General features: G+C 57.5%; 185 protein-coding genes and 5 tRNA genes (1 of these 190 running past the window's edge). 93 read left to right on the top strand and 97 right to left on the bottom strand.

All coding sequences use genetic code 11. From position 1 onward, the window contains the following. Both V8J88_RS09290 and V8J88_RS09295 read right to left on the bottom strand, forming a co-directional pair. On the bottom strand, nucleotides 1–61 hold the 5' portion of the coding sequence (locus V8J88_RS09290; RefSeq protein ID WP_338849135.1) for a cupin domain-containing protein. 266 nt of this gene lie to the left of the window's left edge; only the first 61 of its 327 coding nucleotides appear in the window; its start codon is at nucleotides 59–61; its stop codon lies off the left edge, out of view. A gap of 58 nt (nucleotides 62–119) precedes the next feature. Further along, nucleotides 120–815: a C40 family peptidase gene (locus V8J88_RS09295; RefSeq protein ID WP_338849136.1), complete on the bottom strand. Its 696-nt coding sequence runs from the start codon at nucleotides 813–815 to the stop codon at nucleotides 120–122. 358 nt (nucleotides 816–1173) lie between these two features. Here V8J88_RS09295 and V8J88_RS09300 point away from each other — a divergent pair, with 358 nt between their 5' ends. The 6 genes from V8J88_RS09300 (at nucleotide 1174) to V8J88_RS09325 (ending at nucleotide 8211) form a co-directional block, all read left to right on the top strand. Further along, nucleotides 1174–1581, top strand: a complete 408-nt coding sequence (locus tag V8J88_RS09300) for a heme-binding protein (RefSeq protein ID WP_338849137.1) — start codon at nucleotides 1174–1176, stop codon at nucleotides 1579–1581. A gap of 182 nt (nucleotides 1582–1763) precedes the next feature. Further along, entirely contained in the window at nucleotides 1764–2417 is a 654-nt protein-coding gene (locus V8J88_RS09305) for a hypothetical protein (protein ID WP_338849138.1), read from the top strand. 218 nt (nucleotides 2418–2635) lie between these two features. Then, nucleotides 2636–3802, top strand: a complete 1167-nt coding sequence (gene carA / locus V8J88_RS09310) for a glutamine-hydrolyzing carbamoyl-phosphate synthase small subunit (RefSeq protein WP_338849139.1) — start codon at nucleotides 2636–2638, stop codon at nucleotides 3800–3802. Beyond that, nucleotides 3795–7025, top strand: coding sequence for a carbamoyl-phosphate synthase large subunit (gene carB, locus V8J88_RS09315; RefSeq protein ID WP_338849140.1), 3231 nt, complete (start codon nucleotides 3795–3797; stop codon nucleotides 7023–7025). Before carA ends, carB begins: the two co-directional genes overlap by 8 nt. A gap of 228 nt (nucleotides 7026–7253) precedes the next feature. Then, complete coding sequence (gene greA / locus V8J88_RS09320; RefSeq protein WP_338849141.1) at nucleotides 7254–7730, top strand: transcription elongation factor GreA; 477 nt, start codon at nucleotides 7254–7256, stop codon at nucleotides 7728–7730. Further along, nucleotides 7714–8211, top strand: a complete 498-nt coding sequence (locus V8J88_RS09325) for a DUF4149 domain-containing protein (RefSeq protein ID WP_338849142.1) — start codon at nucleotides 7714–7716, stop codon at nucleotides 8209–8211. Before greA ends, V8J88_RS09325 begins: the two co-directional genes overlap by 17 nt. Nucleotides 8212–8247: 36 nt before the next feature. Here V8J88_RS09325 and yhbY read toward each other — a convergent pair whose 3' ends face one another. Then, on the bottom strand, nucleotides 8248–8718 hold the full coding sequence (gene yhbY / locus V8J88_RS09330; RefSeq protein WP_338849143.1) for a ribosome assembly RNA-binding protein YhbY: 471 nt from the start codon (nucleotides 8716–8718) through the stop codon (nucleotides 8248–8250). A 38-nt stretch (nucleotides 8719–8756) separates the two neighbouring features. Here yhbY and V8J88_RS09335 point away from each other — a divergent pair, with 38 nt between their 5' ends. The 5 genes from V8J88_RS09335 (at nucleotide 8757) to V8J88_RS09355 (ending at nucleotide 14087) form a co-directional block, all read left to right on the top strand. After that, nucleotides 8757–9401, top strand: coding sequence for an RlmE family RNA methyltransferase (locus V8J88_RS09335; RefSeq protein WP_338849144.1), 645 nt, complete (start codon nucleotides 8757–8759; stop codon nucleotides 9399–9401). A gap of 204 nt (nucleotides 9402–9605) precedes the next feature. Then, nucleotides 9606–11489 carry an ATP-dependent zinc metalloprotease FtsH gene (gene ftsH / locus V8J88_RS09340; protein WP_338849145.1) on the top strand — a complete coding sequence of 628 codons (1884 nt, stop codon included), beginning with the start codon at nucleotides 9606–9608 and terminating at the stop codon, nucleotides 11487–11489. Nucleotides 11490–11547: 58 nt separating this feature from the next. Beyond that, nucleotides 11548–12420, top strand: coding sequence for a dihydropteroate synthase (folP, locus tag V8J88_RS09345; protein ID WP_338849146.1), 873 nt, complete (start codon nucleotides 11548–11550; stop codon nucleotides 12418–12420). A gap of 69 nt (nucleotides 12421–12489) precedes the next feature. Beyond that, on the top strand, nucleotides 12490–13833 hold the full coding sequence (gene glmM / locus V8J88_RS09350; protein ID WP_338849147.1) for a phosphoglucosamine mutase: 1344 nt from the start codon (nucleotides 12490–12492) through the stop codon (nucleotides 13831–13833). Nucleotides 13834–13865: 32 nt separating this feature from the next. After that, the gene (locus V8J88_RS09355; RefSeq protein ID WP_338849148.1) at nucleotides 13866–14087 is read left to right on the top strand and encodes a hypothetical protein; all 222 of its coding nucleotides are present in this window, start codon (nucleotides 13866–13868) and stop codon (nucleotides 14085–14087) included. A gap of 45 nt (nucleotides 14088–14132) precedes the next feature. On the opposite strand, the gene V8J88_RS09360 is transcribed toward V8J88_RS09355, so the two are convergent. After that, a complete protein-coding gene (locus V8J88_RS09360) occupies nucleotides 14133–15341 on the bottom strand; it encodes a hypothetical protein (RefSeq protein ID WP_338849149.1) in 1209 nt (402 codons plus the stop codon). 411 nt (nucleotides 15342–15752) lie between these two features. Between V8J88_RS09360 and V8J88_RS09365 the strand changes: the two genes are divergently transcribed. After that, the gene (locus V8J88_RS09365; RefSeq protein ID WP_338849150.1) at nucleotides 15753–17000 is read left to right on the top strand and encodes a GNAT family N-acetyltransferase; all 1248 of its coding nucleotides are present in this window, start codon (nucleotides 15753–15755) and stop codon (nucleotides 16998–17000) included. A gap of 48 nt (nucleotides 17001–17048) precedes the next feature. Here the strand turns inward: V8J88_RS09365 and V8J88_RS09370 are convergent, their stop codons facing one another. After that, on the bottom strand, nucleotides 17049–18917 hold the full coding sequence (locus tag V8J88_RS09370) for an ATP-binding protein (protein WP_338849151.1): 1869 nt from the start codon (nucleotides 18915–18917) through the stop codon (nucleotides 17049–17051). A 183-nt stretch (nucleotides 18918–19100) separates the two neighbouring features. Then, entirely contained in the window at nucleotides 19101–19892 is a 792-nt protein-coding gene (gene gloB, locus V8J88_RS09375) for a hydroxyacylglutathione hydrolase (protein WP_338849152.1), read from the bottom strand. Nucleotides 19893–19912: 20 nt separating this feature from the next. On the opposite strand from gloB, the gene V8J88_RS09380 reads away from it, so the two are divergent. From V8J88_RS09380 to V8J88_RS09400, 5 genes are all read left to right on the top strand, one after another. Then, on the top strand, nucleotides 19913–20725 hold the full coding sequence (locus V8J88_RS09380; protein WP_338849153.1) for a class I SAM-dependent methyltransferase: 813 nt from the start codon (nucleotides 19913–19915) through the stop codon (nucleotides 20723–20725). Nucleotides 20726–20770: 45 nt separating this feature from the next. Beyond that, the gene (gene rnhA / locus V8J88_RS09385; protein ID WP_338849861.1) at nucleotides 20771–21205 is read left to right on the top strand and encodes a ribonuclease HI; all 435 of its coding nucleotides are present in this window, start codon (nucleotides 20771–20773) and stop codon (nucleotides 21203–21205) included. 16 nt (nucleotides 21206–21221) lie between these two features. After that, nucleotides 21222–21944 (top strand): DNA polymerase III subunit epsilon, encoded by a 723-nt coding sequence (gene dnaQ, locus V8J88_RS09390; RefSeq protein ID WP_338849154.1) that lies wholly within the window; start codon nucleotides 21222–21224, stop codon nucleotides 21942–21944. A 123-nt stretch (nucleotides 21945–22067) separates the two neighbouring features. Further along, nucleotides 22068–22142, top strand: a tRNA-Val gene (locus tag V8J88_RS09395). Between the two features lie 27 nt (nucleotides 22143–22169). Beyond that, a tRNA-Val gene (locus V8J88_RS09400) sits at nucleotides 22170–22244 on the top strand. Nucleotides 22245–22295: 51 nt separating this feature from the next. On the opposite strand, the gene V8J88_RS09405 is transcribed toward V8J88_RS09400, so the two are convergent. Next, on the bottom strand, nucleotides 22296–23189 hold the full coding sequence (locus tag V8J88_RS09405) for a hypothetical protein (protein WP_338849155.1): 894 nt from the start codon (nucleotides 23187–23189) through the stop codon (nucleotides 22296–22298). A gap of 324 nt (nucleotides 23190–23513) precedes the next feature. On the opposite strand from V8J88_RS09405, the gene V8J88_RS09410 reads away from it, so the two are divergent. Beyond that, complete coding sequence (locus tag V8J88_RS09410; RefSeq protein WP_338849156.1) at nucleotides 23514–25259, top strand: hypothetical protein; 1746 nt, start codon at nucleotides 23514–23516, stop codon at nucleotides 25257–25259. A 130-nt stretch (nucleotides 25260–25389) separates the two neighbouring features. Then, the gene (locus tag V8J88_RS09415; RefSeq protein ID WP_338849157.1) at nucleotides 25390–25770 is read left to right on the top strand and encodes a nuclear transport factor 2 family protein; all 381 of its coding nucleotides are present in this window, start codon (nucleotides 25390–25392) and stop codon (nucleotides 25768–25770) included. 3 nt (nucleotides 25771–25773) lie between these two features. Here the strand turns inward: V8J88_RS09415 and V8J88_RS09420 are convergent, their stop codons facing one another. The 3 genes from V8J88_RS09420 to V8J88_RS09430 are packed head-to-tail and all read right to left on the bottom strand — an operon-like array spanning nucleotide 25774 to nucleotide 28585. Further along, a complete protein-coding gene (locus V8J88_RS09420; protein ID WP_338849158.1) occupies nucleotides 25774–26880 on the bottom strand; it encodes an HD domain-containing phosphohydrolase in 1107 nt (368 codons plus the stop codon). Between the two features lie 17 nt (nucleotides 26881–26897). Continuing rightward, complete coding sequence (locus V8J88_RS09425) at nucleotides 26898–28061, bottom strand: pyridoxal phosphate-dependent aminotransferase (RefSeq protein ID WP_338849159.1); 1164 nt, start codon at nucleotides 28059–28061, stop codon at nucleotides 26898–26900. A gap of 53 nt (nucleotides 28062–28114) precedes the next feature. Continuing rightward, nucleotides 28115–28585, bottom strand: a complete 471-nt coding sequence (locus V8J88_RS09430) for a putative toxin-antitoxin system toxin component, PIN family (protein ID WP_338849160.1) — start codon at nucleotides 28583–28585, stop codon at nucleotides 28115–28117. Between the two features lie 37 nt (nucleotides 28586–28622). Here V8J88_RS09430 and yaaA point away from each other — a divergent pair, with 37 nt between their 5' ends. Further along, complete coding sequence (gene yaaA / locus V8J88_RS09435) at nucleotides 28623–29396, top strand: peroxide stress protein YaaA (RefSeq protein WP_338849161.1); 774 nt, start codon at nucleotides 28623–28625, stop codon at nucleotides 29394–29396. Between the two features lie 81 nt (nucleotides 29397–29477). Here yaaA and V8J88_RS09440 read toward each other — a convergent pair whose 3' ends face one another. Both V8J88_RS09440 and V8J88_RS09445 read right to left on the bottom strand, forming a co-directional pair. Continuing rightward, a complete protein-coding gene (locus V8J88_RS09440) occupies nucleotides 29478–31214 on the bottom strand; it encodes a tannase/feruloyl esterase family alpha/beta hydrolase (protein WP_338849862.1) in 1737 nt (578 codons plus the stop codon). Between the two features lie 316 nt (nucleotides 31215–31530). Further along, nucleotides 31531–33177: a tannase/feruloyl esterase family alpha/beta hydrolase gene (locus tag V8J88_RS09445; protein WP_338849162.1), complete on the bottom strand. Its 1647-nt coding sequence runs from the start codon at nucleotides 33175–33177 to the stop codon at nucleotides 31531–31533. Here V8J88_RS09445 and V8J88_RS09450 point away from each other — a divergent pair. From V8J88_RS09450 to V8J88_RS09460, 3 genes are all read left to right on the top strand, one after another. After that, nucleotides 33140–33505: a hypothetical protein gene (locus V8J88_RS09450; RefSeq protein ID WP_338849163.1), complete on the top strand. Its 366-nt coding sequence runs from the start codon at nucleotides 33140–33142 to the stop codon at nucleotides 33503–33505. The genes V8J88_RS09445 and V8J88_RS09450 overlap by 38 nt on opposite strands. A 245-nt stretch (nucleotides 33506–33750) precedes the next feature. Next, nucleotides 33751–36399, top strand: a complete 2649-nt coding sequence (locus V8J88_RS09455) for an MASE1 domain-containing protein (protein WP_338849164.1) — start codon at nucleotides 33751–33753, stop codon at nucleotides 36397–36399. A 114-nt stretch (nucleotides 36400–36513) separates the two neighbouring features. Beyond that, the gene (locus V8J88_RS09460) at nucleotides 36514–37164 is read left to right on the top strand and encodes a transporter substrate-binding domain-containing protein (RefSeq protein ID WP_338849165.1); all 651 of its coding nucleotides are present in this window, start codon (nucleotides 36514–36516) and stop codon (nucleotides 37162–37164) included. A gap of 3 nt (nucleotides 37165–37167) precedes the next feature. Here V8J88_RS09460 and V8J88_RS09465 read toward each other — a convergent pair whose 3' ends face one another. From V8J88_RS09465 to V8J88_RS09480, 4 genes are read right to left on the bottom strand one after another with little or no spacing between them, the layout of a single operon-like run. After that, nucleotides 37168–37830, bottom strand: coding sequence for an MIP/aquaporin family protein (locus V8J88_RS09465; protein ID WP_338849166.1), 663 nt, complete (start codon nucleotides 37828–37830; stop codon nucleotides 37168–37170). Continuing rightward, nucleotides 37827–38333: an arsenate reductase ArsC gene (locus V8J88_RS09470; protein WP_338849167.1), complete on the bottom strand. Its 507-nt coding sequence runs from the start codon at nucleotides 38331–38333 to the stop codon at nucleotides 37827–37829. The genes V8J88_RS09465 and V8J88_RS09470 overlap by 4 nt, the downstream gene beginning before the upstream one ends. 21 nt (nucleotides 38334–38354) lie before the next feature. Beyond that, nucleotides 38355–38873 (bottom strand): ArsI/CadI family heavy metal resistance metalloenzyme, encoded by a 519-nt coding sequence (locus V8J88_RS09475; protein WP_338849168.1) that lies wholly within the window; start codon nucleotides 38871–38873, stop codon nucleotides 38355–38357. Next, nucleotides 38870–39277: a metalloregulator ArsR/SmtB family transcription factor gene (locus tag V8J88_RS09480; protein ID WP_338849169.1), complete on the bottom strand. Its 408-nt coding sequence runs from the start codon at nucleotides 39275–39277 to the stop codon at nucleotides 38870–38872. The genes V8J88_RS09475 and V8J88_RS09480 overlap by 4 nt, the downstream gene beginning before the upstream one ends. Nucleotides 39278–39731: 454 nt before the next feature. On the opposite strand from V8J88_RS09480, the gene V8J88_RS09485 reads away from it, so the two are divergent. After that, entirely contained in the window at nucleotides 39732–40211 is a 480-nt protein-coding gene (locus V8J88_RS09485) for a hypothetical protein (RefSeq protein WP_338849170.1), read from the top strand. Between the two features lie 8 nt (nucleotides 40212–40219). Then, nucleotides 40220–40441, top strand: coding sequence for a hypothetical protein (locus V8J88_RS09490; RefSeq protein WP_338849171.1), 222 nt, complete (start codon nucleotides 40220–40222; stop codon nucleotides 40439–40441). A 130-nt stretch (nucleotides 40442–40571) separates the two neighbouring features. On the opposite strand, the gene V8J88_RS09495 is transcribed toward V8J88_RS09490, so the two are convergent. The 21 genes from V8J88_RS09495 to V8J88_RS09595 all read right to left on the bottom strand — a co-directional run bounded on the left by V8J88_RS09495 (nucleotide 40572) and on the right by V8J88_RS09595 (nucleotide 63973). Further along, complete coding sequence (locus V8J88_RS09495; protein ID WP_338849172.1) at nucleotides 40572–41840, bottom strand: hypothetical protein; 1269 nt, start codon at nucleotides 41838–41840, stop codon at nucleotides 40572–40574. 41 nt (nucleotides 41841–41881) lie between these two features. After that, nucleotides 41882–42361, bottom strand: a complete 480-nt coding sequence (locus V8J88_RS09500; RefSeq protein ID WP_338849173.1) for a hypothetical protein — start codon at nucleotides 42359–42361, stop codon at nucleotides 41882–41884. Continuing rightward, nucleotides 42336–43592: an acyl-CoA dehydrogenase family protein gene (locus tag V8J88_RS09505; RefSeq protein ID WP_338849175.1), complete on the bottom strand. Its 1257-nt coding sequence runs from the start codon at nucleotides 43590–43592 to the stop codon at nucleotides 42336–42338. The genes V8J88_RS09500 and V8J88_RS09505 overlap by 26 nt, the downstream gene beginning before the upstream one ends. Before the next feature lie 9 nt (nucleotides 43593–43601). After that, nucleotides 43602–44672, bottom strand: a complete 1071-nt coding sequence (locus V8J88_RS09510; RefSeq protein ID WP_338849177.1) for a phosphotransferase — start codon at nucleotides 44670–44672, stop codon at nucleotides 43602–43604. Between the two features lie 91 nt (nucleotides 44673–44763). Further along, nucleotides 44764–45459: a histidine phosphatase family protein gene (locus V8J88_RS09515; RefSeq protein WP_338849863.1), complete on the bottom strand. Its 696-nt coding sequence runs from the start codon at nucleotides 45457–45459 to the stop codon at nucleotides 44764–44766. A 139-nt stretch (nucleotides 45460–45598) separates the two neighbouring features. Further along, a complete protein-coding gene (locus tag V8J88_RS09520; protein WP_338849178.1) occupies nucleotides 45599–46366 on the bottom strand; it encodes an enoyl-CoA hydratase-related protein in 768 nt (255 codons plus the stop codon). 304 nt (nucleotides 46367–46670) lie between these two features. Beyond that, nucleotides 46671–47369 (bottom strand): prepilin-type N-terminal cleavage/methylation domain-containing protein, encoded by a 699-nt coding sequence (locus tag V8J88_RS09525; RefSeq protein ID WP_338849179.1) that lies wholly within the window; start codon nucleotides 47367–47369, stop codon nucleotides 46671–46673. A 139-nt stretch (nucleotides 47370–47508) separates the two neighbouring features. After that, nucleotides 47509–48612, bottom strand: a complete 1104-nt coding sequence (locus V8J88_RS09530) for a hypothetical protein (protein ID WP_338849180.1) — start codon at nucleotides 48610–48612, stop codon at nucleotides 47509–47511. A gap of 9 nt (nucleotides 48613–48621) precedes the next feature. Beyond that, complete coding sequence (locus V8J88_RS09535; RefSeq protein ID WP_338849181.1) at nucleotides 48622–49263, bottom strand: response regulator; 642 nt, start codon at nucleotides 49261–49263, stop codon at nucleotides 48622–48624. Nucleotides 49264–49272: 9 nt separating this feature from the next. Continuing rightward, entirely contained in the window at nucleotides 49273–50040 is a 768-nt protein-coding gene (locus V8J88_RS09540; protein ID WP_338849182.1) for a hypothetical protein, read from the bottom strand. Next, nucleotides 50037–50804: an ABC transporter permease gene (locus tag V8J88_RS09545; protein WP_338849183.1), complete on the bottom strand. Its 768-nt coding sequence runs from the start codon at nucleotides 50802–50804 to the stop codon at nucleotides 50037–50039. The genes V8J88_RS09540 and V8J88_RS09545 overlap by 4 nt, the downstream gene beginning before the upstream one ends. A gap of 8 nt (nucleotides 50805–50812) precedes the next feature. Further along, nucleotides 50813–51607: a prepilin-type N-terminal cleavage/methylation domain-containing protein gene (locus V8J88_RS09550; protein WP_338849184.1), complete on the bottom strand. Its 795-nt coding sequence runs from the start codon at nucleotides 51605–51607 to the stop codon at nucleotides 50813–50815. Nucleotides 51608–51624: 17 nt separating this feature from the next. Continuing rightward, nucleotides 51625–53073, bottom strand: coding sequence for a hypothetical protein (locus V8J88_RS09555; RefSeq protein ID WP_338849185.1), 1449 nt, complete (start codon nucleotides 53071–53073; stop codon nucleotides 51625–51627). A gap of 7 nt (nucleotides 53074–53080) precedes the next feature. Then, entirely contained in the window at nucleotides 53081–53548 is a 468-nt protein-coding gene (locus V8J88_RS09560; RefSeq protein ID WP_338849186.1) for a hypothetical protein, read from the bottom strand. Then, a complete protein-coding gene (locus V8J88_RS09565) occupies nucleotides 53545–54192 on the bottom strand; it encodes a hypothetical protein (RefSeq protein WP_338849187.1) in 648 nt (215 codons plus the stop codon). Before V8J88_RS09565 ends, V8J88_RS09560 begins: the two co-directional genes overlap by 4 nt. Nucleotides 54193–54209: 17 nt before the next feature. After that, complete coding sequence (locus V8J88_RS09570; RefSeq protein ID WP_338849188.1) at nucleotides 54210–55817, bottom strand: hypothetical protein; 1608 nt, start codon at nucleotides 55815–55817, stop codon at nucleotides 54210–54212. A 1-nt stretch (nucleotide 55818) separates the two neighbouring features. After that, entirely contained in the window at nucleotides 55819–57024 is a 1206-nt protein-coding gene (locus V8J88_RS09575) for a type II secretion system F family protein (protein WP_338849189.1), read from the bottom strand. Continuing rightward, nucleotides 57024–58727, bottom strand: coding sequence for an ATPase, T2SS/T4P/T4SS family (locus V8J88_RS09580; protein ID WP_338849190.1), 1704 nt, complete (start codon nucleotides 58725–58727; stop codon nucleotides 57024–57026). The genes V8J88_RS09575 and V8J88_RS09580 overlap by 1 nt, the downstream gene beginning before the upstream one ends. Further along, the gene (locus V8J88_RS09585) at nucleotides 58727–60463 is read right to left on the bottom strand and encodes a tetratricopeptide repeat protein (RefSeq protein WP_338849191.1); all 1737 of its coding nucleotides are present in this window, start codon (nucleotides 60461–60463) and stop codon (nucleotides 58727–58729) included. Before V8J88_RS09585 ends, V8J88_RS09580 begins: the two co-directional genes overlap by 1 nt. Next, nucleotides 60460–62154: a pilus (MSHA type) biogenesis protein MshL gene (gene mshL / locus V8J88_RS09590; protein WP_338849193.1), complete on the bottom strand. Its 1695-nt coding sequence runs from the start codon at nucleotides 62152–62154 to the stop codon at nucleotides 60460–60462. The genes V8J88_RS09585 and mshL overlap by 4 nt, the downstream gene beginning before the upstream one ends. Nucleotides 62155–62389: 235 nt before the next feature. Then, nucleotides 62390–63973 carry an AAA family ATPase gene (locus V8J88_RS09595; protein WP_338849194.1) on the bottom strand — a complete coding sequence of 528 codons (1584 nt, stop codon included), beginning with the start codon at nucleotides 63971–63973 and terminating at the stop codon, nucleotides 62390–62392. A gap of 138 nt (nucleotides 63974–64111) precedes the next feature. Between V8J88_RS09595 and V8J88_RS09600 the strand changes: the two genes are divergently transcribed. Then, the gene (locus V8J88_RS09600) at nucleotides 64112–64375 is read left to right on the top strand and encodes a hypothetical protein (RefSeq protein ID WP_338849196.1); all 264 of its coding nucleotides are present in this window, start codon (nucleotides 64112–64114) and stop codon (nucleotides 64373–64375) included. 404 nt (nucleotides 64376–64779) lie between these two features. Next, the gene (locus V8J88_RS09605; protein ID WP_338849198.1) at nucleotides 64780–65340 is read left to right on the top strand and encodes a DUF1016 N-terminal domain-containing protein; all 561 of its coding nucleotides are present in this window, start codon (nucleotides 64780–64782) and stop codon (nucleotides 65338–65340) included. A gap of 102 nt (nucleotides 65341–65442) precedes the next feature. Here V8J88_RS09605 and V8J88_RS09610 read toward each other — a convergent pair whose 3' ends face one another. After that, the gene (locus tag V8J88_RS09610; RefSeq protein ID WP_338849200.1) at nucleotides 65443–67668 is read right to left on the bottom strand and encodes a hypothetical protein; all 2226 of its coding nucleotides are present in this window, start codon (nucleotides 67666–67668) and stop codon (nucleotides 65443–65445) included. A 593-nt stretch (nucleotides 67669–68261) separates the two neighbouring features. Here V8J88_RS09610 and V8J88_RS09615 point away from each other — a divergent pair. Next, the gene (locus V8J88_RS09615; protein ID WP_338849201.1) at nucleotides 68262–70772 is read left to right on the top strand and encodes a COR domain-containing protein; all 2511 of its coding nucleotides are present in this window, start codon (nucleotides 68262–68264) and stop codon (nucleotides 70770–70772) included. A gap of 88 nt (nucleotides 70773–70860) precedes the next feature. Here V8J88_RS09615 and V8J88_RS09620 read toward each other — a convergent pair whose 3' ends face one another. Next, nucleotides 70861–71190: a hypothetical protein gene (locus V8J88_RS09620; protein ID WP_338849202.1), complete on the bottom strand. Its 330-nt coding sequence runs from the start codon at nucleotides 71188–71190 to the stop codon at nucleotides 70861–70863. Nucleotides 71191–71499: 309 nt separating this feature from the next. Here V8J88_RS09620 and V8J88_RS09625 point away from each other — a divergent pair, with 309 nt between their 5' ends. Together V8J88_RS09625 and V8J88_RS09630 are read left to right on the top strand one after the other, a co-directional pair. Further along, nucleotides 71500–73878, top strand: a complete 2379-nt coding sequence (locus V8J88_RS09625; protein ID WP_338849203.1) for a DNA polymerase II — start codon at nucleotides 71500–71502, stop codon at nucleotides 73876–73878. Nucleotides 73879–73990: 112 nt separating this feature from the next. Further along, entirely contained in the window at nucleotides 73991–77098 is a 3108-nt protein-coding gene (locus tag V8J88_RS09630; protein ID WP_338849204.1) for a tetratricopeptide repeat protein, read from the top strand. 140 nt (nucleotides 77099–77238) lie between these two features. Here the strand turns inward: V8J88_RS09630 and V8J88_RS09635 are convergent, their stop codons facing one another. From V8J88_RS09635 to V8J88_RS09645, 3 genes are all read right to left on the bottom strand, one after another. Further along, nucleotides 77239–77433: a hypothetical protein gene (locus tag V8J88_RS09635; RefSeq protein ID WP_338849205.1), complete on the bottom strand. Its 195-nt coding sequence runs from the start codon at nucleotides 77431–77433 to the stop codon at nucleotides 77239–77241. Continuing rightward, nucleotides 77399–77710 (bottom strand): hypothetical protein, encoded by a 312-nt coding sequence (locus V8J88_RS09640; protein ID WP_338849206.1) that lies wholly within the window; start codon nucleotides 77708–77710, stop codon nucleotides 77399–77401. The genes V8J88_RS09635 and V8J88_RS09640 overlap by 35 nt, the downstream gene beginning before the upstream one ends. 207 nt (nucleotides 77711–77917) lie before the next feature. Next, nucleotides 77918–80110: a TonB-dependent siderophore receptor gene (locus V8J88_RS09645; protein ID WP_338849207.1), complete on the bottom strand. Its 2193-nt coding sequence runs from the start codon at nucleotides 80108–80110 to the stop codon at nucleotides 77918–77920. A gap of 88 nt (nucleotides 80111–80198) precedes the next feature. Between V8J88_RS09645 and V8J88_RS09650 the strand changes: the two genes are divergently transcribed. Genes V8J88_RS09650 through V8J88_RS09660 form a run of 3 tightly spaced genes read left to right on the top strand, consistent with a single transcriptional unit; the run spans nucleotide 80199 to nucleotide 83784 of the window. Further along, on the top strand, nucleotides 80199–80909 hold the full coding sequence (locus tag V8J88_RS09650; RefSeq protein ID WP_338849208.1) for an ABC transporter ATP-binding protein: 711 nt from the start codon (nucleotides 80199–80201) through the stop codon (nucleotides 80907–80909). Then, nucleotides 80906–82327 (top strand): DUF3526 domain-containing protein, encoded by a 1422-nt coding sequence (locus V8J88_RS09655; protein ID WP_338849209.1) that lies wholly within the window; start codon nucleotides 80906–80908, stop codon nucleotides 82325–82327. The genes V8J88_RS09650 and V8J88_RS09655 overlap by 4 nt, the downstream gene beginning before the upstream one ends. Then, nucleotides 82324–83784 (top strand): DUF3526 domain-containing protein, encoded by a 1461-nt coding sequence (locus tag V8J88_RS09660; RefSeq protein ID WP_338849210.1) that lies wholly within the window; start codon nucleotides 82324–82326, stop codon nucleotides 83782–83784. Before V8J88_RS09655 ends, V8J88_RS09660 begins: the two co-directional genes overlap by 4 nt. Nucleotides 83785–83990: 206 nt before the next feature. Here V8J88_RS09660 and V8J88_RS09665 read toward each other — a convergent pair whose 3' ends face one another. The 3 genes from V8J88_RS09665 to V8J88_RS09675 all read right to left on the bottom strand — a co-directional run bounded on the left by V8J88_RS09665 (nucleotide 83991) and on the right by V8J88_RS09675 (nucleotide 86021). Next, nucleotides 83991–84272 (bottom strand): hypothetical protein, encoded by a 282-nt coding sequence (locus tag V8J88_RS09665; RefSeq protein ID WP_338849211.1) that lies wholly within the window; start codon nucleotides 84270–84272, stop codon nucleotides 83991–83993. A 9-nt stretch (nucleotides 84273–84281) separates the two neighbouring features. Continuing rightward, a complete protein-coding gene (locus V8J88_RS09670) occupies nucleotides 84282–84683 on the bottom strand; it encodes a type II toxin-antitoxin system YafO family toxin (protein WP_338849212.1) in 402 nt (133 codons plus the stop codon). Between the two features lie 157 nt (nucleotides 84684–84840). Beyond that, a protein-coding gene (locus V8J88_RS09675; RefSeq protein WP_338846235.1) for an IS3 family transposase occupies nucleotides 84841–86021 on the bottom strand; the annotation gives its coding sequence in 2 pieces (ribosomal slippage) (nucleotides 84841–85769 and nucleotides 85769–86021; 1182 coding nt in all). Nucleotides 86022–86499: 478 nt separating this feature from the next. Here V8J88_RS09675 and V8J88_RS09680 point away from each other — a divergent pair. Both V8J88_RS09680 and V8J88_RS09685 read left to right on the top strand, forming a co-directional pair. Then, nucleotides 86500–86712, top strand: coding sequence for a type II toxin-antitoxin system ParD family antitoxin (locus tag V8J88_RS09680; protein WP_338849213.1), 213 nt, complete (start codon nucleotides 86500–86502; stop codon nucleotides 86710–86712). A 104-nt stretch (nucleotides 86713–86816) separates the two neighbouring features. Then, nucleotides 86817–87023: a hypothetical protein gene (locus V8J88_RS09685; protein ID WP_338849215.1), complete on the top strand. Its 207-nt coding sequence runs from the start codon at nucleotides 86817–86819 to the stop codon at nucleotides 87021–87023. Between the two features lie 209 nt (nucleotides 87024–87232). Here V8J88_RS09685 and V8J88_RS09690 read toward each other — a convergent pair whose 3' ends face one another. Continuing rightward, nucleotides 87233–87622: a transcriptional repressor gene (locus V8J88_RS09690; protein ID WP_338849864.1), complete on the bottom strand. Its 390-nt coding sequence runs from the start codon at nucleotides 87620–87622 to the stop codon at nucleotides 87233–87235. 203 nt (nucleotides 87623–87825) lie between these two features. On the opposite strand from V8J88_RS09690, the gene V8J88_RS09695 reads away from it, so the two are divergent. The 5 genes from V8J88_RS09695 (at nucleotide 87826) to V8J88_RS09715 (ending at nucleotide 98170) form a co-directional block, all read left to right on the top strand. Beyond that, nucleotides 87826–88704 (top strand): hypothetical protein, encoded by an 879-nt coding sequence (locus V8J88_RS09695; RefSeq protein WP_338849216.1) that lies wholly within the window; start codon nucleotides 87826–87828, stop codon nucleotides 88702–88704. 2 nt (nucleotides 88705–88706) lie between these two features. Next, the gene (locus V8J88_RS09700) at nucleotides 88707–89726 is read left to right on the top strand and encodes a pyridoxal-phosphate dependent enzyme (RefSeq protein ID WP_338849217.1); all 1020 of its coding nucleotides are present in this window, start codon (nucleotides 88707–88709) and stop codon (nucleotides 89724–89726) included. A 5-nt stretch (nucleotides 89727–89731) separates the two neighbouring features. Next, a complete protein-coding gene (locus tag V8J88_RS09705; protein WP_338849219.1) occupies nucleotides 89732–91816 on the top strand; it encodes an ATP-grasp domain-containing protein in 2085 nt (694 codons plus the stop codon). After that, entirely contained in the window at nucleotides 91813–93012 is a 1200-nt protein-coding gene (locus V8J88_RS09710; RefSeq protein ID WP_338849221.1) for an MFS transporter, read from the top strand. The genes V8J88_RS09705 and V8J88_RS09710 overlap by 4 nt, the downstream gene beginning before the upstream one ends. 115 nt (nucleotides 93013–93127) lie before the next feature. After that, nucleotides 93128–98170: an AAA family ATPase gene (locus tag V8J88_RS09715; RefSeq protein ID WP_338849223.1), complete on the top strand. Its 5043-nt coding sequence runs from the start codon at nucleotides 93128–93130 to the stop codon at nucleotides 98168–98170. A gap of 66 nt (nucleotides 98171–98236) precedes the next feature. Here V8J88_RS09715 and V8J88_RS09720 read toward each other — a convergent pair whose 3' ends face one another. Together V8J88_RS09720 and V8J88_RS09725 are read right to left on the bottom strand one after the other, a co-directional pair. Next, nucleotides 98237–98716 (bottom strand): hypothetical protein, encoded by a 480-nt coding sequence (locus V8J88_RS09720; protein WP_338849224.1) that lies wholly within the window; start codon nucleotides 98714–98716, stop codon nucleotides 98237–98239. A gap of 154 nt (nucleotides 98717–98870) precedes the next feature. Next, the gene (locus tag V8J88_RS09725) at nucleotides 98871–99731 is read right to left on the bottom strand and encodes a M15 family metallopeptidase (RefSeq protein ID WP_338849225.1); all 861 of its coding nucleotides are present in this window, start codon (nucleotides 99729–99731) and stop codon (nucleotides 98871–98873) included. A 480-nt stretch (nucleotides 99732–100211) separates the two neighbouring features. On the opposite strand from V8J88_RS09725, the gene V8J88_RS09730 reads away from it, so the two are divergent. The 5 genes from V8J88_RS09730 to V8J88_RS09750 all read left to right on the top strand — a co-directional run bounded on the left by V8J88_RS09730 (nucleotide 100212) and on the right by V8J88_RS09750 (nucleotide 106246). Then, complete coding sequence (locus V8J88_RS09730; RefSeq protein WP_338849227.1) at nucleotides 100212–100658, top strand: DUF456 family protein; 447 nt, start codon at nucleotides 100212–100214, stop codon at nucleotides 100656–100658. Nucleotides 100659–100677: 19 nt separating this feature from the next. Next, nucleotides 100678–101766 (top strand): DUF3616 domain-containing protein, encoded by a 1089-nt coding sequence (locus tag V8J88_RS09735; RefSeq protein WP_338849229.1) that lies wholly within the window; start codon nucleotides 100678–100680, stop codon nucleotides 101764–101766. Between the two features lie 257 nt (nucleotides 101767–102023). Continuing rightward, complete coding sequence (gene pssA, locus V8J88_RS09740) at nucleotides 102024–102920, top strand: CDP-diacylglycerol--serine O-phosphatidyltransferase (RefSeq protein WP_338849231.1); 897 nt, start codon at nucleotides 102024–102026, stop codon at nucleotides 102918–102920. A 61-nt stretch (nucleotides 102921–102981) separates the two neighbouring features. Beyond that, nucleotides 102982–104514, top strand: coding sequence for a 2-isopropylmalate synthase (locus V8J88_RS09745; protein ID WP_338849232.1), 1533 nt, complete (start codon nucleotides 102982–102984; stop codon nucleotides 104512–104514). Between the two features lie 133 nt (nucleotides 104515–104647). Then, nucleotides 104648–106246, top strand: a complete 1599-nt coding sequence (locus tag V8J88_RS09750; RefSeq protein WP_338849234.1) for an ABC-F family ATPase — start codon at nucleotides 104648–104650, stop codon at nucleotides 106244–106246. 55 nt (nucleotides 106247–106301) lie between these two features. Here the strand turns inward: V8J88_RS09750 and V8J88_RS09755 are convergent, their stop codons facing one another. Further along, entirely contained in the window at nucleotides 106302–107402 is a 1101-nt protein-coding gene (locus V8J88_RS09755) for a S41 family peptidase (protein ID WP_338849235.1), read from the bottom strand. A 124-nt stretch (nucleotides 107403–107526) separates the two neighbouring features. On the opposite strand from V8J88_RS09755, the gene V8J88_RS09760 reads away from it, so the two are divergent. Beyond that, nucleotides 107527–107967 carry an Lrp/AsnC family transcriptional regulator gene (locus V8J88_RS09760; protein WP_338849237.1) on the top strand — a complete coding sequence of 147 codons (441 nt, stop codon included), beginning with the start codon at nucleotides 107527–107529 and terminating at the stop codon, nucleotides 107965–107967. Nucleotides 107968–107971: 4 nt separating this feature from the next. Here V8J88_RS09760 and V8J88_RS09765 read toward each other — a convergent pair whose 3' ends face one another. After that, nucleotides 107972–110380, bottom strand: a complete 2409-nt coding sequence (locus V8J88_RS09765) for a phospholipase C, phosphocholine-specific (protein WP_338849239.1) — start codon at nucleotides 110378–110380, stop codon at nucleotides 107972–107974. 665 nt (nucleotides 110381–111045) lie between these two features. Here V8J88_RS09765 and V8J88_RS09770 point away from each other — a divergent pair. Next, nucleotides 111046–113931 (top strand): ATP-binding protein, encoded by a 2886-nt coding sequence (locus V8J88_RS09770; RefSeq protein ID WP_338849241.1) that lies wholly within the window; start codon nucleotides 111046–111048, stop codon nucleotides 113929–113931. Nucleotides 113932–113967: 36 nt separating this feature from the next. On the opposite strand, the gene V8J88_RS09775 is transcribed toward V8J88_RS09770, so the two are convergent. From V8J88_RS09775 to V8J88_RS09805, 7 genes are all read right to left on the bottom strand, one after another. Further along, complete coding sequence (locus V8J88_RS09775; RefSeq protein ID WP_338849243.1) at nucleotides 113968–114462, bottom strand: cupredoxin family protein; 495 nt, start codon at nucleotides 114460–114462, stop codon at nucleotides 113968–113970. Nucleotides 114463–114537: 75 nt separating this feature from the next. Continuing rightward, nucleotides 114538–115947 carry a copper oxidase gene (locus V8J88_RS09780; protein ID WP_338849244.1) on the bottom strand — a complete coding sequence of 470 codons (1410 nt, stop codon included), beginning with the start codon at nucleotides 115945–115947 and terminating at the stop codon, nucleotides 114538–114540. An 8-nt stretch (nucleotides 115948–115955) separates the two neighbouring features. Beyond that, entirely contained in the window at nucleotides 115956–117299 is a 1344-nt protein-coding gene (locus V8J88_RS09785) for a TolC family protein (RefSeq protein ID WP_338849246.1), read from the bottom strand. Beyond that, nucleotides 117296–117670 carry a hypothetical protein gene (locus tag V8J88_RS09790; protein WP_338849248.1) on the bottom strand — a complete coding sequence of 125 codons (375 nt, stop codon included), beginning with the start codon at nucleotides 117668–117670 and terminating at the stop codon, nucleotides 117296–117298. Before V8J88_RS09790 ends, V8J88_RS09785 begins: the two co-directional genes overlap by 4 nt. A gap of 222 nt (nucleotides 117671–117892) precedes the next feature. Beyond that, nucleotides 117893–118294: a hypothetical protein gene (locus V8J88_RS09795; protein ID WP_338849250.1), complete on the bottom strand. Its 402-nt coding sequence runs from the start codon at nucleotides 118292–118294 to the stop codon at nucleotides 117893–117895. 85 nt (nucleotides 118295–118379) lie between these two features. After that, on the bottom strand, nucleotides 118380–119765 hold the full coding sequence (locus V8J88_RS09800) for an AarF/ABC1/UbiB kinase family protein (protein ID WP_338849251.1): 1386 nt from the start codon (nucleotides 119763–119765) through the stop codon (nucleotides 118380–118382). Between the two features lies 1 nt (nucleotide 119766). Beyond that, complete coding sequence (locus tag V8J88_RS09805; RefSeq protein ID WP_338849252.1) at nucleotides 119767–120492, bottom strand: TetR/AcrR family transcriptional regulator; 726 nt, start codon at nucleotides 120490–120492, stop codon at nucleotides 119767–119769. A gap of 253 nt (nucleotides 120493–120745) precedes the next feature. On the opposite strand from V8J88_RS09805, the gene V8J88_RS09810 reads away from it, so the two are divergent. Continuing rightward, nucleotides 120746–121084, top strand: coding sequence for a hypothetical protein (locus tag V8J88_RS09810; RefSeq protein WP_338849253.1), 339 nt, complete (start codon nucleotides 120746–120748; stop codon nucleotides 121082–121084). Between the two features lie 57 nt (nucleotides 121085–121141). On the opposite strand, the gene V8J88_RS09815 is transcribed toward V8J88_RS09810, so the two are convergent. From V8J88_RS09815 to V8J88_RS09825, 3 genes are all read right to left on the bottom strand, one after another. Next, on the bottom strand, nucleotides 121142–121825 hold the full coding sequence (locus V8J88_RS09815) for a hypothetical protein (protein ID WP_338849254.1): 684 nt from the start codon (nucleotides 121823–121825) through the stop codon (nucleotides 121142–121144). Nucleotide 121826: 1 nt separating this feature from the next. Then, on the bottom strand, nucleotides 121827–122333 hold the full coding sequence (locus V8J88_RS09820) for a T6SS effector amidase Tae4 family protein (RefSeq protein ID WP_338849256.1): 507 nt from the start codon (nucleotides 122331–122333) through the stop codon (nucleotides 121827–121829). Nucleotides 122334–122898: 565 nt separating this feature from the next. Then, entirely contained in the window at nucleotides 122899–123450 is a 552-nt protein-coding gene (locus V8J88_RS09825) for a nuclear transport factor 2 family protein (protein ID WP_338849257.1), read from the bottom strand. Nucleotides 123451–123759: 309 nt separating this feature from the next. Here V8J88_RS09825 and V8J88_RS09830 point away from each other — a divergent pair, with 309 nt between their 5' ends. Beyond that, nucleotides 123760–124020, top strand: coding sequence for a hypothetical protein (locus tag V8J88_RS09830; RefSeq protein WP_338849259.1), 261 nt, complete (start codon nucleotides 123760–123762; stop codon nucleotides 124018–124020). 9 nt (nucleotides 124021–124029) lie between these two features. Here V8J88_RS09830 and V8J88_RS09835 read toward each other — a convergent pair whose 3' ends face one another. Together V8J88_RS09835 and V8J88_RS09840 are read right to left on the bottom strand one after the other, a co-directional pair. Continuing rightward, entirely contained in the window at nucleotides 124030–125661 is a 1632-nt protein-coding gene (locus V8J88_RS09835) for an aromatic amino acid ammonia-lyase (RefSeq protein ID WP_338849261.1), read from the bottom strand. A 7-nt stretch (nucleotides 125662–125668) separates the two neighbouring features. After that, nucleotides 125669–126880: a urate hydroxylase PuuD gene (locus tag V8J88_RS09840; RefSeq protein ID WP_338849263.1), complete on the bottom strand. Its 1212-nt coding sequence runs from the start codon at nucleotides 126878–126880 to the stop codon at nucleotides 125669–125671. Between the two features lie 266 nt (nucleotides 126881–127146). Between V8J88_RS09840 and V8J88_RS09845 the strand changes: the two genes are divergently transcribed. From V8J88_RS09845 to V8J88_RS09865, 5 genes are all read left to right on the top strand, one after another. Next, complete coding sequence (locus V8J88_RS09845; protein WP_338849265.1) at nucleotides 127147–128085, top strand: LysR family transcriptional regulator; 939 nt, start codon at nucleotides 127147–127149, stop codon at nucleotides 128083–128085. 95 nt (nucleotides 128086–128180) lie between these two features. Then, complete coding sequence (locus tag V8J88_RS09850; protein WP_338849267.1) at nucleotides 128181–129974, top strand: allantoate amidohydrolase; 1794 nt, start codon at nucleotides 128181–128183, stop codon at nucleotides 129972–129974. A 127-nt stretch (nucleotides 129975–130101) separates the two neighbouring features. Beyond that, the gene (locus V8J88_RS09855; RefSeq protein ID WP_338849269.1) at nucleotides 130102–131034 is read left to right on the top strand and encodes a methyltransferase domain-containing protein; all 933 of its coding nucleotides are present in this window, start codon (nucleotides 130102–130104) and stop codon (nucleotides 131032–131034) included. Between the two features lie 243 nt (nucleotides 131035–131277). Next, a complete protein-coding gene (locus tag V8J88_RS09860) occupies nucleotides 131278–132726 on the top strand; it encodes a wax ester/triacylglycerol synthase family O-acyltransferase (RefSeq protein WP_338849270.1) in 1449 nt (482 codons plus the stop codon). Nucleotides 132727–132858: 132 nt separating this feature from the next. Beyond that, on the top strand, nucleotides 132859–133290 hold the full coding sequence (locus tag V8J88_RS09865; protein WP_338849271.1) for a type VI secretion system amidase immunity protein Tai4: 432 nt from the start codon (nucleotides 132859–132861) through the stop codon (nucleotides 133288–133290). A 68-nt stretch (nucleotides 133291–133358) separates the two neighbouring features. On the opposite strand, the gene V8J88_RS09870 is transcribed toward V8J88_RS09865, so the two are convergent. Next, the gene (locus V8J88_RS09870; RefSeq protein WP_338849272.1) at nucleotides 133359–134777 is read right to left on the bottom strand and encodes a lytic polysaccharide monooxygenase; all 1419 of its coding nucleotides are present in this window, start codon (nucleotides 134775–134777) and stop codon (nucleotides 133359–133361) included. Between the two features lie 785 nt (nucleotides 134778–135562). Here V8J88_RS09870 and V8J88_RS09875 point away from each other — a divergent pair. After that, on the top strand, nucleotides 135563–136312 hold the full coding sequence (locus V8J88_RS09875; protein WP_338849273.1) for a hypothetical protein: 750 nt from the start codon (nucleotides 135563–135565) through the stop codon (nucleotides 136310–136312). 290 nt (nucleotides 136313–136602) lie between these two features. Here the strand turns inward: V8J88_RS09875 and modC are convergent, their stop codons facing one another. The 5 genes from modC to V8J88_RS09900 all read right to left on the bottom strand — a co-directional run bounded on the left by modC (nucleotide 136603) and on the right by V8J88_RS09900 (nucleotide 140736). Beyond that, nucleotides 136603–137667 carry a molybdenum ABC transporter ATP-binding protein gene (gene modC, locus V8J88_RS09880; protein WP_338849275.1) on the bottom strand — a complete coding sequence of 355 codons (1065 nt, stop codon included), beginning with the start codon at nucleotides 137665–137667 and terminating at the stop codon, nucleotides 136603–136605. A gap of 2 nt (nucleotides 137668–137669) precedes the next feature. Further along, nucleotides 137670–138368, bottom strand: coding sequence for a molybdate ABC transporter permease subunit (gene modB, locus V8J88_RS09885; RefSeq protein WP_338849276.1), 699 nt, complete (start codon nucleotides 138366–138368; stop codon nucleotides 137670–137672). Beyond that, the gene (modA, locus tag V8J88_RS09890) at nucleotides 138368–139150 is read right to left on the bottom strand and encodes a molybdate ABC transporter substrate-binding protein (protein WP_338849278.1); all 783 of its coding nucleotides are present in this window, start codon (nucleotides 139148–139150) and stop codon (nucleotides 138368–138370) included. Before modA ends, modB begins: the two co-directional genes overlap by 1 nt. Nucleotides 139151–139228: 78 nt before the next feature. Further along, nucleotides 139229–139495 carry a type II toxin-antitoxin system RelE/ParE family toxin gene (locus V8J88_RS09895; RefSeq protein ID WP_338849279.1) on the bottom strand — a complete coding sequence of 89 codons (267 nt, stop codon included), beginning with the start codon at nucleotides 139493–139495 and terminating at the stop codon, nucleotides 139229–139231. Continuing rightward, nucleotides 139495–140736 (bottom strand): patatin-like phospholipase family protein, encoded by a 1242-nt coding sequence (locus V8J88_RS09900; protein ID WP_338849280.1) that lies wholly within the window; start codon nucleotides 140734–140736, stop codon nucleotides 139495–139497. The genes V8J88_RS09895 and V8J88_RS09900 overlap by 1 nt, the downstream gene beginning before the upstream one ends. A 323-nt stretch (nucleotides 140737–141059) precedes the next feature. Here V8J88_RS09900 and V8J88_RS09905 point away from each other — a divergent pair, with 323 nt between their 5' ends. The 4 genes from V8J88_RS09905 (at nucleotide 141060) to V8J88_RS09920 (ending at nucleotide 143140) form a co-directional block, all read left to right on the top strand. Next, nucleotides 141060–141425, top strand: coding sequence for a Rap1a/Tai family immunity protein (locus tag V8J88_RS09905; protein ID WP_338849282.1), 366 nt, complete (start codon nucleotides 141060–141062; stop codon nucleotides 141423–141425). After that, complete coding sequence (locus V8J88_RS09910) at nucleotides 141422–141907, top strand: T6SS effector amidase Tae4 family protein (RefSeq protein ID WP_338849283.1); 486 nt, start codon at nucleotides 141422–141424, stop codon at nucleotides 141905–141907. Before V8J88_RS09905 ends, V8J88_RS09910 begins: the two co-directional genes overlap by 4 nt. Before the next feature lie 167 nt (nucleotides 141908–142074). Then, nucleotides 142075–142320, top strand: a complete 246-nt coding sequence (locus V8J88_RS09915) for a hypothetical protein (protein ID WP_338849285.1) — start codon at nucleotides 142075–142077, stop codon at nucleotides 142318–142320. 13 nt (nucleotides 142321–142333) lie between these two features. Beyond that, the gene (locus V8J88_RS09920; protein WP_338849287.1) at nucleotides 142334–143140 is read left to right on the top strand and encodes a hypothetical protein; all 807 of its coding nucleotides are present in this window, start codon (nucleotides 142334–142336) and stop codon (nucleotides 143138–143140) included. Between the two features lie 119 nt (nucleotides 143141–143259). Here the strand turns inward: V8J88_RS09920 and V8J88_RS09925 are convergent, their stop codons facing one another. From V8J88_RS09925 to V8J88_RS09935, 3 genes are read right to left on the bottom strand one after another with little or no spacing between them, the layout of a single operon-like run. Continuing rightward, nucleotides 143260–144408 carry an MFS transporter gene (locus V8J88_RS09925; RefSeq protein ID WP_338849289.1) on the bottom strand — a complete coding sequence of 383 codons (1149 nt, stop codon included), beginning with the start codon at nucleotides 144406–144408 and terminating at the stop codon, nucleotides 143260–143262. Then, nucleotides 144405–145505, bottom strand: coding sequence for a 3-deoxy-7-phosphoheptulonate synthase (locus tag V8J88_RS09930; RefSeq protein ID WP_338849290.1), 1101 nt, complete (start codon nucleotides 145503–145505; stop codon nucleotides 144405–144407). Before V8J88_RS09930 ends, V8J88_RS09925 begins: the two co-directional genes overlap by 4 nt. A 6-nt stretch (nucleotides 145506–145511) precedes the next feature. Further along, entirely contained in the window at nucleotides 145512–147452 is a 1941-nt protein-coding gene (locus V8J88_RS09935) for a TonB-dependent receptor (protein WP_338849865.1), read from the bottom strand. A gap of 400 nt (nucleotides 147453–147852) precedes the next feature. On the opposite strand from V8J88_RS09935, the gene V8J88_RS09940 reads away from it, so the two are divergent. From V8J88_RS09940 to V8J88_RS09985, 10 genes are all read left to right on the top strand, one after another. Next, a complete protein-coding gene (locus V8J88_RS09940) occupies nucleotides 147853–149109 on the top strand; it encodes an isochorismate synthase (protein WP_338849292.1) in 1257 nt (418 codons plus the stop codon). After that, nucleotides 149106–150731 carry an AMP-binding protein gene (locus V8J88_RS09945; protein ID WP_338849294.1) on the top strand — a complete coding sequence of 542 codons (1626 nt, stop codon included), beginning with the start codon at nucleotides 149106–149108 and terminating at the stop codon, nucleotides 150729–150731. Before V8J88_RS09940 ends, V8J88_RS09945 begins: the two co-directional genes overlap by 4 nt. A gap of 9 nt (nucleotides 150732–150740) precedes the next feature. Then, a complete protein-coding gene (locus V8J88_RS09950; protein WP_338849298.1) occupies nucleotides 150741–151655 on the top strand; it encodes an isochorismatase family protein in 915 nt (304 codons plus the stop codon). Continuing rightward, the gene (locus V8J88_RS09955) at nucleotides 151648–155598 is read left to right on the top strand and encodes an AMP-binding protein (protein WP_338849299.1); all 3951 of its coding nucleotides are present in this window, start codon (nucleotides 151648–151650) and stop codon (nucleotides 155596–155598) included. The genes V8J88_RS09950 and V8J88_RS09955 overlap by 8 nt, the downstream gene beginning before the upstream one ends. Further along, nucleotides 155595–156455: a siderophore-interacting protein gene (locus tag V8J88_RS09960; protein ID WP_338849300.1), complete on the top strand. Its 861-nt coding sequence runs from the start codon at nucleotides 155595–155597 to the stop codon at nucleotides 156453–156455. The genes V8J88_RS09955 and V8J88_RS09960 overlap by 4 nt, the downstream gene beginning before the upstream one ends. Before the next feature lie 493 nt (nucleotides 156456–156948). Beyond that, nucleotides 156949–157836 carry an ABC transporter substrate-binding protein gene (locus V8J88_RS09965; protein WP_338849302.1) on the top strand — a complete coding sequence of 296 codons (888 nt, stop codon included), beginning with the start codon at nucleotides 156949–156951 and terminating at the stop codon, nucleotides 157834–157836. Beyond that, a complete protein-coding gene (locus V8J88_RS09970; protein WP_338849303.1) occupies nucleotides 157827–158807 on the top strand; it encodes an iron chelate uptake ABC transporter family permease subunit in 981 nt (326 codons plus the stop codon). Before V8J88_RS09965 ends, V8J88_RS09970 begins: the two co-directional genes overlap by 10 nt. Beyond that, nucleotides 158804–159901, top strand: a complete 1098-nt coding sequence (locus tag V8J88_RS09975) for an iron chelate uptake ABC transporter family permease subunit (RefSeq protein ID WP_338849305.1) — start codon at nucleotides 158804–158806, stop codon at nucleotides 159899–159901. The genes V8J88_RS09970 and V8J88_RS09975 overlap by 4 nt, the downstream gene beginning before the upstream one ends. Then, on the top strand, nucleotides 159898–160749 hold the full coding sequence (locus V8J88_RS09980; RefSeq protein ID WP_338849306.1) for an ABC transporter ATP-binding protein: 852 nt from the start codon (nucleotides 159898–159900) through the stop codon (nucleotides 160747–160749). Before V8J88_RS09975 ends, V8J88_RS09980 begins: the two co-directional genes overlap by 4 nt. A gap of 28 nt (nucleotides 160750–160777) precedes the next feature. After that, a complete protein-coding gene (locus V8J88_RS09985) occupies nucleotides 160778–161545 on the top strand; it encodes an SDR family oxidoreductase (RefSeq protein WP_338849308.1) in 768 nt (255 codons plus the stop codon). A 638-nt stretch (nucleotides 161546–162183) separates the two neighbouring features. Here V8J88_RS09985 and V8J88_RS09990 read toward each other — a convergent pair. The 5 genes from V8J88_RS09990 to V8J88_RS10010 all read right to left on the bottom strand — a co-directional run bounded on the left by V8J88_RS09990 (nucleotide 162184) and on the right by V8J88_RS10010 (nucleotide 170854). After that, nucleotides 162184–162639: a hypothetical protein gene (locus V8J88_RS09990; RefSeq protein WP_338849309.1), complete on the bottom strand. Its 456-nt coding sequence runs from the start codon at nucleotides 162637–162639 to the stop codon at nucleotides 162184–162186. A 390-nt stretch (nucleotides 162640–163029) separates the two neighbouring features. Then, entirely contained in the window at nucleotides 163030–163968 is a 939-nt protein-coding gene (locus V8J88_RS09995) for a DUF1152 domain-containing protein (RefSeq protein WP_338849310.1), read from the bottom strand. Between the two features lie 304 nt (nucleotides 163969–164272). Further along, complete coding sequence (locus tag V8J88_RS10000) at nucleotides 164273–165088, bottom strand: alpha/beta fold hydrolase (protein WP_338849311.1); 816 nt, start codon at nucleotides 165086–165088, stop codon at nucleotides 164273–164275. A gap of 86 nt (nucleotides 165089–165174) precedes the next feature. Further along, on the bottom strand, nucleotides 165175–169212 hold the full coding sequence (purL, locus tag V8J88_RS10005; RefSeq protein ID WP_338849313.1) for a phosphoribosylformylglycinamidine synthase: 4038 nt from the start codon (nucleotides 169210–169212) through the stop codon (nucleotides 165175–165177). Between the two features lie 76 nt (nucleotides 169213–169288). Beyond that, nucleotides 169289–170854, bottom strand: a complete 1566-nt coding sequence (locus V8J88_RS10010; protein WP_338849315.1) for a glycosyltransferase family 39 protein — start codon at nucleotides 170852–170854, stop codon at nucleotides 169289–169291. A gap of 165 nt (nucleotides 170855–171019) precedes the next feature. On the opposite strand from V8J88_RS10010, the gene V8J88_RS10015 reads away from it, so the two are divergent. Together V8J88_RS10015 and V8J88_RS10020 are read left to right on the top strand one after the other, a co-directional pair. Further along, nucleotides 171020–172024, top strand: coding sequence for a glycosyltransferase family 2 protein (locus V8J88_RS10015; protein WP_338849317.1), 1005 nt, complete (start codon nucleotides 171020–171022; stop codon nucleotides 172022–172024). Next, nucleotides 172017–172910 carry a ChbG/HpnK family deacetylase gene (locus V8J88_RS10020; RefSeq protein WP_338849319.1) on the top strand — a complete coding sequence of 298 codons (894 nt, stop codon included), beginning with the start codon at nucleotides 172017–172019 and terminating at the stop codon, nucleotides 172908–172910. The genes V8J88_RS10015 and V8J88_RS10020 overlap by 8 nt, the downstream gene beginning before the upstream one ends. A 4-nt stretch (nucleotides 172911–172914) precedes the next feature. Here the strand turns inward: V8J88_RS10020 and V8J88_RS10025 are convergent, their stop codons facing one another. Further along, nucleotides 172915–173601: a DUF6445 family protein gene (locus V8J88_RS10025; RefSeq protein ID WP_338849320.1), complete on the bottom strand. Its 687-nt coding sequence runs from the start codon at nucleotides 173599–173601 to the stop codon at nucleotides 172915–172917. 635 nt (nucleotides 173602–174236) lie between these two features. Between V8J88_RS10025 and rdrA the strand changes: the two genes are divergently transcribed. The 3 genes from rdrA to V8J88_RS10040 are packed head-to-tail and all read left to right on the top strand — an operon-like array spanning nucleotide 174237 to nucleotide 179916. Then, a complete protein-coding gene (gene rdrA, locus V8J88_RS10030) occupies nucleotides 174237–176912 on the top strand; it encodes an antiviral RADAR system adenosine triphosphatase RdrA (RefSeq protein WP_338849322.1) in 2676 nt (891 codons plus the stop codon). A gap of 3 nt (nucleotides 176913–176915) precedes the next feature. Beyond that, nucleotides 176916–179609 carry an antiviral RADAR system adenosine deaminase RdrB gene (gene rdrB / locus V8J88_RS10035; RefSeq protein ID WP_338849324.1) on the top strand — a complete coding sequence of 898 codons (2694 nt, stop codon included), beginning with the start codon at nucleotides 176916–176918 and terminating at the stop codon, nucleotides 179607–179609. After that, complete coding sequence (locus tag V8J88_RS10040) at nucleotides 179560–179916, top strand: hypothetical protein (protein ID WP_338849325.1); 357 nt, start codon at nucleotides 179560–179562, stop codon at nucleotides 179914–179916. The genes rdrB and V8J88_RS10040 overlap by 50 nt, the downstream gene beginning before the upstream one ends. 97 nt (nucleotides 179917–180013) lie before the next feature. On the opposite strand, the gene V8J88_RS10045 is transcribed toward V8J88_RS10040, so the two are convergent. From V8J88_RS10045 to coaD, 4 genes are all read right to left on the bottom strand, one after another. Further along, the gene (locus tag V8J88_RS10045; protein WP_338849326.1) at nucleotides 180014–180487 is read right to left on the bottom strand and encodes a CreA family protein; all 474 of its coding nucleotides are present in this window, start codon (nucleotides 180485–180487) and stop codon (nucleotides 180014–180016) included. A 69-nt stretch (nucleotides 180488–180556) separates the two neighbouring features. After that, nucleotides 180557–184180 (bottom strand): hydantoinase B/oxoprolinase family protein, encoded by a 3624-nt coding sequence (locus tag V8J88_RS10050; protein WP_338849327.1) that lies wholly within the window; start codon nucleotides 184178–184180, stop codon nucleotides 180557–180559. 44 nt (nucleotides 184181–184224) lie between these two features. Further along, a complete protein-coding gene (locus V8J88_RS10055) occupies nucleotides 184225–185346 on the bottom strand; it encodes a GGDEF domain-containing protein (protein ID WP_338849328.1) in 1122 nt (373 codons plus the stop codon). 2 nt (nucleotides 185347–185348) lie between these two features. Further along, nucleotides 185349–186536 carry a pantetheine-phosphate adenylyltransferase gene (gene coaD / locus V8J88_RS10060; protein ID WP_338849330.1) on the bottom strand — a complete coding sequence of 396 codons (1188 nt, stop codon included), beginning with the start codon at nucleotides 186534–186536 and terminating at the stop codon, nucleotides 185349–185351. A 264-nt stretch (nucleotides 186537–186800) separates the two neighbouring features. Here coaD and V8J88_RS10065 point away from each other — a divergent pair, with 264 nt between their 5' ends. Beyond that, on the top strand, nucleotides 186801–188366 hold the full coding sequence (locus tag V8J88_RS10065; protein ID WP_338849332.1) for an NAD(P)H-hydrate dehydratase: 1566 nt from the start codon (nucleotides 186801–186803) through the stop codon (nucleotides 188364–188366). A gap of 13 nt (nucleotides 188367–188379) precedes the next feature. Here the strand turns inward: V8J88_RS10065 and V8J88_RS10070 are convergent, their stop codons facing one another. Continuing rightward, complete coding sequence (locus V8J88_RS10070) at nucleotides 188380–189108, bottom strand: ABC transporter ATP-binding protein (RefSeq protein ID WP_338849333.1); 729 nt, start codon at nucleotides 189106–189108, stop codon at nucleotides 188380–188382. Between V8J88_RS10070 and V8J88_RS10075 the strand changes: the two genes are divergently transcribed. Together V8J88_RS10075 and mnmH are read left to right on the top strand one after the other, a co-directional pair. Next, nucleotides 189107–189757 carry an arylesterase gene (locus tag V8J88_RS10075; RefSeq protein WP_338849334.1) on the top strand — a complete coding sequence of 217 codons (651 nt, stop codon included), beginning with the start codon at nucleotides 189107–189109 and terminating at the stop codon, nucleotides 189755–189757. The genes V8J88_RS10070 and V8J88_RS10075 overlap by 2 nt on opposite strands. Beyond that, nucleotides 189754–190809, top strand: coding sequence for a tRNA 2-selenouridine(34) synthase MnmH (gene mnmH / locus V8J88_RS10080; protein ID WP_338849336.1), 1056 nt, complete (start codon nucleotides 189754–189756; stop codon nucleotides 190807–190809). Before V8J88_RS10075 ends, mnmH begins: the two co-directional genes overlap by 4 nt. A 62-nt stretch (nucleotides 190810–190871) precedes the next feature. On the opposite strand, the gene V8J88_RS10085 is transcribed toward mnmH, so the two are convergent. From V8J88_RS10085 to V8J88_RS10130, 10 genes are all read right to left on the bottom strand, one after another. Further along, a complete protein-coding gene (locus V8J88_RS10085; protein WP_338849337.1) occupies nucleotides 190872–192863 on the bottom strand; it encodes a SurA N-terminal domain-containing protein in 1992 nt (663 codons plus the stop codon). An 89-nt stretch (nucleotides 192864–192952) separates the two neighbouring features. After that, a tRNA-Asp gene (locus V8J88_RS10090) sits at nucleotides 192953–193029 on the bottom strand. 60 nt (nucleotides 193030–193089) lie between these two features. Next, a tRNA-Asp gene (locus tag V8J88_RS10095) sits at nucleotides 193090–193166 on the bottom strand. 173 nt (nucleotides 193167–193339) lie between these two features. Further along, nucleotides 193340–195757, bottom strand: a complete 2418-nt coding sequence (gene lon, locus V8J88_RS10100) for an endopeptidase La (RefSeq protein ID WP_338849338.1) — start codon at nucleotides 195755–195757, stop codon at nucleotides 193340–193342. Nucleotides 195758–196128: 371 nt separating this feature from the next. Beyond that, nucleotides 196129–197397 carry an ATP-dependent Clp protease ATP-binding subunit ClpX gene (gene clpX, locus V8J88_RS10105; protein ID WP_338849339.1) on the bottom strand — a complete coding sequence of 423 codons (1269 nt, stop codon included), beginning with the start codon at nucleotides 197395–197397 and terminating at the stop codon, nucleotides 196129–196131. Nucleotides 197398–197571: 174 nt separating this feature from the next. Next, nucleotides 197572–198177, bottom strand: a complete 606-nt coding sequence (gene clpP / locus V8J88_RS10110; protein WP_338849340.1) for an ATP-dependent Clp endopeptidase proteolytic subunit ClpP — start codon at nucleotides 198175–198177, stop codon at nucleotides 197572–197574. Nucleotides 198178–198279: 102 nt separating this feature from the next. Beyond that, complete coding sequence (gene tig, locus V8J88_RS10115) at nucleotides 198280–199620, bottom strand: trigger factor (protein WP_338849341.1); 1341 nt, start codon at nucleotides 199618–199620, stop codon at nucleotides 198280–198282. Nucleotides 199621–199649: 29 nt separating this feature from the next. Then, nucleotides 199650–199736: transfer RNA gene (locus V8J88_RS10120), tRNA-Leu, on the bottom strand. Between the two features lie 341 nt (nucleotides 199737–200077). Further along, a complete protein-coding gene (locus V8J88_RS10125; RefSeq protein WP_338849342.1) occupies nucleotides 200078–203200 on the bottom strand; it encodes an efflux RND transporter permease subunit in 3123 nt (1040 codons plus the stop codon). Further along, on the bottom strand, nucleotides 203197–204351 hold the full coding sequence (locus V8J88_RS10130; protein ID WP_338849344.1) for an efflux RND transporter periplasmic adaptor subunit: 1155 nt from the start codon (nucleotides 204349–204351) through the stop codon (nucleotides 203197–203199). The genes V8J88_RS10125 and V8J88_RS10130 overlap by 4 nt, the downstream gene beginning before the upstream one ends. A gap of 337 nt (nucleotides 204352–204688) precedes the next feature. Between V8J88_RS10130 and hpnC the strand changes: the two genes are divergently transcribed. Genes hpnC through hpnE form a run of 3 tightly spaced genes read left to right on the top strand, consistent with a single transcriptional unit; the run spans nucleotide 204689 to nucleotide 207788 of the window. Then, on the top strand, nucleotides 204689–205531 hold the full coding sequence (hpnC, locus tag V8J88_RS10135; RefSeq protein ID WP_338849346.1) for a squalene synthase HpnC: 843 nt from the start codon (nucleotides 204689–204691) through the stop codon (nucleotides 205529–205531). A 60-nt stretch (nucleotides 205532–205591) separates the two neighbouring features. Then, a complete protein-coding gene (gene hpnD, locus V8J88_RS10140) occupies nucleotides 205592–206425 on the top strand; it encodes a presqualene diphosphate synthase HpnD (protein ID WP_338849347.1) in 834 nt (277 codons plus the stop codon). Further along, a complete protein-coding gene (hpnE, locus tag V8J88_RS10145) occupies nucleotides 206412–207788 on the top strand; it encodes a hydroxysqualene dehydroxylase HpnE (RefSeq protein WP_338849349.1) in 1377 nt (458 codons plus the stop codon). The genes hpnD and hpnE overlap by 14 nt, the downstream gene beginning before the upstream one ends. Before the next feature lie 98 nt (nucleotides 207789–207886). Here the strand turns inward: hpnE and V8J88_RS10150 are convergent, their stop codons facing one another. Both V8J88_RS10150 and V8J88_RS10155 read right to left on the bottom strand, forming a co-directional pair. After that, nucleotides 207887–208255, bottom strand: a complete 369-nt coding sequence (locus V8J88_RS10150) for a DUF5329 family protein (protein ID WP_338849351.1) — start codon at nucleotides 208253–208255, stop codon at nucleotides 207887–207889. A 13-nt stretch (nucleotides 208256–208268) separates the two neighbouring features. Next, on the bottom strand, nucleotides 208269–209678 hold the full coding sequence (locus tag V8J88_RS10155; protein ID WP_338849352.1) for a Gfo/Idh/MocA family oxidoreductase: 1410 nt from the start codon (nucleotides 209676–209678) through the stop codon (nucleotides 208269–208271). Between the two features lie 301 nt (nucleotides 209679–209979). On the opposite strand from V8J88_RS10155, the gene V8J88_RS10160 reads away from it, so the two are divergent. The 6 genes from V8J88_RS10160 (at nucleotide 209980) to V8J88_RS10185 (ending at nucleotide 216047) form a co-directional block, all read left to right on the top strand. After that, nucleotides 209980–211227, top strand: a complete 1248-nt coding sequence (locus V8J88_RS10160; RefSeq protein ID WP_338849353.1) for an ABC transporter substrate-binding protein — start codon at nucleotides 209980–209982, stop codon at nucleotides 211225–211227. Next, nucleotides 211227–213266: an ATP-binding protein gene (locus V8J88_RS10165; RefSeq protein ID WP_338849355.1), complete on the top strand. Its 2040-nt coding sequence runs from the start codon at nucleotides 211227–211229 to the stop codon at nucleotides 213264–213266. The genes V8J88_RS10160 and V8J88_RS10165 overlap by 1 nt, the downstream gene beginning before the upstream one ends. A 52-nt stretch (nucleotides 213267–213318) precedes the next feature. Then, nucleotides 213319–214095 (top strand): hypothetical protein, encoded by a 777-nt coding sequence (locus tag V8J88_RS10170; protein WP_338849357.1) that lies wholly within the window; start codon nucleotides 213319–213321, stop codon nucleotides 214093–214095. 78 nt (nucleotides 214096–214173) lie between these two features. Further along, a complete protein-coding gene (locus V8J88_RS10175; RefSeq protein WP_338849358.1) occupies nucleotides 214174–214629 on the top strand; it encodes a DcrB-related protein in 456 nt (151 codons plus the stop codon). Nucleotides 214630–214665: 36 nt separating this feature from the next. Beyond that, nucleotides 214666–215322 (top strand): hypothetical protein, encoded by a 657-nt coding sequence (locus V8J88_RS10180; RefSeq protein WP_338849360.1) that lies wholly within the window; start codon nucleotides 214666–214668, stop codon nucleotides 215320–215322. 122 nt (nucleotides 215323–215444) lie between these two features. Next, the gene (locus tag V8J88_RS10185; protein WP_338849362.1) at nucleotides 215445–216047 is read left to right on the top strand and encodes a glycine zipper 2TM domain-containing protein; all 603 of its coding nucleotides are present in this window, start codon (nucleotides 215445–215447) and stop codon (nucleotides 216045–216047) included. A gap of 472 nt (nucleotides 216048–216519) precedes the next feature. Here the strand turns inward: V8J88_RS10185 and V8J88_RS10190 are convergent, their stop codons facing one another. After that, nucleotides 216520–218118 carry a tyrosinase family protein gene (locus V8J88_RS10190; protein ID WP_338849363.1) on the bottom strand — a complete coding sequence of 533 codons (1599 nt, stop codon included), beginning with the start codon at nucleotides 218116–218118 and terminating at the stop codon, nucleotides 216520–216522. A gap of 411 nt (nucleotides 218119–218529) precedes the next feature. Here V8J88_RS10190 and xdhA point away from each other — a divergent pair, with 411 nt between their 5' ends. From xdhA to V8J88_RS10220, 6 genes are all read left to right on the top strand, one after another. Beyond that, nucleotides 218530–220050: a xanthine dehydrogenase small subunit gene (gene xdhA, locus V8J88_RS10195; protein ID WP_338849365.1), complete on the top strand. Its 1521-nt coding sequence runs from the start codon at nucleotides 218530–218532 to the stop codon at nucleotides 220048–220050. Next, the gene (gene xdhB / locus V8J88_RS10200; RefSeq protein ID WP_338849366.1) at nucleotides 220047–222359 is read left to right on the top strand and encodes a xanthine dehydrogenase molybdopterin binding subunit; all 2313 of its coding nucleotides are present in this window, start codon (nucleotides 220047–220049) and stop codon (nucleotides 222357–222359) included. The genes xdhA and xdhB overlap by 4 nt, the downstream gene beginning before the upstream one ends. After that, nucleotides 222356–223360: a xanthine dehydrogenase accessory protein XdhC gene (xdhC, locus tag V8J88_RS10205; RefSeq protein WP_338849368.1), complete on the top strand. Its 1005-nt coding sequence runs from the start codon at nucleotides 222356–222358 to the stop codon at nucleotides 223358–223360. Before xdhB ends, xdhC begins: the two co-directional genes overlap by 4 nt. 9 nt (nucleotides 223361–223369) lie before the next feature. Further along, nucleotides 223370–224731: a guanine deaminase gene (gene guaD, locus V8J88_RS10210; protein ID WP_338849370.1), complete on the top strand. Its 1362-nt coding sequence runs from the start codon at nucleotides 223370–223372 to the stop codon at nucleotides 224729–224731. Nucleotides 224732–224898: 167 nt separating this feature from the next. Beyond that, complete coding sequence (locus V8J88_RS10215) at nucleotides 224899–225291, top strand: VOC family protein (RefSeq protein WP_338849371.1); 393 nt, start codon at nucleotides 224899–224901, stop codon at nucleotides 225289–225291. A 74-nt stretch (nucleotides 225292–225365) separates the two neighbouring features. After that, on the top strand, nucleotides 225366–225893 hold the full coding sequence (locus V8J88_RS10220) for a nuclear transport factor 2 family protein (protein WP_338849372.1): 528 nt from the start codon (nucleotides 225366–225368) through the stop codon (nucleotides 225891–225893). Nucleotides 225894–225947: 54 nt separating this feature from the next. Here the strand turns inward: V8J88_RS10220 and V8J88_RS10225 are convergent, their stop codons facing one another. Continuing rightward, on the bottom strand, nucleotides 225948–229094 hold the full coding sequence (locus V8J88_RS10225) for an EAL domain-containing protein (RefSeq protein ID WP_338849374.1): 3147 nt from the start codon (nucleotides 229092–229094) through the stop codon (nucleotides 225948–225950). Between the two features lie 229 nt (nucleotides 229095–229323). On the opposite strand from V8J88_RS10225, the gene V8J88_RS10230 reads away from it, so the two are divergent. Continuing rightward, nucleotides 229324–229830, top strand: coding sequence for a DUF1993 domain-containing protein (locus tag V8J88_RS10230; RefSeq protein WP_338849376.1), 507 nt, complete (start codon nucleotides 229324–229326; stop codon nucleotides 229828–229830). Between the two features lie 12 nt (nucleotides 229831–229842). Here the strand turns inward: V8J88_RS10230 and V8J88_RS10235 are convergent, their stop codons facing one another. Next, entirely contained in the window at nucleotides 229843–230373 is a 531-nt protein-coding gene (locus V8J88_RS10235; protein WP_338849378.1) for a DUF1415 domain-containing protein, read from the bottom strand. Nucleotides 230374–230686: the final 313 nt, after the last annotated feature.

Here is a 230686-nt window from a genome sequence, read left to right on the forward strand (position 1 = left end):
GCAGCGGCGTGAATAATTCCTCAGTCAGCGCAGGTGGAATGTTTTCAAACAGATTTGGCATAGCGGCGGCAGAAAAACAAAAGCGGCCAAGAGGCCGCTTGAGTTGGATTGGCGGAAAGTCAGCGTGCAGACGCTGAGGCTGAAGAGGCCGCCGCTGCATTGCCCGCCATATTGCTCAAGGCGGCCGCAGCTTTTTGGTCTTCGATACGGCGTGCGCCATTAAAACGCTGTTTCCAGTAGCTCAAGTCCATACTTTCGATGCGCACCTGGCCGCCGGAAGAGGGGGAATGAATGAATTTATTGTCGCCCAGATAAATCCCGACATGGGAAAAACCTTTGCGCATGGTGTTGTAAAACACCAGATCGCCCGGTTGTAAATCCTGCGGCATGATTTGTTTGCCGACGCGGCTGATTTCTTCTGCCGTGCGCGGCAGGGTGTTGCCCCAGGCTTCTTTGAACACATGGCGCACCAGACCGCTGCAATCAAAGCCGCTTTCCGGCACATTGCCGCCACGGCGATAATTCACGCCCAACATACCCATGGCCTGCATCACCAATTCCGAAGCGCGGCTGGTGATGTCTTGCAATTTACCGAGGGGTTTGGCATCAGTGGCGGGTGGGGTGGCGGCAGCCGGGGAGGTGGAGGGTGCTGCGCTGGCTTGCATGCTGGCCAGTGCGGCTCCCAGCGGGTCGTTTTCAATCGCCATCGATTGCAGGGAGACCGCGACCAATAAGGCGCACAGGCCGTAACGGGACTTCTTGCTCAGAACGCCAGTCTTGGCTGAGAGGCTCTCACGGGTGGTCAGTCTTGTCATCGCTGCAACCTTTCAAACAAACACCGGGGCACTTTAAGGGAATTAGAGCCGCATGTCAAAAAAATTTTTACAGTTGTATGAAAAATGTTTCTCCATCCTGGCTTGATGGTGTTAATATTTTTCCTTATGGCAATTATTTCTGATTGATTGGCAAAAAGCAGTACTGATGTTCTCTTGCGCATTGATTTTATTCAACTTCTTGCCACCGCATTTTTCTCTGTTGTGTCCCCAATAAATGTGATGCTGATCACTGCGGCTTGCAAAAGCCTGTTTCGCGCTGTTTAGCGGACTTTCGCGCACGCCGGCTGCGCTGCGCGTACAATCAACTTCCGATGTTTTTTGATGCAATGGAGAAGCGATGCAAAACAAACCTGTACTTGAATTGGCCGATGTGAAAAAAATCGCAGCGGCAGCGGAACAGCATGCGCTGGAAAACAGCTGGGCGGTGGTGATTGCGATTGTGGACGCCGGCGGCCATTTGCTGTGGTTGCAGCGCATGGATGGCGTGGCGCCGATTTCCGCCCACATCGCACCGGCCAAGGCGCAAACTGCTGCGCTGGGCTGCCGCGAAAGCCGGATTTATGAAGAGAGCATCAATAATGGCCGTTATTCCTTCCTCAGCGCGCCCTTGGTTGAGGGCATGTTGGAAGGCGGCGTGCCGATTATGGTGGCTGGGCATTGCGTCGGGGCGGTTGGCGTGTCCGGCGTCAAATCTGCCGATGATGCGCAAATCGCCAAGGCCGGCATTGCAGCGCTGACTGCTTGAGCCAGGCATGCCGGCGGGGCCGTCGCCGGCATATGCAATTCATAGCCGGCCTTGACTTCCGCGCTTTTTCCGAGAGCATCAGCGCTCCTCAATTACTCCACATTTGGCCTGCACAATCCTGACATCGCCAGCCAACACACAAGCCCCGCTGCTGGCAGGTTTTTGACATGAAAGGAAACGCCATGCCTTGCATTATCTACACCCCGACCCCGCGCTCCGTCACGACCGATGATGATTACATTATCTACAGCTCAGTAAGTGAATTGATGAGTTATAACAGCTCCAGCCGTGAGGCCTGGAATAATGGCAAGGCTGGTCTGGATGAGCTGGGCAAGGGCGGCGTGCTGTATCTGGTGGGGCATGGCAATGCCGGCAGTGCGATTGGCGCGCATGGCAAAGGCATGACGCCGGTGAATGAAAAGGAATTGCTGGCGCAGTTGTTGGAAGAAGGCTTGCCACTGACGCCATCCGCGCCGCTGACTATTCACGCCTATTGCTGCTGCAGTGCAACCAAGGTGCGTCAAGACTATCGCGGCGCCTTGCAGACCCCGTTTGCTGAGCGCTTTGGCAAGCTGTTAGCGGACGCCAAGGCCGACAACATCACCCTGATAGGTTATGCCGGCTTTCTCAAGAAAAAAACGCACACGATGCACTATGTCTGTCACGATGAAGCCAAGATTGAATGGCAAAACAGCAGCGGGGCCAGCATGACTTGGCAGATTGACGGCGGGGTGATTACGAAAATGGGGACAAATGAGTGGGAGCAGAGCGTGCAAAGCAATTTCCATTTGTTCAGAAAAAATTCTGTCTACTTTGATATCAAGCCATCCAAGTAAGGAGGATGCGGAAGATTGCTGCGCTGCAATGCTTGTCGGCAACAGGGCCATCTGTTATAATTTCAAGGTTTGGCCCTTCCAACATAAGCCATTGCGACTTCATCGTGAAGCGGGCTGCGCCGCCAGTTCCAAACGTGCTGATGATCTTTTTGATGATCTTTTCAGCTCTGCGGCAGCGGCCCTGGTGATGTCGTTGGTGAAACTAACAGGAGTTGCCCTTGCCGCAGTTTTTCTTTGGCTCTGCCGTCCCCGCCATCCTGGCCCTGGCTGACGGAACCATCTTTAAAGGGGTATCCATTGGCGCTACCGGCCATACCACCGGTGAAGTGGTGTTCAATACTTCGATCACCGGCTATCAGGAAATCCTGACCGACCCCAGCTACAGTCGGCAAATCGTAACCCTCACTTATCCCCACATCGGCAACGTCGGTGTGAACCCTGAAGATGTCGAATCATCCCGCGTGCATGCCGCCGGTTTGGTGATCCGGGATCTGCCCATGTTGGCCTCCAACTTCCGCAGCACGCAATCCTTGTCTGACTACCTGAAGGCGGAAAACATCGTCGCCATTGCCAATATCGACACCCGCAAATTAACCCGCTTATTGCGTGAAAAAGGCGCATTGGGCGGCGCGATTCTGGTGGGCGAGCGCGGTGAGCCGCCATCCGTCGCCACGGCGCTCGAATTGGCGCAATCCTTCCCCGGTCTGTCCGGCATGGATTTGGCCAAGGTGGTCAGCAGCCGCGAAGAATACGCCTTTACCGAAGGCGAGTGGGAGCTGGGCCAGGGCTACAGCAAAGTTGGCGATGGGCGTTTCCATGTGGTGGCGTATGACTTTGGCGTCAAACGCAATATTTTGCGCATGCTGGTGGCGCGCGGTTGCCGCGTGACCGTGGTGCCGGCGCAAACCCCGGCTGCGCGCGTATTGGAACTCAAGCCGGACGGCGTTTTCCTCTCCAATGGCCCGGGTGACCCGCAACCATGCGATTACGCGATTGAAGCGGCGCGCACCCTGATTGACGCCGGCATTCCAACCTTTGGCATCTGCCTGGGGCATCAAATCATGGCGCTGGCCTCCGGCGCGCAAACCCTGAAAATGAAATTCGGCCATCATGGCGGCAACCATCCGGTGCAAGACAAAGACACGGGACAGGTGTTAATCACTTCGCAAAACCATGGTTTTGCAGTGGACGCTGAGAGTTTGCCGGCGAATTGCCGTGTGACCCATGTTTCGCTGTTCGATGGCAGCCTGCAAGGCTTTGCCCGCACCGACCGCCCGGCGTTTTGCTTCCAGGGACACCCCGAGGCTTCGCCCGGCCCGCACGACATCGCCTATCTGTTTGACCGTTTTGTGCACTTGATGCAACAGGAGAAGACTCATGCCTAAGCGCAGCGACATCAAGCGCATTTTGATCATTGGCGCCGGCCCCATCATCATCGGCCAGGCCTGTGAATTTGACTATTCCGGCGCGCAGGCGTGCAAAGCCTTGAAGCAGGAAGGCTATGAAGTCATCCTGGTCAACAGCAATCCGGCCACCATCATGACCGATCCGGACATGGCGGATGTGACCTATATCGAACCGATCACCTGGCAGGTGGTGGAGCGCATCATTGCCGCTGAAAAGCCGGATGCGATTCTGCCCACCATGGGCGGTCAGACCGCGCTCAATTGCGCGCTCGACTTGCACCGCCATGGCGTGCTGGAACGCTACAAAGTCGAGCTGATCGGCGCCACGCCGGAAGCCATCGACAAAGCCGAAGACCGCTCCAAATTCAAGCAAGCCATGACCAAGATCGGCCTTGGCTCGGCCCGCTCCGGCATTGCGCACAGCATGGACCAGGCCTGGGAGGTGCAGCGCTCGATCGGTTTCCCGGTCATCATCCGTCCCAGCTTCACCATGGGCGGCACCGGCGGCGGCATCGCCTACAACCCGGAAGAATTTGAAGCCATCTGCAGGCGCGGTCTGGAAGCCTCGCCCACGCGCGAACTCTTGATTGAAGAGTCGCTGATCGGCTGGAAAGAATTCGAGATGGAAGTGGTGCGCGACAAGAAGGACAATTGCATCATCGTCTGCTCGATTGAAAACCTGGATCCGATGGGCGTGCACACCGGCGACTCAATCACTGTGGCCCCGGCGCAAACGCTCACCGACAAGGAATACCAGCTGATGCGCAACGCATCGCTGGCGGTGCTGCGTGAAATCGGCGTCGATACCGGCGGCTCGAATGTGCAATTCGCCATCAATCCGGTCGATGGCCGCATGATTGTGATTGAGATGAATCCGCGCGTTTCACGCTCTTCTGCGCTGGCCTCGAAAGCCACCGGTTTTCCTATCGCCAAAGTGGCGGCCAAGCTGGCGGTCGGCTTCACGCTGGACGAGTTGCGCAATGAAATCACCGGCGGCGCCACGCCGGCGTCGTTTGAGCCTTCCATCGACTACGTGGTGACCAAGATCCCGCGTTTCACCTTTGAAAAATTCCCCATGGCTGATCAGCATCTGACGACACAGATGAAATCAGTGGGCGAGGTGATGGCGATTGGCCGCACTTTCCAGGAATCTTTCCAGAAAGCCCTGCGCGGTCTGGAAGTGGGTGTCGATGGCTTGAATGAAAAAACCAAGGACACTGAAAAACTGGAGCAGGAATTAGGAGAACCCGGCCCGGATCGCATCTGGTATGTGGGCGACGCATTTGCGCGCGGCTACACGGTGGAAGAAGTGTTCAACCTGACCAAGATTGATCCCTGGTTCCTGGTGCAAATCAAGGAAATCGTGGATATCGAGCTGTGGCTGGAAAAACAAACGCCGGCTGTGCTGGAGGCTGACTTGCTGCGCCGCCTCAAGCAAAAAGGCTTTGCTGACCGCCGTATCGCTTCTTTGCTGAAAATCAAAGACAGCGAAGTGCGCGCGCGCCGTCATGAATTCGGCATTCGCCCGGTGTACAAACGGGTGGATACCTGCGCGGCAGAATTCGCCACCGACACCGCTTACATGTATTCGACCTATGACGAGGAATGCGAAGCGCAGCCGACGGATAAGAAGAAAATCATGGTGCTGGGCGGCGGCCCGAACCGGATCGGCCAGGGCATCGAATTTGATTACTGCTGCGTGCATGCGGCGCTGGCGATGCGTGAAGACGGCTATGAAACCATTATGGTGAATTGCAATCCGGAAACCGTTTCCACCGATTACGACACTTCCGACCGGCTGTATTTTGAATCGCTGACCCTGGAAGATGTGCTGGAAATCGTGGCGCTGGAAAAACCGGTGGGCGTGATTGTGCAATACGGCGGCCAGACCCCGCTCAAGCTGGCGCTGGATCTGGAAGCGAACGGCGTGCCCATCGTCGGCACCTCGCCGGACATGATTGATGCGGCGGAAGACCGCGAGCGCTTCCAGAAATTGCTGCACGATCTGGGCTTGCGTCAGCCGCCCAACCGCACCGCACGCGCCGAAGCCGAAGCCATCGCCTTAGCGGATGAAATCGGTTATCCGCTGGTGGTGCGTCCCTCCTATGTGCTGGGCGGGCGCGCCATGGAAATCGTGCATGAGCAGCGGGATTTGGAGCGCTATATGCGCGAAGCGGTGAAAGTCTCCAACGATTCGCCGGTTTTGCTTGACCGCTTCCTGAATGATGCGGTGGAAGTCGATGTGGATGCGATTTGCGATGGCGAACATGTCTTCATCGGCGGTGTGATGGAGCATATCGAACAGGCTGGCGTGCACTCGGGCGATTCGGCCTGCTCGCTGCCGCCGTACTCGATTGCGCCGGAAACCGTGGCCGAACTCAAGCGCCAAACCGCCTTGATGGCGCGCGGCTTGAATGTGGTTGGTTTGATGAATGTGCAATTCGCTATCAAGCAGGGCGAAGCCGATGGCAAGCTGGCTGATACCGTGTATGTGCTGGAAGTCAATCCGCGCGCCTCGCGCACCGTGCCTTTCGTCTCCAAAGCCACCGGCTTGCAACTGGCCAAAATCGCGGCGCGTTGCATGGTCGGGCAAAGTTTGGCGGCGCAGGGCATTAGCGCAGAAGTCACGCCACCGTTCTACAGCGTCAAGGAAGCGGTGTTCCCCTTCGCCAAATTCCCTGGCGTGGATACTTTGCTCGGACCGGAAATGAAATCCACCGGCGAGGTGATGGGCGTGGGCAAAACTTTTGGCGAAGCCTTCGTCAAATCGCAACTGGGCGCCGGGGTGCGCTTACCGCAGGCCGGCACGGTGTTTTTGAGCGTGAAGGCGGGCGATAAGCCGCGCATCGTGCAAATTGCGCGCGATTTGCAAAGCCTGGGCTTTGCCCTGGTGGCCACCAAGGGCACGGCGGCGGTGATTGATGCCGCCGGGGTGCCGGTGCGCGCTGTCAATAAAGTGTTGGAAGGCCGTCCGCACATTGTGGATATGCTGAAAAACAATGAGATCGCGCTGGTCATCAACACGGTGGAAGAAAAGCGCAGTGCGATTCTGGATTCGCGCACCATCCGCACATCCGCCTTGCAGGGCCGGGTGCCGACCTATACCACGATCTGGGGCGCTGAAGCTGCAGTCGAGGGCATGCGACAGCTGCAATCATTGCAGGTGTATCATTTACAAGGTCTGCATAAGTCTTTACACTAAACGGCTTTCGCAGGTTGTGCGCCAAACTGGCGCACACAGCTACAAAGGCTGCAGCAGTGCGCTGCGGCCTTTGTGGTTTTTTGGGGGGAGGCTGGCCTTGGCCGCTCCAGACATGATGCGATTGCGCGGCCCGTCGCGCCAATCTCATCTGGCTGGCTTGGCTGGCGGCTTGTCTTCCTTTGTCCAGCTCCGGCGCTTGCGCCGGATTGTTACTTTTTCAGGTAAAACATGAGTTCAGTACCCATTACCAAAAATGGCGCCGAATTGCTGCGCGCAGAGCTGCATCAATTAAAAACCGTGGAACGGCGCGCGGTGATTGAGGCGATCGCCGAAGCGCGTTCGCACGGCGACTTATCGGAAAATGCTGAATACGATGCGGCCAAGGAAAAGCAGAGTTTCATCGAAGGCCGCATTGCAGAATTGGAAGGTTTGTTGAGTTCTGCGCAAATCATCGATCCGTCCCAGATCGACGCTGACGGGCGCGTGGTGTTCGGCTCCACGGTTGAGCTGGAAGATCTGGAAAACGAGCAGAAAGTCACCTATCAAATCGTCGGCGTGGACGAAGCCGACCTCAAACAATCCAAAGTTTCTTACACCTCGCCGATTGCGCGCGCCATGATTGGCAAATCTGTAGGCGATGTGATCATGGTGCAAGCCCCGTCCGGCGTTCGTGAATATGAAGTGATGGATGTCAAATACATCTGAAATTCCGCGCATCAACCCCTGGGCGCAGTTGCGCATGCAACTGGCCGCCCTCTGGCTGGGCAGTTTTTTGACCATCGGCTTGCTGGCGGCGCCGGCTTTGTTTGAGCATTTGCCAAGGCAGAGCGCAGGCAAGGTGGCCGGCGCATTTTTTGCCTCGCAAGCCGTGGTGTCCCTGGTGTCGGGTCTGCTGCTGGCCGGCTTGCTGTGTCTGGAGCCTGCTTTGCGCCGCGCCCGCGCAATCTGGTGTTTGCTGGGCGCCGCCTTGCTGCTGCAGGCGCTCAATCATCTTGGCTTGCGCCCTGAAATCGGCGCTTTGCGCGACGCGATAAATCAGCAGGAGGCCTTGCTCAAAGCAATGCAGGGCAATGCTGATCTGCTGCAGGAAATGCGCCAGCGTTTTGGCCTGCTGCACGGCGTTTCTTCCGGCATTTGGCTGTTGCAGGCCGCCGCGATTGCGGCCCTGTGCTGGCGTTTGCGCTGACGGGCGCGCATTCACACCCGCCGCTCAATGAACAGATCAGTTTTTCGCAGCCGTCTTTTTGCTGCTGACCTGGCGCACCTTGGCGCGTTTGATGCTGCCGCCAGCCGTCACGCGCTCATTACCCTTGATCACCACTTTCTTGACGCTGGGGCGCTTCGTGCCGCTCGGGCTGGGCTTGACGATCACCACTTCACGCAGGCCGGGGCCGCGCGCGCCGCGCTCGCTTTTTTCCGCCTCCTTCTTGGGACGGTAGATCACCAGCAATTTACCGATGTGCTGCACCGGCGCGGCATCCAATTCGCTGCAGATTTGCTCATAGATGGCGACGCGCTCTTCGCGTTCGTCGCCCAACACGCGGATTTTGATCAGGCCGTGCGCATCCAGACTGCTGGAGATTTCATTCATCACAGCTTCAGTCAGGCCTTCAGCGCCGATCATGACGGTGGGTTTCAAACCGTGGGCTTCGGCGCGCAACAGGCTGCGCTCGGCAGGGGTCAGTTTCAACATAATTCTCAACTTGTTCAATAAAACCTGTATTTTACGCGATGGCCAAAAACAAATTAAACAAAAACTGGTTGCATGATCATATCAACGATCCCTACGTCAAATTGGCGCAGAAGGAAGGCTACCGCGCGCGCGCGGCTTACAAGCTCAAAGAGATCGATGAGGAAGAAAAATTGATCAAAGCGGGCCAGAATATTGTTGACCTCGGCGCCACCCCCGGCTCCTGGTCGCAATATGTGCGGCGCAAACTGGCCGGCGCCGAGGGCGGCGGCATCCACGGCGCCATCATCGCGCTGGATCTGCTGGAAATGGAGCCGATTGCCGATGTCCATTTCATTCAGGGCGATTTCCGTGAAGAAGACGTGTTGCGCCAGCTGGAAACCATCGTCAGCGGTGAAAAAATCGATCTGGTCTTATCCGATATGGCGCCGAATCTGTCCGGAATTGCCGATGTCGATGCCGCGCGCATGGAATATCTGCTCGAATTGGCGGTGGAATTCGCGCGCGCCCATCTCAAGCCGCAGGGCGCATTGCTGGTGAAATGCTTTCGCGGCCCCGGCTTTGATCCGGTCTTGCAAATGTTCCGGCGCGAATTCAAACAAGTCCAGCAAAAGAAGCCCAAGGCCAGCCGGGACAAGTCTTCCGAGCTGTTTTTACTCGGGCGCGGCGTGAAAAATCCATTATGAGATTGAATATCGCTTGAAATCCGCCAAGATGGCCCCATCATTGCCGCGATCCGCCTTTGTTTGTTTACGCCCGGTTTGGCAAGGCTTACGCAAACAGGGTAAAATCGGGCATCAAATCTGTCCGGACATACTGTCATTCCGGTTTTCGGAAAATACCGTGCGCAGCCGCATAGCAATATGCCTGTCAGCACCCAAGGAGTCGTCGTGAATAATCCGCTATCGAAGGCGGCCATTTGGGTCGCCATTGCTTTATTGCTGTTTACCGTCTTCAAGAATTTTGCGGACGGCCGGTCCTCCGCCGGCAGCCCGAAACAGGTGGCCTATTCCGAGTTCCTGGAAGAAGTCAAAGCCCATCGTCTGAAAGAAGTGGTGCTGGAAGACCGCACCATCATCGGCGTCACCAACGAAGGCAGCAAGATCCGCACCACCATGACCCTGCTCGATCGCGGTCTGGTGAATGATTTGATCAACGCCGGCGTGCGTTTCGATGTCAAAGCCCCGGAAGAACAATCTTTTTTAGCCCAGGTGCTGATTAACTGGTTCCCGATGCTGCTGCTGGTCGGCGTGTGGATTTTCTTCATGCGCCAGATGCAAGGCGGCGGCAAGGGCGGCGCTTTCTCCTTCGGCAAGTCGAAGGCGCGCATGATGGATGAAACCAATAACACCGTGACCTTCGCTGACGTTGCTGGCTGCGATGAGTCGAAAGAGGAAGTCGGCGAAATCGTGGACTTCCTGCGCGATCCGAGCAAATTCCAAAAACTGGGCGGCCGCATTCCGCGCGGCATCCTGATGGTGGGGCCGCCGGGCACCGGTAAAACCCTGCTGGCGCGCGCCATTGCCGGCGAAGCCAAAGTGCCGTTTTTCTCCATTTCCGGTTCTGACTTCGTGGAAATGTTTGTCGGCGTCGGCGCCTCCCGCGTGCGCGACATGTTTGAAAACGCCAAAAAACACTCCCCCTGCATCATCTTCATCGACGAAATCGACGCGGTTGGCCGTCATCGCGGCGCCGGCATGGGCGGCGGCAATGATGAGCGCGAACAAACCTTGAACCAGTTGCTGGTCGAGATGGACGGTTTTGAAGCCAATTCCGGCGTGATCGTGGTGGCCGCCACCAACCGCGCCGACGTGCTGGATAAAGCGCTGTTGCGCCCTGGCCGTTTTGACCGTCAAGTCACGGTCGGTCTGCCGGATATCCGTGGCCGTGAGCAAATTCTCTCGGTGCATATGCGCAAAGTGCCGATCGGGCCGGACGTGAAAGCCGAAGTGCTGGCGCGCGGCACGCCGGGTTTTTCCGGCGCTGATCTGGCCAATCTGGTCAATGAAGCCGCACTGTTTGCCGCGCGCCGCAATAAGCGCTTGGTTGAAATGCAGGATTTTGAAGACGCCAAAGACAAAATCTACATGGGGCCGGAGCGCAAATCCATGGTCATGCGCGAAGAAGAGCGCATCAACACCGCTTACCACGAATCCGGCCATGCGGTGGTGGCCAAGCTTTTACCGAAATCCGATCCGGTGCATAAAGTCACCATCATGCCGCGCGGCTGGGCCTTGGGCGTGACCTGGCAATTGCCGGAACATGACAATATCAGCGGCTACAAAGACAAGATGCTGGAACAACTGGCGATTATGTTCGGTGGCCGTATCGCCGAAGAAATTTTTGTCGGCCAGATGTCCACCGGCGCGGCGAATGATTTCTCGCGCGCCACCAAGCTGGCGCGCGCCATGGTGACGCGCTACGGCATGTCCGATTCGCTCGGCGTGATGGTGTATGAAGACAGCGAAAACGAAGGCTTCTTTGGCGGTGCGGTGAAAACCATCTCCGAAGCGACCCAGCAGAAAGTCGATGCCGAAATCCGCAATATTCTCGACACCCAGTATGCGCTGGCGCGCCGTCTGCTGGAAGAAAACCGCGACAAAGTCGAAGCCATGACCAAGGCATTGCTGGAATGGGAAACGATTGATGCCGACCAGGTGAATGACATCATGGCCGGCAATGAGCCGCGTCCGCCCAAGGGTGGCGCGCCGACCCGCCGCAATAACAACGACACGCCGCCGAATGTGAATTCGACCGCGCCGGCAGCGGCATAAACGCTTTGACATGACGAAAAAGGGTGAGGGTTTCCTCACCCTTTTGCTTTGAGCCAGCATGCACACTATGCAAATGCACCTGCCCAGCCATTTTCAATGTGGCGCTTACCGTTTTCCTCTGCAAGGCGGCGCCGCCAGGCCCTTGCTGATGGGAATTTTGAATGTCACCCCGGATTCTTTTTCCGATGGCGGGCGCTATCTGCAACTGGATGCAGCCTTGAACCATGCCGAGCAGATGATAGAGCAGGGCGTGGACATCATTGATATCGGCGGCGAATCCAGCCGCCCCGGCGCGCGCAGCCTTTCGGTGCAGGAAGAATTGGAGCGCGTGTTGCCGCTGGTGTTTGCCCTGCGCGACTGCGGCGTACCGCTCTCGATTGACACCTGTAAGCCGCAAGTCATGCGCGAAGTGTTAGCCACCGGCGCGCACATGATCAACGACATTCAGGGCTTTACTCAGCCCGACAGCATCGCAGCAGTGGCCGACAGCGATTGCGGCATCTGTGTGATGCATATGCAAAACCGCCCGCAAAATATGCAAACCGCCCCGCACTATACCGATGTGGTGCAGGAAGTCGGTGTATTTTTGCAAGCGCGCACCCAGGCTTTGCAAGACGCCGGCGTGGCCTCGGCGCGCATCTGCATTGATCCCGGCTTTGGATTTGGCAAAACGCTGCAACATAATCTGGCTTTATTCCGTCAGGCTGCTCAGCTCAGCGCAGACTGTGGCTTGCCGCTTTTGGCCGGCATTTCCAACAAATCCATGTTGGGCGCGCTGACCGGGCGTGAAGTGGGGCAGCGCCAGGCCGCGAATGCCGCCGCGCATACGCTTTTGCTTACGCACGGCGCCAGTATCTTGCGCGTGCATGATGTGGCGGCGGCCCAGGATTGCCTGCGCATCTGGCAGGCGCTGCAACAACAACAGGATTGAATACGCAACTTAAGCGCCTGTCAGACTTGGAAAACATCCTGGCGGGTCATAACAGCAAAGGACCACCATATGGCACGTAAATATTTTGGCACCGATGGCGTGCGCGGCACTGTAGGCCAAGCCCCGATCACCCCCGATTTTGTGATGCGGCTGGCGTATGCCGCTGGCAAAGTGCTGGCGCAAGACGCCGCCCACATGAGCGCGAATGGCCGCCCGGCGGTCTTGATCGGGAAAGATACGCGGATTTCCGGCTATATGCTGGAAGCCGCCTTGCAAGCCGGCTTTGCCGCCGCCGGCGTCGATGTCAAACTGGCCGGCCCCGTGCCCACCCCCGCCGTGGCCTACTTAACGCGCGCCCTGCGCCTGTCCGCCGGTGTGGTGATTTCCGCCTCACACAATCCATTTCAGGACAATGGCATCAAATTCTTTTCCGCCGAAGGCAATAAATTGCCGGATGCGGTCGAATTGGCGATTGAGGCCGAGTTGGAAAAAGACATGCAATGCGTGCCGCCCGAGCGCTTGGGGCGCGCCAAACGGATTGACGACGCCCAGGGGCGCTACATCGAATTTTGCAAAAGTAGCTTCCCGAATGAACTCGATTTGCGCAAGATGAAAATTGTGGTCGATTGCGCCAATGGCGCGGCCTACCACATCGCGCCGCATGTGTTTCATGAATTGGGGGCGGATGTGATCGCCATTGGCAACCAGCCCAACGGCTTCAATATCAACCATGAATGCGGGGCCACGGCGCCACAAGCGCTGGCCGCCAAGGTGGTTGAACTGGGCGCAGATCTGGGCATCGCGCTCGATGGCGATGCCGACCGCTTAATCATGGTGGATGCGCGCGGCCGCATCTACAACGGCGATGAATTGCTGTATGTGATTGTGAAAGCGCGCGCAGCGCAAGGCAAAGTGGATGGCGCGGTCGGCACCTTGATGACGAATATGGCGCTGGAAGTCGCGTTTGCGCAAATGGGCATCGGTTTTGCCCGCGCCAAAGTGGGCGACCGCTATGTGCTCGAAGTCATGCAGGAAAAAGGCTGGTTGTTGGGCGGCGAGGGTTCCGGCCACTTGCTGTGCCTGGATAAACACACCACCGGCGACGGCATTGTCTCTGCCTTGCAAGTCCTGTCTTCCTTGCGCAAGAGCGGGCAAAGCCTGGAAGCAGCCTGCGCGGATTTGCAACTGTTCCCGCAAACCCTGGTGAATGTGCGCACCGCGCCCGGTTTTGACTGGCAAAACCATGCTGCGCTGGCCGCTGCGCGCGCCGCCGCCGAAGCCGAATTGGGCGACAGTGGCCGGGTCTTGATCCGCGCCTCCGGCACCGAGCCGCTGGTGCGTGTGATGGTCGAAGCGCGCGACGGCGAAATGGCCAAACGCCTGGCGCATCAGATGGCCGATACACTGCGCTAAAACAAAGCGAGAGGCGCTGAGCAGGAGGAAATATGCTGCAATCAATCTTCAAAACGCTGGGCATCCTGCTGTTGCTGTTGTTGATGGCAGGATTCGGCATTTGCAGTCTGTATGGCGTCAACAGTTACATTGAAAACGCCGGCAGCGCAGACGCCTTGCTGTTCTTGCTGTTTGCCGCAATCGGCGCAGTGTGCGCATATCTGTGTTTTTTTGCCTTGCGCAGTATGTTGCGCAGCATTTTCCGCAAGTCATAAGACAGGCGGCTGAAAAAGCGCGCCGCCTTGTCTTTCGGCCTGCGTTTACGGCGCTTGCGACAGTTGCTGCATTTCCGCCATCAAGGCGGCTTGCGCCGCCTGTTCCCGGGCCGGCAGATTTTGCAGCAATTGCAAGGCCAATTGCGCCTGTTCGCGACTGATGCGCAGGCGTTCCGGCGCTTGCGGCCCGTTTTGCGACAGCGCCGCCGCCACCCGCGCCAGATTGCCATGCGCCATCGCCAGCGCAGATAAAGCCGCCGGCGTGGCTTCAATTTCGGCAAAGCGCAGGCGCAGCGCCAGACTGCTGCGCAAAAGAGTGAAGGCGGCTTCTTTTTCCCCGCTGTCCCATTGCAAGGTTGACATGCGTTCCATGGCCTCGGCTTGCTGACGGCGCTGACTTTGCAATTGCGCCTGGCTTAAGTCCGGAAGTTCAAGCAAAGCCGCATGTAAATTGATTTCGCGCTGAAAAGTGGCGCGCGCCTGCGCATCTTGCTGTTGGGCGGCTTGAATCTGTCCCACATGACTTAAAATCAGGCCCAAAGCAATGCGCATTTTGATGTCAGACGGCTGGCGCGCCAAGATCGCCTCATAGCCTTGCACACTGAGCAAAAAATAAGTCAAGGCCGCCGCCAATTCTGATTGCGCCAGCTTGATATCGCCCAGCAAATTCAAAATCGTGATGCGTCCCTGCTGCAAGGTAATCTCGTTTGGCGCCGTTTTCATCAGCATTTGATACTGATCATACGCCCGCCGCGCGCTCAGCCAAGCCCCGGCGCTGTCGCCATATTCATGCTGTACAAAGGCGATGCGGCGCAATAATTCGGCCATTTCCAGCTGCCAGCCCAGATTGCGCGGCGCGCTGGCGGTCAATTGTTCAAACAAAGTCAGCGCGCGCCGGTAGGCCGCATAGGCAGCGCGGCCCTCGGCCAAATCGCCCTGATATACCTGCAACCAGGCATGTAGATGCAAGCTTTGCGCATGGCCGGGATCGGCTTGCTGCAGCTGACTCAATAAGCCGCGCGCCTGCTCCAATTTTTCTTTCGCTGCAACATGCTGTTTTTGCTGTACCGCATCGCCGATTTCACGCATCAGGGCGCTTAAACGTTCCGCCAATTGCGTGTTGGCTTCCGATAGCGGCGTCACCGCCGCCAAACTCTCCAGCGCTTGACTGGCCTGGGGCGAAGCCAGCGCAACGCCGCAGGGCAGGGCGGGACTGAGCAAGAACACGCATGCCAGCACAGGAAAAACTTTCATCCGGATCTCCATCAAAACGGATTGCCGCACAAGCGCAGCGAAAGACAGATGCACATCATAACTTGCGCCGGCTGGCTTGCGTGCAAGCGTGTTTGGCGCCGGCTGATAGCGTGTGATTGAATTCGCGCCGGAAAAGTGCAGCACGCGCGAATTGCCAGGCGCCGATCCGATCCGGCGTGGCTGGCATGTGATATGGTTTTGGCAGCATGCGCCAAGCTTGGCAATCCGCCAACGCGCCCAGTCCGCACAGCTGAAGCCGCCAGCCGCGCGGCCACGCTTGCGATGCGGCACGGCACTGTATAAGATCAGAACAATGCTGCTCCAGACCTGATACGGAGAAAGCCCGCAGCAAAGCGCAGCCGCCGGCGACGGCGGTCTTCTCACTGTTTCACCTGCAACCGTGGAGCGTGTATGAGTGATGTGGCGATAGACGGCCCGGCCTGCCGTATCTCAGTTGAACACCGCTATGAAGACAAAGTGTTCACTTTGCGCGAAGCGCGCATAGCGGAAGCCGGCTTGATCAAAGGCATGTTCGATTTTGTGTATAACGGCAAATATCCGGATGAGGAGCTGGATGCGTTGGCGGCAGAAATTTGCGATCAGCAGCACAATCTGTGCGTGGTCGCGGTCAGCCAGCCGGAGGGGCGGATTGTCGGTTGCATCATGATCAAAATCGACCCGCAGCACCGTATCGGCAAAGGCGGACGCGGTTTGGTGCTGCCGGAATACCGCCGTTGCGGTCTGGCCGGGGCCACGCTCAAACTGGCCATTGATTTTCTCTGTCATGAGGCCAAGTGCGTTGATTTGGTGTATGGCGCCAGCCGCACGGTCAGTCCCGGCCCGATGCGCATGGCGGCAGAAGGCGGCATGGTGCAATTCGGCCTGTTCCCCAACGCCGTGCAAATTGAAAGCATGGAGCATTTGAATCTGGATGTGTACCTGAACCCCGACAGCATCGCGAGACGGCGCGCGCGGCCTGCCATCATCCCGGCCTTCAAGCGGATTTACGAGCTGGGCATGCATCAGCTGGGCGTGCAGGAAGATGCCAATCTGGTGCAACTTCCACCGCTGCCGCCTGCGCGCCGCAATTTGCCGCTGCCGATCTGGAATGACAATCCGCAAGATGTGATTGCGCGTTTTAGCCGATACAGCGAAGAAGACCGGATTGCGCTGTCGTTTTTCCCCTTCCATGATCCGAATGCGATTTTAGCCACCGATGATGGCGGCACCGAGGTATTTATCTGGTATGAGGGCAGCGGTAAGCGCGCCGCCATCGTCGGCTATCGCAGCGACCGCAAAAATGTGCAGGAAATTCTGCTTTCGGCGGCGCAGTCGATGGAAGCGCGCGGGGCCGCCTATCTGGAAGTCCTGGCCCCTGCCGCCGATCCGCTGATGCAGCAAGCGGCCTACGCAGCGCGTTTTATTCCATGCGCCTATTTCCCGGCCATGCGCTTAGCGCGCGATGGTTTGCGCGATGATTTCTTTGTGCTATCGCGCACCTTCCGCTTGCTGGATTTTTCCGGCGTTGTGATCAGCCCTTTGAATGCGGAATTTTTGCGCGCCTATTTGCATGGTTATTACGAGTTGTATATCGAGCCCTTGCTAGGCCCGCTCAGCCTGGCCCCGGCGCAGGACTTGGCCACGCTCAGCACTGCATAAAAACCAGCCGGCCCCGCATGCGGGGCCGCTTGTGTGCGGCAGGCGGGCTTATTGCGGCAATTGGGCCGCTAATTGCGGATGGTGCAATAAAGTATTGTCGCCATCCTGCACTTTGAGCGGGGCGATCAGCGGCAAGACCAGTGTGAAGCTGGCGCCGCGTCCGGCTTCGCTATAGACTCTGATATGGCCGCCCAGCAAGCCGGTGACTGTGGTGTGCACAATATTCAGGCCCAGGCCGGAGCTGCCCATGCCCATCTTGGTGGTGAAGAAAGGGTCAAAAATCCGGTTTACATTGGCCGCCGGGATGCCGGCCCCATCATCGCTCACCACCAATTCCACTTGCGCATCATTGCGGCAAAACGCCCGCACTTCAATTTTTCCGCTGGCCCCGTTTTCATAGCCATGCAACAGCGCATTATTCAGCAGATTGATCAACACCTGTCCCAGCGGGCCGGGATAGCTGTCCATACGCACCGGCGCGGGAATGATTTGCAGCACATCGACAGTCGTTTTTTTGATGGTTGGCGACATCGCCAGCACAATTTCCGCCACCACTTCGCCCAAATCAAAAATGCGGCGCTGTGCGCTGGTTTGATCAATCGCGATTTGTTTAAAGCTGGCCACCAATTCCGCCGAGCGCAATAAATTGCGCATCAAAATATTGCTGGCGTGGGTCACATCTTCCATAAAGGTTTCCAGCACCGAGCGTTTCAAACCCTGCTGCACTTGATGTGCAAAATGCTGGTTTTGTTCGGCCAGCGAACTGGCCGCCATAATGCCATTGGAGATCGGCGTATTGAGTTCATGCGCCAAGCCTGCCACCAGCGCGCCCAATGCCGCCAGCTTTTCCGATTGCACCAACTGCTCATGCGCTTGCGATAATTTGTCATTGAGTTCAGTCAATTCAGCATTGCGCTTGACCAATTGCGCTTCCATCGCCTTGCGTCCGGTAATGTCCATGCCTATTCCGACAATGCCCAGAATCGCCCCATGGTCATCGCGCAAATGCACTTTGGTGGTGAAGGTCCAGCCATGCTGGCCAGTGCTTTGATCAATCACCGGCTCTTCCAGCGCCAGCAATTGATCATCGCTGCGCAATAATGCCTGCTCATCGTCAAAATAACGCTGCGCCAATTCTTCAGGGTAAAAATCAAAGTCGGTTTTGCCCAGCAAATCCTCAGAACGCGCAGCGCCCATGACGCGCGCCACTTCCTGATTGGCGAAGATAAAGCGTGAATCCACATCTTTGGCGTAAATCCGGAACGGGCAATTTTCAACCAGGGTGCGCAATAAAATGCGTTTGAAAGAAAGCGCGGCTTCGGTGGCGCGAAAATTTTCCTGTTCCTGCAATAAATGGTCACGCAGGCGCGCATTTTCCAGCGCCACCACGGTTTGCGCGATAAACAATTCAAGTTGCGCCACTTTATTGGCGTCAAAGGCGGCGCAACGCGCACTGCGCTCCAGATACAGAATGCCGATTAATTGATTTTGCCGCGTCAGCGGCAGACACAAGGCCGATTGCGCGCCGCGCACCGTCAGTTCGTGGTCTTCGGAAAAGGGATGCGGCGCCTGCAGATCGGGCAGCAGGACATTGCGCCGGTGTTCTTGCACCCAGGAAATTAAACGGTGCGGCAGTTCTGCGCTTATATGGTGATCATGGCGCGCCAAATCCACATCCACTCCATGCTCGCTGCTGTGCGCGCTGCCGGCCAGCCAGAGCTGGCCGTGATCCACTAACAGAAAATAGGCCTGACAGGCGCCGGAACACTCCTGCACCACGCGCAAGGCGCAATCAAGCAGGGCTAAGACATCGGACTGACAGGAAATGGTTTGCAGTGCTTTTAACACGGTGGCGAACTCTTGCGGCGAGAGTTCGGGCATATTGCCAGGGTCGAGTGTGAAGGCGTATTCGTTCATGCCGCCCCCCGCTGCAAGCATCGGCTTGCATGCGCTGTTTGCAAAAGGATCGTGCGCTGGCTGTTGTGCATCTCTCGGTTTGCTCCAAAACGGGTACGCCACGTTCCTGGCAAGTATCACCCAATTTATGCATCACAGCCAGTTTTTTGCATAAAAGCAGGCATGCGCAAGCCTGCAGTGTGCTCATTTGAACACGTTTTTCCACTCCCGCAGCGCAGCAAACACATCCAATGGCGAGCAATCCTGGCCCAGCCGGCCCTGTGCTTGCAATTGCCCGATCAAGTCCGGCGCTCTGCAGCGCAAAAAAGGATTGGTTTGTTTTTCCAGCCCCAGGGTGGATGGAACCGTGGGGCGGACATGGGCGCGCTTATCCGTATCAACCCTCAGACGCGCGTGCAGCTTACGGTTTTCCGGATCCGCCGCCAGGGCGAAACGCAAATTGGATAACGTATACTCATGCGCGCAAAAGACCAGCGTTTCATCCGGCATCGAAGCCAGCAGATCAAGTGAGGCCAGCATTTGTTCATAGGTGCCTTCAAACACGCGGCCACAGCCGGCGGCGAACAGGGTATCGCCGCAAAACAGCCAGCCATGACTGGTGGCGATATAGGCGGTGTGATCCAAAGTATGGCCCGGAACGTGCAAAGCCATCAATTGCAAGCCCATTTCCGGCACATCCACAGTATCATGGTGGCCAACCGGATGCGTGATGCAATCCAGACTGCAGCTTTTCGGGCCAAACACCGGCACTTGATAAGTGTTGAGTAATTGGGCGATGCCGCCGCTGTGATCCTTGTGGTGGTGTGTGAGTAAAATCGCCACCAATTGCAAATGATGCTGGGTCAGCGCGGCTTGGATTTCATCGGCGTCACCGGGGTCAACCGCAACCGCGTAACAGCCATTGTGGATCAGCCACAAATAATTGTCCTTGAAGGCCGGGACAGTAAGTACGCCCAGGGCGCGTGATTGGCTCATGGTTTTTGATGGAAAAATGAATGAATGAATTTCAGCCCGCTTGCGCGCCCCACATTATAGACTTGAGTGAGTGGCTTGCCACGCCTGGCGGCCAATACGTCCTGGCCTGGGAGCGCGCACGCCTGGCGCAATTGACTGCGGATATCTTTGGATTCAATGCCCTGCAAATCGGTTTGCCTCAACTCGACACCCTGGCGGCCAACCGGATGCCGCATAAATTTTATGGCGACAGCAATTTGCATCCGCGTGCGGCAGTGCTGAACTTGTCGCTGGCGCATGATCTGGCCGAATTGCCTTTTGCCAGTCACAGCCTGGATTTGGTGGTGCTGCCGCATGTGCTTGAATTTCTGCCAGAGCCGCATCAACTCTTGCGTGAAGTCGAGCGCGTCTTGATTCCCGAGGGGCAAGTGATTATCTGTGGCTTCAATCCGGCCAGTCTGTGGGGCTTGCGTCAGCTCTCGGCGCGTTTGCGCGGGGGCAAGTTTTTACCGCAGGATGGCGAATTGATCTCTATGCTGCGCCTTAAAGACTGGCTCAAACTCTTGAATATGCATGTCTTGCGCGGCCACTTCGGCTGCTATGTGCCGCCGGTGCACAGCCAGAAATGGCTGCAACGCTGGGCATTTATGGAAGGCGCCGGCGAACGTTGGTGGCCGTATTTCGGCGCAGTGTATATTGTGCAGGCCGTGAAACGCGTCAAGGGCATGCATTTGATCGGCCCGCCATGGGGCGTGGCGCGGCGCAGTGTGGGGCAGGGGGTGGCGGTTGGCAATACCGCCGGCAGCCTGTCTGAAATTGAGAAGCGCAGCGACACACGAGCCGGGCGCGGCTAGCGCAGCGCATTGAATCAAACAGAAAGAATAAGCATGACACAGGACTTGAACAAGGTGGAAATCTATGCCGATGGCGCTTGCAAGGGCAATCCCGGCAAGGGCGGCTGGGGCGCAGTGCTGATTGCCGGCAGCCACAGCAAAGAGATGTTTGGCGGCGAAGCCAACACCACCAATAACCGGATGGAATTGACGGCGGTGATCAAAGCCTTGCAAGCTTTGAAGCGGCCTTGCCATGTGATTTTGTACACCGACAGCCAATATGTGCAAAAAGGCATGACGGAATGGATCAAAGGCTGGAAGGCGCGCGGCTGGAAAAACGCGGCCAAAGAGCCGGTCAAAAATGCCGAGTTATGGCAGGAGCTGGATGCCGCGCAAGCCTTGCATCAGGTCGAATGGCGCTGGGTGCGCGGCCACAATGGCAATGCCGGCAACGAATTGGCCGATCAATTGGCCAATCGTGGCGTAGAATCGCTGACTTGATTTTGGGAAATTTTTTATGCGTCAAATCATTCTCGATACCGAAACCACCGGCTTGAATCCGAAAACCGGCGACCGCGTGATCGAAGTCGGCTGCGTGGAAATGTTAAGCCGCAATCTGACCGGCAACAATCTGCATTTTTATATCAACCCGGAACGCGATTCCGACCCCGAAGCCTTGCGCGTGCACGGTTTGACCACTGAATTTTTGCGCGATAAGCCGAAGTTTGCTGAAGTCGCGCAGGAGCTGGCGGCCTTTTTGGAAGGCGCTGAAATCATCATTCATAACGCGCCGTTTGACGTCGGTTTTCTGGATGCCGAATTTGCGCGCTTGAATATGCTGCCGATGAAGCAGATTTGTGGCCGGATTGTCGATTCGCTGGCCATGGCCAAGGAAATGTTCCCGGGCAAGCGCAATTCGCTTGATGCGCTGTGCGAACGCCTGGGCGTCTCGAATGCGCACCGCACCTTGCACGGCGCTTTGCTGGACGCGGAAATTCTGGCCGAAGTCTATCTGGCCATGACGCGCGGGCAAAACAGTTTGATGATGGAAGACGATGCCGGCGGCAGTGACAATGCGCAAGACGGTCAGGATTTATTACCGCTCGCGCCGCTCGTATTGAAAAGCGCCAGTGAACAGGAAGAAGCGGACCATGAAAACCTGCTGGCCGGTCTGGATAAGCAGCTCAAGAAGCCTTGCATCTGGCGCGGCCCGGCCCCCGATCCGGCGCCGGCGGCGTAATCCAAGCTTGGATTCGCCTTGCAATGTAAAAAAAGTGTGCTATAGTATTGTCTTTCGCCGCTGCTGAGAGGCATAGCGAAATACCGGCAAGCTGAAAGATGTAAAATAGCTTTCAGTCTGTAAGGGAGGTTAGCTCAGGGGTAGAGCACTGCATTCACACTGCAGGGGTCGCAAGTTCGAAACTTGCACTTCCCACCACACAACGCCGGCGGCCTTGGCCAGAATGGGAGGTTAGCTCAGGGGTAGAGCACTGCATTCACACTGCAGGGGTCGCAAGTTCGAAACTTGCACTTCCCACCACAGAATTTCAAAAAAAGCTCCGTCAGGAGCTTTTTTTACGTCCGCATCGGATTAACGCGGCTGCAATTGCCAATCATTTTCCAGCCATTGCACCTGGCCGCTGCGCTGCGTCGCCAGCAAACCAGCAGCGCTCACGCTCACCGAAGTGACTTGCTTTAGCGGTTTTACGCCGGCTTCGGCCCCGTTTTCCATCACCCAGCGCAATTTGCCGCCCAGAAAATCGGCCAGCAACACACCGCCTTTGACCAAGGCAAAATCATCCATCACGCTCCAGGAACTGGCGATTTCCAACTTGTTTTGCAAAGAAAAAGGCCCCAGTTCATAGCGCAAGAGCTGCGATTTACCCAGATAAGTGACAGGATTGAGGCTGACATACAAACGCTTGCCGTCAATTTTCAGACCATTCGGTTTGCATAGGGGAAACTGGTGCAGCACCTGCGAATTGGTCAGCTGACCATCTTGCATGCTCAGCTTGCGCAAATTGCCAGGCAACAGCAATGGGCCACTGTCAGCCAGATATAAATTGCCTTGGGCATCCGCCGCCAAACCATTCGGAAACGCCACCCCGCTCAATTGCGCCGCCAGCTTGACTTGCGGCGCACCGTTGTCGCGGCTGTCAAAGCGCATCAGATAGCGCTTGCCGTGCGCATTGTAGATATCCAGCGCGCACACGGTGTACACCTGGGACGCGGTTTCGGCCATGCCGAGGAAATAACAATCAGGAACCGCGCCGTCCACCGTTGCCAGCGGCAGCGTGCGCTTTTCCCATTTGGCGCCGTTACGCCAGAATTCATACAATTGTCCCTGACTGCTGACAAACCAGCGCCCGTTGGCGCTGTGCAGGCTGTTTTCCGCATGGTTGACGCCGTTCCCGATTTCAAGCGCGCTGGCGGAAGTGCAAAGCGCGGCGCTGATCGCCGCAAAAATGGCTGTGCGTAAAAGCATGTTGTCCCCTGAAAGATTATTGTTCAGGCATGATAGAGAGGCCGGCAGCGCGGCACAAGCCATGTGCTTGAATCCATACTCCAGGAGCCTGTCGGACTTAGAAAAAATCTACTGCAAAACCAGCAGAACGGGCCATATTTCACCGTCTTTTTGATCAATAGTTCCGCTATTGACGCTGCAAAACCGGCAAAATCTATCCTCGCTCTGCTGATTTTTCGCTACGATCCTCTAACCCCGACAGGCTCCTGGCGTTTGACAAGCGGTGTGCGGCGCGCAAAATGCGCTAAGATTTGCACTTCAACGCCACCCTTGATTGCTCTGCTCATGCGCAAGCTCAAACAATATTACCGCCGCTTTACCGGCCAGGATCTGCCGGCGCGTGAAATGATTCTGAAATTACCCACGCCTGCGCAAACGGCCAAAAACAAAGCGCCGAAAGCCTCAGAATTAATCCTTCCAAAACTGCCCAATCACAGCCCGGAACCGCTGGAGGAATTACGCCTTGCGGTGAGTTTTTTACGGCGTCAGAATCAGGCCAGAATGGCCAGCCTGCGCCGTTTTGCCTGGGCCGAGCGGATCATGCGCCGCTTCTGTCCCCTGGCTTTGGAATTGGTGCGCAAAAACGCCCATGATGGCGCTGTGCCTGATTCACAGGAACGGCAGCAAGCTTTGGAAGTGAGCGCGGAATTGCTGCGCCGCCTGCTGGATGCGTATCGCATTATTTTCAAAGACTGGTATGGCGCAGGCAATTTCCGCTTTGCCCGCGTGCGCAAAAAATTTGAAACCTGCGCCTGGCGCCTGATTGATTTAAGCCATTTCTGGCAGCGTGCGCTGGGCTTGCGCTACCGGGTGCTGCCGGATGCGGCCTGGCTTGCCATCAATCAAGCTTATTTCGCGATGCGGGAGCTGGGACAGGCAGAAAACGAGCTGTACGGGATTGAGGATATTTATGCCGAAGAGCGCAAGCCGCGCACCCTGCAGCATCAATATCTGGTTTTGCAAATGATTGCCCGGCTGGATATTTTGCGCTGGCCGACGGAATGGCATTTCACCCTGGACGGCTACGGGCGCATCGCACATGCCTTGATCAAGCTGGAAGAAGACGGCGGCAATATTGTGCGGCCTGATTATGCGCTTGCTTTTTCGTATGACGCCGGCCCTGCGCGCGCCTTCCGCCCGCCTGGCGCGGCGCTGGGCAAATCGGTCTTGTTGAACTGGAAAAATCTGCGCATGAAGTTGCAGCGTGATTACCAGCGCAATCTTGAGTTTCAAACCAAGGCCATCGATCAGCGCGCTTTTGCCATGTTGTCTTTTAACGACGGACTGGCTTTGCTGGAATTGCAAAAACGTTGCTGGGACGCCTTGCCGCTGCCATTACCGGAGCGCGATGCGCGCGCAGAACAATGCGATCTGCGCATTTTTGTCGGCTTCAAGGGAATTTACCCGTTTTTGTACAGCTTGCATTATGGAACCGGCCCCACCGAGCAGGTCGGTGAGCGCATGGTGGATTTATTGGCGCAGCGCTCAGCCCTGTTTGCCGAAGACCATACCGCCACCACGGACAGTATTTGGCTCATGCTTGAACAAAATGCGCAGCGCTTAACCCTGCGCACCCAGGAAACCGCCTGGACCACACAGATGCGCATCGGCAGTCTGGCTGCTTACGGACTGGGCGCGCAAGGCTTGCTGTCTTCCGCCCTGGGCAATATCAGCCGTATTTACCGCCCTCATCTGACTGACGGACAAGCGGCGCAAGTGGTGGTGGAGATAGAGAAAATGTCCGCCTTTTCCGAACCGGTGCTGTTGCACAGCGAAATGCGCATGTACGAGACTTTCCAGGATAAGGCGGAAGGGTTGCAATATGCTTTACTGGCTTTGCAGGAAGCCGGCGCGGCCAGCACAGTCGGTGCGGCGCAGGGCGCCAATCTGATGCTGCCGGCGCATGCGCCCATGGTGGAGGGGGCGCAAGTCGTGATGAAGCGGGTCGGGCGCGTGCAAAAAGTGCGCATCGGCGCGCTGTTGCGCGCCGCCAAAACCTGGCGTTGCCACAGTTATGAGGTGTTGGCGTAAGCCCTGCGCCACACCATGTTGAAATGGAGTTGAGATGAGCCGGATGCCATTTAGCAGACAATTCATATGCGCCATGCTGTCCGGCGCCATCATTTTCAATGTGCAAACACATGCCGCGAAAGCCGTGGAGATGGATGATAAACAACAAGTGATGCAAGCCGAACGCGCCTTTGCGCGCAGTATGGCGGAAAGGGATTTTGCCGCTTTTCAGCGCCATTTATCGGAAGAGGCCGTCTTTTTCAGCGGCAATCAGCAGGTTTTACGCGGCCGCCAGCAAGTCGCGCAAGCCTGGCGCGCATATTTTGACGGGCCGCAAGCGCCATTTTCCTGGGAGCCGGAAAGCGTCGAAGTGCTGCCTTCAGGAACACTGGCGCACAGCTCCGGGCCGGTGCGCGACGCCGCCGGCAAAATCATCATGCACTTCAATTCGATCTGGCGCAAAGAAGCGCCGGGCGTGTGGCGCGTGGTGTTTGATAAAGGCAGTCCGCTGCCGCCCGCAGCCCAGCGCTGACGGCTACAGCGCAGCGGCTTCGCCCCATACGCTTTTCATGGAAAAGCGGCAATCCGCCGCTTCCACGCCCAGGATGTCGCGGATCGGGTTATCGCGGCTGTCCTGTTCTTGCGGCGTGAGTATTTCCCCTTGGGCGCTGCGCAGGCGGTGCAAGAGCGGCGGCATGCCGCTTCTGCGCCGGCTCACCACCGCCAGCGCGCCATCATCCAGCATGACCCGGGCGCCGGGCGGGCAGGGGCCGATTTCACGCATGAAAGCGGCTAACAGGCTGCTGTCCGCCGGCGCGGAAAACTCCTGGCAAATATTGAGGAAACATTGCTGCGGATTCAGGCTGCGCCGGTAGTTGCGCGCCGCCACCTGGGCGCAATAGCGGTCGGCCAGAGCCAAAACACGCGCGCCGGTTGGAATTTGCGGCAAATCGCAACCGGCGGGATAACCGCTGCCATCCGCATTTTCATGGTGCAGCAAGACATAGCTGAGCCAGTTGGCATCCTCAATCCCGGCTTGGCGCAAAATCTGCCGGCTGATTTCCGGGTGGCGCTGGATTTGCTGGATTTCACTGTGCATTAATTGCTGGCGCCGGTTTTGCAAGCTGTCATGCATGTCTAACATGCCGACATTCATGGTCAGTGCGGCGCAGGCGATTTCAAGCGGATCATCACAGCCGCAAGCCTGGCCCAGCAGCAGCGCCAGCAGGGCGCTTTCCAGGCAGTGGCGCACAGAATACACGCCGCCGATCTGTTGCAGCAAAATACAAGCCAGACTTAAATCAGGCGCGCTCTCTAAAGCCTGTTGCAGCTGCGCGGCAATGGTGCGCAGCTGATGGCGCGCATTATCGCAACTGCTCAATTGCGGCAATAAGTCGCCTAACTGGCGGCTGGCCTGGTTGTAGCAGCGCAGCACATAGATATCCGCCGCTGGTGTGGCGCGCGCCTGAGCGGCGTCGCTGCAAAACAGGCCGCGCGTCAGCAGGGCGCTCAATTCAGTCAGCGGCGGCAAATGCGTGCCGCGCGCAAACACCAATTCGCCATCGGCATTGAACACATCGCAGACGAGCGATTCTTGCGCCAGATTGGCCAGATCAACGGCGTTTAAACGCTGTGCCCCCATGAGCCTGTTCCGTGGTTTCAAATGCGCGCCAAGCGCTCCAGCGCCAATTCCAGCGTCGCATCCTGCTTGGCAAAACAAAAGCGCACAATGCCGGACTCTTGCGGGGCCTGGTAAAAGGCCGAGACCGGTATCGCCGCCACCCCGATTTCCGTGGTCAGCCACTTGGCGAAATCCAATTCCAGTATATCGGAAATGGCGGAATATTTAACACATTGGAAATATGTGCCATCCGCCGGCAGGATTTCAAAACGGGTCTTGGCCAGGCCTGCGCGGAACAGATCGCGTTTGCGTTGATAAAACGCCGGCAATTGCAAATACGGCGCCGGATCAGCCATATACGCCGCCAGGCCGTATTGCATCGGCGCATTCACCGTAAACACATTGTATTGATGGACTTTGCGGAATTCCGCGCTCAAGGCGGCAGGCGCGGCGACATAGCCGACTTTCCAGCCGGTGACGTGATAAGTTTTGCCGAAACTTGAGACAATAAACGCGCGCCGCGCCAATTCCGGCCAGCGCGCCGCCGATTCATGCGCCTGGCCGTCATACACCATATGTTCATACACCTCGTCCGAGAGCAACAGAATATCGCTGCCGGCCAGGAGATCGGAAAGGCGCTGCATATCCGCCGCGCGCAGAATCGAGCCGGTCGGATTGTGCGGGCTGTTGATGATCAGCATGCGCGTCTTGGCGCTGATGCTGTGCGCCACCGTATCCCATGGCACATGATAGCCCTGCGCATCCACCGTCATCTGCACAGTTTTGATCACGGCCCCGGCCAATTGCAGCGCCGGCGCATAGCTGTCATACGCCGGTTCAATGATGATCACTTCATCCTGCGCTCGCACGGCGCACAAAATCACACTCAAAATCGCCTGCGTGGCGCCGGCGGTGACCGTGATTTCCTGCTGCGCGCAATATTCGCGCCCATATAAACGGGCGATTTTGGCGGCAATCGCAGTGCGCAACTCAGCCACGCCGGGCATCGGCGGATATTGATTCCGGCCTGCCTGCATCGCCTCCGTCACCGCCTGCGGCAAGGCCGGATCACAGGGGAAATCAGGGAAACCCTGGCCCAGATTCACCGCGCCTTTTTCCTGCGCCAGGGCGGACATCACCGAAAAAATCGTCACGCCCACTTGCGGCAGACGGGAATCGATCTGGATAGCATTTGTTTGCATCGTCATTCTCCATATAAGGCTGGCGCTGCGGCCAATCCGGGCTGCGTGTTTTGTCAAGTCTGACCGGCGGCCAGATCCCACTGCGCCGGCGTGCGTACAGCAAACCAGCCGGCATCGCGCAATTTGCGGTTGAGCTTCAGCAAGGCGCGGTCTTTGCTCAGCAACAGGTCGGCCTGGCTGCATGCCGCCAGTTGCAAAAATTTCTGATCATCGCGGTCAGCGCAGCGCGGCAAGACCGGCGGCGCAACATCCGGCGCGGCTTCGCAGACCTGGCCATGCAGCGCATACATGCGCATTAACTCAGCGCGCTGCGCTGCATCCAGCGCCAGATGCGGCTGATGTAAAACATAGCGCCATTCGCGTGCGCATGCGGCATTCACCAGCGCCAGCGCACGCCCCTCGCACAGGGCCTGCGCCAGTCCCTGGCAATCCGGATTGCCAAACAAGAGCAGATCCAGCCAGACATTGGTGTCGGGAACCACGCGCAGCGCAGTTGCGCTCAGCGGCGCCGGAGCATGCCGCAAACAAGGTATGATTTGATATTTTGGATTGAGTTGCTGCATGCTGATCGTGATTTCTCCAGCCAAAACGCTGGATATGGAACCTGCCCGAATTGTGACACAGAGCCAGCCGCAATTCTTGCCGCAGGCGGCGCAATTGGCGCAAATTCTGCGCGCCTTGGATGCGCCGGCGCTGTCCCGCTTAATGGGCATTTCAGATGAACTGGCGCAATTGAATGTGGCGCGCTTTGCCGCCTGGCGCCCGGAAATGCGCGCGCCAGAGGCCAAACAGGCGGTCTTAGCCTTTGCCGGCGATGTGTATGACGGCTTGCAAGCTGACACGCTCGATCAGGCCGGCTTGGAATGGGCGCAACAGTATTTGCGCATCCTCTCCGGTTTGTATGGTTTATTGCGGCCACTCGATTTGATGTTGCCTTATCGATTGGAAATGGGCACGCGGCTGAACACCGGAGCCGGCGTCGGCCTGTATAAATTCTGGGGCGAGACCCAGACCCGCGCCTTGCAACAGGCGGCGGCAGACAGCGCCAGCGACACCTTGCTGAATCTGGCGTCAGAAGAATATTTCAAAGCGGTGCAAGAGGAAAAACTCGGCTTGCAAGTGATTCATCCGGTCTTTGAGGATGAGAAAAATGGCAAGTACAAGGTGATTTCCTTTTTCGCCAAACGCGCACGCGGCGCCATGGCGCGCTATGCGATCACGCAGCGCTTGCGCGATCCGCTCGCATTGCAGGAATTCAATTGGGAAGGCTATGCGTTTGCGCCCCATGCATCAGAGGGCTTGCGCTGGGTGTTCCGGCGCCGCGCGCCGGCCTGAAACAAATGGGCGCGCTTGCATACAGCCAAGCGCGCCCGCTCCAGGAATCAAAGCACAGTGCACATCAATCAACAGCGCAGATCAGTGGCCATATTCATGCCCGTGCTCATGATGGCGCCCTTCATGCGCTTCAACGCAGACAAAGCTGGAGGCCAGATTCACATCGCCGGACTGATATTGCGGCCACTTGGGGAACTCACACAAGGGACGGCTGCGACCTGCGGTAGCCGGCATTCTGTCCTGGATAATCTGGTTTTCCGGACGCACCCCGTTTTCCACCCAGTTTTCCAGCATCGTCAATGCATCCATGGAGGCATTGAAGGCCGGGCCCATGGTGTGGCCATATCCCGGCACCTGCCAATACACCAGCGTGTCGCGGGTGGCGTGCGGGCCTAAGCCCTTGCGCACTGCTTTGTAATATTCGCTTGTGCCGCGCGCCGCGACCACGGTGTCAGCCAAGCCGTGCATCAAAATCATCTTGCCGCCGCGCGCGTGAAAGGCGCGCAGATCCGGTTTGGCATTGAGCAATAATGACAGCTCAGAAATACGCGGCAGATAGGCGCCGGGATGCTTGGGGTTGACCGTGGCGCCGATCAAGGCCGGATTTTGCGCCACAAAAAATTTCATCCACTGGTCGTAAAACACGCTGTAAAAGGGCATGTCCGCATTTGCCTGCGTCATGCCGGGCGCTTGCAAATTCATGCCAAGCACGCGCGACAAGCTGCCAGCCGGCCCCACACCCAGATCACCGCCCCAGACATGCAAGCCGGGATAATGCCGCCCGCCGTTGGCCAGGGTGTAATGGAAATTGAAAGGGCGGCTCATGGTGCGCAGCACCGCAATATTCGCATCAGACAGGCAAGTGTTATCGCCGCTGTCTATACCGCCGGGGCAACGCAATGGCGCGCCATCCGGCTGGCCGTTAACAGTAGCGGTTTGCGGATTGAACGAGGCTTCGCATGCGGCCACATTGCTGATCAAGCCATCCATCACGCCATCCAGGCCATCACAATGTTTGATCCCGGCATCGCGCGCCAAGACCAATTTTTCCTGGCTCATATACGCCCCCGGCTTGGTCAGCGCGCGGCTGATTTCGCCAAACTTCAATTCCATTTCAACGATATTCCAGGCCGGCGCCATAACGAAAATGCCTTCAAATACTTCCGGCCAGCGTTGCGCCACAATCAAGGCCTCCCGCCCGCCATTCGATGCGCCCTGGAAATACATGCGCTGCGACGCTTGCGCATAGCGCTGCATGATCAGATATTGCGCGGCGTCATGGGTTTTCTTTAACGCATCGCCAGCATAATTACGCAACATTTCAGGATTGGTGGCAAACGAGCCATCGCGCGAGGCAAAGGTGTAGGGCGGTTTGGCGGTATGGCCGGAATCGCTGCCATAGGTGGCGTAACCGCGCGCCAGCGGACTCGGATGCTCCGCCCCCGCGACGGACAGATTATTGACGCCGGAGGGAATATTCGCCAGCACGCCGTTGTAGCTGCCGCCGCCATACATCATACTTTTTTGATTCCAGGCAGTCGGCAGATTGAGTTGAAAGCGGATCGGCTCTGCAGTGCTGTCGAGCGGCATAATGCGGCCAATCACCTTGCATAATTCAAGCGGCGCCGGCAACGCGCCGAGCAATGGCGCGCCGGCAGGAATCAATTGCACCGATTCAATTGCGCCGCCATTCGTAGCCAGGGCCGCATCGCCGCCGCCAATTACGCTCGCAGGAATCGTCAGACCGGCCAATTCGGCACAGCTCAGCGGGCTGGCGCTGATGCTGGAAGTTGCTGCGCCCTGGGCCAAAGCGGGCATACTCAAGAACAAACTGCTGCAAGCAAGCAGCGCTTCTAATATGCGATTTTTCTTAAACTCGATCATAAAGCATTCCTTATTAAGCAAAGCTGATACAGGAAAACCAAGCCTGGATGGTCTGCTTTCAGACAGTGCAGCTTGGCGGCGAATGCATTCAAACGAGGCAGATTGTAGAGATCGAATTTCCTTGCGGCAACATAATTCATCTGTATAACAGGTTTTTTTATGCTTTTTTTACGAGGAACCAACGACACATGGGGGCGGCCTATGCCGCGCAAAGCGCAGCATAGGCCGTACAGCAACAGCCGGCGACAGCTTAATCATCGTCTTCTTCATCCTCATCGACACAGACAAAGCTGGCGGCCAGATTGATATCGCCGGCGCGGTATTGCGGCCATTTCGGATATTCGCACAGCGGACGGCTGCGACCTGCGGTGGCCGGCATTTTATCGTACACAATCTGATTCTCCGGACGCACACCGCTCTCCACCCAGCTCTCCAACATGCTCATCACATCCATGCCGGCATTGAAAGCCGGCCCGAGCGCATGGCCATAGCCGGGAATCTGCCAATACACAATGCTGTTGCGCGCAGTATGCCCGCCCAGATTCTGACGCAGCATCTTGTACAGCGCCTTGGTGGCGCGTGGCGCAACCACAGAATCAGCCAAGCCTTGCGCCATGATCAGCTTGCCGCCACGCGCGGCAAAGGCGCGCAGATCCGGCTTGGCGTCCAGTAAATCGGAGAGCGCCTGGATTCTGCTTTGATATACGCCGGGCTGCGCCGGGTCCACCGTGGCGCCGATCAGCCCTGGATTGGCGCTGACAAAGTACTTGATCCACTGATCATAAAACACACTGCTGAAAGGCATATCCGGACTGATTGCGCTCATGCTTGGGGCTTGCAGATTCAAGCCTAAAATGCGTTGCAGGCTGCCCGCCGGCCCCACGCCCAGGTCTGCCCCCCACACATGGTAGCCGGGATAGCTTTTCTCCCCGCTCGCCAGCCGGTAGTGAAATTTGAAGGTTTTCTTCATAGTTTTCAAATAGTCGATATTGGCGTCGGACAAACAACTGTCATCGCCGCTGTCAACCCCGCCGGGGCAGCGTAATGGCGGGCCGCCGGCCAGACCATTGGTGCTGGCGGTAGCGGGATTGAAACTGTCTTCGCAAGCTTTGACATGACTGATCACGCCATCAGTTGCGCCATCCAGCGCATCACAATGCAGGATCGCCGCATCGCGCGCCAAGCTCAGTTTGGCCTGGCTCATATACACCCCGCTTTGCGTCAGAGCGCGGCTGAGCTGACCGAATTTCAAATCCAGCGCCACCGTATTCCAGCCCGGCGCCAGGACGATCAAACCATCAAAATCCTGCGGCCAGCGCTGCGCCACAATCAATGCTTCGCGGCCACCGGTGGAGGCGCCTTGAAAATACATGCGCAATGGCGCTTGCGCATAGCGCAACTGAATCAGATAACGCGCCGCATCATGAGTTTTTTTCAGTGCATCGCCGGCATAATTGCGCAATTTTTCCGGATGCAGGGCAAATGAACCATCGCGACCGGCGAATGTGTATGGCGAGGCGGAAGTGTGGCCGGAATCGCTGCCGAAGGTGGCGTAACCGCGCGCCAGCGGCGACGCATCCGCGCTGCCCGCCATGGCGATATTGTTGACGCCTGAGGGAATATTGGCCAGCACGCCGTTATAGCCGCCGCCGCCATACATCATGGCTTTTTGATTCCATGCGGTGGGTAAATTGAGCTGGAAGCGGATCGGTTCAGCGCTGCTGTCCAAGGGGGCGATGCGGCCAATCACCTTGCATAATTCCAGCGGGGCCGGCAACGCCCCCAGCAGTGGCGCACCTGCGGGAATCAATTGCACCGATTCAATTGTGGCGCCATTGGTGGCCAGACTGGCGTCGCCTGTGCCAATCACCGACGCCGGCACTGTCTGGCTGGCCATCTCTGCGCATGTCAGCGGCATCGGGCTGATGCTATTGCCGCCCCCCTGCTGGCTGCCGGAAAAAAGCCTGACGTTCTTGCCAGGTTCTGAGGAATCCTGCCCGCCGCCGCAAGCGCTTAACAGAAAACCCGTGCTGCACAGCAGTGCCTGCAGCATATTCTTGTTTATTGTTTTCATCATGACACCTTTTTCTTGTTGTTTGCGTGCATTGCTGAATGCCGGCGTCACAGACCTGGCTGTGTGTGCCTGTGCGCGGCTGTACGACATGTGTGCTTACCCCACCTCCATAGAGAAAAAATCAATGTTTTTGATTTTGATTGCCAATTAAACAATCAAACCGCCCATGAGCATTCTTGTACACAAGTTTCCATTGGGCAATGTTTATTTTTAACGCAGCAAGTTTTTTTATGCATTTTTTATCCAACGTGCAGCTTGTGCAGCGGCGTGACTTTTTACGCGATAAGTGAGTGCGCGCGCTTGCCACTGCGGAGTGATGGCTATACCATCTGCAAAGCACATTGTCTGAACCTGAGTCGGCAAGCCGCTATTGATAAGTCAATACATGAGGCATGCATGAGTTTGTCCCATCCGATGCGACTGATGTATTACCTGCCAGCCTTGCTGGCGCTGGGCGTGGCCTATATGGCGCTGGGCTGGTTGGCGCGCTGGCTGGCGATTCCGCCCGGATTTGCCATGGCGATTTTTCCGCCGGCAGGCTTGGCCTTGGGCGCTGCTTTATGCTTTGGCTGGCGCATTCTGCCGGGCATCGGTCTTGGCTCCTTACTGTTAAACCTCTCGATCAGCAGCAATTTCCAGATCAGCAGCGAAAATTTATTGCTCTCGCTGTGCATCGCCTGCGGCGCCATGTTGCAGGCCGGCCTCAGCGCCGGCTTGATGCGGCGCTTTCATTCATACCCGTCGGCCTTGGATAACAATCGCAGTATTTTGTTGTTCATGTCCCTGGCTGTGCTGGGCTGCTGCATCAACGCCACATGCGGAATCACCGCATTGTGGCTGTTTGGCAAAATCAATCAAACCGAATTACTGCGCAACTTGCTGACCTGGTGGTTTGGCGACGCCTTGGGCGTGCTGACCATCACCCCGGTGTTTTTGACCCTGTTTGGCCAGCCGCAGGCAATCTGGCGCGCACGCCGCTTTAATTTGCTGACCCCTTTGCTGGCCACCTTGCTGATGGTGGTTTTGAGTTACGCACTGGTGCGCGAATGGGAACAAAAGCGCATGCAAACCGAATTTCAAGATCGCGCGCAAAGGCTGGTGACGAGCTTGCAAGCGCGGCTGGATTATTTTATCGACTTGCAAAAGAGCGTGGTGTCCCTGTTTGGGGCGGTGAGTGAAGTCAGTCCGCAACAATTCAATCATTTTGTGGCGCAACCGATCAGCAATTACGCCGCCTTGCAAGTAATTGCCTGGGCCCCGCATCTGCCGCATGCCAGGCGGGCTGAATTTGAAAGCAAGCTCGAAGGCGGGCGCAGCCTGCAAAGCCTCGATCCGGCCACCCTCAGCGTGCGCTTGCGCGAAGAGCAGGACGAATATTTCCCGGTGCAATACGCCGCGCCCTTACTGGACAACACCAATCTGCCTGGACTGGATTTAAGCGCCCATGCCCAGCTGCGTCAGGCGATTGCCGACGCGCGCAATGTCGGCCTGCCCAATGCGGTGATCGCCAACAGCGTCTTGCCGGGGCATCCGGGACAGATTTACGCCTGCCTGATTTCGCCAGTGTTTGACAGTAAAACGGTGGGCATGAGTGTGGCCGAGCGGCGGCGCGCGATACAAGGCGTGGTGCTGAGCATTTTGCAGCTCAGTGAAGTGCTGGAACACATCCTGGGCGAACATGACCGGCAGGCGATTTTAGTGCGCTTTGGCGACGCCTCGCGCCAGGGCCATTTGCAGGTGTTTTACGATTCCATCATACGCGAGCCGGATAACCGCGCGCAGAGTCAGGAATTCAGCCTTGATATGGGCGGACGCGAATTGCGCATCCAAATCAAGCCCACCCGCGCCTATCAGGAGCGGCAACAGGCTTGGGTTTCCTGGGGCACGCTGGTCGGCGGCATGTTGTTTGCCAGCATTGTCGGCATGTATCTTTTGATAGTCTCGGGCCGTTCATGGAGTATCGAAAGCCTGGTGCAGCAACGCACCATGGATTTGCACGCCAGCGAACAACGCCTGCATCTGGTGCTTGACTATGCCGTGGATGGCATTTTGAGCGTGGACACGCATGGCCGCATCCAACTCGCCAATCGCGGCATCTGCCGCATGCTGGGATTTTCGGCGGACGCCTTGCAGCAGCAAAATTTCTCCAGCCTGTTTTTCCCCGAAGGGCGCAGCATCAGCCTGTTTGAGCTGGCGCTGAAAAAGCACCCCACTGAAGTGATGGGGCGGCGCTATGACAATGTGCGGGTGGCGTTGGAGCTTTCGGTGGCGCGGGTGAGCGAATCGGAAGAAGCGCTGTTCATTGTGATCGTGCACGACTTGAGCGAGCGCAAACGGGTGGAGCAACTCAAAGCCGATTTCGTCTCAGCGGTGTCGCATGAATTGCGTACTCCCTTGACCTCAATTCGCGGCTCGCTGGGCTTGTTGTGCGGCGGCGTGGGAGGGCAATTGCCGGATCAGGCGGCCAAGCTTTTGCGCCTGGCCAACGACAATGCCGAGCGTCTTGCGCTGTTGATCAATGATTTGCTGGACTTTGAAAAACTGGAATACGGCGGCTTGCAGTTTTTACGCGAAAAAAATGATTTGCGCGATATCTTGCAACAGGCCATAGAAAACAACCTGGGCTTTGCACAAAAATTCAATGTGCATTTGCAGCTGGAACAATTACCCGCCGCGCCGGTGACAGTGCTGCTTGATCGCAGCAGAATGTTGCAGGTGATGGGCAATCTGCTCTCAAATGCGATTAAATTTTCGCCCGCCAATGGCAAGGTGGAAATCGGCTTGATTATGAAAGAAGGCAGCGTCAGCGTCTTTGTGCAAGATCATGGCGACGGCATTTCCGATTCCTATAAAGAACGTGTCTTTGAAAAATTCAGTCAGGCAGACAGCTCAGTGACACGTAAATACGCCGGCACCGGCTTGGGCCTGTCACTGACCAAGATGATGGTTGAAAAAATGGACGGCGAGATCGGTTTTGACAGTATCGAGGGACAGGGCGCAACTTTCTATGTCACCTTGCCGACAGTTGCGGCAGAGCGGGAGTAAGCAATGCAAACCTCAGCGTTTTTTTCCAGGCGGGATTGGTGCGCAAGCCTCGCTGCAATGCTCAGCTGCGCCATCTGCAGCGCCACGCCGCAGGCCAGCCCGAAGGCGAGCAGCGTGACCCTGCTTTACAATGAAAGGCCGCCGTATCTGGTGACCAATGCTGACGGCTCAGCCTCCGGCCTGACCGGCACGCCAGCCGCGCGCGCCTTCACCAGCGCAGGGATTTCTTTTGTGTGGGAAATCCTGTCCACCGACCGGCAAATACAAAGCTTGCGCAAAAACGCCAGTCAAAGCTGCGCCATCGGCTGGTTTCACAAGCCGGATAGAGAGGTATTCGCCAAATTCACCAAGGCGATTTATCGCGACCAGCCCTTTGTCGTGATCGCCAACCGCCAAATGCGCTTGGAAGCCGGGGCCAAATTGATCAATGTCTTGAGCGACCGGCGTCACCGCGTTCTGCTGAAAAACGGATTTTCGTATGGTGATATCGACGAGATGATGAGTAAAGCGCAGCCCAATCTGGTGTATTCCAATGGCGAAGTATTGGAAATGTTGCAAATGCTTAAAGGCAATCGCGCGGATATGATGTTCGCCGCCAGAGAAGAGGCGGAATATCTGGTGCGCCAGGCCGGCTTTAACGCCGATGATTTTCAGATTTTGCAATTTCCCGATAGTCCGCCCGGCAAGACCCGCCACATCATGTGCAGCAAATCTGTGCCGGACGAAACTATCAAACGCTTAAATGCGGCGATTCAGATGGAGTAGGGCTTACTCCTTGCCGAACAACCAAGTTCCCAACAGCGCCGCCAGGGCGCCGCCGGCTAACTGCGCCAGCATGAAAGCCGGCACATCGAGTAGGCGGATATTGACAAACGTGTCGGTGAACGCGCGCGCCAGGGTGGCGGCTGGATTGGCGAATGAGGTCGAAGCGGTAAACCAATATGCGGCGCAAATATACAAGCCGACTGCATACGGAATCGCCTCAGGCCGATTGCGCTTCAAGCCGATAATGCAAAGCAGCAAACCAAAGCTGGCCACCACCTCGGCAAACCACAGTCCGCCGCCGCTGCGCACCTGCACCCCGGAACTGATGAGCGGCAAATCAAACATCGCGTGCGCCGCAGCGATGCCCAGCACCGCGCCAGCGCATTGCGCCACGATATAGCCCGGCAAAAGACGCGGCGCCAACTCGCCGCGCCAGGCGAAATACAGCGACACCATGGGATTGAAATGGGCGCCTGACAGCGGGCCGAACAACATAATCAACACCACCAGGCCGCAGCCGGTGGCAATCGCATTGGCCAGCAGCGCCAAGGCGATATTGCCGCCGGCCAGGCGCATCGCCATGATGCCGGAACCGGCCACCACCGCCAGCAGCAAAGCGCTGCCGAGGGCTTCAGCCAGCAAAGCGCGCGCATTGCTCTGACTCATGCCACAGACTCCGCAGCCGGGGTTTGTTGCGCCAATTGACGTAAAGCCAGCTGGCGCGCCGGCGCATCCATTTGCTCCAGCGGCAAGGCCAGCATGGCGCGAATGCGCGCTTCGATTTGCGCACTGATTGCGGCAAACGCCACAGCCTGCTGCGCCGGGTCAGCGGCGGCCGGGTCCTCAAAACCCCAATGTGCGGAGACCGGGCTGCCCGGCCACAGCGGACAGGTTTCGCCTGCCGCATTGGAACACACCGTGATCACAATATCCATTTGCGGCGCTGTCGGCTCAGCAAACTCCAGCCATGATTTGCTGCGCCAGGGGTGTGTCGCCAACTGCGGCGCGAATCGGGCGATTTGCGCCAGCGCTTGTGGATGCGGCTGCCCGGCCGGTTTGCTGCCGGCTGAAAACGCCTGAAAACGGCCCGCACCCAGATGCGCAAGCCATGCTTCGGCCATGATGCTGCGCGCCGAATTGCCGGTGCATAAAATCAAAACATTCAACATACTCACTCCTGATGGGAAAAATTAACAACACTGACTGCCCGGCGCGCAGCAAGCTGCTGCCTTGGCTTTGGCCAACTCATCAATACGCATTTTGGGCTTGGGCGGCGCACAGCAGGCGCCGGCCTGCGCGCTTTCTTCGGTTTGTCCCTGTGGCGCATGGTTTTCGCCCCATACCGGAATATTGCCCAGGGTGTGGAAGGCTTCCCAGGGAATGCCAGCCGGGTCATGCACCCAATATTTATCCGATTGCGCATAACAGCATTGCGCATCGGCTTCTTCAATCACTTCCTGCTCCAGCCCGCGCAAGCGCGCGCCCAGCTCGCACAATTCGGCGGCATTTTCCGTTTGCATACCGAGATGATTCAAACCAGGGGCCACGCCGGGACGGGTGGAAATAGCGAAATTGACCTTGGGATCTTCCAGCATCCACTTGGCGTAATCCTCTTTTTGCACGCTGGGCTGGCTGCCGAACATCTGACTGTAAAAACGGATAGACGCGGCCAGATCATCGGTCGAGATATGGATATGCATGCGTTTCATATGGCTTCTCCTGAATGGACTGAAGTGGCGGGGCCGCAGCAAAGCGGATTGGCTGCCTCAAGCGCTGCGGCGGGATCGCAACTGGCGCCTTGGCAGCAGTTGTCGAGTAAGAAAGCGATTAATTCCTGCATCTTGGCGAAATTCGCGCTGTAAATCACAAAGCGGCCCTGCGTTTTGCTATGCAGCAATTGGGCGTGGCTTAATTCTTTCAGATGAAATGACAGCGAAGACGCAGGCATGGCCAGCAATTCGGCCAGTTTGGAAGCCGGCATCCCCTCAGGCCCGGCCACCACCAGCAAGCGGAAAATGCTCAAGCGCACTTCATGCGCCAGCGCCAACAGTGCAGGCACGGCGGAGCTGCTTTGGCTGCGCAAGGTCGCGCTGAGAGAGATGGAATCAGACATGATGAGCTGCGCTTTGTTTCGATATTTCGATTATTATCGAAATATCGAAACTTTGCAAGCCAGGCGATGCGATCAGATTACTGTCAAAGCAATTCGATTATTGCGCTACTGGTAAATAGATGGGCTTTTAGTTAGGAAATTATCATTAGTCACAAAGAAAGTCGCACCACTATCTAACTTTAGATACCTAAGTATCTATGTATTTTTTACACAAATCCTGGCCTGAGCAAGCAGATGACACGGTGGAGACGAGTGTGAAAAAGTATAAGTAGTCAGGAAATTAGTTTTAGGAAGCAATTGGATGGTAATCTGATAACTTCTCGCGAAGAATCACATGTGTAAGTATTGTGAATTTAAGTGTGCAAAGCTGAGTTCTGAGGTGTATTTTTGCTATAATTCCATTGTTTTCATGCAGTTTAATTGTTGTTTTGGTAATTTTCTTGAGGGGAAATAAATGAGTTATGACTATGAGAAGACCAGCGTTGATTTATATCGTGCGGTATTTAAGAGCAATTTTCCTGTTGATGTAAGTTGCTATCTGAAGCCTGATCGGGATTTGGCTGACGCATCTGACATTGCTGCAATTTTGCATCCAACTTTTGGTGTGGAAGCTGGTGGCGGAATTGCTAAGCGCCCACCTGATATTGTCCCAAATAAAATTACGGCTATGTATGAGCCGGATACGGGCGGGACGTCTGTATTTGACAGAGCAGGTGTATTACGGCGGGCAGATGGTGACTTTTATTTGCCTGAGGGAACTGAAATCCCCCCTGATTTGAAAGTTAAGAAGGACAGCTATAACGATCGTTTAAAAGCAACGCATTATACTATCATGCCAGCCAAGCCCATGTTTAAAGAAGTACTGATGGGCTATTTGGATAATTTTGTGAGAAATGCGATTCGTCGCCAATATGAAAAAGCCCGTGGCTTATAGGAGTAGAGATGAGTATCAAAGCACAAACGTTGATGGTCGCAATTCAATGCGTGAACACTGAAATTAAACGCCTGGATGCGCTATTGAATCAAGATGAGGTGGATAATCCTGAAGAAATTGAGCAACTTTTGCTCTCTTTTGATTTGGCTGCAGCAGACTTGAAGGAATCCTATGAGGCAGCGCTTGAGAAATTTGGAGAATTACCGCCATACGCTGACTTAATAAAGTAATGCCCAACTATCAAGTGCATGAAACAATATATCAACGCATCGGGAGTTCAATATGGCTGAACTCCCGATTTCGTTGGATAGACTGTTTTGATTCTTTAATTTTAAATTGATGCATCATGAGCATTGGCTTTTATGAGCCGTTGCTCGGTGATTTCGAAGGTATTACTTTTGGAATTGAAGAAGGTTTGTCGATTTCAACAGTATTCCCCCCTAAGTTGAGTGATAATTTTGAAGCGCTGCCAAATAATGCGGAGGCCAGTTCATCAGCTGGATGTAAAACTGGCGTTGGCGATTCGATGCCGTGAAATAAACCATGTGTAAGTTTTTCAATCAAAGCTTGCGGAATTTCTGCATCAGTTTCTTTGCGCCATTCCAGTAAGGTTTCAACTACCCAGTTTGCGCGGTTCACATCAATATGAAATTGTTGCAGAGCCTGTTCGGTCGATGCCAATGAACTCGCCCACTGATTTTGCCAGCGTATGTAATAGAGAATTGAGCAAGATAAGAAGAGAGAGGTGCTTGCAAATTTTGCAATTTGAAAAATAGAGTAGGAGCCATTTGATTGCCAGATGTCATAAATTGACCATACAAACAAACCTCCTAATAAGCCTATAAGTCCCCACATTCCTTTTTTTACGGAATTTCTTGCATTGATGGTTGTTTCAGATAAATTAAAATTCTTAACTCGCTCTGCGACGTCTTTTAGCATTCGGTCCCGTATTTGCCGCCTTGCAAAGGTATTATCACTCTCATCAATTTCTTTGCTTCGTTCATTAAGGGCATGCTCCTTCTCATCTAGCTTTTGTATTCTATTTTGATATTCATTTTCATAGTCGGCGTGCTTCTTTTGAAATTCAGCTTCCAATTCGGAATATTTTTCACTAATTTGCTCATGCAATTTTTTGTTTAATTCAATAGTTTGCTCATGCAAATTTATCTGTTGTTGTGTTAATTCTGTAAAAATTGTTTCTTGTAGCGTTTGAAGTGAATTATAATGTTCATTGCCGCTAAGAGGGAGTGGTATTGGAATTGGTTTGAATGTCTTAAGTATTAGTGCACATGTTTCAATTGTTTTTTCATCTGGGTGGGATGTTTGCGGATTTATGGATAGGGAGTCATAGATGAATGATCTGGACTGAGTTTCTGCGATGTAATTCCTGTTGTAGCTAAAAATAACATCGTTTATTTTCGCATGGAAAGATGTAATTAGATTTGAATCTAATGAGATTGCTTTCAGGTAGGCACTGTTATTGGGATTTGGCAAGCGAATTTCAGATGCAGGTATATTTAAAATGGTGAGGGTTGCGTCAAATTCCCCAAATATATTTGCCAGCTTATCAAGAATTTTTCCAAGCTGCTTATCAGATGTGCTAACTATTGTGCAGTGCTGAATGCTCATATCAGTTCCTTAGATTGAAAATGAAATCTGCAAAGGTGAAATTAATGCCGTCGCATTCCACAAACAAACCCCAGCCCCGCCACCAACCACACCAGCGAGCCAGTAATATCAAACGCCGTCAACTTATCCCCATGCCGCCACAGCAATGGAAAAATCAAGCCGCCGCGCACAGTGCACAAAAGCGTCAGCGTACACACCGCCGCGCGCGTCAGCGGCAAGCGCATGCGGACTTGCGCCACATCCCAGGCGTAAGCAGCGCTTAATAACATCAAGCCGCCTATGCCGATGCCGGACCAGAATGCATAAGCGCCCTGAACGCGGGCGGATTCCACCGCCGCCGCCGGCGCGCCTAAAAAGGCGTACCACTCAGCGCCTAGCCATGGCGCCAGCAAATGAATCAGCGCGCCAAACAGGGCAATGCCGCAAGCTGCCGCCAGGCCGGCGCGTCGCCACAAGGGCAAAGGCTGGGGCAGGGTGCTGGCATTTGCGCCTGACTCAGCTGCGTGTAATCGGCGGCCCATCCTCATCCTGCACTTGGTAACGCGCCAATTCCAGTTTGGCGATGGCGTTGCGGTGCACTTCGTCCGGGCCGTCGGCCAGACGCAAGGTGCGGTTGCCGGCCCATTGATAAGCCAGCGGAAAATCTTCCGAGACGCCGGCGGCGCCATGCGCTTGAATCGCCCAATCCAGCACATCTTGCGCCACGGTCGGGGCCAAAACCTTGATCATGGCGATTTCCGCCTGCGCCGCCTTATTGCCCACGGTATCCATCATCCACGCCGCTTTCAAGGTCAGCAGGCGCGCACAGTCGATGCGGATGCGCGCTTCGGCGATGCGCTCGCGCCATACGCCCTGTTCAGACAGCAGCCGGCCAAAAGCCTGGCGCTGCGACAAACGCTGGCACATCAATTCCAGCGCGCGTTGCGCCACGCCAATCGCGCGCATGCAGTGGTGGATGCGGCCCGGCCCCAGCCGGCCCTGGGCGATTTCAAAGCCGCGTCCCTCGCCCAACAGAATATTGCTCTTGGGCACGCGCACATTTTCAAACAGGATTTCGCAATGGCCGTGCGGCGCATCGTCATAGCCGAATACCGGCAAGGGCCGTTTGATGGTGATGCCGGGCGTGTCAGAGGGAACCAGGATCATGGATTGCTGCTTATGGCGCGCCGCATGCGGGTCGGTTTTGCCCATCACAATGAATAGCTGGCAGCGCGGATCGCCGGCCCCGGAAATCCACCATTTATGGCCATTGATCAGATAGTCATCGCCATCTGCAATGATGGAGGTGCAAATATTGGTGGCGTCGGAAGATGCCACCGCCGGCTCAGTCATGGCGAAGGCGGAACGCATCTCGCCAGCCAGCAGGGGCTTGAGCCAGCGCTCTTTTTGCGCCGGCGTGCCGTAGCGCTCCAGCGTTTCCATATTCCCGGTGTCGGGTGCGGAACAGTTGAACACTTCAGGGGCCCAGGGCACGCGCCCCATGATTTCCGCCAGCGGCGCATAATCCAGATTGGATAAACCCTCAGGCGCCAGCTCGGAACCGGGCAGGAATAAATTCCATAAGCCAGTCGCGCGCGCCTCTTGTTTCAAGCCTTCAATCAAGCGCGTCGGCAGCCAGCGGTTATTGTAGAGCCGGCCATTTTCGGCCACTTCCAGGTAAAACGCCTGCTCATTCGGGTAGATGTATTGCTGCATGAAAGCAGTCAGGCGGGCATGCAGATCCTGACAGCGCGCAGAGTATGCGAAATCCATAAAAAGTCCTCAGTTGCCGGCGGCGGCATGTGCATGGCGCAGCGCCAATTCCGCCAGCGAGCGCGCCGCGCGCCCGGTTTCCAGCGCGTGCGCGCTGGCGGCGGTGCCATCGACATAGCGTTTCATAATGCCTTGCAAGATGCCGGCTAAGCGGAACATATTGTAGGCCAGATAAAAATCGAAATCCTCGCGCCGGATGGCGCGCCCGGTGCGCTCGCAATAGCGCGCGATATACGCCTCCTGCGAGGGAATGCCCAGCGCGGCGTGATCCAGTCCGCCAATGCCTCTGAATTGGCCGGGCGGAATATTCCATGACATGGCGTGATAGGAAAAATCCGCCAGCGGGTGGCCCAGGGTGGAGAGTTCCCAATCCAGCACCGCCAGCACGCGCGGCTCTGTGGGGTGGAAAATCAGATTGTCCATGCGGAAGTCGCCATGCACGATAGAACAATCGTCACCCGCCGGAATATGCTGCGGCAGCCAGACGATTAATTCTTCCATCGCCGCGATGTGCTCAGTTTCGGCGGCGCGGTATTGCTTGCTCCAGCGTTCAATTTGGCGCGCAAAATAATTGCCCGGCTTGCCATAGTCAGCCAAACCGGCAGCGGCATAGTCAAATTGATGCAGGGCGGCGATGATGCAGTTCATTTCATCATAATGCGCGGCGCGCTCAGCCTGGCTCATGCCGGGCAGGGATTGATCCCATAACACGCGGCCCTCAATATATTCCATCAGATAAAAAGCGCGCCCGATGATGCTTTCATCCTGGCACACTAAAAACTGACGCGGGGCCGGGAATCCATTGCGCGAGAGCGCATCCATGACGCGGTATTCACGCTCAATCGCGTGCGCGGAAGGGAGCAGCTTGGCCGCAGGTCCCGGCTTGGTGCGCAGCACAAAGCGCTGTTCGCCACAGTCGAGAAAAAAAGTGGGGTTGGATTGGCCGCCTTTGAATTGGGACAGTTGCGGCAAGGCTGGCGGCAGCCACGCCAATTGGCTGCGCAAATACTGCCATAAAGCCTGTAAATCGAATTGCTGGCGCTCAGATACCGGTTTGACGCCGATGAAGTCTTCAAACATAGGCCTGCTCCTGGCTGGGTGATCTGGCGATTGTACCGCAGGCCTGCGCGCAGCCAGCGCAACGTGGCGCGCAGGCTGACGGCAAAGTGGTTTATTTGTGTTCTTTGTGCTGTTCTTTGGCTTCGCGAAAGCGCTTGTATTGCGCCAGCAGCGCTTCCATGGTGGTGCTGCGGATCTCGCCTTGCAGCTGGGAGGGCGGGGAATAGTTGACCATGCGCACCACCCAATCGTGGGCGGCGACGCCGACATCCAGCGCATTGATGCAGCCGGCGGTTTGCGCCAGATTGCCCAAAAACAGGCGCTGACCGGTCAAGGCGTAGGAGAGAATTGCGCGATTGACGCCGCCGTGCAAAATCAACAGCACAGTGTCCCAATGCGAATCAGCGCGCAAGCGGTCAATCGCCGGATACACACGGTCCATCAATTCGCCTATGCTTTCACCGCCTAAAAATTGCTTGTGCTCCGGCACCATGCCTTCAAACGCGCCGACAAAAGCGTCATTCAAATCCATATCGGCAATCGCCGACAGTTTGCCGCCGCGCAGTTCGACCAGGTCGGGCCATTCTTCAATCTCAATCGCCTGGCGCGTTTGCTCCAGCACCAGTTGCGCGGTTTCCAGGGTGCGCGGCAGGCCGGAAATGATCACCCGGTCAAAGTGCAAGCCTTCATCCATAAAAACTTTGCCGGCGGCGCTGGCCTGCGCCCGGCCACGCTCATTCAAGGGCACAGATTCCGGCAAATAGGGTTTGCCATGTTCATCAAAATAGGTCACGCTGCCATGGCGCATGAGATAAATGCGGCGTCGCTTCGGTTTGGCCAAAGCCGTGCCGTGCTCAGGCGCTGTGTGTCCGGTTTTGGCCGCAGCCGGGTCGGCTGCGCCAGTCTCTTGATGTTTGACTTCCCTGTAATACATGATGCTTCCTGACCTATCTGAAACGCGGCTTGCGTTTTTCAATCCGTGCCGCCAAACCTTCTTCTGCCTCATGATGATGCAGACACGATAGATGCGCATGTTGTTCGGCTGCGAATTGTTGCTCCAGCGTATTGTCATGCGCTTCATTCACCAGCTCTTTGAGTCTTTCAACCGCAAAGGGCGGCAATTCCGCCAGTTTTTGGCAAAAACGCAGCGCTGTGCTTTGCGCTTTGCCATCTTCCACGATTTGTTTCACCACGCCCAGCTGGTGCATGCGCGCCGCCAGCATGGGCTTGCTTTCCATCAGTAATTCGGTGGCCAGCTGGCGCGGCATTTGCCGCATCAGCAGCCAGGTCAAGCCGCCATCCGGCGTCAAGCCCAGTTTTAACTGGGTAACGGCAAATTGGGCCGATTGTGCAGCGATGATGAAATCACAGGCCAGCGCTAACGCAAAGCCGCCATCCAGCGCCACGCCTTCCACCGCCGCCACCACCGGCTTGGGATATTCGCGCAGCGCGCGCACCCATTGCGCCAGTAATTCCATATCATGCCCGCTTTGCCCGGCGCATTCGGCTGACTGTTGCGGCAGTGCGCGGCCACGGCAAAAATCGCCGCCGTTGCCGCACAGAATAACAGCGCGGATACTTTCATCGCGCTCTGCATTGCGCAGGCATTGCAGGGCGTTTTCCATCACGCTGGCGGACAATTGCGCAGGTTCGCGCTCGGCTAGCGTCAATATCAGGGTGCTCTCATTACGTGTGCTGATCATGATGGCTGACATGTGAGCCTCCGGCTGTCCCGGAAAATATTTCCGTAAATCAACAACGATTCTAGCTGGGTTGCTCTTCGGCAACAAATAAAAAATGTAATCCGCATCCGCAACATGGCTATGCGGCGGAAGACCAAAGCATATACGGTATGTTTATTGTGGCATGTTCGCCGCCTTGCGCAGTCCAATCCGGCGCCCCGGCTTTGTGGTCTGTGGCGTTTTTGCTGCGCTGGCGACTGTTTCTGTGGCAAAAGCAAAAAGGGCGTCCGCCTGGACGCCCTTTTTGGCATGACCGCGTCAAACGGCGCGCATGGGTTTAACGCAGCAAGCTGGTGCCGCCGCAGTTAAGCTGGGTGGCGGAAGCATTCCAGACCCCGGTGGTGTTGGCGCAGGCAGGCGCGGCGCCGGCGGCGGTCGGGGCGGTCGGTTGCGCGCTGACTGAGAAGCGGAAGATGCCGGTATTCGGCGCGCCATCGTCGATCTTACGATCAACTTCGGCGATCACCGAGACAGGAATATTGCCGCCGCTCTTCAAATTATTCACCGCCACAGAGGTGCCAGCGTCAAGATACACTGCGTCGGAGATGATTTGCGACCAGCCGCCATACACATTGGTCGGGCTGGTGGCGCTGGTGGCGGCCACCACCGAGGTGCACACCGAGCAGTTGATAAAGCCGGCGGAGGTCAGCTGGGTCCAGGCCTGGCCGGTTTCCGCGCCGGCCACGGCGCCATCGCCATTGCCGGTGTAGACATATTGGGTGCCGCTGGGGCCAACCGGGATATTGCCGATGGCGTTGGCGGCCAGATAATCGCCGGGCACGGCGCGATAGCGATCCTGGAAGGAGAAAAAGGCGGCGGTTAAGCCGAGCTGCTGGTCAGAAATGTGTTTCACCTTGGTGCTGTTGATCATTTCCTGGCCCTTCAATACGCCACCAAGAAGCAGGCCGATGATCACCAGAACAATTGCGATTTCCACCAAAGTAAAGCCGGCGCGATGCATAGGTTTGCGTAACATGATTATTCTCCATTTATAAAACAGAAGTACTGCTGAAACAGAAGTTTTGCATGGTGCAGGCGGGGCTTGGGCCTTGATTTCAACATACCACAGTCTGTGCGGCTGAGCAGAGTATAAAAAATTTACAGCCGGCAATACATTACGCGGGCGCGGCGGGCAGCAAGATTTCAAAATACAGCACAGAGCCATCCAGCCCGGCTTGCAAATCGCCGTGCGCACTCTGCAGCATTTGGCGCGCCTGATACAAGCCCACCCCCAAACCTTGTTCATCGCTGCTCCAGAACGGCTCAAACAGACGCAATAAGGGCGTCTCGCATGCCTGTCCCGGCAATTGCAACCGCAAACGCAGGCGCTGCTCCCCGGTGTGCAGCCAGGCATGCAGGCAAACTGACTGCGGCGGGGTTTGCCGCATGCCCCAGTCGTAATAGTTTTTCAAAATATTATCCAGCGCGCCATCCAGCTTGGCCGGGGCGATCCAGGCGCTGGCCTGATGTTCGCTTTGCCAGGCCAGCGTCAAACTGTGCAAGCGGCATAAGCGTTCCAGCAAGGGGCCGATGGCGACGGCCTGGGCCTGGCTCAGGCTGTCGCTTTTATTGGTCAGACTGTGCACGATATGGTCCGCACGCTGGCGCACCAGCGGCGCGGCAAAGCGCAATTGCTGCAATAGCTGTTGTTCCAGGGCAGGCGGGCAGTTGCTCAATTGCTCATCCATGAGTTGGATGAATTGCGCAATATTTTTCATATCGTGCTGCAAAAACAAGTGCATGCGCGCCATTTGCAGCAGGGTTTCGCGGGTGCTGGCGGCTTTGATCAGGAAATCGGTTTGCAGCAAGAGGATGAAAGTGTGCAACACCGTGCGGATAAAATAAAACTGCTCGCCCCGGCTGTGCGGTAAAAAGAAGGTGATGTCGATGCAAATTTCAGTGGCTTCAATGCGTTCCTGCCATTGAGCCGCTTTCGCTTTGCATTCGCCAAACTCGCCTGACTCGTGGGCGCCATACCACTCCAGCCGCCAGCGCAAGCCCAGCAAGCCGGCGCTTTGCAACAGCGCCGGCGCCTGCTGCAGAAAACGCAGCGGCTCATGCTGCAATTGCTGGTTGAGCTGCCCCAGTTGCTGATTCAAGTGATTGACCTGCACCGCACGCTTGCGCAACAGCCATAAGACCATGCCTATCGTGCTGCCGCTCAAAATCAGGTAAGGGTAAATTTGCGCCTGCAGTTCGTGCAGCATATTGTGCGCCATGGACAGCCCTCATGATTGTTCCGGCGGCGCAGACGCGCCATCGTCGCGCTGGATGCCGAATTTTTTCAGAAAGTAGTACAGATTTTCGCGTTTCACCCCGAGTTTGCGCGCGCTTTGGTGCAAATTGAAGCCGGTTTCTTTCAAAACCTGGCGCACCAGCTTTTCCTCGGCGTCATCCCGCACATTTTTCAACCCTTCGCCGGCGTTTGCATTAATTGCAATCCGGGTCACGCCGGCCATCTGCAATTCGCGCTCTTTGCGTAAAAACAAGGCGGCGCGCTGCAGCGCCTGCAAGATTTGCACGCTGGAAGCCGGTTTGGCCAGAAAATCGAAAGCCCCTTCTTTAATCGCCTCCAGTGCTGCGCTTTCCTGATCCTGCCCGGTCAGCACAATCACTTTCAGATCCAGGCAATCGAGCATGATCTGACGCAGCAATTTAATGCCCTCAGAACTGTCATGGGTGGCTGGCGGCAAGCCCAGATCCAGCAGCACGATATCCGCCGGGGCCTCCGGCGGATGCTGCAAATACTGCCAGGCTTGCTGGCGCTGGCCGGCTTCGCTCACCTGATAGCCGGCCAGTTGCAAGGCGCCGCGCAACATGGCGCGAATCGCGGCATCATCTTCCACCAATAAAACATGCAATGCTTCCATGCCTCTCCTCTATGGCGCGGAAATGGCCTGCGCCTGCAGCTTTCGTTCCATTTCCTGCAGCCGCTGCAATAAAAAATGCACTTCCTGCGGGTCTTTCGCCTCGTTATTGGCGAGCACCGCGCCCAACAGCAAACGCGCGGCTTGCAACTCGTTCATATCTTCCAGCAGGAAGATTTCCATCTGCCGCACCCAGGCCGGCACCTTTGGATCGCGCGCATGTTCGCGCAGCGCTTTGGCGTATTTATGCGCCAGTTGCATATCGTGCAGGCGGTGGCGCGCCAGCACGGCGGCATGCGCCATGGCTTCCCAACGCCGGTTCGGATCTTCCAGAAAGCGTTGATGCACAAATTCGGTCATCATGCGCGCCCGTTGCGCGCCGGGCGCTTCGGCATACAGGCGGGCGGCGGCCAGCAGAGGATATTGGGCCGGCGGATCCAGATCGAGAATCGCGCCCAGCCAGCCGCGCAGCGCGACATAATCCAGTTTGCTGAATGGAATGCTGTGGCCGGCCTGGTAATCATGCGCTTGCAGCGACAACATCTGAAATTTGGCGAAAGCCGCAGATTCGCCCAAGCTGGCCAGGCGCAGCATGGCATAGCTTGGCGGCGGCGTCAGCGCGCTGATGCGCGCGGCAGGCGGCGCTTGATTGGCGTGCCACAGGCATTGCAAGGCGAGCAGGCAGGGCAGGGCCAGCCTTACCGGCCATGGCACGCAATGCAGGGGCCGGTTGGCGCTGCCTTGCAAACGGCGCAGGAAGGAAGGGCTGTGCATAGTCATAATTGCTTGCGATACAAATCAAACAAGGCGGCACAGCCCAGCAGCGCCAGCCAGATCAGCGTCTGCAGCAAGAGCGGCAGCATGCCGCCCCAGCCCGGCGCCTGATACAGCAGCCATTCGGCGCGCGTGAAGCGATCCAGATCCGGCAAGAACCAGGCGATCAGATCGAGCAGACGGGCCAGATAAATTTGCGAATCCTGCATGCCGGCCAACGGCCCTTGTCCCATTAATTGCAAGGCCCCAATCGAGCGCGTCAAGAGATAAAACGCCAGCACCGCCGCCAGTGCGCTGGCGACCTGGCTCAAGGACAAGGCGGTCAAGAGCGCAAACGCGGCCACGATGCATAATTCCCAGCACAATGAAAAACTCCATTGCAAGACCTGGAGCGGATTGGCGTACAGCAGGCAGATGGCGCCGAAGACGGTGGAAAACAGCAAGCTCAACAGCCAAAAGCCGCATAAACGGCCCATCACCCAGGCCGCGCGCGGCAGCGCCAGCGCCAGAGTCAATTCCAAAACCTTGTCGTGAAGCTCGCGCGTGACGCTGGTGACGACAAACGTGGCCAGCAAGAACACCGCCCCCACACGCAGCAAAGCCGCCAGCAGAGCCAATTGCACCTGATTATTTTCCGTAATCGCCAGCGCATGGAAAAATGCCGCGCCCAGAATGCCGCACAGGGAAAAAATCGCCAGCAGCCACAGCAGGCGGTTGCGCATGGCTTCCAACAGGGTGAAGGCGGCGATGGTGGAAATTTGTCGATACATGGGCGTTCTCAAGGCAGGCTGCCGGCGGCGAGCATGCGTGAAATCAGGGTGGAAGTGGACGTCCAGATAAGCACATCGTCAAATTCGCCATTCGTTGCGGTGCGGGCGGCGTTTTCATGCCAGACGAAAATCGTGTCGCCATTGGTGTTTTGCGCTTCGTCCTGACCTAAGTTGACATTCGGCGTGGCCGCGTTTTTGCCGGCGGAATACAGTAAAAACGGGGCTTGGGTGGTGAGTTGATTGGATGTGCCGCCACAATCCACTAATGTCGAATTCGAGCGGCAAATCGTGATCAGATTATTATTCGGCGGCGTGCCGTTGAGGTAAGTGCTCAAGGCCGTCAGGGTATAAGTGCGCACGCCATTGCTGCTGGTCCACATATTCAGGGCGCCGCTGGTGGGCAGATTCGAGACCGCATAGCGGATCCGGTTGATGCTGCCGCTGCCCCAGCCATCCAGCGCATAGCCTTGCGGGTCCACCGGATGGAAGCCCAGCGTGACGGCGGGTAAAAAACCGTCATAGAAATTCGAGCATGATCCATTGCTGGCGTTGCCGCCGGAAGCAAAGCTTTCCGCCCCGTTGCTGCTGGCCGACGCCGGGCAGGGCAGGCGGCCATGCGTCGCCATATAGCCGATCAGCGCTTCGCGCGCAGCTTCCAGCACTTTATTGCTCTCCACTGTTTTTTGCTGTTCCAGCTGCGTCGCCAGGGGCATCATCAAGCCGCCCACCAACAGCGCCACGATGACCAGCACCACGGCCATTTCGACCAGAGAGAAAGCAGCTTGTCGTTTGCCTGTTTGCATAGTCTCACCCTGCAGTTTCATGGCGACACCACCATTTGCACATCATTATATTGTGTGCTCATGGCTGTCCCCACGGCATCATACGCGCCATTGCCTGCGGCATTGGTCACAGAGTCCAGATAGTCTTGCAACAGCGTGCTGCTGCAACAACCGGTTTGGTCGCGCCCCGCGCTGGCGGCATAGGGCGGCGTGCTCATATCCGGGGTTTGTCCGGCTACAAGTTTGATGGGGCGGCCTGTGCCGATCAAGATGGCGCGCAGACTGCCCTGGCTGCCGGCTTGCAACAGGCTGCCGGGGCCGTTGCAATTGCTGCTGCCAGGCGTACAGGCGGCGGCTGCATGATAGTAAATAAAATTGCCCCAGGAAGCGGAGTTAAACCAGCTTGGCAAGCCGCTTAAAAAATCGCCGCTGGCGCATGTGCCCAGGGCCAGCGGCAAGAAACCGCTGTTTTTCGTGTTATCGCAAGCATTGCCGCTCACGCCCAATGCGGCGGCGTAGGGAAAATAGGCTTTGCTGGTGAAAAAATTGCGCAAGGCATTGCGCGCTTCTTGCATGGCGCGTTTTTGCAAATACTGCATCAGTTCATCAATCGTCACATACAGCAGGCGGTCATTAAACACATACGGATGGCCATAGTTGCTGTCATTGCCTTTCACCAGCGACATATCTTTGCCCATGATGAAGTCATTGCCGGGCGAAAACGCGCCGTTGTCATATACGCCGGGCACGCATGGCGCGGTGCAGGTGGAGGCCACGGTCACCTGATCCAGGTATTGACGCGGAATGCCCAGCGGCAGGCGGCGGTTTTGCGTATTCACTTTGACGCGCGGCAAAATCAGCACAAACGCGACCCGGTTGGATAAGACATTGCCAAGATGGTCGCGCACCGTCAGCCAGGGGTAGGGCAGTTGATTCGCCACATTACACGCCCGCACCGGACTTGCCGGATAAGTCCAATTCAAGATCGCCGGATTGAGTTTGCCGGCCAGGCAAGCAGCGTCGAGCAAATTGGCCGACACCGCATACCATGGAATCAAGCCAAAACCGTCTTGCTGCTCAATCGCCTGCGGCGTCATATTCAAGCTGCGCCAGGGCAGGCGGCCAAAGCAGCGCGAATTCACATTCAAGCTCGGGCGTATCGAGCTGCTGGTGTCGGGACAATGCAGATCCTGCGTGCCGTCATAATCCGGGCTGGCTTCGCTGATGGTGTTCAGCACATCCGGCCAGGGCAATTGGCCGAGTTCCGCACCGCCCGGCATCACGGCATACGCCAGCAAGGCTTCTTTGGCTTGCGATAACAGCCGGATTTCTTCCTGCTCGCGCGCAATCTGGCCATTTGCGGCATTGAGTGAGCGCAGCAAAAGCCAGGATGCTGTCACCACGAAGACGGTCAGCATCAGCAAAATCACCACCCCGGCTTGCCGTTGCGGCCGGCGCAATCTGAACTGGCGTGTGCGGAGGGACATATGCTGCTCACTTACTATGCATGACGCTGCGCACCTGCGCCTCGGCATCTATCATCTCGCCGCTTTTTAAGCGGGCGCGGCGGCCATCTGGCAGGGTGATCTGCAGCTCGCCATGTTGCGGCGCACCCGGCAAAGCCTGTTGATTCACCCAATACGTGGCCGGGCCGCGACTGCGTTTGATATAGCCGTTGAATTGCAGCGGCGTGACGCCCTGCGCCGGCGCTGGCGTGCTGGGCGCCGGCGTCGGCGCAGCTGCCGGCTTGCTCGGGGTGAGGATGATGTCATCGTTGAATTGCGGCGCCGGCGGCAGCGGTTTGCCGGTTCGCCGGCGCAACTCATCGAGTTGCTCGCGTTGCGCCGGGGTGCTCAGCAAGCGCCCCGGTTGGAATGCCGGCGTGGTTTGCGCCGCCAGCGGCGCGCTTTGCGCAAGCAGGCTGCACAGCGGCAAAATGAAATGAAGAAACGGCAGTTTCATGGCCCCCCCTTTTCTTTCATTGTAATAAATAAGAGCGTGCAGTCAGCCGCCATTCCGGTCGGTTGCGGATTATCCTGCGTCGGGCCGATGCGCTGAATATTGCACGCCAGCGGCAAGAAAAAATGCTGGGCGCGCAATTGCTGCAAAAACACATACAAATCCATCTCATGCAGCAGCTTCATATTCAAGCCCATGCGGCTGCCGCGCAACTCCAGATTGGCCAGATTCAGGGCGGGATCGGCCGGCAGAGTCTGCTGCGGCAGAATTTCATAGCTGACCGGCAGAAAATTATGCTCGTTTTGAATTTGCCGCACAGCGTCAATCCATTCCAGCCGGTTTTCCTCGCCGACAATGTTTTGCTTGCGCAATTTGATGTACTCCGGCTGCGAATCAAGAATGGCCCGCTTTTCATTTTCCACTTCTTGCAATTTGGCCTGCGCAGCTGCGCGCGCTTGCATGGCTTCCTGTTTTTGCGCTGCCTGCCAATCCTGCAAAAACAGGCTGCCAAGGCCAAACAGCACGCTCAGGCCCAGGCTGATGCCGGCAAACATAAAAGCTTTGCGCAAATGGGGCAAATCATCGCGCATAAAATCCGGTGCGCCGCCGCGCGCGCCTTCCGCCAGGGTATCAGCAGGGTTGCTCATCGCCATCGTCACGTCCCTTATGGCTGCGCCGCCGGCGCGCTCAGCGCGCCAGCCGGCAGCAGGATGATTTGCAAACTGAAGGGCGCTTTGGCGTCATGTTCAAACTTACCGGCCTGGCCGCGTAAAGAGCCGCCCGGATTAACATTCAAAGGCCACTTCCTGGGATTGACGCGCAAGCCTTTGTCCGCACTCAAATCTTGCACAAATTCCTGCGCCAGCAGCATCGCTTGCCGGTAATCATAATCAAATGGAAACACCTCGCCTTCGACCAGCAGCGATTGAAAAGGCGCGCGCGGCAAACCCAAGAGCGCCGGATTGGCCGGCGGCGCATTCGGCGTCGCTTGCTGCATCTGCGGCGCGGCCCCGGATAAGGCCGGCGCATCGGTATCGCTGACCATCCATTGCAGCTGAGTCACGCGGATTTTCGGATGGCGCTCCAACACAGCGGATAATTGTTGCAAAACCGGCCAGGGCCAGGCCCCGTTGGCCGTCATCATCTTATGCAACTCAACCGCCGCCTTCATATCATTCGGCTTGCCCACCATGTGCGGCAAATTCGCCATCACATTTTGATAGGCGCGCGTGGCTTGCTGCTCTTGCTGGCGCAATTGACGCGTTTCCTGCCAATCGCGCCAGGTTTGCCACCAGGCGTTTGCGCAATACAGCAGGGCCACCCCGGCGCAAGCCACCCCGGCGGCGCGGCAGGCGGTTTGCAGTCTCAGCAATTGATAATGGCGGCTGGCCCCGGCGGGCGCATATTGATTCGGCGGCGGGTGTTTCGCCAGCACTGATAAAAACAGCGCGTCGGCATAGCGCTGGCCGGGCGGCAGGCGCAAACTGAGTAATTTGGCGGCTTGGTCAAGATCAAAAAATTGATGTTGTTGCAGCGCCAGCTCATCGCCGCTGTTTTCAATAAAATCCAGCACATCGGCCCCGGCCAGAATGCCGACATTGATTTCCTCACTGCGCGCCAGCAGGCGCGTGCTGGCCAGAAATTCGCGCGTCTTATTGATTTCCACCACCATCTTTTCGGCCATATGCAAAGCGCTGTCTTCCAGCAAGGGCACCAGCCGAGAAAAGCGCAGGCGGCCATGCAGAAAATAGCTTTGGCGCAGCCCGTTTGACTGTCGCGTCACCAGTAAGAGATGTTCAATATCCAGACGCAGCTTGCGAAACAGCAGGGGGCCGAGCAGGGCAACCGAATACATGCCCAGAAAAGGCGCGCGCGCCAAATGGATCTGGCGCAACCAGCCTTGCACCAGGCTGACATTGGTCAGCGCGGAAAACAGCACCATATCATCGCGCCGGCCTTCTTCTTCGCGTTCCTGGGCGCTGGCGTGGGTGTAGGGCGTTTCGCGATACAGCTGGGCGGCGCGGCGGGCGATCAGATTGCGGTGGGCCTGGCCGCGCACATGCGGCACATGATCGCGCTTGAAATTTTCTTCAATAAAATCGCTCAACACCAGCAAAGGCAGGCCGGGATGACGCTTGAGCCAGGCGCCGAAAGCCTGCCAGCCGTTTTCATTGTGCTCAAATGACTCCATCTGCGGCGACAGCTGCGCGCCTTGCCAGCGCCATACGCTGGCCTGCATATTCGTCAAATACAATAAGCCGCGCGCCGCCATATCAGACCTTGATTTTACTGATGGTGTCGTAAATCGGCCCCAGTACTGAGAGCATGATCCACCCCAGAATCAAGCCTAAAATCACCGTCATCACCGGCTCAATCAAGGCTTGCACTTTTTCAATTTGCTCGGAAATGTCGCGGTTATAAAAATAGCTGACATTTTTCAAGGCATTATCCAGCGCGCCGGTGGCTTCGCCGACTTTGAGCATGCGCAACACCAGCGGCGGGAAAATGCCGGTGGTCTCAAAGCCGGAAGTCACGCCCTGGCCCTCGGAAATCAATTGACGCGCGCGGCGCAGACCGGTGGCGATCACTTCATTATCCACAATCCCCTCAGACAGGCGGATGCATTCGATAATGCTGATGCCGGCCCCATACATCAGGCCAAAAAAAGTGGCAAAGCGCGCCAGAATGATTTTGTGCAAAATCGGCCCCACCAGCCATACCGAAAGCTTAAACGCATCAAAGCGGTAGCGCGCCTGCGCATTGGTTTTGACCGCAATCACGGTGAGCGCGCCGAGCAGAAGCGGCAGACCCATGATCAGGTACCAGTAATTGACAAAAAAATTGGAAACCGCAATCAGGGCGCGCGCATGCAGCGGCAATTGCTGACCCATATTTTTGATGAACAGGGTTAATTGCGGCACCAGATAAATCATCAAAAAAAACGTCACCGCAATCACCGTCACCGCCACAAAGCTGGGATACATCAAAAGCTTTTTGGTCTTCGCGCTCAATTCATCCTGCCACTTCAAGCTTTGCGTCAAATTTGCAAACACCTCCGGCAGCTTGCCGCTTTGCTCGCCCGCCGTCACCAGGCTGGTGAAGGTTTTATCAAACACCTTGGGATGATAGGCCATGGCTTCCGAGAGCTGCATGCCGCCTTCAATGTTTTCCAGCAAATCGGCAATCACCTCGCGCATGCGCGGATGGTCGGTGCTGTCGCGCAAATCGGTCAGGCCGCTCAAGATCGGCACCCCGGCGGCGCTTAATTGCTCCATATGAAAGCAAAACGTGATCAAATCTTTACGCTCGATATTGCGGGTGGTGAAGCTGATGGTTTCGCGCCTTTTCTGCTGGTAATCGATTAAATCCAATTCCATGCGGCGCAAGCGCAATTCCAGATCAAGCACATTCACCGCGTCCATCTGGCCGCGCACCTGCGCGCCCTGGCTATCCATCGCACTGTAGGTAAATAAAGGCATCAACCCACCCTGTCGGTCAAGTCCACCACGCGCGAAACTTCTTCCAGCGTGGTCGAGCCATCCAGCACACGGCGCAGGGCGTCTTCCACCAGCGGCTTAAAGCCGCGCGCAAAGGCAGCTTCGCGCAATTCGCGCACCGGCGCGCGGCGCGCCACCAGATCGTCCAGATCGGCGTTGAATTTCAAAATTTCCATCACCGCCAGCCGCCCTTTGTAACCATGCTGCTTGCACAGCTCGCAACCGACCGGGCGGTAGATTTTCAGCGCAGGGTTCAAGCCGGCAGAGCCTAACAACACGCGCTCATAGTCTTGCGGCGTATCGGCCTGCTTGCAATGCGGGCACAGGGTGCGCACTAAACGCTGCGCCACAATGCCGATGATATTGCCGGCCATTAAATCAGGCTTGATGCCGATATCCAGCAAACGCGGAATCGCCCCGATCGCCGAATTGGTGTGCAGCGTGGAATACACCTGATGCCCGGTCATGGCCGCCGCCAGCGCCATTTCCGCCGTTTCGCGGTCGCGGATTTCGCCCACCAGAATGATGTCGGGATCTTGCCGCATCATTGAGCGGATGCCGCTGGCAAAGCCCATTTTCGCCGCCTCATTCACCGAGGTCTGGCGGATCATATTCATGGGATATTCAACCGGATCTTCCAGCGTCATGATATTCACGCTTTCGGTGTTGATATGGTTCAACACCGAATACAGCGTGGTGGTTTTGCCGCTGCCGGTGGGGCCGGTGACCAGAATAATGCCTTCCGGGCGCGCCAGCATCAGCTTGAGCAGGGCCAGATTCTCTTCCGCCAGACCCAGACCATCGAGCGGCACAATGCCGCGCTGACGGTCTAAAATCCGCAGCACCATGTTTTCCCCGTGCGAGGTGGGCTGGGCCGAGGCGCGGAAATCAATTTGCCGGCCAGAAAACTGAATCGAAATCCGCCCATCCTGCGGCGCGCGGGTTTCGGCAATATTCATATTGCTCATCACTTTTAAACGCACCGCCATCGCCGGCCAGTAATTTTTATGCAGGCTGCGGATCTGCCGCAAAATCCCGTCGATGCGGTAGCGGATGCGCAAAAAGAATTGCTCCGGCTCAAAGTGAATATCAGAAGCGCCGGATTGCACCGCATCAGCCAGCAAAGCGTCAATCAAACGCACCAGCGGCTGGCTGTACTCATCCGAAACAGACTGCATGCTCTGGTAATTCACTTCACCGGTTTCGATTTCATGCAAGATGCCGTCAATCGACAATTCAAAGCCGTAATACTGATCAATGGCATGCGCGATATCCGATTCCGACGCCAGCATCGGCTCAATACTCTGGCCCGGCCCCAGCATGGCGCTGATCTGGTCCAAGGCCACCACATTATTGGTGTCGCCCATGGCCAGACGCAGCTGTTTTAAGTCCTTGTCATAGACCAGCGGAAAAACCTGATAGCGCTTGGCCACATCTTTGGGAATCAGGCGCAAAGCTTGCGCATCGACCACCATCTTGGAAAGGTCGGTGCTTTGCTGATTGAGGTTTTCCGAAAGCGCTTCGCGAACCGTGGCTTCGGTGACAAAACCCAATTGAATCAAAAGCTTGCCCAAAGGCGCACCGCTTGCGCGCTGTTCAATCAGGGCAATCCGCAATTGATCTTCACTGATCACGCCCTTGCTGATCAAAAGCTTGCCTAAGGGCAGCTTGGCCGGCGCATTCATCACTTGGCTCCAGCCGCTTGCAATTGCGCCACCCGCGTTTGCGCCGCCTCGCGTGCAAACGCGCTGGCGCCGGGCGTGCTCAAGGCTTTTTGGTAATACTCCAGCGCCAGCCGGCTTTGTCCCAGACGATCCAGGGCAATCGCCAGATTGAATTGGTAATCCGGATTGCCGGGGGCCAGCGTGTAGGCGCGGAAATAGCTTTGTTGCGCATCATTCCAGCGCTGCTGCTGCGCATACAGATTGCCCAGCACAAAATGCAAGGCCGGCGCCTGCGGATGTTGCAGCAGAATTTTATTGATGCGCGCCGCGCCCGCCTGCGCATCCATGCTCTGCATGCCGGTCAGCGCGGCGGCCGCATCCGGGTCGAGCGGATCAATTTCCAGCAGACGCAGATAATGTTGTGCGGCCTGTTCTTCCTGGCCTTGCAATTGCGCAGCCGCAGCCAGCCCCAGATGGGCGTCGCGGTTATCCGCATCCGCCTGCAACACCTGCAGCCAGAGTGTGCGCGCTTGCGCCGGCTGGCCGTTTTGCCAGGCTTGCCAGGCTTGCTGCAAGATGGGCAATAAAGGCGTTTCCCGTTTTTCCAGCACAATCGCGCCAGCTTTGCTGTGCCGCGCTGCCGTGCTTGCTTCTTGCCTTGCTTCTTGCTGCCGGCCTGGCTGGGCCGGGGTTTTGATGCGCAAAATCTGCTGATCCAAGGTATTGCTGAGCACTTGGCGCGCAGCGGGCGGCGGCGCCGCTGTGGCTGGCGCTGCCTGCGCCGCACTGGCTTGCTTGAGCGGACTGGCGGAATTGGCGGAAGCGGGGGAAGCGGCGGCGGCCGCAAGCGGTGGGGCGGCGGATGTCGCCGCCGCCGTTGGCGCAGTAGCCGGCGGCGCAGCAAGCGGCGGCGCCGTGGCCAGCGCAGGCGCCGCCGCGCCCGGCCCTGGACCTGGCCCCGCGCCAGGGGGAAGCGGCGCAACAAAGCTGTTCGCCTGGTTTTGCGTAGCCAGGAAAAACCAGGCGCCGCCCAGCGACAGGGCCGACAAGCCCAGCAGCGCAATCAGGGCTAAGCGCTTATTGCTGGCCGGCTTGCGCGTGGCCAGCATGCTTTGCGCCTGTTTTTGTTGTTGCTTTTGCTGTTGCTGCTGGCTTTGCTGTTCCGCCTGCATGCGCTGCAAATCGGGCGCGCTGGCAAATCCGCTCATGCGCGCCTGTTTGCCTTCTTCCAGCGGCGTGCCGGCGCTTGAGACTTGCGCAGCTTCTGGTGCGGCATCCTGCGCGACAGCCGGCTTAGGCGGCGCAGGCGCAAACTCAGGCGTCAGATCGGCCAATTCTTCCAAATCCAGCGCCGGTTTTTTATACGCATTGTTGCGCGCATTCAATAAAGCCTGGGCTTGAAAAGCCCCGCTGGCATGCGGGTTGCCTGGCGCGGGACTTGGCTCAGCCGGGCTGAGCGGCGCTTGTGGCGCCAAGCCCAAGCCTGGCGTGGCCGAGTCCGCCGGGGCCGGGCTTGTGGGGGGGGCCGGCAGCGCCAGATCCGGATTCAAAGCGCTGTCATCGAGCTCCGGCACATTTTCAATTTCCGCCAAAGGCTCTAATTGCAAATCAGGAAAATCGACATCCTCATCAGGCTGGCTGCGCGCGCTGGAAGAAAACGCATGCGCCTGGCTGTCATCCGGTGCGGCGGCCGGCGGCGGCGCCTGTTCTGCGCGTTCGCGTTCGGCCTTTTTCAAGGCTTGCATCAGCAAGCTCATGTTTTACCTCCCGTCGCCTGCGGCGTGCTTTCTTGCAATAAGCGCTGCATATTCCGATAGTCGCCTTGTATGCTGGCCTCTTTCACCACCACCGGACGCATGAAAATCACTAATTCGGTTTTGCTGCTGTTTTCATTGCGATAGGCGAATAAATTGCCGATCACCGGCAATTGCCCCAGCGTGGGCACGGCGTCGCGCTGATTTTCCACCGCATCCTGCATCAAGCCGCCCATCACCGCCGTCTGCCCATTCGAGACTTTCAAAACCGATTCCATTTCGCGCGCCTGCACCACCGGCACTTTCGAGGTGACATTGCTGGTGGCCAGCGCCGGATTCGGATCTTGCACATAGCCGACAATGCGCGTAATGGTGGGGCGCACATTCAGCGTCACTTCATCATTTTCAGCAATTTGCGGCGTCACGCTCATCACCAGCCCGACCGGCACCGTATTGAGCTGAGAGGTATAGGTGGAAATCGCCGCCGAACCATTGCTGCCCGGCGTGACTGTGGCGGTGATGGTGAAATACACGCTGTTATCCACCACTTTCAAAATCGCAGTCTGATTATTTAAAACACTGATTTTGGGACTGGACAAGACTTTGACTTTGCCAAAGCTTTCCAGCAGCTGCAAGGTGGCGGTCAAATCGCCAATCGCGGTATTCGGGCGAATCCAATTCATCAAGAACACGCCCGGGGTGACGCCCGGGGTGACGCCAGAGGGCAGGGTGTTAGTTCCGATTTGTCCCTGGGTGAAGGTGGCCCCGCTGGAATTGGCGTTGGCCACCCGGCTCCAGTTAATCCCCTGTTGAAAGTTTTCTGACAACTTGACTTCAATGATGGTGGCTTCAATCAATACCTGGCGTTTGGCCGAGGTTTGCACCAAGTCCAGGAACTCGGCGATTTTTTCATGTTGGCGCCCGGTGGCGCGCACCGTGATCAAACCGGTTTCGGGGTTGGCGATGACGGAGGCGGCTTCACGGAATACCGGGCCAGTGCTGGCGCCGGCTGGCGCTGCCGGCGGGCTTTGCGGCGCGCTTTGATTTGCGCCGGAAAGCGCAGCCAGCGTGCCGCCCGGCGTGGCCGCACTGGGCGGTGCGCTTGCCGCCGCAGGAGCTGGAGCCGCTTTTTCATCGCTCACCAGCTTATCGGTTTCTCGCAAGACATCTTTGATGTTTTGCACCAGGGTCTCCCAAAACCGGTTATTCGAGGTATTGTTGACCGAGGTGGTGGAGGTATTCCCGCCGGAACCAGCCGCACCGCTCGCGCCAGGGGTGGAAATCTGGGTTGCAATACTGACCGTGCTGCTGGTGTTGCGGCTGATATTCACATAATCAATTTTGTAATGCTTCAGAAAAGGCGCATCCGGCAGAATCAAGAGATTATTGCCTTGCAGCTCATAACGCATATCCACCTGCTGCGCAATGCGTTTTAGCAATTGCGGCAAACTCTGGTCGAGCGCATTCAAGGTCACTTCACCTTGAATCGAAGGGTGGATATCAATATTCAATTTGGCGTCGCGCGCCAGGGCGAACAACAACGATTGCAGCGGCGCCCGGTACACCGTGACGCTATACGTTTCCGGTTTTTGCCCCGCCTTGGGCGGCGCCAGTTGCGGGCTGCGTGTGACTGGCGCAGGAATAGCGCTGTTGTCGCCGCTGCGCGGGGCGGCTTGTAAATGTTGATCCGACATCTGGATCTGTTGCGTACGGCAGGCAAACAGACTGCCTAGCGAGAGGGCATAAACTGCATAAACGGCAAATCTGCGCATAATATTCCACTTTTGGCCAGCGGGAAAAACCATCCCCTTGTGTTGAAATTATCACGCTTTCCTCCTTCCCGCAGGAAAAAGCATGTCAAAGCTTAAAGATTTGCAAGCTGCAATAAAGCCTCAGATGCAGGAATACAACAAGCGGCATCGCGCCGCATCAAACTGCGCCTGATGGCGGCGGCGCACGCCACAAAGCAGCGCTGGCGGTGCGCGTAATTTCCGCCTGGATGCCGGGCACGCTGCGCGCCTGCGCCCCATCAGCTCCGGCGGCGTTGACGCTTTGCACCACTTGCCCGGCTTGCGCGCGGCTGGCGAAATCGCCCAGCAAAACACCGTAACGCGCAATGCCGCCGATCTGGCTGGGATACAGCATTAAGACATGTTCAGGATATTTTTTCGCCAGACGCTGCAAATAAACTTGCAAATCCGCACTGCGCTTCGCTTGCACCAAACTCAGTTGCACCGTAAAACGCTGAGCGTTTTCAGGCCGCTCAAGCCAAGCCCGGCCAGCGGCCAGGGCTTGCGCCACTTCCGGCGCAAGGTCTGCCGCTGGCGTTTGCACAGCGGCGGGTGTTTGCACAGCGGCGGGTGTTTGCACAGCGGCGGGTGTTTGCACAGCGGCGGGTGTTTGCACGGCGGCGGGTGTTTGCGCAGCGGCGGGCGTTTGCACAGCAACGGGAGTTTGCACAGCGGCGGGAGTTTGCACAGCGGCGGGCGTTTGCACAGCGGCGGGCGTTTGCACAGCGGCGGGCGTTTGCACAGCGGCGGGCGTTTGCACAGCGGCGGGCGTTTGCACAGCAGGCGGCGTTTGCACCAGCGCCGGCGGAGCAGGGCGGCGCCAGCCCCAGCTTGCGGCTAAGCCCAGCGCCAGGCCCAGTCCCAGCACGCCGGCAAACAGCAAGGCCGGCGGCAACTTGCGCTTGCTGCGGGCCTGACGCGCGAAATCGGTGTCAGCAATCGCGGCGCGCATTTGTTTCACGCCAATCCTGTGGGTATTGTCAGCAAACGCCGCCAATAAAGCCTTATCCGCCAGAATATTGATGCGGCGCATAATGCCTTGCGACACCGCGCCCAGGCGCCAGAGTGCAAATCTGGAAAACAATTGCGGCCCGCGATAGCCGGCCTGGGCCATGCGGAAAAACAGAAAATCGGCAATTTCACTGCGCGCCAGCGGCGGCACATGAAAGCTGTGGGTGATGCGCTCTTGCAATTGGCGCATATGCGGCAGCGCCAGCGCGGCGTCGAGTTCAGGCTGGCCAAACATCACGATTTGCAAGAGTTTATGGTGGGCAGTTTCCAGATTGGACATGAGGCGGATTTCTTCCAGCGTGTCATGCGACATCGCCTGCGCCTCCTCAATCAAGAGCACGGTTTGGCGGCCCTTGGCGTGGCGCGCAATCAATTCCTGCTGCAACAAGCGCAATACCTGATCGGCGCGCATGTCCTCGCACTTGATGCCCAGTTCGCTGGCGATCATATACACCACCTGCTCGCGCGCAATCGCCGGATTGGCCAGATACACCACATCGACATTGGCCGGCATTTGCGCTTCCAGCATGCGGCAGAGCATGGTTTTGCCGCTGCCAACCTCGCCGGTCACCTTGATCATGCCATCGCCCTGCGAAATCGCATACAACAGCGCATGCAAGATATCGCCGCGCTTGGCGCCGGCGTAAAAAAAGGCGGGATTGGGCGTCATGCCGAATGGAGCTTGGCTCAAACCAAAATGTGAAAAATACATAATTGTGCTCTATTCAACTTTTATGGATGTCATGTTAGCGGCAAGCTGGCTGTGGCACAATCAGCCTGCTGCATCTGAACGGTTGCATGTGGCGTATTTCGCCACATTATTTTGCCGCAAATTCATGAAAGGATCGTTATGCGCCATTTTTTCGCTGCCTGCAGCCTGTGCTGCCTGCTCTTGCCGCTCGCCGCCTGCAAAGGCGGTGCAGACAGCGCCAGCCCATCCGCCAACACATCAGCCGCCGCTGCCTCCGCCGCCGCGCAAATGGAAAACGTGCCCAAGGAGGTGCGCGAGACGCTGCAACAGGTGGACAAGGCGAAACAGGGTGTGCAACAGGCGCTGGACAAGGCAGAGCGCAATGCTCAGGAGATCAATCAGGCGGGGGAAAGCAAGCCGTGATTCCGTTCGTGCTGAGCTTATCGAAGCACGGTTTTTCCTTACGCAACCATGCCCTTCGACAGGCTCAGGGCGAACGGCCCCCGAAAAGCTGGAGGTCTTGTTGTGTGTGTCCATGATACTGTTCCTGCAGGGTATATCGGAGCACATTGTTTTTTGCCGTTCGTGCTGAGCTTGTCGAAGCACGGTTTTTCCTTACGCAACCATGCCCATTGACAGCCTCGCCTGTGACGCGGCAGTATCGAAGGATTCCTTTGCATGATCTGCCGTGATTCGGGTGCGTGCAAAGGATTGCCCGCCCGGACTGGCTGTGCCTGTCAAGTGATACGCGCATGGGTTTTCCCACCGTATAATCGAAGGCACTGCACGCGGCGCCACGCTTTTGCCGCCTCATCTTCGAGCACACAATGAACATTACCCACACACCTCAGCCCAACCGCCTGTTAGGCGACATTCGACAAGTGATTGAGCAGGCCCGCAGCCAATTGGCGCGCCAGGTCAACCGCGCCATGGTCGAAGCGTATTGGCATATTGGACGGCTGATTGTGGAACATGAGCAAGGCGGGGAGCAAAGGGCAGAATACGGTAAGCAGCAGTTGAAACATCTGGCCGACAAGCTGAGTTATGAATATGGCAAAGGCTTTGATGAGCGCAACTTGCGGAATATGCGCGTCTTTTATCAAAAATTTCAGATTTGGAACGCAGTGCGTACCGAATTAAGCTGGACCCACTACCGCCACCTGATCCGCATCGACAATCCTGAGGCGCGCCGCTGGTATATGGAGGAAAGCATCAGCCAAAATTGGAGCGCGCGCACGCTGGAGCGGCAAATCGGCGTGTTGTATTACGAACGCTTGCTCAGCAGCCACGACAAGGCCGCTGTCATGGTTGAAGCGGGAGTTGGAGCGATTGCAATTACAGCTGAGCGCAGACAAATAAGCTGGGCAGGGGAGCTTGATCTCCGGTAAACACATTAAAGCCGCGGGTGACGCGAGCGGCGACGTGCTCAAACATTCCTTGTTATTTGCCACGACTACATCCTGCCCCATCACCAGCTGCGCAAGCGCGCCTCATTTGCCCGGCTTGCCGCCGGCCTCATCTGCCGCCAGGCTGTAGCCCTGCAAGTATTGCGCTTGCCTTTCGCCATGTTCTTGTTTTTCCAACAATAAAACCTGCTGCTGCGGAGCCCAGGCGGCGTGGCGCCAGTGCGCAGCGGCGGCTGTGCGCAGCTGCATTACGCTGATATTTGTGTCTTGCTGGATGTACAGAAATTGATTTTCCAGATCCATCGCGCGACCGTGGCCGAGTTCCAACAGATCCAGGCTGACGCGCGCCGGGGCGTCGTCCAAGCCATGCCATAACAGCAGGCGCTGGCCTTGTATGAGCTGCACAGTGCGAAACGGGCCGGGGCGCCATTGCGCACTGTCGGGCGCTGGCTCGGGCAGGCCGGCTTGTTGGCGCCGCAGGCTGGCGCGTGTGTGCGGAAGCGCGACTTCGCCAAACTCGTCCAGCATGGCGCGCGGCGTCAGTCCGGCATCCACTTCGCGTTCCTCTACGATGCTTTGGCGCCAGCGGCCCATGGCGTCTTGCTGATACAGGCAGAGTTGCAGCTTTTCTGCCTGACGCCAATACGCCAGCGCCTTGTCGCCCAGCCACTGCGCGCGCAATACTTGCCAGCCGGGGCGCTGTGTGATGACTTGCCGTGCCCGGCTCTCCTGCTGTGCGGCGAAAGGGCGCAGGCTCAAGCTGTCACCCTGCCAGTTGAGAAAGGCGGCGCGCGCAAATGAGGGGGTGCTGCATAGCTTGCCCTGGCGCGGGGTCGGCCATAGCGCCAGGGTTTTGCCGCTCGCCGCGTCCAGCCAATGCAAGCTGTCGCCCTGATCCAGCCACAAGCGGCCATCCGGCCCCACTCCCCAACGTTGCCAATAATGCCCGCCTGGCCCCTCTGTGCCGCCCTCTTGCTGCGGCCAGTCCAGGCAGGCGCTGTTGCGCGCGGCAGACCATGCGTTGCGCGCACTGAGCGGCAAACTCCACAGGGGCGGCGGGGCGTTAAGTTGGCGCGGCTGGCGCGCCTGCGCGCTTTCGCCCGGCAATAAGCATAGCTGCTGCGCGGACGGGGCCATTGTGCTGCTGTGCGCTGCCGCCGCAGCCGCAGCCGCGACTGCCTTGGGCAGCGCGACCTGGCGCCATGGCAGCAAAGTTTCAGGCGTGTCCCAACTCAGGGCTTGTGGCCGCCATAGCAGGCCGCCAGCGTGTCCATACAGGGCCGCTTGCATGCCTTCCAAACGCGGGTTGGATTCTGGCTGTGGCGCTGGCAAGGGCAGCGTGCTGCTGGCCAGCAGCGCGCCAGTGGCGCCGTGCAGCCAGTGCAAGTCAGCCTGCTTGCGCTTGGCGGACTTGCTCAGCACAGCCAGCCAGCCGCCCTGCGGGTCAGAGGTAAAGCCGAGCACATCGCCATGCGGCACAGCCAGGCGGTGCGTGCGCAGTGGGCAACTGTGCATGTCCAGCATGGCGATGCCGCCTGCGGGATGATGCCAGACAAGATGGCGCCGGTTTTGGCTGACTTGCAAGGCCCCAAAATCCAGCGCCAATTGCTGTTGTGCAAATTGCAATAGTGCGCCGCTGCGCAAGTCCCAGCGTGCGCTGTTAAGGCGCCACATTGCCGGCGCCTTGTCATCTTCTTGCTGCAAGCCCGCGCTGACGATGCGCAAAACCCGCTCGCCTTGCTCAAACTGCAAGGCCAGCACGATGTGTTCCGCCGGCAGCTTGCGCAACAGCTTACCGCTGCCGGCCTCACTCACCGTCACATAGTTCTGCTGGCTTTGTTGCGCTAACAGCGCGCCACTTGCGCTCAGATGCAGTTTTTCAGCCACGCGCAGCACTTTCAAGGCTGTCTGATCGCCCGCAGCGGGCGGCATGGGCCTGCAGTCGCCCAATCTGCCTTGCGGATTGCGCGGTTTGAGCGGCAGCGCCTGGGGCAGCTTGCGCAAATCGAGTAAATACAGGCAGGCGTCGCGCAAGAGCCAAACCTGCATGCCGTCGCCATGGCTGGCCAGCGCGCCGACAAAATCGCCCAGGGCCACCCGGTGGCTGGGGGCGCCGTCTTGCATCGCCTCGCGCAATAACTCACCCGCTGCATTTTGCGACAAGCGCCAGGCGCCGTCATCGCTGATCCACACAGGGCGGTAAATATGGCTGTGATCGCGTATCGCATCATCCGCCGCCGTCGGGGTGATCGCGCCAGCCGGGCTGAAAAGGAAGCTGCAGAGCAGCAGAGACAGGTAAGCAAGGCGCATGGGAGGGCGGAAGCTGTTGAAGTCGCATAAATTGTAGTATGAAAGGCGACGCCCATTGCCGTCTGAAAGCAGGCCGGCGCCTGTTTGCCATGCGATGCAGCGGCGATGCGCACGCTAACCCTGTCTGGGAAGATCTCTATCCGGGTGGATGCGCTTGCTTTTGCGCATCAGGCGCAGAACGATTCTGCGCGCCTGATGGCAATGCCGGGTGCTACAATTTTGGTCAATACAGAGGGGAGACTATGGAAAAGACCGGGTTGGGGGCGAAGATGACTGCGGCGCAGGGGGTTGAGTCGGATGAGCAGCTTGTGCGCAAGGCGGCTGCGGCGGCTGATCAGTTGGGGATTCGTGATGAAAATGCGCGGCAGGGCTATATTGAGGCTGTGCGACGGATTGAGGCATGTCGGCGCAAGGGCGGAACTGAACTAAATTTAAGCGGCTTAGATTTAACGCATGTCCCGCCGGAAATCGGCCAACTTACGACGCTGACGAAACTTGACCTTACATTAAATCAACTCACAGCTTTGCCGTCGGAAATCGGGCACCTGACGGGGTTGACGCAGCTCTGCCTTGGCCACAATCAACTCACAGCCATGCAGACTGAACTCTGGCGACTGCCGGTGCTGAAGAAGCTTTACCTTCACCGTAATCAACTCACCGTCTTGCCACCGGAAATTAGGCAACTTACTGCACTGATGGAACTTACGTTTTCCAATAATCAACTCACCGCCTTGCCGTCGGAAATCGGGAAACTGACGGCGCTGACGCGGCTTGACCTTGTCCAAAATCAACTCACCGCCTTGCCGCCGGAAATCGGACAACTGAAAGCACTGACGGTGCTTGACCTTGACCAAAATCAACTCACCGCCTTGCCGCCGGAAATCGGGCAATTGCTGCAATTGACCCACTTAAGCATTACAGATAATCGCCTGACAGCACTCCCCGCCGGCATGCAAGCCCTCACGCAGTTAAAAAGATTATGGCTGCACGACAATCCTGATCTCGGCATCCCAGCCGCCATCTTGGGCGGCAATGATTGGGGTAAAGAAGACGAGTGGGCTGACCCGAAAACCATCCTCGCCTACTATTTCGCCCGCAGCAAGGCCAGCGCCCGCCCTCTGAATGAAGTCAAACTCCTCATCGTGGGCCGGGGTGGCGCAGGCAAAACCAGCACCGTGCGGGCCCTGCAAGGAAAGCCGTTCAATAAAATCGAAAAAAGCACCGCAGGCGTTGCGCTATGCGATTTTGTCATGCCGGACTGCCAATCCGGCCCCGTCATTGCCCATGTGTGGGACTTTGCCGGGCAAGTCATCACGCACTCATTACACCAATTTTTCTTGAGCGAGCGCAGCATCTATGTGCTGGTGCTCACCGGCCGCGAAAACAGTGAAGAAGATGATGCCGAATACTGGCTGCGTTTGATTATGGCCTTCGGTAAAGATGAACAGGGCAATCCGCCGCCTGTCATCGTCACGCTGAACAAATGGGACGACCATGGCTGCCGCCCCAAATTAGACCGCGAAGTCTTGCAAGAGCGCTATCCCTGCATCGTCAGCTTCATTGAAACCGATTGCCACTCCAATTTTGGCATTGCTGCATTAAAGCAAACGCTCACCCAGACAACGGACAGCCTGGCGTGGGTGAGCCAAGCCTTCCCCGACGCCTGGGCCACCACCCGTGACGCCATCGTTAAAACCCGCGAACATAGCCCGCATCTGTCGTTTGCCGCCTTCCTCAGCCTGTGTGAAAGCAATCAGATCGCGCAGTTGCAAGACCAAATCGCCTTGGCCGACATTCTGCATGTGCTTGGCATCGCGCTCAACTACCGGCGCGACCCGCGCTTGCGTGAAGCCACCGTGCTGCAAGCCAATTGGCTGACGCACAACGTGTACGCCATGTTGCGTTTTGCCGAAACCAATACCGGCATCCTCACTTGGCAAGACCGTGAAACAGTCTTGGCCGACGAAACCGAGCCGGCCATGCGTGACTATCTGATGCAAATCATGGAGCGTTTTGAAGTCGCTTACGCTGCTGAGCATGCCGGACAAACCGTGTGGCTGCTGCCGCAAGCCTTGCCGGACAGCCAGCCCAAAGCCGCCGCCCCGCTTGCCAATAGCCAAGACGCCACCCGCCTGCGCTACAGCTATGAAGCGCTGCCCGAAGGCTTGCTGGCGCGGGCGATTGTGCGCATGCACGAGTTCATTGAAATAGAAGACGGCCAGCGCCTGCAATGGGCCAAGGGCGTGATTTTGAATATGGACGGCGCGCGCGCCTTGCTGCGCGCCAACCCGCGTGAGCGCCAGATCACGCTGACCGTCACCGGCGAGGAACCCGCACGGCGCAAGCTGGCGGGCTTGTGCCGCAGCCATATGCGCGCCATCCATGACGACATACGCGGGCTGGCGCCGATTGAGGAAACTCAGGTAGCAGGGCGCTGGCTGGAGACTGCCGTGGTGGAGGCTGACGAAAAAGCCGGCATGCAAACCCCGCTCACCATTCCCGGCCAGGCTAGCCGCATGATCGACCCGGCTGCCGTCAACGACGCCTACAACACAAAAGCGGCGCGCAATGCGGCATGGAAGCCCAAGGTGTTTATCAGCTACTCCAAAGCCAATGTGCGCCAGCGTGACAACCTGGTTAACCAATTACGGATTTTGGCCAATGAAGGTTTGATGGCGGCGCATTGGCATGACCGCATGATTATCCCCGGCGAAGATTGGCACGAACGCATTCAAGCCGAATTGCAAGAGGCGGATTTAATCGTGCTCTTACTGAGCAACGATGCATTGGGTACGGAATACATCACGCAACAGGAAATCCCGCTCGCCCTCAAGCGTCACGACGCCAAGCTTGCACACTTTGTGCCGGTGATTGTGGAAGAATGTCGCTGGACTGAGAATAAAACAGGCACAGGTTCGCAACTCAAAGATTTGAATGCGCTGCCGGAAAAAGGCAAAGCCATCAATACCTGGCGGCCAAACCAGAATGCCGGGTGGAAGAGAGTGGGCGATGGTTTGGCGCTGGTGCTGAAAGAAATTCTGGCGCAGGCGGAAAAAAGCGGCAAGCTGCGGCAGCGGCGCGAGGGTGGGTTCAGGGGGGATTGATGCGGCAGATTGTTTCGTCTTGTTTTGACGGATAGTCTCAATACGGGCGGAAATTGCGGCAAGATTGGAGAGTGCAGTTTTGGTCCACTTAACAGCCATAGCGGGCAAAGAATGCATTCACTTCATGGTCGGTGGCAAACTCGCCGCGATCTGCCTCGGCGACTGCTGCCTGAATATCCTGTATCTGCGAAACTTGGGTATCTATGTACTCATGTAATGCGGCAAGCGCAATGGAATCACGCTGTTGGCCCGTTGCTTTGCTCAATTGTTCAAGCTGCTCCGCCAAAACGTCCGGAAGTTTGAGCTTGAGCATGGGGTCGATTACGCTACTCATGATAGAAAATGAGGAAATTGGCAGATATTGGCGTAAAACTAAACAGTCGTGAATTGAAGTCAACCATTTTTTCACCAACATCATACCCGCTTATTCACGCAGGCATGACAGCGTGTGGAAAAGCGATGAATTTGCTGTAGGAGCGACTTTAGTCGCGAAAACCGGCGGATGATATGTCACGGTAAATATTCGCGGCTAAAGCCGCTCCTACCTGAATTTTGTCAATTTTGCATGCCACAAACTTGCCTGCAAATTGCTTCGCTGTTGAAGCGCTTGGGGGCGCTAATCCTTTATGCAATTGCCCCGCCAATAAATCACCTGAGCCAGCCGTGTACAATATCCTCCGGATAAACCCCGCTTGCGCAATTGATTTCAACCATCCCGAAGACCGCCTTGGAACCCCTACAGCAAGGATTTCTGCTCACCCGCCATTGGCGCGATACCGCTGCCGGAACTGAGATCATGTTTTGGTTGGCGACAGATGCGGGGCCGCGCTTGATCCGGCGTTTGGCGCCGGCTTCGGTGGCCTTCCTGCCCGCTGCGCAGCGCGCGCAGGCTGAAGCGGCTTTGCAAGGGGAGCGCGATTATGAATTGCGCCCGCTGGAATTACGCGATTTTCAGCAGCGCCCTGTGCTGGGCCTGTATTGCAGGCGCTATCGCCATTTGCAAAAACTGGCCAAACGCTTGCGCCAGGCCGGGCTGGATGTGTACGAATCCGATATTCACCCGCCGGAGCGCTATCTGATGGAGCGCTTCATCACGGCCCCGCTCTGGTTTGACGATGCGTCCCCGGATGCCGGCCAAGATACCGCGCAAGATGCCGGCCAAGGCCATAGCGGCCACGCTCCCCTAAAACCCGCGCCACACTACCGGCCTCAGCTCAAACTGGCTTCGCTTGATATCGAAACCACCATGCAGGGCGAGCTGTATTCGATTGCGCTGGAAGGCTGCGGCCAGCGCCAGGTGTATATGCTGGGGCCGGCCAATGGCAGTGACGCCGACTTGGATTTCAATTTGGAATACTGCGCCAGCCGGGCGCAGATGTTGGAGCGGCTGAATCAATGGATGGCGCGGCATGACCCGGACGCCATCATCGGTTGGAACCTGGTGCAGTTTGATTTGCGCGTGCTGCAACAGCATGCCGAGCGCTACCAGACCCCGCTGCGTCTGGGGCGCGATGGCAGCGTGATGGAATGGCGCGAGCATGGCAGCAAACAGCATTTTTTCGCCGCCGCAGCCGGGCGCCTGATCATCGATGGCATCGAAGCGCTGCGCTCGGCCACCTGGAGCTTCGCCTCGTACAGCCTGGAATTCGTGGCGCAAACCCTGCTGGGTGAAGGCAAATCCATCGACAACCCCTATCAGCGTATGGCGGAAATTGAGCGCCGTTTTGCCGAAGACAAACCAGCGCTGGCACGCTACAACTTGAAAGATTGCGAGCTGGTGACGCGTATTTTCGCCAAAACCGATTTGCTGCGCTTTTTGTTAGAGCGCGCCAGCGTCACTGGTTTGGCGGCAGACCGCAGCGGCGGTTCGGTGGCGGCTTTTGAGCATTTATACATGCCGCTCATGCACCGCTTGGGCTATGTGGCGCCGAATCTGGGCGATGTGAAGGGCGAGAACAGCCCGGGCGGCTTCGTGATGGATTCGCGCTCGGGCCTGTACGACTCGGTGCTGGTGCTGGATTACAAAAGCCTGTACCCCTCCATCATCCGCACTTTTTTGATCGACCCGGTGGGGCTGGTGACAGGACTGGGCGACAGTACGCAAGAAAACACGGTGCAAGGCTTTGTCGGCGCGCGTTTTTCGCGTCACAAACACTGCCTGCCCGCCATCGTCAAACAAATCTGGGACGGACGCGACGCCGCCAAGCGGGAGCAGAATAAGCCGCTGTCGCAAGCCTTGAAAATCATCATGAATGCGTTTTATGGTGTGCTGGGTTCCAGCGGCTGCCGCTTTTTTGATCCGCGCCTGGCCTCATCCATCACCATGCGCGGCCACCAGATCATGCATTTCACGCGCAAGCTGATCGAAGAACAGGGGTATCCCGTGATCTACGGCGACACCGATTCCACCTTTGTTTGGCTGAAAAGCGCGCACAGCGAGCAAGAGGCCGACGCCATCGGGCGCCGCTTAGTGGCGCATGTGAACGCCTGGCTGGCGCAGTATATTCAAGAGCAATACGGGCTGGAAAGCGCGCTGGAATTGCAATATGAAACCCACTACCGGCGTTTTTTGATGCCGACCATACGCGGCTCGGAAGAGGGCAGCAAGAAACGTTATGCCGGTTTAAAAGGGGAGGAAATGGTGTTCAAAGGGCTGGAAACCGTGCGCAGCGACTGGACTCCGCTGGCCCAGCAGTTTCAGCAAACGCTGTATGAACGCATCTTCCGTCAGCAACCCTATCAGCACTATGTGCAGGATTACATTGCCCGCACCCAAAGCGGGGAATTCGATGACTTGCTGGTATACCGCAAACGCTTACGCCGCCCGCTTGAAGACTACCAGCGCAATGTGCCCCCGCATGTGCGCGCCGCGCGCGCCGCCGACGACTACAACCGCCAGCAAGGCCGGCCATTGCAATACCAAAACGGCGGCTGGATTCGCTATGTGATCACAGTCAACGGCCCGGAACCCCTGGAAAACCGGCGCGCAAGGATAGATTACGAACACTATCTGAGCAAGCAATTGCAACCGGTGGCCGATGCCATTTTGCCTTTTGTGCACGATGATTTTTCCAGGCTGATCAGCCGGCAGCGGGTGTTGTTTTGAGCTGAGGCTGTTGCGTGAACAATGTGCGCAAAAAAAGCCACGGCTGCATTATCTTCACCAAGCCACGGTATCGCTGCCATGGTAATCTATCGTTTCACTCCATCCTTGGAACATGAGCGTGAACATGCATGCCGATACTTTCTCCTGGCTTCACCTGACTGATCTGCATTTCGGCCTGAAAGGGCAGGATTGCCGCTGGCCCAATCTGCGCGCGCCGTTTTGGGAGGATTTGGCCGCATTGCATCAGCACTGCGGGCCGTGGGATGCGGTGTTTTTCACCGGGGATTTGGTGCAGGCGGGAACACCGGCGGAGTTTGCTGCGCTGCAAAGCGGGTTTTTGGATGAACTGTGGCGCAAGCTGGATCAACATGGTTCGGGCGGCGCTGTGCTGTTGGCTGTGCCGGGCAATCATGATTTGCTGCGGCCCAAGGCCGATGGGTACGAAGCCGCAGTGGATGCGCTGTTGGAGCCGGAGCACTTTGACAGACTTGCTGACAAGTTTTGGAGCATGCCGGACGGGCCTTACCGCAAAGTGATTGATACCGCGTTTGCCCCGTATCTTGCCTGGTGGCAGGCTTGCATGCAACGTGCGCAAAATATCCGCAGCGGCGCCTTGCCCGGTGATTTTGTCTGCACTTTAAGCACCGCGCGTGGCCGGAAAATCGGTGTAATGGGCTTGAACACCAGCTTTTTGCAATTGGCCGGCGGCGATTACCACGGCAAACTGGTGTGGGATCTGCGTCAGGTGCATGCCTTATGCCCGCAAGGGGTGGATAAATGGGAAGCGCAGCATGATGTCTGCCTCTTGCTGAGCCACCAGGGGCCGGATTGGTTGACGGCGGCAGCGCAAGAACAGGGCAAGGTGGAAATTGCGCCGGCGGGGCGCTTTGCGGCGCATTTGTTTGGGCATATGCATGAAACCCGCATAGTCGATACGCGCTTGGGGATGAGCAGCAAGGCGACGCGGCATTTGCAAGGCGCTTCCCTGTTTGGCATGGAAAAATACGGCGAGCCGCCGAAGGTGGAACGCAACCACGGCTATTGCGCCGGTAAAATAGAATTTGACACAAACCGTACCACGCTGCGGATTTGGCCGCGCAGCGCCACCAGTAAAGGCGGTTGGCGCTTTATCCCGGATCATGACATCGAAGGCAAGTTATTGGCCGACCAGGGTTCGGAACCCTGTGTGATTGCTGAGCTGCGTGCGTCAGTGTCGCCGAAGATTGCGGCGCAGCCGGAAGCACAGTCTGCGGCGCCCCTTGGCGCGTCAGCCGCGCCACAAGCGCGCTGCACCTTGCCGAATCGCTCACATTTTTATGGCCGCGAAACAGAATTGGCCCAGATTGCCAGCACCCTGTTGCCCGAGCATCGCGGCTGGGGCGTGGCGCTGGATGGGCCGGGCGGCATGGGTAAAACCGCGCTGGCGGTGGAAGCGGCCTACCGTGCCGACGCGGAGGCGTTTCCCTGCAGAATCTTCGTCAGCGCCAAGCATGTGCGGCTGGAGATGGATGGACCGCGCGCCTTGCCAGACAAGCGGCTGGAGAATTATCAAGATGTGATGCGGCAATTGGCGCTGGATTTGCTGGGCATGGCAGCGCATAAAGCGCCGGATGAGCAATTGGCGGACATGGTGCGCGATGCGCTGGCGGGGCGGCGCTGTTTGCTGGTGTTGGATAATCTGGAGTCCTTTAATCGTGAGGAGCGGCGGCGGATTTTCGTTTTTCTGGACAAATTGCCTCACACCTGCCGCGCCATCATCACCAGCCGCCGGCGCGATGACACCGCTGCGCGCTTTATTCGCCTGGATCAATTGGACTTTGACGATGCGCAAAAAATGCTGGCTGATTTGTGCAAGCGCTTGCCGCACACCGTGCAATTAAGTGCGGCGGATCAAGCCCGGCTGCATAAAGAAACAGGCGGCAATCCCTTGCTGATGATTTGGCTGGTTTCGCAACTGGGCCGGGTGCAGGGGCGCAGCCGCAATCTGGAGAAGGCTTTGGCGCGCATGCATGATGCGCAAAACCATGATCCGAATAACGACCCCTTGGAATTTGTATTCGGCGATTTGCTTGACAGCTTCAGCGAGGAAGAATTGGCCTTGTTGGCGGCCTTGAGCCATTTTGAGCAAGGCGCCAAGTTGCAATGGCTGCTGCCCTTGTGCAAAATTTTGCGGCCAGCGGCGGAAGTTGCGCTGGATGCATTGCAAGCGCGCTCAATTGTGCAGCACAGCGAGCAGGAGCGCTGGCGCCTGCCGCCGCTGTGCGGCAAATTTTTGCGCAGCCGGCGCGCAGCCTTGGTGGCGCAGGCCGGGGACAAATTGGCCGCGCAGGCCTATGCCTGGGCGATGGAATATGGTGGGTATTCGGACAAAGCGCTGTTTGATGAATTGGAAGCACGCTGGCCGCAAATCGCGCCAGCCTTGCCGGCTTTGTTGGCTGGCGAGAATGTGCGTTTGCAGCACTTTTGTGAGCAGGTGGAATTTTTCTTGGATTTCAGCGGGCGCTGGCGGCAAGGACTGGACTTGCTTGCGGCGGCGGAGGCCAAGGCGCTGGCGGGAGGGGATGTGCTCAATGCCGGGTGGCGCGCGCAGCGGCAAGCTTGGTTGTATAGCCAGCAAGGCGATGGTGCGGCTTGTTTGCAGGCGGCGCAGCGGGTGGCGCAGCATTGGCAAGGGGCGGAGGATGGGCTGCTTGCCATTGCCGCTCACATCCGGGGGCAGGCCTATCGCCTGCTGCAAGATTACCCGGCGGCGATGCTCGCCTTGGAGCAAGCCTTGCAGATTTACCGCACGATTGAGGCCGAGAGCGAAAACGTTGCGATTTTCCTCAATAATTTGGCGATGGTGCGCCAATCCACCGGGGATTTAGCCGGCGCCGAGCGCGACTATCGCGCTGCTTTGCTGCTTGCGCGCGAACTGGATTATCGTGAGGGCATTGCAACCTATACCTGCAATTTGGCGGAGCTTGCCCTGTTGCGCAGCGAGTTTGCGCAAGCAGAAACCTTGGCGCGCGACACATTTGCAGCAGCTACGCGCATCGGTCGGCAAGACTTGATTGCCGGGCATCACGAACACTTGGCGCGGGCTTTGCATGGTCTAAAGCGCGCCAATGCCGCCTTGCCCCATGCGCGCACGGCAGTTGAGATTTTCTCCCTCCTCGGTTCCCCAAAACTCGCCGAAGCCCAAGCCACCCTTGCCGCTTGCGAGGCGGATGCTGTTTGATCCGGCAAGGCCGGGCAGGTCAAGCGTTCATCTTGTCAGCCCGGCGGCGCTCAAATTCTTGATACTTATGCGATACAGCAGGAGTCGCAATTTCTGCCGAAAGCGCCTGTAAATAGTCCTGTTTATTGGTGCGGCGCCAATCAATCGTCATATTGCAGGACGCGCCGTTTCTTCAGCCATGCCATGGCTTCTTGAAGGTTGGCGGTGACTAAGGCGTGTTCGATTTGTTTGACAATCTGCAGGTCTTTTTCCTGCGCGTTGTTGCGGAGATATCCAGCTTTGGCAAAATCTTTGAAGGGATCAAATACGCGCTTTTTCCCGCAGATAATTGGCAAGCAATTGCGCCATTTGCCCATTGCTGATGCATTGGGCTTTTTTGAGTGCAATCAACAGGTCTTCGACTGCATCCGTTTGTACTTCATCGCCAGCCAGGCGTGTCACGGTTTCCGCCCATTGATCGCCCCGGGTTTTAACTGCGCTGATACGATGCCGCGCGGCAAGTTCGGTTACAAAATCCTTTAGACCGATTTCGGGAATGCATAAACCGTGCTCCAGACCGGTTGTCTGGCGTATCGGTGCGCCAAATGAGGAATAATGTTGTGTTGAAGCCATCGCTCAAGCTCCCGGAAGAATGTCTTCAGTGTAGCATGTCATCGTGCAGGGAGGTGCGCATGCCGGCGGCGGAACGACTCCGCCGGGCGTGCTAAGGATGGGCTGCCGCTTCATTCATCAATGCAGGCCAGCGTTTTGCATCCTTGGCGTGGGGGCTTGTGCCTCATTCATGAAATGCCAAGCCAAGCCGGCCCTGCATATTGCCCCTCAAAACCTGTGGTGATAACGCAGTTCCGCGCTGCGCGGCGCGCCCAGTATGACCTGGCTGTTCGGATTCGCCCCGCTCCAACTGGCATATTGCTTATCGCCCAGATTCCGCACACGCAAACTCACTTCGCCAGCAGCCAGGCGCCAGGTGGCGTAAGCATCTGCCGTGGTATAGCCATGCATTTTGATGGTGTTGGCATTATTCGTGAAACGCTCACCGGTGTAATTGAACGCCATGCCAACTTTGAGCGGCATGCCCTCGACCATGTAATCAAGCCACAGATTCGCGCTTTTTCTGGCGACGTTTGGCGGCAGATTGCCCGCGCGCGAGACGCCGCCGGCTTCCAGCAGGCTGTCAAACTGCGCATCAAGCACGGCCAGATTGCCGCTGATGCTCAGCTGCTTGCCCGGGCGCCAGGCGGCGGCCAGTTCCAGCCCGCGTGAAGACTGCTGGCCGCTGTTGACGGTGAGTCTGGGCGCACTCGCATCGCGCGACAAAATATTATCCAGCCTGATGTGATACAAGGCCAGCGTGTAATCGAGCGCGCCGCCGGCCAAGGTATGCTTGATGCCGATTTCGCTTTGTGTCCCTTTTGATAAGGTGAATGCAGCGTTGGCGGCGCTTAACAACAGCAGATTGCCCGAGCCGACCGGGGCCGAGGCATTGGTGCGCTGCGCATAGAGCGACAAATTTTTGTCATACGCATACACCACGCCTGCACGCAGCGAGCGCGGCTTGTAAGTTTGCCCGTATGCGCTGCTGACGCCGGTATTCAGGTCAATTGTGCTGCGTTCAAGTTTGATGTGGTCCTGACGGATGCCGCCGACGATGCGCCACTGTTCATTCAGCCATAACGCATCCTCGGCATACACCGCGCCAAGCGGAATACGGGTGCTGAAGTTGGTGCGATTGCCCGCGCCCGCATACAAAGCGGGGTCCATGCTCAACACTGCGTAATTGCCATACTGGGGATGCAGGCTGTCCAGCGTCAGCGCAGCATTCGCCTCCGCGCTGCCATTGGAAAAGCGGCGCTCAGTGGCAAAGCGGCTGGTATTGTATTCCGCGCCGAGCACAAAGCGGTGCTTCATGCCCGCCAGCTTGCCGCTATAGGCCAGATCCAGCTGATTGCTGAACACCTGATGATCGTGGCTCACGCCCACCAGATCGCGCACGATCTGGCGCGGCGCGCTGAAGGTATAGCTTTCGGCATTGCGCCAGCGCCGGTCTGCGGTGTAATACGAGAGTTCATTGCGCAAGCGCCATTCGGGCGTCATTTGCCAGCTCAGTTTGGCGCGCAGCCAGGTGCTGTCAGCCTGCATGATCGCATCATCGACGTTGTAGTTTTTGTGCGCCAGACTGCGCTCAATCACACGCCCGGCGGCGTCGCTGACCGCGCTGCCTGGGTCCGTGGCGAAGGCGCGCGGAACCAGCGGCGTGCCCTGGTAAGACTTGACATCATCGGCTAATACTTCAAGGCGCAAGTCCAGCGTCAGATCGGGCGTCAGCGCCGTGCTGCTGGACAGATGCAAACTGTCATAGCGCTGGCGGTTGCGTTCGATATAGCCCGCGCTTTGCTGGTGGCTGTAATCAAGACGCACGGCGCTGTGCTCACCCAGCGGGCGGTTGAGGCCGGCGGCAAAGCGCCAGGTGTTGAAACTGCCATAAGAGAGCAGCAGTTCAGCGGAGGGCCGCGCGCGCTCGGGGCGTTTGCTGACAAAATTCATCACGCCGCCAATCGCGCCATCGCCGGACATCAGCGAAGCCGGCCCCTTCAAGACTTCAATCCGCTCAAATTGCCAGGAATCCTGCGTGCGTGCGCTCATGGTGGGGGCGGAAATGCGGCTGCCGTCGTACAGATAACTCACAAAACCCGATGTAAAACCGCGTGCAGAAGTTTGTGAAGGGGAGGCGGCATTCCCGCCTTGCACAATGCCCACCGCGCCGCGCAGCGCTTCATCCAGGCTGCGCGCCCCGCGCGCTTCGATCAAATCGCGATTGATTACCTCAACCGAAGCCGGCGTTTCCTGCAAACGCAGATCAAGCCGGCTGGCCAAAGCTGCGCTTTCGTCAGCAGCAGTGCGCGGCAGCGTGTTTTTAATCACAACCAGTTGTGGAGTGGCTGCTTCATTCGCCAGCCCAATGACGGGACAGAACAGGCAGAGCAGGGCAGAGGACAGGGATGTCAATTTCATGAGGCTTCTTTCTTGATAATGGCGTATCATTATCATTATAGCCTGAAAACTTCCGCACTTTCTTCTTCAAATATATTGACTGGATGCCATGAACCCCACTTTGCATATGGATAAGGTTTGCCGTCGCTTCGGCAAACGCAGCACACTGGATGGATTGACGCTGACGCTGCAGGCGGGCGAGGTGTATGCCTTGCTGGCGCCGAATGGCGCGGGCAAAACCACCACGCTGAATCTGATTCTGGGCTTTTTGCAGCCCGATAGCGGCAGTATTCAAGTGTGTGGCGAGATGGTGGGCAAACACGGCCTGCATACGCGCCGCTCGATTGCCTATCTGCCGGAACAGGTGGCGATTTACCCGGAACTCAGCGGCCTGGAAAACCTGCGCTACTTTGCGCTGCTGGCGTCGCTCGACCTGGATCACGCCAGCTTGCGCCGCCTGCTGTTGCAAGCCGGGTTGCACGCAGATGCGCACGACAAGCCGGCGCGCAGTTATTCAAAAGGCATGCGCCAGAAAGTGGGCATCGCCATCGCCATGGCGCGCGAGGCCAAATTGCTGCTCTTGGATGAGCCGACATCGGGCCTCGATCCGCTCGCCGCATCGGATCTGTCGGCCATTCTGCGCGCCGCCGCCGCACGCGGCGTGACGATTTTGATGGCGACCCATGATCTGTACCGCATCAAGGAATGCGCCACCCGGGTGGGGGTGCTGCAGGCGGGGCGCATCGAACGTGAAATTGATCCCCGCATCAGCGATTACGCCGCCTTGGAGCAGGTGTACATGACGGAGCTGGCGCGATGAGCGCGCCACTGCATGCGAGGCGGAATTTGCCGCTGAAATTACTGCGCGCCGAAGCGCAACGCCTGTGGCGCGAACCGCGCCTGCGCTGGCTTGCCTTGCTGGCCCCCTTGCTTTTGCTGACTGTCTTTTTGTCTTCCTGGCAGGCGGCCACAGGCATGGCCGCTGAGCGCCAGCAGTTTGCGGCGGCGGAGCGCGCGCGCTGGCTTGCGCAAGGGCAAAAAGATCCGCACAGCGCGGCGCATTTCGGCGTGTGGGCGGTGAAGCCCGCCTCACCCTTGCAGGTGCTGGCGCCAGGGGTTGAGCCGTTTGTCGGCCTTGCTGTCTGGCTCGAAGCGCACAAGCGTAATGAAATGATTTTCCGCCCGAATCAGGAAGCCGACCCCATCATGCGCAGTGCGACATCGGTGGCGCAGATATTTGAAGTGCTGGGGCCGTTGTTCGCTATTTTGCTGGGCTTTGCCGGTTTTGCCCAAGACCGTCAGCGCGGCACATTGCGCATGGCGCTGGGCAATGGCGGCACGCCGGGACAGCTCTTGCTGTCGCGCTTTGGCGTGATGGCAGGCGCTTTGCTGGTCATGGCGCTGGCCCCGGTGGCGGCGCTGGGCTGGTTTGCGCTCAACACCCTGCCGGACGCGGGCTGGCAAGGCGCGGGCCGGCTGGCCATCTGGTGTGTGCTGAATTTTCTGTATTTGCTGATTTTTTTGCTGATCGCCCTCATTGTGTCCCTCAAAGCGCCGAGTGCGCGGGCCGCGCTGAGTATGATGCTGGCGGGCTGGCTGCTGCTGTGCGTGATCGCGCCGCGCGCCGCAGTGAATACGGCGCAGATGCTGGCCCCTGTGCCCGCGTATCAGGCAGTGCGCAGCCAGACCGAGCGCGAAGCGCCGGCTTACGAAAACGCCGGGCAATGGAATGCGCGGCGCGCCGCGCTGCTCAAGGCCAAAATCAATCCGGCGGATTTGCGCGCGGCGCAGTTAGACCAGTCTGAGCGTGATTCACATGTGGTTTTCGACCGAACCCTGGGGCGTTTTTATGATGCGGTGGAGCAGCAGGAGCGCGCTTTTGGCTGGCTCGGTGTGTTTTCGCCCACCGTGGCCTTGCAGGCCTGTAGCGCGGCGATTGCCGGCACAGATTTTCATCAACACCGCCATTTCATCGACGCCGCCGAAAGCTATCGGCGCGCCATGGTCAACCGTCTGAATCGGGAATTGATGCAAGACAAGGCGCAGCATCAACAGGCGCGCGCCGCCAGTGCGGCGGCCAGCATGCAATTTTGGCAATCCATCCCGGCGTTTGACTACCGCGCGCCCGCGCTTGGCGGCGTGCTGGCCCATGCCGCCGCGCCGATACTGCTCTTGCCGGGCTGGTGCGCATTGGCGGCGCTGCTGGCTTGGCGCGCCGTGCAAGGAGTGCGGCCATGATGCGCACATTATTCCGCATGGAACTGGCGATATTGGCCAAAGCCCGTTTTACGCAGGCGCTCGGGGCCTTGCTGTTTGCCGCGCTGTGCTGGGGCGCCATCCATGGCGAGCGCCATGCCGGGCAACAGCGCGCCACCGTGCAGCGGCTGCAATTGCATGAGGCAAATACCCTGGCGCAGCAGCAGGCCGATGTGCTGCGTTACAGCGTGCCGGCGGCAACCGTCTTGCCCTACTGGCAAGACCCGTCTGATGTCGCGGGTTTTATGCGCTATGGCTTCACTGCCTATGCCGTCAAGCCGCCGGCGCCGCTGGCCGGGATTGCCATCGGCCAATCGCGATTGCTGCCTTTTTATATCAAGACTGAACTCGACTTCATTGCGCCGCCCGCCAGCGCCTTTGATTTTGTCAATCCGCTGCTGCTCAGCCTGGGCGATTTCGATCTGGCCTTTGTGCTGGTATTCGTGCTGCCGCTGGCCTTGATCGCGCTGGGCGCTTCGCGCCTGTCGGCAGAGCGCGATTCCGGCGCCCTGATGCTGCTGGCCACGCAACTGCCGGCTTACCATCATCTTGTGATGCTCAAATTCGCTGCCCTGGTCGCACTCTGTCTGCCATTCACGCTGGCGGCAAGCCTGTTGGCTTTGTTGCTGGCGGGTACGCCGGTGTGGGCCGGGCAGTCGCTTGGCTTGTTATTGCAATCCGGCCTGGCTGTAAGCGGATTTATCCTGTTCTGGCTGGCGCTGACAGTGTGGGTGGCGAGCCGCACCGGGGTAGTGGGCAGTTATCTGCGTTTGATTTCGATCTGGATTACGTTCAGCTTCTTTGTGCCTGCCCTGGGTGCGCTGCTGATCAAGCAGGCTTATCCGGCCCCCTCATCTTTGCAATATCTGGATGCCTTGCGGCGCGCCCATAACATCAGCACAGAACAGCGCGATCAGCTCTTTCTTGCCTATCTGGCGGAGAATCCGGCGTATGCCGGCGCAGCTGAGCGCATCAGTAAAGTGCCGTATGCCACCAAAGTGATTGCGGTGCAATATGCAGTCGAGCGCCAGCTTGCCGAGCAAGTGGCCAGCCGGCAGGCGCAGCACGCACAAGCCAGCGCGCACGCCGCTGCCCTGAGCTGGCTTTCGCCGGCGATGGTGTTGGATACCTTATTGCAGCAGGCGGCCGGAAGCGGGGCGCAAAGACATCAACAGTTTTTGCAGCAAAGCACGGCCTACACCGACACGCTGCGCGACTTCTTTTGGCCGCGCGCCCTGCTGGAAGCGGCCAAGCCAAGCAATGCCTGTCCCGGCTGCGCGGCGCGGCGGAATTTTACTGAGCATGACAAGATTCCGCGTTTTCAAGCGCAGCCGATCGACCCGGCAGGGCAGGGCATGGCCGCAGGCGCTTTGTATTTGTGGCTGCTGGCCTGCGCCATGATGCTCTTGCTGTGGCAGGGGAAAAGCTTGCGCCTATAGCAGGAGATGAACGGCGCAACGGACGGACGCTTGCGTGCCTGCAAAGCAGTGTTTGTCCATTGCGCCATCAAAGCGAAGATCGCAACCGGCATGCAATAGACCACATCCCGGTAGGAGCGGCTTTAGCCGCGAATGGCGTTTGCGGCATGGCACGAACCATTCATTTAGACAGTCTTCCCCGCGGAGCATTGCGCAGTCTGCGGGAGTTACTCAACTTCCACCCAGTCCTCAGCATCTGGCGGCGTGGGATGCGGTGGAAGGGTTTCGTGGGCGGCGGTGTGCCATTGCGGCCATGCCAAATTCAGGCTATCAACCAAATCCATGATCGGGTAGTGAGCGATGATGTGGCGGGGGCCGGTGGTGTGCCATTCCGATCCGGTCCAGTAAGCGAGCGCATAGTATCCGCTGCTTTCGCCAAGTGCAACCGCGACCAAGTAACTGCCCTCAAGCGTAGGGTTGCTGTCGCGCCAGTCAATTTTCAAAGTCATTACTCACTCCTAGTACCGGTCACGGAATTTTCGCGCAATTTCGGCCATTGCACGGATGTATTGCTCTGTGCCACCGTAGTGCCGATGCGCATCCTTCAAAAAACTGATCAATAAGTAGTAACCTGGATTTAAGTAGCCGCGTGTGTAGATCAGGGCGGTATCGCTGGTTTTATCTTCAAGGCGAATATATCTCAAATCCCAGTTTTTGGACGAAGCGTCTCGGATATGGATATGGCGGAGATCGGTGTCGCGGATCGATTCCGGCCGGAAATAGGGGCGGTCGTCTCCGAATGTTTCGTGGCGAATGCCATGACGTTTGTATGCAATGAATCGTGCAGTGATGTCTTTGAGCAATTCGGGATCGCACGTATCTCGGAATCGTTGGTGGCTAAATACTTTGACTTCCATCATTCCCCCAACTCAACAAACTCAATTACGCGGGGAAATCGGTTGGGGTCTGATAGCTCTTGGCGCATTTTTTCGGCGCAATCCAACACCAAGTCAGCCGTTGATGGGACTACCGCAGTATTGACGTTCCCTCGATATTTCGTCTGCCATCAGATGAATTTTATGCAGCCAGCTTTTCCTGATTTTGCTCACGCTGCCAGCGGTCAAGATACTGAAACGGCGATTGATAGCCCAGAGTTGAATGCTGACGGGTTCGATTATAAAAGACTTCAATATATTCAAAGCTGGCAGCCTTCATTTCAGCATGGCTGGCATAACGCACGCCATGGTATCGCTCATTCTTGAAACTGTTAAACCAGCTCTCGGTCGGTGCGTTGTCCCAGCAGTTTCCTTTGCGACTCATCGAGCACGTCATGCCGTATTCCTTGAGTTTGTCCTGAAAGGCTTGGCTGGCGTATTGGCTGCCGCGATCAGAATGATGCATAACGCCCGCGTCCGGTCGACGGCGAAACCACGCCATCGTCAAAGCGTCAGTCACAATGTCGCTGGTCATGCGCGGCTTGAGCGACCAGCCGATCACCTCCCGATTGAACAGATCCAGCACAATCGCCAGATACAGCCAGCCTTCGTCAGTCCACAAATAGGTGATGTCCGACGTCCAGACCTGGTTAGGGGCTGCCGGAGTGAAATTGCGAGCCAACAGGTTGGCAGCAACCGGCAAACTATGCCTGGAATCCGTGGTGACCTTGTAGCGCCGCTTATGGCGGGCACGGATACCATTGTTTCGCATGAGACGTTCGACGCGTTCTTTGCCAGCGCTGAAGCCTCGTTTGCGCAGTTCTCGCACGATGCGCGGGCTGCCGTAAGCCCCTTTGAGTTCGGCATGAATGGCGCGTATCACTGCAAGCATTTGTGCATCCTTCAAGCGCTTACGCTCAGGCGTGCCGCCACGCTTCCACGCCCGATAGCCGCTGATGCTGACGTCGAGAACGGCGCACATTTCTGTCAGCGCATAGCTCTTGATTTGTCCATCCATCCAGGCGTACTTCACAGGACATCCTTCGCGAAGTACGCCGCTGCTTTTTTTATGATTTCATTCTCCCGCTTCAACCGGACGTTTTCTGCGCGCAGTCTGGAAAGTTCCATCGCTTCCGGCGTCACCACTTTGCCGCCAGCGCCTTTGAGTTTTCCTTCTGCTGCCGCCTTGATCCAATTTCGCAGCGTCTGGTCGCCCAGCCCCAGCTCCCTAACCACGACCGCCACCGATTCACCATCTTGGACGCGTTTGACCGCCAGTTCTTTGAACTCGGTCGTGTATGCTTGTTTCGGTATTTTTTTCATTTCCTGTCTTTCTCAAGTAACGTTATTTTACGTCACCTGTGGCAGACTAAATTTCAGGGGAAGCTCATATTGGGATTTTGGTGGTCTCGTTGTGAATCGGGATTGCCAGTAAGGACTTTCATGGTGGGTTTTTTAAGATTTTTGAAGAAATGAAATTTTGTTAGAGATAAGACTCGATGTCAAATGGTGAATATTAAAATCCCTCAATAATCAAAAAAATTGCAAAAAAGTAAGAATAATGCATCCTGATAAGGATGATGAAAACGACCAAATGACCAGATATGAGCAAGATGAGTCACGCGCTGCGGCAGATGCACTTACCATGCTTGAAGTACAGCGCAAAGGGGGATGATGTTGGCCGTGCAGTAGCACCAAGAAGCGCGCCAGGATGTGCGCCGGCGTCTTGTGGACTTGGCGAAAGCCCCTTGCAGAACAGCCGGAACTCGTTTGACAGCGGCGGCTTGCGCAATGGCAAGCTATGTCATTATTTGCCATTATTTGTCATTTGTGGCGGCGTGGCGAAAAGGAGGTCATCATGCAAAGTATGAATATTTCCCTGCCGGAGGGATTGAAGCAGTTTGTCGATGGGCAAATTGCGCAAGGGCGCTACAGTACGGCCAGCGAGTATGTTCGGGATGTGATTCGCAACGATGAAAAGAAGCGTAAAGCGGAGGAGCAACTCGAAGCATGATTGATGGCCGGTATCAATAGCCCGCTCAAAGATGTTAGTGAAGACGGTTGGGACGCGCTGCGGCAAGAGGCGCTTGTCATGCTTGAAGTGCGGCGCAAAGGGAGATGATGCTTGCCGTGCGGCAGCACCAAGAAGCGCGCCGTGATCTGATCCGGCACTTTGTGGACTTGGCGGAAAACGCCGGGATTGCAGTGGCGGAACGCTTTCTTGCCGGAGCACGGGCAAGTTTCCAAGTCTTGGCGCAGCGTGCGTCAATCGGAGTGCTGCTTGCACTCAATAATGCGGCCTTGGCAGGCATGCGGAAGTGGTAGGTCAAAGGGTTCGACAGATATCTGATTTTTTACCTTGTTTAGGGCGACTCGGTTCAGATTGTGCGGGTGTTGCATTCTTCGTCGGACTGGTGGGGCATATTCGGCGTGTCACACGAATAAACACGGTAAATGCCGGGTAAAGACAAGCAAACAGGACGTTGCACATGCCGGCATTGGCGGCGTGATGCAACCCACGGCGGCGCCCCATTTTAAGACTCTTCCGCCTTCACGCAATCCGCACAAATTCCATACAAAGTCAGCTCGTGACGCTCGGTGATGAAACCTGCCGGGGCCAGCTTGTCCATCGATCCGGGGCAACCTTCGACATCAAACACCCGGTCGCACTGAGTACAGTGAAAGTGGTGGTGGTGGTGATGCGCCACATGGCTCATTTCATAGCGCGGGTTTTCACCCGGCAGCTTGACCGCCTCAATCGCGCCCTCTTCAAGCAGGGTTTTGAGATTGCGGTAAATCGTTGCGATACCAACCTCGGGCACGCTCTCGCGCACCGCATCCAGTATTTCTTGCGGCGTAAGCGGGCGTCCCGCCTCTTCAATCACTGAGCGAATCGATGTCCTCTGGCGTGTGATGCGTAGCATGCTGGGAAGTTTGAATAAAAACTGCAGCATAGCATAGTCCAGCAATGGCGCAGATGGTGTTGCCTTGCATATGATAATGAATTATCATTATTGAAAAATCAGACTTCTCGCACACAAATCCTTCTCGAAAGCCATTTCCTGTGTCTTCCATTACGCTTACAGACAGTAGAAACACACATCGGCATCACAATCCATTTCTGAGGATGGCAGGCGGCAGTTGCGCCAGCATCAGCAGCGGCATTTGCCACGGCACCCTGGGTGAGTTGATACAGGGGCCGTATGTGCAGGACGGGGTGCTGCAAATCAGCCTGATTTCGCTACCGGTGAAAAAGTACAGTTGCATGCACTTCACGCATGGCGCAGCGGCGCATGGGGACAATGCCCTGGCCACCAAGCTGAAATGCCAGCAAGCGATCCATCTTTATCTGGCGCGCTACGGCAAACGCTTGCCGCAGGGAAGCTGGAGCCATGACTCGGAACTGCTGGAAGGCAAGGGCATGGCCAGTTCGACCGCTGACATCGTGGCCACCATCCGCTGCCTGGATGCGATTTTCGGTCTTGAATCATCGGCAGAGACGATGTCAGCCATTCTGCTTTCGATTGAGCGCTCCGACAGTGTGTTTCTGGACACTTACGCGCTCTACCTGAGCGGGCGTCAGCAAGTCATCCGCCGCTTTGACAACCGCGCCAGCTTCCACGCCTGCTATATCGACGAGGGCGAGCGCGTCGATACTGAACAACTCGGGCCGCATCTGCTGATGCGTTATCAGGAACAATTGACGCCCTATATCGACAATCTGCAGCAGGCAATCGCAGCCTTTGAGCGTCACGACCTGAGCGCTATCGCGGCCTGCGCCACCGCCAGCGCAGTCTTGGGACAAAGCGCCGTGCCCAAGCAAAACCTTGGCGTACTGCTGAAAAACCAGGCGCGCTACCGGGCCGACGGCATCTTCGTGGCGCATACCGGCAGCCTGGCGGGTTATCTGTTCATCGATAAACCGGGGCCGCTGCAAATGGGCGCACTCTCTTCCTTCTTCCGTGGCCTGGGCTACCAGTGCCGTTTTGTCCAGACAGGATTCTGACCATGTTTGAACATATTGCTGACGCCATCAAGGCGCCTGATTTCGTGCGCCTGCGCGAGAATCTGTATGTCGCCCGCTTCGAGACCATGAAAGTCTATTCCACCCTGGTGGCGGTTGAACGTTTGCTGCAAGCCGGCGTGGTCAAACGCGGCGACACCTTAATCGACAGCTCCAGCGGCATCTATGCCTATGCGCTGGCGCTGGCCTGTCACAAATTCGGTATGCGCTGCCATATCATCGCCTCCAAAACGGTTGATGTGACCCTGAAGCTGCAATTGCAATTGTTGGGCGCGGAGGTCGAGCAAGTCGCGCCATCGGCTACCCTCAAAATGGATCAAAGCTTGCGCGTGGCGCGCATTCAGGCGATTCGCGCAGCCAATCCAAAAGTGCACTGGATGCAGCAATACCACGACGATATCCACTATGCCGGCTATGCACCGATTGCCGATCAAATTGAAGCCTTGCTTGGGGTTGAGCGCCTGAGCATTGTTGGCGGCGTTGGCTCGGGTTGCTCAACCGGCGGCATCGCCCGCGCACTGCGCCACAGCAATAACGAGGTCGAATTGATCGGGGTGCAACCTTTCGGCAGTGTGACGTTTGGTTGTGCTCATATCGAAGACCCGGGCATCATCATCGCCGGCATCGGCACCGGCATTCCGTTTCGCAATGTGCAACATGCCCTCTACGACCAGATCCACTGGATCGGTTTTAACTATGGCCTGGCCGGCGCCATCGCGCTGTTGCGCAGACACGCGATTTTCGCCGGCCTGTCCAGCGGTTGCTGTTATCTGGTCGCCGCCCGCGAAGCAGCGCTGCGACCGGAGCGCACAGTGCTGTTCATCGCGCCGGATACCGGGCATCGCTATGTGAGTGAAGTCTTTTCCCGCCATGCCGAGGCGCTCGATATGGACACGCTCGAACCCACCCTGGTCGAGTCGCCGCAAGCGCTGGCCTTACCCTGGTCGGTCATGGCGTGGAATCGCCGCGCCGCCGTCGAATCATCCTTAACTGAAAGCGAATAAACAACATGGCACATTTATTAATGATTGAAAGCTGGGTCGGCGGCACGGGCCGCATTCTGCCCGCCGCCATTCTCGAAGCCGGTCACAGCTATACCTTCGTGATGCGCAATCGCAAGCATTATGTGGAAAACCCCGATGCGCCAATGCACCCGGCGCTGGCGCATGCTTCGCATATTCTGACCGCCGAAACCAACGACATCCCGGCCTTGATCGCATTTTTGCGTGAGCAGCATCGCCTGCTCAAATTTGATGGTGTGATCACGATTTGTGACTACTATATTGACGCCGTGGCCCAGGTGGCGCGCGCCTTGGGATTGCCGCAAGCATTTTGCGACAGCGTGCCGCTGATACGGCGCAAACATCTGGTGCGCAAAGCGCTGGAAAAGGCCGGCCTGCCCAACCCGCTGTTTCGCGCCGTCACCTCATGGGAAGCGGCGTGCGACGCCGCCAGCGTGATCGGCTATCCACTGATCCTCAAACCGTCGGATCTGGCTTCCAGCGCCTTTGTGCGTCTGGTCAATAATGAAGCGGAATTGCGCGACGCCTTCCATGCGCTGGAACAATTCCCCAGCAACTTCCGCCAGCAAGCCCGCGAAGCGCTGTGGTTGCTGGAAGAATACATGACGGGCGAGGAAGTCAGCGTGGAAGCCTGTTCCTACAAGGGACAAACCACCATTCTCGGCATCACCGACAAGAGCCTGACCGGCTTTCCCTATTTTGTTGAAGATGGCCATATGTTCCCGGCGCGCATTGACAGCAGCCTGGCTGCAGCGGTGTGCGACCTGGTGCGTTCGGCCTTGGCCGCAGTCGGTTTGGATCACGGCATCAGCCATACCGAAGTCAAACTCACGCCCAAGGGGCCGCGCATCGTCGAAATCAACCCGCGCCCGGCTGGCAACTATATTGCCGAACTGATCGAGAGGGTCAGCGGGATTACCTTCCTCACCGCCCAAATCGAACTGGCGCTGGGCCGCCAGCCAGACTTGAGGCCCAAAGATACCGGGATCAAGAGCGCCGCCATCAAATTCCTGACGCCGCCGCGCGCAGGCAAAGTCACTGCCATGCAGGGGTTGGAGCGCGCGGCGAATGCGCCCCATATCGCGCGCGCGCTGCTGCCCTCAGCAGTGGGCAAAGAATTGAGCGCGCCGATTGATAATGCCTGTTATCTGGGACATGTGGTGGCAGTTGATCCGGATGGCCAGGATGCGCGCCAATACGCGGAGCAGGCGCTGCAAGAGGTGCAGATCAGTTTTGCCGAGCAGCCCGAAAACAGCGCGCCAGGCAGCGCCCCCTTGAACGTGGCGGCGCTGATTGCAGCAGTGCAGGGCGGTCAATACGGCCCCTTGCCTGAGACCATGCATGTGGTGGGCGCATCCTGGATTGCGCAAAGCACACGTTTTCCCGGAACCAGCCAAACCTATCGCAATTATTATTTGCTGCTGCGCGTGGGCGCGGCCTTTGGCGCCTGCTGCATCGAGCGCGATGCGCTGGATTACGCCATCGCGCCAACGCTGGCCGGCAGCAGCGTGGCCGAGCTGCTCAACGATGCCCGCCTGCCGGTGCGCATCGCCGCCCTCGACTCCTACCTGAATGCGGTGCTGCCGGCGCGCGACGCAGCGCAAGCGCGCCCCATGTTGCTGCCGGCTGGCGCGCCGCCAGTGCGCGCCGTGGCGCGCGATCAGGCAATCGCCACCCTGGTGGCGATTGTGCCGGGCCAGCGCGTGGGCTTGATCGGCGTTGTCAATCCACTGGTGGATGCGATTACGCAACAGGGCGGCATCTGTCTGCCCTGCGATTTCAATATGGAACGCACCCAAAGCGGGCTGGCCGTCAGCCGCGATATGCAGCCGATTTTGGAGAGCGCCGATATGATCATCGCCACCGGCATGACCTTATCGAATGGCTCCTTTGATCAGATTTTGCAGGCCGCGCGCCGCCGTGCGATTCCACTGATTATCTACGCGCAAACCGGCAGCGGCATCATCCCGCGCTTTCTGGGCGATGGGGTGGCGGCAGTCTGCGCCGAACCATTCCCATTCTCGCAATTCAGCGCCGATCCGACTGCGGTTTATCTGTATCGCGCAGCATGAGGCAGATTTCGGAACAAGAGCGCACACGCGGTCTGCATGCGCTGCTGCTGTATACCTTTCTGATGGTGACAGGCTTCGCCATGCTGATGCCGCTGGTGAGCGTGCATTTTGTCAGCAATATCGGGATGGCGGCGGCGGCGGTCGGCGGCGCCCTGGCGCTGCGACAGATGACGCAACAGGGCCTGGCGCTGCTTGGCGGCATGCTGGCCGACCGCTTCGGCCTGCGCCTGATGATTTGCCTGGGCGTGCTGTTGCGCGCGCTCGGTTTTGCCAGTCTGGCGTTTGCCAACAACGTCGCCTTGCTGTTCGTGGCGATGGTGATTTCCGCCCTGGGCGGCGCCTTGTTTGAGGCGCCATACCAGGCGGCGATGGCGTCTTTGACCACGGAATCCACGCGCGCGCGCTACTACGCGCTGAGCAACTGGGTCAGCGGCATCGCCAGCACCGTCGGGCCGCTGCTCGGGGTGGCGCTGTTGCATGTAAATTTTCAGATGGTCTGCCTGGTGGCCGCCGCCTGTTTTGCGCTCAACTGCGGTATTGCGCTATGGCTCTTGCCGCCACTCAAAACCCCGCCAGCGGCGGCGCCGACGGCCAGCCACCGGCTTGGCCTGGTGCTGCGCGACCGCCCGTTTTTGCTGCTGACGGGCTTGATGATGGGCTATTGGTTCGTCGCGGTGCAGCTCAATATCAGTTTCCCGCTGCTGGCCGAGCGCCTCGGCAAGAGCCAGAATAGTGTCGGCTTCATGTTTGCGCTGAGCGCAGCGCTCACGGTGTTGCTGCAATTTCACCTGCTCAAGCTGGTCGAGCGCTGGCTCTCAACGCAACAGATTCTGGTGCTGGGCATGAGCATCATTGCCCTCAGCACCGGGGCGATTGCCTTAGCGCATACCTTTCCCGCCTTTTTGCTATGCGTGGCGGCGTTTTCAATCGGCGCCATCCTGGTGCGGCCAAGCATGCAAAGCCTGATCGCCAGCATGGCCAATCCGCAGGCCATGGGCACTTTTCTTGGCTTCAGCTCACTCAGTCTGGCGCTGGGCGGGGCGCTTGGCAATGTGACGGGCGGCTGGTTGATGGATGCCAGCACACAAACGCTGCCGCAATTGCCCTGGATGGTGTTTTGCGGGGTGGGCTTGTTGAGTGCGCTGGGTTTGCTGTGGCTCAAGCCGCAAGCGGAGGCGGTGAAGGGCGGTGCGTAAGCCGGCGCCCCGGGGCGACGGGGCGCTGAATTTGGCATTGGCGCCAAGCAGCGTTGGGGGGGCATTGATGGGACTGATGATAAAATGATGTTACCTGTTCCAGAAATTACCCCCTATGAGCAAGCCCAAAAAATTGCCTCTTGGCGTACAAACCTTCAAAAAAATCATCGAAGGCGGCTACTACTACGTCGATAAAACTGATTTGGCCTGCCAGTTGATTGAAGATGGCGGCTACTATTTTCTGTCGCGGCCACGCCGCTTCGGCAAAAGCTTGTTTTTGGATACGCTGAAATCGATTTTTGCCGGGGAAAAAGACTTGTTTGCCGGGTTGGCCGCCGAGCATAGGGTGAACTGGGCGCCGCCAAGGCCCATCATCCACCTCAACTTTGCCATGGCGCCGGAAAACAGTCTGAGCGCATGGCAAAACGTGTGCATGCAGCAATTGCAGGATGTCGAAAGACAATACGGCTTTCAAGGCAGCCAAGCCCACCCGGCCCAGCGTTTGGCGGAATTGATCGCCGGTTTGCATCGCACCAGCGGACAAAAGGTGGTGGTGCTGGTCGATGAATATGACAAGCCGATTCTGGACAGTCTGGAAGACCCTGATCTGGCGCGCAAAATGCAAAATTTTTTGGCGGGCTTATACTCTCCGCTGAAATCGGAAGATGCACACCTGCATTTTGTATTTTTGACTGGTGTTTCCAAATTTTCCAAAGTCAATTTGTTTTCAGGCTTAAATCATTTAACAGATATCAGCCTCAAACCGCGCTATGCCACCGTGTGCGGTTACACTGAAACCGATTTACACACGGTATTCGCCGATCGTCTGGGTGATTTGCCGATGGCGAAAATCAAGCAATGGTACAACGGTTATAACTGGCTGGGCACGCCTGTATACAATCCATGGTCACTATTAAATCTGTTTGATAATCAGCAGTTTAAGGCTTATTGGATAGAAACCGGCATGTCCACTTTTTTGGTGCAATTGCTGAAAAAGAAAAATTTCTTCCTTCCCGGCTTAAGCGGGTGGTATACCGATATGGATTTATCGGGAAAATTTAATATTGATAATATTTCACCGATTGCGCTATTATTCCAAACCGGATATTTAACCATCAAAGAAGTGGAAGAACGCGATTTTGAATATCGTTACACTATCGATTTTCCCAATTTGGAAGTAAAAAAACACTTTAGCGCCGATTTATTTGTCAGCCTCACTGGTCAGAATGAACAGGGTACACAGGCGCTTACCCGCCTGGGGGCTGCGCTTGCCGCCGGGCGCTGGAAGGAAGTCTGCAATTCCATCCATGCACAATTTGCCGCCATTCCCTACAACTACCACGCCAACAATAATATGGCGCATTATGAAGGGTGGTATGCGAGCGTGTTTTTTTCAATGCTCTCAGCGTTGGATTTTACCTTGATTGCAGAAGATGTCACCAATCATGGGCGAATTGATTTGACCTTATTTCTGCCCGATACGATATGCTTGTTTGAATTTAAGGTACAACGCAAAGGAAAGGCAGATTCTGCGCTGGCGCAGATTATCACGCAAAAATATGCAGAGAAATACAGCAATGACCAGCGATCTCTGGTGGCGATAGGTATTACATTTTCTGAAGAGTCGCGCAATATTATTGGATTTGATGTGAAAATTGGCGCAGAAACGGCGCAGGATTTAATGATGCAAGATGAAGCCGCTAACGACGAAGAAGAAAGCGCAGCAAAGACAGCTTATGCATTAGCCCTGCAGCGCATTGAACAATGCAGGATTAAGCAGGGCACAGCGCTGAATTTAGGTGGAATGGGGTTGGCGCAATTACCGCCGGAAATCGGGCAACTGACGGCGTTGACGGATCTTTATCTTAACGAAAATCAACTCACCGCCTTACCGCCGGAAATCGGGCAACTGACAGCGCTGAGACTGCTTTACCTTCACGAAAATCAACTCACCGCCTTGCCGCCGGAAATCGGGCAACTAAGGGCGCTGACGGTGCTTCACCTTTCAGGAAATCAACTCACCGCCTTGCCGCCGGAAATCGGGCAACTGACGGCGCTGACGCGGCTTGACCTTGACCAAAATCAACTCACCGCCTTGCCGCCGGAAATCGGGCAACTGAGGGCGCTGACGGAGCTTGGCCTTCACGAAAATCAACTCACCGCCTTGCCACCGGAAATCGGGCAACTGAGGGCGCTGACGGAGCTTGCGCTTTGGAGTAATCAACTCACCGCCTTGCCGCCGGAAATCGGGCAACTGACGGCGCTGACGGCGCTTTACCTTAACGAAAATCAACTCACCGCCTTGCCGCCGGAAATCGGGGAACTGACGGCGCTGAAGGAACTTTACCTTTACGAAAATCAACTCACCGCCTTGCCGCCGGAAATCGGGGAACTGACGGCGCTGAAGGAACTTTACCTTCACGAAAATCAACTCACCGCCTTGCCGCCGGAAATCGGGCAACTGACGGCGCTGAAGGAACTTTACCTTTACGAAAATCAACTCACCGCCTTGCCGCCGGAAATCGGGCAACTGACGGCGCTGAAGGAACTTTACCTTTACGAAAATCAACTCACCGCCTTGCCGCCAGAAATCGGGCAACTGACGGCGCTGAAGGGGCTTTACCTTCAGGAAAATCAACTCACCGCCTTGCCGCCGGAAATCGGGCAACTGACGGCGCTGAAGGAACTTAACCTTCACAAAAATCAACTCACCGCCTTGCCGCCGGAAATCGGGCAACTGACGGCGCTGACGGAGCTTGCGCTTTGGAGTAATCAACTCACCGCCTTGCCGCCGGAAATCGGGCAACTGACGGCGCTGACGGAGCTTCGACTTGACCAAAATCAACTCACCGCCTTGCCGCCGGAAATCGGGCAACTGACGGCGCTGACGACGCTTACCCTTGGAAGAAATCAACTCACCGCCTTGCCGCCGGAAATCGGGCAACTGCTGCAATTGACCCACTTAATCATTACAGATAATCGCCTGACAGCACTCCCCGCCGGCATGCATGCGCTCACACAGTTAAAACAATTATGGCTGCACGACAATCCCGCCCTCGGCATCCCAGCCGCCATTTTGGGTGGTAATAATTGGAGTAAAAGAGACGAATGGGCAGACCCGAAAACCATCCTCGCCTACTATTTCTCCCGCAGCAAGGCCAGCGCCCGTCCGCTGAACGAAGTCAAACTCCTCATCGTGGGCCGGGGTGGGGCAGGCAAAACCAGCACCGTGCGCGCCCTGCAAGGTAAGCCGTTCAACAAAACCGAAGAAAGCACCACTGGCGTTGCGCTATGCGATTTGGCCTTGCCGGACTGCCAGTCCGGCGCCGTCACCGCCCATGTATGGGACTTTGCAGGGCAAGTCATCACACATTCGCTGCACCAATTTTTCCTGAGCGAGCGCAGCATCTATGTGCTGGTGCTGACTGGCCGCGAAAACAGTGAAGAAGACGATGCCGAATACTGGTTGCGCTTGATTATGGCCTTTGGCAAAGATGAGCAGGGCAATCCGCCGCCCGTCATCGTCACGCTGAACAAGTGGGATGACCAGGGCTGCCGCCCCAAATTAGACCGCGAAGTCTTGCAAGAGCGCTATCCCTGCATCGTCAGCTTCATCGAAACGGATTGCCAATCCAATTTGGGCATTGCTGAACTAAAGCAAAGGCTTACCCAGACAACGGACAGCCTGGCCTGGGTGAGTCAAGCCTTCCCCGACGCCTGGGCAGCCGTGCGTGACACCATTGTCAAAACCCGCGAACATAGCCCGCATCTGCCGTTTGCCGCCTTCCGCAGCCTGTGTGAAAGCAATCAAATCACGCAGTTGCAAGACCAAATCGCCTTGGCCGACATCCTGCATGTGCTTGGCATCGCGCTCAATTACCGGCGCGACCCGCGCTTGCGCGAAGCCACCGTACTGCAAGCCAATTGGTTGACGCAAAATGTGTACGCCATGTTGCGTTTTGCCGAAACCAATACCGGCATCCTCACTCGGCAAGAGCGTGACAGCGTGCTGGCCGCCGAAACCGAGCCGGCCATGCGCGACTATCTGATGCAAATCATGGAGCGTTTTGAAGTCGCTTACGCTGCCGAACATGCCGGACAAACCGTGTGGCTGCTGCCGCAAGCCTTGCCGGACAGCCAGCCCAAAGCCGCCGCCCCGCTCGCCAATAGCGAAGACGCCACCCGCCTGCGCTACAGCTATGAAGCGCTGCCCGAAGGTTTGCTGGCGCGGGCGATTGTGCGCATGCATGAGTTCATTGAAATTGCAGACGGCCAGCGCCTGCAATGGGCCAAGGGCGTGATTTTGAATATGGACGGCGCGCGCGCCTTGCTGCGCGCCAACCCGCGTGAACGCCAAATCAGCTTGACCGTCACCGGTGAAGAACCCGCGCGGCGCAAGCTGGCGGGCTTGTGCCGCAGCCATATGCGCGCCATCCATGACGATATTCGTGGCTTGGCGCCGATTGAAGAAACCCAAGTCGAAGGCCAGTGGCTGGATATCGCCATACTCGAAGCCGACGAAAAACAAGGCCGCCAAACTGCCATCGCCCTGCGTGGCATCGGCTCCCGCACCATCGATCCGGTCCCGCTCAACAATGCCTACAACACCCCAGCCGCCCGCAGTGACGCATGGAAACCCAAGGTGTTTATCAGTTATTCCAAAGCCAATGCGCGCCAGCGTGACAGCCTGGTCAACCAATTGAATATTTTGGCCAACGAAGGTTTGATGGCGGCGCACTGGCATGACCGCATGATTATCCCCGGTGAGGATTGGCACGCGCGCATTCAAGCCGAATTGCAAGAGGCGGATTTGATTGTGCTCTTACTGAGCAATGCTGCTTTGGCTACGGAATACATCGTTAAGCACGAAATCCCTCTTGCCCTCAGCCGCCACGACGCAAAGCTAGCGCACTTTGTGCCGGTGATTGTGGAAGATTGCCGCTGGACAGAGCATAAATCGGGGGCCGGTTCGCAACTCAAAGATTTAAATGCGCTGCCGGAAAAAGGCAAAGCCATCAATACCTGGCGGCCAAACCAGAATGCCGGGTGGAAGAGTGTGGGCGATGGTTTGGCGCGGGTGCTAAAAGAAATTTTGGCGCAGGCGGAAAAAAGCGGCAAATCGCATCAGCGGCGCGAGGCTGGCTTCAGGAATGATTGATGGCGCGCGTGATAAGAACTTATCTGGCGCGCCAAGCCCCCGCGTGTCAGTCCCCACATCCCGCCATCAATCCATCTGCTCAGCAAGACGCTTGGCCTTTGTTGCATAAAACTTTGCCGAACTGGCGTTGCCGGTTTTTTGCAAGCGTTCGCTATACGCTTGCGCGGCAGCGCTGGCCACATCGAAGGCTTTGATTAGTACATTGCGATCTTCATCGTCTTGCACGGCGCCATGCACAAATTTTCCTGCCTGAAATCCGCCCTCAATTTCCAGCACGCCAAAATGCAGGGCGCCCGCCACCACCTGGCCGTAGAAAATTTCCGGGCTGGCTTTGCCCTTGCTGTAGGCTTTCAACACGCCGGCGCCCTCAGCCTTGCCCGCTTTGCACGGGCCTTCCCATTGCAAAGTGCGGTCTTGCCACTGGGGGCGGCTTTGCAGCTGACAATCTTTGCGCCCCAGCGCCTGGCTTTCTTGCGCGACAGTGAAACCGCTCACGGCGAGCAAGGCCGCCAGCAGTAAGTGATGGTGCAATCGTAAAACATGCATAAGCTGTCCTTATTCTGATGAAGCCTTATCTATTCTGCCGCTGCGCCTTTGCGCTCATTTCCGCATGTATTGCGCGGGAAGGCAGTGCGCTGCAAACAGGCGCCGTTTGGGCTGCGCGCAAGCAGCGGACAGAATAGCCATTTGAAGCGATTGATTACTTGATATCCGGCAAAAATTTTTCCAGCAAGCTGCGGCTGACTTCAAAATGCATCGCGTCTTCTTTGCGAAACGCCACACCCCAATACCAGCCATGGGCATTGAAAATCGGCGCGATCAAGGTCAGACCATATTGCACCATGCCATCGCCATAGCCATCCAGCGCGCCATTGAGTTTCAAATCTATCGCCGTGCCCCAGGAGTGATTTGAGATTGCGGTGGTGGAGCCGCGCACATTGCGCGCGCACAGCATGCCGGCGCTGCCCAGTGCTTGATAGACTTCCGGCTGCTTGACGGCGATTTCCGCCATGATTGTGCGCAGACTGTCCACTGCAGGTTTCAGTCCCGTGACTTTAAACGGGCCAACCGAGGCGGTGGTAATGTATTTTTTCAGCTTTTCGTTGGTGACTGGCTGGCAAGCCTGGCTGAATGATTCGCGCGGCTTGCCGAGTTTTTCCAGCATGTATTGATTGCTGACCGCTTTCAAGCCCGGATTTAGCGGGCCGAGCGTATCGCGCCGCACTAAACGGATCAGCGATGTTCCTGCCGCTGCGGGAACCGCCTTTTTCACTTCCTGCGGCGTGACAACCTTGGGCGCCACTTTATTGCTGACGGCGGGTTTAAAACTGATGAGGTTTAAACGTTGCAGTGTCTTGCCGCCCGGCTCCACTAAACCATCCGGCTGACGCAAAAAACCGGCTTGAAAGGTGTGAATCGCACCAATTGTGCGCGGCCCGCACAAGCCATCCGCACGGCCAACCGGCATGCCATGTTGGGCTAATAAATGTTGAACTTTGACAACATCATCGACATTGTTTTTACCTAATTTGCCTACAGATCCAAGAATGCTGACCGACATGGGAAGTCCTTTCGCTTGGGGATTGATGGGGGGGAGGGGCGTGACAATGGTGAGGAATCGCGCACAAGTATATAGCAAGTATCTAAAAAACAAGATTTAAAGCTGAATTATTTTATTTTTATTCTTTATTACCATGAAATTCTACCTCAGATAAGACCCTGTCCCTGGCGCTTGTCGCAATACGCCAGCCCAGACTGCTATACGATCCCGGCCAAGCCGCACTCTTTGCAACAACTTCTGCGAAGGGGCGAACGGCGTCACCGCTGGTGTTGCGCTTATATTTTCTGCGCCCATTCACTGCGCCTCGATGAGGCATGACCTTTGCTGCCCTCACGCAGCTGCATACATCTCTCACTAAAGCTTCGGAAAAACCGAATTGAGATTTGGCCGGCTGTCGCCACCTTGGCCCATGGCGGATGGCCTTTAAACAGACGAAAGCGAATTGTGGATAGTTATCTTTTATGGGCGGCGAGCGCCGTCATGGTCGTATTGGGATTGGCGGGCACGGTGTTGCCGGTTTTGCCTGGAACCTTGCTGGTGTGGCTGGGCTTGCTGTTGGGCGCCTGGATTGATGATTTTAACCGCGTCAGCGTTGCCACCATGGTCTTCATCACCTTGCTGGCGGTGTTTGCTTTTGCGCTGGATTTTGTCGCCGGCCTGTTGGGCGCCAAAAAGGCGCAAGCGAGCAAACTGGCCTTGGCCGGTGCGGCGCTGGGCACGGTTGTCGGCCTGTTCATGGGCTTGATCGGGGTTTTGTTTATGCCGCTCGTCGGCGCGGCGATTGGTGAATATTGGTCGCAAAAAAACCAGGAACGCGCGGCCAAAGTGGCGCTCGCGACCTGGCTGGGTCTGATGGTGGGCATGATTGCCAAGATTGTGATCGCGTTCATTATGTTGGGCATCTTTTTAGTCGCCCTGTGGTTTTAATTTTTGAAGGAAAATCAGCATGCCAAATAAACGCTCTGCAAATGCAGTCAGATTAGAGTTCGCCCCTGATTGTCTGGTAAAAACAAACTTGTCGGGCGCGGCTTTCAGCGGCGATTGGCTGTGGGTGGCAGGAGATGAAGCCTGCGGCGTGGAACGCTTGCGCCAGCTCGACCCGCTGGGCAGTGAGTCATTGCGTTTTGGCGAGGTGCGCGAATTCGCGCTGGCCGATTTAATCGACTTGCCCGGCGCGGCTGAGGAAGAGGCGGATCTGGAAGGCATGGCGGTCGCCAATGGCTTTCTCTGGGTCGTTGGTTCACATGGCTTGAAACGGAAAAACGCCAAACCTGAGCGCAGCCACGCGGACAATGCCAAACGCCTGGCGAAACTGGCGCTGGATGGCAATCGGCGCTTGCTGGCGCGTATTCCGATTGAAGCGGATGCCGAGGGCGAGCCTTGCCTGGTGCGCAAGGCGCAAGATGGGCGGCGCGCTGAATGCCTCAAAGGCGATGCCGAACATAATCAATTAAGCCGCCTGTTAGCCGACGATCCGCACTTTGGCCCGTATATGGCGCTGCCCGGCAAAGACAACGGTTTTGATATTGAAGGCTTGGCGGTTGATGGCAATCGCCTGCTGCTCGGCTTGCGCGGGCCGGTTTTGCGCGGCTGGTCGGCGATTCTTGAAATCGCGCTCGAATCACGCGCGGATCAACTCCGCCTGGCTCCTTTGGATGAGAGCGGCGTCAAGCTGCGCAAACATTTTTTGCAGCTGGATGGCCTGGGCGTGCGCGATTTGCATTTTTATGGCGATGATCTGTATATTTTGGCCGGCCCCACCATGGTGCTCAACGGCGATATCCGTATCTTTAAATGGAAGGGCGCGCGCCCGATACTGGCGGACAACCGCGAAGCGGTGCGTTTTGAATTCAATCTGAGCGAATCGATTTCCCTGCCGCATGGACGCGGGGTGAATCGCGCCGAAGCGATTTGCGATTTGCCTTCCGGGCTGTCGCATGGCAAGCCAAGCTGGCTGGTGTTGTACGATGCGCCAGGGCCGGATCGCATGCTGGGCGAGCACACCGTTTTTGGCGATTTATTGCAGCATCGCTGAGCCGATTTTTCCCGCATCTTCTGAAAACCGCCCTGCAAGCCGGTCTTGCCGGGCGGCTGTTCGCCATGGCAGGCAGTCATGCGGCCCTTTGTTTGCATGCCATTTGCCTCACGTTGCGGTTTTTTTTACCCGCCGCTGCGCCGCTGATCTCCGCATAACCCGTTTGCAGCTGCAAAAAAACCGCATGCAAGGTAAGATGCACGGTTTGTGCACGCAGGCCTTGCGTGACGCACCACCGTATTCCCGGAGAGCAATGCATGACTAATCCGAACCGGCGCAAACTCAATACCGGCCCCTTCAAACTTGACCGTCTGCGGCGCTTGAACCGCTTACGCCGTCCGCTGGAGGACACGCCGGCGCTGGCCGGCGCGCCGCACAAGCCGCGCTCACGCGGCATCTATCTCTTACCCAACGCATTCACCACCGCCGCGCTGTTTTGCGGCTTTTACGCCATTGTGATGGCGATGGGCGGTTTGTATGAACCGGCTGCCGTCGCGATTTTCGTCGCCATGGTGTTGGACAGCTTGGATGGGCGGGTTGCGCGCTTAACCAATACCCAGAGCGAATTCGGGGCCCAATATGACTCCCTGTCAGACATGGTCAGCTTTGGCGCTGCGCCGGCCCTGGTGATGTATGTCTGGGCCTTGCGCGGCATGGGCAAACTGGGCTGGCTGGCGGCTTTTGTATATTGCGCCGGCGCAGCTTTGCGCTTAGCCCGCTTTAACACCAATATCGCGGTGGTGGATAAGCGCTATTTCCAGGGGCTGCCCAGCCCGGCCGCCGCCGCACTGGTGGCAGGCTTTGTGTTTTTGATGACTGATCTGGGCGAGCAGGGCCAGAATTGGCGCTGGCTGGCCTGGGGCATCACCTTGTTTGCCGGCCTGACCATGGTCACGAATGTGCCTTTTTACAGCTTCAAAGATGTGAATTTCCGCAAAACCGTGCCTTTCATCACCGTGTTTCTGGTGGTGCTCTTGATCGTCGGCGTCACCTACAATCCGCCGATTGCCCTGTTTGGCGGCTTTATTCTGTACGCTTTGTCCGGTTATGTGATCTTTTTCTTGCGCTGGTTCAAAGGCGATCCGGTGCCTTTGGTGCAAACCGCGCCGGAACCGGAAGCCGGCGCCAGCGAAGTGGATGAGCGCGGCGGCTGAAAAGCGGGGTCTTGATGGCGCGTCGCGCCGCAAAAGTGCTTGATGCAAGCGGGAGGGGAAGATGTCTGAACAAGTGATTATTTTCGATACCACCTTGCGCGATGGCGAACAATCGCCCGGCGCTTCCATGACGCGCGATGAAAAATTGCGCATTGCGCGCCAGCTCGAACGGATGCGGGTGGATGTGATTGAAGCCGGGTTTGCCGCCGCTTCGCCGGGCGACTTCGCCGCTATTTCGGCGATTGCGCGCGTGGTGCGCGATTCCACCGTCTGCTCCCTGGCGCGCGCCAATGAACGCGATATCGCGCGCGCCGCCGAAGCGCTGACGGACGCCCCGCGCCGCCGCATTCACACCTTTATTGCCACTTCGCGCCTGCACATGGAAATGAAGTTGCGCATGAGTCCGGAAGATGTCTTGCAGCAGGCGGTGGCGGCGGTGCGTTTTGCGCGCCGCTTCACGGATGATGTCGAATTCTCACCGGAAGACGGCAGCCGCTCCGATCCTGATTTCTTATGCCGCGTGCTGGAAGCGGTGATCGCGGCCGGCGCCAACACCATCAATTTCCCCGATACCGTGGGCTATGCCGCACCGGAATTGTTCGGCCAGACCATCAAGAATCTGCGCAGCCGGATTCCGAATGCTGACCAGGCCATCTGGTCGGTGCATTGCCACAATGATCTGGGCTTGGCGGTGGCCAATTCGCTGGCCGGGGTGGTGGTGGGCGGCGCGCGGCAGATTGAATGCACCATCAATGGCCTGGGCGAGCGCGCCGGCAATACCGCGCTGGAAGAAGTGGTGATGGCGCTCAAAACCCGCGCCGATCATTATCAATTGCATACCAATATCGACGCTTCGCAAATCGTGCCGGCTTCCAAGCTGGTGTCGCAAATCACCGGTTTCGCGGTGCAGCCGAATAAGGCGGTGGTGGGGGCGAATGCCTTCGCTCACGCCTCCGGCATCCATCAGGATGGCATTTTAAAAGCGCGCGAAACCTATGAAATCATGCGCGCCGAAGATGTCGGCTGGAGCGCCAATAAAATCGTGCTGGGCAAACTCTCAGGGCGCAACGCCTTCCGCCAGCGCTTGCAGGAATTGGGCGTGTTGCCGGAGAGCGAAAGCGAATTGAATCAAGCTTTTGCCCGCTTCAAAGACCTGGCGGACCGCAAGACTGAAATTTTCGATGAGGATTTATTAAGTCTGATCGTCGATGAAGAACATGAGCACGAGCATTTTCATCTGCTGTCTTTAAAGCAAAGTTCGGAAACCGGCGAGGCTTCGCAGGCGGAATTGGTGTTTGCCGCCGGCAATAAGGAGTTGCGCAGCACAGGGCAGGGCAATGGCCCGGTGGACGCCTGTTTCAATGCAATTGAAAAAGTGGTGCACAGCGGGGCTGAGCTGGTCTTATTCACGATTAATGCAATCAGCACCGGGCCGCAAGCCCAGGGTGAGGTGACGATCCGCCTGTCGCTGGATGGCCGCATCGCCAATGGCGTGGGGGCTGACCCTGACATTATCACCGCCTCCGCCAAAGCCTATCTGGCGGCCTTAAACAAATTGCAAGCCAAGAGTGAAAAACTGAATCCGCAAGTCTGAAGCGGCGCGCTGGCGGCAGCGTGTTTTGCGCGCGGATTCTGTCTGAAAACCCCATTGCGGTGGTAAAATAGCCGGTTTGCTTTGCGCCGGCGCCTCTGCCCGGCCTTATCACCTGCTTTGAAACGGGCCAGACATGCTTTCCACAGCGAATATCACGATGCAGTTCGGGGCCAAGCCCCTGTTTGAAAATATTTCAGTCAAATTCGGCGATGGCAATCGCTATGGCTTGATCGGGGCCAATGGCTGCGGTAAATCCACCTTTATGAAAATTCTGGGCGGCGACCTGGAACAATCCGCCGGCGTGGTCATGCTCGACCCCAATGAGCGCCTGGGTAAATTGCGCCAGGATCAATTCGCCTACGAAGAAATGCGCGTGCTGGATGTGGTGATGATGGGCCACACCGAGATGTGGGCCGCGATGAGCGAGCGCGATGCGATTTACGCCAACCCGGAAGCGACTGACGACGACTATATGCGCGCGGCGGATCTGGAAGCCAAATTCGCCGAATATGACGGCTATACCGCCGAATCGCGCGCCGGTGAATTGCTGTTGGGCGTCGGCGTGCCGCTGGAGCAGCACAATGGCCCGATGAGCAATGTCGCGCCCGGCTGGAAGCTGCGCGTCTTGCTGGCGCAGGCGCTGTTTTCCGATCCGGATATCTTATTGCTCGACGAACCGACCAATAACCTCGACATCAACACCATCCGCTGGCTGGAAGATGTGCTGAATCAGCGCAATTCGACCATGATCATCATTTCGCATGATCGACACTTTCTGAATCAGGTCTGCACCCATATGGCGGATATGGACTACGGCACCTTGAAAGTCTATCCCGGCAATTATGACGACTATATGCTGGCTTCGACCCAGGCGCGCAATCAGCAATTGATGGCCAACGCCAAAGCCAAGGACAAAATCGCTGAATTGCAAGACTTTGTGCGCCGCTTCTCGGCAAACAAATCCAAGGCGCGCCAAGCCACCTCGCGCTTAAAGCAAATCGACAAGATCAAGGTGGAAGATGTGAAACCGTCTTCGCGCCAAAATCCCTACATCCGCTTTGAGGCGGAAAAGAAATTGCACCGTCTGGCGGTGGAAGTGCAGGGCTTGGCCAAGTCGTTTGACCGGCGCATTTTCAATAACTTCAACATCAATATCGAAGCCGGCGAAAAAATCGCCATCATCGGCGCCAACGGGGTGGGTAAAACCACACTGTTGCGCTGCCTGGGCGGCGAATTATGCGGTTTGCAAGCTGATCACGGCCTGGTGAAATGGGCTGAGCATGCGCAAATCGGTTATATGCCGCAAGATCCGGCGGAAGAGTTCGCGCGCGATTTGAATCTGACCGATTGGATGGGGCAGTGGACGCGCGAAGGCGATGATGATCAGGCGGTGCGCTCGATTCTGGGCCGCTTGCTGTTCTCCGGCGATGAGGTGCGCAAATCGGTGCAGGTGCTGTCCGGCGGTGAAAAGGGCCGCATGATGTATGGCAAGCTGATGTTGGGCCGCTATAACGTGATGCTGCTGGACGAACCGACCAACCATATGGATATGGAGTCGATTGAATCGCTGAATATGGCGCTGGAAAAGTACACCGGCACCCTGATTTTCGTTTCGCACGACCGCGAATTCGTGTCTTCGCTGGCGACCCGTATTCTGGAAATCAAAGAAGATGGCATCATCGACTTTGCCGGCGGCTATGAGGAATATCTGAGCAGCCAGGGCTTGGTCTGATCTGACTGGCCGGCTTGCATCTTATGCAAGCCGGCCTCACTGCAAAGCACACGCCTTATTTGCCGGGTGTCTGGAATTTCGCTTTCAGATCCTGCGCGATTTTTTCCAATGCGCTCTTGCGGCGCGGCGTTTGCTCTGTCGCAATCACGCCTTGCAGCGCGCTCCAATGCGCCAGCGCCAGAGCTTGTTCTGCAGCGACAGGCTGATCCGGCGTCACCCCCACGCCTTCCCAATTGCTTCCGCTGATGGGATTGCGCGCGCGCCCATTCGGAATGAACACGCTCATATGCGGCGCCAATTTGTAATCCTCTCCCGGATGCGCGCCGCCGCCGGTGGTTTCGCCGATCAGGGTGGCGCGCTTGAGGTTTTTCAGGTTGTAGCTGAATTCTTCCGCTGCCGAAAAAGTGTGCTTGGAGGTCAGCACATACAAAGGCTTTTTGCTGCCGAAACGTTTGCCCGGCACCCAGGCATGGCTCCAATATTGAATCGGTTCTTTGCGATAGCGGTACAGCATATCGTTTAAGTGCACCGGCTGCGCATCCAGCAGATAGCTGGTGATTAAGGCCACCGTGGCCGGCTCGCCGCCGCCATTGCGGCGCAGATCGATAATCAAGGCGTTGGCCTGCGCCGCCAGATTCATGACGGCGGCGATATTCTCACCCGCCAATTGCGGATCGGCAAAGCCGGTCAATTCCACATAGGCGATATTGCCGGGCAGGCGTTCAAATTTCTCCACCCCGTAATTCACTGAGCGCAACATGGCCTGGTCAGCTTGCTGCTGTTCCGCGCTCAAGACCGGCGGCTGGCCCGGCGCCGCATCTTCAGCCACGACAAGCGGGCTTAAGCCGACGCGGAAATGCTTGTCCTGCGACGCGGCTTGCAAATGTTCGGTGAGTAATTTGGCGAAATCGTGCCAATTCGCCGCCGCCTGATAGGCGCCTGCCTTGTCATGCGCTTTGAGCGCGGCGGCGACTTTTTGCGCCACTTCCGGGAACACATAATTGGCTTGCACTTTATTAATCAGGGTTTGCAAAGCGGCCTGTTTTTGCGCCTGGCTGATGGCTTGCGCCTCAATCGCAGGCAGGGGTTTGGCCGGGTTGGCCCAGGCTGGCAGGGCCAGCAAACTGCAGGCTAAGATGGCGATTTTTGCATGCATGGTGATGTCTCCTGATAATTGCGCGGCACAGCGCAGAAAGTGTGAGCCATTATAGAAACAGGCGGCTTGTGATTTTTTCGGATTTTTCTCTAAAATGGCGTCATTCACCGAGGAAAACACGACCATGGACAAGATTGACCGCCAAATCATCGAAATACTGCATAAAGACGCCAGAATCAGCCTGCGCGAACTGGGCGAGGCGGTGCATTTAAGCGCCAATACCGTGGGCGAGCGCATCAAACGCTTGCAGCAGCAAGGCGTGATCAGCGGCTACCATGCCGCGCTGGATTTGCAGGCTTTGGGTTTGCCGCTGCAAGCCATGATTGATGTCAAGCTGGCGCGCCATACGCTGGCGCAGGAATTTGAAGCCGCCATTCTCACCATTCCGGGGATTTTGGAGGCTTCGCTGGTGACGGGCAGCTATGATTATCTGCTGCGCGTGGCCTGTGTCGATCAAGGCGGCTTGATGCGCATCATTGAAACATTGCGCACCCGCGCCGGGGCGCAAGACACCTACAGCCGGGTGATCTTGCGCCATACGCAATTGCGCAATCCGCTGCAATAAGCGCTTACAGCACGCTAAAGCTTTGCGGCGCGCAGAGCGCAGTATAGCCGTCGGCGTATAAATACCAGGCGCTGTATTCGCCGCGCGCCAGGCTGGCGCTATTGAATTGCACAGCGCCAAAGCCTTGCGGCGCATAGGCCCACAGCTTGGAGCCGGCGGCGCCCGGCTGCTGTCCCTTGGCGTAAATGCCAACCCAATTTTTACTGTGCAATTGGGCCGCCGGGCTTTGATAGCCGATGCTGATGCTGGCGCCTTGTTGCACGCTTGGCGTGGTCAGCATCAGGCCCGGTTCTTCCAGCCGGCGCGCGAGGGCCGGATCGGTGCGGCTGAATGCGCCGTTTTCAATATGCCCGGCAAAGCGCCGCAAATACGCACCGTCGGCCGCGCACAGCACCTTCCAGTCATACCAGCCGAAACTGGCGTGCGCCGGCAAATAGACGGTGCGCCGCTCGCCGGCGGCCAGCTGCAGCTTTTGGCCGGGTGCGCCATACGCCATATCGATTAAATCAGCCTGCAGCGCCTGCCCGCCCTGATTGGCGAATGTGAGCGCGACTTGATTGGCGCCGGGCACATGGCGCGCCCAGACTTCCAGCAGCAGATTGTGTTGCAGACTGCCGCTGCATTCGCGCAAAAAGCCGCCCGCCGCATGCACCCATAAATGATAGGCGTCACCCGAGCAGTTCCAATTTTCCTGCGCCAGCGAGCGGCCTGCTTCGAGCGCGTAATACCAGGGGCCATCGCTGCGTTGGCGCGAATACACGATAAACGCGCCGCCATCGCGCCCGCTATTGTGCAGGATAAGCCCGAGCTGGCGGCCAGTGCGCACAAAATCAGCGCTGAAATCATATTGCAGCGGACAATAGCCGCGCGGCCCGTTGCTGGCGACTTCCTGCACCGGCAGGCTTTGCAATTTGGGCGGCTGCGGATAGGGCTTGCCGGTGACCAGCGACCAGGAGGTGTTTTTCGGCACCGAATCGGGCCAGACCTGATTTGGATTTTTAAAGTCAAACGCGGCCCGCATATCGCCCAACACCGCGCGACGCCAGGGCGAAATCAGGCGGCATGTCACGTCTTCGCGTTTTTTGCCCAAGCCCTGCACCAGCCATTCTTCCAAAAAGCGCAGCTTCGAGGTGTGGTCCATCAATTGTGAACAGACCCGGCCGCCGCGCGTCCAGGGCGAGATGATCAGCATCGGCACACGCGGCCCGAGGCCGGTCGGCACGCCGTTGATCGCCTCCCATTGGCCGACATGGGGCAGCGTGGTTTTGCCCATTTCCGCATGCAGCGGGGCCAGATGCGAAGGCATATGGTCAAAAAAGCCGTCATTTTCATCATAGCTCAGTAAAAAAACCGTCTTTGACCATACCGCCGGATTGGCCACTAAGGCCGCCAACAGGCGCGCCGTCAGGTTTTCGCCGGCATTCGGCGAATTCGGCGAATGCTCGGTGTAATCATTTGGCGCACAAATCCAGGAAACCTGGGGCAGGGCATTGTTTTTGACATCATTGGCGAATTGCGCCACCAGCCAATCGGCGCGCGTGCCGACTGAATTCGCCTCATTCGAGCCTGGCGCCAGCTGCCGGCCTTTTTGATATAAGGGCGAATCACTTGATAAGCGTGAACCATCCGGATTGATGCGGAATTGTTTGAAATACGCCAGATAATTATCGCCATAATTATCCCATTCCTGATACACCTTCCAACTGACTTGATTGGCTTCCAGCACTTCAGCATAGGTTTGCCAATTCGGCGCGGCTTTGGTGATTTCAGCTGAAATATTATCTTTAGCCGGATCATTATTATAATAACCGGCGGCATTGATATTATATAAGCCGCCAGGAAAGCCCAGCATATTTTGACATGTACCGCTCAAGGAATATAAACGATTGGGATCAGTGGCGCCGAAAATCGAGCAGTGATATTCATCGCAAATCGTAAAAGCATCTGCCAGCGCATAATAAAAGGGAATATCTTCGCGGTTAAAATACCCCATCGCCTGCGCGCTTTTGCGCTTGACCCAGGCGTCCCAGCCCTGCCATTCCGTCTGATTGCCTTTCCAGGAATGGTTGGTGCCAAGCGAAAGCGCGCTGGTGTTTTTCGCGTCAAAATGGAAAGGCAATACATGGCCGCCTTTGCCATCCGGTTGATACCACACCGGCGCCCCGCCCGGCAGACGGATGGCGCGCGGATCATGAAAACCGCGCACCCCCGGCAGGCAGCCGAAATAATGGTCAAAGGCGCGGTTTTCCTGCATAAAAATCACCACATGGCCAATATCGGCCAGCGTGCCGCTTTGATGATGTGCGGGGATTGCCAGGGCTTGTTTAATCAAATCCGGAAACAGATTTGATGCCGCCAACGCACCGGCGCCGGCCAGAAAGCCGCGCCGCCCGGATGTTTTATTGTCTTGCATATGCGCTCCCGATGTGTGAAAAGCAGAAATCATATGCCCGGGGTGTGACAATATTATGTCTGCATGCCCGATAAAATCATTTCAAAGCCGCTCTGTTTAAAAATAATTTATATCGTGCTGTTTTCGTCGATAACCATGGGGTTTTATGCATAATAGCAGAAATAAAGCGCCGCTTCAGCTGGATTCAAGCCAAAACTGCAGGCTGGCTTGCGCGCAGCGATAAACAAGATCGACAGCTGTTGTGCCATATTCTTGAAACAGGCAGAAAATCAATACAGATACTGAAGTTCGGCATTCATAAGGATGGACGAAGCAGATTCCGTTCGCCCTGAGCCTGTCGAAGGGTATGGTTGATGATGGTTCGACAGGCTCAGCACGAACGGCAAAACCCAAACCGTGCTTCGACAAGCTTCGCACAATCAAGCTGCAACCCGCTTGGCATATCAGACCGGATTGTTAGCGCAGTGGCTCATTAGGTACTACAGATAAAAACCCAGCGTCTGCACATTTTGCATGACGCGGCATACTGCACGCGCGCGTTGCGGGCGCCCCGGAGGCTGCTGCGAATCCGGCTTTACCTTGCAGCTGACGGCATGCTAAATTGGCAAGTATGGACATCACACCTTGGCGGGCGGCGCCTCTGATGTCCTGTGCCGGGAGCGAAGATGGACTTATATGCAAGCAAGCAAAGGGTGCAGGAATTGCACACCATGCTTGCCAATAACGGAGAGGGGACGCCGGTTTCGCCCCGCGATTTTGCGCTGTGGCAGGAATTGGCCTGGGCCTTGCGCGAGCGTGACCCGCAGCGCGCCTTGCAGATCCAAAAGCGCTTGCATGTGCCAGACTTGCTGCAGCAAGTCTCAACCGCCTTGCAAGTCCGTCATTGGCTCACCCAATCCTGTTTGCACTGTCTGGACGCACAAGTGCCGGCGGCGCTTTCCGCATTGCAGCAGGCGCGCGAATTGTTAGCGCACGCGCCGGATTTGCTGCTGGCGGGCGATTTGGCGTTTTGCCACGCATCCATCTTGCAAGAGCTTTCCCGCGCCGAGCAGCGCGATCAGGCGTTTGCCGACGCCGCCGCCGCCTGGCAAGAGGCCGGCGACGGACTGCGCGCCGCCGTGGCGCGCGCCAAAACCTTGCATTTCAACGCTTTCCTTGATCAACGCCAGACGCGCGAACGCGCCTTGCAGGAATCCGCCAAACCCTGGGCCAGTGATCCCCTGGTGGCGGCCTGGCTGCATAGCGCGCTCGGGATTTTGGCGGTGTATGCAGGTGATCCGGCCAGCGGCATCCGCGATTATTTGCTGGCCTTTAGCGCCGCCAACAACAGCGGCCAGTTGCGCCATGCCATTGTGTCAGTCAGCAATGCCGCCGACGCCTTCGCCACGCTGGGCGATTTGCAAGCATCGCTGGAGTGGGGCGAACAGGCGCTCGAATTGGCGCGCCGCAGCGCAATGGCGGCCATGCAGGGCACTGCCCTGATCCAAGTCGGCAATACTTTGCGGCAATTGGGCCGTTTGCAGGAAGCGGAACGCATGCTGCTGGATGCGCAACACAGCTTGCAACCGGTGGCCGGTTCCCCCACCTGGCAGCTAACCTTGCATTATCTGGGCGAATTGCAGCTGGATCTGGCCAAGCCGGCGCAAGCCCTGATTTACTTCGGCCAGCAGGAAGCGATCTTGGCCAACAGCGGGGCGGCGCCGATGATTATGCGCACCCTGCGCGGGCAAGCCAAAGCCTATTGCGATCTGGGACAGTATGAGCAGGCCATGGAAAAATTGCGCAGTGCGCTGCAGATGGCGCAGCAGCAGCACAGCAGCAATGAAATCATTGATCTGCTTTGCATCAAAGCCGAGCTGTGTCACCGCCATCAGTTAGCGGCGCCGCCCGAGAGCGTTGAGCCGAATGCCCATTTGCATTGGTTAAAACAAGCGCTGCAAGTCGCCGGCACGATTGATGAATTCATTGTTCCTTCCAGCCTGTTCGACACCATCGCCAACGCGTATGCCGAAGCGGCCTGCTTTGATCAAGCCTTCGCCTATGCGCGTGCGGCCGCAGGCGCGCGTGAGCAACAGCATCTGGCTGATGCGAATAACCGCGCCATCGCCATGCAAGTGCGGCTCGACACAGAGCGCGCCAAAGCGGAAGCGCTGCACCACCTGGAACTGGCGCAAACCGAATCACGCCGCGCCGCCGCTTTGCAAGAAGCCTCGCAAACACTGGAAACCCTGGGCAGCATCGGGCGTGAAATCACCGCCTGCTTAGACAGCGCTGCGGTGTTTGCCGCGCTGTACCGGAATGTCAAACAGTTATTGGATGTCACGTCGTTTTGCGTCTATCTCTTGCAACAAGACGGGCAGGGCTTGCATTGTCCCTTTGCGCTGGAAGAAGAAGCGCCGATCAACATCGCTGATGTGCCGCTGGATCATCCGTTTGCCTTGTCGGCGCGCTGCGCACGCGAGCGCCAGGATATTTTCATCAACGCCGACGGCAACGACAATGTGCAATCCAAAATCCCGGATACCCTGGATACGCAAAGCCTCTTATTCACGCCCTTGCTGGTGAATGAACGCTTGCTGGGCGTGTTGTCGATTCAATCGCTGCGCCCGCATGCTTATGCGGAGCGCGAACGTTCGATTTTCCGCACCCTGAGCGCATATGGCGCGATTGCTCTGGACAACGCCAGCGCCTACGCCCTGGCCGAGCGCGAACGGCTGGCCGCCACACTGGCGCGCGAACAGGCCGACCACGCGCTGGCGGAATTGCGTCTGACCCAGGCCAAGCTGGTGCAATCGGAAAAAATGGCGTCTTTAGGCCGTCTGGTGGCGGGCGTGGCGCATGAATTGAATACGCCGCTGGGCAATGGTCTGGTGGCGGCCTCGGCCTTGGAAGAGCAATTGCAACATCTGCAGCAAGCCGTGGCGCAAGGACATATCAGTCTGAGTGAAATGCGTGAAATGTTAAGCGACTTGCAGACCGCCGCCAGCATCATGCACACCAGTCTGGCGCGCGGGGCCAAGCTGGTGCAAACCTTCAAACAATTGGCGGTTGAGCAAAGCGGCGCGCGCCGTCATCGCTTTCAATTGCAGGAAGTGTTGGAGCCGGTGCTGGCCGACTTCAGCGCGCGCCTGCAAGCCTCTCCCTGTCAATTGCGGGTATTGCCTTATCCCGCGTTGCAACTCAACAGTTTTCCCGATGTGCTGGCCGATGTCTTAAAACGCCTGCTGGAAAATGCGATTCAACACGCCTTCCATGGCCGCAGCCAGGGACAGATTACGCTCCACTGCAAACAGGGCAGCCATACCGGCTTGCGGATTTTGGTGCAAGACGATGGCAATGGCATCGCCGCCGCCGATCTGGGCAAGGTGTTTGATCCTTTTTTCACCACCCAATTCGGCCAGGGCAGCTCGGGCCTGGGCCTGCACATTGCGCACAATGCCGTGACCCAGGTTTTAGGCGGCAGCCTGACTGTGTTTTCCACCCCGGGCCGGGGCAGTGAGTTTGAACTCGACTTGCCGCTGGTGGCGCCTTATAACGACCGCCTGGATTAAGCGCCCAAGCGCGCGCCGGCAGCGGCAAGCGCAGCCTTATTTCACCTTCACCCGCCCGCGCATTCCGGCTTCAAAATGTCCCGCAATCAGGCAGGCGAAATCGAGCGTGCCGCTTTTGCCAAAGCGCCAAATGATTTCGCCGCTGGCGCCGCCGGCCAGACTCAGCATATTCGGCTCTTCGTGCTGCATATCCGGCTGTTGGCGCATCATCTCGGCATGGGCTTGCAATTCCGCCATCTGGCCCAGCACAAATTCATGCCGCAATTGACCGGCGTTGCGCACTTGCAAACGCAAGGTTTCGCCGGCGCGCACTTCGATTTTGTCCGGCGCAAAGCGCATTTTGTCATCCATCACAATCTGCACTGTGCGCTTGACATCTTTGGCGGCGCCGGGCGCGCCTATGCTTGACATCTGCGCATGCGCCCCATGCTGAGTGTGCGAGGCGTGGTGCTGATGGGAATGATTGCCGCCGGCTTGCGCCATATTGCTCAAGGCGCAAAGCGCAATCGCGCTGATAAGAAATTTGTTCATAGCTCACCTGTTTTACCGATTCATTTTTTGGCGCGGGCAGTTTCGCACCCGCCACGCGCCGCACAATACAAGCCCTTAATGCTGATGGCCGCCGCCTTTTTTGCCCGGTTTTACGGCGCGCAATTCGAGCGCGCCGGGGGTGTTGGCCGGGGCCGCTTTGTGCGCCGGCGGCGCCTCGCCCATCCATTCATGCGCCACCGTGCCCGGCGGGTGTTGGTACCAGCCGGGGTCGCTGTAATCGCCGGCTTTTTGCTCTTTGCGCACCTTCAGCACCGTGAACATGCCGCCCATTTCCAGGGAGCCAAACGGGCCTTCGCCCATCATCATCGGCAGGGTGTTGTCCGGCAGCGGCATTTTCATACTGCCCATATCGCCCATGCCGCGCTCACCCATGGCCATATAGTCGGGCAACAGGCGCTGGATTTTTTGCGTCAAATCAGCCTGCGCCACGCCGATGCCGGTTGGCACATCGTGCCCCATCGCATTCATGGTGTGATGGCTTTTATGGCAATGCAAAGCCCAGTCGCCAACTTCATCGGCGATAAAATCAAGCTGGCGCATCTGTCCTACCGCAATATCGGCGGTGATTTCATACCAGCGCGCGCTTTTCGGCGTCGGCCCGCCGTCGGTGCCGGTGATCATGAATTCATGCCCGTGCAAATGAATCGGGTGATTGGTCATGGTCAGATTGCCGATGCGGATGCGCACCCGCTCATGCTGACGCGCCACCAGCGGCGCAATGCCGGGGAAGACGCGCGAATTCCAGCACCACAGATTAAAGTCGAGCATGGTCATGATCTTCGGCGTTTTCGCGCCCGGCTCAATATCAAAGGCGTTCAGCAAAAAGCAGTAATCGCGCTGCACTTCGTCAATCAAGGGGTGTTTTTGCCTGGGATGCGTGACCCACATGCCCATCATGCCCATTGCCAATTGCGTCATTTCATCGGCGTGCGGATGGTACATAAAGGTGCCCGGGCGGCGCGCGGTGAATTCATAGACAAAGGTTTTGCCCGGCGCGATCGACTTTTGCGTCAAACCGGAAACACCGTCCATGCCGCAAGGCAGGCGCTGGCCATGCCAGTGCACGCTGGTGGCTTCGGGCAAGCGGTTGGTGACGAAGATGCGCACCTTATCGCCTTCCACCACTTCAATCGTCGGCCCCGGACTTTGTCCGTTATAGCCCCACAGATGGGCCACCATGCCAGGCCCCAGTTCGCGCAACACCGGTTCGGCCACCAGATGAAATTCTTTCACGCCCTGATTCATGCGCCAGGGCAAAGTCCAGCCATTGAGCGTCACCACCGGGTTATAGGGACGGCCATTGGGCGGCGTCAGCGGCGGCTGGGTGTCCGGCTTATCCTGGCTGACCAATTCCGGCAAGCCTGCCATCGCCGCCGGCGCCACCGCCGCACTGGCCAGGGCGCCGCCGGCAATCCCGGCTTTGCCGGCCAGCTTGAAAAATTCACGTCGTTTATTGTTGTCCATGCTCCACCTCATTCCGTCGCAATGCCTTGCGCCGCATCCGCTGCGCCCAGCAGGCTTTGTTGCAGATGTGCGTCCTGTTGCCAAAATTGTTGTTGCGCCTTTAAGGCTTCGCGCACCGCGCCGGCCTGTTCGCGCGCTTGCGCCATCAAATCAAACACCCCGGTCAACATGCCGTTGTAGCGCAATTGCTCTTGCTGCAAGATGCGCTGCTGCAGCGGCAGGATTTCGCTCTGCTGTAAATGAGCCAATTGCCAGGCGCTGCGATAGGCGGCATAAGCTTGCTGCAACTGGTGTTGCGCGCCGCGCTGCTGCGCTTCCATCTGCAGCAATGCGGCGCGCGCCTGTGCGCTCAGTTCCTGGCGCGCTAAAGCGCCGGCGTCAAACAGCGGCAGGCGCAGATGTAATTCAAAGCCTTTTTTCTTGCCGCCATCTTCCTGGCTGTTGCGCAGCAGACTGCCTTCCAATTCCAGTCCGGCCAGCGCGCTGTTGCTGGATGTTGCGGCTTGCAACTCAGCTTTGGCGATCAGCAAGCCCAGGTGCAGGCCGCTGGCGGCTTGCGCCACTTCGTCGGCGCTGCGCGGCGTCTTGGGTAAGTCGGGCAGGCGCTCCGGCAGTTTCAAGCTGGCCGCCTGCGCCGGCGTCAAGCCAAGCAGGCGCAGCAGTTGGGCGCGGCTGTGTTCTGCCTGCCATTGCGCTTGCTGCGCCTGTTGCGCGGCTTCGGCGTAAAACAAATGTTCGCGCGCGCGCTGCAATTCAGAAAAATTGCCGGCGGCTTGCATGCGGCGCGCCAATTCCGCCCCGGCCTGGGCGAATTCGAGCACGTCTTGCGCATAGCGGCTTTGCTGTTCCGCCGCTACCGCCTGCACCCAGCTTTGCCGGATCTCGCCGATGCGGCTGGCGATTTGCGCCGCCAATTGCAATTGATTGCGGTATTGCCGCTGCGCCTGCGCTTGCCGGCGCGCCGGCCATTGCAGCAATTCAAACAGACTTAGGCTGATGCTGCGGCCGATTTCCAGACCGTCGGCGCTGCGCATGCGTTCAAAACCCAGGCCGGGGGAAAAAGGCAAGCCGGCTTGCGCATACTGCGCTTGCGCCGCTGTGGCCTGGGCCAACATGGCGTGCAAGGCCGGATCGCCCAGCAGGGCTAAGCGCACCGCCTGTTCCTGGCTCACAGGCTGGGACAGGATTTGCTTGATGTCGGCGGAATCCGGGGCATGCATGGCGGCGGGAATTTGCTTGAATTCGGCCACATTCATGCCTTGCAATGCTTGCTGCGGATTGGGCGCGCTGGCGCAACCGCTTAAGGCGGCGATGGCCAGCAGGCCGGCGGATAAGAGACGCGGGCGCCTCATGGCTGGCTCCCGTGATGGTGCTGATGCTGGTGGCCGGCATGGGGCGCGGGGGCCGGTTTTTTATCGTCCTTATTGTGTTCGGGCGCATGCTGCGCGGCTTGCGCTTGATGGTGCTGATGATGATGCTGATGGTGCTGATGCCCCATTGCGCCGCTGTTTTCAGATGGCATCAAAGCCAGGTTTGCGGCGCGCCAATTTTGCGGCGCCGCTTCGGCAAATGCCTGGTAGGTCTGGATCGCACTGTGCCAATGCAGGGTGAAGGATGGCTTGGCAGGGCTGGCGCTTTGCGCGCTGACCGTATGCGGCAGCAAGGCAAGCAGGCTGATAATCGCAAACAGGGTGAGCTGTCTGCTGTGAGATAGTGTGTGCATGGTGTCACCTCTATATTAAAACGGTGCAAATTCATTCGCGTTGATGGCGCGAGTGACGGTTGTGCTTGGCTCTGGCGCCTTTGTCGTTCAAGCGGTGTAGGACGCCGGGTATGCGCTTCGCTTCAGCCAGCCTTTATTCGTGGCCGGATCAACAGAGATTCGTTGCCGGGGCAAGCGATATCCATGCCGGCTCAAGCGAGATGCGGGGCCGGTTTGCGGCGCTCAGGCTCTGGGGGGAGGGGAGATTTGTTCGGGGGCGAAATCGCTGTAGGCGTCACAGCAATCCAGGGGCGCATTGTGCGCGGGCGGCAGCGGCAGGGCGCTGTGCGATAAGGGTAAAACAGCGGGCAGGCAAACACTGCAATTTTCACAGGCGCCTGACTTGCCAAATGGCTTGGCTGGCGCCGGCTCGGCGTCATCAGCCTGGGCAAGCGCCGACATACCGGCGCAATGCGCTGCATCCTGGCTTACTTGCGCCATGCCGCTTTGCATGCCATGGCAAAACGGCATGCTGAGCGCGGCCAAGGCTTGCAAGGGCAAGGCCAGCATCAAGCAGCACAATAGCAAGACGCGCCAGAGCGGCAGCGCGGCGGCTTGATTGCTGTGTGCATACTGGTTTGGCATTGCTTGCATATGGGAAAGATCAAGATAGTTGCATGATAGCAGGAAAATTGAGCTGCTAAAGCGCCGCCGCAATGGCCTCGCCAATTCAGGCTGCAGGCTCCTCAGTGCACAGCCAGCGATTGCGCGTTTTCACGCGCGCCCCGAGGCGGGTGAGCAAATGCATCAAGCCCAGATAATTGCGGTCAAAATACATCAGATCATTATCAAATTCTGACAAATACGCCATCATCACTTCGGCGGCTTCGCGATTGGTTGCGGGGTAGGGCGCTTTTTGCGAAAAATCAAAAAAACCATCCGCATCGGCATGAATAAAGGCTTGCGCCTGCCAGGCTTGAATCGGGGCTAACAGCGGCTGGATTTTTTCGCAATAGCTGGCGCAATCCAGCCGGCTTTGCACCAGCCCCAGGCTGCAATAGGCGGCATACAATTGTTCCGCCCAGCTGCGCTGTTGCGCCGCATCGCTGCACGCCTGCAGGCGTAAAAACAGTTTCCAGGTATGGCGCAGGCGCAATAAAAAGTCCGGCTGCAAACTGCGCGTGCAGCCAAAATCCAGCACGCCCAAGCGCCCATCCGGCAAGATCAGGAAATTGCCCGGATGCGGATCAGCGTGCACCCGTCCCAATTCAAAGGTGGAATACAAAAACCAGTCAAACAGCAATTGCCCCACGGCATCGCGCGCGCTTTGCGGCGGATCGCCATCCAGCCATTCCTGCAGATGCTGTCCCTGCAAATATTCCATGCACAACACCGTGCGGCTGGAAAATTGCGGCACCAGGCGCGGCAGCACAATTCCGGGCAGGCGCACATGGGCGGCAAACCATTCCAGCTGCGCGGCTTCATGCTGGTAGTCGATTTCCTCATTCAATTTGAGTTCGATTTCACGCATGACCTGATTCATCACCTCCGGCTGCGGCAACAGGCTGACATGACGGCCAAAGGTTTGCAGCAAACCGTGCAACATCGCGATATCGCTTGCAATTGAGGCCGCGATGCCGGGATATTGCAGCTTCAAGGCGACTTCGCGCCCATCGTGCAGGCGCGCGCGGTGCACCTGTCCCAGGCTGGCGGCGGCGCAGGCTTGCGCCTCAAACGCGGCAAATAAATCCTGCGGCGCACGGCCAAATTCGCGCATAAACAATTTGTGCACCAGGGCGCGGTTGAGCGGCGTGACCTGATAACAAGCCTTGGCCAGTTGCGCGCGGATCGATTCCGGCAACAAACCGGCTTCCATCGACAGCATTTGCGACACTTTCAGCGCAGTGCCTTTGAGCTGGTTCAAGGCGCTGAATAAGATCCGTCCCAATTCAGCTTCATGTTCCTGCTGCGCCTGTTCTTTATGCTCTTCACTGCGCGTGATCTGGCGCGCTTTATGTCCCAATTGCCGCATACCTGCGCGGGTGATGGCGAGCGCGCCGATGGCGCTGCGCTGCAGCCGGGCGGTAGGTGGCGCAGTTTCAGACTTTTTCGCCATCTCAGCCTCCCAGGCTGCGCTTGGCCAGCTTTAACACATCAAACAGGCCTGAACCTGAGCGCAGCACACGCGCTAATTGATTACGCAAGATGAAGCTGCCAAGTTCTGTCACTTTATTAATCAAACCGCTGGCCAGCAGCAAGACCAGAATTTCCAGCGTCAATTCGGTCAGCTGGGTGGTGTCGGCATATTCATCCGATTTGTCATTGAGCCAATACACCACCAGCAGCAAGAGGTAATCCATAAACAGCGTGCCAATCAGGGGTTTGAAGGCGCACTCTGCAATTTCACCCGCATCCTGAGCTTGCTGCAAAAATGCAATCACCGTCTGCTTTATGTGCGCCTGTCCCGGAATCTGGTCGCGCATCAAGAGCAAGGGGGAAGCGGCGAAGACGCGGCGGCAGACTTCGATGAAGGGTTTTTCCTGCTCCAGCTGCCAGAAAATCGCATCCAGCAGGCGTTGCAGGCGCTCTTGCAAGCTGAAGCTGTCAAAATCCGGGGTTTCCAGCGTTTCCTTGAGCGCGATCTGGCTCACATCTTCAAAATAGCCGAGCAATAATTGCTCTTTGCTGGGAAAATATTTGTACAAGGTGGCGTCGCCCACGCCAGCCGCACGCGCCACATCTTTCATGGTTGCGCCCTCATAGCCATCGGCGGTGAAGCAATCAATCGCGGCGCGTAAAATCTTTTGCCGGGTCTTTTCCTGTTGCGATTTGCTGGTTTTCATGGCGTCCTTATCTTGGCTTAATTGAGTTTGCTATGCTTTAGATTTATATTTCAGCTCGCTAATGCATAGCATTCTACGATAAAAGCAAAAATTTTGCCTGCCTCTGTGCGCTCGCCGGCACATCCGCGTGCTGCATTGCAAGGTGCATATGGCCGCGTTTGCCCCTACAATGCATTGCCTGACAGCAAGTTTGCGCACAGTCCGCCAGCCGTTTTTCTTTGTTTTCCAGCAATCCAGCAGGGAGGTTTTGTCTATGAGCCGCAGCTATCGCCACACGCCGATTTTTCCCTTGACCAATAGCGACAGCGAACGGGACGATAAGCAGCGCTGGCACCGGCGCTGGCGGCGCAATCAGCGCACCCGTTTAGCGGATGCGGTAAACCATCAAGCCCCGGCAGAAAAACTGGAAGCCATCAGCCCGCTGCCGCAACAGGCTTACAGCAATGTCTGGCTGATGGATAAAGATGGCCGCAATTGGTGGACCGCACAAAGCCGCGCCGGCTTCGCCATGCGCCACGCGCTGCGCGGGCAGAGTGTGGAAGAGCAGAATGCTTTGCGTTTGCGCAGTTTGCGGCGTTTGATGGGGAAGTGACTGAAGTCTCCCGGGCAGGGGAATCCGCCCGGGGCCGCGCCTTGGATTAACAAGGCATTAATTCATGGCCGCATTGATTTTGGCAAGCGAAAAAAACAATTGGCAATCGAGCAGTGCGCCATCCGGATGCAAGCGCAATTTTTCGATATTGCGCAGTTTCAGGCGATAACCCTGTTCTTCAAAGATTTTTCCCAATTCGGAAAAAACGTTTTCACGGTTGGCGATTTCAAGCAACAATTTCTCCAGCGCCAGGTTTGCTTGCGCTTTTGGCGTTGAGATACGGCGCTGCCATTCTTGATCTGCGGACAGCGCTTGTTGCCAGGATTGTCGAAAATCCGGCATCTCTTCAAGGCGTCCCACTGACAACACACGCATATCCGACAACAGGCGCGGCGGCAGTTTTTCCTGCTTGTGCGCCTTTGATTCTGTGATTTCGGATGCTTGCGCCAGCGCTTGAACTGTTCCAGTCTGCATGACGGTCAATAATTCTCTGCGCATGAGTTGCAAATTTTCGGATGTCGCCGCCTCCGACTTGCATGCGCGCATCTCGCGCACAGAAAAAGCAGGCCCTTGCGATGTGCGCACAATCCAAATCAGGGAGCAATCACCATTCCGTGCGGCATACTGCGTTTGCCCATATGCCGGTTCATCGCGCGTGGCCACTTGAATATTGGCGTTGGCGGCCATGCTGTCAATACTTAACAGTAAAGCGCAGAAAAATGTCGTGCAAAGAAGTTTCATATTATCTCATTGGCCAAAACCAGATTTCCTCGGCATCCCAATAGCAATCCAAACGGCATTCTAAAACACTCCAAAAATACAAGAACTCCCCATATTTGATGAGATCTATATGCCCACCTGGCTGCCCATCAACCATGTATCCAGGAATCTTGAAAAAAGAAATGATACCTTTTTTGTCTTTTAAAATGCCATCTTTATTTTTGGCGTTTATTTTTACAGGCTCGCCTAAAAATTTTTCTGATTTCAGCTTTAAAGACAATGCTTTTTGACCAGGCTCAATGAGTAAATTTTTAATGCCTAAACCGTCTTTTTTGACTTTTACGCGCCCAGGAACGTGCACACCTGAGCGCAACAAGCTGATATGAACCCGCACGGCGCATGTGTTCCGCCACTCAGGCTTATGGATCAAGTCATCCCATCCAAGCTCTTTGTAGAGAGTTTCAAAGGGGTAATCTTCATCACTCGGGTAGTTTTTCCATAGATCAGAAAAGCTGCATGCAATTGGCATTCTTCGTCCCTCATTAATTAAAGTGCCAGTCTATCAGAACTGATTTTCACACAAACCAGGCAGAAACAAACTGCAACACAATTCCGTATGGAAATTTCATGATTCTATTGCTGCCCATTCGTGTTGTTTATGGGAAATTGTTTAGATAAAGACATTGAGTAGAGTGAGCAAGAATAGTATTTCATTGGCCTCATCCCTGTAAATCAGACAAAGAATCAGATCTGAGTGTCATGTCACCACAAACAATACATGACTTTATATCCCAACGAGATTAGCGATATTCTGCTGCACCAAATTTCACGTTTAAAAAATTCGTATCTATTCAGCCACTGCGGTAACTGTTCAGCCTTCATAAGGATGGGCGAAGCAGATTCCGTTCGCCCTGAGCCTGTCGAAGGGCATGGTTGGTCATGGTTCGACAAGCTCACCACGAACGGTAAAACCGTGGTTCGACAAGCTCGGCACAATGAGGCTGCAACCCGCTTGGTATATAAACTGACTTGTTAGCGCAGTGGCTGAATAGATACTCACTGCGCTAACAAGTATGCCTCCACAGTCCTCAGATTCAGCCATCCACCCCGTAGTAGGGGTGATAATCCGCCAGATCCAGGTGTTTCACAACCAGGCCATTTTCAATCTGCAGCACATTCACAAAAGGCATGATGACGCGCTGGACGCCTTGCGGGGTCGGATAAGTCCAGTCCAGCATCCCTTCAAAAATGGCGAAGTGGCCGGAATACAGTTTGCGTGTGGGCAGGAATTTAAGCGTCAAGCCGGCGTAACTTGTGCGGAAATAACGCAAAATCGCCTCCTTGCCTGTGACGTCAACCCGGCCAAACACCAGTCGTGCGGTGGGATCGGAAAAATTGGCGGTTTCGCCCAGCAGCGTGCCCAATTTATCCCAATCCATTTTCATATAGGCATTGAAATAGGCTTCGCCGATCTGCTTGCTTTGCTCTGACTGGGCAAAATATGCGCGCGCCGCATCGCTATTGCTGCCGTCCGGTGCTTGCGCAGCGGTTTGCGCATAGCCGGTTTGCGCTGACATCAGCAGAGCAAGCAAACAGGCGCTCAGCAAGCGCGGCAAAGCAGCGCTGATAGGGTGTGATAAAAACATCTACTTTCTCCTGGTTAAGTGGCAGTGATGGAGCAACTGACACGCTGTCAGCTGCAGGCCAATTATCTGCAGCACTGTGGGCTGCTGGAAGAAAGAAGGGATGAGGCAGGTGAATTGTGTGATCAACTCATTCTCACATAGCAAAACGCAGACTTGCAGGCAGATTTCCGGCATGTGAACCTGGTCATGCATGCGCGCAGGCTGAGGTCACGCCGGCAGTGAGGCAATTGCGCTATGATGTCGCGGCTGCATGACTGCCAGGACGGCGGCGCATCAAGTCACAACCGGCGCAAAACATGAGGGAAAAACATGCTCCAGTGGGCAAATTTCAAAAATTTCACCTGTCTCCCAAACGAACAATGGCAATTTGGCGCGGGCATCAACATCATTGTGGGCGAAAACGGTGTTGAAGTGGAAAAAGCAAGCCGCTTGCATCCGATTGCTATTGAGCCGGATAAATTACAAGATCAATTAAGACGACGCCTGAAAGCTCTTGATCCACATGCCTTGGTCTTGTCCACTCAAGCAGAAGACAAGCGGGCGCCATGGCAGCTTGCGCGTACGCAATAGCACGGCAATTTACCGCCACTCCCCCAGCGCCGCATCCACCGCTTTGCGCACACTGCCGCTCTGCACAAATGCTGTGGCAATCGCAATATCCTCATGAAACCAGCGGTCGCCATCCAGGCAGGGCGCGATTTCGCTGCGGATTTGCTGATATGCCGCTTGTGAACCGGCCCCCAGCACAAAATCCGCCAGATGCTGTTCTGTCATGCTCAAGCCTTGTGCGGCAAACAGCATTTCCACGCCGACGATGGTTTGCACGTTTTGCAAAATCAATTGCGCTTTGCGCGCGCACCAGGTTGAGTTTGACACATGGTCTTCGCTATTGCCCTTGGCCGGCACGCTGTCCACGCTGCCAGGGGTGGCCAGGGTGCGGTTTTCCATCACCAGACTGCTCATGGAGCAGGCCACGACGGGATAGCCGGTATTCACGCCGCGCTGGCCACTCATTAAATTGCGCGGCAAGCCCCAGGACAGGGTCGGGTCGATCAAGCGCGCAATGCGGCGCTCACAGATGCTGCCCAGATCCGCCAGGCTGATGGCTAATAAATCCATGGCTTGCGCCAGATATTGGCCGTGGAAATTGCCGCCGGAAATGATTTCAAAACCGCCGCCGTCTTTATTGAAAATCAAGGGATTATCTGTCGCTGAATTGCATTCTGTTTGCAAAATTTGTTCGATATACGCCAGCGCGTCAAATATCGGCCCATACACTTGCGGCGCACAGCGCAGCGAATACACATCCTGGATGCGCGGCGTATACGGCAGGTCGCTGCGGCGCAATTCTTCCGGCAACTGCACCGCGCGCGCAGCGTGGCTGCAGCGGGTGCTGCCGTCCAGCAGGCGGCGCACGATGGCGGCGCAGCGCACTTGACCGGCGTGCGGGCGGGCTGCGTGGATGCGCGCATCAAAGGCCGAGAGTTCGGCGCGCATCGCTTCCAGACTTAAACTCAGGCTGATGCAGGCGTCATGCAAGAGGTTGCGCGCATCGTGTGCGGTGAGCACGGCTTGCGCCAGTGAAACGGTGCAGCCATTGATCAAGGCCGAAGCGTCTTTCGCCTTCAGTTCAAATTCCACCGGACTTAAGCCGGCGGCGGCGATTGCTTGCGGGGCCGGCATGATCTGGCCCTGATAGCGCACTTGCACTTGCGCATAGCCGCACAAAGCCCCGGCCAGATAGGACAGCGGGGCCAAGTCGCCAGACGCGCCGACTGAGCCTTTTTGCGGCATCAGCGGATGAATGCCGGCGTTTAAAAAGTCCAGCAGACGTTGTAACACTTCGACGCGCGGCGCGGAATAATTGCTGGCGAAGGCGTTCGCGCGCAAGAGCATGGTGGCGCGGCAAACCTCATCGGAAAACGGCTCGCCCAGTCCAGCGGCGTGGGCGTGGATCAAGCGGCGTTGAAATTCTTCGATTTGCGCCACTGGAATCCGCGTGTCTTTCAATAAGCCGACCCCGGTGTTAAAGCTGTACATCATGGGCGCTTCATCATGCATCCAATTGTCTTCGATGAAGGCGCGGCTTTGCTGCAAATTGGCGCGTGCACCGGCGCACAGCTCGACCCGCAATTCAGGATCGCGCGCCACTGCGCACACTTCGTCCATGCTCAGGCTGAAGCCGTCAATCAATAATGTTGCTTTGCTCATGCTGTCCTCATGGTTTTGCTGTTACGGTGGCGCCTTGCGCAAACCAGCTTTGCACCAGGGCGCGTTCCTGTTCTGTCATTTGCGTCAAATTCGCCAGCGGCATGGCGCGTGTTTGCACCTGGCTGGCGATGCGTGCGGCATGTTGCGCAATCGCTTGCGGGGATTCTAAACTGATGCCGGCGGGGGCCTGGGCAAAACCGGGCTGGCTGGGTTTGTCTGCATGGCAGGAGACGCAGCGCGCTTGCAAAATCGTTTGCACCTGGGCAAAGCTGACCTGCTGCGCGCCGGCCTGGGGTTTGGCCGGGGCCGCCAGCCAGGCCAGCAGGCCCAGCAAGACCAGCCCGGCCAAGGGCCAGGCCCACACAGTTTGCCCCTTGTGGCGCAAATTGAAAAAATGCCGGATCAAGACCCCGGCGGCCATCACCAGGGCAAGCGCGATCCAGTTATTGCGCCCCTGCCACAAGAGCGGATAGTGATTGGAGATCATGATCAAGAGCAGCGGCAGGGTGAAGTAGTTATTGTGCACGCTGCGCTGTTTGCCGCGTATGCCGTAAATCGGGTCCGGACTTTGCCGCGCCGAGAGCGCCGCCACCAGCTTTTTTTGCCCCGGAATAATCACCATCAAAACATTGCCTGCCATGATGGTGCCGATCATCGCGCCGACGTGCAAGAAAGCGGCGCGCGCTGACAAAAATTGCGCCAGGCCCCAACCGGCGGCGATCAACAGCAGCCAGACGGTGACGCCGAACAGGGCTTGCTTCTCCACCAGTCTGGTGCGGCACAACCCGTCATACACCGCCCAGGCCAAGACCAGTGCGCCCAGGCCAATCCCGATTCCCTGCAGGGGACTGAGATCGGCCACTGCTTTATCTAACAGCATCGTGTCAGCGTGGGCGTAATAGGCCACGCACATTAAGGCCATGCCGGAGAGCCAGGTGGCGTAGGCTTCCCATTTAAACCAGTGCAATTCTTGCGGCAATTCGGGCGGGGAAACCAGATATTTTTGCGGATTGTAAAAACCGCCGCCGTGCACCGCCCATAAATGCCCGGAGACGCCCTTGGCCGCCAGATCCGAGCCTGGCGCCGGCGGGCGCAGAGAGTTATCCAGCCAGACAAAATAAAACGAGGCGCCGATCCAGGCGATGCCGGTGATCAAATGCAGCCAGCGCAAGAGCAAATTCGCCCAATCCAGAAAATAAGGGGTAAGACTGATATCCATAGCGTGCTTTTTTTCGTCAGCTTGTGTGCCAAAGGTGGCGGGAACTCAGTGCGAGCAGCGGGACTGCGATCAGACCCGCACATATTGACATGCGGCGCAGGCTTTGTGCGTGTTGTGCGCATTTGTATGCTTTTGCAATGCAACATCCTTCACCTTGGCAGGCGCTGCGCTTACGCAAACTTACACTCTTGAAACTGCACAAAGCCGCTGTTTCTCATCAAAATTCAAGTATATTTGTCATAGTCACAGGCTCATACCATGAAAACATGTCCACTTTGCCCGATCATCTTGATATTCACTTGATACGCATACTGTATTTGCTGCTATGCGAAAAAAATGTCTCGCGCGTGGCCTTGAAGCTGAATCAGCCGCAACCATCGATCTCAGCTTCCTTGCGCAAGCTGCGGGAATTGACGGGTGACCCGATTCTGGTGCGCGGCGCGCGCGGCATGGTGCCCACCCAGCACGGACAAAGCCTGCTGGAGCCGGCCAAGCGCATCCTGGAAGAGACGGAGCGCTTATTCGAGCGCAAAAATCCCTTTATTCCCAATGAAGAGGCACGGATTTTCCGCATCGCCGCGCCGGATTATCTGGATTGCCAGTTTTTGCCGAATGTGGTGGCGGCGATGCGGCGCGAATCGCCGAAAAGCCGCCTGGAAATCCACAGCCTGGGGCCGGAAGTCGATTATGTCCGCCTTTTGTCCGACGGCAATCTGGATCTGGTGATTGCGAATTGGGAAGAGTTGCCACAGCATTTGCATGTTTCCAAGCTGTTTGAAGATCCGGTGGTGTGCGTGATGCGCGCCGATGCGCCGTATGCGCGCCGCACCGCAGCCGATCAGATGACGGTGGAAGATTATCTGCGCCTGCCGCATGTGGCGCCAACGCAAATGCTGCCAGGCTATCAGGGGGTGATTGAATCCTGCCTGGAAAGCATGGAAATGAGCCGCAATGTGATGGTGGAATCCGCATATTTCGGCTTGATTCCGTATATGTTGACGCAAACTGACCTGGTGTTGACCACTGGCAGCCAGTTTGTGCGGCATTATGAAAAAATTCTGCCGCTCAAGGTGTTTCAGGCGCCGATACAATTCCCGCCGATGCAATTTTTCCAGCTCTGGCATGAGCGGGTGCATCATGCGCCGGAACATAAATGGTTGCGCGACCAGGTCAGCGCGGCGGCGCGCGCTTTATTGCAAGGCTGAGGCATACGCAGCAGCGCAAAGCGCTGGCGGCGTCGGCCGGCAGCATGATGCGGCAGTGGTCAACAGATTAGGCGGGCAGGGCACAGGAGGGGGAGATGCAAACCGGAATGGAAGAAATCAACCGTTTGACGCTGGCTGAATTTGTCGCCCGCTTTGGCGCTATTTATGAACATTCGCCCTGGGTTGCCGAAGCCGCATTTGTGGCGCAACCTTTCGCCAGTCTGGCGGCCTTGAAACTGGCGCTGGCGCGCGCGGTGGAGGCGGCGGATGAAGGCAGAAAGCGCGATTTGCTCAACGCCCATCCGGAACTGGCCGGCAAGCTGGCGATTGCCGGCAAACTGGGGCAGCATTCAAGCGCCGAGCAAGCCGGGGTCGGCCTGCATCTGTGCACGCCGGAAGAATTCACCCGTCTGCATGAACTCAATGAAGCCTATCGCAGCAAATTCGGCTTTCCCTTCATCATCGCCGTCAAGGGCGACCATGGGCTTGGCTTGTCGCGTGCGGACATCATCGCCGATTGCGCGCGCCGCTTGGAAAACGACGCCGAAACCGAATTCGCCGAAAGCCTGTATCAGGTCAAGCGGATTGCTGAAATGCGCCTCGACACCCTGTTTGGCGTCAGCCCAGCCGCCGGGCAAACGATTCTGGCGCGCGCGCAAAGCCTGGCTGCGCATTCCGATGAGCCGGCGCAGCTTAGCGTGAGTTATCTCAGTCCGGCGCACCAAGCCGTGGCGGCGCAACTCATGAGCTGGATGGAGCAGGCCGGCATGCGCGTCTGGCAAGACGCGGTTGGCAATGTGGTGGGCCGTTACGCCAAAGAGGCGCCAGAGGGAAGCGTGCGCAAAACCCTGTTGATCGGCTCGCATTACGATACGGTCAAAAATGGCGGGCGCTACGATGGCCGTCTGGGGATTTTGCTGGGCATCGCCGCCGTGCAAATCTTGCACGAAGAAGGCTGCCATCTGCCCTTTGATATTGAAGTGATAGGTTTTGCCGATGAGGAAGGGGTGCGCTTTCAATCCACTTTCCTGGGCAGCCGCGCGCTGGCCGGCAATTTCAATCCGGCTTTACTGGAAAAGACCGATGCCCAGGGCGTGAGCATGCGCGAAGCCTTGCAACAAGCCGGGTTGGATGCGCAGGAAGTGGTGAATCTGGCGCGCGACCCGGCCCGGCTGGCCGGCTATCTGGAAGCGCATATCGAACAAGGCCCGGTCTTATTACAAGCCGATATGCCGCTGGGGGTGGTGACCTCGATTGCCGGCTGCAGCCGCTTCTTGCTGGAATTGCGCGGCCAGGCCGGCCACGCCGGCACCGCGCCGATGAATATGCGGCGCGACAGCGCGGCGGCGGCGGCGGAAATTGTGCTGGCGGTGGAGCAGATCTGCAGCAGCTATCACGGGCGCGCGGTGGGCACCGTGGGCCAATTGATGGTGGAACAGGGTTCTATCAATGTGGTGCCCGGCAAGACCCGCCTGTCGCTGGATTTACGTTCAGGCGAAGAAAAGATCCGCTACAACCTGGTGCAGCAAGTCTTGAACGCTTGCGACCGCATTTGCAAACGCCGCCGCATCGAATTGGTGTTGCAACCGGTGCTGGATCAGGCCGCCACGCCCTGCAATGCGCAGTTGCAAAATGTCTTGGCGCAGGCGATTGCCGACAGCGGTTTGCCGGTGATGAAGCTGGCCTCAGGCGCCGGCCATGACGCCATGTGCATGGCGCGCATTACCCCGATCGCCATGCTGTTTGTGCGATGCGGCCATGGCGGCGTAAGCCACCATCCGCTCGAATCGATGACCGCGCATGACGCTGAGCTGGCCTTGTCGGTCATGCTGCAGGCCTTGCGCAACTGGCCTGTTGAAATCGCGCAGGAAGAAGGCATGGCGGCCTGATAAAGCCCAAACAGCAGGCTTTTCCCGGCTCAATTCGGCACATCCACAACAGCGCAGTCTTTGCATAATGATCAGGCCTGCCGTTTCATCCAAACGGCGCCCGCATTCATTATGAGAGGACAGCGCCATGCTGAACGAACGCGAAATCGAAAGCTGCTATCTGGGGCAATTCATTCCCGTGCACTACCATCACAATATGCTGATGGACAGAAACCGTATGCAAAACTTCAAGGCGGCCATCGACTACGCAGTCTTTCCCGGCGCCCGCGTACTGGAATTGGGCGGCGGCACCGGCGTGCTGTCCTGGTTTGCCGCGCAAAAGGCGGAAAAAGTCTGGTGCGTTGAATTCAATCCGGACATGGTGGCCGAAGCGCGCCGCTTTTTACCCATGAATGCCAACGGCCACAAGGTTGAAGTGGTGCATGCCGACGCCTTTGAATACCTGCCGCCGGAGCCGGTGGATGTGGTGATTTGCGAGATGATCCACGTCGCCATGCTGCGCGAAAAACAAGTCGATGTGATTGAGGATTTCAAAGCGCGCTACCGTCAACGCTTCCCGCATGCCGGGCTGCCGGTGTTCATTCCCGAAGCCGTCATCATGGCGGTGCAGCCGCTGCAGCAACGCTATGAATTTGAAGGCTTTCATGCGCCGATTATCCAATTCCAGGAAACCGGCTTGCTGGCCACGCAAACACTGGAATTGGGTGACCCGGTGGTCTACAGCCTGCTTGATTTCAGCCAGGATGTGGGGCGCGTGATCCGCTTTGAAGGTCAGCTGGAAATCAAACAGGCCGGCACATTGAATGCGCTGCGCTTTATCACCAAAAACATTCTCGCAGTGGTGCAGGAAAATTCCTCAACCATTGATTGGCTGAATCATTACATGGTGCTGCCGATGCTGGGCGAACAGTGCCAGCCGACACCGGTGGAGCCGGGCGATTTGGTCGATATCGTGTTCCAATATCGCTGCGGCGCTTCGCTGCCATCGCTGCAAGCGGCGCTGCAAGTGCGCAAGCAATATCTGCCGGCGCAACGCCAGCGCGCCTACGCTTATGCATAGCCGCCTGCTGGCGCACATTTGAGGGCAAAAACCGTTGGCGGCAAGCGCAACACGCTTGCCGCGCCAATACCATAATTCGCTTGGCGATCCGTCCCGCAACAAAGAATTTGAGCCACTCCTCAATCGCTGCATTTTGCATTGTGCGCTGCTGGCGCAGGGCCTCCATTTCTGCTATGTTTGCCTATACTGTGCAACACAGACCTTGACGCATGCGCTCTGCATGCCTAACCAGACTGGACGATCATGAGCAAAAAGCTATCGCTGTTGGATCTCGCATTCTTCATCGCCGAATCGGAAGCCAGCCCGAAGCATGTTGCGGGTCTGCTGATTTTTGAACGTCCGCCCAAAGGCGGCGCCGGCTATGCCAAGAAACTCTATCAAGACCTGCTGGCGGCCACCGATGTGCAGCCGCCGTTTAACCGGGTCATCAATTTTTCCCTGTCCGGCTGGCCTTGCTGGGAAGAAGTCGATGAAGTCGATTTAAGCCAGCACATCTTCTATCACAAGCTCAAACCTAAGCAAAACAGCCGCAGCGATTTATATCAATTCGTTTCGCAATTGCACACGCCGATGTTAGACCGTTCGCGCCCGCTGTGGGAAGCGCATGTGATCGACGGCTTGCCAGACGGGCGCTTTGCGCTGTACCAGAAAATGCACCATGCCTGCGCCGATGGCATCACCATGGCGCGCTGGACTGCCGAATGCCTGCAAGAGCAAGCTGATGCGGAACATTTTGTGCCGGTCTGGACGCTGCAATACAACAAGCGCAGCAGCGATAAACGGCGCGCGCAAAACCAGCAGATTCTGCAAAACATGATGAGCGGGGCCAAGGGCTTCGGTTTGCAAATGCTGGGCATCGGGCGCTTGGCCACCATGCTCTTGCTGGAAGCCGTCAATCTCACCAAAAACGCGATTGCCTTGCCCTTTGTGGCCAACGGCCACACCCCCTTGACGGGACAGGTTACGCGCGGCCGCCAGTTCGCCACGGTGAGCGTGCCGATGGAGCGCATCAACCATGTGCGCAATCTGACGCGCTCGACCTTGAACCATGTTGCGCTGACCTGCCTGGACGGCGCCTTGCACCGTTATTTGCAAGATCAGGGCGTGAAGCTGGAACAACCGATCACGATTCAGATGCCGGTGAATCTGCGCCAGGAAGGTGAAAAATCGCTGGGCAATAAAATCGGCATCATTCTGGTCGAGCTGTCCCCGCCCACCGATGATCCGTATGTGCGTTTGCGCAATATCGGCTTTTCGCTGCGCAATGTGCGCACCATGGTCGATTCCGTGGCACCGGCGGCAATTGAGTCTTACACCATCATCATGGGCCTGTTTGGCCAAATCGCCGAAATGCTGAATATGAGCGATAAAGCCCCGCCAACCGGCAACACGCTGGTGTCGAATGTGCCGGGGCCGTCCAAACACCTGTATATGCGTGACGCGAAAATGCTGGAAATGCATCCGATTTCGACCTTGCCGCCATCCAATCTGCTCAATATCACCCTGTTTTCCTACGCCGGGCAACTGGCTTTCGGCTTGATTGCCACCGACAAACTGCCCAATCTGGAGCGCCTGGCGGAATACATCGATCAAAGTTTTACCGAACTGGAAAGCTCAGTCAGCGCGCCGCTGGCCCCGGCCAGGGAAGCGCCGGCCAAGCCGAAGAAGACCTTGAAGTTTTTCAAGGAGTAAGGGCAGGGGGGATTTCCCCCCTGCTTGGATGGTCTGAATTCGGCTGAATAGTCACCCGGGAGCAAAATATCGGACGGATCGCGCCAATTTTTGGAGGCTTTCCTAATGTGTGCATATTACAGATATATATTCTTGGCGGCTTTGGCGTTTATTCCACCTGTGAGTAATGCAAAAAACGGGGCAACGCATTCACCTCAAGCCGGAATGCGTACTTATGCGCAGAATTATAAAGACATGGTGCTGGCAAGCTGCATCGCAAGCGCTTATGCCAATGAGAAGAAGGCGGCAATTGATGCTGGAAGCAGTGTCAGCGCATTGCGTGACTGGACTTACTATGATTTGGAAAAAAGCCCGGATGCGGTCAAGACTTTGATTGAAGCATATTTGGCGCGTGATTATCACAACCCGCTGGTTGAATCAGAAGTCAAAGGCGTCAGATTTGATCTCCTCAAATGCCTGGACTTGTACCACAGCAAAGATCTGGACAGCCTTGTCAAAAGCGTTGTCATCAAACCTAAACACACTTATCGGCAAGATAATCCGCTTCCCTTGAAATCGAAGTGAGTCGCAATACTTGCCGGAAACAAAAAACGCCAGGACTCGCCTGGCGTTTTTTTCACAAACTCACGGCATCAACGCGCTGCCGCCACATCCCAAGCCTGGCTCCAGGCGCTGCCAAAACCCGGCTCATAATACGCCGCCGCGCTATTGCACCAGGATGTATAAGGCCACGGTTTGCAAACATACACGCGCCCATCACGCCCTTGCACCTTGCTGCCGGCCACATAGCTGCCCACGCCGCTCGGATATACCGGCAGATTGGATGGGCCGGCCAGATTGATTTTCTGGTTCTTTTGCAAAACCTGTTTTTGCCCGTTTTGCATCCAGGACACCAGCATAATCAGATCATATTCGCCCGGGGTTAATCCGCTGGCGGTAAAACTGATGTCTTTGCCGCCATTCAGGCTGTCAATATGATGCAGCACGCCAAAATCACGGCTCTTGCTGGCCAGTTTGATGTCCACCGTCTGCGCCATGCCGGTGAACACATTCATTTTGAAACTGGCCTGGCCGCTGGCGTTGATGCTGCTGGCGGAAATGTTTTGCATGCCGAATTTGCTTTCTGGCCCAGGGCCAGGATCGGGCGTCTTGGTCGCCACTTCAACCCGGATCAAGGCGCTGTCTTTGGCCACATACACATCATTCACGCCATCAGCTGGCGTCACCACACCGCCACTCAATACACCGGCCTGAATGCCATTCTTTTTCGCATTGACTGCTGTTGCCAGCAGGCGCGGCCATTTGGCGGCGGCGCCGTCGGCGGCGCTGGCGATGGTGATGCTGGTATTGTAGGAAGTCACCTCGCCATTGGCGTTAAAGACGCGCGTGCCGGCGGTGCTGCCGACTGGCAAATCGCTGCTGCCGATAATTGAACCGATTTTATTCAAAGCAGGCGGCGGGCCGGCTTCAAAATTCACGTCCATCACGTTATAAAAACTGTTGACCGTGTCGGCCACATCCCACACCGACAAAATCAAGTGATAGCCGTTGCGGCTGGGCACGCTGCAATTGTGATTGGCCAGCTCAGAAGTGGAGGGCACCGGTTTGCCGCCGCCATAATTGACGGTGCAAAACGGTTGCGCTTCAAACTGGGCGCGCGAAATCGGCGCATTCGGGTCCCAGTTTTCTTTGGTGATCCAGTAGCGGATATCGCGGCTGGCGTGCGGCGCGGTGAAGCGCCATTGGAAGATGTTGGGGCCGCTTTTGAGATTGATTTTGCTCCAGCGTCCCACCGATTGCTCGTTTAGCGGCGCCCAGTTGCTGCTGCCGGCGGCGGCGATTGCGCCATCTTTCGGCCCGCTTTCCGGATAGCGGTCAGCGCCTTCCACGCTTTGCGGCTCCCATTGAATGGCGCCGCAATTCAGATTGACATTGGTGTGGCACAGATGCGGGCGGGAGTTCAGCAGATAACCGTGGGCAAACGCTTGTGAACTCAGGGATAAAACAGTCAAAGCGAGCGCTGCGCGGCCCGCTGCAAGGGGAAAATGCATGATTGTCTCCGTATTTTTGGTGGGTTTTGTTGTACGAGTTTTGCCGCCGGCAAGGCGCAAAGCCTGAATGGTGCTGACTGGAGGCGTCCTGGCTTGTGGCTGGCGCGCCCGGCATTATATTGGTTAGTACCAATACAATGCCAATACCAGTATGCGGATTCTAATCCTGACTTCTTGATTTGACAAGAATGAATCTTTTTCTTTTGTGAATTTGCATTATTCACTATTGTACATGAATAATTTTGCATATTCGCTAATTTATTGAGTCAATTATTCACCTTCAAGAGTGAAAGAAGTCATGTCATGAGATGGAGGAATAGCATTCTATGCAAATTGGTATGCACAAGATGGCGCCAGTGTGGCAGGTCGACTTGAAAGTTTTGGATTGAGGCGCTGGTCGCGCCAAGCGCGCTTCGTCGCCCATGCCGCCGAGGCTGCCCTGAGTGAACGGAAATTGGCGCGCAATGCGGCAAAGGCAGGAAAAACAAGCGGGTGCACAGACTCAACGTCTGCACACCCGCAGCGGCAGGGGCAGGGGCGCGCACATCTCCGTGCTGATTTTGGGCAACGGAGGCTCAAGCAAATCCATGGCAGGCGGGTAGGGGCGTGCCATCAAATCATTTTCAGCAACAGGCGGCAGGTGCGCAATTACAAGGCATTACAGCAAACCGAAGCCAACTCAGCATGCAATCTGATGCTGACCCATTCTTTGCGTAAATTGTTATCTGTACAGCACATGGTTTACTTTCCTCTTTACATGACCTCAATTTTTAATTAAGGTTGACATGCATCGCGAATTTCAAAACGCCAGTATGCAGATGCATCAAAGCAGCACAACACTTACAGCCCTCCCACAAGCACAGCTTAAGCCGCGATTGGCTTCCTATCGCGCAATGGCTTTTACATACTCAACCTACAGGAGAACAACAATGGCATTTTCAGGAAAATTGACAACGCTTTCCAAGCTCTTCGTCGCAGCGACGTTGACCATGGGTACAATCGCCAGCGCTGCCGCCAGCGTGACTTTTCACTACACCGGCAATCCTTTTTCTGCTCAATACAGTAACCCCAGCCTGAGCGGCAAGCACATTGTCGGCTCGGTCACGTTTGATGATTCAGTGCGCGGCTTTACGGGTGAGGTTGGTCAAGCGGCCATCCAATCCTGGTCGATTGGCGTCGCCAACACCCCTTCGATTCAATTTAACAGCACGGCAAACGCCACGGATAGTAATTGGCCGCTGTGGTTCCGCTTCGATCAAGGTGTGATTACCGGCTGGCAGTTCCTGGCCAGAGAATCTACAGCGGATCAATTCCCTGAAATTTACACAACGCACAATTCGCCATATTCGTATATTTTATCCACTGGCGATTACTATTCTTCCGATAGATCAAATCGTATGTCCGGCTTGAATATCAACAGCGCCGGGGTGTGGGCCGCGCCAGTGCCTGAAACCAGCAGCGCATTGATGATGCTGGCGGGCTTGGGCGTATTGCTGACGTCTATGCGCAAACGGGTTGGCGCTATCAAACACTGAAGCAATGCCGGATTGCCGTTTGCCGATGGCATGCTTGCGCAAATAAATCATCACTATCCGCTGCCGGCAAAAAACCGGCTGGCGGATTAATGGCAAGGTCTTTTTTGTGCGCATAATTTCGTATAATTTGCATTATGTAAAATAGCATTTATCTGAGAACACATGCTTTTGCAGCGCAAGCCTGCCCGCTGATTGTTCGGCCAGCCTGATCAACGCCGCGCTTGACTGCTCAATCCGCTGCGCAGCGCAAAGAAGCAAATCCCTGCTTCCCCGATAAAATCATTCGGATCTCAATCCTGCAACGCCACCGATTTGATTTGCACCCACAGCGCCAGGCCAGGCCGCAAGGCCAGCGTGGCGGCGGCGCGGCGGGTTACGCGCGCCAGCAGAAAACATTCGCCCACTTGCAGCCGCACCAGCATGTGCGCCGGGTGTTCATCATCCAATAGCTGATCGACCACGCCCGGCAAGACATTTTGGATTGTGCTCACGCCGGGCTGCGTGGCCAGACTGACATCGCGCGCTAAAATCCGCACGCGCACATTTTGGCCCAAGGCTAAACCGCGTTCGCGCGCCCACAGGCTGCCGCCGGCAAAATCCAGGCGCATTAAATGCCATTGCGCATCAAAAGCCCCAACTTGCGCCTGCAATACCGGGCCGATGTCTTCGCCCAGGCGAATCGGCAAATCATGTGCGCTCAAGACCTCGGCTAATGGCCCGCAAGCCAACATCCGCCCATCTTTGAGCGCCAGCAAATGATCCGCCAGACGCAATACTTCATCCGCCGCATGGCTGACATACAGCATGGGAATCTGTAATTCATCGCGCAAGCGCTGCAGATACGGCAAAATTTCCTGTTTGCGCGCCGCATCCAAGGCCGCCAGCGGTTCGTCCAACAGCAAAATGCGCGGATTCACCGCCAAGGCGCGCGCCATCGCCACGCGCTGCCGCTCGCCCCCGGACAAGCGTTCAGGCCGGCGCCCCAATAAATGAAAAATACCAAATAAATCAATGACTTGCGCCAGGCGTGCCGGAGCCGCATCGGGGCTGCGGCGCAAGCCGAACTGCAGGTTTTCCTGCACCGTTAAATGCGGAAACAGTGCGGCATCCTGAAACACATAGCCGATTGCGCGCTGATGCGGCGGGGTGAAATGGGCGCCGTCTTGCCACACCGCGTCGCCGACTTGTAAATAAGCGCCCGGTGCGCGCTCCAGACCGGCAATGCAGCGCAACAGCGTGGTTTTCCCGGAGCCGGATGGGCCAAACAGGGCGCACACGCCCTGCCCTGGCAAACGCACATCCACATCCAAGGCAAAGCCAGACCAAGCCAAAGCAAAGCGCGCACAAATCGTCATCTTCAGCCCTCGCGCCGCGCATTGCGGCGCACAGCATGCAGCGCCAGCAAGACCGTAAATGAAAACAGCAGCAAAATCGCGGCTAAACGATGCGCTTGCGCCAGTTCCAGCGCTTCCACATGATCATAGATTTGCACCGAAGCCACGCGCGTCACGCCGGGCAGATTGCCGCCTATCATCAAAACCACGCCGAATTCGCCCACGGTATGGGCGAAGGTCATCACAAGCGCGGTGATGAAACCGGGGCGCGCGAGCGGCAGCGCGACACTGAAAAACGCATCCAGCGGACTTGCGCGCAACATCGCCGCCGCTTCTAAAAAACGCTTGTCAATCGCTTCAAATGCGCTTTGCAAGGGTTGCACCATAAACGGCAAGGAATATAAAACCGAGGCGATCACCAGGCCGGCGAAGGTAAACGGCAAGGGCGGCAGTCCCAGCGCCAGGGTGAGTTGGCCGAGCGGCCCTTGCGGCCCCATCGCCAGCAAAAGATAAAAGCCCAGCACCGAGGGCGGTAAGACTAAGGGCATGGCGACAATCGCCGCCAGCGGCGCGCGCCATTTGCTTTTGCTGCGCGCCAGCCACCAGGCCAGGGGCGTGCCCAGCAGCAATAAAATCAGGGTGACTATCGCCGCTAAGCGTGCCGTCAGCCACAGCGCCTGCCAGTCGTCCGGCTGCAAGGCGAAGAAAGCGCCCCCATCCATCAAGGCCCTGCCTTGCCTGGCGGCGGTAAGAGAAAGCCATATTTTTCAAGAATCCCGCGCGCGGTTTCCTGCAAGATAAAAGCGGCGAATTGTTTGGCGGCAGGGTTGTCGGCGGCGCGTTTGGTGAGGATGAAACCTTGCTCTAAGGGCGGGTGCAGATTCTGTGGAATCAGGCTGTAGCCGCCTTGCGCCGCCAGCGCCGGACTTTTCGCCAGAGCCAGCGCGAGAATGCCGGCTTGCGCATTGCCGCTTTGCACGAATTGCGCCGCATGCGCAATGTTTTCGCCATACACCAGCTTGCTTTGCACCTTGTCCCACAGCCCGAGGCTGCGCAAGGCGGCTTCGGCGCGCTGGCCGTATGGCGCATGTTTGGGGTTGGCGATGGCGATGCGGACAAAGCGCGCTTGCGCCAAATCCGGCAATTGCAATTGCGCCGCATCAGGCTGCCGGCTCCAAATCACTAAGCGGCCAAAGGCATAGGTTTGCACAGTGGAAGCGGCGAAACCTTGCGCATGCAAATCGCGCGCATAGGCGATATCCGCCGAAAAATACACATCAAACGGCGCCCCCTGCTTGATCTGGGCATGAAATTTACCGGAAGAGCCGTAGCTGACATCAACTTGCAAGCCGGGCTGCTGTTTTTCATAAGCGGCGATGATCTCATCCATGGCGAATTTCAAATCCGCCGCCGCCGCCACTTGCAGCTTGGCGGCATGCGCACCGGCGCTGCAAGACAAGGCGCACAGCAGCAGACAGCGCAATAGACGGGGGAAAAGTTTCATCACACAGGCCCGGGACAGGAAAAGTCTTATTTTGCCAGAAGCCGCCGCCCTGCCCGGTTTTTATCCGCCGAATATGCTTCAGTGCGCTTCACGGGTATGCCAGATGCGCAAAACGTAAATTGTTTGCGCCTGGATTGCATAGCGGATTTCATATTCCGTCAGCAGCAGGCGGCGCACTTCACGCGGCGAAAATTGATGCAATTGTTCGCCTATGCGCGGGTGTTGCAACTGACCTTGCGGGGCATGGCTCAATTTTTTGAAAATGTTGATGGCGGCGCGCCAGAAAATCATACAGGCGCGCCAAGTCTGTCCAGAAGGTTTGTGACTGAATTGACGGTATGCCATCAAGGCGATTCCGTCAAAACATTTTGCGTCTCTGGCAAAAAGCCAAACACCAATTGGCGCGCCTTGCACATTTCATAGCCGTGGCGTTCCAGTAAATCAAACATCTGCGGGCTGATGCTGCGCAAATTGGTGGGATAGGCGCTGGATTGTTCAATTTCCGCCGGCGACAGCCATGTATAGCCCTCATCCGCAATCGGATTTTTGCTGCGCTTGAGCAAATGCCGGGGATTGCCGCCAATCGGCAGATAAGCCCCATCGCCGCCCTGAATCAGAAATTCCATGAAAGCGCGCACCCGCAGCGCGCGGGTCTGGGCCGAAACCACTTCAATAATCCGTTTCACGCGCAAGGGGCTTAAGGCGCGCATTTCAAAGCCCTTTTCCAGCGGCGCGCTGGCGTCGGAAGCGATGATGCAAAAATCGCCCTTGCTGGCGCGCTTGCCGATATCGTAAAACGGCTCCAGCCCCAGATTGTCATAGATGCCGCCGTCATACACATGGATCAATTCATAGGGCGGCGCGTAATTTTGCACGGTTTCCGGCGCATTCCAGCTGCTTTGTTTGCGCCACTCATGCTCATCCATGCGCAGCGCCAAGGGGCCAATGCCAATCGGAAACGCGGCCGACATCGCCATCGCTTTGGCCATGGCAAAACCGGGCGTGGTGGCGTAGCCCAATTCATAGTCGCCCAGATGCGCGCCTAAAAAACGGAAGCGTTTGCCGGTTTCGGCGGTGGCGCCATTGATCGCCCATTCCGGGCTGGATGGCAATTCGCCCAGTGTTTGATGAATGCCCCAGGTTTCGGCGATGGTCTGGGCAAACACATTCGCGCGCGAAAACAGGTATTGCCAGTTGGATGGGCGCGTCAAGAGCCGCTTTAACATCGCCATTTGCAAATCCTGGCTGGTGAGCGTGGCGCGCAGCTGCGGCAAGACATAGCCGGCATATTCCTCAGAAGCCGGCCAGCGCATATCGTTGCGGGCAAAAATCAAGCCCAGCAAGAGGCTGGCCCCGGACACGGTGGAAATCTGGCTCACCGCTTCGAGTTTGCGCTGCTCAGCCAGATAGCGCAGCACGCCGGCGTGAAACGCCATCGCGCGCACCCCGCCGCCGGAGAGCGCCAAGGCAATCCAGGGCGAGCGGGCCGCTGCTTCACCCTCTGCCGCAGCGCCGGGACTCGCCGTCAGCTTGACGGGCCTTTGCGCGGGCGCAGGTGGAATGGAAACGCTGATCGGCGATGTCATGGCATGGCGGGAAATGAAGGAACCGCGATTCTAGCGCAGAAGGACTGGCGGGGCGCGCTTTCGGGCGGCTTGTTTACTCTGCCTGGCAGCTGTTATCCCTCGCGCAAATTCCTTTGTTGATCCACCGCTGTCGGGCGCCGGGTTATCGCTACGCTCAACCCAGCCACGTTTTTTTGGCCTGAATTCGGCTGAATAGTCACGCTGCTTGACGGTATTGGCGTAGATTTTGTTTTGCACCTGACTCAAGCAATGAAAAAATGATTCATCAATGAATTTTGATGTTTTTATGATATAATTTTAAATTAAAAAATGGAGATATTGACATGCCTGTTTTTCTTAAAGCCTCCCTCTCCTTGCTCACTCTTTGCCTCGTAAGTCAAACATTGTGCGCTTCTGAAATGACGTTTGGAGATAGCAATTTGGTAAACGTCTCCGGAAAAACATTTTTTTCCGCCTTGCGCAGCAAGGACAAAACCACGCAGGAACGGGCGCAACTGTATATGACGGGTGTTTGGGATGCGAGCGAAGGTAAAAGCTGGTGCAGCTTCACCATGTTCAAGTCAGGTACTTTGCAGGAAATCGTATATCGTCACTTTTCTAAACTGCCATCGGAAAGGCTGGAAGAGCGCGCTGCGAAGTTGATCGAAGAAGCGCTTTCCAGCCGTCATCCATGTAAGGTAAAAAAATGAAAATTTCATACAAGGAATTAAAGAAACATCATTCCTCTTCTGAGATCTCAGACCCAAGCTTTAAAGATAGTGCAACATTGTATGAAGATATTGGCTACAGCCTTGATGCCTTGGTGACACAAAATCCCGGCTACGAAAATACATGTGCAGTAAGAATGAGCTTAGCCTTATTGGCAAGTGGGTTGAAGTTTAAAGGTCGACTGATGATCAAAAGTGGCTTATATAAAGGCCGCATGATTGAACCAGGAGCAAAGCTTCTGGCTGATCAACTGTCTAAAAATCTGGCGAAGCCACTTATCTTTCAAGATGCCCGCAACGCCCAAATCCAACTTGCAGGCAAGCAAGGTGTGATTTTCTTTGACCGGATTGTCGGATATGGTGGTGGACATATTGATCTGATCGAGGCAAGCAAATCCAGTTTAGTCTGCCATTCACATTGCTACTTTAATTGTAAGCAAGTCTGGTTTTGGGCCTTATCCTGAGCAAACATGACAGGGCCACTGCGCCCAGCGGTGAGTAAGCCCTGCTGTGCGCCTCACCCCGCCAGCGCAAACAAACTCCCACTGAGCAGCGCCCCCGCTGCAATCGCCACATCCTGCGCCATGCCCTGCAGCGCCATATAGCGCCCGCGCATGGCGGGGGGCGGGGCTTGGCTGCACCAGCTGGCAAGGCTGTTAAAGGTCCACGTAACTTCGCGCGCTTACTGATTCATGAAATTGCCCACAGGGAGTTGAAAACAGCAGACTACAAATCAGCAAGCGATGGCATCAAACCGACAAGAAGCCGTTTGCCATTTGTCAAAACCTGCGCTAATAGCGATAGTTGGGCCTATTGCGTGATGGATTTAGCGGACATGCTGACACCTCTGGAAATTGCACGCGCACGGATTAATTAAGGATGGATGAAATATGATCAGCAGAGTCAGCAGAGAATTGCCTCCATTAGAACAGAACGGCATACGTTACGAACAAATCAAAGTGGAAGAGCTTGAGCCGCCTGAACGGCGTAGCGGCTGGATGCGCGCAAGGGACATCAGCAGTGGTGAAGTGCTTTGGGAAATTCAAGTTTATCGTGTGTCTTACGATGTCAATGAGCGGGGCGGAGACCCATTTGACATTTACAGTGGCCCGGCTTCTATGGACTGTTTTTTTGAGCGGTTCCGCTGGATGCCGGATCAGCAACATATTTTGATAGAAAACGGTTACCGGCGCCGCTATCTGGTCAACATCCACACACGCGAAGTCCGTCCGGCGACGGATGATGACTTTACGCCCGAACAAATTTATCAGCGCCGGCAACCGGTTTGGTTGGAACCTGTCATCTGCCGCAATACGATGTACTTCCAAGAATTGGTGACATATTTCACGGGTAACTTCCGGCCAGACTGCGGTGAGCTGATTGGTCGCGATATCAAGACAAAAAAACGGGTCGTGTATGAGCGAATTTATACTGTGCCTTTTCGCGACGACTTGGAAAATTTTGTTCCTGAATCATATTTTGTCGCGCTTGAAGTTATGCCGGGTGAACGCGATCTCTACATCGAGAACCAAGATAATGAGGTGTATTTCTTCGATGTGCGCGAACGTCGTGTCTGGCAACCGCCACCTGACGTTTATCCCAGTTTCTATTACGAACAAGTGCGCCGCAACTGGCGTGCACGCTTGCGCTTTTTCTTCCTCGACATCTGGGATTGGATCACGCGCCGGCGTTACTGAAAGCACTTTGCCGCATTCCCGTTTCAAGCACACTGTCCCTGAATAAGGTAAAAATGACGCATAAGAAATTACCCAGCCGCCCGCCCCCCCTGTGGCGAATCCACACTGCAAGCACAGCCTCACCCCGCCAGCGCAAACAAACTCCCACTGAGCAGCGCCCCCGCTGCAATCGCCACATCCTGCGCCATGCCCTGCAGCGCCATATAGCGCCCGCGCATGGCGGGTGGCGGGGCTTGGCTGCACCAGCTGGCAAGGCTGATATTGCGCCCGGCGTTGCCGGCCATGAAACAGACAAACAAGGCGCCGATCAACCAGGGCGGGCTGGCGGGGGCCAGCAGCAGCAGGCAGCAACCGCTGCAATACAAGAGTGTGCCTATGCCTAAACTGAGACGCACGCCCAAGGTATCCGCCAGACGGCTCAAGCCTTGCACCACCAGCAGCGCGCACAGGCCGCCGGCCAGATACAGGGTCGAGAGATGTTCGCGCGCAAAGCCCAGATGCTGCACCAGCCAGTGCGCTAACTGCGGAATCAGTAAAAACGCGGAAAACTGCGAGATCACTTGCAGCAGCAGCGCGGCGCGCACGCGCGGGATGTGCAGCAGCGGCGTGTTGTAAGCTGATTGCTGAGCTGAATGCTGCGCTGGCGCGGCGGGCATGGCCGGCGGGGGTGTTTCGGCGCCTTCCTGATCCGTCCCCCAACGCTGTTTGCGCAAGCCCCAGCAGATTGCCGCCAAGACCAGACACAAGGCGCCCAGCAGCAAAAAGCAGACTGACCAATGCCAGCGCACCGAGATTTCCAGCATCAGCGGAATGCCGCCCAGGGTGGCGGCGGATGTGCCCAACATCACGCGCGCGATGTTTTGCGCGCGCGCCGCCGGACTGCTGTGGGCGAATAAGCAGGCCATGCCGGCAGCGGCGGCCGGAGCGGCGGCCACGCCGCTCAATACACGCCAGGCGGTAAATTCCAGCCAGCCGCTGCTGAATGCCGCCGCCAGATTGCTGACGCCCAGCAAAAGCAGCGCGCCGGCAATCACCGGCAGCGGCGCATCATCATCCAGATAGCGGCTGGCGAATAAGCCGCCGATCAGGCCGCCCAGGGTGGCGGCGGCGCCTGACACGCCTATTTCCATGCTGGATAAGCGCCAGAGTTGCGCAAGATCCGCCGCCAGCGGCATGGCCAGTAAAAAGTCCAGCAGGCACAGGAATTGCAGCGTCGCCAACAACCACAACAAGGGCGCCGGGGCCATACCGTTTTGCGCGCGCTTCATGGTTCTTGCTCCGGCGCTGCGCCGCGCCAGCCGGCGGCGCGCAATTCCGCCGCCAGCATCAAGAGCAAGGCGCGCGTATCGTCCCAGCTTAAACATGGGTCGGTAATCGAGCAGCCAAAAGGCTGCGCCGCCCCGCCCTGCCAGTCGCAGCGCCCGCCTTCCAGAAAACTCTCCAGCATCAAGCCGCCAATGCCCTCTTCGCCGGCGGCGATGCGGCGGCCCAATTCCAGCGCCACCGTGATTTGCTGTTGATGCTGTTTATTGCAATTGCCGTGCGAACAATCGACGATCAAACGCCGCCCGTACAGCCGCGCCGCTTCTTGCGCGCGGCAGGCGGCGCGCACATTTTGCGCGTCATAATTCGGCCCAAGCGCGCCGCCGCGCAAAATCAAATGCCCATCCGGATTGCCGGGCGTGCTCAGCACTGCCGCATGGCCCTGCTCATCCAGACCGAAACGGCTGTGCGCGGCAGCGGCGGCGGCGATGCCCGCCACTGCACTGTCAAACGCGCCATTTGAGGCGTTTTTAAAGCCGATCGCATACGGCAGAGCGGACGCCAATTCGCGATGCGTTTGCGATTCGGTGGTGCGGGCGCCGATGGCGCCCCAGGCCGGCAGATCAGTGAAATAATGCGCCGCCACCGGGTCCAGACATTCCACCGCCAGCGGCAGGCCGATGCTGCTTAATTGCAGCAAAAGTTGGCGGCTGGCGTGCAGGCCGGCGCAGGCCTGTTCCTGCAAGCTGGCCGGGGCGGCTTGTAAATCCTGATGCAGCAGACCTTTCCAGCCCAGGCAGCTGCGCGGTTTTTCGCAATACGCGCGCATCACCAGATACAGCTGGTCGGCCACCTCGGCTTGCAGACGCAACAGGCGGCGCGCATATTCCTGCGCCGCCGCGCCATCATGCAGCGAGCACGGGCCTGTCACCACCAGCAGACGATGGTCTGCCCCGTGCACGATGCGGCGCACGGTCTGGCGCTGGCTGGCGATTTTGCGCGCCTGCGCCGCCGTCAAGGGCAATTGCGCGCGCAATTGCGCCGGCGCAGGCAGGCGCAAGCCGTTTTCCTGCTGCGGAAAAGTATCTGCTGCCAACATCATGCCTCCTTAAAAACGGGTGGATAAAGTAATGCGCAGATCGCGCCCGGCTTCCGGCAAACCGGCCACGCCTTTCCAGCGCGGGTGATAACCAAAGCTGCTTTGCTGCACCAGATATTTATCCAGCACATTGTGTATCCCGGCCTGCAATTGCCAGGATGCGCCGCCGGCCTGGAAGGGATATTCCAGATACACATCGTGCCAGCCATAACCGGGACGGGCTTGCGAGGCGCCGTTAAAACCGGGCGCGGATTGCTGTGCGCCGCCGTAATCAATGCGCTCAATCAAACGGCCTTGCCAGCCCAGGCGCAAGCCGGGGGCCCAGGGCAGCAAGGTTTCGGCCTGCAGCTGCCAGCTGCGTCCGCCGGCCACGCCCAGCAACATCAGGGTGCTGTTATCCAGGGTTTTGCCATCCAGACTGGGGCGCGCATCGCTGACTGATGCGCGCAACTGGCTGTGTTTGCCCTGCCAGGCCAGGCGCAGGCTGTAGCCATGCACCCGCACCTCGCCCAGATTCACGCGGTCGCCGTCATACACCACCGGATCAGTGATTTGCTGACGGTACAGGCTGGCCCCGAATTGCCACGGGCCGCTGCGGTATTCCGCTGTGAAATCAGTGTTTTTGGCGCGCTCGGCATGCAGCCCCGGCGCATTCTCATACAGCGCTTTCAGATACGGCTCCAAAATCCCCACCCCGCGCAGCGCCCGGCTATGGGACAGACGCAAGAGCCATTGCTCATTCGGGCTGTAGCTCAAGGCGAACGATGGGGCGCCGCCGCTGGCGCGGTAGGCGATATTTTTCGCATCGGTATAACTGTAGCGGTCAGCGCGCCAGCCGATCTGGCTTTGCCAACCCGCTTGGAAGTCCCATTGATGTTGCAGCCACAGGCCGGCCACTTTGGCCTGCTCGTCAGGAGTGGCGGCCTGGTTGACCCACTGCCGCCCCAGGTCGGCGCGATAATCCAAGCCGGCTTGCCACTCGTGCGCACCGGTTTTTTGCCGCCAGTTTGCGCGCAAGCCCTCGGTTTGGCTGCTGACATCATCGGTTTTTTGATTGGCGTGACGAAAGTGCATTTCCTGGCGGTTGCGCCAGATGGTGAAGCCGGCTTCCTGCTGCGCCTGGCGCCACTGATATTGCAAGGTGCTGGTGGCGCGCGTGCTGCGCTGCCATTCGGCAGGATTGATCGGGGTGTGTTGCAAATTGCTGCGCTGATTGCGGATGCCTTCATCGCGCACCTGTTCGTGTCCCGCCTGCCAATCATGCGCACCACTGCGCCAGTGCAGGCGCAGGCTGTCCGCACCGCTGTTGCCGCCGGTGTTCGGCACTGCCGCGCCACCGGCTTTGTAGTCATGCATATGCTGCTGTGTGTGCGAAATCAGCCAGTCGAGATTGGCGTTTAAGCGGCCAAACAAATTCGCGCTGAGTTTGCCGCTGTGGTTCACGCTTTGCGCGCCATATTTGATGAGCGCGCCCAGATTTTGGCCCGGGCGCAATAAATCTTCGCCGTTTTTACTTTGCAGGCGCAAAACGCCGGCCAAAGCGCCCGGCCCGGCGGAAGCGGCGCCTGTGCCGGCCTGCACTTCAGCGATTTTGATCAAATCCGGATCAATCAGGAGTGAACCGGTGTGGTGGTATGGCGCCTCACCCTGGCGCGCGCCATTGATATCCAGCGCCAGCAAGCGTTCAGACAAGCCGCGCAAATACAGTTTTTGAATTCCGGCCACTGCGCCGCCGGTGGAAATTTCCGGCGTTTGCGCAAATACCTCCTGCAGGCTCTTGGCCTGGGTGCGGGCAATGCGCGCCGCATCCACCACAGGGTTGATATCCAGGCTGCCTTGTTCCGAGAGCCAGACATTGACCGGGGCCAATTTTTGTTCTTGCCCATAGGCGTGACAGGTCAGCAAACATGCCAGGGCCACAGGCGCCAGCGAAAACACATTGCGATTCATCAAAACGGTTCCATCCAAAGCAAGCCAGGCTTGCAGGTCAAAGAAAATGCGCGCACAACATCGTGGCGATGTAAAGAGGGGTGGGTGAGGTCCGTGGCGTCCTTTTTTGCCCGTTAGGCGGGGACGCATTCATGGGAGGGACATGCCTGCCGCATCAGTCAGAGCTGATGGCGGCAAGCATAGCATGCTCTATTTTCAAATGCAAATAAGAATTAATCTCATTTGCATTGCGGATTTCTTTAAAGCGTCGTATAGTGTCATCCATGTTGCCTGGCCATGTTTTTTCATGGCCTGCGCTCCACCCATGGCGCCCTTGGCGCCCCTACTCTGCACCCACCCTCACAGGCAGGCAATCCACATCGACAGTTCACCCGCAAGGTGACAGATCACAGGAGAAGCTATGCGCACCCGTTTGCACACGGCCAGCGCCCTGCCGGAAGCAGGCCGCTTGATCGCCGAATATAGACGTTTCGCCAGCGCGCAGGCGCAAACAGACGCCGCCAGCGCACAACAAGCGCTGTTCATATCCCCCAGCCGCAGCCTGTTATGCCAGGGCGTGCGCGCCAGCCTCGCCCTGGCCGCGCAAGACGATTTGGCGCAAGCCGCCGCCCGCCTCTTGCAAGCGCAGCACGACCCGCACGCCCTGCTGTTTGGCGTTTTGCCATTTGACAACCGCGAACTGGCGCATTTGCGTGTGCCGGCGCGCACCCTGCAAGGGCGGCGTCTGCGTCATCTGGCCCCGCTGAAAAACAGCGCGGCGCGACGTGAAGCGCATCTCTTGCCGCAGCCCGCACAGCAAGCGCATTATCAACATGCGGTGCGCAGCGCAGTGCAGGCAATTACACGCGGCGAGCTGCATAAAGTGGTGTTGGCGCGCAGCCTCGACTTGCAAGTGCGCGCCGCCGGTTTTGATTTGGCCGCGATTGTGCAAGGCCTGGCCGAGCGCAATCAAGCCGGTTACAGCTGGGCCATCGATTTGCCGCAAAGTCCGCGCCGCACCCTGCTGGCCGCCAGTCCAGAGCTGGTGTTGGCGCGCGATGGCATGCAAGTGCGCAGCCATCCGCTGGCCGGTTCCATTGCGCGCGCCGCCGATCCGCAGGAAGACCACCGGCGCGCCGCCGGCCTGCTGGCCTCGGTCAAAGATTTGCAAGAACATGCGCCAGTGGTGCAGGCGATTGCAGAAACCTTGCGCCCGTATTGCAAACGCTTACATGTGCCGGCCACGCCGCAATTGGTGGCCACGCCCACCATGTGGCATTTGGGCACGCTGATTGAAGGCGAGCTGGCCGCGCCCGTTTCTTCGCTCGAATTAGCGATTGCCCTGCACCCAACGCCTGCGGTATGCGGCGTGCCGCGTCAGGCGGCGGCTGATTTTTTGCAAGCGCATGAAGGCTTTGCGCGTGAGATGTACGCCGGCTTGTGCGGCTGGAGCGATGCGCAGGGCAATGGCGAATGGGCCTTGAATTTGCGCTGCGCCGATATGCAGCGCAGCACAGAACACTGGCGCATGCGCTTATACGCCGGGGCCGGCATTGTGCAAGGTTCTGAACCTGAGGCGGAATGGCTGGAAACCGAAGGCAAATTGCGCACCCTGTTGCGCGGCTTGCAGATGGAATATCTGTTAGAGCAGCCGGGCGCGCTGGCGGAGGCGGCATGAGAATCGCGCTTGACTTGGCGCAAGCGCCGGCCTGGCCGCCAGAGCGGGCGGCGGCGTACCGCGCCGCCGGCCTGTGGCGCGAAGAAGGTTTGGGAGAAGTCTTGCAGCAATCCGCCGCGCGCTGGCCGCAACTCACCGCCCTGGTCTGCGGCCAGCGCCGCTACACCTATGCCGAATTGGAACAGGCCGCCAGCGCCTGCGCCGCCGGCCTGGCGGCGCAGGGCTTGCAGCACGGCATGCGGGTTTTATTGCAATTGCCGAATTGCGCGGAATTTTATATTGCCCTGTTCGCCTGCTTCAAAGCCGGGATTGTGCCGGTGATGTGCTTGCCGGGACACCGCTTTGGCGATATCGGCGCACAAGCCCAAGCCAGCCAGGCGCGCGCCTGGTTGGGACACGCCAATTTCCGCGACGCGGCCTTGCCGGCGCACTGTCCCGGCGTGCAGCATTGGTTTGTGCTGGGCGGCGACAGCCTGGCCGCGCCGTGGCGCGATTTCAATGAATTGCGGCGGCCTGATCTGCCCCCTCCCGCACTGCCGGCGGCGGGCAACACCGCTTTGTTGCAATTATCCGGCGGCAGCACCGGCTTGCCGAAACTGATCGCCAGAAGCCATGCCGATTACTGGTATAGCGTGCGCTGCAGTAATGAGGTGTGCGGGATTGATCAGCAAACGCGCTATTTATGCGTATTGCCGGCGGCGCATAATTTCCCGCTCAGCTCGCCCGGCGCCCTGGGCGTATTGGCCGCCGGCGGTTGCGTGGTGCTGGCGGCAGACGCCTCACCGCAGCCCTGTTTTGCCCTGATTGCGCGTGAGCGCATCACCCTCACCGCCGTCACGCCGGCAATCGCCTTGCTGTGGCAGCAATTTTTGCGCAGCCATGCCGGCCAGAAACGCATGCTGCACAGCCTGCAGCTGATGCAAATCGGCGGCGCGCCCTTGGATCCGGCCTTTGCCGCCGGCATCACGCCGACCTTCGGCTGTCAATTGCAACAGGTGTTCGGCATGGCTGAGGGCCTGGTGAATTACACCCGCCTGGAAGACAGCGCGCAAGTGTGCGCTGAAACCCAGGGCCGCCCGATGTCTGCCTGGGATGAATTGCGCATCGTCGATGCCGACGGCAAGCCGCTGCCGGATGGCGCTTGCGGGCAATTGCAAACGCGCGGCCCCTACACCATTTGCGGCTATTGGAACGGCGTCAGTCCGGAGAGCTTTACGGCAGACGGTTTTTACAGCACCGGCGACCTGGTGCGGCGCCTGCCGTCCGGTCATTTGCAAGTGCTGGGACGTTGCAAAGATGTGATCAACCGGGGCGGTGAAAAAATCGCCGCGCTGGAAATTGAGCAGCATTTGCAAGCCCACCCGGCGATTGCCGCCGCCGCTGTGATCGGCCTGCCCGATCCCATGCTGGGGGAAAAGTCCTGCGCCTGCATCCAGCTGCGCCCGCATGCAGCACATCCCGATCTGGGACAGGTGCGCGCCTTCCTGCAAGCGCGCGGCTTAGCCCTGTTCAAACTGCCGGAGCGCCTGGAATTATTGCCCGCCCTGCCCTTAACCGCCGTTGGCAAAACCGACAAAAAAGCCTTGCGCGCACGCTTTGCCGCAGGCCGCCACCTGAATTGAGAACTGAAGATGAGCATTCCACCGATTACGCCCTACCCCATGCCCGCCAGCATGCCCGCCGCGCGCGCCAGTCTGCCGCTGCAACGCTGGCAATTGGCGCCGCAGCGCGCCGTGCTGCTGGTGCACGATATGCAAGAGTATTTCCTGGACGCCTACAACCGCACGCAAGAACCCGCCGCCAGCCTGCTGGCGCATGTGCAACAACTGTTGGCGGTATGTGAGCAATTACAGATTCCGGTGGTGTTCAGCGCACAGCCGGCGCAACAAAGCCTGGCGCAGCGCGGCTTATTGCAGGATTGGTGGGGCAGCGGCCTGACTGCGCGCCCGCAGCGCGAAGCGATTGCACAGGAATTGCAACCGCTCGCAGCTGAGCAAGTGATGACGAAATGGCGTTACAGCGCGTTTGCCCGCACCGACCTGGAAGCGCGCATGGGGCAACGCGATCAACTCATTATTTGCGGCATTTACGCCCACATCGGTTGCATGATGACTGCGGCAGACGCCTTTATGCGCGACAAACAAGTGTTTTTTGCGGGCGATGCGGTGGCCGATTTTTCATTAGCCGAGCACCAGTTGGCGCTGGATTGGGTGGCGAAGCGCGCCGGCATTGTGCTGACTTGCGCCCAGCTGTGCCGCCAATTGCAGCGCGCCGCACTGACGCCGGATCTGCCCGGTTTTTGCGGACAATTGGCGCAAGCGCTGGACTTGCCGCCGCAAGCCGTGCAAGCCGACAGCGATTTGCTGGCGTTGGGCATGGATTCAGTGCGCCTGATGCAATTTTTAAGCCCCTGGCAAGCCGCCGGCGCACAAGCCGATTTATTGCAATTGGCCAGCCAGCCGACCCCGGCGGCCTGGTGGCGCCTGCTGCATAACAGTTTCACCGAAGCGTGGGCCCCGGCGGCCATGGAGTTGCAAGATGCATGATGCCCTCGCCCATGCGTCCGCTCGCGCAGGCGCCGCGCTGCATCCGGCGCAACAGGGACTGTATCTGGCGCAAAATCTGGCGGCTGAAGCGCCCTGGTTTTGGGGCGCGGAATCCTGCCTGCTGCCGTCCGCCAGCCAGTCCCATGCGCAAGCCGCCTGGCAAGCCTGTTTAGACAGCAGCAGCGCGCTGGCGCAGCAATTGCACCCGGCTCCGGGACAGGACGGCGGCGCCATCATGCGCCATGCCGGCGCGCCATGCGCAATCTGGCAAACTTTCGCCAGCCAGGCTGAGCGCCAGGCCTGGATTGCCGCCGATTTGCAAAGCCCGGTGCAATTGCATGGCGCGCCCTTGGCCCACGCCGCCCTGCAGCAATGCGAAGGCCGCTTGTACGCCTATTTGCGCGCCCACCATCTGCTGCTGGACGGGGCCGGCTTCGCGCTGCTGTGGCGGCGCCTGCTGGCCTTGCTCGCCACGCCCGCCGCGCAACTCGACGCGCAAGCGCACAGCCTGCGCCTGCGTGACGCCAGCCAATGGCAAGCCTGGCTGGCCGAGGGCGAAAGCGAGGCCGCGCAGCAGAAAGCGGCGCAGGATCTGGCGTGGTGGCGCGCGCAGCTGCAAAGCTGGCCGGCGGCGCCCGCATTATCCCTGTTGGCGCCGGACAGCGCGCCCGGCAATCCGCTGGATAAACTGAGTGCGGCCAGCATTTATCAAGCGCCGCCGCTGCCGCCGGCGCAACAGGCGCGCTTAGCCCAACTGCTGCAGCAGCGCTGCCGTGAATGGCGCTGCGACGCCGGCGCATTGCTGCTCACGGTATATGCCGCCTGGCTGCAAACGCAGTACAGCGCACACCCCTTGCGCCTGGGGGCGCCGCATATGCAAAGGTTTGGCAGCGTGGCGCTGGATTTGCCCTGTATGTGCATGAATATCCTGCCGCTGGCCCTGCCTGCCGCGCCGCTCTTGGGCGATTTGCCGGGCGCGCTGCAAGCCGTGCAAAGCGCGCAAGCGCAATTGCGCCGCCACAGTGCGGCGCGGCACGAAGCCCTGCAAGCGCTGCTGCCGGCGGCGCAATCACTGTTCGGGCCGGTGTTTAATTTTCTGCCATTTTCCAGCGCAGCCGGGGTTGCGCGGCACGCCAGCGGCGCGATTGTCGAACCGGCCTTGTATTGCAGCGGGGCGGATGGCTTGAGCTGGGAATGGCAAAGCAATGCCGCGCTGGCGGATTGCCTGCCGCAATGGCACGCCAGTTTGCAAGCCGCGCTGCTGGCCTGGCTGCAAGCGCCGCAGCAAAGCTTGCGCGCTTTACAACCGGGGCTGGCCGCACGCGCACAGCTGGATGGCGCAGCGCTTGACGCCCCGGCCCCCGATGTGTTGCAAGCGCTGTTGTCGCGCATCGCCAGCCGTCCGCATGAAGAAATCTTGCAAGATGGCGCGCGCAGCTATACCGGGGCCGCCCTGCTGGATGCGGTGCGGCAACGCGCAGCCCAATTCGCCGCCCTGGGTTTAGGCCAGGGCCATCGCGTGGGCTTGCTGCTGGCGCGCAGCGATCAGGCGATTATCTGCCAGCTCGCTGCGCTGTGGCGCGGCGTGACTTTTTTGCCGCTGGATTGCCAGCAACCGGCGGCGCGCTTACAGCAATTATTGCAAGACGCGGATTTGGATCTGCTCTTGCACGATGGGGCCGCGCCGGGCCTCGTACAAGTCGAATTGCCCTGTCTGGCGCTGGCCAATCTGGCCCCGGCTGATAGACAACAAGCCGGCCCGCCCTGCTTAGCGCCCACATTGCCGGCCTATCAGCTCTACACCTCAGGCTCGACCGGCGCGCCGAATGGCGTCTTGTTGGGACGGGCCGCCTTGGCGCACTTTATTGCGGCGGCGGCGCAGCGCTACGCTGTGCAGCATGGCAGCCGCATCTTGCAATTCGCACCCCTGCATTTTGACGCCAGTCAGGAAGAAATCTGGTTTGGTTTGCTGTATGGCTGCCTGATTTTGCGCGATGCCGATATGCATACCGATCTGGCCGCGTTTTTACAGCGCTGCGAGGACTTGCGCATCACCCTGCTCGATTTGCCGACCGCATTCTGGGCCGAATTGGCGCATGCGCTGGCGCATCAAGCCCTGACCTGGCCGGCCAGTGTGCGTTGCGTGATCATCGGCGGCGAAGCGGCGCAAAGCGCGTCCCTGGCGTGGTGGCGCGCCCATGTGCCGCCCACCGTGCGGCTGATCAACACCTATGGCCCGACTGAGACCTGTATTGTGTGTTGCAGCCATGATTTGCAAGACGCATCTGAACAGGTCGCGCTTGGCGCGCCGCTGCCCGGTTTGTCCCTGGCGCTGGTGGAAAACATAGCCGGCGTCTGGCATACGGTGCGCCAGGGCGGCGTGGGCGAACTGGCGATTCTCGGGCCGACCCTGGGCCAATACTGGCGCCGCGCCGAATTGCAGGCGCAGCGCTTTGTGCAAATCGACACCGGACACGGATTGCATCACGCTTATTTGAGCGGCGACTTGGCGCGCCAGGGGGCGGATGGCCTCTTGTACTACCTGGGGCGGCGCGACTGGCAAGTCAAAATCGGCGGCATGCGGGTGGATTTGCTGGAAGTGGAAAACGCGCTGCGCCGCCAGCTGCCGCAGGCGCAGCAAGTCGCGCTGTTGGCGCAGGATCAAAAGATCATCGCCTGTTACGCCGCGCCGCAAGCGCTCAGCGCGCCGCAATTGCACAGCGTACAGAGCGCATTGGCGCAGGAATTGCCGCGCCAGGCTCTGCCCTCGCATTGGCTGCAGATGGACGCGCTGCCGAAAAACGCGAACGGCAAGCTGGACCGGCGCGCCCTGCTGGCGGCCTGGGGCGCACAACAAGCGCCTGCCGCTGCGCAGGACGGCGCGGATCAACTGGCCACGGCGCTGGCGGCCATGTGGCGCGAGACCCTCGGCGCCAGCCCCGCCGCGCAAGACGATTTTTTTGCCCAAGGCGGCCAATCGCTGCAGGCGATCCGCCTGGCCAACCGCCTCGCCGCCTTACTCGGTCGCCCGCTGCCGGCAGCCCTCTTATACCGCCATCCGCGCTTTGCTGATTTGCTGCAAGCCCTGCATCAAATGCATGGGCAAAACAGCAGCGCAAATCAAGTCTGCGATGAAAGCGAATACGCCGCACTGCTGCCCATCGCCACCCCGGCGCACGCGGTGGTGGATCTATTCTGCCTGCCGCCAGGCGAAGGCTTGGGCTGGTGTTATCGCCCGCTGGCGGCCAGCTTTCCGCACTGGCGCATCCACGCCTTGCAAGCGCAATGCTGGCGCGGCGCGGCCCTGGATTGGGACGCACAAGTGCAGCTGTGGCAAGACTTGATTGCGCAGCACAGCACAACGCGCCGCATTTATTTGCTCGGCTGGTCGAGCGGCGGCGGTTATGCCTTTGAATTGGCGGCGCGCCTGCGCCGGCAATATGGGGCGCGCATCGCCGGTCTGTGTCTGCTGGACGCCTACCCGGCGCCGCTGTGGGCCGATCAGCCTGCGCCAGACGCCATGACCATCTTGCAGGCGCTGGCCGATCTGCCCGGGGCCGTGCCGGCGCAAACGTATGCGCGCGCTGCCGCCATGTCAGAAGCTGAATTACGCGCCGCCCTGCTGCAGCCTGGCGCAGCCTTGCACAGTCTGGGCGCGGCGCGGCTGGCGCAGTTGGAAGCGGATTTGCTGCAAGCCATGCAAGCCTACCGCAATTGGGACATGCCGCAATTGCGCGGCGTGCCCATGCAATTTATCCAGGCCAAGGCCAGCAGCGCGCGCTTTGATGCGCTCAGCTGGGCCGGCTGGCAACGCGGCGCACTGCAAACGCATGTGCTCGATTGTGAACATAACGCGCTGTGTCAGCCGGCCATGCTGGCGCAATGGGCCGGCTTGCTGCAACAAGCCTGGGCCAGTCCCTTACATGGAAAAGGAGAAATATGAATCAAAGCAACAGCGCCGCGCCGCCGCGTTCCGGGCCGCGCCTGCTCGCCGCCTGCGCGGTGGAAGAATTAAGTCCGCATCTGCGCCGCGTCTGGTTGCAGGGTGAAGCGCTGGCCGGTTTTCCGGCGTCCCTGGAGGGTGCGCCGGTGGCCGGCAGCCATATCAAGCTGATGCTGGCGCGCCCCGGCCAGCGCGCGCCGCAACTGCCAGTGCTCGATGCGGCAGGCGAAGTGCATTGGCCGCCGCGCGATGTCAGTCCGATTAAACGCACTTACACGGTGGCGGCCTGGGACCCGGTGCAAGGCCGGCTGGCGGTGGATTTTGTGTTGCACGCCGCCAGCGGCCCGGCGGCGGATTGGGCGCGCAATGTGCAGGCCGGCAGCCTGATCGGCGTCGCCGGCCCCGGCGGGCCGCGCCGCTTTGCGCCTCAGGCGCGCCACTGGCTGCTGTTGGGCGACGCCAGCGCAGCCCCGATGCTGAGCGCCTGCCTGCAGCAAATGCAATCGTCGCCCAGACCCGGTTTATTGCTGTTGCAAAGCGCGCATGCAAATGGCGAGGATTTGCCGCCGCTGACGCTGCCGCCCGGCATGCAGCTGGCGCGCCTGGGCTATGACTGCGCGGCCCTGATCGCCGCTTTGCAAGCGCATTGCCAGGAATGGCAGGCGGAAGATTGGCGCGCCTGTTCGATCACCCTGGCCGGCGAAAGCAGCCAGGTGGTGGCCGCGCGCGACTGGTTGCTGGCGCAAGGCGCGCAGCGCGCCATGATGTACGCCGTACCGTATTGGAAACAGGCGCATGACGAAGAGGCTTACCACGCCGAGCGGCATCGGATTATGGATGAATTGGGGGCCGAATGAGGCTGGCGGCTGTGCAACAGCCTGCGCAAGGCAAACCTGCGAGTTTGTGGTGGGAGCGGCTTCAGCCGCGAAAACCGGCGGCGGATATGGCGCGGCGCCTATTCGCGGCTAAAGCCGCTCCTACCGGTATTTTGTCAATTCGCAGCTTGTCGCGATGGCGGATTTTAAAGTGTGCCGATTGGCGGATTTTACAGTCTGCCGATTGGCTCACTTTCGCGTGCTCCCCTCAACAGCCTGCGCAAGGAAAACCTGCGAATTTGTGGTGGGAGCGGCTTCAGCCGCGAATCGGTGCGCAACAAACAGCGCTGTTTGACGCAGAGGGGCTTGATCTGGGCCGGCGCCGGTTTTGGCGGCATCGGCCTTTGAAGCCAGCCTGCGCCCAATCGAGCACCGTCCCGATTTGCACGCCGGCTTATCCAATCCGCAACGCAGGATGAACAAACTTGCCCCAAGAATTTTTTTGCCAATCTCAATCACGATGAAATCATTTGCTTTGCTTCAATCCCTCTTCTCCCTGCTGGCCGCTGGCGCCATGCTGATATTGCCGGCCCAGGCGCGCGAGGTGCAGGATGCGCTCGGGCGCAAGGTGCAGGCGCCGGATGCGCCGCGCCGCATTCTGGCCCTGTCCGAACCCGATCTGGACGCCCTGCTGGCGCTCGGCGCGCCGCCGCTGGCGGCTTCGCGCGGACGCGGACAAAACGGTTTTCCTGCCTATCTGCAGCAAGCGCCCGGCATCAAACAAGTCGCCCAACTCGGCAATTTCATGCAAACCGGCAGCGAAGCCATCATGCAATACAAGCCCGACCTGATCCTGGCCGGCAGCCACAATGACCCGGCGCAACTGGCGCAATGGAGCAAAATCGCCCCCGTGATCGTCAGCTTTACCCCCGGCGAGACATGGGAAAGCGGCTTTTTGCGCATCGCCGCCGCGCTGGATAAAAGCGAACAGGCGCAACAACTCTTGCACGCCCAACAGCAGGAAATCGCGCGCCTGAAACAGCAACTCAAACCGGCTTCCATCAGCATCGTGCGCTGGAATATCAGCGGCCCGGCCTTTATGCAACGCGACGCCTTCGCCTCGCGCCTGATCCACAGCCTGGGCTGGCGCCGCCCGCCGGCGCAAGCCCTGCCCGGCAGCGCCCACAGTGCGCCCTTATCGCAAGAAGCGTTTGCCGTACTGGATGCGGATTGGATTGCGATTGGCGGCTTAGGCCCGCAAGCGCAACAGGATTTGCACAGCGCGCGCAAACACCCGGCCATGGCGCAATTGCACGCCGTGCGCCAGGGCCGCATGCGGGTGGTGGACGGCGCGGTCTGGACCGGCCCCGGCGGCTATCTGGCGGCGCAAGCGCTGTTGCGGGATATCGCGCAATGGCAATAAACATCCCGCTGCAGCGCGTTGGCGGCTTGTTGGCGGGCGGCTTGCTGGCGCTGTTTTTACTGTCCCTGCTGGCCGGCGCCGGCGGCCTCAGCGCCGCGCCTGCCGAAGTATGGGCCTTGCGCGCCTGGCGCGGCGCGGCGGCGCTGCTGGTCGGCGCGGCGTGTGCGGTAAGTGCGCGCCTGCTGCAGGATTTAAGCGGCAATCCGGTGGCCGAACCCGGTTTGCTCGGGGTGCACGCCGCCGCCGCCCTGGCGCTGGTTTGTGCGCTGTGTTTTTTGCACTGGCGCAATCCGCTCGCCCTGCTCTTAGCCAGCCTGGGCGGCAGCTTGCTGGCTCTGCTGGCGCTGGGCGCGCTGTTGCCGGCGCTGCAGGCGCGCCAGCGCAGCGCGCACAGCCTGATTCTGGCCGGCGTCGCGCTCTCCGCCAGCTGCGGCGGGCTGGCTTCGCTGATCATGCTGCGCCAAGCCGACGGCCTGGATCAATACCGCCAATGGGTCTTGGGTTCGCTGGCCCTGGTGCAAGCCGATATGCTGCTGGCCGCCGGCGCTTTGCTGGGCGCGGTGTTGTGTCTGATGCTGCTGTGCGCGCCGTATTTCTCCCTCTTGCATCTGGGCCACTCGCGCGCGCTGACGGCAGGCGCGCATCCGGCCCGCCTGCGCCTGCATGCGCTGTTGTGCTGCAGCCTGGCCGCCGCCGGCGCGGTGGCGCTGGCCGGGCCTTTGGGCTTTTGCGGCATGCTCGGCGTGTGGTTGGCGCAGGGCGTGCAAACGCGCTGGCTGCCCGGCTGCAGCGCGCGCCTGCGCCTGGGCTTGTGTGCGGCCTGCGGCGCGGCCTTGCTGCTGCTGTGCGATTGCGCCGCGCGCCTGCTGGCGGCGCCCTATGAAAGCCCGCTTGGCGTCCTGTGCGCCCTGCCCGGCGCCCTGGTTTTGCTGTGGCGCTTGCAAGCGCGCCCGCCAGGAGCGGCGGCATGATGGATGCGCTCAGACAACAACTTGCGCAGCCCGCACAAGCTGCGCTGGCAGGCGGCAAACGCAACAGTAACAAGCCGCGCCGCAGCCTGCTGCCATGGAGCGTATTGCTGCTCGCCAGTCTGGCCGGCTTGGCGCTGGCCGCCATGTGCGTGGGGGAAAGCAGCGTGCCGCTGGCCAAGGTCTGGGCCTGGTTGAGCGGGACACCTGACGCCACCCTGGATGTATTGCTGGGAGAATTACGCTTACCGCGCTTTGCCTGCGCCGCCGGGGCCGGGGCCGCGCTGGCCTTGAGCGGGTATTTATTGCAATTGTTATGCCGCAATCCCTTGGCCGGGCCGGATTTGCTGGGGGTGAATGAAGCCGCGCTGTTAGCCCTGTTGCTGGGCCTGGGCCTGCAAGCGCTGTTGCAATGGCCGCTGGCCGCGCTCGGGGCCGGCTGCGCGCTGTTGCTTTTGTTTGCCCTGATTGTGTTGCCGGCGGCGCGCGCCGGGCAAGCGGTGCCGCGCGAGCGCTTGGTGCTGGCCGGAATTGCGCTGGGGGCTTTATTGCGCGCCCTGGCCGAACTGTGGCAGGCGCGCCAGGATTTGGCGCACGCCATGAATCTGGCGGCCTGGAGCATGGGCAGTTTGCAAGGACGCGATGCGACTGCCGCCTGGCGTTTGCTGGGCGGCCTGGGCGCGCTCTTGCTCTGCCTCTTACCCTGGCGCGCCGATCTCAAGTTGTACGCCTGCCTGCCGCAACAAGCCGCCACGCTTGGCGTGCGCCAGTTGCGCTTGGAAGCCAAAATCTTGCTGTGCGCCGCCCTGGCGGCGGCCTTGGCGCTGGCGCTGGCCAGCCCGCTGGCCTTTATCGCCCTGGCGGCGCCGGCATTGGCGCGCCGTCTGCATGCCGGCCACAGCCTGCGCTTGTGTCTCCTGTGCGGCGCGCTGCTGGGGGCAGCCGCTGACACCCTGGGGCGTTGGCTGCCGCTGTGCTTACCATCCTGGCTTGGATTGCAGGGTATGGATATTCCGGCCGGATTGATTTGCCAGATCAGCGCCGGCCCGCTTTTACTCTGGCTTTTATTGCGGCGCGACGCTGCACACACAAAATGACAATCGATACTTTTCCCGATTCTCAAGCTGCGCCCCCCGCGCTTTGCCTGCAAGGCGTGGCGGCGCGCTTTGGCGCGCATAGCGAACAGGGCTTGCGCGCGATTGATTTACGCTGCGAAGCCGGCCAAGTGCATGTGCTGGCAGGGCCGAATGGCTGCGGCAAATCGACCCTCTTGCGCACGATTGCCGGCTTGCATCCGCTGCAAAGCGGTCAAATCCGGCTGGCGGGCCAGACTGGGCCGGCGCAAGCCTTGCACAGCCTCACGCCAAAACAGCGCGCCCGCCTGCTGGCCTGGATGCCGCAGGAGAGCGGCGCGCCGCCGGAAATCACGGTGGAAGAATTGGTGCGCTTGGGGCGTCATCCGCACCGCCCCTGGCATGGGGCTTGGCGCAGCAGCGATCAAGCCGCAGTCAGCAGCGCGCTGGCGGCCTGCGACATCGCCGACCTGGCTGCGCGTCCCTTGAGCGAATTATCCGGCGGTCAGCGCCAGCGTGCGCAATTAGCGTTGGCCTTAGCGCAAGACACCCCCATCCTGCTGCTGGACGAACCAACCAGCATGCTCGACCCCGGCCATCAGTTGGATTTGCTGTTGCGCCTGCGCCAATTGGCAAAGCAAGGCCGCTGCGTGCTGCTGGTGATGCACGACATTCAGGCCGCCGCGCGTCTGGCGGATCAACTGATCGCCATGCGCGATGGCCGCATCATCGCCGCCGGCTGTCCGCGCCGCATTTTGCAGCCCGATTTACTGCGCCAGTTGTACGGCATTGAAGTCGATCTGCTGCAAGCGCCGCAAGACGGCGCCCCGATCATCGCGCCACGCTGGCCGGCTGCGCCAGCGCTGGCCTAGTTTCCGCTCCGATTGTAGAGACAAGAACATGCATAACACTGTTTATCCGCATTACCCTGACCTGGCCGGCAAAACCATCCTGATCACCGGCGCGGCGCAAGGCATAGGCCAGGCCGTGGCCTATGCCTTCGCCGCGCAAGAGGCGCGTTTAATCCTGATCGACGCGCAAAGCGTCACATCAGCGCCGCCGCAAGCGGCTTGTTATACAGCGGATTTGCGCGACAGCACACAGATCAGCGCCTTGCTGCGCCAGATCCAGGCTGAACAGGCGCCGATAGATTGCCTGGTGCATGTGGCCGGGGTCTTGCGCACCGGGGCCGTGACAGATTTGCAAGAAGCCGATTGGCGCGCCTGTTTTGCGGTGAATGTGGACGCCCTGTTTCATCTGTGTCAGGCGCTGGCGCCGGCAATGCAAGCGCGCCGCAGCGGCGCCATGATTTGCGTCGCCTCGAATGCCGCCAGCACGCCGCGCCAGCAAATGGCGGCTTATGCCGCTTCCAAAGCCGCCGCCCTGCAATTCATGCGCTGTCTGGCGCTGGAAATGGCGCCGTATGGGGTGCGCTGCAACACCGTCTCCCCCGGCTCCACCGCCAGCCCGATGCTGTACGGCATGGGCGTGGACGACGCCGCCTGCATCGTCGGCAATCCAGAACGCTTCCGCCTGGGCATCCCCCTGGGCCGCGTGGCGCAAGGCGCGGATGTGGCCAACAGCGTGCTGTTCTTAGCCTCAGATGCGGCGCGCCATTTGTGTATGCAAAATCTCATTGTGGATGGGGGGGCGAGTTTGGGGGGGTGAGGACGCAAGACCGACTGCAGCCGTTCCATATGTTGAAACAAGGCGATGATTCAGCCGAATTCAGGCCATCAAGGTAGAAGGCTGGGTTGAGCGCTGCGAAACCCGGCTTGCAACAGCGGTGGATCAAAAAAGAAGTGACTGTTCAGCCTTCATAAGGATGGACGAAGCAGATTCCGTTCGCCCCTGAGCCTGTCGAGGGGCATGGTTGAGCATGGAAAACCGTGGTTCGACAAGCTCACCACCAACGGCAAAACCAAAAACCATAGTTCAACCGGCTCCCCACAATGAAGCTGCAACCCGCTTGGTATATAAGACCGAATTGTTAGCGCAGCGGCTGAATAGATACAAAAAGAATTACCGTGATGGATAAGCAAGATAGGGTGCAGACGTTTAAATACCTTGAAACAAGTTCTCAGAGCAGATACGTTGGCGGCTGAATAGTCAAAATTTTTTAACCATCGTAATTCCGACTGAAATGTTACGCGAAAAAAAAGATCGACTGCTGTAATTCAATATTGCTGAACAGGTACGCTGAACAGGAATGATAATTGCATGGGCTGAGTCTCCAGAATATTTTTTATTTAAAAATTAAATGTTTTATATTTCTCTGATTTGCTGCTTGCGTAAATAAACCGGCTTTACTGCCGCATCTGTTGCAAAATATAGTGCGCAGTTTTCCCATCAGCGAACTCAACTTTTATTTCGCCATCTTTATTTCCATCTAAAATATTGTACTGCTTCCCGGCTTCCTCCCAGTTTTTACCATCCACAGAAAATGCAATCTGCACTTCCACCGCCAAGGGGTCTTGCATTTTCACCACTGGCTGGATTTTATCAAATCCAGGTGGGAACTGTTTGCTGGGTTTGAGCGTGTATTTATAGTATTGCTTGCCATTGACATCCTGCACAATCAACTCAACCGCTTGATTTTCCCTGGCTTTCACAGTCTGGGTCTTTTCAGTCGCCTCTATTCCCATCGGCGTCAAACTGAGGACATAAGTAGCGCCGTCAGTGGCGCTGGCTTGTAAGGGCAACAGGCCAGGCGCGAGAAACGCAAGCGTGACAGCCAACTTTTTAATACCCATGAGAAACATATCTCCTCCTTTTGTGTGAATAAGTGAATGATATGAAAGAACGGCGAAGCAACTACCTGTCAAATCTAACAGGATAATGTCTTATTACTGACCATTGCTGCTTTATTCTATATCAGTGAGCTGGCCTGCGCCGTGTGCACGCTATCTGTTGCTGCAAGAATGCAACAGCGTAGTTATTCCAGGGTGGGGGCTTGTTTCAAGGTATTTGAACGTTCTTGCTAATCCCGCACAAATCCCGCACCAATTCCTTTGTTGATCCGCCGCTGTCGGACGCCGGGTTATCACTGCGCTCAAGCCTGCCTGCGTTTTTTGGCCTGAATCCGGCTGAATATTAACGCCACACTGTCCATGGATTCCCGCTCTCGCTGAAAGCAGGCTGAGCAATTCGCTTTATTTCAGCGGAATACTCTGATGCGCCCGCCGTGGGTTGCGGATGCGGCTGAGTTTGAATGCCTGTGCGACTTCTGACATGGTTTGGCTGTGTTCTATTTCCGCGCCGAACTGGATGCGCGCTGCCAGGCCATCGAGTTTGAAACTCCAATACAGCGACATCAATGGACTGAGAAATTGCTCGCTGTCGCGGCTGCGCGCGGTGACGTGGATGTCGCCAAATGCGCCGCGCATGGCGCCGGCGATGGAATTGGTGACGATGCTGGTGTGCAAGGGCATGCGCTGATTTAAAAACGCTGTCAATTGCAAAAACGCCTGCCCTTCCGGCATTTGCGGCGTGAGCGAAAAACTGCCGAGAAAATCGCCGCTTTCACATAAGCTGGCGATATTTTGCAAACAGGCGTGGTGGTTGAATTCATGTTCCACGCCAAACCCAATCGCCAACAGCAAACGGCGCGCGCAGGGAATTTTGGCGGCGGCGATGATGGAACAGGCGTCTTCAACCAGGGTGCCGACTTTGGCTTCATCGCCAAACATCAAGCTGTCTGTGCCGCCATCGACCAGCACAATGGTGTCGATCTGATGCGTTTGCGCCAGCCAGGCATAGGCCGCGCGCAGCGGCTGCACGCCGACGTCGTAGGCAAAGGCGTATACGGCGGGATCTTCGCCGCGCTGCTGCAAAAATTCCAACAGATATTTTTCCGGGAAATAAGGCAGCGCCGCATCATGCGCGCTGATTTGATAGAGCTGCGGAAAAACCTGCCGGCTCTCGGCAAAGGCCAATTCAGTGAATGAGAGATTGGCGAGCGTGACCGCCACACCCTGGCGGCGCAAATAAAAGTACAGCGGCAAACCGCTGATGACATCAAAACCACCGCCGGCGCCGGCAATCAACACCGATTTGGCTTGTGATAATTCTGAAAAAAAAGCCTGTTGCATTCTGTTTGATCTTTGAGAGGATGTGAGGGAAACACGGATTTAATCAAGTGCTAATTTCTTACCTCATGATAAATCGTGTCTATTCAACCCTTCGATAAAACCGTGCTTCGACAAGCTCAGCACGAACGGTTTATGGACAGATGCTGGAATAGCGCCAGCCATATTTTTGCCTGCCGTTCGCCCGGAGGCGGTCGTTGGGCATGGTTGTACGGGGTAAGCCCGTGTTCAACAAGTTCAGCAAAAATGGACACAGGTCCGAGCTGATCTTTCCTTTGCATGTGCCATGCAGAACGGCTCCTGCCGATCAGGCCGCATGCGCTAAAAACGCCTTGACTGCCGGCAAAACGCGTTGATCTTCCATATAAAACCCATGTCCGCCGGAAAACATCTGTAATTGCGCGCCGGGAATGCTGCGTGCGATGTTTTCCAGATTCGGCGGCGGGCAAATTCCGTCGTCGATGCCGCCGCACACCAGGGTCGGTGCGGCGATTTGCGGCAAACGTTCCCAACAATTATGCATTTTGCGCGCCTGCAATTGGCGCGCTAAGCCATCGCGCGCCGGCGCATCCAGCGCTTCGCGCCCCATTTGCATCACTTGCACCATGGCGGCGAACAAATCGGCATTGGCTTGCTGCCATGCGGCGTCGCGGCGCAGGTTGGCGAGTTGCAAAAAACGCCGCGCATAGTCTGCCGCCGGCAAATGCTGTAATTCATGCAAGGGGTGGGAATGTCCGCCCGCCCCGCCGCTGCTGGTGCAGGCCAGAACTAAGCGCGCCACGCGCTGTGGATGGCGCAACGCGAATTCTTGCGCCACCATGCCGCCAAATGAAATTCCGACCACCGGCACCCTGACATGGCCAAGGGCGTCGAGCAGTGCGGCGCAGTCATCGGCATAGTCGGCCATGGTGTAGCGGCAGTCCGGCATATCGCTTCTGCCCTGGCCGCGCTGGTCATGCCGGATCACGCGCCAATGCTGCTGTAAGCTGCGCTCAAAACTGGAGGGCGGCTCGCGCAAGTCCCAGCCGGTGCCGCCGATCAATAATAAGGGCGCGCCAGCGCCGGCCTGGCGGCAACAAAGTGTCAGACGCGCAGTGGCGATCAGGCGCGCGGTGTCGGGCATGCCGGTCTCCTTAAAATTGCTGACAAACAGCGCATGCAGCGCTTTTGATGAAGATAGCGCTTACATGCGGTGTTTGCTGAACTTTTTTAGGCCAGCCAGGCGCGCGCGTTGCGGAACATGCGCAACCACGGGCCGTCTTCGCCCCAGCCATCCGGATGCCAGGAATGCAGCACAGTGCGGAACACACGCTCGGCGTGCGGCATCATCACCGTGAAGCGGCCATCGGCGTTGGTGACGGCGGCGATGCCTTGCGGCGAGCCATTCGGATTGAAGGGATATGCTTCAGTGCGCGCGCCAAAGTGATCCACATAATGCAAGGCCGCAGCGGCTTGAGCTATGTCGCCGGTTTGCGAGAAGTCGGCAAAGCCTTCGCCATGCGCAACCGCGATCGGCAGACGGCTGCCTTGCATGCCTGCAAACAAAATCGAAGGCGATGCCGCCACTTCAACCAGGGCAAAGCGCGCTTCAAACTGCTCGGATTTATTGCGCGTGAATTTGGGCCAGTGAGCGGCGCCGGGGATGATGGATTTCAAATTGCTCATCATCTGGCAGCCATTGCAAATGCCTAAGCCAAAGCTGTCGCTGCGGGCAAAGAATTGCGCAAATTGTTCGCGCATGGCCTGGTTGAACAAAATGGTCTTGGCCCAGCCTTCGCCGGCGCCTAACACGTCGCCATAGGAAAATCCGCCAACTGCGATCAGGCCTTTGAAATCTTCCAGCTTGGTGCGGCCGGCGATCAAATCGCTCATATGCACATCGTGCGCGGCAAAGCCGGCTTTATGCATCACATACGCGGTTTCAATATGGGAATTGACGCCCTGCTCGCGCAAAATCGCCACTTGCGGACGTGCGCCCAGGTTCAGGAATGGCGCTGCCACGTCTTGTTGCGGATCGAAGGTGAGATGCGGCTGCATGCCCGGATCATCGCTTTCGATGCGCGCGTATTCGGCATCGGCGCAGGCCGGGTTGTCGCGCAGGCGCGCAATGCGCCAGCTGGTTTCACTCCACATTTTATGCAGCGCGCTGCGGCTCTCGCTCCATAAGAGTTTGCCGTCGCGCATGATTTCAAACATGCCGCGCGGATTTGGTTTGCCGATGGTGTGGCTGCAAGCGCCTAAGCCATGTTTGCGCAAAATATCCATTACCGCGCTGCGCTGCTCCAGCTTGTATTGCAAAACCGCGCCCAATTCTTCGGCAAACAGGGCGCGCAGGCTGCGCTCTTCGCGCCGTGCGCTGACCTGGCTGGCCCAGTTTTTCGCATCGCCCCAATCGGAATCATGTTCGCCTTCCAACACCAGCATGTCCAGATTCAGCGATATCCCGCAACGCCCGGCAAACGCCATTTCCGCCAGGGTGGCGAATAAGCCGCCGTCGGAACGGTCGTGATAGGCCAGAATCATGCCGGCGCGGCGTAATTCGCCCACGGCGGCGAAGAAGGCGGTTAAGTCTTCGGCTTGCTCCAGATCCGGGCCTTGTTCGCCCAGTTGTTGCCAGACTTGCGCAAAGCAAGAGGCGCCGATGCGGTTTTGTCCGCGTCCCAGGTCAATCAGGAGCAATTCGGTCTCGCCCAGATCCATGCGCAATTGCGGGGTGAGCGAGCGGCGCACATCGGCCACCGGAGCAAAACCGGAGACGATCAGGGAGAGCGGCGCGCTGACTGCGCGTTGCTTGCCATCTTCTTGCCATTTGGTGTGCATCGAGAGCGAATCTTTGCCGACCGGGATGCTGATCCCCAGTTTCGGGCACAGCTCCATGCCGACCGCGCGCACGGTGTCAAACAGGGCCGCGTCCTGGCCCGGCTGGCCACAGGCGGCCATCCAGTTGGCTGAGAGTTTGATCTGGCTGATCTCGTCGATATCGGCGGCGGCCAGATTGGTGATGGTTTCCGCTACCGCCATGCGGCCGGATGCGGCGGCGTTGAGCACCGCCATGGGGGTGCGTTCGCCCATCGCCATGGCTTCGCCGGCGTAACCGGCAAAGCTCAAGGCTGTCACGGCGCAGTCCGCCACCGGCACTTGCCAGGGGCCGACCATCTGGTCGCGCACATTCATGCCGCCCACGGTGCGGTCGCCAATCGTGATCAGGAAGGATTTATCGCCCACGGTGGGCAGGCGCAAGACGCGCGCCACCGATTCGGCCAGTGTCACGCCGCTGTAGTCAAACGGCGCCGCCGGATTGGCCAGGCGTTGCACATCGCGCAGCATTTTGGGCGGTTTGCCCAGCAACACATCCATCGCCATATCCACCGGTGCGGCGGCTGGCGTGCCTTCGTGTTCGGCGTCGAGCAGACGCAATTGGCGTTCTTCAGTGGCCGTGCCGACCACCGCAAACGGGCAGCGTTCGCGCTCGCACATGGCGCGGAATTGTTCCAGGCTTTCCGGCGCAATCGCCAGCACATAGCGCTCTTGCGATTCATTGCTCCAGATTTCTTTCGGCGCCAGGCCGCTTTCTTCCAGCGGCACTTGGCGCAGTTGGAAAATCGCGCCGCGCTTGGCGTCGTTGGTGATTTCCGGGAAGGCGTTGGACAGGCCGCCGGCGCCCACGTCGTGAATCGACAAGACCGGGTTGGCTTCGCCCAATTGCCAGCAGGCGTTAATCACTTCCTGCGCGCGGCGCTGCATTTCCGGGTTGCCGCGCTGCACCGAATCAAAATCCAGATCAGCGGTATTGGCGCCGGTGGCCATCGAGCTGGCGGCGCCGCCGCCCATGCCGATGCGCATGCCGGGGCCGCCCAATTGGATCAGGAGGCTGCCAACCGGCAAACCGAGTTTGTGGGTGTGGCGGCCGGAAATATTGCCCAGGCCGCCGGCGATCATGATGGGCTTGTGATAGCCGCTGATGTTGCCGCCGATGTTTTGTTCCCAGGTGCGGAAATAGCCGGCCAGATTGGGGCGGCCAAATTCATTATTGAAAGCCGCGCCGCCAATCGGGCCGTCGATCATGATTTGCAAGGCCGAGGCGATGCGCTCCGGTTTGCCATAGGGTGCGGCGGCGCTGCGCGCGGCCAAGGGCTGCAGTACGTCTTGCGCGTTTTCCCAGGGCTGCACGGCGTCCGGGATCATCAGATTGGAAACGGAAAAACCGGTCAAGCCGGCTTTCGGCTTGGCCCCGCGCCCGGTGGCGCCTTCGTCGCGGATCTCACCGCCCGCGCCGGTGGAGGCGCCGGGGAATGGGGAAATTGCGGTCGGGTGGTTGTGCGTTTCGACTTTCATCAAGGTGTGGGTCAAATCTTGCACTTCGCCGTACAACTGCGCCGCCCCTTGCGGATAAAAGCGCATGGCCGGCTTGCCTTCCATGATGGCGGCGTTATCGGCATACGCCACAATCGTGCCCTTGGGCTGCAGTTGGTGGGTGTTTTTGATCATGCCAAACAGGGAGCGCTCCTGCTTCTCGCCATCCACCACCCAGTCGGCATTGAAAATCTTGTGCCGGCAGTGTTCGCTGTTGGCTTGCGCAAACATCATCAATTCCACATCGGTGGGATTGCGGCTGGCGGCGCTGAAAGCTTGCAGCAGGTAGTCGATTTCATCTTCTGACAGGGCCAGACCAAGTTCTGTGTTGGCCGCCGCCAGCGCAGCGCGCCCGCCTTGCAGGATGTCGATGAAGGCCAGCGGCTTGGCCTCCAGGCGTGAGAACAATGCTGCGGCTTGCTGCAAATCGTCAAGCACGCTTTCGGTCATGCGGTCGTGCAACAGCGCGCACACTTGCTGCCATTGCGCGCTGCTTAATTTGCCGGCGCCGATGCTGCTGCCCAGCAAGCCGGCTTTGAGTTCGATGCGGTAGGCAATCGCGCGCTCGACCCGGTGAATATGCGTCAAGCCGCAGTTATGCACGATGTCGGTGGCTTTTGAGGCCCAGGGCGAAATTGTGCCTAAACGCGGTATCACAAAACATTCCAGCACACTGCCGCGCGCGGCTGGCGCGGCATACGGGTCGCCATACGTCAGCAAGGCTTGCAGATTGCGTTCTTCCTCCTGGCTTGCAGTATGGCCGGCAGGAAAATCCACCAGGTGCATATATTGGCCGGAAATGGCGCTAATCTCAGGCGCGACTTGTTGCAATTGTTGCAGCAAGCGTTGTGCGCGGAAGGCGGACAGGGCATTGGATGCGGGCAGAATCAGCATGATCTCAGCTCAAAAAAAAGCGCGCCGGCAGGAAAGCCTGCAGGCGCTGTCAGTAAGTAGAAAGGAAACTTGGACGTCATTTGCATTCCCCATGCGGCGGCAAGATCGCCCAGGCCATGCCCAATTCAGGGAAGCTGCCGGGCCGCGCGGGGCGTAAGCGGAATGGCGGGAATTCTTCAATCTCGGGCCAGATGTCTTCAATTTCTGCGACCAGATCTGTGCCCTGCACGGCCACCGTGATGGCGCCGCAGCGGTAGATGTCTTGCGCCGTAACCCAGGGCGAAATGCGCAAATCGGCGTCAATCACAATCTGCGGCGCATAACTGCTGTAAAAACTGGCGACCCCGGCTTCCCAGGGCGTGCCGATGATGTATTTGAGCGGTTTGCCGGGATGGGCCTGACGCCAGCGCGCATCGAGTTCGCGCGCCAATTCCGGCCCCGGATAGGCCGCGCGCGTGTATTTGCCGGTCAACTGCGTCCACCAGATACTGCCTTTGCAGGCATATACCGCGCCAAACAGCAGCATCACACTCAACCACAGCAAGAAGGCGCGCCGGCTGGCCAGCTGGTCGGCGGCAGCCCCCAGCCACCAGACGGTGATGATGCCGGACAGCGGGAACATGGCGGAAGCCCACATCGGATGCAAATAACTGCCGCTGGCGCCCAGGGCCAGGGTCAGCGCAAAGGGGCCTAATCCCAAGGCCAGTAAAAAGCGCGAATGGGACAGCGCATTTTCACGGGCCGGCTGCAGCTGGGCTTGCAAGCCATTCGCGCTGCGCACCCAGGCCCACAGCAGTACCGCCCACAAGGCAATATGGACGGCGACTTGCATGCCGATATAAGAAACGATGTTTTTGCCCCAGCCGGAATGTTGCGTCATTTCCTGCAGTCGTTCCTGGGCATAGTGAAGCGGGGCCAGATCATTCAGATACAGCCAATACAGATGCGGGCCGACCACGGCCAGCGCGAGCGCGGCGGCCAGCAGCACGCCGCCCCAATTCAGGCGCGCGCGCGCAGCGCTGTCCCATCCCAGATAGAGCAGCATGGCTGCGAGTAAAAACACTGCGCTGTATTTGCTCAAGCCGCTCAAGCCCAGGGCCAGACCGAAAGCCGCCCACCACCACAGGCTGCGGCTGTGCAAGGCGGCGTACAAAGCGCCAATCGCAGCGGCCCACACCGGCATTTGCGCCACATTATGGTTGAAGTCGGGCGCGTATAAATTGTAGTAAGCCAGCAGAGATTGCAAGAACATCGCCAGCAGCGCGCGGCGCGGCCCCAGACAGGCCAGCGCCAAGGGCCAGACGCACAACAGGCTCAGGACAATCGACAGGGCGGAGGGTAAAAACAGGGCGAAATGGGTGTGGCCAAACAGGCTTTCTGAGAGCCAGATGCCCCAGGCCGGCAGCGGCGGGTGTTTGTAATAGCCGATTTGCGGCGCTTGCGCCCAGGTGTGCATTTCAATCACATCCAGCGGTGCGGCGTGATGTCCCAGCAGCGCAATCAAGAGCCAGAAAAACCCCATGAAAACCAGCAGCGCATAAAAGCGGCCTTGCGCCTTGCTCTGTACATCAGCTGACGCCACGGCTGCCGGCGCGCAAGCGCTGCTGGCGGCGCAGGAATCGGCGGCAGATGCGGATTGCATTTCAGGAGTGCAGGCGCTTTTCTGTAAAATCACGGTATCGGCCTGCCATGGCATAAAATGGCAGGTCAGGAAAATTGGCGTGCCGCATTATACCTTGCTTGAGCGCAAAAAACAGCGCAGCCGGGGCCTTGCGGCAGCTGTCGGATCAGCTCAGAAAATTAACTCATGTCCACCTCTTTGCCTGTACAGGCTTTCACTGCAGCACTGCGTCCGGCCCATCCTGTGATCACCTGCATCACGCCCGCGTATAACGAAGCGGCGCATATCCGTCAATTTTTACTGGATTTGAGCGCGACTCTGCAATCCATGAGTGCGCGCTATGAAATTGTGGTGGTGAATGATGGCAGCCGCGACGCCACTGAAAGCGAAGTGCTGGCGGTGGCGGCTGAATGCAGCGTGCGCTATCTTGGTCTGTCACGCAATTTCGGCAAAGAAGCGGCGCTCTCGGCTGGCATCGAACATGCGCGCGGCGATGTCATCATCTTAATGGATTCCGATTATCAACACCCTTTGCGCTTATTGCCTGAGATGCTTGGCTTGTGGCGTCAGGGATATGACATGGTGTATGGCGTGATTGCCGACCGCCGCCATGAATCGGGTTTAAAGCGCGCCGGAACCAATCTGTTTTACCGCTTAATGGAAGCCGGTTCGGCCTTGCATATTCCGCGCAATGCCGGCGATTTCCGCTTAATGGACGCCAAAGTCGGGGCCGCCTTGCGCCAACTGCCGGAGCGCAACCGCTTTATGAAGGGTTTATACGCCTGGGTCGGTTTCAAGAGTGTGGCGCTGCCCTTTGTGCCAGAGGAGCGCGCTTCGGGCCAGTCTTCTTTTTCCATGCGCGGACTGGCGCGGCTGGCGGTGTCCGGCTTGACTGCATTTACCACCCTGCCCTTGCGCTTTTGGAGCGCAGCCGGGGCCATGGTGTCGATCGGCGCGATTTTATATGGCGCCTATGTGGCGCTGGAAACGCTGATATGGGGCAATCCGGTGCCGGGCTGGGCCACGCTGGTGTGCGGACTGATGTTTTTCTCCGGCGTGCAATTGCTCTCGATCGGGGTGCTGGGCGAATATCTGGGCCGGGTGTATGAAGAAGTGAAAAAACGTCCGCTGTATCTGGTTGGGCGGGATTATGATCATGCCCAATTAGGGGTGGGAGGCGCGGATGATTGAGCAACAGGAAACAAAGCCGGAGCGCAGCGCAAAAAACGATGCCGCGCTGCCCGAAGCGCCGCCGCATTACAGTCCGCTGGTCTTGTGTGCGGATGATTTCGGTCAGCATGTGGGGATAGATGCGGCAGTCATCTTATTGCTCTCAAAAAACCGCTTATCAGCAGTCTCGTGTATGAGCAATGCGCCGCGCTGGCGTGCGATGGCGGCCCCGGCCTTGCTTGAATTGCGCAGCAAGGTGCAAGGCCAGCGCAGTTTTGATGTCGGCTTGCATTTCAATCTGACTGAGGGCTTTGGCTATCCGCCGGCCTGGAGTTTGCGCGCGATTTTGCTGCAAAGCCATGTCCATTTGCTGGCGCCTGAACGTTTGCAGCAAAGCTGGCATGCGCAATTGGATGGTTTTGAGCGCGCCATGCGCGCCGCGCCGGATTTTATTGACGGCCATCAGCATGTGCATCAATTGCCGCAAGTGCGCGAAGCCATGCTCAAGGTGATGCAAGAGCGGTATGGCGCAAGCCGCCTGCCCTGGGTACGCAACACCATGCGCGCAGCGCGCAGCGAAAGCGGCAAGGCGCGTTTGCTGGAGTGGCTGGGCGGGGCCAAACTGTCACGCCGCCTGCGCCAGCAGGGAATTGAAAGCAATCAGGGTTTTGGCGGGGTGTATGGCTTTGATGCGCCGAATGCGCAAGCTTATGCAAGCCTGTTTGGCCAGTGGCTGCAACAGTCGCACGCCGGCGGCTTGATCATGTGCCATCCGGCGGCGGCGAAAAACGCGGACGACCCGATCAGCAGCCAGCGCCTGGTGGAGTATGCGTTTTTAACCTCCAGCGAATTCCCGCAATTGCTGACGCAACACCACCGCCGCTTGAGCCGTTTGCGCGACAGCTGAGGCCTTACGCCATCCAGAAAAACAGCGCCGTCATGCGTTTTTCATGGTGCGCCATGCCAAAGTAATTGCTGGCGGAATGCACCAGGTCGGCGCGGTAGAGCAGGATGCGGTTGAATTTATTAGGCACCATCAAATCTTCATGCCAGGCTTGCAGCGGCAGTTTGGATGTGCCCAGGGCTTCGGCAAGCTGATTGTGCGGCGGCGTGCAGAGATTGCCGCCCAGGCTGCCGTCACGATAGCGCAGACGGTAAAACGAGGTGCCGCCTTCGGGCGGCGCATCCGGCGTCAGATAAATCACGGCGGCATAGCGGCATAAATTGCGCGAATCGGTATGCGGGCGCGGGCCGGATTCGATCAAGCCGACTAATTGCGCATAATTATGCGAAACCTTGCCGCCATTGCCCGCTTCGGGTTGCCACAGCTTTTTCGCACCGGTGACTTTTTTCACCCAATTTTCGACATATTCCAATTCCGCAGGCAGCAAGGCGCCGGGACTGCGCTGCCCCGGCCAGAATTCTTTGGCGCGCGGAAAACCGATTTCCCAATTTTCCAGCGCAAACATGCGTTCTGAAATTTCCTGCGGATTCGGTAAAAAATCATCCTTGATCCAATAATCGCGTCCTTCGACAGGTTTGCGATACGTCAACTTTGGCGGGCGCGGCAGGCGGGGCGGTTCGGCTTGAATGATCATAAGGAAAAAGCTGAAGTTATCTTCTGAAATATGAGAAGTGTATGAGCAGCTTTGTCTTGCGGCAAGCATTATCAATGTTGCAGAACAGCATATATTTGCGCAAAATTGATTTGCATAGCAAATCAATTATTTTATTTTGCTATGTTTATTTCAAAAATAAGTAAAAGAAAACAAAGCTTGCGCCGGCGACGGTGTCACATTCCATCAGCCTTGTTTTTGCATTCTGATAACGAAAACGCAGCTGCCCATTACTGATGGCGACAATATTTTTCTCCAGAATGACGCGCTGACAAAAAATGCCGGACAGACGCTGGCTGTTGGGCGACTGGACCAGTCCGGAGGCTGGCCAGGGCTTGCATCGATGGTCTTGAACTGCGGCCCTTTAATCTTCAGGTAATGGCAGTGGTGTTCATACTTACGGTTGAAGTTTCTTGTAATGTGTGTTTTCATAGCGTCGTGACCCCGGTTCCTTATCTTTGAAACCCTTGGGAAAGTGGCAAAGTCACATTCTGAATCAATTAGCCAGATCATTTTGCATGGAGGTGCGTTTCTGCCGTGTAGCGGCTTCGTCCATCCATCTCAATTTTCTTATTCAGTCATGTAAATCAACTATCTACTTTAGAGTGTTAATAGCTATGACTAACGAACCAAGACGCCTCATTTTTCCAATTGACCAACGTGAAAGTGCGACTCAAAAAAGGGCAGACACTTTGCTTGCTGCTGACGTGTATTCGAAATTGCATGCATTTGTCAAAGTAGCGCTGCCATCGGCTGATGACGACAATAGTGAGCCGGGCGCGCAGCGTCAACACCGCGCCATCTTAATTGACGGCGCACGCGGCACTGGTAAAAGCTCGGTTTTGATCAATCTTGGTTTGTACTTGGCGGATGTCGATAAAGAGCTTTTCAATCACGTCCATATCTGTAAGCCTATCGACCCCACATTACTCGAAGACCACGACAATCTGTTTTTGAATGTCATTGTTGCGGCGGTGTTATCGGATAAAGCCGTGATAGATGCACAAACCCGGTATCCAGAAAAACGCGCAGCACTGCATAAACAACTGCAAAGATTGGGCAGCGCGCTGGAAGGTTTGCAAAAACAGCGTGCGCAAGAAGGCTTGGATAAGTTACGCTCTTTTATCGGCAACAACCAGCTCGTCGGTGAAGTAGATCATTTTTTCAGGGATGTGTGCAATCTGCTTGGCAAAAAACTCTTAATTTTAACGATTGATGATGTTGATACCTCACTCGATCAAGCGTTTGAAAATCTGGAAGTAGTGCGCCGTTATCTGGTTAGCCCGGCGGTCTTGCCCATTATTAGCGGCGATCAGCGCTTGTATCACGATGTGACGTGGCGTGAATTTCACGGTAAATTACTGAAGGACAGCAGCTATGCGCGTGCCGATGCGGCATTGCAGGCAAAAGAGCTGGCGAAAGAATACCAACGGAAAATTCTACCGCTGCAATATCGGCTGCAAATGCCAAGCGTTGCGCAGTATTTGCAAGATCAAAATATTTTTCTCACCCACGAAGAGGCGCGCATGCCCCCCTTGCCACTGCCATTTTTTCAAGCGTGGGTTGAGGCAATACTCAATGGTGCGGTGAATGGCGTGGAAAATAGCTATCTTGCTTTACCACTCAAGACGGTGCGCTCCTTAGCGCAATTGATCTATCGGGTGAAAGGTTTGTTACCCGATTTAGTTTGGTATATTGCAGCAGCAGAATTATGGGATATTATTAATGTAAAACGTGCAACATTGCTTCATGCAACAACCATCAAAGCACTTAAAGTCGCCGCATTTAACACAGCCCATCAAAACCGGAAGGGATTTCTTAAAGAATTTTCCAATATTTTATCGAAATCAAATAACACGCAACTCCACGAGCCTGCTAGTGAGATCAATGAAAGAAAAAATAGATGGCGGCGTATGCTGTTGGATCAGTTCAAATTTGATTCTGAAGCAGGTGCAGCATTTTTAGTATTACAGGCACAAATAGATTGGTTTGCTTCAGGTATTGAGCTACGAACCCGCAATGTGTTTGATACACCGCTATTTCAACCTTTGCTTCATCAGCAAGAATCATTGGCCAATTTTGCTGCAGCTGGAGATTTAAATGACTGGAAACGCGGTTTAAACGGGCGTGCGCCAGACGCTTGGCTGGCTCGCTTGCCATCTCATGCGATACTGCCCTATCCGATACCTGAAGCTGGCAGGGCAATTAGCGCCAAAAACAGATATCGTTTTTCTGGTGTTGCCCACAGTTCACAAAACAATTTATTGATTGATTTGTTGCTGCACAAAAATTTTTATTCAACCAACAAAAAAACCGTGTTGATATGTGTCGGCCGGATTTTTGAGTTAATCATTACCAGTTTTTTACGCACGATCAATGAAGAAGATGTGCATGCCTTACTGCAACGCCCACCTTTTTATTCTCTCTCCGCCATCGCTGCTACCAAAACTCTGACGATAACAGACGATGATGGAAAACCTGAAGAAGATTGGCCTAAAGACACAGACGTGGAACTTGCACAAAGAGATGCGACGATTTCTTTGTTAATCAGAAAAATTAGAGAATGGCAAAGCAAATATCAGATATTAGAGATCCAAGTTGCCCCTTGGCTAGTCTATAATGTGTTCAATAAAGTGATGAATCAGGCTTGGCTTTTTAATCCACCTATGGCGCCGGGTGTAATAGATAATAAACAGGATGAAAAAACGGTGCTCAGAGTTGCGCAAAAAATGTTTAACTCGATATGGAGCGCGTTTGGCAGTTTTGAAAAAGGTCCACTTTACGAATTGTCGCCTATCATTGCCACCGTCAATATTGGTGACGGTGAAAAATTTGAAAATAGTGATTTGTATCGACAAAATATCTCCCCATTTTCCAGTGAAAATGATCAAGATACCCGTACCTTTGGCGAAAAAATCCGCAGCATTACCTTCTTGCTGGGTGAGCATCCCTTGCGCGGGTGGATAGAGCAAGAGGATATAGACCTTAGGGATATCATTGTTAACACAGAACTTTCTGGATTAAACTACCCCGAGCATACAGTTGAAACCGAAGTCGGGCGAGCCAAGGCAGAATTAGGAAAAGCTTTAGGTGTAGCACTGAAAAGCAGAGTTGAAAAAGCGACTCTACGCAATGCTTTACGCAAAGGCAAATTAACCAAAGCAGAGGCGCTGAAGCTGCATGACCGTATTAAGCAGGAAATTCCTGCCTCAAAGCGTTTGATGGCAACCTTTCTAAGTGCGATAGAAGAATGGGCAGCTAGCGCGCCCCCTGTCACTAAACCCACAGAATAAATCATGCTCACCCGCTCCCTGCACGAAGTGGCCATAGGCACGTTGTTCACTAGCACTCGCGTCAGCGAAAAATTGCGTGCTTATCTGGCCACCTACCCGTTTGACGATGATGAGCAAACAATCGCCGGTTTTGTGAGAAATTGCCGCACGCAACTGGAAAAAGACCTGGATCAAGATCACGCAAGGCGTTTTCGCTTAGGCGATATCGAAAAAGTGATGAAAGCGCTCTGGGGTAAAGACCTGTTTTCCTCCGTTGAACTCCCGATCTTAGAAGAGCTGTTCACACGTTTAATGGAGCGCAATGGCGATTTTGTGCAATATCAAGTGGCGCAGGTACAGGCTTATGCCCGCTTATGCGCCGAAATAGACCCAGGCATGCTGGTTGCTTGGCATTTGGTGAGCTGGCTGGAGCGAGCCAATCCTTTGCCTGACGATGTGCGGCGCGTCATTCAACATCAACAACCATTTTTTGCGCCACCTTCAAGCGTGCATAAACCCTATGCTGAAGGGCATGTTCATCTGGGCGGCATTCGCTCTGATTTGCTGATTTTGGGTGAGAACATATTCTGTTCCGGGACAGCAGAAGAGCAGGAAATTTTTCTGCGCTTAAGGCATATACGGCAGTTAATTGGAATTTTGCTTAACCCGCAAGACACTGAGCTACGGGTCAAATTATGTCAAACTTGCGCCATCCCAAGCAATTTCATCGATCCATTCGACACCCATGATTGGGAGAGTGTGCGAGAAAGTTGCATTGTGCAACATGGAATTGTCGATGCGAATTGGCTGCGTTGGCAATTGGCGCAAGCGGTGATAGGCGGCGAATTAGCACGGGCGATGCTTTGGCTAAATGTCTATTTGTGGTTTTTGTATCGCCAAAAACAAAGCCCACCCGCTTTACGCATTGCTATCTTTTATCTCATGGCATCGATGATGCAAATCCGTCGCGGCTTGATTATGGATGGTCAAGGCTTAAGTCGCTTTGTCCGGACTTATTTTAATGCCGAACTGCGTAAAAAGCACACTCAGCATGGTAGTGCAGATATGATGCGCGCGCTGATGACCAATGCAACCGATTTGGCTGAAATCAAAATTACTCCTGATAGTTTTAACGCTAATAAAGCCGCCGAAGTTGCAAAGGATGCTTGCAATCGTCATGATTTTCCTGTTCCCTTATTGAGTTGGCTCACCCCCACCGCTGCCTTGCAGCCAAAAGATATCGCCTATCTACATTATCTAGAACAATGGCATTTTTGTGCACATTTTTTACGACAGGAGGAAACCGCTAAAAGTCGTAAAGATTTGTGGAAAAAAGCGATAAAATTTCAGAAGACTCTTTATAGTGAAAGTGCTTGGAATGATGATGTATTTCTAGGCGGACATACCAACCCTGCTTTTCATTTTCAGCCAGCCAATTGGCTGCGCGGGTTGGATATTGCTGGTGATGAAAACATAATACGCAATGACATTTTTGCTCCTATCTTGCGCTGGTTACGACGCGGTTTTTTACCGCGCAACACTGACACACGCGCCACAGCGAATTTTCATTTCAGCATTCATGTTGGCGAGGATTATGCCCATCCACTGTCTGGTATGCGCCAGATTGATGAAACCGTGCGTTTTTGCGAAATGCGTAGCGGCGATAGATTAGGCCATGCTTTGGCGATTGGCATCCCTCCAGCGCAATGGGTCGCTCGCCATGGCGATATGGTGCTGCCAGTGGATGAACATTTAGATAACTTGGTCTGGGCTTGGCATTATGCCAGCGAACTCAGTGCGCGCATACCGCTTGCCAGCCATGTGATCCCGCTCCTTGAGCGACGCATTGCCCGCTTTGTGGATCATATTCCATGGTTAAACAGCCAATATCAGCTTTCTTTGTACTTACCCATTGATGTGGAAGCCTCTCGGCCAAGCTCAAGCGTCAAATTTCATATCGCGCCCAGCACACTGCATCAAGCCTGGCAATTGCGGCGGAATTGCTATTACCAATTTAAGAACAATCAAACTGCTCCATTTTACGGCGAGTTGCTCGATAGCGCAGTCCCTGATTTTGCTAAGCTAAAACAAGCAGAAGATGGCGCAATCACCTTGCACAACCAAGTGGAACAACGCAGCGAACAAGGCAGCGCAGCACGAATTTATCTTGACCGCGAACAACTCCGATTGGAGTACAAGGAAAAAATGCGCAATGTACTGGTTCGTGTGGCTGACGCCAAAGACTGGGCAAGGCGCGAGCATGCGGAAAACGGGCATCCTGCATTTTTATATGATTACGAAACTCCGGAAGAACTTTCGTTTATGCATGCATTGCAAGACTATTTGCTCGATCAATATGATAGACAGGGCTTGATTATCGAAACCAATCCCAGCTCCAATGTGTATATCGCACGGATGGAAAACCATGCCGAACATCCGATTTTTCGCTGGAATCCACCGCATGAAAAGAACCTTGAGGATGGCGGCGTGCACAATCAATTTGGCTTGCGGCGCGGACCAATCCGCGTGTTAATCAACACGGATGACCCCGGCATTATGCCTACCACCTTACGTACTGAATTTGCGTTGCTGCAAGAAGCTGCTATTGACTTGGGATATTCACGCTCAGTTTCAGAAATCTGGCTCGAAAGATTGCGTCAATTTGGTATTGAAGAATTTCAGAGAAAACATCAGCCAATTTTTAGTAAAACAGAATAATGTCTGCTATCAAGCCATCCTATTCAGGCAAAGCCGCGATTTCTTCGCCGTATATTTTGCGGCGGCGCTGGTGATGCTATTTGCGCCGCCGCACAGGGTGATGCTGAGAAGTAGCTTTCATACAAGGCAGCCACTTGATCTGCTTGCATGTCAGAGCGGAATTTATCGCTTTGACCTTTGGCGTTGCTTTGCGGCAGCAGATTCACATCCTGATCATTTTTCAAGCCTGCCACAAAATACAGATTGTCCAGTGGCAAGCCGTCTTGTGTCCACAGATCAAATTGCGCAGCGGTTGGCGAGTATCTGAACACTGGAAAACCGGGCCTCTTCTTCCCGCTTTCGCAGCAAGTCAGCGCAGTTGCTATGCAGCGCGCTGACTTGCGCAAGACAAGCATGCTGCCAGCTTATTTCCCCATCGGAATCCGGGTTGCCGCCGGCACTGGCACAGCGGTCACGCTGTTTTTCGGGCTGCCGTCAATCAAGCGGTCGGAATACACCAGATAAATCAGGGCATTGCGTTTGGCGTCGGCCATGCGCACCACCCGCACATGCTTGAAAATCAGGGATGCGCGTTCGGAAAACACTTCTTCCTTGGGCGGGATGTTGCCGTTAAAACGGATCTCACCCACTTGGCGGCAAGCCACCGAGGCTTCTGCCTTGTCTTCGGCAAGCCCCAAGGCGCCCGTGATGCCGCCGGTTTTTGAGCGCGATAAATAGCAGGACACGCCAGCCACTTTGGGATCATCAAACACTTGCACTTCCACTTTATGACTGGGGCCGATCAATTTAAAGGCGGTGTTGACTTCGCCGATGACCTCGGCTTGCGCGCTGGCAGCCAATACGCAACAAACGGCGCCTGCCGCGAATAATGCTTTCATTCCTGCTCTCCTGTTTAGACCTTCCCAGCTTTGGGAATGGTCTGCATGTGACGCCATATGCTGGCAAATTCAAGTCTGGCTGTCTGCCGGCGCGCCAAAGCCGCCGCCGCCCGGGGTTTCAATCACAAATATGTCACCCGCTTGCATCTCAGTTTTGCCGACATGCGCCACTTCCTCGCGCCGGCCGTCGCTGCGCAGCACCCAATTCACGCCGACTTGTCCCGCGCTGCCGCCGGCCAAGCCAAACGGCGCATGCAAGCGGTTATTCGACAAAATCGAGGCCGTCATGTTTTGCAAAAAGCGGATTTTGCGCACCCCGCCATTGCCGCCGCGCCAGCGCCCTGCCCCGCCTGAGCCAGGGCGGATGGCGTAGGACTCCAGCCGCACCGGATAGCGCAATTCCAGCACTTCCGGGTCTGTCAGGCGCGAATTGGTCATATGCGTTTGCACCACGTCGCAACCATCAAAACCCGGCCCGGCGCCGCTGCCGCCGGAAATCGTTTCGTAGTACTGGTATTGCGCATTGCCGAAGGTGAAATTGTTCATCGTGCCTTGCGCTGATGCCAGTACGCCGAGCGCGCCGTAGAGGGCATTCGTGACACAGGTTGAAGTTTCGACATTGCCTGAGACCACCGCCGCCGGATAGGCCGGATTGAGCATGCTGGGCGGAATGATGATATTCAACGGCCGCAAACAACCGGCGTTCAATGGGATCGGCTTATCCACCAGGGTGCGGAAGACATACAACACCGCCGCCTTGCAGACTGCCGCCGGGGCATTGAAGTTATTGTCCTGCTGCGCCGATGTGCCGCTAAAGTCGATGGTCGCGTTGCGTGCGGCGTGATCAAGCGTAATCCGCACCCGGATTCTGGCGCCATTATCGAGCGGGTAATCAAATTCGCCATCCGCCAGCGCTTCTATCACGCGCCGCACTTCGGCCTCGGCATTGTCTTGCACATGCGCCATATAGTCTTGCACCATGTGCAGGCCGAAATGGGCGATCATTTTGCGCAATTCTTCGACCCCGGTCTGGTTGGCCGCGATCTGGGCGCGCAAATCGGCCATATTCTGCTCAATATTGCGCGCCGGATATTTGCCGCTGCCCAGCAGTGCGCGGGTTTCCTGTTCGCAATAGCGGCCTGCATCGACCAATTTGAAATTCGTGATCAGCACGCCTTCTTCTTCGATATGGCGCGAATCCGGCGGCATCGAGCCTGGCGTGCTGCCGCCAATGTCGGCATGGTGGCCGCGCGAGGCGCAGTAAAACAGAATATGCCGCCCTTCATCATCAAACACCGGCGTGATCACCGTGATATCAGGCAGATGCGTGCCGCCGTGATAAGGGTCATTTAACATGAACACATCGCCGGCTTTCATCTGGCCGGCATTGGCCGCAATCACACTCTTGATGCTCTCGCCCATGGAACCCAGATGCACCGGCATATGCGGCGCATTCGCCACCAGATTGCCGTCGGCGTCAAACAGGGCGCAGCTGAAATCAAGCCGCTCTTTGATATTCACCGAACAGGCGGTGTTTTGCAGACATAAGCCCATCTGTTCCGCAATCGACATGAACAGATTATTGAAAATTTCCAGCATTACCGGGTCGGCCTTGTCGCTGTGAATGCGGGCGCGCTCGCTGCGCGGCAGGTAGCGCCGCAAAACCAGATGATCATATGCTGTGACCTGGGCTTGCCAGCCCGGCTCAATCACATTGGTGGCGTTGGCCTCTGCGATGATGGCCGGCCCGCGCACCACATCGCCGGGGCGCAAATCGGCGCGCACATACAGCGCGCAATCATGCCAGGAGGCGCCGGAATACATGCGCACCTGACTGTGCGGCGCCAATTCCCGGCGCGGCGCAAGCGTTTCCACACGCACACTCTGTTCCGGCGGCGCATCCGAGCGCCCCAGCGCTTCGACATACAGCGCTTCCACCATCAGGGCGCGCCCTGGCAGCAAAAAGGCGAAGCGCTGCAAATAGGCTTGCTCGAATTGGTCTTGCATATCCGCCGGCTCCGCCGCCAGCACGCTCAAGGCGGTGTCCGATCCCTGATAGCGCAGGCGCACATGGCCGATCACTTCAATCTGCTCCATCGCCACGCCCTGCGCCAGCAAGGCCGCGCGCGCGTCGTCGCCCAAGGCCTGCAGCTGCGCTTGCAATTGCGGCCACAGCGCTGGTTCCAGCAGCGCTTCGACGGCCTGTTCGCGGATCACGCTTTGATCCGCCAGCCCCATGCCATAGGCCGACAAAACGCCCGCCAAATTGTGCGCAAATACGGTTTCCATGCCCAGGGCGTCGGCCACCAGACAGGCATGCTGGCCGCCGGCCCCGCCAAAGGTGGCCAGGGCATAGGTGCTGACGTCATAACCGCGCGCAACTGAGATTTGCTTGATGGCGTTGGCCATATTGCCAATTGCGATTTGCAGATAGCCCTCGGCTACCTGCTCCGGGCTTAATTCATCAGCCGGGCTGCGGCTGGCGTTAATCTGCGCGCACAATTCAACAAAGCGCTGTTGCACCACATGCCGGTCCAGCGGGGCGTCGGCTTGCGGGCCGAAAATATGCGGGAAATGCGCAGCTTGCAATTTCCCCAGCATGAGATTGCAATCCGTGACCGTCAGCGGGCCGCCGCGCCGGTAACAGGCGGGGCCGGGGTTGGCTCCGGCGGAGTCCGGCCCGACTTGCATGCGGGCGCCGTCAAAATGCAAGATCGAACCGCCGCCGGCGGCCACGGTGTGAATCCGCATCATCGGCGCGCGCACTCTGACGCCGGCTACCATGGTTTCAAATTCGCGCTCGAATTCGCCCCCGAAATGTGACACATCGGTGGACGTGCCGCCCATATCAAAGCCAATCACTTTTTCAAAGCCGGCGTGCTGTGCGGTGCGCACCATGCCGACAATGCCGCCTGCCGGGCCAGACAAAATACTGTCTTTGCCGGCAAAACAGGCGGCGTCGGTCAAGCCGCCTGAGCTTTGCATGAATTGCAGCGGCGCGCCTTGCAATTCGCCGGCCACCTGCGCCACATAGCGCGCCAATACCGGCGATAAATAAGCATCCACCACAGTAGTGTCGCCGCGCGCCACCAGTTTGAGCAAGGGACTGACCTGATGCGACACGGAAATTTGCGTAAAGCCGCACTCGGCGGCAATCTGCGCCAGCTGTTTTTCATGCGCCGGATAGCGCCAGCCATGCATCAACACAATCGCCACGCTGCGTAAGCCGGCGCCATAGGCGGCTTGCATGGCTTGCCGCGCTTGCGCCGCGTCCAGCGCTTGCACAATCGAACCATCGGCGTCAATGCGCTCTTCAATTTCCGCCACCTGGCGGTAGAGCAGTTCGGGCAATTCAATGTGGCGCGCGAAAATCCGGGGCCGGTTCTGGTAAGCGATGCGCAAGGCGTCGCCAAAGCCGCGCGTCACCAGCAGCAATACCGCTTCGCCCTTGCGTTCGAGCAAGGCGTTGGTGGCCACGGTCGTGCCCATTTTGACAGCGCCGATTTGCTGCACGGGAATCGGCTCATGCGGCGCGAGGCCCAGCATGGCGCGGATGCCGGCAATTGCGGCGTCGCGGTAGTGTTCGGGATTTTCAGAGAGCAGCTTATGGGTGCGCAATTTGCCTTCAGGAGTGAGGGCGACCAGATCAGTAAACGTGCCGCCACGATCAATCCAAAATTGCCATTTTTGCATGATTTTATCCAAGAGATAGCAACGCTGCCGCGTTGCCGGTTATTTTAGAAAAATTCAATCGGTGTGGTGGTCTGTTCTGCTGAGGAGAATTCGCCCGCCGCCAACAGCGCTTCATATTGGCAGCAGCGATTGCGTCCATGTTGTTTTGCATAATACAGGGCCTGATCGGCATGTCCCAACACCTCAACCGGCGCTTCTTTGGGATGAAATGAGGTATAGCCGACAGACACCGTGATTTTGCCGACCTGCGGAAAATAATGATTTTCGACAGCGATACGGAAGCGCTCCATCACCACATTCACATCATCCACGCTGGCGGCATGCAGCAAGACCACGAATTCCTCGCCGCCGAAACGGAATACGCGATCATGCGCGCGAAAGGATTGGGTCATCAATTGCGCCACCAGAATCAAGACTTCATCGCCGTACAAGTGGCCGAAATTATCATTCACCTTTTTAAAGTGATCGATGTCCACCACCGCCAGCCATTCGCAGCGGCCATCTTCAGGGTGTTCCTGCGGCGTATTGCTGCGCATGGGGCGCGGCGGCTGGGCGCGCCGCCGCTCCGGGCGCAGGCTGGGCGCTGCCGGCTCCAGCACCTGGGCGATGCGGGTGGCCACTTTGGCGCGCGAAAAATGGCGCTCAAAGGTTTTGCGGTTCAGTAAGCCGGTCAGTGAATCACGTTCGGAATATTCCAGCAGGCTGTGAAAATTGCGATACACGCCGACCATCCCTTCCAGCATATCGAGCACGCGCGGCGGGAATGGCATGGCGCGCGCAATTTCAATGCAGGCGCTGGCATGCCCTTCGACCCAGATCGGCAACCACAGCAAATGTCCCCGGCTTTCGTCGCGTCCGTGCGCCAGCGCTTTGCCATGCTGTAGCGCATTCGAGAGCGCCGGAAAAAATGACAATGGGTTTAAAGGCGGCTCGTTTTCCGGATCTTCTTCCAACAAGCGGATTTCATTGTTTCTGACCCAGCCACGCAGGCGCAGCAAGCCCTGGCCGCGCACTTTGCCCTCCGGCTGGGTGGATTGGATTACGGAATACAGGCGCACTTCGCTGGCCTGCGCCATCTGCCACACTGCCGAGAGCATGGATAATTCGAGCAAATCGCCGTCGCGTTGCCCGGTCACCTCCAACATATGCTTGAGCAGGGGATCCACGGTTATGCTCCACTGTGTTGCAGTTTCAGCGCTGCGCTCAGCTGCGCGATTTCGCGCTGTAAATTCTGTTGCGCCATGGCCTGGTATTGGCTGGCGAAAAAGGCGTCGCCATACAGCGCGCCAGCAGCGTTTCTTTGCAATAAATGGCGTAAAGCGCCTACTCTGCGCTCACGGTATAAGGATGGCGCGACGTGCGCATATTCAGCCGCAATCGCTTGCGCGTATTGATTGTAAATGTCTTCATCCTGACCCAGAATCGATAAATCGGCAGACAACATCACATCTTTGGCCGGATGCAAAATCTGTTGTTCCTGGAAATGATCTGTCACGCGGATTAACTGCGCCACGCTCAAGGCTTCATCCTGCAACACCGGCAAACCTTGCGCCAGCCAGCGTTGCCAGGCTTGCGCGCTGGCTTCTTCATCGCTGCAAGCCGCATCTGCGCCCTGGTGATAAACAGCGTCATGAAACCAGAATGCTTTTTTCAGACAGGCCGCCTGATCCGCGTGGTTTGGATTGTTGGCGGCCCAGGTGCGTAATTCAGTCAAGCCATGCACCAAGTGGTCGCAGTTATGATAGGCGCGCTCCGGCGCGCCATATGATTGCGGGCCTAATAACCAGTCCAGGCAAGCCTGGCACACTTGCTTTTCTTCCGGTCCGAGCTGGTTGTATTGCCAAAGCTGCATCCATTCTTTACGCAACCAATCGTGAATCCAGGCGCGGTAGGCCGGCGGCGGCACGAATTTTTTCATATGCCAATGCCAGCCGACCGGGCCTTGCAAGGCGCGCACAAAGCTGGAGCTGACCGAACCCAGGTCGCGCGGCGGCATCACAAACACGGTCTTGGCGCCGTGCAGGACATCCACATTGGTTTGTTGAATCAGGTTTTCGTAATCAAAATCGCTGGTGTTGCGAATGCCGCGAATCAGGTAATCCACGCCATGCCGCTTGGCGGTGCGCGCAGTGTAGTCGCCGCGCACAATCATGACCTCGATATTGTCCCAGCCGCGCTCAGCCGTGCTTTCGAGAATGATGCGGCGACGTTCTTCCGCTGGAAATTGGGGCGTTTTCAAGGTGTTTTCAGAAAGAAACACCAAGACCTTGTCCGCCATGGCGCGCGCTTCGCCGATGACCCACATATGGCCATTGGTGATGGGGTCGAGCGTGCCGGAAAAACCGATGATGTTCATGAAATGACGCAGGGAGTGTGCTTGATGTACGAGTATAACCAAGAATCCCGGTCAACCTTGCTGCATAAGCATTTTTTTGCTGATTGCTTATGCGAAAATTACTCTGAGGAAATGCGCGCCGCCCCAAGCCCCGCCAGCAGCAGGCGCGACTGCATCATCGGGCGCCCTGTCCATAGATTTATGCGCCGCCATACGCAGCAAGCGGGGTTTTGGCTTAAGATGAAATATCACCCCGGCCTTCCCTTCATCTTCAGGAGAAATCGCATGAATTCCTTGTTTTCTGTGGCGCAGATACGGGAAATCGAGCAAGCCGCCTGCGCCAATTTAGCCACCGGCGCGCTGATGCAACGCGCCGGGGCCGCTGCGGCCAGACTGGCGCAGGAATTGGTCAGCGGGCCGAGCGGTTTATTACGGGTGCTGGTGTTGGCCGGGCCTGGCAATAATGGCGGCGATGCGCTGGATTGCGCCGCCCGTCTGTCACAAGCCGGCATGCAGGTGTCCTGTCTCTTGTTAAGCGAAACCGGTTTGACCCCGGATGCTGATCTGGCGCACAAACGCGCGCGCGCATCCGCTGTGCATTTCATCGATCCTGTCGCCGCCGGCGATCCGGCCTCCTCCATCACCTCGACCCGCTGGCATCTGGTGATTGACGGCTTATTCGGGATCGGCTTGACGCGCCCCTTGCATGGCGATTTGTTGCGCCTGGTGCACAGCGTGAATCATTTTCAATGCCCGGTGCTGGCGCTGGACGTGCCCAGCGGGCTGGATGCGGATACCGGCAATGTGGTGGGCTTCGATGCGGCTGACCCGCATGCGGCGCAGGCGATCCGCGCCAGCCATACGATTACTTTTATCGGTGACAAACCGGGCTTGCATACCGGGATGGCGCGCGATTATGTGGGACAGGTGCATGTCGCCCGTCTGGAAATTGACAGCCGCCTGTATAAGCCGAGTCATCTGGATTTGAACACAAGCGCTCTGTTTGCGCGTTGCAGCCGGCAGCGGCTGCACTACTCGCACAAACTGAGCCATGGCAATCTGGCCATCATCGGCGGCGCCCCCGGTATGAGCGGTGCGCTGATTCTGGCCGCGCGCGCCGCCTTGCTGGCCGGAGCCGGGCGGGTGCAGGTGTTTTTTGTGGCCCCGCAAAGCGCTTGTCCGCCGTTTGATCCGCAACATCCTGAATTAATGTGCCGCCCGCTGGAAAAAGAAGCGCCGCAGCAAGCGGTGCAAGTGGTCGGGCCTGGCATGGGGTCGAGTAAAGAAGCCTGCATCGCGCTCAAACATGCTTTGAGTTCTGACGCTGCACTGGTGTTGGATGCTGACGCCTTGAATTTGCTGTCTCTGGAGAGCGGCTTGCAGCAATTATTGCGCAGCCGGCGCGCCGCCAACATTCTCACGCCGCACCCGCTGGAAGCCGCCCGCTTATTGGGACAGGGTGCGCGCGGCGCGGCGCAAGTGCAGGCGGATCGCATCAAAGCCGCGCGCGAATTGGCGCAACGTTACGCAAGCATTGTGATTTTAAAAGGATCGGGCAGTATCATCGCCAACCCGCATGGCCATGTGGTGATCAATCCGACCGGCGGCCCGGCTTTGGCCACCGCCGGCACTGGCGATGTGCTGGCCGGATTATGCGGGGCTTTGCTGGCGCAACAGTGGCCGGCCTGGGAAGCAGCCTTGGCGGCCTGCTGGCTGCATGGCAAGGCCGGCGACAGTCTGACCCTGGAAATGGGCGGCGCTTGCGGCATCTGCGCCAGCGAGTTGCCGGCGCAGATCCGGCGCGAACTCAATCAATTGCTGCGTGATCACCCGCATCAGGCGCTGCGCTGAGCGGGCCATGGCTTCAATCCTGTTGCTGCAGCTGACCTGCCGCCATGCGGATGCGCCGGCCACAGCGTGCGGCAATCGCCGGATCATGCGTCACCAGCACCAGAGTCGAACCGCGTTCGCGGTTCATGGCGAACATCAGGTCAATAATCGCCTCGCCATTGGCGGCGTCCAGGCTGCCGGTCGGTTCATCGGCCAGCAACAGCGGCGGTTGATTGACAAAGGCGCGCGCCAGCGCGACGCGCTGTTGCTCGCCGCCTGACAGATATTTGGGCAAGTGCTGCAAGCGTGCGCCCAGCCCCACTCTTTGCAGCATGGCTTGCGCGGCTTCCTGGGGATTGCGTTCTCCTTGCAGTTCAAGCGGCAGCATCACATTTTCCAGCGCGGTGAGGTGCGGCAAGAGTTGAAACGACTGGAACACAAAACCCATGCGTTGCGCGCGCAGTCTGGCGCGCGCATCTTCGTTCATGGCGAAAATATCCACGCCTTCCAACAGGACTTTGCCGCTGCTTGGCGTATCCAAGCCGGCCAGCAAGCCCAATAAGGTGGATTTGCCGGAACCGGATGCGCCAATGATGGCCAGCGTTTCGCCACGCTTAACGGTAAAATCGACACCTTGCAAGATGGATAGCAAGCCGCCGGCGTCTTGCACCTGTTTGCAAAGCGCGGATACGCAAATCGCGTCTTCTGCCGTGGTTTCTTGGGGCGCCTGGCGCGCCACACTCGATGAGGATGAAAAAGGCATGCCGTATTATCCAATGATGATCAAATTTTTCCATGTGTGCTTTGGCCTGCTGCTGCTTGCGGCTGGGCGCGACGGCTATTGTGCAACAAAAAACCTGCTCGTGCTGGGCGACTCGCTCTCAGCGGAATACGGGATTGCGCGCGGCAGCGGCTGGGTGGCGCAATTACAGGCGCGCTTGCAAAAAAGTCATCCCGAATACCAGGTGATTAACGCCAGCGTATCCGGCGAGACTTCCAGCGGCGGCAAGTCGCGTCTGCCGGCCTTGCTCAAGCAACATCAGCCGGCGATTGTGATTATTGAGCTGGGCGGGAATGACGGCTTGCGCGGGCTGCCGGTTGCGGCCTTGAGCGCGAATTTGCAAAGCATGGTCAAAGACAGCAAGGCGGCTGGCGCGCGCGTGCTCTTGGCGGGTATGCAAATCCCGCCCAATTACGGCCAGCAATATACGCAAAAATTTTATGCCGCCTTCGCCACAGTGGCGCAACAGGAAAAAGTCGCGCTGCTGCCGTTTTTGCTCAAGGGCGTGGCGGAAAATGAGGATTTATTCCAGGCTGACCGGATTCACCCCAAGCAGGAAGCGCATGCGCAAATTCTGGAAAACATATGGCCGGTTCTGTCGCCATTATTAAAAAATACAAAAGCCAAATGAAATACCCGCACATCGTCAGCGCTGATGCGCTCGCCGCCTGCATGGATCAAGGCATGTCTGTGTTGGACGTGCGCTCGCCGTCCGAATTCCTGCTTGATCATGTCCCCGGGGCGGAAAATTTCCCGGTGCTAGATGATGCGCAGCGGGTCACTGTGGGCACGCTCTACAAACAGCAAGGCCCGTTTGAAGCGAAAAAAATCGGCGCCGCGCTGGTGGCGGCGAATGTGGCGCAGCATTTGCAACAATCCTGGCAAGGCCATGGGCGCGATTGGCGCCCCTTGGTGTATTGCTGGCGCGGCGGCAACCGCAGCGGCGCCTGCGCCCATATTCTGGCCAAAATCGGCTGGCCGGTGCATCTACTGGAGGGCGGTTACAAGGCTTATCGTCAATATGTGGCGGCCAGCTTACCGGGCTTGGCGCAGGGACTGGAGCTGCGCATTGTATGCGGCATGACCGGGGTCGGTAAAAGCCGCCTGCTGCAAGCACTGGCGCAAGCCGGCGCGCAGGTCTTGGATCTGGAAGAATTGGCGTGTCATCGCGGCTCCCTGCTGGGCCATTTGCCGGAGCAGGCGCAGCCCTCGCAAAAAGCATTTGAATCGGCCTTGTGGGAGAAAATGCGCCGTTTTGATGTTACGCGGGTGGTGTATGTGGAGGCGGAAAGTCAAAAAGTGGGCAATCTGCGCGTGCCGGAATCGCTGATTCAGCGCATGCGTCAGGCGCCCTGCCTGTTTTTACAAGCCGCCCTGCCCTTGCGCGTGGAATTGCTGTTGCAAGACTATGCCCATTTCACCACAGCGCCCGATGGATTGCTGCAAAAACTGGCTTTTCTGACGCCTTTGCATGGCCGCGCCACAGTCCAACAATGGGAGCAAATGGTGCGCCTGGGACAGTTTGCGCAAGTCACCCAAGCCTTGCTGGAACAACATTACGACCCGAGTTATTTACGTTCGATGCAGCGCAATTTCAGCCTGTTCCACAACGCACACAGCTGGGAGCTGCGCGATTTGCAGGATTTTCCGCGCTTGGCGCAAGAGATCATCGCTGCAGCCTGAGGTCTGCGCCAATAAAAAACGCCCCGCATGCGGGGCGTTTTTACTTCCAGCTCCAGCGCAGCTTACTTCTTCGCGCTGGCTTCAGCAGAGGCTGCAGCGGAAGCTGAGGCCGATGCAGAAGCCGAGGCCGATGCAGAAGCTTCAATGCCAGCGTTTTGCTTAAACACTTTCACCTTGTGTTTTTGCTTATACCACTCCAGACTGGCGGCGATTTCCTGTTGCGCATAGGCGTTTCCGACTTGCTGCGCCAACTGCGCGCGCATGGCTTCATCGGGTTTTTCCTTTTGCGAGACTTTGGTGATGCGATACAGGCCATAACCGGCGCCCGGCACTTCCGCGCCGACCAGCACGGGCAGCTTGCTGATATCGGCTTTCATCACCGCTTCAAATGCCGCCGGCGGCAGCGCCGGTTGCTGGGAATCGCGCGACACCTGCTTTTCAGTGGCAAAGCCGCTGGCGTCATCCTTGGCTTTGAGCGCCGCCAGGCGCGCTTCGCCATCAGCCTTGGCCAGTTTTGCCATTTCCTTTTCACGCAGGAAGGCTTCAATTGCCGGTTTCACATCCGCCAGCGCACGCGGTTTGGCCGGGCGGTGTTCTGTCACATGGCCGGCGATCAAGACGCCATTGCCGATGTCCACCACGTCGGTATTGCGCTTGCCTTTCAGAATGTCTTCCTTGGAAAACACCGCGCTCAGGAATTTCGGATTGTTATACGGGGTGGCGATGCCTAAACCCGGATCCGGCTCGCGGCCCAGATTGTCCACCACTTCAATCTTCAATTTCAGCTTGGCGTGCTCGGCAACGCCCTTCAAATCGGATTGCTCATCCACCGTATTGGAGAAGATTTCACTCAATTCAGAGAGCTTTTTCTTGACCGCATCTTTTTTCAATTCGGCCAGAATGCCATCTTTGACTTCTTCATACGGCTTGGTGGCTGCCGGCTGGATATCGCTCACCAGCAAAATGTGATAACCGAACTGGGTTTGCACCAATTCGCTGATCTGATCTTTTTTCAGAGCGAAAGCGGCTTGCTCAAATTCTTTGACCATTTCGCCATTGGCCATGATAAAGCCCAGGCTGCCGCCTTCCTGCGCAGAACCGGGGTCATCGGAATTCTTTTTGGCGACATCGGCAAAGCTGGCTGGAGCGGCTTTGAGTTCGGCCAGCAATTTGGCGGCTTTGGCTTTGGCGGCGTCTTTTTCGGCCTGGCTGGCGCCGGCTTTGACCAGGATGTGCGAGACTTTGCGGCGTTCGGTCGAGCCGTATTTGCTCAGATTGTCTTTGTAATATTTTTGCGCGGCGGCTTCATCAGCCTGCACCAAGGCATCCACCTGGGCCGGGCCTAACACCACATATTCCACCTTGGCGCTTTCGCGGGTTTTGAATTTGTCGGCGTTTTTGTCGTAGTAGTCTTTGATCATTTCCTCAGTCAATTTCACTTTGTCGGCGAAATCGCTGTTTTTGATCATCAACTCTTGCACGCTGCGCTGCTGCTCGAACAATTCGGCAAAACGGGTGCTGACGGTTTTCGGAATAAAGGAAGAGGCGCCGAGCGCGACGCCGAGTTGCTGACGCGTCATGCCATCGCGCAAATTGGCTTCATATTGTGCGCTGCTGGCGCCGACGCGTTCCAGGAATTTCTGATAATTCGCATTATCAATCTTGCCATCCGCAGCGATAATCCCGGGCACTTGTTCTTTCAGCGCATCCAACACCATGCTGTCAGGCACGGTCAGCAAACGGCTGCGCGCTTCGGCGCCAAGCACACGCTCATTGACCAATTGATCCAGCACGCCCTGCTTCATCTCAGCCGTTTCAAACAGCTTGGGATCATAGTTTTGCCCCAAGCGGGCGCGCATGTTTTCAATCTGGTTGCGCAGCACATTGTCCCATTCCTGCTTGGTGACCGAGGATTTGCCGACCTGGGCCACATCGGTATCCACCTCGTTCAACGAGCGCAAACCTTCAATCCCGCCCAGCACAAAGGGGGGCAGCACAATCAGAACCAGCACCCCTTGCACAATTTTTGGATTTTCACGTACAAATTCAAGCATCGTAGGCCATCTCGTTATAGTTGGAAGCACGCCGCAATGCGGCGCGCGGATGTGAAAAAAGGCGAACCATGTTCGCCTTTTTTCGATGTTGGCGGAGCGGACGGGGCTCGAACCCGCGACCCCCGGCGTGACAGGCCGGTATTCTAACCAACTGAACTACCGCTCCATGCAAGCTGCTGAGCAACTCACGAAAACTGTCAGCTTTCGGCTGACTTGACGATCTTATTGGCGGAGCGGACGGGGCTCGAACCCGCGACCCCCGGCGTGACAGGCCGGTATTCTAACCAACTGAACTACCGCTCCAACTCAGATGCGTCAAAGGCATTATTATAGTACGTCTTTTGCAGCATTTCCAGTATTCCAAACTGGATTTTTGCGTTTTTCCTGCATTTTTTTGCCGCGCCGGCGTCTCGCGCCAGCTGGCAATGGGACAGATCCGCGCCGACGCGGCAAAGCGCCGGCGCGGGCGCGCTGAATCAATGTTTGGTCAGCGCGCTTTTATCGTTTCCCGCTTCTTTCCCCGCCACGGCTGCCGCTTCCACCGCAGGCTCAGGTTCAGCCAAAGGCTGCGGCGCACGTTCCAGCGCCAGTTCCAGCACCTTGTCAATCCACTTCACCGGTACGATTTCCAGCTTGTTTTTGACATTGTCCGGAATTTCCGCCAGATCTTTGACATTGCCCTCGGGGATCAAGACCGTCTTGATGCCGCCGCGATGCGCCGCCAGCAGTTTTTCCTTCAGGCCGCCAATCGGCAAGACTTCGCCGCGCAAGGTGATTTCACCTGTCATGGCGACGCCGGCTTTAACCGGAATCCCGGTAAACACCGAAACCATGGCGGTGGTCATGCCGATGCCGGCGGAAGGGCCGTCTTTCGGCGTGGCGCCTTCCGGCATGTGGATATGGATGTCAGTCTTTTCAAATACCTCATCCACAATCCCCAAGCGCTGGGCGCGGCTGCGCACCACGGTGCGCGCGGCTTCAATCGACTCTTTCATCACATCGCCCAGCGTACCGGTGCGGATGATATTGCCTTTGCCGGTCATTTTTACCGCTTCAATCGTCAGCAGATCGCCGCCCACCTCGGTCCAGGCCAAGCCGACCACCTGTCCGACTTGCGGGTCTTTTTCCGCCACCCCGAAGTCATAGCGGCGCACGCCTAAGAATTTATCCAGATTCTTGGGAGTGACAGTGACTTTTTTCTCCGATTTTTTGAGCAGCAGCATCTTGACCACTTTGCGGCAGATCTTGGAGACTTCACGCTCCAGCGCACGCACCCCGGCTTCGCGTGTGTAGTAGCGGATGATGTCGCGCAAGGCGGCTTCGGAAATGCTGACCTCATCCTCTTTCAAGCCATTGTTTTTCAATTGCTTGGGCAAGAGGTAGCGCAAGGCGATGCTGGTCTTTTCATCCTCGGTGTAACCCGACAGGCGGATCACTTCCATACGGTCAAGCAAGGCCGGCGGAATATTGTAGGAATTCGAGGTGGCGACAAACATCACGTCGGACAAATCGAAATCGACTTCAATATAGTGATCTGAGAACGTGTGATTTTGCTCAGGATCCAGCACTTCAAGAAGGGCCGAGGCCGGATCACCACGGAAGTCGGCCCCCATCTTGTCCACTTCATCGAGCAAAAACAGCGGATTGCGCACGCCGACCTTGGTCAGACTTTGCAAAATCTTGCCCGGCATGGAGCCGATATAAGTGCGGCGATGGCCACGGATTTCCGCTTCATCACGCACCCCGCCCAGCGCCATGCGCACGAATTTGCGGTTGGTGGCGCGCGCAATCGACTGCCCCAGCGAGGTCTTACCCACGCCCGGCGGGCCGACAAAGCACAGAATCGGCGCTTTGAGTTTGTCCACGCGCTGTTGCACCGCCAAATATTCCAGGATGCGTTCTTTGACTTTTTCCAAGCCATAGTGATCCGCTTCGAGCACTTTTTCGGCATTGGACAGGTCGGCGCTGATCTTGGATTTCTTTTTCCATGGCAGATTGACCAGGGTGTCGATGTAGTTGCGCACCACGGTGGCTTCAGCCGACATGGGCGACATCAACTTCAATTTTTTCAGCTCGGCCTGGGCTTTTTCCAAAGCTTCCTTGGGCATCTTGGCGGCCAGAATTTTCTTTTCCAGCTCGTCCAGATCAGCGCCGTCTTCGCCCTCGCCCAGTTCCTTCTGAATTGCTTTGACCTGTTCGTTAAGGTAGTACTCGCGCTGCGATTTTTCCATCTGGCGCTTGACGCGGCCACGGATGCGCTTTTCCACCTGCAGAATATCGAGTTCGCCTTCGAGCTGGCCTAAGAGGTGTTCGAGGCGGCGCGAAACATTGAAAATCTCCAGAATCACTTGCTTCTGTTCGAGTTTCAAAGGCAGATGCGCCGCCACGGTGTCAGCCAGGCGGCCGGCGTCATCGATACTGGCCAGCGAAGCCAGGATTTCCGGCGGGATTTTTTTGTTCAGTTTCACATACTGATCAAACTGCTGCACGATGGCGCGGCGCAGCGCTTCGACTTCCGCCTCATTGCCCAAATCGCTCAAAATCGGCGTCAGTTCCGCCACAAAGAAATTATCATTCTCGCGGATGTGATGAATTTTGGCGCGCTGCGCGCCTTCGACCAGCACTTTGACCGTGCCGTCCGGCAGTTTCAGCATCTGCAGGATGTTCGCCACACAACCGATTTCATAAATATCCGTCGCGGTTGGCTCATCCTTGGCCGCCGCTTTTTGCGCCGCCAGCATGATGCTCTTGCCCGCTTCCATCGCAGCTTCCAGCGCTTTGATCGATTTCGGACGTCCGACAAACAAAGGAATCACCATGTGCGGAAACACGACCACGTCGCGCAAAGGCAGCAAAGGTAATTGGGTTTGCTCAGTAAATTTGGAGATTGTCATGGCATACCTTTTCTAAAATCTGGGTACGATGTTGGCGCATTTACTTAAAACTCAAGGGTGCAGCGTAAAAATCTTTCCGCCACCCCATGCGCATCATCCCAACAAACCCTCAATAACAGGCGCGTGGCGCTGCGCCCTTCCTGGTTGATCTTCAGTTTGCTTACCGCTGCAAACCACCAAAGCAAAAAGCCACCAGTTTTGCGTAAAGCAAAGCTGTGTGGCTTTTCGGTTGAAGCCTGTTGCCTTGAAGCATGTCTTCAGGCGTTTTTACCCATTGTACCGCGATTGATGGCAAATTCAGGTTTAACAGCCTTTTTTTGACAGTGGCGTTGCATCGATGCAGCCGGCGGCGTTTGCGCGCCGCCGCCCGCTCAGTTTTCGCCTGACGCCTTGGGCATATCGCGGTAAATCAAGAGCGGTTTGCCGCTGGAGGTGATGGTGTTTTCATCAATCACCACCTTGCTGACATTGTCCAGGCCCGGCAATTCATACATCACGTCCAGCAATGCATGTTCCAGAATGGAGCGCAAACCGCGTGCGCCGGTTTTGCGCGCAATCGCTTTTTTGGCGATTGCATGCAAGGCGGCGGGCCGCACTTCCAGCTCAGAGCCTTCCATTTCCAACAGCTTGGAATACTGCTTGATGAGGGCGTTTTTAGGTTCGATCAGGATCTGAATCAAAGCGTCTTCGGTCAATTCATTGAGCGTGGCGACCACCGGCAGACGGCCCACCAGCTCGGGAATCAAGCCGAACTTGATCAAATCCTCAGGCTCCACCTGCTGCAGCACGCTGCTGGATTCCTCTTCCTCCTTGCTCTTGACCGAGGCGGCAAAGCCGATCGAGCTTTTTTCCGAGCGGTTGGAGATGATGCGTGAGAGGCCATCAAAGGCGCCGCCGCAAATAAAGAGGATATTGGTGGTGTCAATCTGCACAAAATCCTGATTCGGATGTTTGCGCCCGCCTTGCGGCGGCACTGACGCCATGGTGCCTTCGATCAGTTTGAGCAATGCCTGCTGCACGCCTTCGCCGGAGACGTCGCGCGTGATTGAGGGATTGTCGGATTTACGCGAAATCTTGTCGATTTCATCAATATAGACGATGCCGCGCTGGGCTTTTTCAACTTCATAGCCACAGCTTTGCAGCAGCTTTTGAATGATGTTTTCCACGTCTTCGCCAACATAACCGGCTTCGGTCAGGGTGGTGGCGTCGGCGATCACAAACGGCACATTCAGCTTGCGCGCCAGGGTCTGGGCCAGCAGGGTCTTACCGGAGCCGGTCGGCCCCACCAGCAGAATATTGCTCTTGGCCAGTTCGACTTCGTCTTTCTTGCCCAGATGCTTTAAGCGCTTGTAGTGGTTATACACCGCCACGGCCAGGATACGCTTGGCGGTGGACTGGCCGATCACATATTGATCGAGCAGTTCACAGATTTCCTGCGGGGTGGGTAAATCGGACTTGGCGCTGCCGCCACTTTCAATCGTGGTCGCCTCATCGCGGATAATGTCGTTGCACAGGTCTATGCATTCATCGCAGATGAAGACCGATGGCCCGGCGATCAGTTTCTTGACCTCGTGCTGGCTTTTGCCACAGAACGAGCAATATAACAACTTTTCGCCGCTGGAGGATTTTTTGTCTGACATGGGAAAAATTCCAGTTTGATTACTTCCATATTATCGGGCAAATTTCGCTTTTGTGGCGAATTGCGGCGCGATATTCGCCACTGCGGCATTTTGTCATGCGCACAGAAGGCCGAAAAAACGACAACGCCCGCGCGCGTTGATGCGGCGGGCGTCGCCTGCGTTCCTGTGCGGCAATCAGGAGTTACGCTTGCTCAATACCTTGTCGATCAAGCCGTAGTCAATCGCTTCCTGCGCAGACATAAAATTGTCGCGTTCGGTGTCGATCGCCACCTGCTCGACCGTGCGGCCGGTCAGCTCAGCAAAAATCTCATTGAAACGGGAACGGACATATTTCAATTCTTTGGCTTGAATCTCGATATCCGAAGCCTGCCCGCGCGCACCGCCTGAGGGCTGGTGAATCATAATGCGCGAATTCGGCAGCGAAAAACGTTTGCCCTTGGCGCCTGCAGCCAGCAGGAAGGCGCCCATCGAGGCCGCCATGCCGGTGCACAGGGTGCTGACATTGGGCTTGATGAATTGCATGGTGTCATAAATCGCCATGCCGGCGGAAATCGAACCGCCAGGAGAATTGATGTAGAGGGAAATATCCTTGTCAGGATTTTCACTTTCCAAAAACAATAACTGCGCAACGACCAGGTTGGCCATGTGGTCTTCCACCGGGCCTACCAGAAAGACGACACGCTCTTTGAGCAGGCGCGAATAGATATCATACGATCTTTCGCCACGCCCGCTTTGCTCGATCACATACGGGATGAAACCCAGATTTTGCACGTCTTGCATATCGCTCTCTTCCTTGTTGATACGCCCCGCAACCGGGGCTGTGGCAGCAGATGGCGCCGCTTGCGCAAAATTCAAGGGCGGCATCGCCGCCCTTTTGCCTGATTATGCGCGCGCGCCCATCAGTTCGTCAAAGCCGATTGCCTTTTCGGTAATCTTGGCTTGCGACATCACATGGTTGACCACGTTTTCTTCCAGCACCAGGGCTTCAACTTCAGCCAGACGGCGGCGGTCGCTGTAATAGTACTTGACCACTTCAGTCGGATCTTCATACGACAGGGAGAAGTCATCCACCTGGGCTTTCACCTGTTCCGGCTTGGCTTGCAGATCAGCGTTCTTCACCAATTGCGACAGGATCAAACCCAGGCGCACGCGGCGTTCGGCTTGTTGCGCAAACAGTTCCGGCGGGAAATTCACGTCTTTGACGTTCATGCCGCGCTGCGCCATATCCTGACGCGCGCCTTCGGCCATGCGGCCGATTTCCTGTTCCATCAGGGCTTTCGGCACGTCCATTTCAGCAATCTTGATCAGCGCATCCATCACGCTGTCTTTGTTGCGTGCGCGCAGACGGGCTTTGACTTCACGTTCCAGATTGACGCGGATGTCATCACGCATCTTGCCCAGATCGCCGTCAGGAATGCCGAGCGATTTGGCGAAATCTTCATTGATTTCCGGCAGATGCGCCCATTCCACGTTTTTGATGGTGATGGTGAATTCGGCGGTTTTGCCGGCCACATCCTTGCCATGGTAGTCTTCCGGGAAGGACAGCGGGAAAGTCTTGCTTTCGCCGGTCTTCATGCCGGTGGCGGCGTTTTCAAATTCTTCCAGCATCTGGCCTTCGCCCAGCACGAAAGCGTAGTCGGTGGCGGCGCCGCCGGCAAACACTTCACCGTCAATCTTGCCTTCAAAGTCCAGGGTCACGCGGTCGCCGGCTTGAGCGGATACGTCTGCGCCGCCGTCGCCGTGTTCATGGCTTTCGCCCTTGGCGTGGAAATGCACGCGCTGTTTGCGCAGGATTTCGATGGTCTTATCGATTTCCACGTCGCTGACTTCAGCGGTCAGTTTTTCCAGTTCCAGGCTGCTCAATTCGCCCAGCGAGACTTCGGGGAATACTTCAAAGGTGGCGTTGAAAGCGATTTGACCTTCCGGCACGTCGCCTTCTTTTTGTTCAAAGCGCGGGAAACCTGCCACTTTCAGATTGGCGGCATTGGTGGCTTCATAAAAAGCGCGGCCGATTTTATCGTTCAGCACATCGCTTTCGATTTGATAGCCATATTGCGCAGCCACCATCTTCATGGGCACCTTGCCCGGACGGAAGCCCGGCGCCTTAGCGGTGCGCGCTCTATCCTTTAAGCGCTTTTCAACTTCGTTTTGCACGTCGCTCAACGGGAGGGAGATAGTCAAGCGGCGTTCGAGCTTGTCCAAGGTTTCGACTGCAGTAGCCATGTAAAAATCGTCCAAAAAAATACACACGGTGGTGCGAGGAGGGGGACTCGAACCCCCACACCATTGCTGGCGTCAGGACCTAAACCTGGTGCGTCTACCAATTTCGCCATCCTCGCGCGAGGGTTTCCTGCTCAACCGGGAACATTCCCGGGCGGCTTGGCGTGCGCTGCCGCCAGCCTTCCAACAGCTGCGCCAAGACTTTGCACGCCGGCTATAAACAGAAAGGGCGACCACTCATCCGGTCGCCCCACTTGCGTGCAGCCTGTCTCGGCCTTCCAGGGCGGCGGGAACCTTCGCCCGCTGCGCCAGTCAATCTGCGTCAATTCCGCATCTGCCCGGCTGCAAGCTGCCGCCCCCAAACCTGAAAGCGGCAATTTTAGCTGATTTCAGTTGGAATGTGCGCAAATTTCAAATTATCCAGGCCGCAGCACGCAAAAAGGCGGCTGCGGCGATTTTTTTACGCTTTTTTGACCCTGAACCATGCCGCATACAGCGCCGGCAAAAACAGCAGCGTCAAGCCGGTGGCGATAATCAAACCGCCCATGATAGACACCGCCATCGGCCCCCAGAATACCGAGCGTGAAAGCGGGATCATGGCCAGCACCGCCGCCGCCGCCGTCAGGATGATGGGGCGGAAGCGCCGCACCGAGGCATCCACCACCGCATCCCAGGCCGGCACGCCGCGCGCGATATCCTGCTCAATCTGGTCAATCAAAATCACCGAATTGCGGATGATCATGCCAAACAGCGCAATCACGCCCAGCTGCGCAACAAAGCCGAACGGTCTTTGCAGAATCAGCAGCGCCAGCGCCGCGCCTGCGATGCCCAGGGGCCCGGTCAAAAACACCAGCAGTGCGCGTGAGAAGCTGTGCAATTGCAGCATCAAGAGCGTGAAGATGATGAAAATCACCAGCGGCACATTGGCGGCGATGGATTGTTGCGCCTTGCCGCTGTCCGCCGCCGTGCCGGCGATGGCGATGGCATAGCCCGCCGGCAATTTTTCGCGCATCTTCTGCACTTCTTTATCGACCTGGCTCGAAACTGTGGTTCCCTGAATGCCATCGGCGACATCGGATTGCACGGTAATCGCCCATTCGCGCCCTTCACGCCAGATCACTCCCGGCTCCCAGGCGAAATGCACATGCGCCACCTGCCCCACGGTGACTGACTTGCCGCTGGCGGTTTGCAAATTGGCATTGCGTAAAATCTCAATGGTGGAACGCTCATCCGCCGGCTGGCGCACCACAATATCGATCAATTTATTATCTTCACGATATTGGCCGATGGTGGTGCCGGACAAAATTGTATTCGCCACCCGCATCACACTGCTGGAAGTAATGCCCAGCGCGCGCAGCTTGTCCTGATCCAGATCCAGGCGCAGGATTTTGATCGATTCATTCCAATTGTCATTCACGCCAATGGTGTGGGTATTGGCGCGCATCAAGTCTTTAACCTGATCGGCAATCGCACGCACCTGGCCGACTTCCGGGCCGCTGATGCGGAATTGCACCGGGTATTCAACCGGCGGGCCATTCGGCAACAATTTCACGCGGCCACGCACTTCAGGAAAATCAGTGCGCAGCGCCTCAGTGATTTTTTTACGCACTGCTGCGCGCGCGGCCAAATCCTTGGGCAAAATCACCATCTGCGCCACATTGCTTTGCGGGAAGATTTGCGACAGCGAAAGGAAAAAGCGCGGGCTGCCGGTGCCAACATATGAGGTCACGCTTTCCACGCCCGGCTGTTTGCGCACAAAGCTTTCCACTGCCAGCAATTGTTTTTCCGTTGCCTCAAACGAACTGCCCTCTGGCAACCACAGCTCAACCAATAATTCAGGCCGGTTGGAATCCGGGAAAAATTGCTGCTCAATATATTTGAAGCCAAACAGGCCGAGTATGAAAATCGCCAGCGTGGCGGCAATCGTGGTTTTACGCCAGGTCACGCACCAATTCACCAGCGCACGGAAACGGCTGTAAAACGGGGTGTCGAATAATTCATGATGGCCATCCGCATTCGCCGCCGGCTTGACCCGCAGCAGCACATAGCCGATGTAAGGGGTAAAGATGACGGCGGCAAACCAGGAAATGATCAGCGCCAGCGCATTCACCGAGAACATGGAAAAGGTGTATTCGCCCGCCGCTGATTTGGCCAGGCCAATCGGCAAAAAGCCGGCTGCCGTGATCAATGTGCCGGTCAGCATCGGCATCGCCGTCGAAGTATAGGCAAAGGTGGCGGCGTCAAAGCGCGAAAAGCCCTCTTCCATTTTGCGCACCATCATTTCCACCGCGATGATGGCGTCATCCACCAGCAGGCCCAGGGCGATGATCAGCGCGCCCAGGGAAATCTTGTGCAAATCAATATTCAACATCTTCATGCACAGGAAAGTAATCGCCAGCACCAGCGGAATGGTGAGCGCCACCACCAGACCGGGGCGGGCATCCAGACGGAAGGGTTTGGTGTGCAAACCGAGCGCGATAAAGCTCACCGCCAGCACAATCAAGACCGCTTCAATCAGGGTGTTGACGAATTCACTGACCGAGGCTTTGACCGCGCGCGGCTGATCAGCCACCCGCTCCAACTCAATCCCGACGGGCAGCTTGGCGCGGATTTTTGCGCTCAATTGATCTAAATTTTTACCCAGCGCAATGATATTGCCGCCCCGCTCCATCGACACGCCAAGGCCGATCACCTGCTTGCCGTTAAAGCGCATCTTGTCTTGCGGCGGGTCGCGGAATTCGCGCTTGATGGTGGCGATATCGCCCAGGCGGATATTCACGCCATTGGCGCGCAAGACCATGTTTTCCAGGTCTTTCACCGATGTCAGCTGGCCAGTCACTCGCACCTGAATATTATCGGTGGAAGTATGCATCACACCGCTGGCTTCCACCCCGTTCTGGCTGGAAAGCTGATTGATGATGGCTTCAAACGGAATCCCCAGCTGGGAAAATTTCTTGTGCGAAATCTCGATATTGATTTTTTCATCCTGCACGCCAAACAGCTCCACCTTGGCCACCGTCGGCACGGAGAGCAGCTGCTGACGCACAAAATCGGCATAGTCCTTCATCTCGGCATAGGTGAAGCCATCGCCGGAAATCGCGAAAATCGAGCCGAACGTGTCGCCGAATTCATCATTAAAGCCCGGCCCCAACACGCCGGCCGGCAAAGTCGGGCGGATATCGCCGATTTTTTTGCGCACCTGATACCAGGCGTCCTTGGTTTCCTGCGGCGTCGCCGATTCCTGCAACTGCAAGATAATGATGGTTTCACCCGGCTTGGAATAGCTGCGGATTTTGTCGATATGCGGGGCTTCCTGCAACTTGCGTTCCAGCTTATCGGTGACCTGCTCGGCCACCTGCTGCGCGCTGGCGCCCGGCCAGGCGGCGCGCACCACCATGGCGCGGAAGGTAAAGGGCGGATCTTCGTCCTGCCCCAGACTCATATAGGCGAGCACGCCGCCAATCAGCATCACTGCAATCAGATAGCGGATTAAAGGGATATGCTCCAAGGCCCAGCGTGACAGATTGAAGCTGCCGGCATTGAGCTGGCCGGGCGTGTTTTCCGGTGAAGAAGGGGTGCTCATTTGGCGGCCCCTGTCTGCGATGCCGCCGCCGTTGCGCTGGAAGCGATTTCACGGCTGCCCATCGGCTCCAGATCCGCCGCCTGCACCGGCGCGACTGCGGCCTGCGGCAAAATTTTGACTTTCTGGCCGGGTTTCAGCAGATGCACCCCGGCGGTGACCACTTGCATACCCTCCTTCACCCCATCCGACAGCAGCATTTCATTGCCGGAAGGCGCCGCCACCTTGACCGGGATCAATTTCACGCTATCGCCTTGCACCACCCACACCGAGGTGATGCCTTTTTCCTGGTACAGCGCAGAGAGCGGCACGCGGATCATGCGCTGCGCCAGCTTATTGCCAAAGGAAACATAGGCCGTCATGCCGAGTTTGACTTCAGGCGGCGCGTCCAGAATCGTGACTTTTGCGGCATAGGTGCGGGTGGCCGGATCAGCCACCGGCGATAATTCGCGCAACTTGCCGCGCAGCAGGGTTTTTTGATTGGCCCAGAAGCGCACTTGCACATCCTGGCTCTTGGCGATCAGATCAAGCTTGTCTTCCGGCACGCCGATTTGCACTTCACGCTCGCCCATCTGGGCAATCCGCAACACCGGCGCGCCTGGCGCCACCACCTGCCCCACTTCGGCGTCCAGCGCCATCACCACCCCATCCATATCCGCGCTCAAGGTGGCGTAATTGGTTTGATTGCTTTGCGCTTGCAAACCGGCCTGGGCCTGTTCCAAACTGGCTTGCGCCGCTTTATATGCCGTGTCTTTAGCGTCCAACACTGCTTTACTGACGAAATTCTTGTCGAATAATTCCTGATAACGCCGCCTTTCGGCTTGCGCCAAATCGCGATTGCTTTGCGCCGCCCGCATCGCCGCCTGCGCGCCTTCACGCGCCAATTGCAAATCCTGCGGATCGAGTTGCAGCAGCGGCTGACCGCGTTTCACCACCTGCCCCACCTCCACCAAACGCTTGGCGACTTTGCCGCCCACACGAAAACCCTGACGCGATTCAATCCGCGCTTTGACCTCGCCGGCAAATTCAAACGAGGATTCGATATGGCTTTGCGCCAGCGTCATGATGCGCACCGGGCGCACATCTTCTGTTTTTTCGACAGGCTTGCTGCAAGCGCTCAAGCCAAGCAAGGCGGCCAGCAGGCCGGAAGTCAAGAATAGTCCAGCGCGATGCTGCAAAGTTGTGCGCTTTGCGCCTGCTGGCAAGTAGCGTTGATCTGACACGGCAAAATCCTTTTCCGGTTGTGGCTGCGGATTTTTTCGCAGCCGGGACACAAAGACTCAGGAAGCAAGACAGTACAATGCAATGCGCCATGCATAAATTACTGACTTAGTGGTCAGCAATTATAATGTGCGCTTCATTCTTTGCAAATGACTTTCGCGTCATTTATTTATCGATTATTTATTTGATACATTTTTAACACATTGCTGCAGAATCCGGGCTTGCATTTACCGCCTGCCTTGTATAGCCCCTGCCCTTACTATAGAACCTATGCCAGTCGAACACTATGAAAACTTCCCGGTAGCCTCATTCCTGCTGCCGGCCCGTCTGCGCAGCGCGGTTGAAGCAGTGTATGCCTTTGCGCGCAGCGCCGACGATATTGCCGACGAAGGCATGGCCACGCCGCAACAACGCCTGGCCGCACTGCAACACTACGAAGCGCAATTGCAGCGGATTGCAGCCGGCGCCAGCTTGTCCGAACCGCTATTTATCCGTTTAGCCCAGGCGCTGCAGGCGCACCAGCTGCCGATTGCCGCCTGCCACGCCCTGCTCTCGGCGTTTATGCAAGATGTGCAGATTAAGCGCTACGCCAGCCATGCCCAGGTATTGGATTACTGCGCGCGCTCGGCCAATCCGGTCGGTTGCCTGATGCTGCATTTATATCAAGCCGCCACGCCGCACAACCTGACGCAATCAGATGCGATTTGCAGCGCCTTGCAAATCATTAATTTTTTGCAAGATATTGGCGTCGATCTGGAAAAAGACCGCATTTATCTGCCGCAAGAACAGATGGCGGCTTTTGGCCTGAGCGAAGAGGCGCTGTTCGGCTTGGCCAAACGCGCCCCCGGCGCAGCTCTGCCGGCCAATTTCATCGCCCTCATGCAAGCGGAAATTGCGCGCGTGCGCAACTTGATGCTAAGCGGAGCCGACCTGGCGCTGCGCCTGCCGGGCCGCATCGGCTGGGAATTGCGGCTGGTGGTGCAAGGCGGTTTGCGCATTCTGGAGAAAATCGAAGCCAATCAATACGATGTGTTCCAGCGCCGGCCCAAGCTTGGCAAGCCGGACTGGTTGCTGCTGATCTGGCGCGCAATGCGCATGCGCGCGCAGGCATAAAGCCCGGAGCCAAGGCTTTTTCGGCTATACTCCCGGCTTTTGCCAGCCACTGCGCCACCTATGTCACCTGACGAATATTGCCAGCAAAAAGCCGCGCAAAGCGGCTCCAGCTTTTATTACAGCTTTCTTTTCCTGCCCAGGGAAAAACGGCTGGCGATCACGGCCTTGTACGCTTTTTGCCGCGAGGTGGATGATGTGGTGGATGAATGCACGGACGACAGCGTGGCTCGCAATAAACTGGCCTGGTGGCGGCGCGAAGTCACCGCCATGACGGCAGGCAACCCCAGTCATCCGGTGACGCAAGCCTTGGCGCCGCATATGACGCGCTTCAAATTACAGGCGCGTCACTTGCAAGCGATTATTGATGGCATGGAAATGGATTTGGATCAGACCCGCTATCTGGACTATCCCGGTTTGCAAAAATACTGCTGGCATGCGGCTGGCGTGGTCGGCATTTTATCGGCCAGCATTTTTGGCTATTCCGACCCGGCCACTTTGCAATATGCGGAAAAACTGGGGCTGGCGCTGCAACTCACGAATATCATCCGCGATGTGGGCGAAGATGCGCGCCGGGGCCGCATTTATATCCCGGTCAATGATTTACAGCAATTCAATGTCAAAGCCGCTGATTTGCTCAAAGGGCAATACAGCGAAGATTTTGTCAAACTGATGCAATTCCAAGCCGCACGCGCACGCGCCGTGTATCAGGAAGCGTATGCCCTGCTGCCGCCCGCTGACCGCAAACCGCAAAAAACCGGCCTGATCATGGGCGCGATTTATCACACCCTGTTAGATGAAATCGAACGCGACGGCTTTCATGTGCTGCAGCAAAAAATCTCCCTGACCCCGATCCGCAAGCTCTGGATCGCCTGGAAAACCTATGTCCGCAACTGAGGCCATCGCCGTCATCGGCGCCGGCTGGGCCGGTTTGGCGGCGGCTGCGCGCCTGAGTTTAAGCGGCCGGCAAGTGCATTTGTATGAACGCAGCCGCAGCCTGGGCGGACGTGCGCGCAGTCTGGAACTGCCTGAGATTTGCGCCACCCCGCTCGATAATGGTCAGCATATTCTGCTTGGCGCCTACCGCCACACCTTGCAACTCTTGCAAGACTGCGGCGTAAATCAAGCAGATGCATTTTTGCGCTTGCCGCTGCAATTCCCCTACCCCGGTTTTGATCAGGCGGACTGGAAGCAACGTCCATTTGGCAGCGGCATGTTGTTTGAAGCGCCGGCCTGGCCGGCCCCGCTGCATTTGCTCGCAGCGCTCTTGAAGGCGCGCGGCTTGAATTGGGAAGATAAACTGGCCTTATCGCGCTTTTCCAGCACCGCGCGCTGGATGGATTGGGATTTGCAAGTCGATTGCAGCGTCACCACTCTGCTGGAACGTTATGCGCAAACGCCGAATTTGTACCGCCTGCTGTGGCGCCCGCTGTGCCTGGCGGCCTTGAACACGCCGCCGGAATGGGCTTCGGCGCGGGTATTTTTACATGTCTTGCGCGACAGCCTCGGCGCCGCCCGGCGTCAGGCCAGCGATATGCTGTTGCCGCGCCGCGCACTGGGCGCGCTGTTGCCGCAAGCCGTCGAAAGCTTGCTCAAGACAGGCGGGGCCAGTATTTTTAATGCTTGTGCGGTGCGCGGACTGCAAGCGCAAGACGGCGTCTGGCTCTTGCACAGCAAGCAAGGGCAAAGGACATACAGCAAGGTCTTGATCGCCACTGATCCCTGGCAAGGCGCGACCTTGCTGCAGCAAGCCGGCGTGCAGGAATTGGCGGCGCAACTCCAGGCTTGCACGCCGCGCGCCATCGCCACCTGCTATTTACGCTATGCGCCTGAACTGAAACTGGCGCGCCCTTTTTACGCGCTGTGCGATACGCCAGAAGCGCCGGGGCAGTTTGTATTTGACCGGGGCTGGCTTGATCCGGCGCAAGCCGGGGTGCTGGCGGTGGTGATCAGCGCGGCGGAAATTGACGCCGCCGCCTTGCCGCAACAGCTCATGGCGCAACTCGCAGCGCAATGTCAGATGCCGGAACTGCGGCACGCGCAGGCCAGCCGCGTGATTTGTGAAAAGCGCGCCACATTCAACTGCGAGCCGGAATCTGACAAATGGCGCCCCGCCGCGCCAGAGGCCGCGCCCGGCTTGTGGCTGGCCGGCGACTGGTTGCAAGACCCCAAAGCGCTGTATCCTGCCACACTGGAAGGCGCTGTGCGCAGCGGCGAAGCAGCGGCCAAAGCCCTGCTGAAAGCCGCCGCCGCGTCCTGATTCAAACTATCAGATAAAAAAGTAGCACGCCTTGCAGTGCGCGAAGCTGCAAAAATGCGGGCTTGGCGGTAAAGCCCTGGGCCAGGCGCAAAGACAGCTTACTTGCCACTCAGTCTTTGCTTTTTCAGCTCGCCTTGAAACCAGTCAGCGCTTTTCAGTTCCGCCAGCTTAGGGCAGCGCACCTTGTATTCATCACCCGAGGTGCTGCTTTGGCTGGCCGCTTTCTTGATGAAATCTTCCGCCGACTTGATTTGATCGCGCTGCTCCAGGTATTCACGCTTTTTTTGCAAATGGGCGGCGGCTTGTTTGCCATCGTACCAGGCGCCGTTGCGGCCAAACTGACAATCCGAGCTTTCCAGAGTCGATAACAAGTGGCTGATCTCAGCGCGCGCCTGCGGCGGCGTGATCGCCAGTGCAGACAGGCTCGCGCCAAGCATCAGCCCGGCCAGAATACATGCTTTTTTCATATTGCCACACACTTTATAACTGAATATCCACCACCGGCCACGGCTTGGCGCTCTGCCAGCCGCCGCGCGTAAAATCCGGCACATCTTTGGCGTTGCCGCGATCGGCCACCGAAGCGCAGGAGAGCGGGAAAATCGCCGACCATGCGGCGGCGTCATACACATCCTGATCCAGCGGCAAACCATGACGCAAACAATACACGATGCGCCAGAGCATGATGAAATCCATGCCGCCATGGCCGCCGTTTTTCAGCGCCAGCGCTTCGAGTTTTTTCCACAAAGGATGGTCAAAGCGCTTTTGCCATGGCGCCATATCGTGCTCCCACTCATGGAAAGCTTCGTGTTTGCCATCTGCGCTCATACGTTTTTTACCATCCAGATATTCCAGCGCAATGCGCGCCGGAAAACCGCCAAACGCGCCATTTGTGCCCAGCACAAAATTATGCCGCGTGTATGGGCGCGGGGTGGCGGTGTCATGCTGCAGCATAATCGTGCGGCCGGAAGCGCATTTGATCAGGCTGGTGTTCAAGTCGCCATTGATGTATTGCAGCTTATTGCGCGGGTGTTCGGGTGGGAATTCTCGCTGGCTGTAGGCGGCAAAGGAGCGCGCCGGCGAGCTTTGCGAATTCAGATACAGAAAACGGTCGCCGCGATTGATGCCGAAATATTGTGCAATCGGGCCTAAACCGTGGGTCGGGTACAAATTGCCGTTTTTGCGCGTGTGCCACAAGGTGCGCCAGGAACCGGTGGAGCGCTCCAGCTCCTTGATCTGCCAGCGCAAGTCGTGAATATACGCGGCTTCGCCATGCAACAGCTCGCCAAACAAACCGGCGCGCACCATATTCAAGAGCATCAACTCTTCCCGCCCATAGCAGACATTTTCCAGCATCATGCAATGCCGCCGGGTGCGTTCAGCGGTTTGCACCAATTCCCAACAACCTTCGATATCGGTTGCCGCCGGCACTTCGACAAACGCATGTTTGCCGGCGTTCATCGCGTCCACACTCATCCGCACATGCCACTCCCAGGGGGTGGCGATGATCACCGCATCGACATCTTTGCGCTCCAGCAATTTCAGATAATCGCGCTCGCCGCCGCCATACAACACGGGCTTAGGCTGGCCGGCTTTTTCAACATACGCGGCGGCGCGCTGCAAGACGGCGGCGTCCGGGTCGGCAATCGCGGTAATGCGGCAGCCCTCAATCGCGGTCAGGGATTTACACAAAAAACCGCCACGCTGGCCAACCCCGATCAAGCCAAAGCGCACCAAAGGCAACGCTTCAGTGCGCAAATCGAATACACGGGAGGAGGATTCGGCCACTGTGGCGGCTGCGGCGCTTGCACTCGCGCCGGCGGAAAGCGTGGCGCCGGAAGCTTTGAGGAAAAAACGGCGCCTGGAATCAGGCAAAGGCTTTTGATCAGACATGCGGCAGACGCCAAAGGCGTGAAAACAGGTGACAGGAAAAGACGCGCATTTTGCAACGCCGGACTTGATGCAATTGTGACGAATGCGCCAGACAAACAAAGGTAAATTATATCCGCCCTCACCCCGCAACAGCAAAGCTGCGCGACTGCTTGCAACAATTCCAGAGAAAAAATGCATCCAGGCAAGCAAGCTAACACATATCTGATAAAACGCGCTATTATCAAAAGCATGGTTGCAGTGTCTTTAACTGTCCAGCACATTTCTGGAATTGCCGTCAGGCGCGTGAGAAGGGGTGTGTCAGATGCAGAAATTATCGTTAAGACGCCGCAAATTTCTGGCAAGCCTTGCGCGCAATGCGCCGCTTGCCCTTGCGGCAATCAGCAGTACTCCCCTGGCCTTGGCTGCCCCCGCCCCCGCTCCAGCCCCCCAGATCAAATCCAACAACGCTGTCATCATTGGCCTGGATGCCGAATTCGGGCTTGAAAACAGCTATTCGGCTCAGGCCGTGGAATTGGGCATCAAAGTCGCCATGGCGGAAATCAACGCCAACGGCGGCGTATTGAATGGCCGTCAGCTTGAACTGGCGACGCGTGATAATCGCGCCATGCCGGCGCGCGGCATCCGTAATTTGAGCGAACTGGCGGCCTTGCCGAATCTGGTGGCGGTGTTTGGGGCCCGTTTTTCGCCCGTGATCATCGAACAATTACCCAAAATCCAGGAATTGCAGATTCCGTTTTTGGCGGTCTGGTCATCCGCTGACCCGATCATCGACAACAATATGCAGCCCAATTATGTGTTCCGTTTGAGCTTGCGCGACAATCTGGCCATGCCCAAGATGTTGCAAGCCGCCGCTGTGCGCGGGTTTGATAAAGTCGGACTGCTGCTCACCAATACCGCCTGGGGACGCAGCAATAAGGCGGCGGCGGAAAAATACATCCTCACGCAAAGCCGTCAGAAAATCGTCGATCTCGCCTGGTATAACTGGAAAGATCCGAGTTTGCTGGCCCCATATCAAAAACTGCAAGACGCCGGCGCGCAAGCGGTTTTGCTGGTGGCCAATGATGTGGAGGCGGCGATTTTAATGAAAGAAATCGCCGCCTTGCCGCCCAACCGGCGCTTGCCGGTATTCAGCCACTGGGGCATCACCGGCGGCGATTTCGCCAAAACCGCCGGCCCCGCCTTGCGTGAGGTCGATTTGTCGGTGATTCAGACTTTCAGTTTCTTCACAGCTGACAAAACCGTGCTGGCGCGTTTTATGAAATATCTGGCGGAAATCTCAGAGATCCGCCGGATTGATGAAATCCAAGCCCCGGTGGGTGTGGCGCACGCCTACGACATGACGCATTTGCTGGCGCAGGCCGTCAACCAGGCCGGCTCAACCGACCGCAACAGCATCCGCAACGCATTGGAAAAACTCAAACCCTGGCGCGGTCTGGTGAAAAGTTATGCCCCCGCATTCACGCCGGGCCGGCACGAAGCACTGAGCGCAGATGAATTATTGATGGCGCGCTACCGCAGTGACGGCGTATTGATTCCGGCGCAAAAATAATGGCCGGACAACGCAGCCTGGCCCACCGCTTTGCCTATGCCGCCGCCGCCCTGAGCGGCGCGGTGCTGCTGTTGTCTGCCTTAAGTTCCTGGTTGCTGATTGAGCGCCAGCAACAACTGGCCACACGCATCCTGACCCAGCGCGAAGCCGGTATGAACGCCCAGGTCTTGCAAATCGCCCTCACCGCCTTGGATAAACGCCTCAATGAAGCCGCCAATTCCAGCCTGATGGCGAACGCCCTGGTGGACAGCGCCGGGCGGCAAATGTATCTGCACCCCTATTTGCGCGATATGCGCAGCATCAACGGAATTACGCTGCACATCCTGTTTGCTGATTTTGAAGGCAAGCCCATCGCCAGCATCGGCGATATCGCGCTTGATGCCGCGCAAAACAGCTGGCTGCAAGCGCAAATTCAGAGCGGTCAGGCGCAAACCAGCATCTTCACGCAGAGCAATCGCAGCTGGCTGTTGATGAGCGGCTTGATGGTGTACTCCCGCACCCAAAGCCCGGAAGGCGCGCTGGTGTACAAAATCGCCTTGGATGATCTGCAAAAACTGGTGACAGGAAAATTACTCTGGGGAACACAGCGCGCGCCTGCCGGCGCCGGCGAATTGATAGTCTTGCGCACCCCGCCGGCGATGCAAAGTCTGGGCTTAAAACTATGGCAGGCGCAAGGGCAGTCAATCAGCGACGCCAGAGAAACCAGCCTGGGCTTGATCCTGTTGTTTGCCGCCGGGGCCAGCCTGATTGTGCTGGCGCTGGGCTTGCGTTTGGCGCCGGCGCTCACGCGCGATGTGCGCGAACTGGATGATTTCGCCCGCAGCATCGTGCAAAACGGTTTTGGCCAGATGCGCGCGCAAGTCGCCGGCAGCCATGAAGTCAACAGCCTGGCGCAATCGATCAACCACATGCTGGACAAATTGCACGAGCAACACCAAAAACTGCAGCAAGAAACCGAAGCGCGCTATCGTTTGCTGGTGGAAGGGGCGCGCGTGATTTATTGGGAAGCCGCGCCGGAACACTTCACCCTGCACTATTTATCACCGCAAAGCGCCAGCGTGACCGGCTGGTCGCAGGCGCAATGGCTGGCGCCAGACTTTTGGCAAAGCCATATTCATGCCGAAGATTGGCCCGCATTGCAGGCGGCGCGCCGGCACATCAGCCAGGGCGCAACGGGTGACAATTATCAAATCGAATACCGTTTACAAAAACCGGATGGGACATGGCTGTGGTTGGAAGAAATCGGCAGCTTAGCGCAAGACGATGGCCAAAGCCGGCTGCGCGGCATCCTGCTCGATATCGATATGCGCAAACAAAGCGAAGCGCGCCTGGCCCAGGAGCGCAGCCGCACAGACAAAATGAAGAGCGAATTCATTTCCACCGTCAGCCATGAATTGCGCACCCCGCTGACCTCGATTCGCGGCGCCCTGGGTCTGATCCTGGGCGGCGCCGCCGGCCAGATCACGCCCCAATCGCAAAAATTGCTCACCGTGGCGCAAAGCAATTGCCTGCGTCTGCTGCAATTAATCAATGATTTGCTGGATATCGACAAAATCGCCTCCGGCAAAATGGAATTCAATTTGCAATGGCTGTCCTTGGTCGAGCTGGTGCAACGCGCGCTCGAAGAAAACCAAAGCTATGCCGCCAACTACGGCGTGCAATACCACTTGCAGATTGAGATTGCCCCCAGCCGGCAAGTCAAACTGGACGCCATGCGTTTTATGCAAGTGATGGCGAATTTACTCTCAAATGCCGCCAAATTTTCGCCGCCAAATGGCGTGGTGGAAGTGCGTATCAGCAGCCGCGACGATATGTTGCGGGTGGAAGTGACCGACCACGGTTCCGGCATCGGGCCGGAATTCAAGGCCAAGATTTTCCAGAAATTCTCACAACAAGACAGCTCAGACACCCGCGCCAAAGGCGGGGCCGGGCTGGGTTTGGCGATCTCCAAAGCGCTGATTGAGCAAATGGGCGGCATCATCGGTTTTGACTCGATACCGCAACAAGCCACCACCTTCCACATTGAATTGCCCGGATGAGCTGCGAAACAGATACAATGCGTGCAGCTTATTCCCCCCCCCCCTGAATTCAATGCAAACAGATCAATCTGATTCCGCCGCAAACGGCGCCCCCGACCCGGAAAATGAAAAAAACGGCATGGCCGCTTACGCCAAATCCGGCATGCAAATCGTCCTCACCGGGGCCCGCTTAGGCTGGCTCTTGGCCAGCCGGGTATTGGGTTGGAGCGTATTCGGCCTGGCGGTGAATATTTATCTTTTCTGGCATTTAGGCCCGCAAATGCAAAAAATCTGGCCGCATGAGGCAGGCAATTTGCTCAGCATGGCCGGGGCCAGCTTTCATCTCCTGCTGCTTTTATTGAGCCTCTTGCTTTGCATCGCCGGCTTTTGGATCACCGGCTACAAGCAAGGGCTGGATCAGTGCATCTACTTCCTGGCCCGGCAACATTTGCGCGATGTGCTGCAAACCGTGTTGCGCCTCACCGGATGGTATCGTCCTGCTGACAACACGCAAACCCCGGCTGCGGCCGGCGGCGCCGACACCCTGCCGGACAGCCAGGAAGCGCAGCAAGCCGCTTTGCAAACCGCGATTGCGCAATCCAACTATTCCTGGCTCACGCGCAAGGCTTTGCATCTGATGTTTGCTGACTCGCGCATGAGCGCGGCCTTATGGCAAACCCGGATGGACTATAAAAACGGGGCCAAAGGCCGCGCCGAGAGCGCCAAAGAAGCAGCGAATGTGATTGCCGAGCACAGCGATGGCGCCTGGTTTGAGCCGGATCTGTGGTTGCCGGCCATCATGCTGAGTGTGAATTTGATTGTGGTCTTAACGATTGCCTACTGGAACTGAAGGCATCGTGCACACATCGCGCACGATGGGCGCGCTTTTCGCTACAATGCCGGCACCCTATCACATTGCCAGTCCGACATGCCCAAATTTATCTTTAACGAAGGCGAATTCACCCTGCCGCCACAATGGGAAGACCACACCGTGCAGCGCTTTCACCTGCCGGGCGGTGAAGCGGCAGGCCCGGCCAGCCTGACCATTATGCGGCTTAACTGCCCGCTGGATAAACCATTTGACGACTTCATCGCCGACCGACTCAAGCAAATCGCCCAGTTTCCCGGCTTCCAATTACTGCTCAAGCGCGACAACTTCGATCCCCTCACCTACTGCTGGCTGGATTACACCTGGCAGCCGGATGAGGCGCGCTGTTTTTTCATCCGCGAAGTGATTTACGCCTCGCGCCCGCAGCATCTGAGTTTCACCTTAAGCACCACCCCGGCGGATAAAAGCGCACATACCCCGGCTTGGCGCGAGATGATACGCACGGTCGAATTGCGCGCCAGAATCGTGAATGGCGAGCTGGTCATCAAAGAATAAAGCCGGCCTGATCTTCCACCAGTCTGAGGGGGCGCCATGTCAACCCGCAACAAAATCAGCATCCTGGCCCAAACCGGGGCCAAGATGCTGGCCATCTTCCTTTCGCGCCTGATCGGCTGGAGCGTGTTTGGCTTGCTGCTCAATGCCGCCCTGCTGTTTGGCGCCAGCGTGCTGATACAAGACGGCAAAACGTCCGCCACCTTGCTGCAAATCGTCCTGCTGGCCTGCATCTCGGCATGGATTGTGGTCGGACAAAGCCAGGGCATGGCCAGTGCGCTGGATCTGTTAGCGCGCAAACACATGGGCCATTTACTGCAATATTTATTGCACCGCATGCCGCTGCCGCAAGCCGACAGCATCCAGCTGCGCCATGCGCCCGGCAGTGCAGAAGCGCAAGCCCAGGCGCAAGCGCAAATGCAAGCGCTGCAAGCCTGTCTGCACAGCCCGGAACTGCCGCGCCTGATCCGCCTTAGCGCCGGAAAATTTGAAGATTCCCGCCTCGCCGCCGCTTTGCTGCAAGCATGGCGCGAATATGAACCGGGGGCTGACAATTTGCCGCAAAATGTGGAAAAGCTGGCCAATATCGCCGCCTGCCACATTCCGCCGGACAGTTTTGCCCCCGACTGGCTGATGCCTGGCGGCATGCTGCTCTTGAATCTGGCGCTGGTGGGATTTTTGCTGTGGGGCGTATGAGGGCTGCCCATTGGCCAGCGCGCAAAACCTATCAGAATTTACCCTCTGTGCATTGCATCTAATGGCGCCGCTGCTTAAAAAAGATACAATGCGCCGTTTCTATTCAGCCAAACACATTTCCCATGAATAAGCTGCTCATCTCTTTGCTGGTTCTGCTGCCGCTGTGCGCACAGGCCGATGTCAACACCAAGGGCTTCACCTATGTGCCGCGCGGCGCGGAAGTCGTCACCATCTTAGCCCACCACGAACCCTGGCATAACCCGCCCGGGCATGAAAAGAAAAAGCATAAACATGACGATCACCAGCACGAGCATGAGCACGAGCATGAACACCACACCGTAAAAAGCGGCACGCAAAGCAAAACATCCAGCCAAGCGCGTGGCGTGTGCAGCAATTGCGGCGTAGTGCAGGCGGTGAATACGGTACAACTGCCGGCGGAAACCACGGGCGTGGGCGCTGTGGCCGGTGCGGTGGTGGGCGGCGTGCTGGGCAATCAAGTTGGCGGCGGCGATGGCAAAAAGCTGGCCACCGTGGCTGGCGCCGCAGCCGGCGGCGTGATCGGCAATGAAATCGAAAAGAAAAGCGCCAGCGGCAAAACGGTGTATGACGTGGTGGTGAAGATGGAAGATGGTTCGGTGCAAACTCTGCGTATGAATGACAAACCGGCCTGGAAGCGCGGCGAAAAAGTGGTGCTGGATAATGGCGGCTTGCTCAAACGCAAGTAAGCGGCGATGTGGATAAAAAAGGCGCTGGATAAGCGCCTTTTTTTATTGTGCTGCCGGCATGTGGCGGGTTCTGCCAGGCAAAATGGCGGATGCGATTGTGCGCTGGCCATGCGCGGCGAAAGCTGCTCCCGGGCCTTCTCTGGCCTGCTGCATTGATCTTCCGGGATGGCATCTTATCACCTCCCTGCCGCCCGCTTTTGCCCCGCAATTATGAAGAATGATGCCGCTATGGTTTTGCTGAGAGCGCAAAGCGGCAAAAGGATATGTGATTGGCAAAAAAACGGATCGGCTTTAGCCGCGAATAGGCGCCGCGCCATATCCGCCGCCGGTTTTCGCGACTCACCTCGCGCCCACCACAAACTCACAGCGCTGCCTTGCGTATGCTTTTGAGCGGCAGACCGGAATATCAGCCAGCCGGGCGGTGTTGGCTGCGCCAAATCACCGCCCGTTTTGCCGCGTCAAACCAGCGCGTTTATTTCTGTTCCGGCGCGTTTTCCAGGCGCATGCCCGTCATCGTCACCGATCCCTGTGTGGTCTTTTCCACCACTTTCTTGGTGGTCAGATTGCTGGGGACGAATTGCACGCTGACATCCGCCGCCGAAGAGGCGCTGAGTTCATGCATGTTTTCCGTCACATCGTAACGCAAGGTGCCGATCTTGCCGGTGGAGCCATCAGCATGCGGATGATCATGGCCGGTCGGCTCCAGTTTGCCAAAATAGCTGATGGTGGCGACATATGACATGCGCTTCGGATCTGCTTTTGAGGCCAGGAACACTTTATAGCTCACGCCCGGATTGCCCACGATATCCACGTTTTCCAGCACCAGATGCACCGGCGCCGGTTTGGCTTCGGCTGCGCTTTCAGCTGAGCGGGTCAGTTTTTGCGGCGCGTCAAACTCCATCAAGGTCTGTTTGCCCTTGAGCGACACCGTACCTTTGGCTTTGGCCGCGTCCAGCGCAATGCCCGGCACATCAGTGCCGGCAATCAGTGCGGTGCGCACTGTCGGCGGACTGATCTGGCAGGCTTTGTCATTGTCGTAACGGCTTTCAATCACGCCAGGTTTGAACAAATCTTCGATCTTCATCGTCGCCTTCTGCCCGTTTTCATCCGCAAACACATATTCGGTCTGATACCAGGCGTCCGGCATGCCCAGATTGGCCTTGGCCCAGGCCAGATCAATGGTTTTGCCGCCGGCTTTTTGCACCATCCAGCACTGCCATAAACGGTCGATATTGGCATGATGCATATAGAACACCGGATCCCAGCCCGCCAGCGGCACCTGGCCGATATCCGGCGCGGCGCAGCCCGACCCTACCGCGCAGTGCATCGAGCCGTGCGGCTGGCCTTCGATGCGGCGTTGGAAGTCAAGGAAGGTGGTGGCGCGGAAGGCTTGCGCCGCTGATGCGCTTTGCGCGTCCATGGTGGTGGTGTTTTCATTCAAGCCGGGGGTGCGCCATTCATCATAAAACGGCACAGCGCTCTTGCCGCGCACCAGCGCCGGCAGCTGCAGCCCGCCCTTGCTCATTTCGCCAAAATAATTCCAGTACGGCAGGGCGAAGTTGGCGTCGCCGGAGAGTTTGCGCAAGGTGCGTTCAAAATAATGCAGATACATGCGATGCCAGGGCAGGAAGGTATTGCTGCCGTGCTGGCAAGTGCCCCAGACTTGATTGGTGAAACCGTCATTGGGCAGGGTCGAGTCTTTCAGATGCACATAATATTTGCGGCAAGTCGCTTCCCCCATCGCAGAACCGGGGCAGTTGCGGTCGGCAGTGCGCTTGACATAGGTGGCGGCGGTGCCGGCGGCATTCGGGCCTGTGCCCAGCCAGCCATGGGTGTTGGCCCAATATTCCCAGCTGTTGTAAAAATCAACGGTATCACGCTTTTTATTATTGTTTGCGTGCATCTTGGTCATCGCGGTCTTGAAGGCTTTCACCTTGGCCGGATCTTTATTGAAATCTGTCACACTCTGGCGCACATATTCAGCAGCGCCGGCTGGCAGCGCAAATGCAGCCGCCAGTGAAAATGTCAACAGTGTGGGAATGAAACGCGAGCGGGGTTGTTGCGCATGCATGGTTGACTCTCCTTGTTTCTTTTTCAAGTGCCTGGGTGTGGTTCCAAAGCCGGTCGGGCAAGCGTGTAAGGAACTGCAAGCGGCCTGGACCGCTGCTGCATGTTAGTCGATCAAACTGCTTTATGTGCGGCAAATTGACGCATTGACATAAAAATCCGATTTGCTTGCAACAAGTTGCCAGATGGCAATCAGTCATGTATTGATATTGCAACAGAACAATAAGCGGCATCAGCCGCCTTGTATTGAAGCAGCTTGACGCAATGCTACACTTGCCCGGTTTTTTCCTGCGCACGCCTTACGGCTGGCAGCCTGTCGAACTGTGAAAAACGCTGCTGCTTTTTCGCCAAGCCCGACAAGCGCCATGGGCCCTCAGCGACGCCTCTGGCCCGATTTTCACTGGAGTTTTCTGATATGAGCAGCATGGATTCTGCGCAAGAATTGCCCTCCCGCCCTATCCGCCTGTATCTGCATGGACAATTGCAGCAGATTCACGACCTGCCGCCGGATCTCTCATTACTGCAATACCTGCGCCGCCACGCCGACAGCTGCGGCAGCAAAGAAGGCTGCGCGGAAGGCGATTGCGGCGCCTGCACCGTGCTGGTGACGCGCTTCGCGCAAGGCGAACTTAAGACGGCCAGCGTCAACGCCTGCATGCAGTATCTGGGCGCGCTGGATGGCTGCGCGGTGTGGACGGTGGAAGATTTGGCGCAAGGCGGGCAATTACATCCGGCCCAGCAAGCGATATTGGACTGCCACGGTTCGCAATGCGGCTTTTGCACACCGGGTTTTGCCGTCTCGCTGGCGGATTTGCAGCTGCGCTGCGCCAAGCCGCAACGCGCGCAAGTGGTCGAAGCCCTGTCCGGCAATCTGTGCCGCTGCACCGGCTACAAGCCCTTGATCGAAGCCGGCTTGAAAATGCAAGACTATACGCCGCAAACCATCTTTGATCCGGCCACCCTCACCCCCCAATTAGCCGCGCTGCACGATGCGCAAGGCGCCAGCCACAGCCACCCGCGCTGCACTCTGTTCGCGCCGCGCAGCGTGGAACAAGCTTTGCGCTTGCGCGCCGCGCACCCGGACGCCTGCGTGCTGGCCGGCGGCACCGATGTCGGTATCTGGCTCAATAAACAATTGCGCCAGCTGCCGCAGCTCCTCTATCTGGGCAAAATCGATGCTTTGCAGGAAATCCACAGCACAGAACACGAATTGCACATCGGCGCCATGTGCGATCTGAACCGCTTTTGGCTGAGCATGCGCCAGCACTGGCCGCAGCTGGAAGAATATCATCAGCGCTTTGCCTCGCACCCGGTGCGCAACGCCGGCTCCATCGGCGGCAATCTGGCGAATGGCTCGCCGATCGGCGACGCCATGCCGCTCTTGATTGCGCTTGGCGCGCGGATTGAATTGGGCCGTCTGCAAGATGGCCGCATCGCCCTGCGCCAACTCGCGCTGGAAGATTTTTATCTGGGCTATCAGCGCAAAGATCTGGGCGCGGATGAATTATTGCTGCGCATCTTGCTGCCGCTGCCGGACGGGCAAGCGCGCGCCTTGTTTGTGTGGAAAATCGCGAAACGTTTTGACCAGGATATTTCCAGCGTGGCGGCGGCGATTCATTTGCACTTTGCGCCAGAAGCAGATGGCCAGCGCCGCATTCACAGCGCGCGCATCGCCTTTGGCGGCATGGCCGCCACCCCCAAACGCGCCCGCGCCACAGAGCAGGCTTTGCAAGGGCGCTGGTGGGATGAGGCCGCCCTGGCGCAGGCGCAAGCCGCGCTTACGCAAGATTTTCAGCCGCTCGACGATTTACGCGCCAGCGCGGCGCACCGCATGCGCTGCGCGCGCAATCTTTTGCACAAAGCGTATTTGCAAAGCGGCGCCGGCTTGCCTGCCGCCGCCTGTGAATTAAGCGCCGCCAGCGCGGAGGCTGTATGAAAAAAATCAGAAGCACGCACAGTCTCGGCGCCCCGGCGCCGCAAGACTCAGCCCATTTGCAAGTCCAGGGACGGGCCGAATACACCGACGATATCGCCGAATTGCCGGGCACGCTGTATGGCGCCTTCGGTCTGTCTGAACACGCGCACGCGCAGATTCTGTCGATTGATTTGCAAGCAGTGCGCAGCGCCCCCGGCGTGCAGGCGGTGTATCTGGCGGCGGATATTCCGGGCGTCAACGACTGCGGCCCGCTGACGCATGACGATCCGGTATTGGCGGATGGCGTGCTGCAATATGTCGGACAACCACTGTTTTTGGTGATTGCCCGCAGCGAAGAACAAGCGCGCCGCGCCGCCCGCCTTGGGCGCGTCAACTGCCAGCCGCTGCCGGCCATATTGGATGTGAAACAGGCGCACGCGGCGCAATCGTATGTCTCGGCCCCCTTAAGTTTGGCGCGCGGCGATCTCAACGCCGCGTTTGCCGCCGCGCATGATGTGGCGCAGGGTGAATTCGCCATCGGCGGACAAGAACATTTCTATTTGGAAGGCCAAGTCGCCTACGCCTTGCCGCGCGAAGATGGGCAGCTGCTGGTGTACAGCTCAACCCAGCATCCGACCGAAATGCAGCATGTGGTGGCGCATGTCTGCGCCCTGCCCTTTCATCAGGTGCAAGTGCTGTGCCGCCGGATTGGCGGCGGCTTTGGCGGCAAGGAATCGCAATCGGCGATCTGGGCCGCAGCGGCGGCGTTCGCCGCGCATAAGCTGCAGCGCCCGGTCAAACTGCGCGCAGACCGCGATGATGATTTTTGCATCAGCGGCAAACGCCATCCATTTCTGCACCAATACCGGGTGGCGTATGACCGCGAGGGCATGATCTTGGGGGCGGATGTGCAAATGCTGCTGTCGTGCGGCTTTTCGCATGACCTCTCCACCCCGGTCGCCAACCGCGCTATCTCGCATGTGGACAATGCCTATTTTCTGCCGGCGGTGCAGGCGCAAGCCTGGTGTTGCAAGACCAATACCCAGTCGCACACTGCGTTTCGCGGCTTCGGCTGCCCGCAGGGAGTGATGGCGATTGAATACGCGCTCGACGACATCGCCCGCAAGCTCGGCAAAGACGCGCTGGATGTGCGGCTGGCCAATCTGTACCGCGCAGCGCCGGCCAACACCACCCATTACGGTCAGGAAGTGGATGGCAAATTGCTGCAGCAACTCATGCGCCAGTTAGAGCAAGACAGCGATTACCGCGCACGCCGCAGCGCGATCAATGCCTTTAACCAGCAAAACGCCTATCTCCAAAAGGGGCTGGCCCTGACCCCGGTCAAATTCGGCATCGCCTTTAATCTGGGCCTGCTGAATCAGGCCGGCGCGCTGGTGCATGTATATACCGACGGCAGCGTGCTGGTGGCGCATGGCGGCATCGAAATGGGACAGGGCTTGCATATCAAAGTCATGCAAGTGGTGGCGCATGAATTCGGCTTGCCGCTGTCAGCCATCAAAATCGCGCCGACCGACACCGCGCGCATTCCCAACACCTCGGCCACAGCGGCCTCCAGCGGCACAGATTTGAACGGCGGGGCCGCGCGCGACGCCGCGCGCAATGTGCGGCAGCGCTTAGCGCGCTTGGCCGCCAGCCAATTCAATTGCAGCATGGATGAAGTGCTGTTTATGGATGGCATGGTGCGCGGCAATGGGCGCGAAATCAGCTTTGCCGCACTGGCGCAACAAGCCTGGGCTGCACGCATCCAGCTGTGGTCAGATGGTTTTTACGCCACCCCCGGCTTGCACTGGGACGCAGCGAAAAAACAGGGCGCGCCGTATTTTTACTTTGCGCACGGCGCCGCAGTCGCCGAAGTGTTGCTCGACACCCTGAGCGGCGAATGGAAATTGACGCGCGCCGATATTTTGTATGACGCCGGCCAATCGCTGAATCCGGCGATTGATATCGGCCAGATCGAAGGCGGCTTTGTCCAGGGCATGGGCTGGCTCACCACCGAACAACTGGTGTGGGACGCACAAGGGCGTTTGCGCACGCATGCGCCATCCACCTATAAAATCCCGGCGGTATCTTGCGTGCCGCAGGATGTGCGGGTGAATTTATATGAGGGCGTCAACCACCGGCAATCGCTGTATGGTTCAAAAGCGGTGGGCGAGCCGCCCCTGGTCTTGGGCGCGGCAGTGTTTTTCGCGCTGCGCGACGCGGTTTCCGCCTGCGCCCAACATCAGATCAATCCGCCCCTGCAAGCGCCTGCCGGCGGCGAAGCGCTGTTGGACGCGATTGACTTCGTGCGCGCCAAGGCGGCGGCATGAGACCAGACTGGCTGGCGGCCTTGTGCGCGCTGCCACAGCCGCCGGCTGCCGCAATCTTGCTATGCATCAGCGCAACCCAAGGCTCCAGCCCGCGCGCGGCTGGCGCGGCGATGTTAATCGGCCCGGATTTCGCTTTTGACACCATCGGCGGCGGCCAGCTGGAATGGCAGGCCATGCAGCAGGCGCGCCAGATGCTGGCGCAAGGGACGCACAGCGAGACGGCCAAAATCAGCTTAGGCCCGTCCCTGGGACAGTGTTGCGGCGGCGTGGTGCATCTGCTGTGGCGGCGCTTGGGGCAAGCCGAATTGCACGCCTTGCGCGCGCTCGGCGCCAGCGGCGCACGCGGCAGCATGGCGCTGTATCTGGAGGACGCGCCGCACTGCCGCTTAGCGCTGTGGCAGGCGGAGCAATTGTGCTATGCCGACGCCGATGCGCAAGAAGCGGCGCAACAAAATGCCCGCGCCAGCTTGCGCATTGCGCTGGGCGCGCCGGCAGCGCATGTGTTGATCTACGGCGCCGGCCATGTTGGCGCCGCGCTGCTGCAAGCGCTCTTGCCCCTGCCCTGCCGCGTCACCTGGGCCGACAGCCGCGCCGATGCGTTTGCCCATCTGCCGCCGCACTTACAGGCGGCCCCCGATGTGCATTATCTGGATGAATATTCGCCCGCCGCGCTGGCCGCCTGGCTCAAGCAAAGCGGGCACGAGAAACCAGACGCGCTCTTAATCATGAGCCACAATCACCAGCTTGATCTGGAATTATGCGCGCTCACGCTGGCGCAGGAAGACAGCCGGCCCGCATTTCTGGGCCTGATCGGCTCCGCCAGCAAAGCGACGCGCTTTACCCGCCGCCTGCAGCAGCGCGGCATTGCGCCGGCGCAACTTGCGCGCCTGCGCTGCCCGATAGGCTTACCCGGTTTACACGCCAAACACCCGGCGATTATTGCCGCCAGTGTCTGCGCCGAATTGCTGATGCATTGGCAGACCCTGGCTTTGTTAGATTGAGATTTTTCCATGTCCAGCATGCTTGTACCCGACCTGACCCAAACCGCCAGTTGCAGCGCATTCCGCGCCGGCATTTTGCATTTTTTGCATGACCCCGGCTTAGCCGAACAGGACAGCCGCGCGCTGCAAGCATTCAGCGATGGCTTGTTGCTGGTGGCGGATGGCAAAGTGCTTGCCGTGGGCGACTATGCCAGCCTGGCGCCGCAGCTGCCGGCGCATTGCGCGCTGCAGGATTTGCGCGGCTATTGGATCATGCCCGGCTTTATCGACACCCATTCACACTACCCGCAAAGCGAAATGCTGGCCTCGCCCGCGCCCGGCCTGTTGCCCTGGCTGGAACGCTACACCTTCCCCACCGAGCGCCAATTCGCCGACCCGCGCCATGCGCGCCGGGTGGCGGATTTCTATTTACAGCAATTACTCGCCAGCGGCATCACCACCGCCGCCGTGTATTGCACCGTGCATCCTGCCTCGGTGGATGCGTTTTTTGAAGCGGCGCAAGCGCGCAATCTGCGCATGATCGCCGGCAAAGTCTTAATGGACCGGCATGCGCCGGACTTCTTGCTGGATGCAGCGCAAAGCGGGGTCGAGCAAAGTGAGGCGCTGCTGCAAAAATGGCATGGCAAGGGACGCGCCCTGTACGCCATCACACCGCGCTTTGCGCCCACATCCAGCCCCGCGCAATTGCAATTGGCGGGCGAACTGGCGGCGCGCTACCCGCATGTCTGGGTGCAGACCCATTTGGCGGAAAACCGTGATGAAATCGCCTGGGTGCAAGAATTGTTCCCGCACTGCCGCAGCTATACCGATGTGTATGCGCGCTATGGCCTGTTAAACCAGCGCAGTATTTTGGGACACGCCATCTGGCTCGATGCGAATGACCGCAGCCTGCTGGCCGAACGCCAGGCGATTTTGTCGCACTGCCCGTCTTCCAATCTGTTTTTGGGCAGCGGCTTATACGATGTGCAAGCCACTCTGCAAGCCGGGGTGCACACCACGCTGGCCTGCGATGTCGGCGGCGGCTCGGCTTTTTCCATGTTGCGCACCATGCACGACGCCTACACCGTGGCGCGCTTATCCGGCTGCTATCTGCCGGCGCTGCAAATGTTTTACCAAGCCACCCTGGGCGCCGCGCGCGCGCTCAAGCTCGACCATCTGCTGGGCAATTTCACCCCCGGCAAAGAAGCCGATTTCATCGTGCTCAACCCCGCCGCCACGCCCCTGCTGCACAACCGCCACGCGCGCTGTCAGTCGATTGAGGAAATTTTATTCATGCTGGCGCTGCTGGGCGATGAACGCGCGGTGGTTTCGACCTGGGCTGCGGGGGTGTTGCGGCATCAGCAGAGTGCGCCGGCGCTGGCGAGTTTATAAATCGGAACAAGGTGCGCATGGCGCACCTGCCTTCCGCAGAAAATCGGAAGTGGATTCGCCCTGCAGTCGTGTAACGCCCGGAGATGCGCTACAGATTTTGGATTGCCATCGGCCGCACCTGCGCTTACCATGCGCACTGCGCTTATACTTGTCCCTATCTTCTTGATATGCAACCCTGCCCGCCCCCATTGATTCACGCCGCCAAGCCGGTTTTTGCGATTTTAGTGCATGTGCCGGATGTGCCTGCCGCGCTGAATTGGTATCTCGCGGCCCTGCCGGGCGCGCGCCGCGCCCATATTGCTGAGCCGATTGCCTTTGATTACCTGGATGTGGGCGGCATCATGCTGGAACTTGTGCCTGCTGATGAAAAAGTCACGAATGCTGCCGCCGGTTCGGTGGTGTATTGGCATACGCCGGATTTTGACGCTTCGCTGGCGCATTTGCTTAGCATCGGCGCCACGCTGTATCGCGGGCCGGGGGCGATTGAGTTTGGACATAAGATGTGCCAGGTAAAAGATCCATGGGGCAATTGCCTTTGTTTGCGTGGCCCGGCGCAGTAAGTGTGAGTACGATGGGCCGGCATGGCGGCCTGATCTGCTATGCGATTGACAGCATTTTTTCAAAAGGCGTCTGAATGCATATTTTTTCACGATATTTTCCGCTGCCATCACGTCTGGCAGGTGCGCTGTTGCTTAGCGCGGCCACGCTGTGCCCTGCCGCCGAGACGCCGCAAGCGCTGCTGCAACAACTCTGGGCGCTGTCCTCGCATGGGCCGAATCAAGCCGTCAATCTGTCCGCCCTGGGTGAGCTGTTTCATGAAGATGCAGTGGTGTTTGGCGGCGGCTATCGGGGCGACGCGCCCAGGGTTTCGCGCAGCAGCAAGGCGGAATTTTTAAAACAGATGGCGCCCCTCAGCGCCAAAGGCTTTTATGAATGTGAAATTGAGCGGCAAGTGCTGCTGCATGAGCGCTTCGCCACGGTGTACAGCGTAGTGGAAACGCGCAGCACGCTGACTCAAGCAAAGCCTGATTTTGTCGGGGCCAACAGTTTGCAATTGTTCAAGACTGAGCAGGGCTGGAAAATTTTGAGTTTGTATTACTTTGTCGGCAAGCGCGAGGCGCCTGTCACGAGCAAAGGGGAGTCTGGCGTGTGTTTAAGATAGCTGCACGGCAAACCATTTCAGCAGTCAAGACAAGCGCGGCCTTACCGCAGACGCTCAAGCCGGCTCAATCACATCCGCAGACGGGGCGGGGTTTGCGCCCCACTGCTGAAAGATCTGGTCTGCCGTCAGCGGTTTGCTGAAGAAGAAGCCTTGCGCCAGTTGGCATCCTTCGCGTTGCAGGAACGCGACTTGCTGCGCCGTTTCCACCCCTTCAGCGATCACCGACAGATGCAAGCTCTTGCCCAATTGAATCACCGCAATCGCGATCGCTTCTTCATCGGGATTTTCGCCAATGTCTTTGATAAATGAACGGTCGATTTTCAATGCCTGCACCGGCATGCGTTTCAGATAAGACAAGGAGGAATAGCCGGTGCCAAAGTCATCAATCGCCAATTGCACGCCGATTTCGTGCAATTCACCGATGTAACGCAAGGCGTCGCCGGTGTGCATAATCACCGATTCGGTGACTTCAAGCTGTAAGCGCGCCGCCTGTAAGCCGGTTTCCTGCAAAATTTCGCGCACTTGCTGCGCCATGCCGCCCCGTTCAAATTGTTTAACCGAGAGATTGACGGCCATCTTGGGCGCATAAAAACCAAGCTCTTGCCAACGCACCATCTGGCGGCAAGCTTCAAACAAGACCCATTTGCCCAATTGATTAATGAAGCCGGTATCTTCCGCCACCGGGATGAAGCGGGCGGGCGAGACCAGGCCCAATTCAGGATGCTGCCAGCGCACCAGCGCCTCCAGACCGATCAACTGACCGCTTGTGAGATCGATTTGCGGCTGGTAATTCAAAAAGATTTCGGATTTTTCAATCGAGCGGCGCAATAAATTTTCCAGGCGCAAGCGCTCCACCCCTTCGCCCGTCATCTCCGGCGAGAAATAGCGGTAGGCATTGCGCCCGTCAGCCTTGGCTTGATACAGGGCCACGTCGGCATTCCGGATCAGGATATTCAAATCTTCGCCATCATCAGGGTAAATTGCGACGCCGATGCTGCATGAGGCGAACAATTCGTGCGAAGCCACATAAAACGGCTGCTCAAAAATAGCCATCAGTTTTTCCGCCACTACCCCGGCGCCATATTTGCCGCCGCTGTCTTCGAGCAGCAACACAAATTCATCCCCGCCCAGGCGCGCCAGCGTATCGCCATCGCGCACCTTGGCCGATAAGGCTTGCGCCACCTGACGCAGCATTTCATCGCCGATATGGTGGCCCAGGGTGTCATTCACACTCTTGAAGCGGTCCAAATCAATAAACAGCAGGGCCAGCGGACGGTGTTCGCGCTGCGCCAGCTGAATCGCATGCGCTAAGCGATCACTGAATAAGAGGCGGTTGGGCAATCCGGTGAGCGGATCGTGATGCGCCAGATGATCGAGTTTTTCCTGCGATTCTTTGACCTGGGTGATATCGGAAAACACCCCGACATAGTGGGTGCTGACGCCTTCGCTGTTTTTGACGGCGGAAATGGTCAGCCACTCCAGATACAGTTCTTGATTTTTGCGCCGGTTCCAAATTTCGCCGCGCCAAAACCCGGTCGCCAGCAATTCACGCCAGAGCGCATCATAAAAAGCCGCTTCCTGCCGTCCTGAACGCAAAATACCGGGGGTCTGGCCCAGCGCTTCCTGCTCGGCAAAGCCGGTGATTTGGGTAAAGGCCGGATTGACAGCGACAATCCGCGATTGGGCGTCTGTCACAATCACGCCATCGGCGATGTAGTCAAACACGGTCGCCGCCAGGCGCAATTTTTCTTCTGCCTGCTGCCGCTCGGAAATATCGGCGAATACCCAGATGCTGCCGGCCTCGGCCTGCTGCGCATCCAGGGCGCAGACATTCACCTGACACCAGAACAGGCTGCCATCGGCGCGCCGGCATAGCAGCTCGTTTTGCAAACCGCCATGCTGCAGGGCTTCAAATTGCGCATCCAACTGCGCCGCGCCCCCCTCAGCGGGCAACAAACTCAAACAAGATAAGCCATGCATGCCATGCTCGGCAAAACCAAACATATGCTCACAAAAGCGATTGGCGGAAATAATATTGCGCTCGCGCACAAAGGCGATTCCCAGCATCACATTATCCAGAATCGCGCTTTGCTCTGACAATAAGGCGGCGATCCGCATCTCATTTTGTTTGCGCTCTGTGATATCGGTAATAATGCCGTCAATGAAGGCGATTTCGCCGTCTTCGCCATATTCCGGCTGGCCACATTCTGAGATCCAACGCTCCTGCCCGGCGGCGTCCACAATCCGGTATTCAATTTCATAGCGTTTATGAAAGCGCAGGCCCTCTTTGACACGCTGTTTTTGCATGACCCGGTCTTCAGCGCAGATGATATTGGCCCAGCTGCGCACCGAGCCTGCCATCAAAACCGCCGCCGAATAACCGCAGATTTCCTCAATCCGGTCGCTCACAAACTCAATCGGCCCATTTGGCTTGACGCGAAACACCGCGCCCGGCGCTTGCGTCACAATCGAGCGGAAGCGCTCTTCGCGCTGGCCGATATCGGCGAACAGTTTGCGGATGGCGACCCGCATCTGTTCCAATTGTTGCGCCAGTCGCCCCAATTCATCCTGCTTGCCCAAGTCCAGACTGGTATCAAAATCGCCCTGCGACAGACGGTCAGACGAAACCATCAGTTTCTTCAGGGGGGCCATCAGACGGGTATGTAAAAACAGGACAATCAGGCATAAAGACACCAGCAGTTGCAGCGCCAGGATCAAGGCATACGACCATTGCTTGTCACGCAATTCAGCCTGGCTTTTGGCGTCATCCATTTCAATGCTGATCCAGCCGATTTGCTGACCGTGGGCGATGATTTCACGCTCTGCTGAAATCACATTGCCCATCGTGCGCGCGGGCGCGGTGGTGTTGATGAACTGACTTTTGGCTTGATCCAGCACGCGGATTTGTAAAACCGCCGGATCACGCATGACGGATTCGATCAAGGGTTGCGCGGTTTCCGGATTCATGATCCACAAAGGCTCTTGCATGCCCAGCGCCAGAATGTCGGCATAGCGTTGCAAAGCCTCATTCAAGACCAGGCGGGCGGCGCGCTCTTCTTTGACGCCGACCAGCAGATAACTGCCGAACATGGCCGGCAGCGCGAGGCCGGCGAACACCACCAGCACCAGCGCCTTATAGATTGACTGGCCAAACCAGGCAGAGAGTTGATTGCGTACTAAAGCTGTGATGTGAACTGGCATCGGAAGTGAATCGGTATCAGTCAGCAGAAACCAGGATCTGGAAATGAAATATGCTGATGCATTATGCACGCAAAATTCCTTCGCAGAGTATTGCAGACGATTTTTTTCCTGTCGCACGCCACATCTGCAAAACCGCGCTGACTTGTATATGATGTGCAGCCGGAGCCAGCGCCGCCTTCAGCAGGCGCCAGCCTGGCTTGCCCTCCCCTTTCCCACACAGGAGCAGCAGATGACGATTTCCATGTATCAGGCTTCAATCCCTGTCTTTCAACGCAGTCTGTCGAATCTGGATGCGATTTTGCAAAAAGCCGCACAGCACGCGGAAAACCGCAAAATCGATGCGCAAGCCCTGCTGCAAGCCAGACTGTTTCCGGATATGTTCACCTTCACGCGCCAGGTGCAGATTGCCTGCGACTTTGCCAAAGGCGCAGCAGCGCGCCTGGCCGGGCAGGATGTGCCTTCGTGGGAGGACAATGAAAAGAGCTTTGAGGAATTGCGCGCCCGCGTCGCCCGCACGCTCGAATTTGTCGCGCAGGCCCAGCCCGAGCAGATCGATGGCAGCGAAGAACGCGATATTCAAGTTGGCGCCGGCGAGCGGCAGATGAAATTCAAAGGACAGGTTTATTTGCTGCATTTTGTCTTGCCCAATTTTTACTTCCATCTGACCACCGCCTACGACATCCTGCGCCATAACGGCGTGGAAATCGGCAAACGCGACTTTATCGGCCAAGTCTGACCCTTCACATGCTTACTTCGCGGGCCAGGGCACAGGCGCTGTTTGCAAGTCGCGCCAGCCCTGCCCGCCCAACTCGCGCATAGTTTGCTGATTCTTGCGCCAGATCGTCTGCGCTTCCGGAAAAGCCTGCACCGCACGGTCCAAACTCTCCTCGCGCAATAAATGCAGGCAGGGCCAGGGGCTGCGGTTTGTGCAGTTTTCAATATCCTGCGGCGCACTGTCGGCAAATTGGTAGTCGGGATGAAAGCTGGCGATTTGCAACACGCCCTCCAAGTCCATGCGCGCCAGCAGATCATCGGCCACAGACAGAAAGTCGTTGTAATCGTAAAAATCCTGCAATACGCCTGGATGAATCAAGAGCGTGGTTTCCAGCTCTGCCAGCGGAGTTTGCTGCAAGAGCGTCAGTTCAGCATGCAAGGCATGCAGTAAATCCTCTGCTGTCCTGGCCGCGCAAAGTCTTAAGCGCAGCAGGTTTTTTTGCACAGGCGCCTTGGCAAAGGGACACAGGTTTAAGCCAATCACGACTTGTTGCAACCAATGCATGGCTTGCGCAGAAAATGCTTGTGCCAGCTCGGGACTGAAGTCAGAATCAGCATACAGACCTGATGGCGCCCTGTTTTTTTGTGTTTCAATCACTTTCTTCATACCTCAGTTTATGTTTTGCGCACATCGGCAGGCTGCGACGCAGCTACAATAAGTGCTGCAAAATCGCGCGCCATTTCTGATGACGCTTGATTTGCAATACTTTTTTTACGCCATCTTTGCATATCCTATGCGAAGATTTGCGTTAATATTTCTTTCAGACATCTTTTTTGTTTGGCGCCAGTATGTAAAGCTATCAAGAAGTCGCGACAAC

This window comes from Massilia sp. W12 (assembly GCF_037300705.1).
Classification (GTDB): Bacteria; Pseudomonadota; Gammaproteobacteria; order Burkholderiales; family Burkholderiaceae_D; genus JACPVY01.

Bases quoted from the DNA above. Each gene is read 5' to 3' on its own strand.
- V8J88_RS09770 (WP_338849241.1), top strand. From the start codon at position 111,046: ATGGACTTATATGCAAGCAAGCAAAGGGTGCAGGAATTGCACACCATG.
- folP (WP_338849146.1), top strand. From the start codon at position 11,548: ATGCACACTATGCAAATGCACCTGCCCAGCCATTTTCAATGTGGCGCT.
- V8J88_RS09735 (WP_338849229.1), top strand. From the start codon at position 100,678: ATGCCAAATAAACGCTCTGCAAATGCAGTCAGATTAGAGTTCGCCCCT.
- V8J88_RS09990 (WP_338849309.1), bottom strand. From the start codon at position 162,639: ATGTTTCTCATGGGTATTAAAAAGTTGGCTGTCACGCTTGCGTTTCTC.
- V8J88_RS09535 (WP_338849181.1), bottom strand. From the start codon at position 49,263: ATGGAAGCATTGCATGTTTTATTGGTGGAAGATGATGCCGCGATTCGC.
- V8J88_RS09565 (WP_338849187.1), bottom strand. From the start codon at position 54,192: ATGAGCAACCCTGCTGATACCCTGGCGGAAGGCGCGCGCGGCGGCGCA.
- V8J88_RS10125 (WP_338849342.1), bottom strand. From the start codon at position 203,200: ATGAGCACCCCTTCTTCACCGGAAAACACGCCCGGCCAGCTCAATGCC.
- V8J88_RS09775 (WP_338849243.1), bottom strand. From the start codon at position 114,462: ATGAACAAATTTCTTATCAGCGCGATTGCGCTTTGCGCCTTGAGCAAT.
- V8J88_RS09960 (WP_338849300.1), top strand. From the start codon at position 155,595: ATGAATCAAAGCAACAGCGCCGCGCCGCCGCGTTCCGGGCCGCGCCTG.
- V8J88_RS09415 (WP_338849157.1), top strand. From the start codon at position 25,390: ATGGATGATAAACAACAAGTGATGCAAGCCGAACGCGCCTTTGCGCGC.
- V8J88_RS09520 (WP_338849178.1), bottom strand. From the start codon at position 46,366: ATGTCAGCCATCATGATCAGCACACGTAATGAGAGCACCCTGATATTG.
- V8J88_RS09850 (WP_338849267.1), top strand. From the start codon at position 128,181: ATGCAAACCGGAATGGAAGAAATCAACCGTTTGACGCTGGCTGAATTT.
- V8J88_RS09660 (WP_338849210.1), top strand. From the start codon at position 82,324: ATGATGCGCACATTATTCCGCATGGAACTGGCGATATTGGCCAAAGCC.
- V8J88_RS09835 (WP_338849261.1), bottom strand. From the start codon at position 125,661: ATGAGCAAAGCAACATTATTGATTGACGGCTTCAGCCTGAGCATGGAC.
- V8J88_RS09695 (WP_338849216.1), top strand. From the start codon at position 87,826: ATGGCAGGCGGCAGTTGCGCCAGCATCAGCAGCGGCATTTGCCACGGC.
- pssA (WP_338849231.1), top strand. From the start codon at position 102,024: ATGACTAATCCGAACCGGCGCAAACTCAATACCGGCCCCTTCAAACTT.
- V8J88_RS09690 (WP_338849864.1), bottom strand. From the start codon at position 87,622: ATGCTACGCATCACACGCCAGAGGACATCGATTCGCTCAGTGATTGAA.
- V8J88_RS09495 (WP_338849172.1), bottom strand. From the start codon at position 41,840: ATGAGCATTCAGCACTGCACAATAGTTAGCACATCTGATAAGCAGCTT.
- V8J88_RS09575 (WP_338849189.1), bottom strand. From the start codon at position 57,024: ATGCCTTTATTTACCTACAGTGCGATGGATAGCCAGGGCGCGCAGGTG.
- V8J88_RS09365 (WP_338849150.1), top strand. From the start codon at position 15,753: ATGAGTGATGTGGCGATAGACGGCCCGGCCTGCCGTATCTCAGTTGAA.
- modB (WP_338849276.1), bottom strand. From the start codon at position 138,368: ATGGATGGGGGCGCTTTCTTCGCCTTGCAGCCGGACGACTGGCAGGCG.
- V8J88_RS09595 (WP_338849194.1), bottom strand. From the start codon at position 63,973: ATGTATTTTTCACATTTTGGTTTGAGCCAAGCTCCATTCGGCATGACG.
- mnmH (WP_338849336.1), top strand. From the start codon at position 189,754: ATGAAATACCCGCACATCGTCAGCGCTGATGCGCTCGCCGCCTGCATG.
- rdrA (WP_338849322.1), top strand. From the start codon at position 174,237: ATGACTAACGAACCAAGACGCCTCATTTTTCCAATTGACCAACGTGAA.
- V8J88_RS09905 (WP_338849282.1), top strand. From the start codon at position 141,060: ATGCCTGTTTTTCTTAAAGCCTCCCTCTCCTTGCTCACTCTTTGCCTC.
- V8J88_RS09420 (WP_338849158.1), bottom strand. From the start codon at position 26,880: ATGGGGGCACAGCGTTTAAACGCCGTTGATCTGGCCAATCTGGCGCAA.
- V8J88_RS09615 (WP_338849201.1), top strand. From the start codon at position 68,262: ATGCAGACTGAACTCTGGCGACTGCCGGTGCTGAAGAAGCTTTACCTT.
- V8J88_RS09630 (WP_338849204.1), top strand. From the start codon at position 73,991: ATGAGCGTGAACATGCATGCCGATACTTTCTCCTGGCTTCACCTGACT.
- xdhA (WP_338849365.1), top strand. From the start codon at position 218,530: ATGAGCAGCATGGATTCTGCGCAAGAATTGCCCTCCCGCCCTATCCGC.
- V8J88_RS09300 (WP_338849137.1), top strand. From the start codon at position 1,174: ATGCAAAACAAACCTGTACTTGAATTGGCCGATGTGAAAAAAATCGCA.
- V8J88_RS10175 (WP_338849358.1), top strand. From the start codon at position 214,174: ATGCCCAAATTTATCTTTAACGAAGGCGAATTCACCCTGCCGCCACAA.
- modA (WP_338849278.1), bottom strand. From the start codon at position 139,150: ATGAAACTTTTCCCCCGTCTATTGCGCTGTCTGCTGCTGTGCGCCTTG.
- V8J88_RS09570 (WP_338849188.1), bottom strand. From the start codon at position 55,817: ATGGCGGCGCGCGGCTTATTGTATTTGACGAATATGCAGGCCAGCGTA.
- tig (WP_338849341.1), bottom strand. From the start codon at position 199,620: ATGGCTACTGCAGTCGAAACCTTGGACAAGCTCGAACGCCGCTTGACT.
- V8J88_RS10155 (WP_338849352.1), bottom strand. From the start codon at position 209,678: ATGTCTGATCAAAAGCCTTTGCCTGATTCCAGGCGCCGTTTTTTCCTC.
- V8J88_RS09855 (WP_338849269.1), top strand. From the start codon at position 130,102: ATGCTGAACGAACGCGAAATCGAAAGCTGCTATCTGGGGCAATTCATT.
- coaD (WP_338849330.1), bottom strand. From the start codon at position 186,536: ATGAACATCATCGGTTTTTCCGGCACGCTCGACCCCATCACCAATGGC.
- V8J88_RS09715 (WP_338849223.1), top strand. From the start codon at position 93,128: ATGAGCAAGCCCAAAAAATTGCCTCTTGGCGTACAAACCTTCAAAAAA.
- V8J88_RS09505 (WP_338849175.1), bottom strand. From the start codon at position 43,592: ATGGATTTCGCATACTCTGCGCGCTGTCAGGATCTGCATGCCCGCCTG.
- V8J88_RS10085 (WP_338849337.1), bottom strand. From the start codon at position 192,863: ATGCTTGAATTTGTACGTGAAAATCCAAAAATTGTGCAAGGGGTGCTG.
- hpnC (WP_338849346.1), top strand. From the start codon at position 204,689: ATGCCAGTCGAACACTATGAAAACTTCCCGGTAGCCTCATTCCTGCTG.
- V8J88_RS09800 (WP_338849251.1), bottom strand. From the start codon at position 119,765: ATGGCGAAAAAGTCTGAAACTGCGCCACCTACCGCCCGGCTGCAGCGC.
- V8J88_RS09810 (WP_338849253.1), top strand. From the start codon at position 120,746: ATGAGCCGCAGCTATCGCCACACGCCGATTTTTCCCTTGACCAATAGC.
- V8J88_RS09425 (WP_338849159.1), bottom strand. From the start codon at position 28,061: ATGCAAACAAATGCTATCCAGATCGATTCCCGTCTGCCGCAAGTGGGC.
- V8J88_RS09790 (WP_338849248.1), bottom strand. From the start codon at position 117,670: ATGCACACACTATCTCACAGCAGACAGCTCACCCTGTTTGCGATTATC.
- V8J88_RS10235 (WP_338849378.1), bottom strand. From the start codon at position 230,373: ATGCATTGGTTGCAACAAGTCGTGATTGGCTTAAACCTGTGTCCCTTT.
- V8J88_RS09875 (WP_338849273.1), top strand. From the start codon at position 135,563: ATGCATCGCGAATTTCAAAACGCCAGTATGCAGATGCATCAAAGCAGC.
- V8J88_RS09765 (WP_338849239.1), bottom strand. From the start codon at position 110,380: ATGCAAGACAATAAAACATCCGGGCGGCGCGGCTTTCTGGCCGGCGCC.
- V8J88_RS09440 (WP_338849862.1), bottom strand. From the start codon at position 31,214: ATGCCCGCTTTGGCCCAGGGCGCAGCAACTTCCAGCATCAGCGCCAGC.
- purL (WP_338849313.1), bottom strand. From the start codon at position 169,212: ATGCTGATTCTGCCCGCATCCAATGCCCTGTCCGCCTTCCGCGCACAA.
- yaaA (WP_338849161.1), top strand. From the start codon at position 28,623: ATGCTGATCGTGATTTCTCCAGCCAAAACGCTGGATATGGAACCTGCC.
- V8J88_RS09670 (WP_338849212.1), bottom strand. From the start codon at position 84,683: ATGATGGAAGTCAAAGTATTTAGCCACCAACGATTCCGAGATACGTGC.
- V8J88_RS09405 (WP_338849155.1), bottom strand. From the start codon at position 23,189: ATGCTTTTACGCACAGCCATTTTTGCGGCGATCAGCGCCGCGCTTTGC.
- V8J88_RS09580 (WP_338849190.1), bottom strand. From the start codon at position 58,727: ATGAATGCGCCGGCCAAGCTGCCCTTAGGCAAGCTTTTGATCAGCAAG.
- V8J88_RS09465 (WP_338849166.1), bottom strand. From the start codon at position 37,830: ATGAGTCAGAGCAATGCGCGCGCTTTGCTGGCTGAAGCCCTCGGCAGC.
- V8J88_RS09920 (WP_338849287.1), top strand. From the start codon at position 142,334: ATGATCAGCAGAGTCAGCAGAGAATTGCCTCCATTAGAACAGAACGGC.
- V8J88_RS10065 (WP_338849332.1), top strand. From the start codon at position 186,801: ATGAATTCCTTGTTTTCTGTGGCGCAGATACGGGAAATCGAGCAAGCC.
- V8J88_RS10225 (WP_338849374.1), bottom strand. From the start codon at position 229,094: ATGCCAGTTCACATCACAGCTTTAGTACGCAATCAACTCTCTGCCTGG.
- xdhC (WP_338849368.1), top strand. From the start codon at position 222,356: ATGAGACCAGACTGGCTGGCGGCCTTGTGCGCGCTGCCACAGCCGCCG.
- V8J88_RS09750 (WP_338849234.1), top strand. From the start codon at position 104,648: ATGCTTTCCACAGCGAATATCACGATGCAGTTCGGGGCCAAGCCCCTG.
- gloB (WP_338849152.1), bottom strand. From the start codon at position 19,892: ATGAGCCAATCACGCGCCCTGGGCGTACTTACTGTCCCGGCCTTCAAG.
- V8J88_RS10160 (WP_338849353.1), top strand. From the start codon at position 209,980: ATGCAGAAATTATCGTTAAGACGCCGCAAATTTCTGGCAAGCCTTGCG.
- V8J88_RS09830 (WP_338849259.1), top strand. From the start codon at position 123,760: ATGCTCCAGTGGGCAAATTTCAAAAATTTCACCTGTCTCCCAAACGAA.
- V8J88_RS09685 (WP_338849215.1), top strand. From the start codon at position 86,817: ATGATGCTTGCCGTGCGGCAGCACCAAGAAGCGCGCCGTGATCTGATC.
- V8J88_RS09925 (WP_338849289.1), bottom strand. From the start codon at position 144,408: ATGAAGCGCGCGCAAAACGGTATGGCCCCGGCGCCCTTGTTGTGGTTG.
- V8J88_RS09680 (WP_338849213.1), top strand. From the start codon at position 86,500: ATGTCATTATTTGCCATTATTTGTCATTTGTGGCGGCGTGGCGAAAAG.
- V8J88_RS09710 (WP_338849221.1), top strand. From the start codon at position 91,813: ATGAGGCAGATTTCGGAACAAGAGCGCACACGCGGTCTGCATGCGCTG.
- V8J88_RS10045 (WP_338849326.1), bottom strand. From the start codon at position 180,487: ATGAAAGCATTATTCGCGGCAGGCGCCGTTTGTTGCGTATTGGCTGCC.
- V8J88_RS09305 (WP_338849138.1), top strand. From the start codon at position 1,764: ATGCCTTGCATTATCTACACCCCGACCCCGCGCTCCGTCACGACCGAT.
- V8J88_RS09620 (WP_338849202.1), bottom strand. From the start codon at position 71,190: ATGATGTTGGTGAAAAAATGGTTGACTTCAATTCACGACTGTTTAGTT.
- V8J88_RS09475 (WP_338849168.1), bottom strand. From the start codon at position 38,873: ATGAAACGCATGCATATCCATATCTCGACCGATGATCTGGCCGCGTCT.
- V8J88_RS09485 (WP_338849170.1), top strand. From the start codon at position 39,732: ATGAGTTATGACTATGAGAAGACCAGCGTTGATTTATATCGTGCGGTA.
- V8J88_RS09860 (WP_338849270.1), top strand. From the start codon at position 131,278: ATGAGCAAAAAGCTATCGCTGTTGGATCTCGCATTCTTCATCGCCGAA.
- V8J88_RS09515 (WP_338849863.1), bottom strand. From the start codon at position 45,459: ATGCGCCATGGCAGCGTGACCTATTTTGATGAACATGGCAAACCCTAT.
- hpnD (WP_338849347.1), top strand. From the start codon at position 205,592: ATGTCACCTGACGAATATTGCCAGCAAAAAGCCGCGCAAAGCGGCTCC.
- V8J88_RS09325 (WP_338849142.1), top strand. From the start codon at position 7,714: ATGTCAAATACATCTGAAATTCCGCGCATCAACCCCTGGGCGCAGTTG.
- V8J88_RS09600 (WP_338849196.1), top strand. From the start codon at position 64,112: ATGCGCCATTTTTTCGCTGCCTGCAGCCTGTGCTGCCTGCTCTTGCCG.
- V8J88_RS10170 (WP_338849357.1), top strand. From the start codon at position 213,319: ATGCAAACAGATCAATCTGATTCCGCCGCAAACGGCGCCCCCGACCCG.
- V8J88_RS10180 (WP_338849360.1), top strand. From the start codon at position 214,666: ATGTCAACCCGCAACAAAATCAGCATCCTGGCCCAAACCGGGGCCAAG.
- V8J88_RS10220 (WP_338849372.1), top strand. From the start codon at position 225,366: ATGCATATTTTTTCACGATATTTTCCGCTGCCATCACGTCTGGCAGGT.
- V8J88_RS10150 (WP_338849351.1), bottom strand. From the start codon at position 208,255: ATGAAAAAAGCATGTATTCTGGCCGGGCTGATGCTTGGCGCGAGCCTG.
- hpnE (WP_338849349.1), top strand. From the start codon at position 206,412: ATGTCCGCAACTGAGGCCATCGCCGTCATCGGCGCCGGCTGGGCCGGT.
- V8J88_RS10165 (WP_338849355.1), top strand. From the start codon at position 211,227: ATGGCCGGACAACGCAGCCTGGCCCACCGCTTTGCCTATGCCGCCGCC.
- lon (WP_338849338.1), bottom strand. From the start codon at position 195,757: ATGACAATCTCCAAATTTACTGAGCAAACCCAATTACCTTTGCTGCCT.
- xdhB (WP_338849366.1), top strand. From the start codon at position 220,047: ATGAAAAAAATCAGAAGCACGCACAGTCTCGGCGCCCCGGCGCCGCAA.
- V8J88_RS10185 (WP_338849362.1), top strand. From the start codon at position 215,445: ATGAATAAGCTGCTCATCTCTTTGCTGGTTCTGCTGCCGCTGTGCGCA.
- V8J88_RS09755 (WP_338849235.1), bottom strand. From the start codon at position 107,402: ATGCATGCAAAAATCGCCATCTTAGCCTGCAGTTTGCTGGCCCTGCCA.
- V8J88_RS09550 (WP_338849184.1), bottom strand. From the start codon at position 51,607: ATGCAAACAGGCAAACGACAAGCTGCTTTCTCTCTGGTCGAAATGGCC.
- V8J88_RS09945 (WP_338849294.1), top strand. From the start codon at position 149,106: ATGAGAATCGCGCTTGACTTGGCGCAAGCGCCGGCCTGGCCGCCAGAG.
- V8J88_RS09510 (WP_338849177.1), bottom strand. From the start codon at position 44,672: ATGTTTGAAGACTTCATCGGCGTCAAACCGGTATCTGAGCGCCAGCAA.
- V8J88_RS09655 (WP_338849209.1), top strand. From the start codon at position 80,906: ATGAGCGCGCCACTGCATGCGAGGCGGAATTTGCCGCTGAAATTACTG.
- V8J88_RS09295 (WP_338849136.1), bottom strand. From the start codon at position 815: ATGACAAGACTGACCACCCGTGAGAGCCTCTCAGCCAAGACTGGCGTT.
- V8J88_RS09380 (WP_338849153.1), top strand. From the start codon at position 19,913: ATGAATGAATTTCAGCCCGCTTGCGCGCCCCACATTATAGACTTGAGT.
- V8J88_RS09950 (WP_338849298.1), top strand. From the start codon at position 150,741: ATGAGCATTCCACCGATTACGCCCTACCCCATGCCCGCCAGCATGCCC.
- V8J88_RS09560 (WP_338849186.1), bottom strand. From the start codon at position 53,548: ATGAAACTGCCGTTTCTTCATTTCATTTTGCCGCTGTGCAGCCTGCTT.
- V8J88_RS09445 (WP_338849162.1), bottom strand. From the start codon at position 33,177: ATGGCCAGCCAGACAGTGCCGGCGTCGGTGATTGGCACAGGCGACGCC.
- V8J88_RS09760 (WP_338849237.1), top strand. From the start codon at position 107,527: ATGGACAAGATTGACCGCCAAATCATCGAAATACTGCATAAAGACGCC.
- V8J88_RS09545 (WP_338849183.1), bottom strand. From the start codon at position 50,804: ATGTATCGACAAATTTCCACCATCGCCGCCTTCACCCTGTTGGAAGCC.
- V8J88_RS09640 (WP_338849206.1), bottom strand. From the start codon at position 77,710: ATGGCTTCAACACAACATTATTCCTCATTTGGCGCACCGATACGCCAG.
- V8J88_RS09530 (WP_338849180.1), bottom strand. From the start codon at position 48,612: ATGGCGCACAATATGCTGCACGAACTGCAGGCGCAAATTTACCCTTAC.
- V8J88_RS09335 (WP_338849144.1), top strand. From the start codon at position 8,757: ATGGCCAAAAACAAATTAAACAAAAACTGGTTGCATGATCATATCAAC.
- V8J88_RS09975 (WP_338849305.1), top strand. From the start codon at position 158,804: ATGATGGATGCGCTCAGACAACAACTTGCGCAGCCCGCACAAGCTGCG.
- V8J88_RS09995 (WP_338849310.1), bottom strand. From the start codon at position 163,968: ATGCAACAGGCTTTTTTTTCAGAATTATCACAAGCCAAATCGGTGTTG.
- V8J88_RS09720 (WP_338849224.1), bottom strand. From the start codon at position 98,716: ATGCATGTTTTACGATTGCACCATCACTTACTGCTGGCGGCCTTGCTC.
- V8J88_RS09645 (WP_338849207.1), bottom strand. From the start codon at position 80,110: ATGAAATTGACATCCCTGTCCTCTGCCCTGCTCTGCCTGTTCTGTCCC.
- V8J88_RS09745 (WP_338849232.1), top strand. From the start codon at position 102,982: ATGTCTGAACAAGTGATTATTTTCGATACCACCTTGCGCGATGGCGAA.
- V8J88_RS09985 (WP_338849308.1), top strand. From the start codon at position 160,778: ATGCATAACACTGTTTATCCGCATTACCCTGACCTGGCCGGCAAAACC.
- mshL (WP_338849193.1), bottom strand. From the start codon at position 62,154: ATGTCGGATCAACATTTACAAGCCGCCCCGCGCAGCGGCGACAACAGC.
- V8J88_RS09705 (WP_338849219.1), top strand. From the start codon at position 89,732: ATGGCACATTTATTAATGATTGAAAGCTGGGTCGGCGGCACGGGCCGC.
- modC (WP_338849275.1), bottom strand. From the start codon at position 137,667: ATGACGATTTGTGCGCGCTTTGCTTTGGCTTGGTCTGGCTTTGCCTTG.
- V8J88_RS09955 (WP_338849299.1), top strand. From the start codon at position 151,648: ATGCATGATGCCCTCGCCCATGCGTCCGCTCGCGCAGGCGCCGCGCTG.
- V8J88_RS09785 (WP_338849246.1), bottom strand. From the start codon at position 117,299: ATGAGGCGCCCGCGTCTCTTATCCGCCGGCCTGCTGGCCATCGCCGCC.
- V8J88_RS09525 (WP_338849179.1), bottom strand. From the start codon at position 47,369: ATGTTACGCAAACCTATGCATCGCGCCGGCTTTACTTTGGTGGAAATC.
- V8J88_RS09910 (WP_338849283.1), top strand. From the start codon at position 141,422: ATGAAAATTTCATACAAGGAATTAAAGAAACATCATTCCTCTTCTGAG.
- V8J88_RS10020 (WP_338849319.1), top strand. From the start codon at position 172,017: ATGATTGAGCAACAGGAAACAAAGCCGGAGCGCAGCGCAAAAAACGAT.
- V8J88_RS09845 (WP_338849265.1), top strand. From the start codon at position 127,147: ATGTCCACTTTGCCCGATCATCTTGATATTCACTTGATACGCATACTG.
- rdrB (WP_338849324.1), top strand. From the start codon at position 176,916: ATGCTCACCCGCTCCCTGCACGAAGTGGCCATAGGCACGTTGTTCACT.
- V8J88_RS09980 (WP_338849306.1), top strand. From the start codon at position 159,898: ATGACAATCGATACTTTTCCCGATTCTCAAGCTGCGCCCCCCGCGCTT.
- V8J88_RS09725 (WP_338849225.1), bottom strand. From the start codon at position 99,731: ATGTCGGTCAGCATTCTTGGATCTGTAGGCAAATTAGGTAAAAACAAT.
- V8J88_RS09780 (WP_338849244.1), bottom strand. From the start codon at position 115,947: ATGGACAACAATAAACGACGTGAATTTTTCAAGCTGGCCGGCAAAGCC.
- V8J88_RS09700 (WP_338849217.1), top strand. From the start codon at position 88,707: ATGTTTGAACATATTGCTGACGCCATCAAGGCGCCTGATTTCGTGCGC.
- V8J88_RS09970 (WP_338849303.1), top strand. From the start codon at position 157,827: ATGGCAATAAACATCCCGCTGCAGCGCGTTGGCGGCTTGTTGGCGGGC.
- V8J88_RS09795 (WP_338849250.1), bottom strand. From the start codon at position 118,294: ATGCCAAACCAGTATGCACACAGCAATCAAGCCGCCGCGCTGCCGCTC.
- clpP (WP_338849340.1), bottom strand. From the start codon at position 198,177: ATGCAAGACGTGCAAAATCTGGGTTTCATCCCGTATGTGATCGAGCAA.
- V8J88_RS09840 (WP_338849263.1), bottom strand. From the start codon at position 126,880: ATGGATATCAGTCTTACCCCTTATTTTCTGGATTGGGCGAATTTGCTC.
- V8J88_RS09555 (WP_338849185.1), bottom strand. From the start codon at position 53,073: ATGTCCCTCCGCACACGCCAGTTCAGATTGCGCCGGCCGCAACGGCAA.
- V8J88_RS09540 (WP_338849182.1), bottom strand. From the start codon at position 50,040: ATGACTATGCACAGCCCTTCCTTCCTGCGCCGTTTGCAAGGCAGCGCC.
- V8J88_RS09370 (WP_338849151.1), bottom strand. From the start codon at position 18,917: ATGAACGAATACGCCTTCACACTCGACCCTGGCAATATGCCCGAACTC.
- V8J88_RS09585 (WP_338849191.1), bottom strand. From the start codon at position 60,463: ATGAGCTTGCTGATGCAAGCCTTGAAAAAGGCCGAACGCGAACGCGCA.
- V8J88_RS10000 (WP_338849311.1), bottom strand. From the start codon at position 165,088: ATGCCCGACACCGCGCGCCTGATCGCCACTGCGCGTCTGACACTTTGT.
- V8J88_RS09500 (WP_338849173.1), bottom strand. From the start codon at position 42,361: ATGGGCCGCCGATTACACGCAGCTGAGTCAGGCGCAAATGCCAGCACC.
- carB (WP_338849140.1), top strand. From the start codon at position 3,795: ATGCCTAAGCGCAGCGACATCAAGCGCATTTTGATCATTGGCGCCGGC.
- clpX (WP_338849339.1), bottom strand. From the start codon at position 197,397: ATGTCAGACAAAAAATCCTCCAGCGGCGAAAAGTTGTTATATTGCTCG.
- V8J88_RS09610 (WP_338849200.1), bottom strand. From the start codon at position 67,668: ATGCGCCTTGCTTACCTGTCTCTGCTGCTCTGCAGCTTCCTTTTCAGC.
- V8J88_RS10050 (WP_338849327.1), bottom strand. From the start codon at position 184,180: ATGCAAAAATGGCAATTTTGGATTGATCGTGGCGGCACGTTTACTGAT.
- V8J88_RS09870 (WP_338849272.1), bottom strand. From the start codon at position 134,777: ATGCATTTTCCCCTTGCAGCGGGCCGCGCAGCGCTCGCTTTGACTGTT.
- V8J88_RS09490 (WP_338849171.1), top strand. From the start codon at position 40,220: ATGAGTATCAAAGCACAAACGTTGATGGTCGCAATTCAATGCGTGAAC.
- V8J88_RS09825 (WP_338849257.1), bottom strand. From the start codon at position 123,450: ATGTTTTTATCACACCCTATCAGCGCTGCTTTGCCGCGCTTGCTGAGC.
- V8J88_RS10215 (WP_338849371.1), top strand. From the start codon at position 224,899: ATGCAACCCTGCCCGCCCCCATTGATTCACGCCGCCAAGCCGGTTTTT.
- V8J88_RS09815 (WP_338849254.1), bottom strand. From the start codon at position 121,825: ATGAAACTTCTTTGCACGACATTTTTCTGCGCTTTACTGTTAAGTATT.
- V8J88_RS10075 (WP_338849334.1), top strand. From the start codon at position 189,107: ATGCCGTATTATCCAATGATGATCAAATTTTTCCATGTGTGCTTTGGC.
- V8J88_RS10230 (WP_338849376.1), top strand. From the start codon at position 229,324: ATGACGATTTCCATGTATCAGGCTTCAATCCCTGTCTTTCAACGCAGT.
- dnaQ (WP_338849154.1), top strand. From the start codon at position 21,222: ATGCGTCAAATCATTCTCGATACCGAAACCACCGGCTTGAATCCGAAA.
- V8J88_RS09455 (WP_338849164.1), top strand. From the start codon at position 33,751: ATGAGTTTGTCCCATCCGATGCGACTGATGTATTACCTGCCAGCCTTG.
- V8J88_RS09470 (WP_338849167.1), bottom strand. From the start codon at position 38,333: ATGTTGAATGTTTTGATTTTATGCACCGGCAATTCGGCGCGCAGCATC.
- greA (WP_338849141.1), top strand. From the start codon at position 7,254: ATGAGTTCAGTACCCATTACCAAAAATGGCGCCGAATTGCTGCGCGCA.
- V8J88_RS09605 (WP_338849198.1), top strand. From the start codon at position 64,780: ATGAACATTACCCACACACCTCAGCCCAACCGCCTGTTAGGCGACATT.
- V8J88_RS10070 (WP_338849333.1), bottom strand. From the start codon at position 189,108: ATGCCTTTTTCATCCTCATCGAGTGTGGCGCGCCAGGCGCCCCAAGAA.
- V8J88_RS09355 (WP_338849148.1), top strand. From the start codon at position 13,866: ATGCTGCAATCAATCTTCAAAACGCTGGGCATCCTGCTGTTGCTGTTG.
- glmM (WP_338849147.1), top strand. From the start codon at position 12,490: ATGGCACGTAAATATTTTGGCACCGATGGCGTGCGCGGCACTGTAGGC.
- V8J88_RS09940 (WP_338849292.1), top strand. From the start codon at position 147,853: ATGCGCACCCGTTTGCACACGGCCAGCGCCCTGCCGGAAGCAGGCCGC.
- V8J88_RS09730 (WP_338849227.1), top strand. From the start codon at position 100,212: ATGGTCGTATTGGGATTGGCGGGCACGGTGTTGCCGGTTTTGCCTGGA.
- guaD (WP_338849370.1), top strand. From the start codon at position 223,370: ATGTCCAGCATGCTTGTACCCGACCTGACCCAAACCGCCAGTTGCAGC.
- V8J88_RS09820 (WP_338849256.1), bottom strand. From the start codon at position 122,333: ATGCCAATTGCATGCAGCTTTTCTGATCTATGGAAAAACTACCCGAGT.
- V8J88_RS09650 (WP_338849208.1), top strand. From the start codon at position 80,199: ATGAACCCCACTTTGCATATGGATAAGGTTTGCCGTCGCTTCGGCAAA.
- V8J88_RS09930 (WP_338849290.1), bottom strand. From the start codon at position 145,505: ATGATGTTGGCAGCAGATACTTTTCCGCAGCAGGAAAACGGCTTGCGC.
- V8J88_RS09360 (WP_338849149.1), bottom strand. From the start codon at position 15,341: ATGAAAGTTTTTCCTGTGCTGGCATGCGTGTTCTTGCTCAGTCCCGCC.
- V8J88_RS10025 (WP_338849320.1), bottom strand. From the start codon at position 173,601: ATGATCATTCAAGCCGAACCGCCCCGCCTGCCGCGCCCGCCAAAGTTG.
- V8J88_RS09410 (WP_338849156.1), top strand. From the start codon at position 23,514: ATGCGCAAGCTCAAACAATATTACCGCCGCTTTACCGGCCAGGATCTG.
- V8J88_RS09665 (WP_338849211.1), bottom strand. From the start codon at position 84,272: ATGACTTTGAAAATTGACTGGCGCGACAGCAACCCTACGCTTGAGGGC.
- V8J88_RS09900 (WP_338849280.1), bottom strand. From the start codon at position 140,736: ATGACATCGCCGATCAGCGTTTCCATTCCACCTGCGCCCGCGCAAAGG.
- V8J88_RS10015 (WP_338849317.1), top strand. From the start codon at position 171,020: ATGTCCACCTCTTTGCCTGTACAGGCTTTCACTGCAGCACTGCGTCCG.
- V8J88_RS09895 (WP_338849279.1), bottom strand. From the start codon at position 139,495: ATGGCATACCGTCAATTCAGTCACAAACCTTCTGGACAGACTTGGCGC.
- V8J88_RS10010 (WP_338849315.1), bottom strand. From the start codon at position 170,854: ATGCAATCCGCATCTGCCGCCGATTCCTGCGCCGCCAGCAGCGCTTGC.
- yhbY (WP_338849143.1), bottom strand. From the start codon at position 8,718: ATGTTGAAACTGACCCCTGCCGAGCGCAGCCTGTTGCGCGCCGAAGCC.
- V8J88_RS09935 (WP_338849865.1), bottom strand. From the start codon at position 147,452: ATGAATCGCAATGTGTTTTCGCTGGCGCCTGTGGCCCTGGCATGTTTG.
- V8J88_RS09480 (WP_338849169.1), bottom strand. From the start codon at position 39,277: ATGTCTGATTCCATCTCTCTCAGCGCGACCTTGCGCAGCCAAAGCAGC.
- V8J88_RS10190 (WP_338849363.1), bottom strand. From the start codon at position 218,118: ATGCATGCGCAACAACCCCGCTCGCGTTTCATTCCCACACTGTTGACA.
- V8J88_RS09805 (WP_338849252.1), bottom strand. From the start codon at position 120,492: ATGAAAACCAGCAAATCGCAACAGGAAAAGACCCGGCAAAAGATTTTA.